At 60.8% G+C, this 198,073-nt stretch carries 176 protein-coding genes, 1 tRNA gene, 2 rRNA genes and 3 pseudogenes; 95 read left to right on the forward strand and 87 right to left on the reverse strand.

Annotated elements, in window-relative coordinates; translation table 11 throughout:
* The 3 genes from GA0061105_RS21795 to GA0061105_RS21805 all read left to right on the forward strand — a co-directional run.
* A 23S ribosomal RNA gene (locus tag GA0061105_RS21795) occupies positions 1-228 on the forward strand; the annotation flags it as partial.
* Between the two features lie 219 nt (positions 229-447).
* Positions 448-562: ribosomal RNA gene (gene rrf, locus GA0061105_RS21800) — 5S ribosomal RNA — on the forward strand.
* Between the two features lie 107 nt (positions 563-669).
* Positions 670-746: transfer RNA gene (locus GA0061105_RS21805), tRNA-Met, on the forward strand.
* Between the two features lie 58 nt (positions 747-804).
* Here the strand turns inward: GA0061105_RS21805 and GA0061105_RS21810 are convergent.
* A complete protein-coding gene (locus tag GA0061105_RS21810; RefSeq protein ID WP_092752790.1) occupies positions 805-1,440 on the reverse strand; it encodes a hypothetical protein in 636 nt (211 codons plus the stop codon).
* A gap of 160 nt (positions 1,441-1,600) precedes the next feature.
* Between GA0061105_RS21810 and GA0061105_RS21815 the strand changes: the two genes are divergently transcribed.
* From GA0061105_RS21815 to GA0061105_RS21845, 7 genes are all read left to right on the forward strand, one after another.
* Positions 1,601-3,742, forward strand: a complete 2,142-nt coding sequence (locus GA0061105_RS21815) for a caspase family protein (protein WP_092752792.1) — start codon at positions 1,601-1,603, stop codon at positions 3,740-3,742.
* A 38-nt stretch (positions 3,743-3,780) separates the two neighbouring features.
* Positions 3,781-5,109, forward strand: coding sequence for a phosphoribosyltransferase family protein (locus GA0061105_RS21820; protein ID WP_092752794.1), 1,329 nt, complete (start codon positions 3,781-3,783; stop codon positions 5,107-5,109).
* Between the two features lie 156 nt (positions 5,110-5,265).
* Positions 5,266-5,586, forward strand: coding sequence for a hypothetical protein (locus tag GA0061105_RS21825; RefSeq protein ID WP_064697432.1), 321 nt, complete (start codon positions 5,266-5,268; stop codon positions 5,584-5,586).
* 64 nt (positions 5,587-5,650) lie between these two features.
* Positions 5,651-7,927 carry a glycosyltransferase gene (locus GA0061105_RS21830; protein WP_092752796.1) on the forward strand — a complete coding sequence of 759 codons (2,277 nt, stop codon included), beginning with the start codon at positions 5,651-5,653 and terminating at the stop codon, positions 7,925-7,927.
* A gap of 191 nt (positions 7,928-8,118) precedes the next feature.
* Entirely contained in the window at positions 8,119-10,425 is a 2,307-nt protein-coding gene (locus GA0061105_RS21835; RefSeq protein ID WP_092752798.1) for a type VI secretion system Vgr family protein, read from the forward strand.
* 11 nt (positions 10,426-10,436) lie between these two features.
* Complete coding sequence (locus GA0061105_RS21840; protein ID WP_092752799.1) at positions 10,437-10,862, forward strand: DUF6484 domain-containing protein; 426 nt, start codon at positions 10,437-10,439, stop codon at positions 10,860-10,862.
* The gene (locus tag GA0061105_RS21845; protein ID WP_092752801.1) at positions 10,862-11,206 is read left to right on the forward strand and encodes a hypothetical protein; all 345 of its coding nucleotides are present in this window, start codon (positions 10,862-10,864) and stop codon (positions 11,204-11,206) included. Before GA0061105_RS21840 ends, GA0061105_RS21845 begins: the two co-directional genes overlap by 1 nt.
* Before the next feature lie 14 nt (positions 11,207-11,220).
* Here GA0061105_RS21845 and GA0061105_RS21850 read toward each other — a convergent pair whose 3' ends face one another.
* The 18 genes from GA0061105_RS21850 to GA0061105_RS21935 form a co-directional block, all read right to left on the reverse strand.
* The gene (locus GA0061105_RS21850) at positions 11,221-12,147 is read right to left on the reverse strand and encodes a WD40/YVTN/BNR-like repeat-containing protein (protein WP_141130224.1); all 927 of its coding nucleotides are present in this window, start codon (positions 12,145-12,147) and stop codon (positions 11,221-11,223) included.
* Entirely contained in the window at positions 12,144-13,133 is a 990-nt protein-coding gene (locus GA0061105_RS21855) for a DUF4150 domain-containing protein (protein ID WP_064697438.1), read from the reverse strand. Before GA0061105_RS21855 ends, GA0061105_RS21850 begins: the two co-directional genes overlap by 4 nt.
* Entirely contained in the window at positions 13,133-14,155 is a 1,023-nt protein-coding gene (locus tag GA0061105_RS21860) for a 3-oxoacyl-ACP synthase (RefSeq protein WP_092752802.1), read from the reverse strand. The genes GA0061105_RS21855 and GA0061105_RS21860 overlap by 1 nt, the downstream gene beginning before the upstream one ends.
* Positions 14,152-15,258 (reverse strand): DUF2169 family type VI secretion system accessory protein, encoded by a 1,107-nt coding sequence (locus GA0061105_RS21865; RefSeq protein WP_064697440.1) that lies wholly within the window; start codon positions 15,256-15,258, stop codon positions 14,152-14,154. Before GA0061105_RS21865 ends, GA0061105_RS21860 begins: the two co-directional genes overlap by 4 nt.
* Positions 15,258-15,803 (reverse strand): type VI secretion system-associated protein TagF, encoded by a 546-nt coding sequence (gene tagF, locus GA0061105_RS21870; protein ID WP_082929147.1) that lies wholly within the window; start codon positions 15,801-15,803, stop codon positions 15,258-15,260. Before tagF ends, GA0061105_RS21865 begins: the two co-directional genes overlap by 1 nt.
* Entirely contained in the window at positions 15,785-19,315 is a 3,531-nt protein-coding gene (gene tssM, locus GA0061105_RS21875; protein WP_092752804.1) for a type VI secretion system membrane subunit TssM, read from the reverse strand. The genes tagF and tssM overlap by 19 nt, the downstream gene beginning before the upstream one ends.
* A gap of 1 nt (position 19,316) precedes the next feature.
* Complete coding sequence (icmH, locus tag GA0061105_RS21880; RefSeq protein WP_092752806.1) at positions 19,317-20,642, reverse strand: type IVB secretion system protein IcmH/DotU; 1,326 nt, start codon at positions 20,640-20,642, stop codon at positions 19,317-19,319.
* Positions 20,643-20,646: 4 nt separating this feature from the next.
* Positions 20,647-21,981: a type VI secretion system baseplate subunit TssK gene (gene tssK / locus GA0061105_RS21885; RefSeq protein ID WP_092752808.1), complete on the reverse strand. Its 1,335-nt coding sequence runs from the start codon at positions 21,979-21,981 to the stop codon at positions 20,647-20,649.
* 17 nt (positions 21,982-21,998) lie between these two features.
* Positions 21,999-22,460, reverse strand: coding sequence for a type VI secretion system lipoprotein TssJ (tssJ, locus tag GA0061105_RS21890; protein ID WP_064684234.1), 462 nt, complete (start codon positions 22,458-22,460; stop codon positions 21,999-22,001).
* Positions 22,460-23,734 (reverse strand): type VI secretion system-associated FHA domain protein TagH, encoded by a 1,275-nt coding sequence (tagH, locus tag GA0061105_RS21895; protein ID WP_092752810.1) that lies wholly within the window; start codon positions 23,732-23,734, stop codon positions 22,460-22,462. Before tagH ends, tssJ begins: the two co-directional genes overlap by 1 nt.
* Positions 23,725-24,792, reverse strand: coding sequence for a type VI secretion system baseplate subunit TssG (gene tssG / locus GA0061105_RS21900; protein ID WP_092752812.1), 1,068 nt, complete (start codon positions 24,790-24,792; stop codon positions 23,725-23,727). Before tssG ends, tagH begins: the two co-directional genes overlap by 10 nt.
* Positions 24,756-26,630, reverse strand: coding sequence for a type VI secretion system baseplate subunit TssF (tssF, locus tag GA0061105_RS21905; protein WP_092752813.1), 1,875 nt, complete (start codon positions 26,628-26,630; stop codon positions 24,756-24,758). Before tssF ends, tssG begins: the two co-directional genes overlap by 37 nt.
* Position 26,631: 1 nt before the next feature.
* Complete coding sequence (tssE, locus tag GA0061105_RS21910) at positions 26,632-27,393, reverse strand: type VI secretion system baseplate subunit TssE (RefSeq protein WP_064697448.1); 762 nt, start codon at positions 27,391-27,393, stop codon at positions 26,632-26,634.
* Positions 27,380-27,829: an Hcp family type VI secretion system effector gene (locus tag GA0061105_RS21915; protein ID WP_092752815.1), complete on the reverse strand. Its 450-nt coding sequence runs from the start codon at positions 27,827-27,829 to the stop codon at positions 27,380-27,382. The genes tssE and GA0061105_RS21915 overlap by 14 nt, the downstream gene beginning before the upstream one ends.
* A gap of 20 nt (positions 27,830-27,849) precedes the next feature.
* Positions 27,850-29,358 carry a type VI secretion system contractile sheath large subunit gene (gene tssC / locus GA0061105_RS21920; protein WP_064684109.1) on the reverse strand — a complete coding sequence of 503 codons (1,509 nt, stop codon included), beginning with the start codon at positions 29,356-29,358 and terminating at the stop codon, positions 27,850-27,852.
* 3 nt (positions 29,359-29,361) lie between these two features.
* On the reverse strand, positions 29,362-29,898 hold the full coding sequence (tssB, locus tag GA0061105_RS21925) for a type VI secretion system contractile sheath small subunit (protein ID WP_009990230.1): 537 nt from the start codon (positions 29,896-29,898) through the stop codon (positions 29,362-29,364).
* A complete protein-coding gene (gene tssA / locus GA0061105_RS21930) occupies positions 29,895-31,061 on the reverse strand; it encodes a type VI secretion system protein TssA (RefSeq protein ID WP_092752817.1) in 1,167 nt (388 codons plus the stop codon). Before tssA ends, tssB begins: the two co-directional genes overlap by 4 nt.
* Positions 31,062-31,153: 92 nt before the next feature.
* A complete protein-coding gene (locus GA0061105_RS21935; RefSeq protein WP_092752818.1) occupies positions 31,154-33,247 on the reverse strand; it encodes a serine/threonine-protein kinase in 2,094 nt (697 codons plus the stop codon).
* 146 nt (positions 33,248-33,393) lie between these two features.
* Between GA0061105_RS21935 and tssH the strand changes: the two genes are divergently transcribed.
* A complete protein-coding gene (gene tssH, locus GA0061105_RS21940; RefSeq protein ID WP_092752820.1) occupies positions 33,394-36,126 on the forward strand; it encodes a type VI secretion system ATPase TssH in 2,733 nt (910 codons plus the stop codon).
* Positions 36,127-36,159: 33 nt separating this feature from the next.
* Here the strand turns inward: tssH and GA0061105_RS21945 are convergent, their stop codons facing one another.
* Positions 36,160-36,900, reverse strand: coding sequence for an OmpA family protein (locus GA0061105_RS21945; RefSeq protein WP_092752822.1), 741 nt, complete (start codon positions 36,898-36,900; stop codon positions 36,160-36,162).
* Positions 36,901-37,020: 120 nt separating this feature from the next.
* Here GA0061105_RS21945 and GA0061105_RS21950 point away from each other — a divergent pair, with 120 nt between their 5' ends.
* The 3 genes from GA0061105_RS21950 to GA0061105_RS21960 are packed head-to-tail and all read left to right on the forward strand — an operon-like array spanning position 37,021 to position 41,164.
* On the forward strand, positions 37,021-37,791 hold the full coding sequence (locus GA0061105_RS21950) for a PP2C family protein-serine/threonine phosphatase (protein WP_064697455.1): 771 nt from the start codon (positions 37,021-37,023) through the stop codon (positions 37,789-37,791).
* Between the two features lie 5 nt (positions 37,792-37,796).
* The gene (locus GA0061105_RS21955; protein ID WP_064697456.1) at positions 37,797-38,696 is read left to right on the forward strand and encodes a M15 family metallopeptidase; all 900 of its coding nucleotides are present in this window, start codon (positions 37,797-37,799) and stop codon (positions 38,694-38,696) included.
* Between the two features lie 32 nt (positions 38,697-38,728).
* Positions 38,729-41,164 (forward strand): ImcF-related family protein, encoded by a 2,436-nt coding sequence (locus tag GA0061105_RS21960; protein WP_092752824.1) that lies wholly within the window; start codon positions 38,729-38,731, stop codon positions 41,162-41,164.
* Positions 41,165-41,244: 80 nt separating this feature from the next.
* Here GA0061105_RS21960 and GA0061105_RS21965 read toward each other — a convergent pair whose 3' ends face one another.
* Positions 41,245-42,009: an exonuclease domain-containing protein gene (locus tag GA0061105_RS21965; RefSeq protein ID WP_245304386.1), complete on the reverse strand. Its 765-nt coding sequence runs from the start codon at positions 42,007-42,009 to the stop codon at positions 41,245-41,247.
* 182 nt (positions 42,010-42,191) lie between these two features.
* On the opposite strand from GA0061105_RS21965, the gene GA0061105_RS21970 reads away from it, so the two are divergent.
* On the forward strand, positions 42,192-42,392 hold the full coding sequence (locus tag GA0061105_RS21970) for a hypothetical protein (RefSeq protein ID WP_092752825.1): 201 nt from the start codon (positions 42,192-42,194) through the stop codon (positions 42,390-42,392).
* Between the two features lie 311 nt (positions 42,393-42,703).
* Here the strand turns inward: GA0061105_RS21970 and GA0061105_RS21975 are convergent, their stop codons facing one another.
* Together GA0061105_RS21975 and GA0061105_RS21980 are read right to left on the reverse strand one after the other, a co-directional pair.
* Positions 42,704-42,988, reverse strand: a complete 285-nt coding sequence (locus tag GA0061105_RS21975; RefSeq protein WP_092752827.1) for a hypothetical protein — start codon at positions 42,986-42,988, stop codon at positions 42,704-42,706.
* 122 nt (positions 42,989-43,110) lie between these two features.
* Positions 43,111-43,386 carry a hypothetical protein gene (locus GA0061105_RS21980; RefSeq protein ID WP_092752829.1) on the reverse strand — a complete coding sequence of 92 codons (276 nt, stop codon included), beginning with the start codon at positions 43,384-43,386 and terminating at the stop codon, positions 43,111-43,113.
* A gap of 132 nt (positions 43,387-43,518) precedes the next feature.
* Between GA0061105_RS21980 and GA0061105_RS32930 the strand changes: the two genes are divergently transcribed.
* Positions 43,519-43,659, forward strand: coding sequence for a hypothetical protein (locus GA0061105_RS32930; RefSeq protein ID WP_167358574.1), 141 nt, complete (start codon positions 43,519-43,521; stop codon positions 43,657-43,659).
* Between the two features lie 452 nt (positions 43,660-44,111).
* Here GA0061105_RS32930 and GA0061105_RS21990 read toward each other — a convergent pair whose 3' ends face one another.
* A complete protein-coding gene (locus GA0061105_RS21990) occupies positions 44,112-46,424 on the reverse strand; it encodes a membrane-bound PQQ-dependent dehydrogenase, glucose/quinate/shikimate family (RefSeq protein ID WP_092752831.1) in 2,313 nt (770 codons plus the stop codon).
* A gap of 166 nt (positions 46,425-46,590) precedes the next feature.
* On the opposite strand from GA0061105_RS21990, the gene GA0061105_RS21995 reads away from it, so the two are divergent.
* Positions 46,591-47,700, forward strand: a complete 1,110-nt coding sequence (locus tag GA0061105_RS21995; RefSeq protein WP_092752999.1) for an acyltransferase family protein — start codon at positions 46,591-46,593, stop codon at positions 47,698-47,700.
* 32 nt (positions 47,701-47,732) lie between these two features.
* On the opposite strand, the gene GA0061105_RS22000 is transcribed toward GA0061105_RS21995, so the two are convergent.
* Complete coding sequence (locus GA0061105_RS22000) at positions 47,733-48,755, reverse strand: glycosyltransferase family 2 protein (protein ID WP_092752833.1); 1,023 nt, start codon at positions 48,753-48,755, stop codon at positions 47,733-47,735.
* A 184-nt stretch (positions 48,756-48,939) separates the two neighbouring features.
* Positions 48,940-49,851: a glycosyltransferase family 8 protein gene (locus GA0061105_RS22010; RefSeq protein WP_092752837.1), complete on the reverse strand. Its 912-nt coding sequence runs from the start codon at positions 49,849-49,851 to the stop codon at positions 48,940-48,942.
* 308 nt (positions 49,852-50,159) lie between these two features.
* Between GA0061105_RS22010 and GA0061105_RS22020 the strand changes: the two genes are divergently transcribed.
* Positions 50,160-50,459, forward strand: a complete 300-nt coding sequence (locus GA0061105_RS22020; protein WP_092752841.1) for a hypothetical protein — start codon at positions 50,160-50,162, stop codon at positions 50,457-50,459.
* 185 nt (positions 50,460-50,644) lie between these two features.
* Here the strand turns inward: GA0061105_RS22020 and GA0061105_RS22025 are convergent, their stop codons facing one another.
* The 4 genes from GA0061105_RS22025 to GA0061105_RS22040 all read right to left on the reverse strand — a co-directional run bounded on the left by GA0061105_RS22025 (position 50,645) and on the right by GA0061105_RS22040 (position 56,267).
* Positions 50,645-52,114, reverse strand: a complete 1,470-nt coding sequence (locus GA0061105_RS22025; protein WP_092752843.1) for a hypothetical protein — start codon at positions 52,112-52,114, stop codon at positions 50,645-50,647.
* 121 nt (positions 52,115-52,235) lie between these two features.
* A complete protein-coding gene (locus tag GA0061105_RS22030; RefSeq protein ID WP_092752845.1) occupies positions 52,236-53,612 on the reverse strand; it encodes a polysaccharide biosynthesis/export family protein in 1,377 nt (458 codons plus the stop codon).
* 4 nt (positions 53,613-53,616) lie between these two features.
* Complete coding sequence (locus GA0061105_RS22035; protein ID WP_092752847.1) at positions 53,617-54,633, reverse strand: glycosyltransferase family 2 protein; 1,017 nt, start codon at positions 54,631-54,633, stop codon at positions 53,617-53,619.
* Positions 54,630-56,267, reverse strand: coding sequence for a polysaccharide biosynthesis tyrosine autokinase (locus GA0061105_RS22040; RefSeq protein ID WP_245304395.1), 1,638 nt, complete (start codon positions 56,265-56,267; stop codon positions 54,630-54,632). The genes GA0061105_RS22035 and GA0061105_RS22040 overlap by 4 nt, the downstream gene beginning before the upstream one ends.
* Here GA0061105_RS22040 and GA0061105_RS33435 point away from each other — a divergent pair.
* Complete coding sequence (locus GA0061105_RS33435; RefSeq protein ID WP_245304397.1) at positions 56,221-56,370, forward strand: hypothetical protein; 150 nt, start codon at positions 56,221-56,223, stop codon at positions 56,368-56,370. The genes GA0061105_RS22040 and GA0061105_RS33435 overlap by 47 nt on opposite strands.
* Positions 56,371-56,474: 104 nt before the next feature.
* Here GA0061105_RS33435 and GA0061105_RS22045 read toward each other — a convergent pair whose 3' ends face one another.
* Entirely contained in the window at positions 56,475-57,176 is a 702-nt protein-coding gene (locus GA0061105_RS22045; protein ID WP_064697467.1) for a sugar transferase, read from the reverse strand.
* A gap of 471 nt (positions 57,177-57,647) precedes the next feature.
* Here GA0061105_RS22045 and GA0061105_RS22050 point away from each other — a divergent pair, with 471 nt between their 5' ends.
* From GA0061105_RS22050 to GA0061105_RS22070, 5 genes are all read left to right on the forward strand, one after another.
* On the forward strand, positions 57,648-58,385 hold the full coding sequence (locus GA0061105_RS22050; protein ID WP_092752851.1) for a Crp/Fnr family transcriptional regulator: 738 nt from the start codon (positions 57,648-57,650) through the stop codon (positions 58,383-58,385).
* Positions 58,382-59,731 (forward strand): glycosyltransferase family 4 protein, encoded by a 1,350-nt coding sequence (locus GA0061105_RS22055; protein ID WP_245304390.1) that lies wholly within the window; start codon positions 58,382-58,384, stop codon positions 59,729-59,731. Before GA0061105_RS22050 ends, GA0061105_RS22055 begins: the two co-directional genes overlap by 4 nt.
* Positions 59,728-60,972 carry a glycosyltransferase family 4 protein gene (locus tag GA0061105_RS22060; protein WP_092752855.1) on the forward strand — a complete coding sequence of 415 codons (1,245 nt, stop codon included), beginning with the start codon at positions 59,728-59,730 and terminating at the stop codon, positions 60,970-60,972. The genes GA0061105_RS22055 and GA0061105_RS22060 overlap by 4 nt, the downstream gene beginning before the upstream one ends.
* A gap of 72 nt (positions 60,973-61,044) precedes the next feature.
* Positions 61,045-62,526 (forward strand): lipopolysaccharide biosynthesis protein, encoded by a 1,482-nt coding sequence (locus GA0061105_RS22065; protein WP_092752857.1) that lies wholly within the window; start codon positions 61,045-61,047, stop codon positions 62,524-62,526.
* Between the two features lie 51 nt (positions 62,527-62,577).
* On the forward strand, positions 62,578-63,405 hold the full coding sequence (locus tag GA0061105_RS22070; protein WP_092752859.1) for a glycoside hydrolase family 16 protein: 828 nt from the start codon (positions 62,578-62,580) through the stop codon (positions 63,403-63,405).
* 19 nt (positions 63,406-63,424) lie between these two features.
* Here GA0061105_RS22070 and GA0061105_RS22075 read toward each other — a convergent pair whose 3' ends face one another.
* The 6 genes from GA0061105_RS22075 to GA0061105_RS22100 all read right to left on the reverse strand — a co-directional run bounded on the left by GA0061105_RS22075 (position 63,425) and on the right by GA0061105_RS22100 (position 69,488).
* The gene (locus tag GA0061105_RS22075; RefSeq protein ID WP_092752861.1) at positions 63,425-64,504 is read right to left on the reverse strand and encodes an ABC transporter ATP-binding protein; all 1,080 of its coding nucleotides are present in this window, start codon (positions 64,502-64,504) and stop codon (positions 63,425-63,427) included.
* The gene (locus GA0061105_RS22080; RefSeq protein WP_092752863.1) at positions 64,501-65,430 is read right to left on the reverse strand and encodes a PfkB family carbohydrate kinase; all 930 of its coding nucleotides are present in this window, start codon (positions 65,428-65,430) and stop codon (positions 64,501-64,503) included. Before GA0061105_RS22080 ends, GA0061105_RS22075 begins: the two co-directional genes overlap by 4 nt.
* Positions 65,431-66,453 carry an SIS domain-containing protein gene (locus tag GA0061105_RS22085; protein WP_092752864.1) on the reverse strand — a complete coding sequence of 341 codons (1,023 nt, stop codon included), beginning with the start codon at positions 66,451-66,453 and terminating at the stop codon, positions 65,431-65,433.
* Positions 66,450-67,295: a carbohydrate ABC transporter permease gene (locus tag GA0061105_RS22090; protein ID WP_064697476.1), complete on the reverse strand. Its 846-nt coding sequence runs from the start codon at positions 67,293-67,295 to the stop codon at positions 66,450-66,452. The genes GA0061105_RS22085 and GA0061105_RS22090 overlap by 4 nt, the downstream gene beginning before the upstream one ends.
* Entirely contained in the window at positions 67,295-68,179 is an 885-nt protein-coding gene (locus GA0061105_RS22095; RefSeq protein WP_092752866.1) for a carbohydrate ABC transporter permease, read from the reverse strand. Before GA0061105_RS22095 ends, GA0061105_RS22090 begins: the two co-directional genes overlap by 1 nt.
* Before the next feature lie 70 nt (positions 68,180-68,249).
* A complete protein-coding gene (locus GA0061105_RS22100) occupies positions 68,250-69,488 on the reverse strand; it encodes an extracellular solute-binding protein (RefSeq protein ID WP_092752868.1) in 1,239 nt (412 codons plus the stop codon).
* A gap of 227 nt (positions 69,489-69,715) precedes the next feature.
* Here GA0061105_RS22100 and GA0061105_RS22105 point away from each other — a divergent pair, with 227 nt between their 5' ends.
* The 5 genes from GA0061105_RS22105 to GA0061105_RS22125 all read left to right on the forward strand — a co-directional run bounded on the left by GA0061105_RS22105 (position 69,716) and on the right by GA0061105_RS22125 (position 75,702).
* Complete coding sequence (locus GA0061105_RS22105) at positions 69,716-70,921, forward strand: ROK family transcriptional regulator (RefSeq protein WP_064697479.1); 1,206 nt, start codon at positions 69,716-69,718, stop codon at positions 70,919-70,921.
* A gap of 363 nt (positions 70,922-71,284) precedes the next feature.
* Entirely contained in the window at positions 71,285-72,640 is a 1,356-nt protein-coding gene (locus tag GA0061105_RS22110) for an extracellular solute-binding protein (protein WP_092753001.1), read from the forward strand.
* A gap of 130 nt (positions 72,641-72,770) precedes the next feature.
* A complete protein-coding gene (locus GA0061105_RS22115; RefSeq protein WP_064697480.1) occupies positions 72,771-73,655 on the forward strand; it encodes a carbohydrate ABC transporter permease in 885 nt (294 codons plus the stop codon).
* 10 nt (positions 73,656-73,665) lie between these two features.
* Positions 73,666-74,580, forward strand: a complete 915-nt coding sequence (locus tag GA0061105_RS22120) for an ABC transporter permease subunit (protein WP_064697481.1) — start codon at positions 73,666-73,668, stop codon at positions 74,578-74,580.
* A 12-nt stretch (positions 74,581-74,592) separates the two neighbouring features.
* Positions 74,593-75,702 (forward strand): sn-glycerol-3-phosphate import ATP-binding protein UgpC, encoded by a 1,110-nt coding sequence (locus tag GA0061105_RS22125; RefSeq protein WP_092752870.1) that lies wholly within the window; start codon positions 74,593-74,595, stop codon positions 75,700-75,702.
* A gap of 6 nt (positions 75,703-75,708) precedes the next feature.
* Here the strand turns inward: GA0061105_RS22125 and GA0061105_RS22130 are convergent, their stop codons facing one another.
* Positions 75,709-76,182 carry a cupin domain-containing protein gene (locus tag GA0061105_RS22130; RefSeq protein WP_092752872.1) on the reverse strand — a complete coding sequence of 158 codons (474 nt, stop codon included), beginning with the start codon at positions 76,180-76,182 and terminating at the stop codon, positions 75,709-75,711.
* 92 nt (positions 76,183-76,274) lie between these two features.
* Between GA0061105_RS22130 and GA0061105_RS22135 the strand changes: the two genes are divergently transcribed.
* Positions 76,275-76,808 carry a carboxymuconolactone decarboxylase family protein gene (locus GA0061105_RS22135; RefSeq protein ID WP_064697484.1) on the forward strand — a complete coding sequence of 178 codons (534 nt, stop codon included), beginning with the start codon at positions 76,275-76,277 and terminating at the stop codon, positions 76,806-76,808.
* Here GA0061105_RS22135 and GA0061105_RS22140 read toward each other — a convergent pair.
* Complete coding sequence (locus GA0061105_RS22140; RefSeq protein WP_092752873.1) at positions 76,805-77,575, reverse strand: TIM barrel protein; 771 nt, start codon at positions 77,573-77,575, stop codon at positions 76,805-76,807. The genes GA0061105_RS22135 and GA0061105_RS22140 overlap by 4 nt on opposite strands.
* 146 nt (positions 77,576-77,721) lie before the next feature.
* On the opposite strand from GA0061105_RS22140, the gene GA0061105_RS22145 reads away from it, so the two are divergent.
* Positions 77,722-78,510, forward strand: a complete 789-nt coding sequence (locus tag GA0061105_RS22145; protein WP_092752875.1) for an SDR family NAD(P)-dependent oxidoreductase — start codon at positions 77,722-77,724, stop codon at positions 78,508-78,510.
* 171 nt (positions 78,511-78,681) lie between these two features.
* Complete coding sequence (locus GA0061105_RS22150) at positions 78,682-79,146, forward strand: RrF2 family transcriptional regulator (protein WP_064697487.1); 465 nt, start codon at positions 78,682-78,684, stop codon at positions 79,144-79,146.
* A gap of 58 nt (positions 79,147-79,204) precedes the next feature.
* On the opposite strand, the gene GA0061105_RS22155 is transcribed toward GA0061105_RS22150, so the two are convergent.
* Together GA0061105_RS22155 and GA0061105_RS22160 are read right to left on the reverse strand one after the other, a co-directional pair.
* Complete coding sequence (locus GA0061105_RS22155; protein WP_064697488.1) at positions 79,205-80,215, reverse strand: DUF7256 domain-containing protein; 1,011 nt, start codon at positions 80,213-80,215, stop codon at positions 79,205-79,207.
* Positions 80,216-80,437: 222 nt separating this feature from the next.
* Complete coding sequence (locus tag GA0061105_RS22160) at positions 80,438-81,586, reverse strand: monooxygenase (RefSeq protein WP_092752877.1); 1,149 nt, start codon at positions 81,584-81,586, stop codon at positions 80,438-80,440.
* Between the two features lie 165 nt (positions 81,587-81,751).
* On the opposite strand from GA0061105_RS22160, the gene GA0061105_RS22165 reads away from it, so the two are divergent.
* On the forward strand, positions 81,752-82,528 hold the full coding sequence (locus tag GA0061105_RS22165) for a metallophosphoesterase family protein (RefSeq protein WP_208601686.1): 777 nt from the start codon (positions 81,752-81,754) through the stop codon (positions 82,526-82,528).
* Between the two features lie 34 nt (positions 82,529-82,562).
* Here GA0061105_RS22165 and GA0061105_RS22170 read toward each other — a convergent pair whose 3' ends face one another.
* From GA0061105_RS22170 to GA0061105_RS22180, 3 genes are all read right to left on the reverse strand, one after another.
* Positions 82,563-85,748, reverse strand: a complete 3,186-nt coding sequence (locus GA0061105_RS22170) for an efflux RND transporter permease subunit (protein WP_092752878.1) — start codon at positions 85,746-85,748, stop codon at positions 82,563-82,565.
* The gene (locus GA0061105_RS22175) at positions 85,745-86,923 is read right to left on the reverse strand and encodes an efflux RND transporter periplasmic adaptor subunit (protein WP_092752880.1); all 1,179 of its coding nucleotides are present in this window, start codon (positions 86,921-86,923) and stop codon (positions 85,745-85,747) included. Before GA0061105_RS22175 ends, GA0061105_RS22170 begins: the two co-directional genes overlap by 4 nt.
* Positions 86,924-87,179: 256 nt before the next feature.
* Positions 87,180-88,721 (reverse strand): cation:proton antiporter, encoded by a 1,542-nt coding sequence (locus GA0061105_RS22180; protein WP_064697492.1) that lies wholly within the window; start codon positions 88,719-88,721, stop codon positions 87,180-87,182.
* A gap of 224 nt (positions 88,722-88,945) precedes the next feature.
* On the opposite strand from GA0061105_RS22180, the gene GA0061105_RS22190 reads away from it, so the two are divergent.
* Genes GA0061105_RS22190 through GA0061105_RS22200 form a run of 3 tightly spaced genes read left to right on the forward strand, consistent with a single transcriptional unit; the run spans position 88,946 to position 92,160 of the window.
* The gene (locus GA0061105_RS22190) at positions 88,946-89,410 is read left to right on the forward strand and encodes a MarR family winged helix-turn-helix transcriptional regulator (RefSeq protein WP_064697493.1); all 465 of its coding nucleotides are present in this window, start codon (positions 88,946-88,948) and stop codon (positions 89,408-89,410) included.
* The gene (locus GA0061105_RS22195; protein ID WP_064697494.1) at positions 89,403-90,626 is read left to right on the forward strand and encodes an HlyD family secretion protein; all 1,224 of its coding nucleotides are present in this window, start codon (positions 89,403-89,405) and stop codon (positions 90,624-90,626) included. Before GA0061105_RS22190 ends, GA0061105_RS22195 begins: the two co-directional genes overlap by 8 nt.
* On the forward strand, positions 90,619-92,160 hold the full coding sequence (locus GA0061105_RS22200; protein ID WP_092752884.1) for a DHA2 family efflux MFS transporter permease subunit: 1,542 nt from the start codon (positions 90,619-90,621) through the stop codon (positions 92,158-92,160). The genes GA0061105_RS22195 and GA0061105_RS22200 overlap by 8 nt, the downstream gene beginning before the upstream one ends.
* Here GA0061105_RS22200 and GA0061105_RS22205 read toward each other — a convergent pair whose 3' ends face one another.
* Genes GA0061105_RS22205 through GA0061105_RS22215 form a run of 3 tightly spaced genes read right to left on the reverse strand, consistent with a single transcriptional unit; the run spans position 92,161 to position 94,075 of the window.
* Positions 92,161-92,778 carry a DNA-3-methyladenine glycosylase gene (locus tag GA0061105_RS22205; protein ID WP_092752886.1) on the reverse strand — a complete coding sequence of 206 codons (618 nt, stop codon included), beginning with the start codon at positions 92,776-92,778 and terminating at the stop codon, positions 92,161-92,163.
* A gap of 49 nt (positions 92,779-92,827) precedes the next feature.
* Complete coding sequence (locus GA0061105_RS22210; protein WP_064697497.1) at positions 92,828-93,142, reverse strand: hypothetical protein; 315 nt, start codon at positions 93,140-93,142, stop codon at positions 92,828-92,830.
* A 24-nt stretch (positions 93,143-93,166) separates the two neighbouring features.
* Entirely contained in the window at positions 93,167-94,075 is a 909-nt protein-coding gene (locus GA0061105_RS22215; protein WP_092752888.1) for a LysR family transcriptional regulator, read from the reverse strand.
* Between the two features lie 116 nt (positions 94,076-94,191).
* Between GA0061105_RS22215 and GA0061105_RS22220 the strand changes: the two genes are divergently transcribed.
* Positions 94,192-94,935: an SDR family oxidoreductase gene (locus GA0061105_RS22220; RefSeq protein WP_064697505.1), complete on the forward strand. Its 744-nt coding sequence runs from the start codon at positions 94,192-94,194 to the stop codon at positions 94,933-94,935.
* 228 nt (positions 94,936-95,163) lie between these two features.
* Here the strand turns inward: GA0061105_RS22220 and GA0061105_RS22225 are convergent, their stop codons facing one another.
* Complete coding sequence (locus GA0061105_RS22225) at positions 95,164-96,075, reverse strand: LysR family transcriptional regulator (protein WP_064697499.1); 912 nt, start codon at positions 96,073-96,075, stop codon at positions 95,164-95,166.
* Positions 96,076-96,238: 163 nt separating this feature from the next.
* Between GA0061105_RS22225 and GA0061105_RS22230 the strand changes: the two genes are divergently transcribed.
* The 6 genes and pseudogenes from GA0061105_RS22230 to GA0061105_RS22255 all read left to right on the forward strand — a co-directional run bounded on the left by GA0061105_RS22230 (position 96,239) and on the right by GA0061105_RS22255 (position 106,785).
* Complete coding sequence (locus GA0061105_RS22230; protein ID WP_092753005.1) at positions 96,239-97,054, forward strand: alpha/beta hydrolase; 816 nt, start codon at positions 96,239-96,241, stop codon at positions 97,052-97,054.
* Positions 97,055-97,100: 46 nt separating this feature from the next.
* Positions 97,101-98,291 carry an efflux RND transporter periplasmic adaptor subunit gene (locus tag GA0061105_RS22235; protein WP_092752890.1) on the forward strand — a complete coding sequence of 397 codons (1,191 nt, stop codon included), beginning with the start codon at positions 97,101-97,103 and terminating at the stop codon, positions 98,289-98,291.
* Positions 98,292-98,408: 117 nt separating this feature from the next.
* Positions 98,409-101,609 carry an efflux RND transporter permease subunit gene (locus GA0061105_RS22240; protein ID WP_064695522.1) on the forward strand — a complete coding sequence of 1,067 codons (3,201 nt, stop codon included), beginning with the start codon at positions 98,409-98,411 and terminating at the stop codon, positions 101,607-101,609.
* Between the two features lie 286 nt (positions 101,610-101,895).
* Positions 101,896-103,680 (forward strand): IlvD/Edd family dehydratase, encoded by a 1,785-nt coding sequence (locus GA0061105_RS22245; protein WP_064695537.1) that lies wholly within the window; start codon positions 101,896-101,898, stop codon positions 103,678-103,680.
* 131 nt (positions 103,681-103,811) lie between these two features.
* Positions 103,812-105,630, forward strand: a pseudogene (locus tag GA0061105_RS22250) (putative bifunctional diguanylate cyclase/phosphodiesterase).
* A 306-nt stretch (positions 105,631-105,936) separates the two neighbouring features.
* Positions 105,937-106,785: a GNAT family N-acetyltransferase gene (locus tag GA0061105_RS22255; protein WP_092752892.1), complete on the forward strand. Its 849-nt coding sequence runs from the start codon at positions 105,937-105,939 to the stop codon at positions 106,783-106,785.
* A gap of 3 nt (positions 106,786-106,788) precedes the next feature.
* Here GA0061105_RS22255 and GA0061105_RS22260 read toward each other — a convergent pair whose 3' ends face one another.
* The gene (locus tag GA0061105_RS22260; RefSeq protein ID WP_092752894.1) at positions 106,789-107,706 is read right to left on the reverse strand and encodes a DMT family transporter; all 918 of its coding nucleotides are present in this window, start codon (positions 107,704-107,706) and stop codon (positions 106,789-106,791) included.
* A gap of 191 nt (positions 107,707-107,897) precedes the next feature.
* Here GA0061105_RS22260 and GA0061105_RS22265 point away from each other — a divergent pair, with 191 nt between their 5' ends.
* Together GA0061105_RS22265 and GA0061105_RS22270 are read left to right on the forward strand one after the other, a co-directional pair.
* On the forward strand, positions 107,898-109,196 hold the full coding sequence (locus tag GA0061105_RS22265) for an adenylosuccinate synthase (RefSeq protein ID WP_092752896.1): 1,299 nt from the start codon (positions 107,898-107,900) through the stop codon (positions 109,194-109,196).
* 59 nt (positions 109,197-109,255) lie between these two features.
* Complete coding sequence (locus tag GA0061105_RS22270) at positions 109,256-111,733, forward strand: hypothetical protein (protein WP_092752898.1); 2,478 nt, start codon at positions 109,256-109,258, stop codon at positions 111,731-111,733.
* A gap of 194 nt (positions 111,734-111,927) precedes the next feature.
* Here GA0061105_RS22270 and rpoH read toward each other — a convergent pair whose 3' ends face one another.
* Together rpoH and GA0061105_RS22280 are read right to left on the reverse strand one after the other, a co-directional pair.
* Positions 111,928-112,836 carry an RNA polymerase sigma factor RpoH gene (gene rpoH, locus GA0061105_RS22275; RefSeq protein ID WP_064695517.1) on the reverse strand — a complete coding sequence of 303 codons (909 nt, stop codon included), beginning with the start codon at positions 112,834-112,836 and terminating at the stop codon, positions 111,928-111,930.
* Positions 112,837-113,027: 191 nt separating this feature from the next.
* Positions 113,028-114,053: an RluA family pseudouridine synthase gene (locus GA0061105_RS22280; protein WP_092752900.1), complete on the reverse strand. Its 1,026-nt coding sequence runs from the start codon at positions 114,051-114,053 to the stop codon at positions 113,028-113,030.
* Positions 114,054-114,094: 41 nt separating this feature from the next.
* Between GA0061105_RS22280 and GA0061105_RS22285 the strand changes: the two genes are divergently transcribed.
* Positions 114,095-114,478 carry a hypothetical protein gene (locus GA0061105_RS22285; protein WP_092752902.1) on the forward strand — a complete coding sequence of 128 codons (384 nt, stop codon included), beginning with the start codon at positions 114,095-114,097 and terminating at the stop codon, positions 114,476-114,478.
* 6 nt (positions 114,479-114,484) lie between these two features.
* Positions 114,485-115,309: a TrmH family RNA methyltransferase gene (locus tag GA0061105_RS22290; protein WP_092752904.1), complete on the forward strand. Its 825-nt coding sequence runs from the start codon at positions 114,485-114,487 to the stop codon at positions 115,307-115,309.
* 54 nt (positions 115,310-115,363) lie between these two features.
* Here the strand turns inward: GA0061105_RS22290 and GA0061105_RS22295 are convergent, their stop codons facing one another.
* Both GA0061105_RS22295 and GA0061105_RS22300 read right to left on the reverse strand, forming a co-directional pair.
* Entirely contained in the window at positions 115,364-116,524 is a 1,161-nt protein-coding gene (locus tag GA0061105_RS22295; RefSeq protein ID WP_092752906.1) for a coiled-coil domain-containing protein, read from the reverse strand.
* 118 nt (positions 116,525-116,642) lie between these two features.
* Entirely contained in the window at positions 116,643-117,230 is a 588-nt protein-coding gene (locus GA0061105_RS22300) for a DUF1134 domain-containing protein (RefSeq protein ID WP_092752908.1), read from the reverse strand.
* A gap of 194 nt (positions 117,231-117,424) precedes the next feature.
* Between GA0061105_RS22300 and chpT the strand changes: the two genes are divergently transcribed.
* Positions 117,425-118,072: a histidine phosphotransferase ChpT gene (chpT, locus tag GA0061105_RS22305; protein WP_064695535.1), complete on the forward strand. Its 648-nt coding sequence runs from the start codon at positions 117,425-117,427 to the stop codon at positions 118,070-118,072.
* 119 nt (positions 118,073-118,191) lie between these two features.
* Positions 118,192-118,554 (forward strand): response regulator, encoded by a 363-nt coding sequence (locus GA0061105_RS22310; protein WP_064695511.1) that lies wholly within the window; start codon positions 118,192-118,194, stop codon positions 118,552-118,554.
* A 205-nt stretch (positions 118,555-118,759) separates the two neighbouring features.
* Here GA0061105_RS22310 and ctrA read toward each other — a convergent pair whose 3' ends face one another.
* A complete protein-coding gene (gene ctrA, locus GA0061105_RS22315) occupies positions 118,760-119,461 on the reverse strand; it encodes a response regulator transcription factor CtrA (protein WP_007533606.1) in 702 nt (233 codons plus the stop codon).
* A gap of 437 nt (positions 119,462-119,898) precedes the next feature.
* Here ctrA and GA0061105_RS22320 point away from each other — a divergent pair, with 437 nt between their 5' ends.
* A complete protein-coding gene (locus GA0061105_RS22320; protein WP_064695510.1) occupies positions 119,899-120,249 on the forward strand; it encodes a hypothetical protein in 351 nt (116 codons plus the stop codon).
* Positions 120,250-120,398: 149 nt separating this feature from the next.
* Here GA0061105_RS22320 and GA0061105_RS22325 read toward each other — a convergent pair whose 3' ends face one another.
* On the reverse strand, positions 120,399-120,677 hold the full coding sequence (locus tag GA0061105_RS22325) for a GNAT family N-acetyltransferase (RefSeq protein WP_064695509.1): 279 nt from the start codon (positions 120,675-120,677) through the stop codon (positions 120,399-120,401).
* 135 nt (positions 120,678-120,812) lie between these two features.
* Between GA0061105_RS22325 and GA0061105_RS22330 the strand changes: the two genes are divergently transcribed.
* Positions 120,813-121,280 carry a paraquat-inducible protein A gene (locus tag GA0061105_RS22330; protein WP_064695508.1) on the forward strand — a complete coding sequence of 156 codons (468 nt, stop codon included), beginning with the start codon at positions 120,813-120,815 and terminating at the stop codon, positions 121,278-121,280.
* Positions 121,281-121,300: 20 nt separating this feature from the next.
* On the opposite strand, the gene sciP is transcribed toward GA0061105_RS22330, so the two are convergent.
* The 3 genes from sciP to cysQ all read right to left on the reverse strand — a co-directional run bounded on the left by sciP (position 121,301) and on the right by cysQ (position 124,494).
* Positions 121,301-121,576 carry a CtrA inhibitor SciP gene (sciP, locus tag GA0061105_RS22335; RefSeq protein WP_007533628.1) on the reverse strand — a complete coding sequence of 92 codons (276 nt, stop codon included), beginning with the start codon at positions 121,574-121,576 and terminating at the stop codon, positions 121,301-121,303.
* 744 nt (positions 121,577-122,320) lie between these two features.
* On the reverse strand, positions 122,321-123,046 hold the full coding sequence (locus tag GA0061105_RS22340) for a sugar transferase (RefSeq protein ID WP_064695507.1): 726 nt from the start codon (positions 123,044-123,046) through the stop codon (positions 122,321-122,323).
* Between the two features lie 650 nt (positions 123,047-123,696).
* Positions 123,697-124,494 (reverse strand): 3'(2'),5'-bisphosphate nucleotidase CysQ, encoded by a 798-nt coding sequence (cysQ, locus tag GA0061105_RS22345; RefSeq protein WP_092752910.1) that lies wholly within the window; start codon positions 124,492-124,494, stop codon positions 123,697-123,699.
* A 548-nt stretch (positions 124,495-125,042) separates the two neighbouring features.
* On the opposite strand from cysQ, the gene GA0061105_RS22355 reads away from it, so the two are divergent.
* From GA0061105_RS22355 to GA0061105_RS22380, 6 genes are all read left to right on the forward strand, one after another.
* Entirely contained in the window at positions 125,043-125,945 is a 903-nt protein-coding gene (locus GA0061105_RS22355) for a branched-chain amino acid ABC transporter permease (protein WP_064695505.1), read from the forward strand.
* Positions 125,946-125,949: 4 nt separating this feature from the next.
* Entirely contained in the window at positions 125,950-127,341 is a 1,392-nt protein-coding gene (gene livM, locus GA0061105_RS22360) for a high-affinity branched-chain amino acid ABC transporter permease LivM (RefSeq protein WP_092752912.1), read from the forward strand.
* The gene (locus GA0061105_RS22365) at positions 127,341-128,216 is read left to right on the forward strand and encodes an ABC transporter ATP-binding protein (RefSeq protein ID WP_092752914.1); all 876 of its coding nucleotides are present in this window, start codon (positions 127,341-127,343) and stop codon (positions 128,214-128,216) included. Before livM ends, GA0061105_RS22365 begins: the two co-directional genes overlap by 1 nt.
* Positions 128,216-128,959, forward strand: a complete 744-nt coding sequence (locus tag GA0061105_RS22370; RefSeq protein ID WP_208601687.1) for an ABC transporter ATP-binding protein — start codon at positions 128,216-128,218, stop codon at positions 128,957-128,959. The genes GA0061105_RS22365 and GA0061105_RS22370 overlap by 1 nt, the downstream gene beginning before the upstream one ends.
* A gap of 18 nt (positions 128,960-128,977) precedes the next feature.
* Positions 128,978-129,331, forward strand: coding sequence for a DUF6867 family protein (locus GA0061105_RS22375; protein WP_064695502.1), 354 nt, complete (start codon positions 128,978-128,980; stop codon positions 129,329-129,331).
* A 120-nt stretch (positions 129,332-129,451) separates the two neighbouring features.
* A complete protein-coding gene (locus GA0061105_RS22380) occupies positions 129,452-130,573 on the forward strand; it encodes a branched-chain amino acid ABC transporter substrate-binding protein (protein ID WP_064695501.1) in 1,122 nt (373 codons plus the stop codon).
* A 180-nt stretch (positions 130,574-130,753) separates the two neighbouring features.
* Here GA0061105_RS22380 and GA0061105_RS22385 read toward each other — a convergent pair whose 3' ends face one another.
* Together GA0061105_RS22385 and GA0061105_RS22390 are read right to left on the reverse strand one after the other, a co-directional pair.
* The gene (locus GA0061105_RS22385; protein ID WP_092752916.1) at positions 130,754-131,671 is read right to left on the reverse strand and encodes a response regulator transcription factor; all 918 of its coding nucleotides are present in this window, start codon (positions 131,669-131,671) and stop codon (positions 130,754-130,756) included.
* Complete coding sequence (locus GA0061105_RS22390; protein WP_092752918.1) at positions 131,664-135,047, reverse strand: hybrid sensor histidine kinase/response regulator; 3,384 nt, start codon at positions 135,045-135,047, stop codon at positions 131,664-131,666. Before GA0061105_RS22390 ends, GA0061105_RS22385 begins: the two co-directional genes overlap by 8 nt.
* Before the next feature lie 179 nt (positions 135,048-135,226).
* On the opposite strand from GA0061105_RS22390, the gene GA0061105_RS22395 reads away from it, so the two are divergent.
* The 19 genes and pseudogenes from GA0061105_RS22395 (at position 135,227) to ureG (ending at position 152,206) form a co-directional block, all read left to right on the forward strand.
* Complete coding sequence (locus GA0061105_RS22395; protein ID WP_092752920.1) at positions 135,227-137,128, forward strand: acid phosphatase; 1,902 nt, start codon at positions 135,227-135,229, stop codon at positions 137,126-137,128.
* A gap of 184 nt (positions 137,129-137,312) precedes the next feature.
* Positions 137,313-138,605, forward strand: coding sequence for an urea ABC transporter substrate-binding protein (gene urtA, locus GA0061105_RS22400; protein WP_064695497.1), 1,293 nt, complete (start codon positions 137,313-137,315; stop codon positions 138,603-138,605).
* 112 nt (positions 138,606-138,717) lie between these two features.
* Complete coding sequence (gene urtB / locus GA0061105_RS22405; RefSeq protein WP_092752922.1) at positions 138,718-140,343, forward strand: urea ABC transporter permease subunit UrtB; 1,626 nt, start codon at positions 138,718-138,720, stop codon at positions 140,341-140,343.
* A pseudogene (gene urtC, locus GA0061105_RS22410) lies at positions 140,340-141,408 on the forward strand (urea ABC transporter permease subunit UrtC); the annotation flags it as partial. The gene urtB and the pseudogene urtC, both read left to right, overlap by 4 nt.
* A 100-nt stretch (positions 141,409-141,508) precedes the next feature.
* Positions 141,509-142,264 (forward strand): urea ABC transporter ATP-binding protein UrtD, encoded by a 756-nt coding sequence (gene urtD / locus GA0061105_RS22415; RefSeq protein WP_092753007.1) that lies wholly within the window; start codon positions 141,509-141,511, stop codon positions 142,262-142,264.
* A gap of 76 nt (positions 142,265-142,340) precedes the next feature.
* Positions 142,341-142,859 (forward strand): hypothetical protein, encoded by a 519-nt coding sequence (locus tag GA0061105_RS22420; protein ID WP_092752926.1) that lies wholly within the window; start codon positions 142,341-142,343, stop codon positions 142,857-142,859.
* 18 nt (positions 142,860-142,877) lie between these two features.
* On the forward strand, positions 142,878-143,573 hold the full coding sequence (urtE, locus tag GA0061105_RS22425) for an urea ABC transporter ATP-binding subunit UrtE (RefSeq protein WP_092752928.1): 696 nt from the start codon (positions 142,878-142,880) through the stop codon (positions 143,571-143,573).
* Positions 143,574-143,724: 151 nt separating this feature from the next.
* The gene (locus GA0061105_RS22430) at positions 143,725-144,546 is read left to right on the forward strand and encodes an urease accessory protein UreD (protein ID WP_092752930.1); all 822 of its coding nucleotides are present in this window, start codon (positions 143,725-143,727) and stop codon (positions 144,544-144,546) included.
* Between the two features lie 28 nt (positions 144,547-144,574).
* Positions 144,575-144,877, forward strand: a complete 303-nt coding sequence (locus tag GA0061105_RS22435; protein ID WP_064695492.1) for an urease subunit gamma — start codon at positions 144,575-144,577, stop codon at positions 144,875-144,877.
* A gap of 9 nt (positions 144,878-144,886) precedes the next feature.
* On the forward strand, positions 144,887-145,138 hold the full coding sequence (locus GA0061105_RS22440) for a DUF1272 domain-containing protein (protein ID WP_064695491.1): 252 nt from the start codon (positions 144,887-144,889) through the stop codon (positions 145,136-145,138).
* A gap of 10 nt (positions 145,139-145,148) precedes the next feature.
* The gene (locus GA0061105_RS22445) at positions 145,149-145,454 is read left to right on the forward strand and encodes an urease subunit beta (RefSeq protein WP_003542314.1); all 306 of its coding nucleotides are present in this window, start codon (positions 145,149-145,151) and stop codon (positions 145,452-145,454) included.
* 11 nt (positions 145,455-145,465) lie between these two features.
* The gene (locus tag GA0061105_RS22450) at positions 145,466-145,873 is read left to right on the forward strand and encodes a lysozyme inhibitor LprI family protein (protein ID WP_064695490.1); all 408 of its coding nucleotides are present in this window, start codon (positions 145,466-145,468) and stop codon (positions 145,871-145,873) included.
* 1 nt (position 145,874) lies between these two features.
* Entirely contained in the window at positions 145,875-146,513 is a 639-nt protein-coding gene (locus GA0061105_RS22455) for a Urease operon accessory protein (RefSeq protein ID WP_092752932.1), read from the forward strand.
* 3 nt (positions 146,514-146,516) lie between these two features.
* Positions 146,517-148,229 carry an urease subunit alpha gene (gene ureC, locus GA0061105_RS22460; protein ID WP_092752934.1) on the forward strand — a complete coding sequence of 571 codons (1,713 nt, stop codon included), beginning with the start codon at positions 146,517-146,519 and terminating at the stop codon, positions 148,227-148,229.
* A 32-nt stretch (positions 148,230-148,261) separates the two neighbouring features.
* Positions 148,262-148,933 (forward strand): TIGR02117 family protein, encoded by a 672-nt coding sequence (locus GA0061105_RS22465; RefSeq protein ID WP_092752936.1) that lies wholly within the window; start codon positions 148,262-148,264, stop codon positions 148,931-148,933.
* 329 nt (positions 148,934-149,262) lie between these two features.
* Positions 149,263-150,126 carry a GGDEF domain-containing protein gene (locus GA0061105_RS22470; RefSeq protein WP_092752938.1) on the forward strand — a complete coding sequence of 288 codons (864 nt, stop codon included), beginning with the start codon at positions 149,263-149,265 and terminating at the stop codon, positions 150,124-150,126.
* A gap of 86 nt (positions 150,127-150,212) precedes the next feature.
* Positions 150,213-150,827, forward strand: coding sequence for an urease accessory protein UreE (gene ureE / locus GA0061105_RS22475; protein ID WP_092753009.1), 615 nt, complete (start codon positions 150,213-150,215; stop codon positions 150,825-150,827).
* Between the two features lie 6 nt (positions 150,828-150,833).
* Positions 150,834-151,505 (forward strand): urease accessory protein UreF, encoded by a 672-nt coding sequence (locus GA0061105_RS22480; protein ID WP_092752940.1) that lies wholly within the window; start codon positions 150,834-150,836, stop codon positions 151,503-151,505.
* Positions 151,506-151,594: 89 nt separating this feature from the next.
* Positions 151,595-152,206 (forward strand): urease accessory protein UreG, encoded by a 612-nt coding sequence (gene ureG, locus GA0061105_RS22485; protein ID WP_064695483.1) that lies wholly within the window; start codon positions 151,595-151,597, stop codon positions 152,204-152,206.
* 103 nt (positions 152,207-152,309) lie between these two features.
* Here the strand turns inward: ureG and GA0061105_RS22490 are convergent, their stop codons facing one another.
* The 7 genes from GA0061105_RS22490 to GA0061105_RS22520 all read right to left on the reverse strand — a co-directional run bounded on the left by GA0061105_RS22490 (position 152,310) and on the right by GA0061105_RS22520 (position 161,653).
* Positions 152,310-155,636, reverse strand: a complete 3,327-nt coding sequence (locus GA0061105_RS22490) for an efflux RND transporter permease subunit (protein WP_092752942.1) — start codon at positions 155,634-155,636, stop codon at positions 152,310-152,312.
* A gap of 12 nt (positions 155,637-155,648) precedes the next feature.
* On the reverse strand, positions 155,649-156,839 hold the full coding sequence (locus tag GA0061105_RS22495; protein ID WP_092752944.1) for an efflux RND transporter periplasmic adaptor subunit: 1,191 nt from the start codon (positions 156,837-156,839) through the stop codon (positions 155,649-155,651).
* Between the two features lie 397 nt (positions 156,840-157,236).
* Positions 157,237-158,208: an ABC transporter substrate-binding protein gene (locus tag GA0061105_RS22500; protein WP_064695480.1), complete on the reverse strand. Its 972-nt coding sequence runs from the start codon at positions 158,206-158,208 to the stop codon at positions 157,237-157,239.
* Positions 158,209-158,267: 59 nt separating this feature from the next.
* Positions 158,268-159,395 carry an ABC transporter permease gene (locus GA0061105_RS22505; protein WP_092752946.1) on the reverse strand — a complete coding sequence of 376 codons (1,128 nt, stop codon included), beginning with the start codon at positions 159,393-159,395 and terminating at the stop codon, positions 158,268-158,270.
* Positions 159,392-160,321 (reverse strand): ABC transporter permease, encoded by a 930-nt coding sequence (locus tag GA0061105_RS22510; RefSeq protein WP_092752948.1) that lies wholly within the window; start codon positions 160,319-160,321, stop codon positions 159,392-159,394. The genes GA0061105_RS22505 and GA0061105_RS22510 overlap by 4 nt, the downstream gene beginning before the upstream one ends.
* Positions 160,318-160,698: an endonuclease domain-containing protein gene (locus GA0061105_RS22515; protein WP_092752949.1), complete on the reverse strand. Its 381-nt coding sequence runs from the start codon at positions 160,696-160,698 to the stop codon at positions 160,318-160,320. Before GA0061105_RS22515 ends, GA0061105_RS22510 begins: the two co-directional genes overlap by 4 nt.
* Positions 160,699-160,867: 169 nt before the next feature.
* Positions 160,868-161,653: an ABC transporter ATP-binding protein gene (locus GA0061105_RS22520; protein ID WP_092752951.1), complete on the reverse strand. Its 786-nt coding sequence runs from the start codon at positions 161,651-161,653 to the stop codon at positions 160,868-160,870.
* A 94-nt stretch (positions 161,654-161,747) separates the two neighbouring features.
* Between GA0061105_RS22520 and GA0061105_RS22525 the strand changes: the two genes are divergently transcribed.
* A complete protein-coding gene (locus GA0061105_RS22525; protein WP_064695475.1) occupies positions 161,748-162,161 on the forward strand; it encodes a cupin domain-containing protein in 414 nt (137 codons plus the stop codon).
* A gap of 57 nt (positions 162,162-162,218) precedes the next feature.
* Here GA0061105_RS22525 and hydA read toward each other — a convergent pair whose 3' ends face one another.
* Together hydA and GA0061105_RS22535 are read right to left on the reverse strand one after the other, a co-directional pair.
* On the reverse strand, positions 162,219-163,673 hold the full coding sequence (gene hydA, locus GA0061105_RS22530) for a dihydropyrimidinase (RefSeq protein ID WP_092752953.1): 1,455 nt from the start codon (positions 163,671-163,673) through the stop codon (positions 162,219-162,221).
* A 140-nt stretch (positions 163,674-163,813) separates the two neighbouring features.
* The gene (locus tag GA0061105_RS22535) at positions 163,814-165,067 is read right to left on the reverse strand and encodes a Zn-dependent hydrolase (RefSeq protein ID WP_092752955.1); all 1,254 of its coding nucleotides are present in this window, start codon (positions 165,065-165,067) and stop codon (positions 163,814-163,816) included.
* A gap of 300 nt (positions 165,068-165,367) precedes the next feature.
* On the opposite strand from GA0061105_RS22535, the gene GA0061105_RS22540 reads away from it, so the two are divergent.
* Positions 165,368-166,018 (forward strand): TetR family transcriptional regulator C-terminal domain-containing protein, encoded by a 651-nt coding sequence (locus GA0061105_RS22540; RefSeq protein ID WP_064695471.1) that lies wholly within the window; start codon positions 165,368-165,370, stop codon positions 166,016-166,018.
* A 5-nt stretch (positions 166,019-166,023) separates the two neighbouring features.
* Here GA0061105_RS22540 and GA0061105_RS22545 read toward each other — a convergent pair whose 3' ends face one another.
* The 3 genes from GA0061105_RS22545 to GA0061105_RS22555 form a co-directional block, all read right to left on the reverse strand.
* Positions 166,024-168,597 carry an HWE histidine kinase domain-containing protein gene (locus GA0061105_RS22545; protein WP_092752957.1) on the reverse strand — a complete coding sequence of 858 codons (2,574 nt, stop codon included), beginning with the start codon at positions 168,595-168,597 and terminating at the stop codon, positions 166,024-166,026.
* The gene (locus GA0061105_RS22550; protein ID WP_092752959.1) at positions 168,594-169,130 is read right to left on the reverse strand and encodes a biliverdin-producing heme oxygenase; all 537 of its coding nucleotides are present in this window, start codon (positions 169,128-169,130) and stop codon (positions 168,594-168,596) included. The genes GA0061105_RS22545 and GA0061105_RS22550 overlap by 4 nt, the downstream gene beginning before the upstream one ends.
* A 158-nt stretch (positions 169,131-169,288) precedes the next feature.
* On the reverse strand, positions 169,289-169,699 hold the full coding sequence (locus GA0061105_RS22555; protein ID WP_092752961.1) for a rhodanese-like domain-containing protein: 411 nt from the start codon (positions 169,697-169,699) through the stop codon (positions 169,289-169,291).
* Between the two features lie 70 nt (positions 169,700-169,769).
* Between GA0061105_RS22555 and ftrA the strand changes: the two genes are divergently transcribed.
* The 3 genes from ftrA (at position 169,770) to prfH (ending at position 172,790) form a co-directional block, all read left to right on the forward strand.
* Positions 169,770-170,768, forward strand: a complete 999-nt coding sequence (ftrA, locus tag GA0061105_RS22560; protein ID WP_092752963.1) for a transcriptional regulator FtrA — start codon at positions 169,770-169,772, stop codon at positions 170,766-170,768.
* 197 nt (positions 170,769-170,965) lie between these two features.
* Positions 170,966-172,189, forward strand: a complete 1,224-nt coding sequence (locus tag GA0061105_RS22565) for an RNA ligase RtcB family protein (protein ID WP_092753011.1) — start codon at positions 170,966-170,968, stop codon at positions 172,187-172,189.
* Complete coding sequence (prfH, locus tag GA0061105_RS22570) at positions 172,176-172,790, forward strand: peptide chain release factor H (protein ID WP_092752965.1); 615 nt, start codon at positions 172,176-172,178, stop codon at positions 172,788-172,790. Before GA0061105_RS22565 ends, prfH begins: the two co-directional genes overlap by 14 nt.
* Before the next feature lie 43 nt (positions 172,791-172,833).
* Here prfH and GA0061105_RS22575 read toward each other — a convergent pair whose 3' ends face one another.
* Positions 172,834-174,513, reverse strand: coding sequence for a glycoside hydrolase family 13 protein (locus GA0061105_RS22575; protein ID WP_092752967.1), 1,680 nt, complete (start codon positions 174,511-174,513; stop codon positions 172,834-172,836).
* 176 nt (positions 174,514-174,689) lie between these two features.
* Here GA0061105_RS22575 and GA0061105_RS22580 point away from each other — a divergent pair, with 176 nt between their 5' ends.
* The 4 genes from GA0061105_RS22580 (at position 174,690) to GA0061105_RS22595 (ending at position 178,933) form a co-directional block, all read left to right on the forward strand.
* Entirely contained in the window at positions 174,690-176,333 is a 1,644-nt protein-coding gene (locus GA0061105_RS22580) for an alpha-amylase family protein (protein WP_092752969.1), read from the forward strand.
* Positions 176,330-177,355: a TIGR03885 family FMN-dependent LLM class oxidoreductase gene (locus GA0061105_RS22585; protein ID WP_092752971.1), complete on the forward strand. Its 1,026-nt coding sequence runs from the start codon at positions 176,330-176,332 to the stop codon at positions 177,353-177,355. The genes GA0061105_RS22580 and GA0061105_RS22585 overlap by 4 nt, the downstream gene beginning before the upstream one ends.
* Before the next feature lie 24 nt (positions 177,356-177,379).
* Positions 177,380-177,883: a DUF6766 family protein gene (locus GA0061105_RS22590; RefSeq protein ID WP_245304393.1), complete on the forward strand. Its 504-nt coding sequence runs from the start codon at positions 177,380-177,382 to the stop codon at positions 177,881-177,883.
* A gap of 213 nt (positions 177,884-178,096) precedes the next feature.
* A complete protein-coding gene (locus tag GA0061105_RS22595; protein WP_092753015.1) occupies positions 178,097-178,933 on the forward strand; it encodes an SIR2 family protein in 837 nt (278 codons plus the stop codon).
* On the opposite strand, the gene treZ is transcribed toward GA0061105_RS22595, so the two are convergent.
* From treZ to GA0061105_RS22620, 5 genes are all read right to left on the reverse strand, one after another.
* Positions 178,930-180,918 carry a malto-oligosyltrehalose trehalohydrolase gene (gene treZ, locus GA0061105_RS22600; protein ID WP_092752973.1) on the reverse strand — a complete coding sequence of 663 codons (1,989 nt, stop codon included), beginning with the start codon at positions 180,916-180,918 and terminating at the stop codon, positions 178,930-178,932. The two genes, GA0061105_RS22595 and treZ, sit on opposite strands and share 4 nt — an antisense overlap.
* A 176-nt stretch (positions 180,919-181,094) precedes the next feature.
* Complete coding sequence (gene preA, locus GA0061105_RS22605; protein WP_092752975.1) at positions 181,095-182,408, reverse strand: NAD-dependent dihydropyrimidine dehydrogenase subunit PreA; 1,314 nt, start codon at positions 182,406-182,408, stop codon at positions 181,095-181,097.
* 14 nt (positions 182,409-182,422) lie between these two features.
* Positions 182,423-183,784, reverse strand: a complete 1,362-nt coding sequence (locus GA0061105_RS22610) for an NAD(P)-dependent oxidoreductase (protein ID WP_092752977.1) — start codon at positions 183,782-183,784, stop codon at positions 182,423-182,425.
* Between the two features lie 404 nt (positions 183,785-184,188).
* The gene (locus GA0061105_RS22615) at positions 184,189-185,184 is read right to left on the reverse strand and encodes a sensor histidine kinase (RefSeq protein WP_208601689.1); all 996 of its coding nucleotides are present in this window, start codon (positions 185,182-185,184) and stop codon (positions 184,189-184,191) included.
* 193 nt (positions 185,185-185,377) lie between these two features.
* Positions 185,378-186,172 carry a response regulator gene (locus GA0061105_RS22620; RefSeq protein WP_020922074.1) on the reverse strand — a complete coding sequence of 265 codons (795 nt, stop codon included), beginning with the start codon at positions 186,170-186,172 and terminating at the stop codon, positions 185,378-185,380.
* A gap of 249 nt (positions 186,173-186,421) precedes the next feature.
* Between GA0061105_RS22620 and GA0061105_RS22625 the strand changes: the two genes are divergently transcribed.
* Complete coding sequence (locus GA0061105_RS22625) at positions 186,422-186,628, forward strand: NepR family anti-sigma factor (protein WP_064695530.1); 207 nt, start codon at positions 186,422-186,424, stop codon at positions 186,626-186,628.
* Between the two features lie 9 nt (positions 186,629-186,637).
* Positions 186,638-187,195 (forward strand): RNA polymerase sigma factor, encoded by a 558-nt coding sequence (locus tag GA0061105_RS22630; RefSeq protein WP_064695458.1) that lies wholly within the window; start codon positions 186,638-186,640, stop codon positions 187,193-187,195.
* A 287-nt stretch (positions 187,196-187,482) separates the two neighbouring features.
* Here GA0061105_RS22630 and GA0061105_RS22640 read toward each other — a convergent pair whose 3' ends face one another.
* From GA0061105_RS22640 to hemP, 7 genes are all read right to left on the reverse strand, one after another.
* Positions 187,483-187,881 carry a hypothetical protein gene (locus GA0061105_RS22640; RefSeq protein ID WP_064695457.1) on the reverse strand — a complete coding sequence of 133 codons (399 nt, stop codon included), beginning with the start codon at positions 187,879-187,881 and terminating at the stop codon, positions 187,483-187,485.
* 9 nt (positions 187,882-187,890) lie between these two features.
* A complete protein-coding gene (locus GA0061105_RS22645; protein WP_092752979.1) occupies positions 187,891-188,235 on the reverse strand; it encodes a glycine zipper domain-containing protein in 345 nt (114 codons plus the stop codon).
* A 145-nt stretch (positions 188,236-188,380) separates the two neighbouring features.
* Positions 188,381-189,175 carry a heme ABC transporter ATP-binding protein gene (locus GA0061105_RS22650; RefSeq protein WP_092752981.1) on the reverse strand — a complete coding sequence of 265 codons (795 nt, stop codon included), beginning with the start codon at positions 189,173-189,175 and terminating at the stop codon, positions 188,381-188,383.
* 22 nt (positions 189,176-189,197) lie between these two features.
* A complete protein-coding gene (locus tag GA0061105_RS22655; protein ID WP_064695454.1) occupies positions 189,198-190,310 on the reverse strand; it encodes a FecCD family ABC transporter permease in 1,113 nt (370 codons plus the stop codon).
* 2 nt (positions 190,311-190,312) lie between these two features.
* A complete protein-coding gene (locus tag GA0061105_RS22660; protein WP_064695453.1) occupies positions 190,313-191,242 on the reverse strand; it encodes a heme/hemin ABC transporter substrate-binding protein in 930 nt (309 codons plus the stop codon).
* A 10-nt stretch (positions 191,243-191,252) separates the two neighbouring features.
* Positions 191,253-192,302: a hemin-degrading factor gene (locus tag GA0061105_RS22665; RefSeq protein ID WP_064695452.1), complete on the reverse strand. Its 1,050-nt coding sequence runs from the start codon at positions 192,300-192,302 to the stop codon at positions 191,253-191,255.
* Positions 192,303-192,310: 8 nt separating this feature from the next.
* A complete protein-coding gene (hemP, locus tag GA0061105_RS22670; RefSeq protein ID WP_064695529.1) occupies positions 192,311-192,493 on the reverse strand; it encodes a hemin uptake protein HemP in 183 nt (60 codons plus the stop codon).
* A gap of 177 nt (positions 192,494-192,670) precedes the next feature.
* On the opposite strand from hemP, the gene GA0061105_RS22675 reads away from it, so the two are divergent.
* The 5 genes from GA0061105_RS22675 to hmuQ all read left to right on the forward strand — a co-directional run bounded on the left by GA0061105_RS22675 (position 192,671) and on the right by hmuQ (position 195,548).
* Positions 192,671-193,096, forward strand: coding sequence for a hypothetical protein (locus GA0061105_RS22675; RefSeq protein ID WP_092752983.1), 426 nt, complete (start codon positions 192,671-192,673; stop codon positions 193,094-193,096).
* Positions 193,097-193,152: 56 nt separating this feature from the next.
* Positions 193,153-194,436: a cell envelope integrity protein TolA gene (tolA, locus tag GA0061105_RS22680; RefSeq protein WP_092752985.1), complete on the forward strand. Its 1,284-nt coding sequence runs from the start codon at positions 193,153-193,155 to the stop codon at positions 194,434-194,436.
* 108 nt (positions 194,437-194,544) lie between these two features.
* Positions 194,545-194,952 carry a DUF2325 domain-containing protein gene (locus tag GA0061105_RS22685; RefSeq protein ID WP_064695449.1) on the forward strand — a complete coding sequence of 136 codons (408 nt, stop codon included), beginning with the start codon at positions 194,545-194,547 and terminating at the stop codon, positions 194,950-194,952.
* Positions 194,949-195,224, forward strand: coding sequence for a hypothetical protein (locus GA0061105_RS22690; RefSeq protein WP_092752987.1), 276 nt, complete (start codon positions 194,949-194,951; stop codon positions 195,222-195,224). The genes GA0061105_RS22685 and GA0061105_RS22690 overlap by 4 nt, the downstream gene beginning before the upstream one ends.
* Before the next feature lie 9 nt (positions 195,225-195,233).
* A complete protein-coding gene (gene hmuQ / locus GA0061105_RS22695; protein ID WP_092752989.1) occupies positions 195,234-195,548 on the forward strand; it encodes a heme-degrading protein HmuQ in 315 nt (104 codons plus the stop codon).
* 256 nt (positions 195,549-195,804) lie between these two features.
* Here the strand turns inward: hmuQ and GA0061105_RS22700 are convergent, their stop codons facing one another.
* Positions 195,805-196,176 (reverse strand): DUF423 domain-containing protein, encoded by a 372-nt coding sequence (locus tag GA0061105_RS22700; RefSeq protein ID WP_092752991.1) that lies wholly within the window; start codon positions 196,174-196,176, stop codon positions 195,805-195,807.
* Positions 196,173-196,568 (reverse strand): group II truncated hemoglobin, encoded by a 396-nt coding sequence (locus tag GA0061105_RS22705; RefSeq protein ID WP_064695528.1) that lies wholly within the window; start codon positions 196,566-196,568, stop codon positions 196,173-196,175. Before GA0061105_RS22705 ends, GA0061105_RS22700 begins: the two co-directional genes overlap by 4 nt.
* 162 nt (positions 196,569-196,730) lie before the next feature.
* On the opposite strand from GA0061105_RS22705, the gene GA0061105_RS22710 reads away from it, so the two are divergent.
* From GA0061105_RS22710 to GA0061105_RS22720, 3 genes and pseudogenes are all read left to right on the forward strand, one after another.
* Positions 196,731-197,294: a TetR/AcrR family transcriptional regulator gene (locus GA0061105_RS22710; protein WP_092752993.1), complete on the forward strand. Its 564-nt coding sequence runs from the start codon at positions 196,731-196,733 to the stop codon at positions 197,292-197,294.
* Between the two features lie 31 nt (positions 197,295-197,325).
* Positions 197,326-197,652 (forward strand): SMR family transporter, encoded by a 327-nt coding sequence (locus GA0061105_RS22715; RefSeq protein WP_425348777.1) that lies wholly within the window; start codon positions 197,326-197,328, stop codon positions 197,650-197,652.
* 188 nt (positions 197,653-197,840) lie between these two features.
* A pseudogene (locus tag GA0061105_RS22720) lies at positions 197,841-198,073 on the forward strand (ThuA domain-containing protein); the annotation flags it as partial.

Below are 198,073 nucleotides of genomic sequence, written 5' to 3' on the forward strand. Positions count from 1 at the left end.
GAGGACCGGGATGGACATATCTCTGGTGGACCTGTTGTCCTGCCAAGGGCATAGCAGGGTAGCTATATATGGACGGGATAACCGCTGAAGGCATCTAAGCGGGAAACCCACCTGAAAACGAGTGTTCCCTATCAGAGCCGTGGAAGACGACCACGTTGATAGGCCGGGTGTGGAAGTGCGGCAACGCATGAAGCTTACCGGTACTAATAGCTCGATCGGCTTGATCGTTCTCATTGACTGTGCTCATCAGCCAAAGGCTGATGATGCCTCACCTTGTCCTGACGCGCCAAAGGCGCTGCGGACGGCCCGCGCTGCCAAGCGCGACGGCCTCTGGCCTGTATGGGTGCCACAAGCACCCGCAGCCGGAAGAGGGTCCAAAGACGTGTTTAAACAAGCAGGCCTTCGGCCTGCACCAGCTTCTCAATCAACAAAGTTGCGCTTTGCCGACCTGGTGGTTATGGCGGGGTGGCTGCACCCGTTCCCTTTCCGAACACGGCCGTGAAACGCCCCTGCGCCCATGGTACTTCGTCTTAAGACGCGGGAGAGTAGGTCGCTGCCAGGTCTGCTAAACGCAACTCAATTGATAAACAATCTTCTCACAACAAACTCTACGGCCCATGCCGAACAAAAAGGGTCGCGCAAGCGGCCCTTTCTGCTGTAAAATAATATCGCGGGGTGGAGCAGCCCGGTAGCTCGTCAGGCTCATAACCTGAAGGCCGCAGGTTCAAATCCTGCCCCCGCAACCAAACTTCCAAAAAGCCCGCCAACACGGCGGGCTTTTTGTTTGGTAACGGGTCGACGATTTTAAAGCCTAATCAGGGGCCCGCAACGAGGCAAAGCCGACGCAGTGGGAAAGAAAACCCCAAATCCTCCAATGCACCCAATTCTCCTCTCCAAGTATCTATCGCTGGCGGAAATGCTTCGCGTTCCCTTAGCGACGGTAGCTCGTCGTTCGCGAAGAGGGTGAGCCTGCGAACGGTTCAAATTCTGCCCCCGCGTGGCCGGCCACCAGACGATCGGCGATCTCCTCACCGAGGACTCGCTGTTTTTCTCGATCGCGGCGATTTCGGATCGGAGCCGCCCGGACCCTGCTGACGCCTGTTCCCGGTCGCGTGTCGCGGCTGCGGCGATGTCACGGTTGATCGGCTCGAGATAGTCGGCTCCGAGGAGATTGCCGGGTACAGCCGCCACGATCCGCTCCTCCAGTTTTAACCGGATCTCACTATTGGTGCAGACAATTCCGCCCAGCTGTTCGATCGGCAGCTTCTTTTGCCGGTTGGTGCAGCCGTAGCGGTCCTTGGCCGCGATCGCATGGGGGCCGAGATAGTGGGCGCATTGCAGGAGGCCGCTCAGCAGGTATTGCGGCCGGTGTGCCTTGTTTAGCCGGTTCGTGATTGTCGGGGAAAAGCTCTTCTCGCCTCGATGCCGGTCTGCTGCCATTTGTGTATTGCAGAGGGGCTACCGCTTGCTGTGTAAATAGGTAGACTGGAGGAGATAAGACACTTCAAATTCTCGATCGCGGGCGTAGCAGGCAGGCAAGCAACGTTCTGGGTTTTGCTACGATGGTTTGGGGCAAGGTCTTTTCATTGGAGCGACAGTGATGGTTTCCACATCTGCGCAGGGGCGAGGCCCACGTTTTTTTATCTGCCTCTTCCTGCTGATCGCGTGTCAACTCTTCGCGGGATTTGCTCACGCAGAAAGGCGCGCGGCAATCGTCATCGGCAATAGCGACTATCCTTTTGCGCCGTTGAGCAATCCCCAGAATGACGCCAAGCTGATCGCCAATACCCTGACCGAGTTGAATTTCGACGTTCTGTTGTTCTACGACCTGAAGAAAGAGGCGGTCAGAGACCTCAAAGAGACCGTTCGGACGCATCTGGTCGGGGCCGATATTGCGGTCTTCTACTATGCCGGCCACGCCTTGCAAGCCAGTGGCCGCAATCTGCTGTTGCCCGTGGATGTCGATACCAGCTCCGCGCAGCGGGTCGTCGCCGATGCACTCGTCCTCAATGATCTCATCGATATCGTCAAGAATGATCCTGTCGGGCTGAAGCTCTTTATTCTCGATGCCTGCCGAAACAACCCGGCTACAAATTTTCAGGGTCTTCGTCAGGGGCTGGCGGATACTGAGGCGGGAAGCGGCCAGGTGTTGGTGGCCTATGCAACGAGCGCTGGTGAAGTCGCCTATGATGGCACCGGGCTGAACAGCCCCTATTCGTCGGCACTTGCCAATGCCCTGCAGCGACCGAACCTCGATGTTTACGATACGTTTCGAACGGTTCGCGGCGATGTTAGGCAAGCGACGGGCAATGCCCAAATACCTTGGATCACCGGCTCGATCGAAACACGGTTCGTGTTCCGCCCACAGGTGGCAATCCTGAACGCGGAAGCCGTCCTTCCGCCGACCGAGACGTCGAGTCCGGTTGCTATCGACGAGGTGCTGTGGACCTTCATCAAGGATAGTCCGGATCCTGCCGATTTCGAGCGCTTCGCCAGGATCTTTCCCCACAGCGCGCATGCGGCCGAGGCCGAAGAAAAGAGCCGGGTCCAGGTTGCCGCCCTTTCGAAACGCGGTCTCTACGTGCGCGAAAGCCTTGTCGCCTCGTCCATTGCCAGCCAGGTGCCAAGCGCCGGCGACGTGGAGGCTAAGGAGTTCGTCTTTCAGCAATCGGGCGAGCGAGCGGTAAGCGAAACGTTCAGGATGTGGCCGGGTGTACTGCCCGAGACGGCGGGCGGGATGCGCAGTCTTGTGACCGAATGCGATCTTTACGCAGCTGACCCGAACGATCCGCAGCGACAGGTCCCCGGCGTCAGCAATGGTCTCGTCAACGTGCGCGACGCTTTGCGGGCCTGCGCCTTCGCCCTGGCCGCAGATCAGAACAATCCGCGGCTGCAGTATCAGCTTGGTCGTGTTCTCGAGATCGCCGGTCGATACAACTGGGCGGAATATTTCTACAAAGTCGCCGGCGGTCATCAGTATAGCGCCGCTCTCGTCAATCTCGGCTACATGGCTCGCATGGGGATCGGCCGGAAGGTCGACTACGATCAGGCTCTCTCCTACTACATGGCGGCTGCAAAAATGGGTAATCTGCGCGCACGCACGAACGTCGGCACAGCCTATATTCTTGGCCAAGGGGTCGCAAAGGAGCCAACAGAAGGGATTCTCTGGTATCGTCTTGCCGCGTCCAGCGGATGGGCCAACGCTATCACGGCGCTGGGCGACTGCTACAGGCTGGGCACGGGTGTAAAGCAGGATGCCTCGCAGGCGGTAGCACTTTACATTGCAGCAGCCGATACGGGCCAGATCGACGCCATGGCAAATCTGGGGCAGGCCTATATCAGTGGAGAGGGTACCAAGAAGGACCTTAGACGTGGCTTGGAAACCCTTCTCAAGGCAACGGACATGGGCAACAAATACGCCCCCTATTATGCCGCGAGGCTGTATCTGAAAGGCGCCGATAAACTTACTGCTGATCGAAACCGCGCGTTTTCCCTTTTCAAGCTATCTGCCAATCGCGGCCTTGAACTGGCCAATCTCGATCTTGCCTTCGGTTACGACAAAGGCAGCTTCACGGGAAAGGCGGATGTGCCGCTTGCCTATTATTATGGGGTGCTGGCCGAGAAGCTGGGCGTTAACCGAGCCGATGAAGCACGCGCGGCGATCGGCAAAAAGCTTGACGCGGCAACACGGCAGAAGATGGAAGCTCAGGTCGATCTCTTTCTGGAACAGAACGGCAAATGACGGTTCGGAGTTGACCTGAACGGGAGCATCGGCAGGCGATGCAGTATCGCTCGATATCGGATCTTCACAAAGCGATCGTCAACGGGTTGCACATGCTGCCTCGCGAGATTGATTTGGTCGTCGGTATTCCACGCAGCGGCTTGCTGGCCGCCAACATGCTCGGCCTTGTCGCCAACCTGCCGATGACCGATCTGGACAGTTTCATCGAGGGCCGCGTTTATTCCTTCGGGGCGACGAAGAATACGGCTTCGTTCAGGAGCGCATCGGATGTTCGAAAGGTTCTTGTCCTGGACGACAGCATCAATACCGGAGGCGCCATGCGGGAGGCCAAAGCCAAGTTGATGGCATGGGAAAGAGGCGCTGAATTTGTCTTCGCGGCGGTCTATGGTCTGCACGACAGCGTCGAGCATGTCGACTTCGTATTTGAGGTCGTCGAACAGCCAAGGCTATTCCAGTGGAATTTCATGCATCATGGCCTGTTATCGAAGGCGTGCATCGACATTGACGGGGTGCTCTGCCTCGACCCGACCGATGCGGAAAATGACGATGGACCGGCCTATGAAGCCTTCTTGAGAAATGCACGGGCGCTTCATAAACCGACGCGCTTCATCGCCTATCTCGTTACCAGCCGGCTCGAAAAGTACCGGTCCTTGACCGAAACCTGGCTTCGTACAAATGCGATCGACTACGGCAAGCTCATCATGCTCGATCTGCCGAGCGCGGCGGAGCGTCGGCGGCGGGGCACCCATGCAAGGTTCAAGGCCGCCTTCTATCAGCAGTGTGATGCCGAGATCTTTGTCGAGAGTAATCTTAGGCAGGCGAACGAGATTGCCAGGATATCGAACAAGCCAGTCCTTTGCACGGAGACCCACCTGATGGTTTTACCGACCACCCCTTTGCGCAGCTTGTTCAATATGAGAATACCTTTCGACGCTTTCGCGTTTTTCAGGCGAGAGCAGACTATGCCCGAGGAACTCCGCTATACGATTACCGACGCGAACAACCGCGCAAAATCTCGAACTCTTGTCACCTGGCTCGGGCCGAGACCAGACGGCTTTCTCGAAGCCATTGAGTCCATCCGCAAGATTTGCACAGCCAAGAACGAATATCCAATCATCGTTCTTTCCGATTTTCAACAGGAACTCATGTCCCGGGCAGAGACGCCGGCCGAATTCATTCCGCAGGTGCACCACCTTCCATCGCTTTCGTCCGGCCAATATCAGGACTATGTGCGCAGGCGCTACGACCTTGTGTTGCGAAAATGGGCGATTTCGCGTGAGGTGACGCTGGGGCTGAGCTTGGAGGAATTCCTCGCCGAACAGTTGTCATTGCGAAAGGGCGGCACACTTAGACAAGCCGCTGATTAATCTCCAGTTGAAACGTACATCTATTCGTTGCTTGAAAGCCGGAGAAGTCCTTCGAGGATGCATCGGACAATCGAAAAATACTGAGTTTCACCTTGCGGGCATTGACTTTCGTAGTTTGTGAATGCTTACTAAAATAAGCTGCGGGGAGGGCAATATATGCTTCGCAAGATATCTATCCTCGGAACGCTGATACTTGCCTCATGCACCTCTCAAGGCTCGAATATGACGCTGGCGTCAATCATCAGCGGTTACCGAAATGCGCCGACCGCCGCCGAAGAAGTGGCTTGGCGCAACGCACGGCGAAGCAACACCGATCGAGCCTATCGCAATTTTATCAGCAGCTATCCGAACAGTTCCTATGTCCCGGTCGCGGCATCAAGGATCACCCGGTCGGTCAAGCCAAAGCCCGTTTCTGTAAGGAATTTGGACCGTCCCGAACGGAACCCGTCGTTCGGCCGCAGCGGCAGCGCTTATTGAAGCAACAGGCCTGACAACTGAGAATTGACTCTGGTAGCATTTATAGACCCAATCTGGCTTTCGAATGCATTTTGATATTGTCCATGCAGCCGATCCTCGATTTTATGGCGGCTCCTCATCGGCGGTGCGGATCGAGATCCAGTCCGCTCGGCAATTTGGCCTCTCGACGGCTCTGATTCCATTTCTCGGCGTTTCCGACATCCGTTCCAGACGGTTCGAGGAACGTCTTCTCGACGTTCTTGAGCGTCAGGAGGTGCCGTGGCTGACGGGCGAGGAGGCAGTCGAGTGCGACATTCTTTTCGCGCATAATCCCCTGGCGTTTGCGCACATGCCGACACGGCCGCTGCGCCTCAGATCGAAGGTCGTCCTCCTTTCGGTCCAGCATCCGCCCTTCGACGGAGCCGGTAATGCGCAATATAATATCGACGTGGTGAAACGAAATCTGGAGAGAATGTTCGGGGCGCCCGTCATCTTCGCGCCGGTCGGCCCGAAGGTGCGCAATCAGTTCGAAGACATCATCGCCGGAAGGCCCGAGCTCTTGCGTCATGATCTTTTCAACCTCATCGACCTTGACCAGTGGCCAATCAGGACCGCGCAGCCGCCGCGCGAAAGGGCTGTTATCGGCAGACATTCACGTCGCGATCTCCTGAAATGGCCCGACACCGAGGCTGAACTGCGCGCGGCCTATCCCGACCTTGGCAATGTCCAAATCAAGGTCATGGGCGGTGTGCCAGACCAAATCGTGCCACTGATTGGATCCAACTGGAACATCTCGCCCTATTCGAATAGCGGTGTGTCTCAGTTTTTGAACAAGCTTGATTTCTATGTGTTCTTTCACAGCCGACGATGGGTTGAGGCGTTCGGCATCGGCATTGCCGAAGCGATGGCGAGTGGGCTTGTGACCATCCTGGACCCATCGTTTCGTGACCTGTTCGAAGAGGGTGCGGTCTATTGCCGGCCTGAGGAAACAACCGGCGTTGTGGAGAGATTTCTCTCCTCTCCCGAGGCCTTCAGCGCTCAGTCGGCAGCCGCGCGCACATTGGTCGAGAAGAAGTTTTCGAAGAGCCGATACCCGGAAAGAATGCGTGCGATCTATGACGAACTCGGGCTTTGCTCGCCTGCCGCGCTTGCCACGGTCGGCAAGGCGGTTGGCGCTGACGCTTTCTCCGGGTCGAGCGGACACCCAACGGTCCGTTCCGGGCCGCGAAGATCGCAACGGTCGCTGATGGGACGGCGCCGCGTCCTGTTTGTCGCGACAAACGGCATAGGCCTTGGCCATATCACGCGATTAATGGCAATCGCCGAGCGCATGTCGCCTGACATGGAGCCCGTTTTCCTGACAATGTCGGCCGGATCTTCGATTATCGAAGCACGTGGACACCCGGTCGACTACATACCGTCCGCCCCGAAGATCGGTGTGACGGACGATAGCTGGAACGAGGTCTTCGCACAGGAATTGCTGAACGCCGTGGAGGTGTTTGCCATCAACAGCGTCGTCTTCGACAGCAACCATCCCTATCCTGGCCTGCTGAAAGTGCTGGCCGCCCGTCCCGATCTGAACTGGGTCTGGATCCGCCGCGGGATGTGGGCTTCCCGTCATAGCCTCGATCCATCGATGCAGCATCGGTTCGACATGGTGATCGAGCCGGGTGAGTTCGCCGCGGACGAAGACCACGGCATCACCGCGCAATTGCGCGCTGGCGTGATCGGCGTTTCGCCGATCCTCCTTGTTGACAATGACGACAGGCTTTCGCGGGCAGAAGCTGCATCGGCTCTCGGTGTCGATCCTGCCGGTCTTGTCGCGGTGGTGCAGCTCGGTTCGGAACGAAATTTCGACGTCAGCCGGCTGCGGCCGGCGATCATCAACGGACTGCTCAAGCATGGCGTCCAGGTCATCGACGCGGTCAATCCCCTCGCACCGAAGCGAGAGGATCATATGGGGGGCACCGTGCAAAAGGCGATCTACCCGATCGCCAGATATTTCAACGCCGTCGACCTGATGATCACGAATGCCGGCTACAACGGCTTCCACGAATGTATTTATGGCGGCATGCCCGCAATCTTCGTTCCGAATGAAGCGCCCGAGATGGACGAGCAGGCCGTACGAGCAGCCTATGCGCAAAGCTCCGGATTGGGGCTATGTTTGAGATCGGTGGATGCCGAACGAGCGCATGAGGCAATCGAACTCGCTCTGTCGGAGGATTTTCTTGCCCAGCATCGCACGCGAGCAAGCCGCATCGTTTTTGCCAATGGGGCGCGGGAAGCGGCACTGGCAATCGAAGAGCTCGCATTCAGTGTCAGGACTGATCGAGGGCTCGGGGGATCGATCGCACGCGTATGACATTTTCGCACCGCCCCGATTGCGCAGGTCAGACCGATCCTCTCCTTTCGGGCGTGTCTTGCGGTCGACCGGACGGCCAGGCGACAGGCATCGGATTGTTGCACTGTCGATGTCACTTCCGAGGCGAGGGGCCTTTGTGCTAGGCTTCTCAATCAGGATCGCCGGCGTCACGAGACAGGGGCATTCTCCGCATGGCTGATGATCGCAAGACAACCGTCCAGACGCCGCTCGGATCCGAAGCGCTGACCTTCACGCATCTCATCGGCCGTGATGGGGTCAGCCGGTGTTTTGCGTTCACTATCGGCTTCATCAGTTCCGACGAGAATGTCGACGCACTGAAGTTGCTCGGAAAGCCCTTGTCGGTAGAAGGAGAAAGCGGAGACAAGAAACGCTGGTTCAGCGGGCTGGTCACCGATTTTCGCCTGACGCGCATCGAAGAGAGGTTTGCCTACTACGAGGCGGAGGTGCGGCCTTGGCTTTGGCTGCTCGGCAACAGCACCGATTGCCGTATCTTCCAGAATATGAGCGTCGTCGAAATCGTCGAGAAGATATTCTCGAAATACAAGGCGGCTAAATTCGAGAAGCGGTTGCAGGGTTCCTACGAGGCTCGGGAATACTGCGTGCAATATGACGAAACCGATCTCGACTTCGTGCAGCGGCTGCTCGAGCACGAAGGCATCATGTATTTCTTCGAGTATGATGAGGGCGAACACACACTCGTGCTTGCCGATGCCATGAACAAGCTGAAGCCTGCACCAGGCTATGGCAGCGTCAAGTTCCGGGCCGAGGGCGATCCCGTGCGCCGGGATGAGGAATACATGACAGACTGGGTCGCGACCAGTTCCGTCCTTCCCGGCACCTTCGCCCATACGGACTATGACTTCACCAAGCCCGGCGCCGACCTCATGGCGCAATCGGCGCAACCCTTCTCTCACGCGGAGGCACAGGGCGAACATTACCGCCATCCCGGTGCGCATCTGACGGTCGGTCGCGGTGATGCAGTGGCTGTCGTGCGGCGGGAGGAAATACAGGCGGCGCATCAACGGATCACTGCCGGCGGCACAGTGCGGGGTCTGGCTTCCGGCTGCACTTTCAAGCTCGAGAATTTCCCGCGCAAGGACCAGAACGCGGAATATGTCGTGCTGCGCGCCGACTATCGTTTGTTCGATCCGGGGTACCGGCCCGCGGCCCATGCGGAGGAAGAAACCTTTCGAGCCACATTCCAGGTGGCTCCGACCTCCATCAGTTATCGGCCGCCTCGCAACACGATCCGGCCGATCATGCGCGGGCCGCAGACTGCGACCGTGGTCGGCCCCGCGGGCGAAGAGATCTTCACCGACAAATATGCACGCGTGAAAGTGCAGTTCCACTGGGACCGTCTCGGCAAGAAGGACCAGAACAGTTCATGTTTCGTGCGCGTCTCGCAGACCTGGAGCGGTGCGGGCTGGGGGTTTATTCAGATCCCCCGTATCGGTCAGGAAGTGATCGTCGATTTTCTCGAGGGTGATCCCGACCGGCCGATCATCACCGGCAGAGTCTATAACGGCAAGGAAATGCCACCCTACGAGCTGCCTGGACATGCCACCCAATCCGGGTTGAAGACGAATTCCTCTCCTGGCGGGGGCGGCTGGAACGAGTTGCGTTTCGAAGACAAGGCCGGATCGGAGGAGGTCTATTTTCAGGCGCAGAAGGACCACAACCTCCTGGTCAAACACGATCGCAGCAAGCTCGTCCAACACGACCAGTCGGATCGCATCGACAACAACGCCAAGCACTCCGTCGGCGTGAACCTCGACGAGGATGTCGGCAACAACAAGACGAACAAGGTGGGTGTCGACCGCACCGTCAATATTGGATCGAACGATACCGAGACGGTGGGGGTCAATCGATCTCTGACGGTCGGCGCCAACGAGACGATCAGTATAGGCTCAAACTCGACGGAAACCATCGGTGCCAGTCATACCCAGACTGTCGCAATCGTCCAGACGGTGACGGTTGGCGCGGCACGCGTCGATACCGTCGGCGGGCCGGAGACACGATCGGTCGGCGCGACGCAATCGAACACGATCGGCGCGTCCCGTTCCGTCAGCGTCGGTGCCGGCCAGAGCCACGAAGTGGGCTCCTCCGACAGCTGGAATATCGGTTCCGACCAGAGCGTGTCGATCGGCGGTGGGCAGACGAGCAGCATTGGCAAGGCGCGTAGCGCCAAGATTGGCGATGACGATTCGACGGAGATCGGCGGCAGTCGGGCGGTGAAAGTCGCCAAAGGCAGCCTTGTTGAAATAGGTGAAGACGGAGCGATCAAGATCGGAAAGGATCTACTGATCGAAGCAGGAGACTCGGTCGTCATCAAGTGCGGCTCGGCAAGCATCGCAATGAAGAAGGACGGCACGATCGCGATCGAAGGCAAGGATATTTCGATTAACGCCTCGGGCAAATTTAACGGCAAGGCTTCGGGAGAGGTCACGTGGAAGGGCAGCAAGATCAATCAGAATTGAGGAAGCATCATATGTCCGATGTAGTGGAACGTATTGAGGGCGTGGTCATCGGGCTGCTGCTGGGTTTCGATGCAGGCGTGCCACTGGTCGTCTTTCCCGGCAATCCCGAGGAAGTTGCCGTACGTGCGCGAAGCCTGGCCGAGCTTACCTCCGCGATGGTCGGGGCCGAAGTTGCGCTGCTCTTCGAAGGCGGCGACGCGTCGCGGCCACTGATCGTTGGCCGAATCATCGATCCCGCCCGCAGGTCTTCGACGCCAACCGTCGTTCGTGACGGCGAGCGCGTTCAGATCACCGCCGAAGAGCGGATAGAGCTCCGTTGCGGCAAGGCGACGATCATCATGGAAAAGGATGGGCACATCACCATCCGCGGCACCTATGTGACGAGCCACGCCAGAGCGGCCAATCGCATCCGTGGTGGATCGGTGAATCTCAACTAATGCCAGCCGCACCCGTCCTTCGCGAGATCGTTCGCCAACATGCCGAGATGGCGGCGTTTCTATGGACCGTTTACGATTACCACTTGCTTCATCCGGACGAAAATCCGGATATGGACGAAGTGCGTATTACCCGGCTCGTGGCGCGCCTTGAAGCGCACCTGGACGGATTGCGGGTCGCCGGTGAGGAGGGACGTAAGATAGCACAGGAGCGATACGATGAATTTCCGGAGGCGGGGGAGTTATTCGTTCTGCGGATGCTGTCGACGAATAATCCAATACCCATCTTCGAATTGCAACTCGACAGGGTCAGGGCTTATCTGGCTCAGAATCTTCCGCGGGGTTGACCGATAATGTCAGATCATTTTATGAACGTCGTATCGAATGGTTCCGCTTTGTAGCCGCCGCTGTAGGAAAGCTCGATCCCGCGCCAACTCGTTCCGTCAAACTGGAAAATATACTCACCGCAGGCTGCCGTCAGCCACTCGTTGGCGTTGAGGCGATACGTGTAACCGAGGTTGGCGACCGGCTCGAATGCATTGGCCGAAAGGACATGCACGCCGAAATCGGAGTCGGCAAAATAGATGTCGCCCCTGAACGAGCATATCGATAGGATATCGCTTTCGATATTTGTTTCGAACAGCACGAATTCATCGTCTTTAAGATAGCCAGCAATTCCATGGTCCCCAGCAACCAACACGCGGTCATTCTCTACAAGGACGCAACGGAAATCGGTCCCTATCCTGACCTCTATCGGATCCCAGCTTCGTCCTCGCGATTTCAAGATCAGGCCGTTTCCGCCAACCGCGTATAATCGATCCTTTGACAAGCCATGCATGTCAAAAATTCGGTCTGATGCTTCGACCGTGTCTTGAGACCAGGCGGACGCACCGTCAAATCGCCAGATGTGGCCGTCGTCTCCAAACACAAAATCGGCAAGTGTGTCGAGCGAATATGCGCCAATGAGAAACGATGACTTTAGAACGTCCGTTCTCCATCCCGAATTCGTGTGAAGTCTCACGACGCCGCCGATTTCGAGCAATACATCCCGATGAGTGCGGGTGGAGTGAAATGCCATGGCAAACTCATCGAACGCATCCTCCAGATCCACGCCCATAGAAATCATGGAAATCCGCAGGATTGCGACCTCTCCGACTTCTTCGTGCACATCCGACAACTGGCAGGCGACCCGGATATGGTCGCGACCAAGCTCATATGCATTCAGCGCATTGAACGACTGCATTTCCGGCGGCAGGTCCACCACCTTTTTGTGAACGGGAGTCATCAAGCCCACATCCTTGTCGGGTCCGGGTTTACGTCCCAGGCGATAGGCTGTTGCGCCGTCTTTGCCGCCGAGTTTTTCGGGTCCTTTTCCTTGACCGCGCGATCGAGATATTCCATGAACAAGGCCCTCAAGCATTCCTGGATGTTCTTCTGTGCCGCCGGCTTTGGCTTGGCGTTCTTGGCGCGCGGATCGTTGTCGACAACCGCTTTCGTGCAGTCATCTATAACCTGGCTCAGCGTCGGTGTCTTGGTGCGCTTGCGGATCGCGTCATTGCATTGCCTTGTCTTCAAGTTATGTGGCGACCCCGTTTTGCTGCCAGACCCCTTTCTCCGAAACCCACCACCCGGGCCTTTGGCATAAGACGCCATGCAGATACATGGTGCCCCGTTTGTCGTGTAGTTCTCAAATTGCGTTGCGGTCTCGACGCCACGTTCCCATTGCAGATATTCGTTTTGAACGAAGTGTTCGGATTCATATCCGTGAGGGCAATCCGCGTCTCGGTGCGTATGGACTTCGAACTCTGCCAGGATCGTAGCACAATCCAGTCTGTTGGGCGAAAACTTGCAAATTTCAGGCCAAGGGGGAGTCTGCCCCTGGGGGCTCGCATGGTTGTGCGTCGCCAAGTCAGAAAATCGTATGACCGGCTCGCCTTCAAATTTCACATCGGGCGACCATTTGTGAAAGTACTTCTTGCCGGTGTTTTGCGATGTGATGATACCCTTTTTCGGGGCGCAGCCGGCTTCGGTGCCGGAGGTCCGTTTCTCGTCGGATTTGTTTTTGATGTTGACTTCCTTGCCGCCAATCTTGACGGTAGCGGTGCCGTTCTCGGTGTCTGAAGCCATTCCGAAGCTGGGGTAGGGGATCGGCACCCCAGGGGGGGTTGCCGGCGTCTGCGGTGGCGTGAAGCAGACATCCGGAAAGGCCGCAATCGTCTGGGCGTTGACGGCCTTGCCGGAAATTTCGAGATTATTGGCAAAGACGTTGGACATCAGCTTTCCTGCGGAACCAAGATCGCGGCGCCGCATGCGCCAGCATCGTTTGATGCCTCGATAAGCACCGGCGCCGCCGGCGCGTAACCTTTCCTGGCGCCCATCCATCCCATTCCCAGCATCAATGGCACGACGGCTGCCCCTATATTTCCAAGGGATTCTGCGGGAGACCACAGATCTTGCGGGTCATGTCGCCCCCGCAGCAGCCGCAAGTTTGCCAGTGCTGTCTGCTTGAACCAGTAGGTTTCTCCGGTGAGATCGGCGATCCGATAGCCGATCTGGTTCATAGCAATGCCGGTTTCGTCCAGCGCCATCCGGTAGGCCCCTGTCATTCCGTCGCCACGCAACGGGAGATCCGCGCCATTGTAAATAGAGGCCGGCTCACGTGTGAGGCCGAGGCCGCAGAGCGGAAACTTCCCGCTGAAAGAACGTGAGCACAGGACCGCGGCCGCAGCTTCACCGGGTATGAAGCCGTCCGAATTATTCGGTGTCAGAATGCGCTCGGCGCCGAGATAGTGCGATAAGGCGGCTGAAGTCAGATAGCTGTCGACGCCGGCTATCATAACGAAAGGGGTTGTGTCGCGAGCGAGCAGGCTGCGGGCTTGGTCCAAGGCGACATGGCCGGAGGGCCTGCCATGGGAGATGATGCGCGAATGCGAACCCAATTCAACCTCGGCGATCTGGCCGATTTGTCGTAACAAAGAAGCACCTTCTTGCAGCGGCCGACCTTGTCGATCCGCCTCTGGAAGGCAGAGGATAAGCGCTGTCTTGCCGCGCGCTTCGGGAACCTCATCGAAAGCTTCGCATATTGCTGCTGCAGCCATGTGGGCGAGGCGTTTCTCCCCGATCCAATTGCGTGGCATCGGTACCGGCGCGCCGATCAACCACTCTCCACCCGGGCCAACAAACTGCGTCTCCTGAAATCCGTCGAGCTTTGCTCGCATCGCGGCACAGGATGATGGTGCATCAAGACCGACCGCGGTCACCATGCCGATTGATACAATATCCAGCATGGCGCTCATGCGGCATCAGCCTCCGCTTCGCGAACCGGCAGGCCAAAGAGGCGGATGTAGCGCTTGCCAGCAGCCCTTGCCCTGAGCATGCCCCTTGTCGGCTGGCCAACCCAGCACTCGCTAAAATCGAGGATCGTTCGGTGGATGCGCTGCGACACGCGCCAGACCAAAGAGAAGCGCCGATTTTCCAGGTCGAACAAAACAGTATCGGGCAGTATCTCGCTCTCAAGGGCTTTTTCATTGCCCTTGAACAAGGTGATCGGAAGGCCGGTAGCCGGCAGCCGAAAGCTTTCGCGCCCTGACGGGGTCAGGTTGACGATCACCACATCCTCGCCGCCCTTCGGTAAATCAACCTGTTGGTCGGGGGGCGCCATCTGGAAATAGCGCTCGTCGAAATCGGGGGGCAGGAACGGAAAGATGTTGTCGATCCAGTTCTGGTCGTAGGTGCCAGCGAATTCGATCCTGCCGGGCCAGGCCCGACCGTACGGGCCAAAGCTCATCGGGCGGTAATCGCCGAAGGGTGAGCGTATCTCCTCGCCCGTGGCCTGGGTGTTGGGCAGCCGCAGACCGGGTATGAGACGTTGATTGCGCGTGCGCGCCCAGCCCGTGCCGAAGGGGTTTTGCCTGTAGCTCGCGGGCAGATCGTCGTCCGGGTCGAGGCGGTCAGTACCACCCCATGCGCTGTCATAAGAAAAGGGCTGCCTTAGGAACGGCTGCGGGGCGGAGGCAGCAAAGACCGGTCCTAGCGCCCGCCACTCCCGATGACCGAGGACGTCGAATACCTTCGACCAGTTTCCGAGCTTTATTCCAACCGTGACGCGTTCGGCTGGTCGCCCGCCCGGAGCATAAGCGCATCCATTGGCGACGACGTCACAACGCGGCTTGCGGAATGCAAAATCCGTTTCCCAAAGCGTCGTCGAAAAGCCCGGTTCACCCGTATGTGTGTCGGCCATCACCAGCGGCATCTGAATGGATGATTTCCGCACGAGGCCGCCCGGTGCCTCCGGAAAGTCAAAGGTCCCCTTGACGACGACGACGATGTACTCGTGGCCGGCCTTGTCCATGCCCATCGTGAATTCGGTCGGATAGCCTGTTTGGTTCCAGATCTGCATCAGGCGTCACCCTGGGCGCCGGGGAAAAATGGGCCGAGCATCATTTCAGGCGCATCGGCATCGATTTCTACCGCCTCGTAACCCCGCGTCCAGAATATCATGCCCCCGACCAGGTCGCCCGATACCTTGATCGCTGGATAAGGCAAAGCAGCAAGGCATGTTGACAGCCCGTTGCCGTCCATCTTGTTGTCTCTTGCCGATTTCCCTGTCGCTTCCAGTGCATCGAACCAGTCCGCCGCTACGCTCGCTATGTCCGCGGCGGCAAGCAACGGCGGTGCAGCGATGGTCAGCGGAAACCGGCGACCGGCACGGTCAGCGCTTGCCATCACTACGCCAGTCATGGCGCCAAATGTCTCCCCGCCCAGCAGAAACCGCAGGACCGGAGCGTTCTCCATCGGCCCTTGCGAAAATCGGTGAACCAAATGCCGGCTGATCCATCGATCCCACTGCCCGACGAAGGAGGCCGGCAGGCGCCGCGTGACGAAATCGCCCATCGCCGGCAGCTTTCCGAAAAATCCGGGCAGGATCAAAGCTGCGTCGGGCACGAGAACCTCGCAAACATCTTCAAGTCGAAGGGATTGGCGACGCTTGCCGCGCGAAGCTCAAAATCGGCATAGTAGCCCTGGGCTGCAAGGCGCAGCTTGAAGAGCTCGGCAAGATTGGTCCCGCTCAGCCGACCGGCACGCAGCATCCTCAGAAGTGCCCAGCTTCCGGTCTCGCTGACCATCACTTCCGGCGAACCGTCGAGGGGCTGGAAGGCGAGGGTGATCACGCCGGTTCCATCCTTGCCGGGCCAAGTCATCGGCTGCGGGCGCGTCGGATTGTTGAAGTAGGAGAGACTCTGACCATCGATATTCAAGGTCACGCGGCTGACTGTCGGCGAAAGATCTTTGGGCTCGAGCGTGAAGGTCAGGATCGGCCCCGCGCCTCCCGGAAAGAGACTGTCGCGAATCAGCCGCGCCTGCTCCAGCGCCGCCAGGGGCCGGGGATCGAGCTTGATGTCGGAGCGCCATTTCCAGGGGTGGCTGGTCGTGTCGATGTAGTTGACCAGATTATTATTGATAAAGCTGTCGATCAGCCCGCCGGGACCGAAGACGCGCTGGAAATCAACGACATTGACATCGATTGCGCTGTCGGGGACGAACGGATAGCGATTGGTAAGCGCCGCCTGACAGAATGGAAGCACGTCGGCACGCCAGATGGCGTTGAGCTCTGAAGTGACCGCCCCTGTTGCCAGCGCACTGGTATTGCCGGCCAGTCCGGCCAGCCAGTCGTCTAGCGGATCGGGAAGGGTCACGGCTTGTTTCGCCACTGCCCCGGTCAGCTCCGCCAGGCCGCCCTGTCTTTTCATTGCGTCCTGCGCATCCGGGCTTGCCGACACAGTCTGAAGCATGTTCGACAGCGCGGTCAAGGCTGCGACTGCATCATTGAGTGCGGGAGGCTGGCCATCGACTTCGACAATGGCCGCCCTGATGGGTTTGAAATGCTCGGCGACCAGCGCGCCCGAAAGATCGACATCCGATTTGGAGCCGGCTTTCGGCATTATCTTCACGCCCTTGGCGGCGAGTTTGCCGATTTTGCCAAGCTTGGACAAAAGCTTGGATGCTCCTGGCGGAGGAGCCTGGCCGCCGCCGCCGTCATCGGCACGGGTCAGTTCCGTCTCGCGCACGATGGCGGTCAGCAGACGCTTCATTGAGGAATCGGCGCTGGAGAGATCTTTGAGATTTTCGCTGGCCGTCTGCAGGTCGGCCAGTGGTGCAAGCCTGACGTCACGCATGAAGCTGTCCCACTTGGCGATATAGTCGTCATAGTAGAGTTTAAGGATATCTTGCGAGAGGGTGGCGACCGACGGGCTGGCGCTCTCGGAGCATCCGCCGGCAAAAACCGAGCGGTCCAGCGCCGCCTGCGTTGCGACGTCTTCAAGCCGGGTCAGGATCACGTTGTGGAATCCGTCATAGGTGAAGGCACCGCTGATGCCGACCCTAAGGGTCTTGTCGGAGCGCCGCGCCAGAACCTTCAGGCCGTTCGGGCCGACATGATCTGCCGGGATCCATTCCTTCAGCGCCGTGACCTCCGGATCGGAGAGCAGCGCGCTATAAGCGCGCACCGGCAGCGGGATCGAGCAAATCGTGCGTAACGCTTCACCTACCAGCGCTTCGTCAGGAGCGACGAAGGCCTGTTCGGTTGCCATATTGTCGATCGCGGCAAGCTGATGATCTGCTGCCATCTCGGTCTTGAAAGGTGGCACTGGCGCCGATCCAGGCAATTTCTCCGTCCACCATTGCTTGGCGAAGTCCGGATCCATCGGCGACAGGCCAGTCATCATGCGATAGGTTTTCAGCGCCCCCAACTGGAACTCGGGGTCGCGGATCTGCCGCCACATCGTCGCCTCTAGCAGTGCGACCATGCGTGGTTCCAATATATTGCGCAGGGTGCGGTTGTAGGCGTCCGACTGCGCCTGGCGAATTTCGGTTTCGGCGGAGGGACCTATCAACGCGGCTATTCCGCCTGGCTGGTCGGTCCGCGCATTCGACACTTCCGTGGCGGCTTCGAGCGCCAAATCAAGGTCGAGGGGATCCACCGGCGCTTGGCGTGCGGCAACCGGCGTCAGGGGAAGCTGCAGGGCCTCGAGCTGTTCGGCCTGCGCCGCCAGGGCGGAGTCGTTCTTTCGATATGATATCGTGAACAACAGGCCGGCAATGACCACGAATCCTGTTGCTGCCACGGCGGCACCGCGCCAGATCCAGATACGCCGATCCTCTGCCGCCGGATCGAAGGTGCCGAGGCCAGCCTCCTTGAAAATGACCTTCGTCAGCAGGTCTTTGAGAAAGAAGCTGCGTTTTTCGGCCCGCAACATAGGTGCAGCGGGTTGGGCAGGCAGGCCGAATGATGACGCCAATGCTGCCGTCAGCCGGTCGATTGCCGTACCTTCCTGAGTGGCGGAGGTCAGATAGATACCCCGCAACCAGGCGCTTTCCGCATATTTGCTTTCGCCGAAGACGGTCTCGATCAGCACACGAACTGGTTCTGAAAGGCTTTCGACCTGGGCTGGGAACCGAAATATTTCCGCCCGGGTGGTCAGATTCTCTTCGCCTTCGAGGCGGCGAATGAGACGCCGTTCGAGCACGCCCGCCAAGGCCGAGATTTCCGCGGTGACTTCGGTACCCTCGATGCGGGCGCCTGGCGGGAAGGTCACTCCCCACACCTGTTCACGATCTGCCGTCGAGAGCGCCCCGAAAAAGCTCTCGAAGCCCTTTATCAGGTCCGCTTTCGTCAGCATGAGATAGACGGGCAAGCGGATGCCGATGCGTTCCTGAAGCTCGGCTAGGCGTTTGCGGATCTGCCTGCCATGCATCCGGATCGCCGCATCGTCTTCCGAGAGCGTGTCGATGCCGAGCGCAACGATCACCCCGTTCAACGCACGACGGCCCCTGTGCTTCTTCAGGAGATCGAGGAAGCCCAGCCATTCCGCTGCATCGACCTCCGGCTGGCTCTCCTGCTGCACGTAGCGACCGGCCGTATCGATCAGCACCGCCTCCTCGGTAAAGAACCAATCGCAATTGCGCGTGCCGCCAACGCCGTGAAGGTCGTCGGTCAGATCGATCGGGAAGCTCAATCCGGATTGCCGGAGGGCTGTTGTCTTGCCGGTCGCAGGCGGGCCGATGATGACATACCATGGCATCTCCCGGAGAAACTTTCGGCCGCCGACCTTCTGGCGTTTGAGACCCGCCATGACCTCCCTGAATTTCGCCCCGACGGCGGCAACGCCCTCTTCAGCCGGACTTGGCGGAGCCTCAGGTTGAGGGGCAATCTCGGAAACGAAGAGGCGGTTGGCGCGCACCGCGCGCCGCCGCGCTGCAACCCACCAGATGATGAACACGAGGAACAAAAGGCCGATGATGACCAGTCGCACGATCTCGGAAGCAAACGGCGCACTGTCTCCGACGCTGACGATAGGGCCGAATATCCAGACGATAAGGGACAGCAAAATGAGCCCGATGAAGGTCCAGAGCCAACGAGAGGTGAGAACAGCCCAGAGGAACCGGAAGATCGCCATCTCAGAGCCTCTTTTGAATAAGGATTTCGATGCGGCGGTTGGCGGCCCGACCCTCGCGGCTGTCGTTTGCGGCAAGCGGCTGTGTCGCCGCGCGTCCTTGCGATTTCAGCTGTCCGGTCGGCACGCCGGAGGCGGCCAGCAATGAGGCAATCGTTGCAGCGCGGGCCTCGGAGAGGCGCTGGTTATTGGACAGCGGATTGCTGGCTTGCAGCGGGACATTGTCAGTGTGACCGGTGATGGTAATGCCGCCAATCAGCTCCGCATTCTGCTTAAGAACCGCTGCGATGGAAGCAACAAGCGGTTCAAAGCTCTTCGTCAATTCGGGTCTAGCGGACTGGAAGAGCTCCGGTGTGCTTGACTGCAAAAGAAGCGTGACCGACGAGGCGTTTTCATTGCCTTTCAGTGCCGGCAGCAGGGAGGCGGGCGCTGCGGCGCGAAATTCCGGCAGCAATTGGAAAATAACGGGCTCCACGGGTGGTGCGTTCGGCGGTGGTGTCCGCTTCTCCGGGCGGTATATTTCCGCCCGCTCAGGTGGCGGCAGTGCCCGAACCAGCGTTGCGAGTTCCTCCGCCTTGGTATCGAGCCGCATCGACAGCAACATGTAAATTGCCGTCGACAGCGCTGCAGCAACGGCGGCAAGGACCCAGATCGGCACGGCAAAACGGGATGGCTCGTCAGCCGCGACAACTCCCTCCCATCGGGGCGAGAGCGGTGCAGCTTCAGCATCGGCGTCACGCAGAAAACGAGCCGCGGCGGCACGAACGGCGCTGATCGAGCGGTCGCCGGCACGGCCAGGCACACGGTACTTGCCGCGAAAACCAAGCGCCAGGCAGAAATAATAAAGCTCGAGCAATTCCTGATCACGACCGGGATGGCGTTCCAATTCTTCCAACCGGGCAAAAAATTGCGCTCCGGCATCGACATCGCCGCGGAGCATGACGACCAGCGGCTGGCGCGGCCATGCGCTTGCCCCACCCCAGGGCGTGTTCAGCGCCAGATCGTCGAGCAGCGAGGCGACAGCCCAGGCAGCCGAGTCCGCCCGCGCAAGCGCCGAACCTGAGGCTACCGCAGCGTCGCGGGCGGCGACAAGCTCTTCCATCAGTCTCGTTCGCAGCACTTCTGGATTGCTCGGTGGCAACGCACTTTCGAGTTCCGGTGCAAATTCCAGCAATTTGGCGAAAGCACTGATCAGTTTGTTTGGATGAGAGCGCGCCCTTCTTGCCGGGGTTCCGGCAGCAGGAACCTGTCTTGCGCTCGCCGAGGGCGCCGGGCGGATGCGTGTGCGACCCTTATCGCCCGAAAGACCGAATGGATCTTCACTTGCCATGGCGCTACCTGTTAACCGAATAGCAATCGACCTGCGGTTCGCTGGGCAAAACGCCCGACACGCCGATCACGAAGCCGGGCGAACGCAGAAGAGATTCCCAATGCTCGCTGCGCTGATCGAGTTCCAGGCAGAGACGGTCACCGTCATAGGGGATCTCGCGGGGCTGCGAATGAAGCGGCTTCAGGCGAATGCCCGGCAGTCGTGACTTCCACAGCGCCTCGAATTCGTCGGCGGCACCCACGGTGACCTGATCGACGAAGATTTTGCGCAGCGCGTCTTCGGACATGTCACATCCGACCCGCACGACAATGCGGCTGGCGGTCAGCAATTCGGGATTGTCGACCCGAACCTTCCAGACATTGGTCGCGTGTTTGAGCACGGGCAATGCCCGCGACTTGGGCTCGACATAACGCAGGCTGAGGAGGAGCGAACGCAAAGTGTCTGCGAGCGCCGCAAAGGCAGGTCCCGGCGCCATATGATCATAGGTCGGAAGCTCGGTCAGCCGTCGGGAGCCGGACCCGTAGGTCGCCATTCGCCCCGCAAGCCCGCTCAGTTCCAGAAAGAGTTCCGCCGGGTGGAAAACCTCCTGGGGAAGCATGTGGGCCAGCCGCGGACGTGCCGTGTTGGCGAGATCGAGTACCAGCAGATTTTCCACGCTGCGGCCGGCGCCGCCAAGAACCATTTTGCCATGTGCATCGGCGATACGGTCGAGCCCGGTTATCACCTCCTGCATCAACTGGCCGTAGAAAGCCACGGCGCCGGTCGTCAGGGCTGGTGGCAGAAAGTTTTCCCCCATCGCGACGCTGCCGTCGGCCAGCAGCCCGTTGACCTTCGCAACCGGCATCGCGGTATAGCCGCCGGTCATCTGCACCGGCGACAGGAGCAGGGCTTGGGCGCGAGCGATCTCGATCTCTTCCGGGTCGGCGCCCCCATGCACGGCGTCACGCACGCGTTCGATCTGCCCCTTATAACGCGCACCCGTCGGCTCGCTATGAGCGGCATCGAAGCTCGCTCCGCCCGGCGGTTCCAGTGGCAGGGCAAGCTGCACCGCCCCCGCACCCATGTCGCGGGTGATGGTCAATGGAACCGGCGCATCCATCGTCTCGGGAATGGAAAAGGGCGTGCCGTCCGGAAAAATGCCGCGTGCCGACAAGACGGCAACACGGCCTGTTTCAAGCTGTGCTGTGTCCAGCGTAAGGGATCGAAAGCCGAAGGTCTGCAACCTCCCCGCCTGCAGCGCGCCGCGTATCAGGGCCTCGGTATACCGGTCTTGCTGCTGAAAATGCTGCGTCCGAAGGAAGAGTCCCTCGGACCAGAGCACCTTATTCGTGTCCGTCATGCTGGAACGCCCTCCCTTCAGGCGAGCGCGAGCGCCATGCCGCCGCTACTCAATGCTACATTCGCCGTCACCGTCGATTCCGGCCTGATCGGGACGGCCTGTCGCCAGACACGGCCGCCGGGGGTCCTGAAAAACGCCACCACCCCGAGGAATGTGGCTTCCGGCGGGAACGCCACCGTCTTGGTGGCCGATCCGCCGGGAGAGACCGTCAACTGGTCGGAGCCGAGAAGGTCTGCCCCGAGTGCGGAGGCAGGGTCGGACTGCAGGGCGAAAATATCGGCAGAATTGAACTTTCCGACATCCTTGAGCCTGAGAACGAGCACGGTCACCGGGCGATCCCCGCCATCAGCGGCAAGATTCATCCCCGCCTGTCCCGTCGCCTTTACGGTCACGGTCGAGGATTTTGGCGGACCGCCCACGCAGCCGGAAATCAAGCCTGTCGCGCCGAGCATCATCAAGAAACCACGTCGTTGAAGCATCATTCTTTCTCCCTCTCTTCGTAGCCGTCCCGGAAATCGCTGCCGATTTCGCCGAGGAAGCGCGTAGATGCGCTCCTGGCTATTTCGCGATAGCGTTTCTCGTAAAGTTCCCAGAGCTTTGCCCGTCGCCCGCCCGCAAGCAGCGCGTCCCAGGCCGATTGAGACTTCAATTCGCTTTCCAGCGCTGCCGGATCGAAGCGCTCCACCATCCTTGCCAGCGCGGCCTGGACGCCGCGCCACGTGCGCACATGATGGTGGGCGAGATCGCGGATGGAGCCGTTGATCGCCGCTTCGGGCGGCAGAAAGCCGGCATTGCGTTGCGCGAGGAACGTCGCGATCACATCGTCGACCGTCGGCATGAATTTGAGAGGGTTGACCTCGGAGGCCCCGACAACGGTCTGTGCGATCCGGGCCTCGCCCTTCTCCTCGGCCCGCTTGCGCAGGAGATGGATTAACCCTTCCAGCATCGTCCGGTATTCCCGACCGAAATTCTCCATTTGGACGACGGGATCGGCAGACGGAAATTCTTCGCCACTGAAGCCCAATCCGCGCAGAAAGGCGTCGCGAAGGTCGGCCTCGATGGGCGCTGACTTCTGCTGCCTCGGCTCCGGCTGTGGTTCCGGATTGGGTTGCGGCCTGAGTTGTGGTGTGGCGAGCCCCGGAGCCGGCTGCCCTGCAGCCGTGCCCGGCAGAAAAAGATCCCAGCCTCGGTTATCCTGCCGCTGGGCCGGCAGCGGATCGAGGCTGAACGGATCGTCGAACAGGGGCGCGCTATTTTGCGGTTCCTGCCGGTCGGGATCGGCAAACGGCGCCGCAGCGGGGTGTTCGAACGGGTCGGGCAATCCGGTGGGGCGCCGGGGGGATTCAACCCGCTCGCTGCGTTCGGAGAAGAACGAATCCCGTTCGAAACCGACCGGCGGCGGCGATGTCGCTTGTTCATGCGGGCGCTCTGCCTGCGTGCTTTGCAGCTCGACGCGGACGACATAATTGCCGAGTTGCAGCCGGGCGCCGTCATGCAACGGAGCGGAATTTCCCGCTCCAAGTGGTGCGCGCGACCCGTCTATAAAGAGACCGCCGCTTGACGTATCCGTCACCTGGTATCGACCGTGAACGCAAGCAATCGTGCAATGGGCACGGGAAACATACATGTCCGGATCGTCGAGTCGCCAGTCGGCGTCTGCGCTGCGACCGATGACGAGCTCGCCCTCGACGAGCCGCATCTGGCGCACGGCCTGGGGCCTGGGGGACTGTTCGAGGGTAAGGATCAAGGCCATGATGCGGCCTCCGCAATCTCAGGACGAAAACCAACGAGGGTGCGCATGCACAGATCGGCTGCGTCGCCTCGATCCGGTTTCGGAGCAAGCCAGGCGATATGCCCGAGCCGCGCTTTTCCCAGCCGCGCTGCAGGAACCTCGTCTCGTCTGAGCACGAGCCTGACATCCACATCGAGCCCGTTTCCCACCAGGTCGCGGACTGCCGTTTGCAAGGCTGTACGCCGTTCGCTGCCGGGCAGAAAGGCTGCGTAGTCATCAAGCGTCAATGGTCCGACGGAAAGTTCGATCCTCTGCTGTCGCTGGAATGTTCTCGGCCCGATCGTGGCGCTTCTGCAGAGCTCTGCGTAGGCGCCGGCAAGGCGGGACTGGATCTTTTGCGGTATGTCCATCCAAACACCGACAAATTCCCGAAGCCTGAACGGAACCTTGAAATGATCGCCAAGAAACTGCGTGAGCCTTTCAGGCCCGTCGACTTGATGGGCAAGGGCGGCGGCGTGAGCAAGCTTCGTCATGTCGATCGCAGTCGGCTGACGATCAGCCCTGCCTCGCAGGCCGATCCCTGCCATAGCCGCCGCCATCGCACGAATGCGACCACCCTCGGCGCGCTCGATCTGGACAGCCGGGTGGGCATCCGCCCAGGCCCGATAGAAGAGTGCGATCATACGATGTTGAAGCACATTGACGAAGTCGACGAACGTGGTGTCGCTGACCTCGCGCATGTCGGCACCTGCAAACCAGCGCTGCGACAGGCGATCCAGCACCCAGCGCGTCAGATAGAGCGGCATCGGACCTTCCGGACCGAGCAAGCCGATGGTGGCCACGGTTACCCGCGCGGGCGCTGTTTCGGTGGCAGGCTCGAGCCTTGCGATGTCCTGCACGGCAAAACCAAGCCGTATGTGCTGCCCGAGCCGGGCCGGTTCCCGCTGCGGCGGGCCTGCCTGCCCGAAGATTCTGTCTGCATTTTCGAGCCGCCGCAGGAGCTCAAAAAAATCGAACTGCTCGGCTCTGACGGCGTCATTCTTCAGATCAGGAAGCGGTTGCCCGGCGTTATCGGCCATAGCACATCCTCCTGTTTCTGCAGGATCCGCGCTCTCGTTCGCACGAATCCGTTAATTGCTGCGTAGCGGGCAAAAAGCCTCGAGAGCAGCGCCGTAAGTAACAAACTGCTATGCCCGGCAAGCACCGACTGGTCGACATGGAGCGTGATGTCGCTGCCGCGGGCAAAGCACATCGGCCCAGCTATCGGCAGGCGCTCGATGAGAGGTCGGGCCTCGACTCTCGCAATGGCGCGTACATGCCGCGAGATGCTTGGATCCCCCCGCTGCGCATAAAGATCGAGCAGGGCGTGCAGAGGGTCGACCCCGCGGCCTTCCTCCGCCAGGCTGAGAAAGTTCAGAGACAATTGAGCGATAAATCGCCAGGCGAGTTCGTCGGCTCTTGAGGCTTCGACGGCGCCGGCAGGAAGCGTTGCCGGAATGGCAGGCCAGGGCTGGCGCAGCGCGCCAAGCAATTGCACGGTCTCGACAGGATCGCCGCTTTCGAGCGTAAGGGAGGGCGTGTCGTCCAATATCGGCAGGTCCCTGTTGGTGCACAGGGCCGTCACTTCAATCCGCTTCAGCGGTCGCCCCGCTTTCGACTGCGCCGGCCGTGAGAGCGTGATGAAGACATCGTCTCCGACGTAGGATGTGCGGGTTTGTCCCTGACGAAGCTCGTCCTCGCTCGGACGCCGCGGGCGCCGTTCTGTAAAATAGACCCAACCGCTTGTGCGGTTCTGTCCGAGACTGAAAAGTGCCGGTATCTCCGCATCAGAACCTTCGGCATCGGCGTCCTCCACACGCACAGCGCGATAGATTTCAAAATCGCGCGGCCGAGTCCGATCGGCATGGAGGACCTGCCGGGTCCGCCGCGCATCGAGCTCGATGACGCTGCAGGAACGCTCGAACAGGTTGATGATCGGCGTTGCGAAAAGCTCCAGATCCTTCGCGGTGAGGCCCGCAAGCTCAGGAACGGGCCGGCGAAGCAGGAAGACCAATTCCAGCCTCTCGCCGCACCGGCGAACGACCGGTCGCATCCCTGTCACACGCGCATAGTGAAACCGCTCGGGGGCGATAAAATATTCGCGCAGGAGCCGGTAGCCCTCAAAAGTTTCGCGCGTGCGAGGCATAAGCGCCTCGTCGTCCGCTATACCGACCATCTCGGGCGCAGGCAGCGGCTCCAAGGGATTGTCGCGCCCCTCCGGGCGCGCGCCTACGCCCCCGCAGGCGCCGAATAACGTATCGAAAAGCAACGGCGCCTTGCTCTTTTCACTGAAATGAAAGTCCAGACGATCGAGCGACAAGTCGGCTAACTTGCCCTTGCCGGTTCGATTGATGGTGATGCTCAATCCGGACGCGCCGGCAACCCCGTCAATGGCTCCGATCCCCGCCGCCGCGAGTGCGCTTCGGTCCTGTATGTAGGTCACGGAACTGATCGCAAGCGGCCAGAGCGTCACGTCCTGGACCGTGGTGAAGATGGACCTTGTCGAAATTCCAGGTCGCACGCTCGAAACGAGCCGCGTTCCCCGCTTCAAAAGATGACCGGCAAGCATGGTTTGAACTTGCTGGCCGGGCTTCAGCAAGGCCATGGCCGTTGCCGGTGCCGGCGAGACGAGGTCGGGATAGAAGTTTTCAAGCACGCTGCGGACATAGCGTGTGCTTTCTGCGTCCACCTTCTGGCGGGTGCGCGCGGCCAGAAATGCGACGCCGTCGAGAAGCCGTTCGACAAAGGGGTCGGGGCACGGAATGGTATCAAGCGAAAGATTGCGCGCGATCGAGGGGTGCATATGGGCAAACTCGGCGGCAAGCGCGCGAATATGGGTGAGTTCCTCCTCATAATATTCAAGGAAGACTCGATCCATTTCAGGTGTCCTTCAACTCGGTTCTGGCCGAGCCGTTGTCGAGATCGAGAATGGTGCGGATACGCAGCCGTTCTGGCGCCGGTGTCGTCAGGAGCAGCGCATCAATATCGATCCTTAGGCCAATCGACTTGTCGCCAAGGCTGACGGTCACCTTTGTTGCGCCTTCCTTCAGCCGGGGCTCGAAGGCCGCAAGCACTTGTGCGATCTCCTTGGCGAGTTCCTCACGGTCGAAGTCACGCGATGAACGGCCCGAAAACGGCGGCACGCCGTAGTTGACCACACTGCGGCGCACCAGCGGAAAATCCTCAAGAGAGGGAGGGTTGTCGCCAGCCAGTTCGGCCTCGGCATCGGTTAAAAGGGGCGAGGATTCGAAACGTTGCACATTGAAAAGCGCCTCGATGTCGCGCCGCACCGCTTCACGCAGCACATCGCTCGAAACGACCACGCCGCGACTTTCCAATTCCACGCGACGACGTTCCAGGGAAAGCAGACGATGGATGTTCTTTTTTTGCTCGCTACTGAGATCCGTTGCAGACTCTATTTGCCCGACACCGCCAGCGACCATCGCGTCCAGCCGCTCTGCGTCTATCTCGCTTTGCAACATCTGCCGGAGATCTTTGATCTCGGAGCCGAGCCCCGGCAGGTCATTGACCAGGCGATCCCACAAGGATGGCTGGATCGTTTCGCGGGTTGCGCGCTGGTGCCCGCCAAGCGGTCTCGACTCCCTTCCAACTTCTCTTCGCCAGCCGTCACTTGCCGACATAGACATCCATTTCGACCTCGTCCTTGTCGTCGTAGTTGAACGCGATGTTCTTGTAGGCGAAGCCGACGCGCTCCTCGATGAGATCGGGTTCGTCCTCACTTGGCTTCATACTGTATTGGGTGACCGAAGCCTCTTTCAGCGTAACGACCAGATAATCGCTGGTCTCGCCTTCGATCGTTCTGCGCGCGGAGAACTTGACCTCACCGAGAAGCGTGTTGGCGAACAGCGCCTTCTTCAGATAGGGCGAGGATTTGTCATAGTGCTTGATGAAAGTAATCATGCCCAGACTGACGCGGCCCCGTCGCGACAGCGAATTGGGATCGTAGGGGGCGACCATCTCAAACTCCACGCCGTGGATTTCGATCTCTTCTTCGTGGCCATCGCGAACGCTCGGTCCCGTAATATCCGGCACCTTGAGAAAACCGTCAATTTTCATGAATAACCTCCCTTGTGAATTCAGCTCTTCGTCGACGGCAGCTCCGATACGAGACGCAGTGACGCATTGATGCCTTCCAACTGATAATGGGGGCGCAGATAAAACCGGGCATTATACCATCCCGGGCGGCCTTCGACGCTGTCGACCTGAACCTCGGCCGCAGCCAGCGGCCGTTTGGCGCGGGCCTTGTCGTCGGCAAAGGCAGGGTTGGCAAGAACGTAGCGATTGATCCACTCCGTCAGCCAGATCTGCATGTCGGACCGCTCCTTGAACGAACCGATCTTGTCGCGGGCGATTGCCTTCAGGTAATGGGCGAAACGCGAAACCGGAAAAAGATACGGCAGATTTGCGCTCAGCCGCTCATTGGCCTGTGCGTCCGGATCGACCAGGCGCCCGGCGCGCGTCTCGTCATCCTGTAGCGAGTGCGCACCGATGAAGGCTGCGATATCTGTATTCTTGCGATGCAGGATCGGCATGAGCCCAAGCTTAGCAAGCTCTGCCTCGCGGCGATCGTCGATGGCGACCTCCGTCGGGCATTTCATCGCGACGGTACCATCGTCAGTCGGGAAATTGTGGACTGGAAGATTGATGACCGCTCCGCCATTCTCGACGCCGCGAATTTGCGTGCCCCAGCCAAACAGCTTGTGGCTTCGATTGATATTGACCCCCATCGGGAAGGCGGCATTCATCCACACGTAGCGATGATGATCGCCTTGGACATCCTCCTCGAAGGCGAAGCCCTTTACCGGAATGGTTTCCGCGCCGTAGGGCAGGCGTGCAAGGACCCGGGGCATCGTCAGACCGATGTAGCGCGCATCCTCGCTCTCTCGCAGCGACTGCCAGGAGGCGTAGGCGGGCGATGAGACAATCTGTTGCAGGTCCTGGGGGTTTGGCAGTTCCTGCCAGCTTTCCATGCGAAAGAGTCGCGGGGCGGCGGCTGCAATGAAGGGCGTGTGCGCCGACGCGCAGATGCCGGACATGTTGCGAAGAAGAGCGACGTCCTTCGGGTGGTTGGAGAACTCGTAAGCACCGATCAGGCAGCCGTACGGGCTGCCGCCAAGCATCGAATATTCGTCGGTATAGACTTTCTTGAATATGGGGCTTTGGTCCCACATCTGGCCCTCGTAGTCTTCGAGCGTGTCGGCGAGGGCTTCTTTTGAAATATTCATGACGCGGATCTTCAGCTTCTGATCCGTCTCTGTATTGTTGACCAAATACCACAAACCGCGCCATGTTCCCTCGAGCTGCAGCACTTCGGGCGCATGGAGAACCTCGTTGACCTGCTCGGTCAGAAGCTTGTCGATGCCGGAGATCAGGGATTTGATCGACTTGATCGCATTCGAGGAAATTGTCGTCGACTGCGAGCGAGCGCGCGCTGCAAGCGCGAGATTCTGCACCAGGGTTTGCAGCTTGTCGCTGTCATCCTTCTTGACCTTGAAGTCCTTTTCAAGAAGGTCGCTGAATTCCTGAAGATCGACGCCTTCGGCTTCCTTGACGTCGACAGCGGCGGTTCTTTCCTGTTCGGCCATGGTTTAGCCCTCCGACTTGCTGCCATCATCAATCGCCTGGTCGGCGATTTTTGCTAAAAGCGGCTCGTTGTTCAAAAGCTGGGCGATACGTTTTTCGGCGTCGACGCGGCCATCCATGAAGCCCAGCAATTCCTCAAGCTGGCGGCGCATCTTCAACAGTTCGGCGAGCTGCGGCACCTGTTCGGCAATCCGGTCCGGCGCGAAGTCGCCCATGCTCGTAAAGGTCAGGTCGACGGCAAGTTCCTCGTCCCGCTCTTCGCCGGGCGGTTGGGGAAGCGTGTTCTTGACCCGCGCCTTGACGCGCGGGCTCAGCGCCTCCATGAAGCGACCGAACCGGTTAGCGTCGGTTTCGACAAAGGTCCGGTCCCTCACCGATTTCAGAGCCTCAGGCGTTTCGGACGCACCGGCGAGATCTGCCATCACCCCCATCACGAAAGGCAATTCGATCGTGGTCGGGCTGCCATATGTTTCCACTTCATAGGCGATCTGGACGCGAGGCGCCCTGTTGCGTTCAATTACCTTCGCCTTAGTTTCGCTCATTGCTGGTCACCTTTTGTCCCAGGGGCAGGTTTCTTGCTTTCCGAAACGCCGGCCAGAAGCCGGAATTCTTTCAGCCCGGAAGGCGCAAGGTCCTCCATGAGCTCGAGAAAATCCATCGGCACCATGCGCTTGATCCTGCGGGCCAGATGGGGAATGGGGCTTGATGGCTCCGTACGGTCGTAAAAGGCGATGATGAGATCGATGCAGCGCGTAACTTCATCTCGCGAACTCAGACGCGAGGGGAAGACTGTCGCCGGCCCGCTCGGGGCCTGGTCTGCCGCAACGCTGGCGGCAGCAGCTGGCGCGGGTTCGCCGCCGGCCGTGTCCTCTTTCTGGCTCTCCTGTTGCGCATGACGCTTGGCACGCTCCAGGGTCGCCGACATGCGCTGCAGAAACCGGCTCAGATCTGGCAGGGTAACGCGCAAATCGCCGCCGATCTGCCGGTTGAGCGACTGCTCCGCCGCCTCCAGAGCTGCAGCGGCAGCCCGTGCATCGGCCGCCAGCGCCGCTGCTTCGTCGGGGGTCTGTTCGGCAAATGCCGCGCAACCGAACCGCACGCGATTGAGCACTTGATCATGTTCGCTGACGAGCGAGGCCTTCTCGGCCGCACTCAAACCAGGCGCCGCTTCGTTGAGAACGGTGCGGCTGTCGATCGCCCCCCGCTCCAGATCGCGCCCCGTCACCGGGCCAGCGCCACGAGGCGCAAAGAACGTCATTTTGCGCAGATCGCCGAGCAGACCATCCTTGTCATTTTGAAGCTGGATCAGTGCGTTGATGCGGCGGAGAGCGGCCTCGCGGGGAGGCAGGCCGTCGCGAAGCTCAGGATGCATTGTCTGCCAGTGCATGTCGAAGGTCTGGCCGATCAGCCTCAATCCGTCGGCAAGGCCGGCCAGTCCGCGCTCATTTGCAAGGGCACGCGTTACGATCACGAGCAGCCTGAGGTCGCGCCCGTGCGCCCGCAACTCCTCCGATTTGCGAAGCACGGCAGACCAGTCTACTGGGACTTCCGTTCGTGCGACGGGGTTGTTGCGCTCGTCTCGGCTGATTTCGATCTGGGGCTGTACGAGGCGTTCGAGCTCGTGGAATCGTCCGTCGTTCCGTAGGCTTTCGCCGGACGGGTTGTCACCGTTTATCGGATTCAACCAGAGCGCAGAGTCGAACAACAGATCCCCCGCTTTACCGAATATTCTTCTCTCGTTGCTGTTTTAGCATATATTTTTGCTCTGTACTAATGCCACTTATCGACGAGCGGCAACTAATTCCGAGTATCGATCAATCGGGTCGTAGTCGATAGGATCGAAACCTTCCCGCTGGCAATAACCACCTGTAAATCCTCGGCAAAGGACGTCGTGGATTCAGTTGTGGGGCGAAGTTGCGAGAACAGAGGACGGTCGGTCTGCATCACGATTATCAGACTTCTGCCGAAAGTATTGTCGACGGCGAAGGACAGCTTTGCGGGATCCGTCGCTCCATCAGCGGTGGAGTAGGCGACACGGATGGTGCGCATGCCATCGGACACTGTACCGAGGCTGGAAAGCACGTTGTCCGGGCGCTTGATGTTGGGAAGGACGTTGAACAGATTGCCGGTGACATCGGCGATCGCTACCCAGAGGTAGCCGTCCTTGATTGTGGCCGGAGCCAGCACATCGATGACCGGATTGTCGCCGACGGAGTAGATGCCAGACATGTTCGGTTCGGATTTGTCACCAAAACCCAGCAGGATCGTCATCGGCCCTTGCGGCACGTCGGGCAACAATGACTGGACGACGCACAGCTGATTGTTGAGCACTGTCGTATCAAATCGCAGATCGCGATCACCGAGACGCGGTGCAAGCGCCTGTCGGAGCGCTTCGATATCGCCGCTCGCGGCGACGTGTCCCCTGATGGCGACTGTCGAGCCAAGAGGAAAGTTTACCCCTTCCGGTGCCTGGACGACGAGCGGACCGCAGGTCTCCAACGGTGCGATGGCAGATTTCAACTGGTCGGGCGTCAGGCTTCTCGGTCCTGCGGCAATCCGCACGGCAGGTTGGTAGCCGGCGGCCTTGCTCGCCTCGTTGAACCGGCTGACGACAGTGTCACGCGCTGTCTTGTCGGGAGCAAGGCCGGTCAGGCGGACGGTGCGATCCGAGACATCAAGCTTCCATTCGACCAGCCCGTCGGCGGCGGCAAAAAAGCTGTCGATGTCCCGTGCCCAGTGCTCGGACGGTTCGCCCTTCGCAAGTGCGAGTGCACCCTTGGGTGCTGGCAGCCCGGCCGTGCGCGTAAAACCCGCCCGTATCGCCTGCTGTTGGTCGGCATCGGGAGCAAAGCCGGATAGGGTCGCCTGGTGTTGCCCGTCGACCCCGGCGCTGAGTTTATAGGGTGCCTCGACCGGAAGGCTCTTCACGAACATGCTGTCAAGAAAGCCGGCAAACCAAAGTCCCGCGACCGCCGCGACGGCAGCGATGGCTAATATCGCGGGCCAGCGCCGCCAGCCCGCCATGGCGCGACGCTCGCCTTCTTGCTGGCCGCTGCGATCGGTCCGCAACAACTCCCCCACCTGTTGAACGACGGCCGCAGCCGTTGGCGGGCGTCGCGAAGGATCGGGTTGGGTGAGATCGTCGATCAAAGCCTTGAGCGGCTCCGGAACGCCGGTTGTGTCCAGCCGGCGCTCCTTGAAGCGGACGACCTCACCGGGACTCGTTCCGACGTTCGGAACTTTTCCCCGAAAGGTCGCAAGCAAGGATGCGCCGAGGGCATAAAGGTCGGATCGCGGCTCTGCCTGCCCGTGCAATTGCTCGGGCGCTGCATACTCGTATTTGCCGGCAAACTCTTTGCCGACGATTGTGCGTGCGCCCGTCTTGCTGTCCTTAGCGATGCCGAAGTCGATGATGACAGCTTCCTCCGGCCGCCCGCTGCGCAAGATGATGTTGTCGGGCGACAGATCGCGATGAACGATTTTACGTTCGTGTGTAGCAACCAAGCCCTGGGCCACTCTCTGGGCCACGACCAGCAGGTCTCTGGAAGAAATCCCGCCCCGCTCGAGATAGTCGTTGAGTGGCGTACCGGCGACGTAATCCATGACCAGATAGACGTAACCCTCGGCTGTCTGGCTGCAGTCGGTATAACGCACGACCGCGTCATGCGAGATGCCGCGCATCTCCTCTTCCCGCTTCATCAATTCCAGGTAGCCGGCGTCGGCGGACAGCTCCCGCTTGAGCGCCTTGAGCGCCACGACCCGGCCGGTGATCTTGTTGCTGGCGCGGTAGACTTCGCCCGTTCCGCCGCGGCCAAGCACACCCTCGATCTCGTAGGTATTGTTGAGTACCTGGTTCTTGCGAAAGATGTCACCGGGCAATGGGTCGATCATCTGGTAACTCCAAACCACGCCGTCACTATTCATCAAAGACATGCGGTTCGAATATTTGTCAAGAACACTATAATGTGGCAGTTTGCCATTGAGATTGAAGACTAGGCTCGTTCATTCGAGAGCACGTGGGCAGGAGCCCGACCGGCATGCAACAGAACATGTCTTCTCACAGCTTCAAGCGTAAAGAACTGATCGGCAAGCTCGACGCGATATGTCTGCGTGCATTCAAGGCGGCAGCCGACGCCGCCAAGCTTCGGGGCAATCCCTATGTCGAACTCGTCCATTGGATCGAGCAACTGTCGCTAGTCGACCGCGCGGATTTCCAGCTGATCCTCGCCGACGCTGGCGTGGACCTCGGCCGCCTTGCGGCCGACATGGCACGGTCGATCGACAAACTGCCCTATGGCGCGACGTCCATAGAAGAGTTTTCAGATCACATATTTCACGCTGTCCAGGAAGCCTGGAGTCTCGCAAGCCTTCAATTCGGCTCGGAAGAGGTGCGCGGCGCTTACGTCCTTCTGGCCTGTAGAAAGGTGCCGGTGCTTGATGGCTTGCTGTTGAAGATCAGCGGTGAGTTCGACCGGATCGAAGCGGATTCCGTCCTTGCTCGCCTGGACGACGTACTCTCTCAATCCCTTGAAAATCGCGGCGGACGCGACCCTGGCCAACCGGTGCGCAAGGAACGACCGGCTGGCGGCGATTCCGCATTGGCGAAATATGCGACTGATCTGACCAGGCGTGCTCGAGAAGGTAAGATCGATCCGGTTGTGGGTCGCGACCCGGAAATTCGCCAGATCGTCGATATTCTCATGCGCCGACGGCAGAACAATCCGATCCTCACGGGCGAGGCCGGGGTCGGCAAGACGGCGGTCGTTGAAGGCTTTGCGCTTCGCCTTGCGGCAGAAGACGTGCCGCCGCCACTCAAAGGGGTCGCGCTCCACATGCTGGATGTTGGCTTGATGCAGGCCGGAGCGAGCGTCAAAGGCGAATTTGAAAAACGCCTCAAGACTGTGATCGACGAGGTTCAGGCATCGGAAACGCCGATCATCCTCTTCATCGACGAAGCACATACGCTGATCGGAGCAGGCGGGGCTGCGGGAACGGGGGACGCCGCAAATCTATTGAAACCAGCATTGGCGCGCGGCGAGCTTCGCACGATCGCGGCAACGACATGGGCGGAGTACAAACAGCACATCGAGAAAGACCCGGCGCTGACCCGGCGCTTCCAAGTCGTCAAGATTGAGGAACCCAGCGAAGAAGACGCCATTCTCATGCTTCGTGGCGTGGCAGGCATCCTCGAGAAACACCATCAGGTGCAGATCCTCGACGAGGCGATCGAAACGGCGGTCGGCCTTTCACATCGTTACATTCCGGCCCGCCAGTTGCCCGACAAGGCAGTCAGCTTGCTTGATACCGCTTGCGCACGCGTGGCGGTATCGCAGCACGCAACGCCGGCCGAGGTTGAAGATCTTCTGAGGCGCAAACAGTCTCTCGAGATCGAGCAGGGGATCATCGGCCGCGAAAGGTCCATCGGCATTGAGGTTGCAGACCGTCAAGCTAAGGTATGGACCGCCCTTGGCGAGGTGGAGACGGCCCTGGCCGCGGCGCGAGCCCGCTGGGAAGAGGAGAGGTTGCTGGTGTCTGACATTCTCGACCTGCGGGCCAGGCTGCGCAGCGAGGGAGTTGGCCTGGATGCGGCGTTATCGCAACAGGGCGATACCGCGACCGTTGCGAACGCCCCCGACCAAAATCTCTCGGCGGCCAGCGAAGACGAAGAAGAAGCTCCGGACGGAAATGCCGACCTTTCGCGCCTAAGGGCACTTACCCACGAACTTGCCGAGATGCAGGGCGAAACGCCATTGATGCTGCTGTCGGTAGACCGCAACGCGGTCGCCTCGGTGGTCCAGGACTGGACAGGTATTCCCGTCGGGAGAATGCTCGCTGGTCAGACTGAAAGGGCGCTTAAGCTCGCTGGAATTCTGGGCGAACGCGTTGTCGGTCAGGACCTTGCCATGGAAGCGATCGCACGCCGGGTGCGGACCAGCCGCGCAGGACTAGGGTCGCCGGAAAAGCCGGTCGGCGTCTTCCTGCTTTGTGGACCGTCCGGTGTCGGCAAGACGGAAACGGCGCTCGCCCTCGCCGAGGCATTGTATGGCGGCGAACAGAACCTGATCTCCATCAACATGTCGGAATTTCAGGAGGCCCATACGGTTTCGACGCTGAAGGGAGCACCCCCCGGCTATGTCGGCTATGGCAAGGGAGGCATTCTGACCGAGGCCGTTCGCCGCAGGCCCTATTCCGTTATTTTGCTCGACGAGGTCGAAAAAGCGCATCCCGATGTGCACGAGATCTTCTTTCAGGTCTTCGACAAGGGGATGATGGACGACAGCGAGGGTCGACGGATTGATTTTAGAAATACACTCATATTGCTGACCTCCAATGTCGGTTCGGATGTCATCATGAGGCTGACCGGCAACGGGCTCTCCCGCACGCCAACCGAAGAACTCGAAGCCGCGTTGCGGACGCCGTTGCTGCAGGTGTTCCCGGCCGCCTTCCTCGGGCGCGTTATCGTCGTGCCCTATTATCCCCTTTCGGATTCGATGATCGAAGCAATCGCGCAGGCAAATTTTGCGAAGATCGCCGAGCGACTGCGTACGAGCCATAACGCCGAACTAGTCATAGGTGAGGGCGTTATCGACTTGATCAAGGCGCGCTGCACCGAAGTGGAGTCGGGCGGTCGCATGATCGATGCGATCTTGACCAACACGCTTCTGCCGGCCCTCAGCACCGGCATATTGAACTGGGCGCTGGATGGCAAACGCTTGACGAAGGCGACGGTCGGAGCGTCTGCCGACGGCTTCAGCTACGCCTTTGAATAGCAATTAGATCGCATCTGCAGCTGCTATGCGCGTTTAGCTGACTGCCTGGAATTCGACGCGTCGGTTCTCGTCAGCCCTCGGTTTTTGTGGATCGAGCAGAAACTGCTCGCCAACGCCAACAGCCTCGAGCCGTTCACGAGGAATTTGGCAATCCTCTGTGAAGAAGCGCGCCACCTCCCTTGCACGCAGCGTGGAGAGATTTTGGTTGTACCTCGCTCCGCCGGAGGCATCGGTATGACCGACAATACGAATGAGCTTGATATCCATTTCTTTCACCACACTGCAGAGCTTCTGCAGCATCGGCTTCTCCTTGGGTGCGATGGCAGAGGAATCGAAGGCAAACTGCACGCGGTAGTTAACCTGATCATCGTCAGGCAGCTTCCAGTATGTCTGCGGGGTTGTTATCGTCGCTGCCGCAGTTGCTGGTGAAGTCTCCACCGGCCCCTGTCCGGGAGTCGGGCCGGCCTCGACTGTTGCCTCCTTAGCCACATTTGCCGAAGCGCCCGGGTTGCTACTCGCTTGAGTAGAGCCGATCTTGGCCGGCGGGGTCTCGGGCGTAGTGATCGGCACTGGCGTTGCCTCAGGCGCAGGCCCGGAATTGGTCAGCACGAGGCCGCGGGACGGCCCGAGCTTGGCTGCCCTGAACAATTCCATTTGCCTTTGGAAACGTTCCTTGAGCGCCGTCTCGTTTAGTTCCTGTGCACGCAATTCACTTTGTAACGTGAAGAATAAAGCGAGAGACACCAGCAGCTTCAAAGTCAGCAGGCGCTTCATTTTAGGTTCCTCTCGGCAAAAATGTTTCGCCTGACCAAAAAATTACTATAGGATGACCGTGGGTGCAACCGCTTCCGTGGCGGTCCTCACGGCGGAGCGAATGATGAGGTTCTTCCGGTCATGACCCCGGAGTATCCCGATAGTCCCTCGACGCGGGTCCCGAGCTGGCCGGGCAGGCCGAAAGGGGCCGGGCTCAGCCACACCGGTCATGTTCGCAACCGCAATGAGGACGCAATACTCATAGATCCCACAGGCGTGCTTTGGGCGGTCGCCGACGGAATGGGCGGTTATGGCCACGGCGACGTCGCAGCAGGCTTGGTGATCGAGCATCTAGCTCTGCTTCCCCATGCTCCAATTTCGAGCGCCGATCTGGTGGGCGCGCTCGAGGCAGCCAATTCCGCCATTCGGCGATGGGCAACCTCGGCCGACGTGGCGCAGATGGGTGCAACCGTGGTGGCTGCGCTTCTGCACGGCGGCACTATTTCGCTTGCATGGGCGGGCGATAGCCGGGCCTACCGCTGGCGCGATCGTGAATTACAACAGCTGACGCGTGACCATTCGGTCGTGCAGGAGCTTCTCGACGATGGGCGCCTTTCTCCCGCGGCGGCCTGGCAGCACCCGCAAGCGCATGTTGTAACACGCGCGATTGGAGCGTCCGATAATCTTGTCGTCGAAACCACGGAAGTTTCGTTTTGCCTGGGTGATGTCCTCATTCTCTGCTCTGACGGGCTAACCGACTGTGTGGCGGACGCCGAGATCGCTGCCCTTATGGATGCCGTTTCAACGCCGGCGGTCACCTGTCAGCGATTGATCGGCGCTGCTCTCGATAACGGCGCCCCGGACAACGTTTCAGTGATTGTCGTCCAGATTGATGGAGCTGCGGTATCTTGAGGCAAATGAGTGCCATCGCGGCCATCGTCATCGGGATGAGCATCATTCTCGCAGCCGTCATCTTTGCGTTCGTCGGAAACCTCTTGCAAGATACGGAACTTGATCCGAATGCGGGCAAAATAGATCGGCTCACACAGCAACTTGCCGAGCAGGACAGCGAAATCCGGGGGCTGCGCTCTGAATTGAACACCCTCAAAGGACAGATGGCGGATGTCGGCGGCAGGGTGATGGAGTTGGAAAAAGCTCCACCTCCCGGCCCTGCTCAGACAGCCCCCGTCATTAATCCGCAAGCCGTCCAACAGACCGATCCCTCACCGCTCTTCACGGACCAGTTCGGCGGTATGGCACCGCGTGAGGAGGAAGGAAATCTGACTGAACCGATGCAACTGGCCAAGAAGCGTTTCAACGAGAATGTCATACGCCCGACCCCAGCCGTGTTGCGACAGATATTGGGCGAGCCGAGAAGCACCTATTCAACCACCTGTGCACCGGTCACCAATCCGAAATTGCTGCATGTACTCGAAACCCGCGACATCGGCGGTATTCGTCTGACCATGATCAGACCAGCGCTCGATTCGCTCCAGCAGATCATGGCGCGCCTCAAAAGAGAAGAGCCAGATATCTATGCCGCTATCGGAACCGCGGGCGCGCTCTGTGCAAGGTATGTACGGGGTTCTTCGAAGTCGGTGTCCTCACACGCGTGGGGCGCGGCCGTCGACCTGACGCTCAAGAAGAACCTCGACAACATGGGCGATAACAGCACGCAATTCGGGCTCGTGGTGCTCGCCGAGTTCTTCAACGAGGCTGGCTGGTATTGGGGGGCGGGCTATAGCCGCGAAGATTCCATGCATTTCGAGGTCGGCGAGGCGCTGCTGCGAAAATGGGCGGCTGAGGGCAAGCTGTGAAGGGGGATCTCGAACCGCCGGGCCCAGCCCCTATGCAAGCAGATGTGCTTGCCGCACTGGCACAGCCCCTATTGGATCTTGCAAGACGTGCCGAAAGCGAAAAGAAACCAGATCCACGCGAGCTTGCGGCAATGGCACGGACCCTCGTCGCCGCCTTCGAGACCGAAGCACGACGCAGGAAGGTCCCGCAGGACTGGCTCCTGGATGCCCGCGACGCCCTTGTCGCTTTGGTTGACGCGCGAGCGCGTAACAATCCCGCATTGTCGATCCGAAAATGGGAGCGCGCGCTTGCCGCGGCCCTGCCAATTGGGGGCGTTATGGCGGCCAGCAGGTTGGCCGAACGAGCGAGAGCGGCAGCGAAGGCAGGGCCTGCGAGCCGGGATCTCGCCCGCTTCCTCGGCCACTGTAACGACGCTGTCCAAGCGGCGCTTCTATCGGGCACACAGCATAAAACGCTCGCGGATCGCGGTCTCGCTGCTCTCGTGATCGGATTCTTCCTGGTAATTCTGGTGGTTTGGGCAGCATGGGCCGAATGGCGGTTTCGCGAGCGGCTTTTATCGCAACTGCCCGATGTCGCACGTGTCGTGGAAGCCGGACGCGTGGCAACACCGGCGGCGCGCGCAGCCCAACTCGATGCATTCCTTGCGGGAGTTCGACTTGTCGAGCAGGATGCGCAGCGTTCACCTCTTGGTCTCATTCATCATTTGGGGATGTTCGATCCGGCAGAGGCCGCACGCCGGCGCTATGGCCAAGCCGTCGACGCCCTGGCCAGCGGTCCGCTTGCGGCAGCCCTTGGTGTTGCTATCGCCACGGAAGGAGAGGCGACCGCACTTTACGATTCCCTGCGCGCCTGGTCTATCTTGAAGGGCACCTCGGACTGGCAACCACGGTTCCTCGCCGGCTGGGTGGACGATCGAGCCCAGACATTTCCCGAACTTGCCGGCATGGCAATGCATGTTGCTGCCATGTCCGGACCTCCAGCAGATCTTGAACAGCCGGATCCCGAAGCAATTGCTCAAGCAACACAGTTTGCTTCAGAGGGCTCTGCAAACGAGCGAGCCATGCTCGAACTCGCCCGTGCCGAGAAAACTGCGGGCCTTCCAGCCTGGTCTCTCGGGCAGGCGGCACCTGGTCTCGACAGGATATTGATCCGCAGATCCGGACTGCCCATCGAGCAGGCCGTGCCCGGTCTCTACACTGAGGCAGGGTGGGCTTATGCACGCTCTGGCGCTGCAGAAGAGGCGATCGGGAAGGCGAAGACCGAAACTACCAACCTCCTGAAAGCCGCCGACATGGCGAGTGCTGATGCAGTTATGGACCTTCTTCAGAAGCGAACGCTGGAGACGTGGTCTCAGTACCTCGGCGATCTTCGTGTCCGGCCGTTCACCGACCAACCGAGCGCGGTTATCGTCAGCGGTGTGCTAAGCGCCACCAACTCGCCGCTCTCGGCCCTGATCCGTGAGGTATGGCGCCAGGCGGGCGGCACCGATCGCAGCCGCAGCCATGCGAACCAGCTTCGCATTGCCGCGACACTCGGGCCTGCCATCCAGTTCGTGGAGCAGGGTCGCATGTCGGAAATCTCGCGGCTTTTTGTGTCGCTGAATGTCGCGCTTGCCCTTCTCGACGTAAATTCAGAAATCGGCAAAAGGTCGTTGATGGATGCACAGGAGCGCGCCAACTCTGTCGTCGCCCTGCAGCAGGCGCCGCTCCTCGTCGTACAAATGGTCGAAGACGTGATCTCCCAGACGGCCTCTCCAAAGACGGTAGAAATGGCCGAAGATCCGGCCCCGACAGCAAGGCCGCCAGGGGCTTGGGGCGAGGTCGCTATGGCATGCCAGGCTGCTGTCGCAGGCCGCTATCCGTTCTTTGACGGGTCGGACGCGGATATGGCCGAAGTCGCGCGCATTTTCGCGCCGAATGGTCTGGTGGAGACTTATTTCCGAACGCAGCTGGCGCCTTTGATGGATATATCCACGAACCCGTGGCGCTGGAAACCGGAAGCACGGCTTTCTGGTTACGCGCCCGAAAGTGCAGCGTTCTTTCAGAAAGCTTCCGCGATCGGCGGCGCGCTCTTTCGTCAGGGAACCTCGCCGCGTCTGCCTGTATCGCTGGAGGCACTGGCGCAACGCGGTGCGGCTACCATCTCGATCGGCGGCGCTCGGGCTCCGGTTACCACAACAGGCGGGGCGGTGATCTTTAGCTGGCCGGGGGACCTGCCATCACGCGGCCTCGAAATTTCCTTCGATAGCGGTAGTGCGGTTGAGAAAAAGAGCGCGCCGGGGCCGTGGGGCCTGTTGCGCTTTCTAGACGGATCACGCTTGCGGCCACGCGACGGCGGACGGCGTTTCCTCATAGACGTGCGGACAACCGGCGCGCGCGCCTACCTGCAGATGTCGTTCGCCGAGCCTGCCAACCCTGTCTCCGTGCGCGTTGTGATGCGGGAGCTGACATGTCCGTCGAGCCTCTGACAGCACCAGGCGCCACGAAGCTTAGATCGAAAATCGGATTGCTCCAGCGCAAGAGGGCTGCGGACGTTCGCCATCCGGCCTCACAGAAAGGACTTCTGCGCCGGCTCGACGACCGACTGCTCGGTATACTCACCCCGACGCGATAGTTCGGTCTGTGCGCTGAAGCGGATGTCGGCATCACGGTCGCGAGCGAACTCTTGCAGCGCTTCGTCCGTCAGCCGATCCCAGCCCTTCCCTCGATCCAGTCCCGATGGGACGCGAGGCAAGAGCCCAGGCTCATTGCTCCAGCTCAGAAGCTGCAGAAGCGATGTCTCGTTCAGGAGATCGCGAAGATGATGCGCGGTCACATAGGCGTCCGGCATGGCGCGATGCGCTGGCAGGCCGATCTCATGGACGAGACCCGAAGGCATGCGTTGGTAGCGGAGCATTTGGTTGGAGAACCGCGGCAGATCAGGCCAGACCCGCATGGCAGACTTCCATGTGCAGATCCATGGTGTGCCTCCGGTGAATCTCGGTGTGCAATAGCGCTGCTCGAACGCTGCTCGGTGGGCTGCGAGCGCATCGATGCGGCCAGACGGCCGAAGAATGCTTGCGGCAATCTCTTTCCAGAAGGGTGCGTCTGCGACCTGAGCGTCTAGGATATGGTGGACGGCCATAGTATCCGCCGAGATCGGACGGCCGGGATTTACCAGCAACGCGCCGCGTTCGCCGGTGACCTCCCACGTGCCATGGCTATCTTGGATGACGTCCTGCCATCCGATCTCGCAGACGTCGTTCGGCCCATTGCCGCCTGTCTCAAGATCGATAACGCGAACTCTGGGCCTGGAGGTCTCGATGGTGGTCACCTGCTATCCTGGATACTGGTTTCATTATAAATCAAGATCGAGCTGCGGTTGTTCCTCGTTTTCATCGCCAGCCGACGATGGCAATCTGGCAAGCCGTATCCTCGGAGCCAGCAATGATTTGGTTTGATACAGTTTTGGACTAGCCTGTGGATGATGAAAGATTGCAACGCGGAGTCGCCGCAATGCTCAGCGTCGCCCCTGAGGATGTCGCCATCGCTCACAGCATCAGCGAGATCGGGACGCTTCCAGTCACCTGCGTGGTCGAGTGTTCGACGCCGGAGGAATATTCTCAGCTCATCACGATCTGTTTATCCGAGCGTGCTGCCCCTGCCATCCCGGAGAGCGCCAGCCGCCTTGCTCTGCGCTCGACAGGTCCATTCTGATTCCAGATGATGAAACAGCAAATCCATATTCATTTGTGCACATATCCAATGCTGGGCAGCAATCTGTCGTGCTGGTCGAACCTCAGGAGCTCGACGAGAAGGATCGCTATGTCATCCGATAGCACATTGCCTGGCCGCCCCAAACCGATTGGGCGGGTCGTCCCAAACGCTATGGGCGCGAAATCAAAATTTTAACAGGTGGATGCCTCTTCGCTCACAAGCGCCCCTGACGGGGTCTCTCGTCCGTAGCTGTTGAGCGCAAAGACATCGGGCCAAAATGGCTGCTTATGCGGGCTCGCCGTTGGTGACCCTCACTCTTCCAATCTGAATCTGGAATAGTCCAGCGATATCCTCTCTCGGGCCTGGCTCAAAATTTTCTTATAATCTTCCCGGAAAGGAGCAACCAACTGCGATTCCAGGGAGGTCAAAACCCCCTGAAATACCGCCCATTCGCTTGGATGATGAAAACTCTCAGTACCTGGCGGGGCGTTATCGTCAGCAATCCAGCGGGACAGAAGCTCGAAAAGCACGATCGCTTCGGGGCTGGTTAGACTGACGGAGATTTCAGTGGGCTCTTCATAGGGTTTGTCATCCATGCACCAAAGCCTTCATCGCCAAGTGTCTCCGATCATCTGCGCAGTGATCATGCGCCGCTTTTTCGTGCCTTGGGTAGCGGGACGGCTGAGCGCGCGCGGGTCGATAGCTAGGTCCCGCCAGATCAATTTTGTTCTTTGAGCGTTTCGATGAAGTCCGGCAGCGGGTGAATCGGGGGAGTTTTCGTCAAGAGCGGTTCAAGAGCCCCCGCGATCTCCCGGCAATCATCAGCGGAAAGTGAGCGGAGGTTCGATGTGACCTTGTTGTAGGCGGCCGTTCCGCGGGAATTGATGGAGCGATTTATAATGAAGCGCTCAATTTGTCGGTCAGATCTCGTGACAAACAACGCGAGTGACCCTCCATCAGCGGCAGCGGCGCTGTCGGTAACCGATTCGAACATGCAACCTCCATTCAGAACCCGCCCTGGCATCGCGAACACGGGTGGTGCCTGCATCTGACACTCGGAACCTTATTTCTCGCGAGCCGGGCCAAATTCATCTATGTTTGCCAGAACCAAGCGGGAGATATCCCAATGACATTGTATAACGTCCTAATGTTTCTTGGCCTTGTTGTCATGATCGGCGTCGTCGTAAAAGGCTTTTGGGGTGTCACTCGGCTAAAACCTCTCGAGCAGCACGACAGCCCGCAGAGCGACGCCGCCCCGCCGAACTGATCAGCAGTAAGTCCGCCAGATGGCATTTCCTGCAGCGTGAAGCTGGCAGTCCGTTGGGCGATTTATTTGATCCTCGAAAGCAGCAAAAGCGATAGCCGCAGCCTATCTTGGTGAATTCATTATGCCTTGCGCAGGCCTGTGGATGACATCTGTCGGCTTAGGCTATCTGCCGCTGTCAGGCTATCCGGCAAGCTCGTCCTCGATCGATTGCCATCCGCGAAGTGCCGCGAAGGTTACACCGGGTCAAATGTCATCACCAGCAGCGTGCGCTCAAAGCGCGCGGTGGCGATCGCACGGCCGGCAAATGAATTCTATGATCGGTTCACGGCGATCCCTCGGGCTAGACCCAAATCGTTCGGTGACCAGGACGCCGCAAGTTTTCGCGTCGCGCCCGTAACCCGGTTTCTCTTCGAACCAAGACAGCAAAGAGCGACCGTCGACGCGGTCAAATCTCAGTTGTTGAGGGAGAAGGCGAGCACATAGTCGCCGACGTCAGTCGAATTTGCTGCTCCGCCAACCGAGACCAGAACATATTGTTTGCCTGTCTTCGGAGAGACGTAGGTCATTGGCGTCGCACTCGATCCGACCGGCAGAGGATATTTCCAAAGCTCGTTGCCGTTCTCGGCGTCATAAGCGCGGATGTAATAGTCCTGGAAGCCGGCGAAGAAGACGACGCCGCCCGCAGTCGCCGATGTGCCGGCATAGGTCGGCAAGCCCATCGACATGGGTAAATTCATCTTGATCTTGAAAGGTCCGAGCTGTTCGGCAGTCCCGGCCGGCACCTGCCATGCGATTTTGCGTGTGTTCAGATCCAATGCCGTCACGGTGCCCCATGGCGGTTGCGTGCAGGGAATGCGCAGTCTCGACGTCCATTTCTCGGTCGTCATGCCATAAGGCGTGCCGCGCTGCGGGGCGGAGGGGCCGTGCGCGGTCGTGACAAGGGCGAAATCGACATAATCGGCTCGCGGAACGAGCGCGAAGATGCTGGGGACGCGAATATCGTTCATGAAGACGCGGTTGTTGGGCAGGTCGACCGAGACGCTTCCCCAGTTGAGGCCGCCCAGATTTCCCGGCTGCTGAATTGCAGGATGCGTGCCGATCGGAGTGAAATCGCCGTCGTAGCGCATCTTGCGAAAGGCGATGCGGCAGGCCAGCTGATCGAACATCGTCAGGCCCCAGGCCCTCTGCTCCGTCAGGCGTTCCGCACCGATCGTCGGCATGCCGACGGAATAAGGCTGCGTCGGCGACAGTTTCTCCTCCGGCGCGCCTCCCGTCTGCGGCACCGGCTTTTCCTGAACTTCGGCGAGGGGAAGGCCCGTTTGCCGGTTGAGCAGGAACAGCTGCCCACGTTTGGTGGTCTGCAAGATGGCCGGCACGGTGGCGCCATTGCCGTCGGGCAGGTCGATCAGCACCGGTTGGGCGGGCAGATCATAGTCCCAGATATCGTGATGCACGGTCTGGAACTTCCATCTCTCCCTGCCTGTCGTCACATCGAGCGCCACCAATGTCGCGTTGTACTGATCGGCGAAAGCCTGGCGATTGGCGCCGAAATAATCCGGCGTGGTATTGCCGAGCGGCGCATAGATGAGCCCGAGCTTGTCATCGAAGGCAGCTGTCGTCCACATATTGGGTGTGGCGCGGGTGTAGGTCTCGCCTTGCGGCGGAAGCTTGGTGATCGCAGGATTGCCGAGGTCCCATGCCCATTCGAGCTCGCCGGTCACCACATTGAAAGCGCGGATGACGCCTGACGGCTCGCCGACCTCCTGATTGTCGGTGACCCAGCCTCCGATGACAATCAGGTTGCGGGCAATCAGCGGAGCCGATGTCTGGAAATAGTAGCCGGTCTTGATTTCACCCATGCCCTGAGAGAGCTGCACGGTGCCGTTGTCGCCGAAGCCGGTGCATGGCGCTCCGGTCTTGCTGTCGATCTCGAGGAGGCGGGCATCGATCGTCGTCTGTATCAGGCGCTCGTTGCAAAGGCCATCGGGCGACCGGCCTTCCTCCGGCATCTTGTAATAGCCGAGGCCGCGGCAGCGCTGCCAGTAGGGCGCCGAGGCCTTGGGATCGAAGGTCCATTGGGGTTTTCCGGTATCGGCATCAAGAGCTGCGATCACATCCGTCGGCGTGCAAGCGTAGACCGTATCGCCGATCTGCAAAGGCGTGTTCTGATCGACGCCGTCGCCTCTTCCTGTGCGATATGTCCAGGCAAGATCGAGCTTGGCAACGTTGCCGCGATTGATCTGATCGAATGGGGAATAGCGATCTCCCGCCGTGCTGCGGCCATAGGATGTCCAGTCGGAGGGGGAGTTGTCGCCTTTGGCCGTCTTGTAGGCAGGAATGTCGCTGGAGGGGCGGATCACCTCATGCGGCGTAAAAGCAAGGCTGAAGCCTGCAGCAAACAGAATGGCGGCAAGCAGGGCGCCGCCATGGAAGAGCTTTCGATTGGCGGTCGGCAAACGCGCTGGTGCAAAAAGACACGCAGATCCCGCCAGCGCGATCGGCGACATCAAGCGTGCGAAGAGCGCCCAGAAATTGGTGCCGGACTCCCATAATGCCCATGGAAGAGTTAAAACGGCGACGAGCAGGATGATGAGTGCGCCCAGTGGCTTCCGGCGCCACAGCAGAACTGCCGCTACGAGGTAGGCAAGTCCTGTGATTGCGTAATAGGGCGAGCCGCCGAGGCTGAGCAGCAAGGCGCCGCCTCCCATCAAGCCCAATCCGATAAAGCCAATAACGATACAGAACAGAGCGGCCAGAAATTTCATCGTCTCCTCATCCAATTCGTACCCGAAGAGAAGTACTCCCCTCGAATCTTTCCCGATGTAGCTGTGGTCACTGACACGCGTCCCTGAGCCGGCAATGATGCTTGAGATGGTTTGCGGCGAGAGCTTGCGATTTCAAATTGCGTCAAAACTTCTGAAAGGGGCACAGATGGTTCTCAGCGAAAAACTTGATCTGGCGAAGGGGCGGCCGACAGGCTTCGATTACATGCGATTGCTGTTGGCCTTCTCGGTGCTTTGGATTCATACGGCTCGCGTCACCTATGGCGATGATCTGTTTTTGTGGGAAACGCCCCTGCGTCCTTTTATCAAGTCGGTGCTGCCCATGTTCTTTGCCCTGAGCGGGTTCCTGGTTGCCGGCAGTCTCGCGCGATCGAGGACGTTGATCTCTTTTCTTGGCAATCGGTTTATCCGGATTTACCCCGCTCTCGCAGTGGAAGTGTTGCTCGCTGCTTTTATACTTGGAGCGATCTATACCGAGTATGACCTCAGTAACTACTTCACCGACCCTCAGTTTTTTACATATCTGCTCAATGTCACCGGGCACATTCACTTTAATCTGCCGGGGGTGTTCCTGAACAATCCTGATGCCGCGATGGTGAACGGGCAGCTCTGGACCGTGCCCTTCGAACTTGAATGCTACGTTGCGATCGCCGTCCTTTTCCTGCTCGGCGTGGTCAGGCGGCGCGTGCTCGCGCTCGTCGCAACGACGGCGCTGATTGTGGGTTTCGGGCTCGCACGATATTGGAAACATGAAAGCAACTGGGCATCCATGCCAACGACCGCGTCGGGGAATCTGTTGATCGGCGCCTTCCTCGTGGGCGTTACCATCTATCTCTACAAGGACAAGATTCTGTGGGATTTCCGGATTTTCATCGCTTCTGTGGCCGTGATATTGTGGGCTTACTGGTTCAGCTCTTTTGGCGACTTCATTGCCATTCCGGCTATTGGATATGTAACGGTCTTTCTCGGCCTCACCTCGCCCCGCAAACTCGGAATGCTTCAGGGGGCCGACTACTCCTACGGCGTATTCCTCTACGGCTATCCGATCCAGCAGGCCTTCGTCGCACTCGGACCCTGGGCGCATAACTGGTGGCTGAATGGGATCGTCTGCAGCGTCATTGTCACTTGTTTTGCCGCCTTCTCGTGGCGATTCATCGAAAAGCCGGCCTTGGAATTGAGGAAACAGGTGACCTGGCTCGAGAACCTCTACCTGCAGCGCGGCACAAGAGGGGAATTGGCGGGGGCGGCTTCGAAATAGGTTTGTCGATCGGCCGGGGGCGCTAAGGCTGTTTAGACTTCGCCCCCGGAGATATTTCGCCAGTATTTCCAACCTTCACCCTGAATGAGCCCGCGGTCGGACAAGTCCTTCCAACTCGTGTAAGTGCCCGTATCGTCACAGACGAAGTCACCCATGTCCTTGTCGGAGGAGTAAACGGTATATTCTTCCGTGTGCTGAGAACGGTGCGCGGCATCGGCGACCTTGTGCACGAAGGTCGAGAGGAATTTGAAGTGGAGAAGGGCGCCGGATATGCCGAGCGCGCCGCGCATGTCGCCGAGATTCAGGGAAAGCGGCCAGACCTGGTGCGATGATTTGAGAAACAGCCGTTCACCCGTCACATATATGAGAGGGATCTTGTTGAGCGCCGGTCCGTCCCAGAGGCGATCGCGAAAATAGATGCGCCCGCGAACGCCGCCTTTGATCCATGTCGTCCAGTTGCGTTCGTCGAAATGTGCGACATAGCCGGATCGATCGAAAAGATTGCAGACTTCGAGCGGATTGCGGCCGGGTTCGCATATGTTGTCGAGAACGGGACGCGGGCTGTACATGTCGATCATCACCGAGCGGAGCGAATGGCCGCCGGTGGATTCAATATAGGCTGTCAGTTGATCGATCGGGCGGGTGTCGCAATGCGGATAGACCAGGAACTCGTCTGCATCGACATAAAGCACCCATTTCTCCCGACAATGCCGATTGATCACCTCATTGACCCAGTCGTTTCCGAATCTTGCCGCCTTGTAGGAGCCATGGGCCGTCAGAAGCGAGACATCATCGAAGCTGGACAGCAATTCAGCCGTTCCGTCCGTCGAGCCGTTGTCGATGCAGATGAAGTGTTCGAATCCGAGATCACGATAATATTGCAGGAAAAATGCCAGCCGATGGCCCTCGTCACGGATGACTGAGATGACAACGTGACGCGCCTGTTTGAGTCCGCTGCGCAGCAGGTCGTAGCGAAGCTGCCGAGCCTTGAGCGAACGGCGCAGGCGGGCTTTTGCGTAATGCGAGGCACTGGCGACGGAAGCGCGATAACTCATATTCCATCCTGCGTATTGTCCATTCCCGGAATGGTTAGGCTTGCTTCAAGAAGTTCAACGGACGGACCGCGGAGCGACACCGGCTGGCGGCCAGCGACCGCGCGGGGAGCGAGGATATAGTCTTTCGGGCCGATCAGGCGGAGTCCCATAACGCGGATCTTCATGTGGTGTCGGACCTGCGTCATCATACGGCGTAATCGCCAACCAGCAGGCTCTGAACCCGCGGGTGAGGGCCGTTCCTCTCTATCGCGTGTTCGATGCGTGCCCGTATCGACCGATATTTATAGAGTGTCTTCCGGTCGAAGCTTATTCCGCGATAGAGCGCGTTGTAGATCGGATGCGCCTTGCGCAGATCGACGTAGACCTGGCTTTCCCGATCGGTCCATGGAAAGAAGGTTCCATGCCATGGCTTCGGATGCGCCATATAGTGGACGATCGCCAGTGACGACATGTTCACCAGATGCAGAAACTGCTTGGGAAAGTTCCAGCGGTTGGACACGAGGATGAGCGACGAACCACAAACATAGTTCAATGCGCCCTGATCATGTTTGCCCTCGCAAGCTTCGGGATTTCTGGCAAAAAGCTCGAGCGCCTCCTGCCCGATCCAGCCGTTGCGATGGAATTTCAGGACACCTGCATTGAAGTAGTGGTTGTCCTTTCCAGTGTTGAGGAAGTCCTGGATTGCCGTGTAATCGCGGGCGGCGAAAAACCGGCCCTCTGGCACGATGGCGTTTTCGAGTTTGCCGAGATCGCTGACGATCTGGGTGTCGCCGTCGAGATAGATGATCTGGCTGTAATGGGCGGGCAGGATCTCGCAAAGGACCAGTTTGGCCATCGTGCTGACGCTGATTCGCCCCCGAAAATGCGAACCGTCGAGTTTGCCGAGCGAGTCCTGCAGTGCGTCGGTCGCATCGGCCAATTGGACTCCGCTCGCAGCGAGCAGAGCTTTCAACTCATTGAAATTATCGAGACGTTCAGACATGAGCACGCAAACATCGGTTGCGGGGCTTGCGGATTTGCGAGCCTGAAGCGCGGAAAGGATCGTTGGAAATGAATATTCGACATCCGTGACGTACACAACGCACTGATTGTTCATGTCATCACCCTTGAGGTTGTCTTCAAAGCGAGTGAATGGCTGCTCTCTGCAGGGTCGAGGGAACAGTTGTTGATTGACCCGGCAGACCTGTCGTATGACAGTCCGGTCCTGTATAGATTGCGGATCGCCGGACCGATCGTTTGTTGAAACGGCATCCGGGCTCCGGCGGTTTTGGTGTGTTCCATTGTTGAGACGCTCATCATGAAGAATGACGTGCCTGTCACAGGGCTGTGTTTCGACATCGTGAACCGCGGCAGGACGATCGGTGCCGGGACACTTATCGAAATGCAGAGGGAAGGAAGATCGTCATGCTGATCACCACCTTGGTGGCGGCCGTGATTTCGATAGCCGCCGGCGTTTCGATCCGCGCCTGGGCCTTCGCGATTTTCGCAATCCTGGTGGCAATCGGCTTCGGCAGCGTGGCCTTTGCCGACGGGGCTTCGCTGATCGAGGCGACCGTTTCCGGCATCGCGTTCCTCGTGCTCATGGAGATCGGCTATCTGGCAGGGGTGTTCCTGTCGGGTTTCGCGCGGCGCAGCGCCAGGATGCGGCAAAACAATTCCGCCGCCGATAGCGTCGCAGCCCCCAGCGAGCGCCGGCAGGGCTGACGCCGATACGGGATCGGGCGCTCGTCCTTCGCAGGAGCGGAGTGCAGAGCCGCGTTCCCCCGCCTTTTTAACACCAGCATTTCCTACCGGATCCGACGCGGACGGTTGACTGCGAAGCGCGCCGGGCAGGCGCGTGATCGCAGCGGAGCGCTGTCCTTGGCCTTGAACGAAATTCGCGGCTGAGCTCATCGGGTTGCAAACACCGGCGATCTCCTGAGAGATGCTGATGCCTCCGGGGGATGCCGGATTGCGAGCGGTCGGGGCGCCCGAAGCCGCCAGGTACAGGGTTCGGCCAGGCAGCCCGCAGCCAAACCCGCCGTGGTGCTGAACAGCAGGCCGAGATCGGTGCCGCTTCCTGAAATCGCCGCAGAGGCGATCTGCGATATCGATGCCATAATGGCGGCGTTTCCGATTGCATGCGTCTCCCGATCACCCGAGACGTGCCGACCTGAGGCTCTGACAAGGCTGTACAGGAAGGCGACGAAGAGAAGCGTGCCGGTCAATCCGACGTTGGACAGCAATGCGGCGATGAAACTCGAAGCTCGAACCGTACCGAGCCCGGCGCCGAAGGTTGAGGTATCGACGAATGCGATCAATGCCAGCGTGTTCCAGGCGGTGCGCTCTTCGCCGGATTGCGATTGGAGCTTGTCCGATAGGGTGGTGTTGACGAGGCTGGCGATGGAATCCCACGCATCGGGGGCAAGGCTGAGAGCGACGATGGCACAAGGGATCAGGAAGAGGGTTATCGCCAGAAAAGTCACGTGGGAGGTCTTAGCCGAGCCTGCGATCAGGCGTTTGAAGCAGAACAGTACGAACATGCAGACGACGAAGAGCCCGGCGATATAGGCGGTTGTCGACGTGCAGAGCAGGATCGTCGGGCCGATAAAAAGCGTCGCCATGCCGGCCATGCGGCTTCGAACACGCTCCAGCCAGAGCAGAAGAGTGAAGGAAAAATACGCCAATGCGACTGTCCCATATATGCTTGCTTCGGGAAAGGCGCCGACGATGCGTTTAAAACCGCTGATCGTCTCGGCCGTATGCATGGTGTAATTCGCGTTTCTGATGACATCGAGCAGGTAGGACTGGCCGGTCAGGAACGTTCCGATATCAAGCAGGGCGAGGGCAAAACATGCGATTGACGCGACGATCAACTGTTGTGCGATGAAACGCTGATACCCGAGTCTGGCAAGTCCGGCGACCACGGCAAAGCAGGCGAGGTCGCCGAGCAGATAGACAGACTGGCTAAGATTGGACGAGCCTGGCGACAGGGGAGCGGCGACAGTCGACATCATGCCTGTCGCATCTCTCGCAGAGGAGTAGACGAGGGTCGCGCCCGCAAAAATGCGCGGCAGGAAAAAGGACGATACTACGGAAAACAGGACATAGGCGGCAAACCAGAAGCCGGGACCCGGATAGGCGATGCTCGCCAGCGCCGCTTGCGTCTGGACTGGACGCAGTAGGGTGGCGGCGACGATAAACAGCAGCAAAAGATGGCTTGGCTGGATACTGCTGCCGCCGAGCGCGGGCAATTGGAGAGCCGCCGCGGCTCCTAGCAGCGTTAAGAGGCAAAGGGTCGTGACTGCGAAACGCGCGCCGTTGACCATGGCGAGCAGGCCAAGCAGGAGAACGATGAAACCGAGCGGCTCTATCGACATGCGTCCAATCCTGACATGGGCAAACAGCTGGAATAACGATTTGGCAGAACCCGGGCATCCCGAAGCAGATATGATAGGCGAGGCGAAAGCCGCCAGCTGTCGTCGTTGATCATCAAGCCTCCTAATTCGATCCCGTCTGGGATATCCAGCCGCGGCCCGCTCGATTATCCCCGGCCACATCAGAAGACGGGAGCGTCGAGCTCTGTGTCTGGGGTGCGGACTGCAGCGGCGAAGTCGGCGCCTGAAGGTTCGTGTCCAAACCGACCTCGACGAGATCATGCGGCAGCAATGCGGTTTGCTCGTCGGCCACGATGTTGCTGTAGGTTCCGTCGCTATTACGCCGCACAATCCTGTAATTCTTCTGCGCTCTGCCAATACCCGGCGCGTCCATATTCACCTGAGCGAGTTGAGCGTCGTACCCCGCCTGTTCACCCAGAAGCTGAGCCACCTGGATATCGATCGCGGCCCTGCCGATCGCAAGATTGACCTGATTCAGCAGGTCCTGGTTTTCGCTGTTCTGCCTGTTGACGATATTGATCTTGGAACGGTTGGCCTCGCTGAGGCCCTGGCGAGCCGTGGTCAAGGCAACTTCGAGATCGATCAGGGTACCTTGTGCATCCGCAACCCAGCGGTCGACAGACACCTGACGGGAATTGCTGACTAACCCCTTGCTCACCAGGCTGTTGACGTTGTCCAGTTCCTTTTGGGCGAGGTCAATCTGCCGCTTCTGCGAGCTGATCTTCGCCTCGAGCGACTCGACCTGCTGACCATAGAGGCGGGTGAGGTCGTTCGCCGCTTCGATCTGGCTGTCGATATCGACACGACGCAGCCGCATCAGGTTCAATTCCTGTGCCTTCAGCTTGTCCACTTCGGGCGTTCCGACGAGTTCGGCAGGAATCTCGAAGCTCTGCTCCCCGGCGATTTCCGCCCGCAGCCGCGCCTGCCGCATCAAAAGATCGCGCCGGTTGAGGACGGCCGTTCGAAAGGCGCCGGCTGCCTGGATCCGGTCACGCTCGAAGTAAGTGTTGTCCTCGCGTTCCCGCAGGAAGCCGCCAGCGATGCTGACGGCCTTCATGACAGTCATCCTCGATTCAAAAGGATAGCGCCCCGGGGTTTGAACGGTCCCGGTCACAAAAATCGGCGCATGCTCCGCAACCTCCAAGGCGATGTACGGCTTGCCAGGAAGTGCCGCCTTTTCAGCGAGAGCGCTGGCGATGGCGTCGGCGAGTTCTTCGGTTGTTTTTCCGGAGGCCTGTACATGGCCGGCGATCGGGATCGACAAGTCGCCAGTGTCGTCGATGGTGTAAACGCCATCGAGCGCTTCCCAGCTGGCATATCGGGAATCCGCGGATCGCCATTCGACGACGCGCAGTCTTACCTTGTCTTCCGGCACGAGGGTGAATGTTTGCGCGTGGGCGACGCTCCAGCCGGTCAGGCAGCAGAAAACCAGGGCGAGGGCCGCGGAGATGACGCGATCGGGGAAGAATGTTGACTGCATTGATCTATCTCCGTTTCGTCGCCGTCGGCGGCGACGCCATTGCGCGGGACGGTGGATTGGCGAGTTCGAGAATGCGGGACGGTGCGGCGCGGCCGGCAAGAAGATCGGTGAGCGCCAGCCAATTGCCGTTCAAACGTCCCCAACGGTCGATCAAGCGGTCGTTGAACAATATTCCCGATGCGTTCGCCAGAATGTTGCGGCCGATCTGCGCCAGCGCACGACCTTTCGACATCGTACCCTTCCGGATCAGGTAGGCAGGATTGGCAATCTGCGAATAGCCGAGTTTCCGGCCGGGCTGTCGCCCGGATCTTACGCCGAGATGCACTCCGCAGGCGCCTTCAACGCGCACGGATCTGCCGTAGTGGGCAATGGATCTGCTGAAATCGACATCCTCAAGCCAGCCATAGAGCGGCAGTTGCTCGTCAAACGCCAGTGCGTGTTCGAGAACGGGGGCGAGGCGAACCGCCATATTGCACCCGTAGGCATTGTATACATCCGTCACCCGCTCGGACTTTTCGCCGGCAGTGTGAAGAACCTGCAGGGCCTTCGACATGTCGAGCCCTCCAACGAGGACGCCGTCTGCCAGGACTTCACCGGTGGCGATCGCGACGTCGGGCTTTGCTGCAAAGACGGCTGTCATTCGCGACAGGAAGGTTGCGGCAGGAATGAAATCGTCGTCCAGGAAGATCAGAACATCCGTATCGGCCGCGGCCGCCCGGATGATGCTGTTGCGCTGGGAGGTCAAGCCACGGCTGCCGACAATGACTTCCACGTCGTGACGGCCCGCGAGCCCGGCGGCATCGTCGATCCCCGGTACGCAGACGATCAACCGCTGCGGCTGGTCCGGCAGCCCGGCGAGATAATCGACCGTTTCCAGCAGGATCGAAGGGCGGCCCGCCGAAGCAATTCCGACTGCAATCCGCAGTGGCTGGCTCGCGCGCCGCGCCACCGCTTCGGCGGAAACAGGCGCCGGTTCGACCAGCCCATCCTGCCTGGTTGCTTTTGCCGAATGGGCGTTCATGGCTGCATGCTCTTCGGAGCGTGGTTGATGATCGCGCCGAGGATCTCCGCGCCGACATTGCGCAGCGTCTCGATGACACGCATGGCGTCGTCGATCGAGGTGCGTCCGTGCGAGGCGACTACCAGAACGCCGTCCAGCTCCGGCGCGATCGCATTGGCATCCGGTGAAGCGGAGAAAGCGGAAATGTCGACGAATACGGAGTCGAACTCCTTTTTCAGCTCGACGAAGCTCAATTGCGTGCGGCGCGAGCTCAGACGAATGGCCGGCGAAACGGTGTCGACCCGGCCGAGCGGAAGGAATTTCAGCGTAGGGCTGAGGGGCAAGGCCGCCGTCTCGATCAGTTCGCCGTTGTCGAGAACGTCGGCGAGGCCGCTCGAACTTTGGGGCGCGATCGCCTTGCTGAGCGAGGATTTCTGCGCGGCCGCATCGATCAGAAGCGTCTTTGCTCCAGAGACCGACGACAGCACCGCAAGTTCGCATGCGATGGTCGATGCTCCGCCGCCGGGCTCGACAGCGACCACTCCGATGACGACCCGGCGTTTGCGGCGAAGCCCGACGACCGTTGCGCTCAGCTCCGCCATGCCCGGGATAACAGGGCGGGCGGTTGTGCTGCTGCCCGTGCCGACGGCGAGGAAGCGCGGCGGGTGGCCGTTGCGCGTCCTCTTTGCTGTCGCCAGCAAAGTGACAAAGGGCAGACCGCCGGTTTCCGCGATCTGATGCGGGCGGACGAGCCGGCGGTCGCTGGCGTGCCGTATCATCGCGAGTGCGAGACCGGCGCCAAGGCCGACCGCCGCCGCAAAGGCGGCGATCAGCGTGCTGCGCGGTCTCGCTTTTGAAAGAGGCAGCGTAGCCGGCGAGACGATCGTGGCGTCGGACATCGAATAGGTGATGCGCTGCTTGGTTTCGGTCAGCTGGTTCAAGGTGTTTTCATAAAGGCTGCGGCGGGCATCCGTTGCGCTCTGCAGCTCCGCAAGCTTGAACTGGTCGCGCGGATTGCTTGTGAAGCTGGCCAGGGCGCTGGCGGTATCCGCCAGCCCGCGCTGCTGCTCGGAGATGAATGTCGACAGCCAGTCGCTGTATTGGCGGGCGGCGTTGGCCTTCATCGCGATATTCTTCTGTATATACTGCCTGGCGAGCGTGTCGGCGATGTCGACGGCCTTCTGAGGCGTCGATGCCGCAGCCGATACCTCGATGATCGTCGAGCTTCCGATCCGGCGGATGCCAGTCATGTTCAGCAGTTTGGCGGTTGCCCAGTCGTGCAGCCTCTCCTCCTCCGTCTGCGCCTGGACTTCGTTCGCTCCGTTGCCCGAAGAAAACCCAGTCAGCCAATTCTTCGCCCTGTCCTGCAGCGAAGGCGTCTGATCGACAAATTCCGGATCATGAACGAGATCGAGCGCCGCTACGGTACCGCCGACGACATCGCTCGATCTGGCGATCTCCAGCTGGCCTTCGATGAACGCATCTTCCGCGAAAGCCCTCTGTGCTTCAGAGCCGCTCACCTGGGGAAAGATCACGAGCTGGGTGCTGGCAACGAAAGTCGGCTCGGCGGTCAGCAGATAAGTTCCGGCGATCGCCAGGAAAGCGCACGTGGTCACGACGATCCAATGCCAGCGCATTCTCAAAAAGAAGAGCATATCCCGCAGGGTCAGCGGCGAATTCCCGCCGCCTGGGGCTGCTGCAGGCAGGGATATGGGAGAGACGCCGCTGAAGATCGTGCTGGAGGTCATGTCGTCCTAATCCGGAATGGGAAATCAAGGAATAACCAGGTAATGGCAGCTTGGAGGAGACGGTGGAGAAGCGCATCTTCCGATCTCGAACACGGCCAGCGGTCGCCCGAAGCCTCAGTACGATCCGCGCTGCGAAAACAACGCAGGGATGGTCTTGGCGATGATGACGAAGTCTCGGACGAGCGACCAGTTGTTGAGATAGTGGACGTCGAGAGAAACCCGGTATTCGTAACTGACGTCGTTGCGCCCGCTCGTCTGCCATTGACCGGTCAGCCCCGGGCGAACCGCCATATAGGCCCATATGTGTTCGCCGTAGCGCGGCAGTTCCTCGGCTGTGATCGGCCGGGGTCCGACGAGGCTCATTTCGCCACGCAGGATATTGATCAGCTGCGGAAGCTCGTCGATGCTCGAGCGCCTGAGGATGTCGCCGACAGCGGTGATCCTCGGATCGTTCTTCAACTTGCGCGTTGCTTCCCATTCGCTGCGGGCCGCCGGGTTGTTTTGCAGCAATTCAGCGAGCTGAGCACTCGCATCCGTCTTCATCGTCCGAAATTTGAGGCATCCGAACGGCGCTCCGCCGAAGCCAATGCGCGTATGGGAATAGAAGACAGGGCCACCGTCGGAGAGTTTCACGATCATCGCGACGATCAGAAGAAGCGGAGAGAGCAGGATCAGGGCGGTGATCGCAACAAGAAAATCTATCGCACGCTTCGACGACCTGCCGGCTGTACGAGGTCGGGAGTCGTGTAGGCCGCCGCCTTTCGCGGCGCCTCCGACGCGCGACCAAGCCTCAAAACTATGTGCTTCCCATGTCATCGCGGTCTCCAAAACATTGCCCGTCAAGAACGTTCAAAGCTTGCTGCGCCGCACCCTGATTGTCTGTTACCAAGGTCATAATTGTTAATTAATTCTTTATGCTAGGAAGCCCCACACAGATTTCCGACTACAGATCCGTGTCATCAATTCTTTTAATTGGCTATGTAATCTGCTGTTGGTGGTCATTACTGCGTGAGATCAATGATTTTGCTGATAATAGCGATTTTGAGAATTGATGATTTTTAATTCGCAAAGTCCTTTTTATAAGCAATCGTTGACCGATATCCCCACATATATTCACGTATGTTAGAAAATGCTATTTTAAATTGGGCGTTGTTCAAGTCATTTTTGAAAATAGACTTGAAATTTACGCTAAATCGCGCCGATGTTATTTGACTAACGTATTAATCCAATATAATTGATGCGATGCAGCATTGGTGAGAGACCAATCTAGTATCAGGAGTGAATTGCATGGACGGGATCACGCATGCATCTGATCGCAGGCTCGGCATCAGCAAGGCCGCGATCTCGGCCAATGCAGGCATTCACCTCAACGGTCGTATCGTCGTCGATGACGAATTCCTTTCCTGCCGCTCGAGCATACGGCGTTTCCGTCGTGGCGAGATCATTGCCGGGGCCGGCGTCCTTGTCGATACGTTTGCTCGCGTCCATTCGGGATTGGTCACTGCAAGTACGATGCTGCCCGACGGCAGGGAATTCATCGTCGAAATCATTCCGAAATCAGGTCTGATCGGCGAGCTCGAAGTCTTGCGCAGGCAGACATTGAGCCTCGAATATCGAGCCGGCTCCAACTGCGAGCTGCATTTCTTCGAGGGTCGGCTGCTGCGCGACATGTATGCCAGCGATCCGTGCTTCCGCGAAAAAGTCTTCTCAAGGGCCTTGGCGCGGGTTTCGGAGCTTGAACACAGGATCATCGCCAACGCGGCGTCGACCCTGCGGGCAAGACTGGCGAGCACGCTGCTGCGGCTCTCGGCTGTTTACGGAAAGGATGTCGCAAACAGCGGCGACGAACTGATCATCTCGCAAAATGATTTGGCCGCAACGCTGCCGGCGTCCCGCGAGAAGGTCAATCAGTGCCTGCGGCGTCTGCGGGAATGCAAGATTATCGACGGGGGGCAGGGCAAAATCCGGATCCTTAATCGCAAGGCGCTCGAGGCCTGCGCGAATGGCGCGTTTACGGTGAAGTGATGCGCCTGTCGCTTCCCCAAGCCCCGCGATCCGCCGCAAGTGCCAGCCGCTTTCGCGACCGCGGTTTGACGAGAATCGATCGCGTGGTCGTCATCGACGACTACTCGGTGGCCAAGGGCGGGGCGACGGGGCTGGCGGTGCTGTCGGCCAAGCTTTTTCGCGGCCTCGATATTCCCGTGACTTATATTTGCGGGGATGACGCCGCCAATGCGGAGCTTGCTGCTCTCGGCGTCGCGATGGTCGGATTGAACAGCCGCGACCTGCTTAGCGCCGAGCGTTCGAAGGCTTTCGTGACCGGCATTCACAATGGTGCGGCCACGCGTCTGGTCGCGCGCTGGATTGCCGCAAACGATACCGCGACTACCGTCTATCACGTACATGGCTGGCATCAGATCCTGTCTCCCGCGCTTTTCAGGGCACTGGCCCCGGTCGCGGCGCGCTGCGTGGTTCACGCGCATGACTTCTTCACTGCCTGTCCCAACGGCGCCTTTTTCGATTACCAGGCGCAGGAGATCTGCCGCCGGCCTCCACTCGGTGCGGGCTGCATTGCGACGGCTTGCGACAAGAGAAGTTATTCGCACAAATTGTGGCGGGTCGCGCGCGGCTCGAATATCCTCCGGCTGTTAAGGGCTGAAGCCGATTTCGGCCGGATAATCCTGCTGCATGAGAAGATGGCTGGCTTTCTCGTCGGCGCCGGCTATCGGCCTGAACGGTTGACGACGATCCGCAATCCCGTCGCTCCCTTGTCGAGAGAGCGCGTCGAGGCGGAGGTGAACGACGAATTCGTCTTCATCGGCCGGCTCGACGAGGAAAAGGGCGTCGAGGACGCGATAGCCGCCACACGCAGGGCCGGCGCCAGGCTCTGCGTGATCGGGGACGGACCGCTGATGCCCTTGGTCGCAGCGTCTGGCGATCACGTCAGGGCCGTCGGCTGGCAGTCGCATGCGGAGATCGGCGCCACCATCCGCAAGGCGCGCGCCCTGTTGATGCCCTCGCGTTATCCCGAGCCTTTCGGCCTCGTGGCGATCGAAGCGGCCAGAAGCGGTCTACCCGTTATCATGTCACGCAGCGCCTTTCTTGCCGAGGAAATGGAACGAGGCGGCATGGCGTTTGCCTGCGACACCGCTGATGAAACCGCCTTTGCCAATACATTGTCGCGATACAGCCAAATGCCGAGACACGAGATCCGCGCCATGAGCGAGCGGGCCTTCCTGACGTCTCCGGCTCTCGCCTCGACGCATGAGCAATGGCGCGACGCGCTCCTTGCCGAATATTACAGCCTGCTTTCGACGAATCCGGTTCCCAAACTGACAGACGGTGTGGCGACACAAGGAGTATTCCGTTGACCTTTAAAGCAACAACCTCTCTTTCCGACGCAAGGGCATTTCTCGGCGATGCGCCCGTGGTGGCGAAAAGACGCGTGGCCGAGGCGGGAAGCGTCAAGGAAACCAGCCAGCTGCGCGTCGCGATCGTGCACTACTGGCTCGTCTCAATGCGCGGCGGCGAAAAGGTCGTTGAAGAATTGTGCCGCATGTTTCCGCAGGCCGATATCTTCACCCTCGTCTGCAACCGGGATCGCATCAGCGATTTTCTAAAGACGCGGAACATCCGCACGTCCTTTCTGCAGAAGATCCCCGGTGCGCAACGGCATTACACCAAAATGCTGCCGCTGATGCCATTCGCGCTCGAGCAATTCGATCTGCAGGACTACGATCTCGTATTGTCGAGCGAATCCGGGCCTGCCAAGGGCATCATTACCCGCGCCGACGCTCTCCACGTCTGTTACTGCCATTCGCCGATGCGCTACATCTGGGATCAGTTCCACGTCTACCGCCATGGTCTGCCCTGGGTGGGGCGTGCCTTGATGTCGATCACCGCGCCGATGCTGCGTGCCTGGGATGTGACGACGTCTTCCCGTGTCGACGTATTCGTCGCCAATTCCGATTATGTCGCAAACCGCATCCGCCGCTTCTACGATCGGGACTCCATCGTCATCCATCCCCCGGTTGCCACCGATGATTTTTCGGTCGGGAAGGGGAAGGGCGAATTCTATCTCTATGCCGGCCAGCTAACGGCCTACAAGCGGCCGGATATTGCCGTTCGCGCCTGCACCGAGGCGGGGCGCAAGCTTGTCGTAATCGGAGAGGGAGAACAACTGCCCTATCTGAAATCGATCGCGGGGCCGACCGTGCAATTCCTCGGCCACCAGCCGTTCAATGTCCTGCGTGACCACCTCTCGCGATGCCGCGCCCTGCTGTTTCCAGGCACGGAGGATTTCGGCATCCTGCCGGTAGAAGCGATGGCATCAGGGCGGCCGGTCCTCGCTTTCGACGCCGGCGGCGCCAGGGAAACCGTATCGTCGCCGAAGGTCGGTTTTCGCTTCGCTGAGCAAACCACCGAAGCCCTGCTGGAAACCATGGCGGCTTTCGAAGGGGTGGAGGACGATATCGATCCGCATGCGATCCGCGCGCATTCGCTGAAGTTTTCCTCCGCGGTCTTTCGCGATCGGATGACCGGGCTCGTCGAGCAACAGCTCTCCACCCATGCCGACCGATCCGCCGATGTCTTCAATAGAGGGCCGGTCTGAGACAAAGACCGGACCTGGCTGTCTTGCTGCCGCGATCGAAACCGTCTCAAGCCGACGAGGAATAAACAGATCATGTCAAGCCTATCTCACAGGACGGCGACGGCGAGCATCTGGACGATCAGCGGGAAATTCCTCGCGCGGCTGCTTGATTTCGTCAGTCTGCTCGTCCTGGCAAGGTTGTTGAGTCCTGCGGATTTCGGATTGGTCGCCATTGCGACGTCGGTTCTGGTCATCATCGAGTCGATCCTGGATCTGCCTTTGACCCAGGCCTTGATGCGCCAACCATCGCCTTCGGAGGAGATGTTTGCGACGGCTTTCACACTCAGCCTGATGAGAGGGTTGGCCATCAGCCTGCTGATGATGACCATATCCTGGCCGATGGCCCTGATTTACGACGATTCCCGGCTTTTTGCGCTTGTCGCCGTGCTTTCGATCGCGCCGGCCACGCGCAGCATGATCAGTCCGCGCATGGTGCTTTTCATGCAGCGTTTCGATTTCAAACGCGAGTTCGCGCTCGACCTCATCACCAAGGGATCGACGCTGCTGTTCGGGGCAGGCGTTGCCCTGGCGACGGGCAGCTATTGGGGGCTTGCGGCGGGGGCCGTCGCCGGCCCGACCGCGGCGATGATCACTTCCTATGTGTTCGCGCCGATGCAGCCGAAATTCGGCCTGTCGGAATGGAAGCGTTTCCAGGATATGATCAGCTGGAATACGGTGGCGCAGGTGCTCAGCGCGATTAATTGGCAGCTCGACCGGCTGCTTTTGCCGCGTTTCGCCGGGCTGTCGACGTTTGGCGCCTTCAGCGTCGCCGACAATATCGCCGGCATTCCCTATCAGACCTTTGTAGGGCCGTTGCTACGCCCGCTGATGGCGGCTTTCTCCACCGTCGAAGATCGTCGCAACCTGGTTGCCGCCTATTTGAAGGCAACGAGTGCAATCACTTTCGTCGCGGCGCCCATTCTCATTGCGCTTGCCTTTCTGGCTGAGCCGACGGTGCGTATCCTCGTCGGCGAGAAATGGGCATCCGCCGCACCAATTCTGCAATGGCTGTGCGTGGTGAGTCTGCTCGGTCTGCCGACGAACATAGTGCCGGCATTGGCGATGGTCATGGACAATACTCGTTCCCTTGCCTTGCGGATGTTTGCCGAGTTCGCGGTCAGAGCCCCGGTCACAATCCTCGGTATCGTCTATTTTCAGGTGGCGGGTGCGCTCGGCGCGCGTGTTGTGGCGGTTCTCGTCGCTTACGCCGCCTCGCTCGCCATTACAAAGCGGCTGATCGGAGCGAGTTTTGCCGCGCAGCTGAATTCCTTTTGCCGGCCGCTGGCCGCTAGCCTGCCGATGATCGCCTTCCTGCTCTGGGTGCAGCCGACGCTCGCCGCCATGCCAATTGGCTTCAAGCTGATCGCCAGCCTGGCGGTTTGCGGCGCGGTGGCGGCGGCGATTTTCTGGGCCTTTGCCCTGCTGCTGTGGCAGATCCTGGGAAGGCCTGACGGTATCGAGACCATCGTCGTTCAAAGGCTGATGCCGTGGCGAAACGGTGTTCTCGCCTCATAATGGAGACAGGTGCAGTCCAACAATTGGGTTTGGCGTTTTCGGAGGCGCGCAATGCGGTACGGGATATCTTCTAGGACTTTGGGTCTGCTCGTCGTTCTTGGTCTGGCGGCTTTGCCCGGCCAGCCGAGCGTGGCCCAGGAACCGATCAACATGAATGCGTATCAGCTGACGTTCGAGGAGAATTTCGACAGTCTCGACGTCTCGGCATGGGGAGAGAGAAGCTCGCGCTGGATCGCCCATACACCTTGGAACGGTGATTTCGGCGACGCCCGGTTCACAGATCCGGCTCCCGGCTTTCCGTTTACGACCGATCAGGGAATTCTGAAGATCGAAGCGCGCAAGGGAGAGGATGGAACCTGGCGCTCAGGCCTGCTCTCGGCAGTCAATCCGAAAGGCGAAGGATTCGCCCAGCAGTTCGGCTATTTCGAAGCGCGGATGAAGCTGCCGCCAGGCAAAGGGGTTTGGCCGGCCTTCTGGCTCATCGGGCTCGACCGGTCGAAATACACCGCCGAGATCGACGTCCTGGAATATTACGGACGCGCGCCCTACGAATTCTCCATGGGCTTTCATATCTGGCGCCAAGCCCATGGCGGTGAGAATTCGAATGGCGGCTACTGGAAGACCGTCCAGGACGGAATTTTGAACAGCGAGTATCACACCTATGGCGTCGACATCCAAGCCGACAAGACGGCCTTCTATCTGGATCGCCAGTATCTGTGGAGTTTCGACACACCGAAGGAGTTCCACATGCCGTTCTATCCGCTGGTGAACCTGGCGCTCGGCTCGGGCTGGCCGATCGACGAAACGCCGAACCCTTCCATCCTGCTCGTCGACTACATCCACGTCTACAAGCGGAAGCCGGCGGACGCGGCGAATTGACGGAGCGATCCGTTTCCCTCTATTGCCCGCGAAGGCAACTGAGACCGGTTTGCGCATCGAACAGATGCATCGCTTCCTGGTCGAAGAAGAGCGTGAGCTTTTGGCCGTCCCGGACCGGCGTGCGCGGCGGCAGGCAGGCCATAAGCCGCTGGTTCCCCACAAGGGCGGTGACGACGAGTTCCGGGCCGGTCAACTCGGCAACCTCCACGGTCGCCTCGATCGACGGGCCGGCGGCGTCCGTGCGAAGCGACTCGGGACGGATGCCGAGGATCAGATCGCGGCCGTTGCCGGCTGCGCCGCGGAAACGGGCGGGCAGGGGTGCGCTGATATCGGTACCTGAAAGCCCCAAGCGGCCGTCACGCGCCGTCACCTTCAGCAGGTTCATCGGCGGTGCGCCGACGAAGGTCGCGACATAGAGCGTCGCCGGATTGTTGTAGATCTCTTCCGGCGTGCCCAGTTGCTCGATGCGGCCGTCGCGCATGACGGCGATGCGGCTCGCGAGCGTCATCGCCTCGATCTGGTCATGGGTGACATAGACCACGGTGGTCTTCAGCATCTGGTGCAGCCGCTTGATCTCGGTGCGCATTTCCATGCGCAGCTTGGCGTCCAAATTGGAAAGCGGCTCGTCGAAGAGGAACACCTCCGGCTTACGTACCAGTGCTCGGCCGATCGCGACGCGCTGGCGCTGACCGCCAGACAGTTGGCTCGGCTTGCGGTCGAGCAGATTTTCGATCTGCAGGAGCTTAGCCGCATCGCGCACGGCCCTGTCGCGTTCGCCCGCCGGAACTTTGCGCATTTCCAGGCCGAAGCCGATGTTCCTGTGCACCGTCAGATTGGGATAGAGCGCATAGGATTGAAAGACCATTGCGATGTCGCGGTCCTTCGGATGTACGCGCAGCACCGAGCGGCCGCCGATCCTGACGTCACCGCTCGTTGCCTCGGCAAGGCCGGCGATGATGTTCAGAAGAGTCGACTTGCCGCAGCCGGAGGAACCGAGCAGCACGAGGAATTCGCCACTTTCCAGGGAAATATCGATGCCTTTCAGCGTCTCGACATCGCCGTAGGTTTTGCGGATATCTTGGATATCGAGCGCGCTCATGACTTTGGCTCCTGAGGTGAGGCCGGGGCGCCATAGCTGCGGGGAAGGGTGGAGATGGCGCGCGAGGCGACCTCGGTTCCCGCTCTCAGGCAAGATATCAAAGGCTCGTCCTTTGCCAGCGCTGCGAGGAAGGCGGCGTTGAAGACATCGCCGGCGCCGATCGTATCGATGACAGCGACAACGGGGGCTGCCACCGAAACCAGCTGGCCGTCTGGCCCAATCGCGATTGCGCCATCGGGGCCGCGTTTGACGACGACGATGGCGCCTTTCGGCATATGCGAGCTGATGTGCCGGGCGGCTTCGACCGGATCGGCGACGCCGGCAAGCGTCGTCGACTCGACCTCGTTGAGCAGTGCGATGCCGCTGCGAGCAAGCCAGGCGCGTGTTGCAGTGCAATTCTGCTCAGTCCAGCCGTCGAGCGGCCAGCCGGTGTCGAGTGCGACGGTGATATCATGGCTCTCGGCCCAGTCGAAGAAGACGTCGTATTGACTGGTCAGATCATCGGTCAGGAACCCGCCGCAGAGAAGTGCGTAACCGCCGCGCAGCCTTGCGCCGTCGATGACGGCGAACACGTCGGCGAGGCTGAAGCGCGGCAGGTGGCCTCGCGTCGTGAAGAAGGTGCGTTCGCCGTCGGGATGGGTGATGCCGACGGAGAGGGTCGTTTGTTCAGGGCGCACCGGCCACATCTCGGAACGGTGGCCGAAGGCCTCGGCGAGCCAGCGGCCGAACTGGTCGCTGCCGATATTGGCGGCGATTTCGAATTCGACCCCGAGCGCCTGCCAGGCGAGGGCGCTGTTGCCTGCCGATCCGCCGACCCTGAGCTCGTCATGATCGACGATGATTTCCGTTCCGGCCTTCGGCCAGGGGGCGGCCGGTCCGAGGATCAGGTCGACATTGACGTTGCCGATGACTGCAAGCGGCCGCATTCATTCGCTCCGGGTGATCTTTGTGGATCGAACGGGTGTTCCGGCATTGTCCACGCGGGCCTCGGCAAAGCCGATCATCAGCCGTTGGGCGACCGGCAGCATGGCGAAGATCGCGGCAAGGCCGGTTGCCGGGGTAAAGCGGATCGTGACCGCGCCGGTGACCGGAGCTTCGGTCGATGCGTCGAACAGGATGACGGGCGCGCCGGCCTCGACGGCGGATGCGGCCATCGCCGTTACGAGGCCGGCCGTCTCGTCCAGACCGCGGAACAGCACGACGCCGATCTGCGGTCCCAGCATTTCCATAGGGCCGTGGCGGAGCTGGCCGCCCTCGAGAGAAAAGCAGGGACGGCGCGACAGCTCCGTCAATCCAAGCGCCAATGCCTCTGCGACACCCTGCAGGCGGCGGCCCGACGTGACGACGGTCGCGACGTTTTCGAGTGCCGCGAGCGCGGCTGCGATGTCGTGGTCTTCCGGCGCCTTGAGGATGGCAAGCGCGGCCGTGGGATCTTCGCCGAGAGCGGCGAGGATTGCCAGATGCAGGGCGAAGGTTACCGTCAGACTGCGGGTGGCGGCAAAGGCAAGCTCGGTGCCGCCGCTGCCGACCAGCGACGGGGCGGTTCTTGCGAGAAAGGAGCTGCCTTCCAGTGTCAGGCCAAAGGTTTCCTCGGTGGCGCCGGTCTCATCGAACCAGCGCAGAACTTCGGCGCTTTCGCCTGATTGCGAGGTGACGAAGATCGTCCGGCCGACGACCGGCAGCGGCTGGCCGAGTTGCTCGGAGAGCGGTAAGGCGACGGCATCGATGCCAAGGGCTCGGTAGAGCGGTTCGACGGCGCGGTTGACGGCATGCGAGCCGCCCATGCCGAGCAAGAGCAGGCGGCCGGTTTTCTCAAGCGACTCGGCGGCTCTTTCTGCCATGGGCTCGGCCGATTTATAGGAGGCGATCGCATCGGCGTGCTGGCGGGCCATTTCGCGATCGATCGCCGCAAGCCCGGCGGGCCGGTTTCTTCCTGTTGTCATGTTCATCCCTTGACGCCGCCGCTGGTGAGCCCCGAAATCAGGGCGCGTTGCATGACGAGACCGATCAGCACGGGGGGCAGGGCGGCGAGCACGCCTGCCGTGGCGATCAGTCCGTAATCGGAGACGCGGCCGCCCGCGAGATCGGCGATGGCGACGGTCAGCGTCTTGGCGCGCTGGTCCGAGGTGAAGAGCAGCGCGTAGAAGAATTCATCCCACGCAAGCAGGAATGCGAAGAGGCCCGAGGTCGCGACTACAGGGGCGGCGAGCGGCAATGTGATGATCCGGAGCGTTTGGAACAGGCCGGCACCGTCGATCATCGCCGCGGATTCGATCTCGCGCGGGATGGAATCGAAGCCGGATTTCATCAGCCAGGTGGTGAAGGGCGCCAGGATGCTGAGATAGACGAGGGCGAGACCGAAGACATTGTTCAGCATGCCGAGATGGGAGAGGCCCATATAGAGCGGCACGGCGAGCGCCACCGGCGGCAGCATGTAGGTAGCAATCACCATCGACAGCGACCAGCCAACGGAAGGCGTGCGCGACACTGCCCAGCCGGCGGGAATAGCGAGCGCGATGGCGGCGATCGTCGCCATACCCGCCACCTCGATGCTGTTGCGCAGCGACGAGGTGAAGGCGGCGCCGGCGCTGTTTTCGAGCGTCGACAGCAGAAGCTGGTATCGCGAGAAATCAACCGCCTGCGGCCACCAGCGCAGCGGCTTTGCGGCAAGATCGGCCGCCGGCGAGATGCTCATGATGAAGAGCCACAGGATCGGCGCCAGGATGACGGCGGCAAGCAGCAGCGCCGAGAGGTGAATGAAAGCTGAGAAAAGCGGGCTCCGGCGTTCCATCAGGCGGCACTCCCGGCGGTCTTGCGCACAAGGACCGCGTAGCCGGCGGCCAGCAGCGTCACCAGCAGCGTGACGATCAAGGCCAGCGATGCTCCCGAGCCCGCCCGCTGAAAGGAGAACGCCTCCTGATAGACCAGGATGGAGAGTGTGCGTGTGCTGTTGGCCGGACCGCCTCGGGTCATGACCCAGATGATATCGAAAACTTTGAAGGCCTCGATCGTGCGCAGCACCAGCGCCACCATCAGCGGGCCGGCGAGATAGGGCAGGATGACGAAGCGGAAGCGAGCGAAAGGGCCGGCGCCATCGACGAGCGAGGCGGCGGTGATGTCGCGCGGCACGGCCTGGAGTGCGGCAAGCGCGATCAGCGCCACCAGCGGAAAATTCTTCCAGCAGTCGGCGACGATCAGGGCTGCAAGCGCCGTTCCCGGCTCGCCGAGCCAGGAGCGATAGGCGTCTAGCACGCCGAGCTGCGTCAGCGCCGCGTTCAGCGCACCGTATTCGGGGTTGTAGATCAGCCGCCAGAGCGTGGCGTTGACGACGGTCGGCAGTGCCCAGGGCAGGATCATCAGGGCGCGAAGAGCGGTGCGGCCGCGGAATTGCTGGTTCAGCAGCAGGGCGGCAAGGACGCCGATCACCATTTCGGCGGCGACCGAGACGATGGCGAACCATGCGGTGGTGATAAGGGTGCGCTGGAAATTCGAGCCGGAGAGCATCTTCGCGTAGTTGTCGATGCCGACGAAGTTGCCTCCGGTGCCGACGAGCCTGGCATCGGTGAAGGAGAGGCCGACGGTATCGACCAGAGGCCAGCCGATTACCGAGATCATCACCACCAGAAGCGGCAGCATCAGTAGCCACGCGCGGGTTGTCAGCCAAGTGCCCGACATCGAGGCGACCTTTTCATTGATAAATTCTGGAGACCGGGCGGCGGCGGACGCCGCCCGGGGTTCATGCCGCTCAGAGGCCGCTGTTTTCGGCCGCCGACTTCAGTGCGTCCTCGGGAGTGGACTGGCCGAGCAGAGATTCCTGGATCGCCTGCTGCAGCGCCGTTGAGAGCTCGTGATATTTCGGCGTCGTCGGGCGCGGATACATGGCTGCGAGGCCGACCTTGGCGGCGGAGATCAGCTCTTCCTGGCCCTTGGTGAGGGCCGGGTCCTCATAGGAGGATGCCCAAATCGGCAGGCTGAGCTTGGCATAGGCGTTCTGCGTGGCCTGCGAGGTCATGAAGGTAATGTACTTCCATGCCTCGTCGGGATGCTGGCTGGCGGAGGTGATGCCGAGGCCCATCGAGCCGTTGACGGCCGAGGCCTCGCTTTTGCCGGCAACGCCGGGTGCCGGCACGACGCCGACCTTGCCCGCAACCTTGCTGTCCTTCGGGTCGTTGGCCATGTTGTACATATAGGTCCAGTTCAGCGCGAAGGCGGCGTCGCCGTTCTGGAAGACCTTGCGGACGTCCTCTTCCAGAAATTCCTTGGAGTTCGGGTTGGTAAGGCCCGATGTATAGCTCGCAACCATGTATTTCAGCGCATCGAGACCGCCGCCGGTCTGGAAGGCCGGCTTGCCGTCCTTGAGGAAATCGCCGCCATAGGCGCTGACGAGCGTGGTGTAGTCGCAGATGGCGGCTTCGGCCTGCGACCAGCTCCAGGCGATCGGGGTCGCGAGCAGGCCCTTGTCCTTGATCGCCTTTGCCTGCTCGGCCAGCTCGTCCCAGGTTTTCGGCGGCGCCTTGATGCCGGCCTTCTCCAGGATCTCCTTGTTGTAGAACAGGTATTTGGTGTCGAGGATCCACGGCATGCCGTAGTATTTGCCGTCATACTGCACCGTGGTCCAGGCGCCCGGCAGCACGCCCTTCTTCATCTCGTCGGTGATGCGGGAGGAGACATCGACCAGCACCTTGTTGGTGGCGTATTCGGCCGGCCAGATCACGTCGAAGAGAACGACGTCGTAACCGCCCCCGGAGCCCTGCGCCAGAACCGTCTTATCGTGCAGGCCTTCATAGGGGACGAATTCGAGATTGACCTTGATATCGGGGTTCGCTTTGGCGAAGGCGTCGGTCATGGCGCGCACATCGGCCTCGCTATAGGCGGCCTGCGCCATGAAAAGCGCATTCAGTGTCGTTTCGGCGAAAGCATGCGGGGCAAAGGATGCACCGATCAAGGCCGCACCCAAAAGCGTCTTGTTAAGAGATTTCAGCATTGCAGCCTCCAGTTTTTGACATTTACGCATGGCCGAGGGCGGTTTTCCGCCATCGGTTTTCGAGAAGGCACGGGCGAAATGCAACGTGCCGGTTCGTCATCTCGGAGCGTCGTTGGAGGCCCTGTGCGGCCTCCCGCGTTCCCTGGAACTCTCCGGTCCCTTATTAAGTCAAATGTCTTGACTTATTACTTCGCCAACATTCTACTGGAGTCAAGAGGCAATTGCACATGAATGACGTCAGGCCAATCCGGGCCAAGAGCGGCACCAATCACGAAGGCACCAGTGCGCATAACCGGCGCGTGATGATCGATGCCTTGAGGATCAATGGTGCGCTCTCGCGCGCCGATCTGGCGCGGGCGACGCGGCTGACCAAGCAGACGGTGTCGAACATCATCGAGGAGCTCGAGCGTGATGGTCTCGTCAGTTCGCAAGAGGCGGTACGCAAGGGCCGAGGTCAGCCCTCGACACCCTATGGGCTGGTGCCTGGAGGCGCCTTCGCGATCGGCCTGCAGATCGACCGGCATGTGACGCGGGCGGTTGCCGTCGATCTCGTCGGCAGCGTTCTCGTTCGCGCAGAAGCCGGTTTGCCCACAGGAGGTCCGTCGACGGGAGCGAAGGTCATTCTCGATCTCGTCGCCGGCGTGCGCTCCAAGCTCGCCGGCATCGTCCAGCAGTCGGAAAAACGGCTGGTCGGCCTCGGCGTCGCCATGCCTGGCCCGTTTGGGATGGACGGCAGCGGCGATGATCCCTGGATGATGGAGGCCTGGCAGCAGTTTCCGCTCATGGAAACGCTGAGCGCCGGCACCGGGCTCGATGTCGGCCTTCAGAATGATGCGGCGGCGGCCGCGACCGCCGAGCGAATGGTGGGAGCCGCTCATGGTGTCGACCACGCCGTCTGCCTCTTCGTCGGCTACGGCATAGGGGCTGGCCTCATCTTGAACGGGGAGCTTTATCGCGGCGCCAACGGCAATGCCGGCGAGATCGGAATGGCGCTGCTCTTTGCCGGCGGCAAAACGACGCCGCTCGAACACCGTGCCTCGCTGGCCTCGCTCTACCAGCACCTATCGGGCGATCCGGCAGATCCCGATCTCCATGCTCGCATCAACGATCTCGCCTCCAGGGGCGATCCAAGCATTGAGCCGTGGATCGAGGCGGCGGCGGCAGACTTGCGCTGGAGCATTCATCTGATCGAAACGATCTTCGATCCGCAGACTGTGATCCTCTGCGGCAGCGCGCCGGAAGCGCTGGTGAACAGCTTGATTGCGGCGATCGGCCCGCTGCTGCCCTCGATCGCCGAAAGGCCCGGCCGGACGCTGCCGCGCCTGCAGCCCGGCATGGCCGATCCCTGGTCGGTGGCGCTCGGAGCGGCCGCTGGACCGATCAGCCGTGCATTCGATCCGCGCTTTGCTGCAATTTTGAAGGATTCCCTGTAATTTTAAGGCTGAAACCTCGCGTTGCACAGCAGTGCAACGATATAAATGTGATGTTTTTTGAAAGTTTCGTCTCCATAGGCCGCACGAATAGAGGCGCTTTCCTGTAATATAGATAAATATTGCATACACGCGTAAATTGGGGTTATTCGAATACAAATAGCCGCGACTGCAAATATATTTGTAGGTTACGATAATATTCTCCAGACATTTCGCCGGTAGTCGCGAATAACGATTGTGTGTCACTTTTATAACAGCTAGAATTCGAACATTTCATGTCATGTAATATTCATTGGCAGCGGCAAATTGAACAAGCTAAATGGGCGTGCGCTCGAAATGCGCGTCCCTTTTACGTTCGAGGTTCTCATGCAAGCCAAGCTTCTCGGCGCCGTCGGCGCCCTTCTCGCTACAGCCTTTCTTGCTGGCCCCGCTGTCGCCGCCGAAAAGACCAAGATTGACTTCTGGTTCGGCAATTCCGGTGACATCGCAAAGCGTGTCCAGGAACAGTGCGATCGCTTCAACCAGTCACAGGCCGATTACGAAGTCGTCTGCACCAGCCAGGGCAGCTATGACGCCTCCCTGCAGAACACCATTGCTGCCTTCCGCGCCGGCAAGCAGCCGACAATCGCCCAAGTTTCCGACGCCGGCACGCTCGACATCATGCTCTCCGGCGCCTACTACCCGGCAAACAAGCTGATGACCGACATGGGCTACACCGTCGACTGGAACGACTACTTTTCGGGAATCGCCGGGTACTACGCCACATCGAAGGGCGAGATGTATTCCTTCCCCTTCAACTCCTCGACCGCTCTGCTCTACTGGAACAAGGATGCCTTCGCCAAGATCGGCAAGGATCACGCCCCGGCGACCTGGAAGGAAGCGGGCGAAGACTTCAAGGCTCTGAAGGACGCCGGCTATGCCTGCCCGCTCGCCTTCGACATCTCCAACAATGAAGTCTGGCAGTACATCGAGCAGTTCGAAGCCGTAAACGGCGAACCGATCGCCACGAAGAAGAACGGCTTCGAAGGCCTCGACGCCGAGCTGGTCTTCAACAAGAACCCGCTTCTCGTCAGCTACATCAAGGACCTCAAGTCCTGGTACGACAACAAGCTCGCCGTCATCAAGAACAAGGCCGTCGGCCAGACCTTCGTCGAAGCCTTCGCCGCCGGCGATTGCCAGGTCATCCTGACCTCGGTCGGCGACCACGGCAATATCGGCCGCACCGCCAAGCAGGGCATGAACTGGGGCGTTGCCATGCTCCCGACCTATGGGGAGGCAACCCGTCACAGCTCCTATGTCGGCGGCGCTTCGCTCTGGGTCCTGAAAGGTCATTCCGACGCTGAATACAAGGCCGCCGCTGCCTTCTTCAACTTCATCGCAAAGCCGGAAGAAGCTCTCACCTGGTCGACCGTTACCGGCTATATCCCGGTCCGTAACTCGGGCTTCGAATATCTGAAGAAGCAGGGCTTCTACGACAAGGCTCCCTATGCCGGCCGTGAACTCGCCATTCAGAGCCTGACCGTTTCCCCGGCCGGCGACGCTGCTGCGAAGGGCATCCGTCTCGGCGGCCTGCTGCAGGTCCGCACCGAGATCGCCAACAGCCTGCAGGCGATCTTCGTCAACAATGCCGACGTCCAGGCCTCGCTCGACTCTGCTGCCGATCGCGGCAACCAGCTCCTGCGCCGCTTCCAGCAGACCTACAAGAACGTTCAGCTTCCCTGATCGTCCGATATGAGCCGCACCCGGCCTGCCTTGCGCACGCCGGGTGCGTCTTTGTAAGTTCTTCACAGTTAGATGCGGATGCGAACTCGCCGCCCTCGTCCAAACGAAATCAGAGCGAAAACGACCACCCATGGAAAAGCGCGTCACTTTCTCCTCGACGATGATCGGACTGCTCTTCGCGTTTCCGATGCTGCTGCTGATCTTCGTCTTCTTCTATTGGCCGAGCGCCCAGGCGCTCTATTGGGCGTTCACGCTCGAGCAGCCATGGGGCGGCGGCAATGCCTGGGTCGGCTTCGACAATTTCAAACTGCTGCTCAGCGATCCGATCTATTGGGAATCGATCACCCGCAGCATGGTCTTCGCCTTCAGCTCGACGATCATTGCCATGGGGCTGGCGCTCATCCTGGCGCTTTTGACGGATCGTGAACTGCGTGGCCACAAAATCTACCGGTCGGTATTCATCTGGCCCTACGCGATCGCCGCGCCCGCGCTCGGCCTCGCCTTCCGCTTCATCCTGGCGCCGGAGGCCGGCCTTCTCTCCGTCATCAACCACGTCTGGCCCGGCCTCTGGAACCCGGCGCTCGACGGCAAGGACGCGATGATCGCCGTCATCATCGCCTTTTCCTGGAAATATATCGGCTACAACTTCATCTTTTTCCTCTCCGCTCTCCAGGGAATTCCCCGCTCCCTCATCGAAGCCGCCGCCATGGATGGATCCGGGCCGCTGCGCCGCATGTGGGACCTCCAGCTGCCGCTCTTGACGCCGACCTTGTTTTTCCTGCTCGTCATCAACATCACCGAAAGCTTCCAGGATTCCTTCGGGATCGTCGACGTTATGACACAGGGCGGTCCGGCCCGCGCAACGGAACTCATGGTCTACAAGATCTATTTCGACGGCTTCAGGGGGCTCGATTATTCGGGCGCCGCCGCCCAGTCGATCATCCTGATGGCGCTCGTCGTCCTTCTCACCATTTTCCAGTTCCGCTTCATCGAGCGGCGCGTGCACTACAAGTGAGGTCGCTGACATGATCGAACGCACGCCGATATTCAACTTCATCTGCTATACGCTTCTGGCTCTCGGCATGGTGATCGCGCTTCTGCCTTTCGTCATCGTCATCATCGCATCGACGCTCGATCTTGAGACGGTCAATCGCGTTCCGCTGCCGCTCACTCCGGGCTCGCATTTCTGGGAAAATGCAAAAGAAGCCTGGGTGCGCGCGGATCTCGGCAACAAGCTGCTTCACAGCATCATCTTCGCCACGTCGGTCGCCGCCGGCAAGGTCATCCTTTCCGCCATGGCTGCCTTCTCGATCGTCTACTTCCGCTTCCGCGGCCGGCATCTGATCTTCTGGATCATCTTCATCACGCTGATGCTGCCGCTGGAAGTGCGCATCGTTCCGACCTATTCGATCGCGGCAAACGCGCTACAGCCCTTTCAGGCGATCCTGGACGCCCTCGGCATCAGCTGGCTTGTCGCTCAGATCACCGGCATCCAGATCAAGCTCGAATGGGGCCTGTTGAATTCCTATCCCGGTCTTGTCTTGCCGATGGTCGCAACCGCGACCGGCACCTTCCTCTACCGGCAGTTCTACCTGACGGTTCCCGATGAGCTTGCCGAGGCTTCGAAGATGGATGGGTCGGGCCCCGTCCGGTTCTTCTGGGACATTCTATTGCCGCTGTCGCGACCGAACATGATCGCACTGTTCACGATCATGTTCGTGTGGGCATGGAACCAATATCTCTGGCCGCTTCTGATCACCACCGATCCGAACTTCGGCATTGCAGTGACGCAGCTGAAAACCCTGATCCCGTCCGAATTCGGTCTTCCCGACTGGAACGTCGCCATGGCGGGTACCCTTATCATCATGTCGCCGCCGCTGTTGCTCGTCATCCTGATGCAGCGCTGGTTCGTCCGCGGCCTCATCTCCACCGAGAAGTGAAGGAACAGTCCTGTGGCACCGATCTCAATCCGTGATGTGAAGAAGAGCTACGGCAAACATCCCGCCGTTCATGGCGTCGATCTGGAGATTCAGTCGGGCGAATTCGTCGTCATCCTCGGTCCGTCCGGTTGCGGCAAGTCCACGCTCTTGCGCATGATCGCCGGCCTGGAGGAAATCAGCGGCGGCGAAATTGCCATCGACGGCCGGGTCGTCAACCAACTGGAACCGCGCGAGCGCGGCTGCGCCATGGTGTTCCAGAACTATGCGCTCTATCCGCATATGACGGTGGCCGAGAATATCGGCTATGCCTTGAAGGTGGCAGGTGTGGCGAAGGCGGAGCGCAATCGGCGCATCGCTGAGGTCGCCAAAGCGCTCAGCCTCGAACCCTTTCTCGAGCGCCGCCCGGCCGCCCTTTCCGGCGGCCAGCGCCAGCGCGTCGCCATGGGCCGCGCGATGATCCGCGAACCGAAGGTGTTCCTCTTCGACGAACCGCTGTCGAACCTCGATGCGAAGCTGCGCATTGCCATGCGCGCCGAAATCCGCCGCCTTCACCGCCGCCTCGGCGCCACCTCGATCTTCGTCACACATGATCAGACCGAGGCCATGACGCTGGCCGACCGGCTGGTGGTGATGAACGGCGGCAGGGTGGAGCAGGTCGGCACGCCGGAAGAGGTCTATCATCATCCGGTCTCGCGCTTCGTCGCCGGTTTCGTCGGCACGCCGGCGATGAACCTGCTTGAAGGCACGATCAACGATGAAGGCGTCTTCGTCTACGACCAGAGCCGGAAGATCGCGTTGCCGCGCGAACGCGCCGCACCGTTGAAGGGCAAACGCGTCGTGCTCGGTATGCGCGCCGAGGCCGCCCGTCTGGTGGCGCCGGAAGCACCCGGCGCATTGGTAGCGACGGCCGATTTCATCGAGGAGCTCGGCGCAAGCCGCGTCGTTCATGCCGACTTCGACGGGCTGCCCTTTGCCGTGGCGCTGACCGAGGCCGTGACGGTGAAGTCGGGAGCTCCGATCGGCATCGCAATCGATTACAATGCAATCCATCTCTATGCCGCCGATACCGGCCGGATCATCGAGAGCCCGGCGGTAACCAGCGCCGGCGCCGTTCACGCCTGAGCGGCGTCAACGGTGGATGGGATCGATCCAGGGGACGTCTTCCGGTTGTTCGACCGGCTCGATATCCAGGTTGACCACGACCGGTTCCTGGCCTGAGCGGACGAGGACGCATTCCAGCGTCTCGTCGCGGCTGGCGTTGATCTCCTGGTGCGGCACATAGGGCGGAACGTAGATGAAATCGCCGGGGCCGGCCTCGGCGGTATATTCCAGATGCTCGCCCCAGCGCATGCGGGCCTTGCCCTTGACGACGTAGATGATGCTTTCGAGATCGCCGTGATGGTGGGCGCCGGTCTTGGCATTGGCGTGGATCGTCACCGTACCGGCCCAGATCTTCTCGGCGCCGGCGCGCGCATTGTTGATCGCGGTGGCGCGGTTCATGCCTGGCGTCTGCGCGGTGTTTGGATCGAGCGAATTGCCGGGAATGACCTTGACCCCGTGTTCGCGCCAGTCGATGTGAGAGTGCTCGTGGTCGCCGCTCATGCCTAGCCTCCGCAACTGATTGGATCAGTCTAGGCGGGAGCACCGCGGCGGCCAAGCGGATTTACCTCGATGCAGCAGAAAGAGCGGACCCGATGAGCCACCTGCCACAGATCGATTACGACAGTGCCTCGCCAGAGGTTCGGGCGGCGCACGACGAGGAAGTCAGGCTGCGCGGACGCATGACCAACATGAAGCGGACGCTCCTCCATTCGCCGGTCGCCCACCGCATCTATGCCGAATGGTTCACGCTGCGGGCCGAGCTCGATCCCGTGATCAGCGACCGGGAGATCTGGATCTTCTCGCATGCGATCTCGAAGGCCGCGAAATCGAAGATCGCCATCACCTTCTTTCGCCGGGCGCTCATCAACAAAGGTTTTGATCCCGATGCGCTGGAGCTTTCCCAGGCGGAAGCACTGCTCGACGCCTTCGGCAGGGCTGTTGTCACCGATTCCAATGCAGTTCCGGCCGAGCTCTGGTCGAAGCTGAAAGAGCGCTACGAGACGAAGGCGCTCGTCGATCTCGTCGCGTTTGCCGGCATCATGCTGGCGACCGCCGTTTTCAACAATGTCGTCGAGGTCGAATTCGACCCGGAGCTTGAAGCCTTCGCAGAAGGCGGCTCGGCCTAGCCGCCGAGCGAGGCAATCGCGGCCCTGACCGCGTCCGCGCCGGATCTGGTCGGTCGGTATTCGAGACCGACGGCGCCGGCATAGCCGTTGGCGAAGATCCAATTGAGGCGATGGGCGAGGTCTATGCCGCCGGAGCCCGGTTCGTTGCGGCCGGGATGGTCGGCGACATGGACGTGGAAAACACGGTCGAGACGGCCGTCGAGCACCTCTTCGGTGCGTTCGTCCATCACGGCGGAATGGTAGATGTCGTAGACGATGCCGATTTCGGGGCGGGCGACGTCATCGACGATGTCGAGGCCTTCGCGGGTCGAATCGAGGAAATAGCCGACATGATCGATGCGGGTGTTGAGCGGCTCTATGCCGAGGCGGACACCGCTGCCTTCGAGGATATCGGCGCCTGCTTTCAGGGTTTCGGTGAGCGCCCGGCGCTGTTCTTCACGGCTGCGGCCGAGGAGATCGTCGCCGGCCTGGGCGATCAGCACCGGGGCGCCGAGGCGCCTGGCAACTGTGACGGATTCGCCAAGGCCTTTCAGCCAAGCCTGCCGGTTGGCGGCATCGGTCAACGCGATCATCGGTTCGGCGACGAGGCTGGTGACGACGACACCGGTTTCCTTCAGCGCCGCCTCGATCGCAACCAGATCCTTGTCGGTCCAGCGCCAGAATTCGACCGCTGCCAGGCCGCCGGCATGAGCGCGGCGGATGCGATCGAGAAAGCTGTCGCCCTGTTCGGCGAACAGCCATTCTATGCAGGCTGAATAACGTCGCATGAAAATTCCTCCCGGTGCGGATGCAGGCTTCGATAGAACGAAGCCCGCCGCAAGAGGCGTTTGGGTGCTTGACGCCCGGATTCATTGGCGGAACACTCATCCCCTAATCTAGGGCCGGGGGTCGCTGGCCGCTTCGGGAGGAAGACATGGATCTAGGCTTGAAGGGAAAGATCGCCGTCATAACGGGCGCGTCTGTCGGCATCGGGCTGGCGATCGCCGAAGGGCTGGCGGCTGAGGGCGCGGACCTCGTGCTGGCGGCGCGCGGCGGCGATCGGCTGGAGGCAGAGGCTGCCCGCATTGCCGAGAAATTCGGCGTCAGCGCCACCGCCGTCGTCGCCGATGTTGCGACGGCTGAGGGAACGGAGGCGATCATTGCGGCGGCTGCCGAAAAGGGCGGCGCCGATATCCTCATCAACAATGCCGGCACCGGATCGAACGAGACCGTCATGGAGGCGCCGGACGAGAAATGGCAGGCCTATTGGGACCTGCATGTGATGGCCGCCGTCAGGCTTGCGCGCGGCATCGCGCCGCAGATGAAGAAACGCGGCGGCGGGGTGATCCTGCACAATGCCTCGATCTGCGCCGTCCAGCCGCTGTGGTACGAACCGATCTACAATGTCAGCAAATCGGCGCTGATGATGTTTTCGAAGACACTCTCGACCGAGCTCATCCAGGACAATATCCGCGTCAACTGCGTCAATGCCGGGCTGATCCTGACGCCCGACTGGATCAAGACCGCCAAGCAGCTGACGGCCGAAAGCGGCGGCAACTGGGAAGGCTATCTGCAGAGCGTCGCCAACGAACATGCCGCTTCCAAACGCTTCGGCACGCCCGAGGAACTGGCAAACGTCTTCGTCTTCCTGAGTTCGGAGCGTGCGAGCTACTGCATCGGATCGACTTACTTCGTCGACGGCGGCATGCTGAAGACGATTTGATCGAAGTTGTCACAAGAGCAGTACAGCAAGCCGGCTCGCCGCAGGACCGCCGGGCTGCAGACGTTGCCGATACAAGCTATAAATATTAGCTATTTTGTTGTATCTTCACGCTTTCGACGTTATTTGCCTGCTATTGAGGGGCAAATATTGCGGGTTCCAAAGGCGACGACGATGCTGACGAAGAAGGGAAAATACGGCCTCAAGGCACTGGTCGATCTGGCGCGTCTGGCGCCGGGAGAGACCGCCTTCATCAATGACGTCGCGGCACGCAACAATATCCCGAAGAAGTTTCTCGATACGATCCTGCTCGAGCTGCGCAATGTCGGTATCCTGCGCTCGAAGAAGGGGCCCGGAGGGGGATATTCCCTCTCGCGCCCGGCTTCCGAAATCCGCATCGGACACGTCATCCGCACGCTCGACGGTCCGCTTGCGCCGATCCGCTGTGCCAGCCGGACGGCTTACGAGGCCTGCGACGACTGCGCCGACCCGGAAACCTGTCAGGTGCGGCGTTCGATGACCGATGTTCGGGACGCGATCGCCGCCATTCTGGACAATATGACCCTCGACCAATTCGTCGCAGCCGGCGGCCGCATCGAAGCCGAGAAGGAAGAATTTCCGATCTCCGCCGCCAGCTGAGATTTCTCGACTTCCACCTCATTTTAGAGCGGTTCCTGGAGCCTGTGGCTGACTTCGGTCAGTAGACTTGCACGCCGCGCCGCTCCAATTCCTCGAAGATATCATGACTGGCCGGGGTCGAGGAAAAGCGACCGGCCTTTCTGAGCGACGGCAGATCGAGCAATGCATCGATATTTTCGGACGGGACGTTGATATCGACCCGCTCGAGTTTCTTGAGCGGAACGAGGGCGCGAATATCGACCTTGTCAATCATCGAGTTCACGAAAAAGCCTTTCAGGTTGGGGCAGAAACGAAGTCCCGATATGTCCTTGATATCGAACACGCTCTCCTCGCCACCCCAGAAATACCAGGCATAGGGATAGACTGCCCCGCTGCCGTCGAATTCGACCCACTCAACAGCTGCGAGTTGTTCGTCGGTTAGCGGATAGCGGACGAGATAGTCCAGCGCTTCGGGAATGAGCTCGTAGCCATCCTGCTCCAGGTCGACTGTCCGCCCCCGCACATGGCTGGCAAGCTGTTGTGGCGTGCCGAGATCGAGCGCCTTGGCGAAGAGAAGCGACGACATGACCGCCAGCTTCAGGTTCGGGTCTGAGAACGGAGCGCCGGCAGCGGCACTGACAGCGGGGTAAGGCGGAGCGCTCGGCTCCGCATATTCCGCCTTCGGATTGAAAATGGCGATTCCGGAGACCGCGTCGAACGTGATTCGGAGGGACAGCGTGCCTTCCGGCAGCTGCATCGTTGCGAACCGCGCACCTTGGCTCGTCGCACTTTCCTCGCCGATCTCAATATCCGGCGTTGTGGCGCGGAGATCGGAAAGCGATATGTCCATCGGGACGCCGGCGATAGTGTGCTTGAAGCGAGAGTTGAAATCGATCCGGCCGATCAGCCTCTGTCGGTCAATCCGGACGATGACGCCGTAGCTGTTTTCGAGAATGTCGATCACGCCGCCCCTATGCGGCGCCGGCGTGCGCCAGGCAGAGCCCATGGCCTTTTCGACGGCCGACATCGGCATGCCGGGCCGCAGCGCTGCAAGCGCTGCCGCATCAACCGGATCGTTCGACGCCGCCATGCCTCCACCTCCTGCTGCCATGGACAGGGATAGTACAGCCACGCCGATCAGGAATTCCCGTTTTCGCATGAGCCCTCGCCTCTCGCCGAACAATACTCCTATGGGTGAAGTTTATTATCGGCTCTCTCCGCTTTTTGAAACAGCGAGATCTCGCTTCCTTTGACGTCGCAGAGACGTGATGGGACGGAAACGCGTCAACAATCCTGGCGAGATCACCGAATATCAATGTTCGCGGTCGCCCTGGCCAGGCTTGGGGTCCAAGAGCGACATATATTCGCCGGCGCGGTGCAGCAATCCGTCGCGTGGCAGCGACAGCGCGTGGATGCGGGCGTTGCGCCAATGTCGGTCGAGATTGAGGCCGATGCCGGCTGACGCTTCGCCCGCGAGCTCGAACAGCGCATTTGCGGCGCTGAGTGCCGTTTCCCCGGCAGTGATCGCGGCGGCCGAGGCGGAAAAATAGGCATCCGCCATCGCAGCCTCTACAGGATTGACCTGGGCAATGTCGAGCTTGCGGCCTGCCCGCTCCAGAGCCGCCGCGGTGATTTCGATGCCGACGGCGTGTTCGCCGAGCCGGGAGGGGGTGGCGGTGCCATCGTCAATCACCGTCATCAGGTCGGCCCATGCCGCTCGCGCGATGCCAAGGTTTACGCCCGCCTTGAGCAGCAGGCCGAGCGAGATGCCGGTCGAATAACCGGACGAGGGGGCCGGCGCGATTGCGCCGGCGTCGACATGAACTGCGCCGGTGATCGTCGTTGCCGATCCGTTAGTGCGCTGGCCGAAACCGTCCCAATCATCGACCACCTGAACGTCTTCGCCATTGCGGCTCAGATAGAGCGTCACAGGGCGGCCGGGGGGAAGCGTGAGGGCAGCGGCAATCCAATCGGCATAGAGAATACCGGGGGCCTGCCGCATCCGGCCGCTCAGGCGGTAACCCGGCCCTTCGGCCGACAGCTCGGTGCCGTCGGCGACGGTGGCGCCGGCGAAGCGGTCGCCGAGCAGGACGCGGGAAAACAGCGATGCCTTCAGATCCTCGGCCGCCTGGGTGCGGAGCGTTTCCAGCACGGAAAAGTGATGCTCCAGGGTCTCGCCGATCGAGGCGTCGGCCTCGGCAATGATCGCAATGATTTCGGCAAGCAGGGCGTTCGGGACGTCGAGCCCCTCATGTTCGGGCGGAACAGAGATTGCCGTTAGTCCCGATGCCGACAGCGCGTCGAGCTCGGCAAAGGGTAGGATGCGATTGATATCGCGCTCGCTTGCCTGGTGACGCAACGTGCCGGCGAGATTGCGAGCCGTGGATACCGCCTCCTCTTCGTTTCCGATGCGGCGGGCCGGCGGCCTCAGGCGGTCATGAAACTGCGATACCGTTCCCATCGCTCACTCTTTGCTCGACGGATGACAGGAGTGGGGGATTTTCCTCCGGATGATAAGAACGGTTTTTCTAGAAAAATCCAATGCTTTGAATTTTCTCACCAACTTGATCGCCTCGCCCTCCACGCTACTTATGGTTAACCGGGGCTTGCGTAATTGAGAAACATGATGAGCGATGCACTTGCTCGCCGCAGCGAGGTGTGGAAAATGGGGCGCCAGCCGAGACCGCGTTTGACGCTGGATATTGCCGATACTCCAACCTATGCGGTCGGCGACATTCACGGCCGCTACGACCTGCTTTTGAAAGTCGAGGAGGCGATCCTGCGCGATGGCGCGCGACTGCCCGGGCAAAAGCTGATCGTGATGCTCGGCGACTATATCGACCGCGGCCCGGAATCCGCGCAGGTCATCGCTCATCTCATGGAGCCGCCGCCCGATGGTTTCGAACGTATCTGCCTTGCCGGCAATCATGAGATCGCCATGCTCGACTATATCGACGGCTGGCTCTCTTATGATGACTGGATGCGGATGGGGGCGGCGGAACTGCTCAAATCCTACGGGCTCGATCCGGAGCATCTGCCGCTCGTCTTCCCCTCCGGGGCGCAGCTTGACGCCTTTCTGCGGCAATCGCTGCCGCATACGCATATCGATTTCATGCGAACGCTGCCCATCATGCTGGATACACCTGATGTGGCATTCGTTCACGCGGGCATCGATCCGGTGCTTCCGCTCTCCGCCCAGACGGAGGAGGATCTGGTCCTCATCCGCCATCGCTTTCTCGAAAGCAGGATTCCTTTGCCGAAACTGATCGTACATGGTCATACGCCCAGCGACGAGCCTGACATTCGCCCGAGGCGGCTCAACCTCGATACGCGTGCCTTTCGCAGCGGCAGGCTGACCGTCGCCCGCTTCTGGCAGGGCCGGGTGCATCTGTTTTCCACCTGACATAATCTCACCGGGCGCTCTGGCGTCACGGTGATCAGACCGTCTCCCTTTCAGTCGGAACGGTTTCGACCGGCCTTTCTGCCGAGCGGCTGCGGCGCCGGCCGCGCAGCACGACGTAGAAGACCGGCGTTAGGAACAGGCCGAAGAGCGTCACGCCGAGCATGCCCGAGAAGACGGCGGTGCCGAGCGACTGGCGCATTTCCGCGCCGGGGCCGGTGGCGATGGCAAGCGGCAGAACGCCGAAGATGAAGGCGAATGCAGTCATCAGGATCGGGCGCAGGCGGAGGTGGCTCGCCTCGATGGCGGCTTCCACCGGCGACTTGCCTTCCTCTTCCGCCTGTCTTGCGAATTCGACGATCAGGATGGCGTTTTTGGCCGCAAGGCCGATCAGGACGATCAGGCCGATCTGCGTCAGGACGTTATTGTCCATTCCTCTCAGCGACACCCCGATCAGCGCCGCGAGCACGGCAAGCGGGACGATGAGAATGATCGCGAGCGGCAAAACCCAGCTTTCATATTGGGCCGCCAGCGCCAGGAAGACGAAAATGACGGAGAGCGCGAAGATGTAGACGGCGGTGTTACCGGTATGGGTTTCCTGATAGGCGAGTTCCGTCCATTCGAAGGTCGTCCCGGGCGGCAGGATCTTGGCCGCCAGTTCCTCCATCTTCTTCAGCGCATCACCCGTCGAGGTGCCGGGCGTCGGATTGCCTTGCAGCGGCACCGAGACATACATGTTGTAGCGCTGGACGAGCGCCGGGCCGCTGGCATCCTGAATGTCCATCAATGTTCCGAGGGGCACGAGCGCACCGGTCGCCGAGCGCACCTTCAGCGCGAGAATATCCTCCCGGTCCATGCGATATTGTCGGTCGGCCTGGGCGCGAACTTGGTAGACGCGGCCGAACGCGTTGAAATCGTTGACGTAAGCGACGCCAAGGTTGATCGAAAGCGCGTTGAAGATATTCGGGATCGGCACGTTCAGGAAGCGCGCCTTGTCGCGGTCGATCGCCAGGAAATATTGCGGGCTGGCGTCGGAGAATGTCGTAAAGACGCCGGTCAGCCCTTCGGTCGTTGCCGCCGCCCCCATCATCTGTCGGGCGAGGCCGAGCACCCGCGTCATGTCGGGGTTTTCAAGATCGGAGATCTGCATCTTGAAGCCGCCGGAATTGCCGACGCCGCGCACGGACGGCGGCGGAATGGCGATGATGAAGGCCTCCTGGATGCTTTGCAGCTTGGCGAAGAGCTGGCCTATGATCTTGTTGGCGTTGTCCCCGCCTTCCTCGCGTTCGGCAAAGGATTTGAAGGGAACGAAGACAACCCCCGAATTCGAGGCATTGGTGAAGGTCGCGCCGCTGAAGCCGGCAAATTGCACGGCGTTGCCGACGCCGGGTACGGTGCGGGCGATGTCGCCAACCTGTTTGACCACCGCGTCGGTGCGTGCAAGCGAAGCACCGTCGGGAAGCTGCACGACGATGATCGCGTAACCCTGGTCCATCGTCGGGATGAAACCCGAAGGAACTCGGGTCGTCATGTACCAGGTTGCGCCGAGGAGAGCGACGAAGGCGAGCATCGAGCAGGTCAAGCCCACCCAGCTACTGACCAGGTGCCGGATGGTCCACGAATAGCCTGAGCTCATCCGGTCGAAGCCGCGATTGAAGCCGTTTGCGAGGCCGGTTCCGAGGCGTGAGGCAATGCTCTTGCGCTTGGTCTCGTGATCATGGGCTTTCAGCAATATGCCGGCGAGGGCAGGCGAAAGCGTCAGGGAGTTCAATGCCGATATCGCGGTGGTGACAGCGATCGTCACCGCGAACTGCCTATAGAACTGGCCTGATATGCCGGGGATGAAGGCTGTCGGCACAAACACCGCGATCAGCACTAGCGAGATCGCGATAACCGCGGTTCCGACTTCGTCCATCGTCACGTGAGAGGCCTGCTTCGGTGTCATGCCGCGCGCCAGATTGCGTTCGACGTTTTCCACCACGACGATCGCGTCGTCGACGACGATGCCGATCGCCAGCACGAGGCCGAAGAGCGTCAGCATGTTGAGCGAAAAACCGAAGGCCAACAGCACAGCGAACGTGCCGATCAGCGAGACGGGAATGGCGACGATCGGAATGATCGCGGTGCGCCAGGATTGCAGGAAAACCAGAACGACGATCGCCACCAGGATGGCCGCTTCAGCGATGGTTTTATAGACCTCATTGATCGAAGCCGAGATAAATTCGGTCGTGTCGTAGACGATGCGATACTCCAGACCCTCCGGGAAATTCTGGGAGATGTCCTTCATGAGTGTCTGGACCTGATGGGCCGTATCCAGGGCATTGGTCCCCGGCCGGGCGAAAATGCCAAGAGCAACCGCCGGGTCGTTGTTGAGGTAACTATTGGTGACGTAGTCCTGCGCGCCAAGTTCGATGCGGGCGACATCCTGCAACTGCACGAGCCGGCCAGATGTCGTTGATTTCACGATGACGTATCGGAATTCGCGCACATCGGAGAAGCGCCCGTCGGTTCGCACCGTATATTCGAAGGCGTTCCGGCCTGTCACGGGCGGCGCACCGATCTTGCCGCCTGAGACCTGGACGTTCTGGTCTCTCAGGGCGGAGACGACGTCGTCGGATGTCATGCCGTAGGCGGAGAGCTTTTCCGGATCCAGCCAGATTCGCATCGAATATTGGCGTTCGCCGAAGACCTGAACGTCGCCGACGCCATCAAGGCGGACGAGGACGTCGCGGATGCGGTTGCGGGCGTAGTTCGAGACGTAAAGCTGGTCATAGCGGTGCGATGGCGACAAGAGGTGCACGACCATCATCAGGTCGGGCGAACTCTTGTCGGTGGTCACGCCAAGCCGCTGGACTTCCTCGGGAAGGCGAGGGAGGGCGATGGAAACGCGGTTCTGCACGAGCACCTGGACCTTGTCGAGATCGGTGCCGAGCTTGAAGGTGATCGTCAGCGAAATGGCGCCGTCGGCGCTGGAATAGGAAGACATGTAAAGCATGTCCTCGACGCCGTTGATCTGCTGTTCGAGCGGAGTCGAAACGGTGTCGGCGATGGTCTGCGGGTCGGCGCCCGGATAGGAGGTGCGCACGACGATGGTGGGCGGGGCGATCTCCGGATATTGGGCGACCGGCAACTGCGTATAGGCGATGCCGCCGACGACGAGAAAAAGGATCGAGATGACGGCCGCGAAAATCGGCCGGTCGACGAAGAAATGCGCGAACCTCATTGTCCGCTCTCCGCATTTGCGGCCTCCGGCGGCGTATCCTGCCGCTCCTGCGGCAGTTCGCTCATCTGCGGGGTTATCGTCGAGCCGGGCCGGGCGCGTATCACGCCGTTGACGATGATGGTTTCGCTGCCGTCGAGGCCCTCGCGTATGACGCGATATCCGTAGAGCCGCGGTCCGGGTCGCACGGGCTTGGTCGAAACTTTGCCTTGTGCGTCGACGAGATAGACGACGCGCTCATTCTGGTCCGAACCGATCGCCTCGTCGGGGACGAGAACGGCCTTGTAAGTGTTGGAGGCTTCGACCTGCACGCGGCCAAAAAGGCCGGGCTGAAGGATGAAATCGGGATTTGGCAGCCGGGCGCGGATGCGAATGGTGCCGCTCTCGTTGTCCACCCGGTTCTCGGCGAAATCGAGCTTGCCCTTGAAGGGTTTGGCGGTGGGGTCCGAGATTGTGACGGAAACATCCACGCCGCCGCCGCCCATTTGAAGGTCCTTGCCCTGCTTGCGCGCCGTGTCGGCGAAATTCAGCAAGCGGCGCTCATCGACGTCGAAATAGAAATCGATCGGATCGAGGGAAACGATGGTGGTGAGCACCGTCTGATCGGCCTGCACCAGGTTGCCTGGCGAGATGAGGCGGCGGTCGATCCGGCCGCTGAGCGGCGCTTTGATTTCGGTATATTCAAGATCGAGAGCGGCGCGGTCGGCTGCGGCCTGCGCGCCGCGCACATTAGCCTCGGCCGAATCGAACTCGCGGCGGCGGTCGTCCAACGTTTGCGCTGACTGGCTGCCGCTCGATGCGAGGGACTGGGCACGCTTGTACTGCGCATCGGCGAAGACCAGGGCGGATTGTGACGCTTCGAGCGACGCCTTTGCCTGGTTGAGTGCCGTTATGAACGGCCGCTGGTCGATGACGAAGAGCAGGTCGCCCTGCTTCACCAGCGCGCCGTCTTCGAAATGAACTTCCTGCAGGTAGCCGCCGACACGGGAGCGAACCGAGACTTCGTCGACCGGCTGGAAGCGGCCGATGAACTCGTCACTGTCGACCACATCGCGCACCACGGGTTTTGCGACGGTGACCGGAGGAGGGGCAGACGGTGCACCCTGCGCCATCGCTGCAAGAGGCATGATCGTGGCGATGCAGCCGAGCATCAATATCCGTCGAAGCGCGTAACTCATGCCGGTCCCTCCAATCGCGACGGCCGATCGACTGCCGCCGAACCTAAGATGAAGTGATGTTATTCTTGTCTGCTGCTTTGAACGGAGGCGTTCGCCTCCGTGATTTCCCCGGCGTCCAATTCAGGAAAGGGAGGCCGGCATGCAATGCAAATCGGAAAAATCGTAACGCTATGGAACCGGATATAAACGGCAGCGGTGAAAAATAGCAAATGCCAATTGTCCGCGAATTGGAATCCGTGAGCGCCATCGGAGGGCGTTAGCTCTCGACGATCTCGTCGCGGCCCGGCGGCAGGACGGCGAGTTCGGCCCAGTCGAGCTCCTGTTCCAGCATGTGGAAGATATCGTCGTCGATCTCGCCAGCGCGGCGCATCACCGCCAATTTGCGGCGTTTGGCGGCGATGACGTTGCGGCGCTGCTTGTCGAGCCTGCTGACCTCGCGCGGGTGTTTGCCGTCGGCGGCAATCTCGCGCTCGGAGGTATAGACGTCGCGCAGGATGCGGGTGGACTTGTCGTCGCCTTCAAGCTCGGCAAGCGCCGCGTCGATCAATGCCACGCGGGCTCTGGTGAGGTCGCGCTTCAGGGATGTGTCCGGATCGAATTTCAGGAAGCGGATCAGCGGCCCGAGCGTCAATCCCTGGACGATGAGCGTGCCGAGAACGACGGCCAGCGCGCTGAGCAGGATAATGTCGCGATCGGGGAAATCGATCGGCAGGGCGAGGGCGGTCGCCAACGTTACGAGGCCGCGCATGCCGCACCAGCCGGCGATCAGGCTGGTCGCGAAGCTGGGGACGGCTTGCGATGTCCGCCCACGCGCGGCGAGAAACGTGATCGCCCGGTTGTAGAAGAGAACCCAAGCCAGGCGGACGATGACGACGGTGGCGAAGACCGCCGCGGCCAAGGTGATTGCCAAGTTCAGGCGCCCGGGATCGAGGTCGAGGACGATCTGACGGACCTGGAGGCCCATCAGCAGGAAGGCGAGCACGTTGAGCAGGAAAACCGCGGCTTCCCAGACCGAATAGGAATGAATGCGGTGGCGGGCCGTCTGCCGTTCCGGCATGTAGCGGGCAATCACCATAGCGTATGCGACGATCGCCAGGATCGCTGAAAGGTGCAGTCGTTCGGCAAGGATCCACGTGCCGAAGGTGGCGACGAATTCGAGCAGGGTGCCGCCGAGCGTTCCGGCCAGCTTCACACCAACGATCATGTAGAGACGGCCGAGGAGATAGCCTAGGATGAGACCGCCCGGCACTGCCAGCGTCAGCTGTGCCAGAATGCCGGTGAAAAAGGTGGGATCGGCGGCGGCTGCCACCGCAGCGCTGAAGATGAGAAGGGCGACGGCGTCATTGAGCAGGCTCTCTCCCTTGAGGATCACATAGGTCTGGCGCGGCAGATCGAAGCGGTCGAGCATGACAGTCGCCGCGACCGCGTCCGGTGGCGCGACGATGGCGCCGAGTGCGACGGCCACGGCAAGCGGCAGGCCGGCCATTGCGACGCCGACGGCGGTAACGGCCGCGGCCGTCAAGATGACGGCGATTGCGGCGAGTGAAAAGAGCGGCAGCCAGTTACGCCTCAATGTCCGCGGCGGCAAATCGTAAGCGGCATCGAAGAGCACAGGTGCGATGAAAAGCGCCAGCGCGAGCCTAGGATCGATCGCCACCTCCGGAGCCCATGGGAAGGCAGCGACAATGATGCCGGCGATCGCCAGCATGGTGGGATAGGGGATACGAAACTTCCTGGAGAATTGCAGGAAGATAATCGCCACCAAGAGCAGCGTCAGCATGCTTTCGAAAAACGCCATAAGTCCTCCAGTCTATTTCAGCGGAGACGGTTCTGCCAGAAACTAGGGCCAGGCGATGCCGCGGCCACCGTTCGAGCCTGAAACGGCGACGGGGCGCCGGCCGCAGCCTGCGGCATTTTCGCCGCGGCTGCGGAATATGCTGCTTGCACCCTTGTACGGACCTCCATGCGCAATATATGCCCACATATCATAAGTATGCTCATAAATAGCCGGCAAAGGTTTCAATGGACGCGACGCCCACACTCGGTTTCCTTCTCCACGACGTTGCACGGCTGCTGCGCAAGCGGTTCGAGCAACGCGCGAAGTGTCTTGGGCTGACGCGGTCGCAATGGCAGACGCTTGCTTACCTCTCGAACAATGAAGGCATCCATCAGAGCGGCCTTGCCGAAATTCTCGAAATCGAGCCGATCACGTTGGTGCGCATCCTCGACAAGCTCGCCGAACGCGGATTGATCGAGCGCCGCCAGCACCCGACCGATCGGCGCGTCTGGTTGCTCTACATGCGCGACGAGGCGCATCCGCTGCTCGCCGAAATGCGCGAACTGGGGGACGTCACCCGCGCGGAGGCTCTGGAAGGCGTCTCAGCCGGGCAACGCGAGCAACTCTATCAGATCCTATCCGCGATGAAGACGAACCTGGTGCAGGCTTGCCGGACACCGGTCGAAGACAATGAGATGAACAATGGCTGATCAACCCTCCCTCCGCGTCGTTGCCGACGCCAATGCCGAGACATCCGTCGAAGAAAACGAAGTCACACAGCAGAAAACGGTAGCCGAAGCGCCTTCATCCAGTTCAGCGCCGGCTGCCGGCGTGGCTGCGCCTGGCGGCAACAAGGTCCGCCGCCGGCGCAGTCTCACGCGCCCCGTCCTTTTCGCGCTGCTGCCGGTGGCGCTCGTCGTCGGCGGTTACTATTACGTCAATGGCGGCCAGGTGATGTCGACCGACAACGCCTATATCCAGGCCGACATGGTCGGGGTCACCACCGATGTCTCGGGCATCGTCGAGCGGATCGACGTGCATGAAAACGAGGCCGTCAAGGCGGGGCAGGTGCTCTTCAGCCTGGAGGCCGATTCCTTCAAGATCGCGCTCGATGGCGCCAAGGCGCAGCTCGGCGCTCAGCGCAACCAGATCATGAACCTCAAGGCGAGCTATCAGCAGTCGCTCGCCGAGATCACCCAGGCGCAAGCCGATCTGCCCTATTACCAGGATCAGTTCGACCGGCAGCAGGCCCTCGTCAACAATGGCAGCGCAACGCAGTCCGCCTATGACGAGGCCAGGCACAATCTCGAGGCAGCTCAGCAGAAGGTCGCCGTCGCCAAGGCGGAAGCCGCAACGACGCTGGCCCAGCTCGGGGGCAGTGCGGATCAGCCGGCCGAGGAAAACCCACTTTACCTGCAGGCCAAATCGCAGGTCGACAACGCCCAACGCGAGTTCGACCACAGCGTCGTCAAAGCGCCCTTCGACGGCATCGTTACCAATGTCAGCGCGCTGCAGGTCGGCTCCTACCTGCAGGCTTCGCAGCAGGCCTTCTCGCTTGTCGCAACCGACCATTTGTGGATTGCCGCCAGCCCGAAGGAAACCGAGCTGACCTACGTCAAGCCTGGGCAGTCGGCCGAGATCTACGTCGACACCTATCCAGGCGTGACATGGAAGGGCAAGGTCGAGAGCATCAGCCCTGCATCCGGCTCCAGCTTCTCGCTGCTGCCGGCGCAGAACACCACCGGCAACTGGGTGAAGGTCGTCCAGCGCATTCCGATGCGCGTCAGCATCGATGATGCCGCAGGCAAGCCGCCGCTGCGCGTCGGCATGAGCACGGTCGTCGACGTCGAGACCGGCCATGCCCGCGGCCTGCCCGACTTCGTTAACAAGCTTCTGGGCCGGCCTCAGGGCAAGGACCATGAGTAACGCTCCGGCATCTCCAGCGGGTCCGCTCGCCAATCGCGGCGCGATCACGGCCTGCGTCATTCTCGCCGTCATCATGCAGGCCCTGGACACGACGATCGCCAACGTGGCGCTGCCCTATATCCAGGGCAGCGTGTCGGCCTCAGCCGACCAGATCAACTGGGTGCTGACATCCTACATCGTCGCGGCGGCGATCATGACGCCGCCCTCCGGATTCCTCGCCGCCAAATTCGGCCGCATGCGCGTACTGCTCGTCGCAATCGCCGGCTTCGTGGCCGCCTCCGTTCTCTGCGGCCTTGCCCAATCGCTGAACCAGATCGTCGCCTTCCGCCTGTTGCAGGGCCTGTTCGGCGCATCGCTGGTGCCGCTTTCCCAGGGCATTCTCCTCGACATCTATACTGTCGAGGAACGCGGCTCGGCCATGGCGCTTTTCGGCGTCTCGGTCATGGTCGGGCCGGTGCTGGGACCCGTCATCGGCGGCTGGCTGACCGACAATATCAGCTGGCGATGGGTGTTCTACATCAACGTGCCGATCGGCGCGCTCGCCTTCGCGGGGATCGTCGTCTTCGTTTCGGAAACGAAGAGAGATGCGCTTGCCAAGCTCGACTGGTTCGGCTTCGGGATGATGAGCCTGTTCATCGCCTCTTTGCAGCTCTTCCTGGACCGCGGGGAGCAGCTCGACTGGTTCTCATCCGGCGAGATCATGTTCGAAGCGATCATCTGCGCCGCGGCGTTCTATCTGCTCCTCGTGCACACGCTGACCGCAGAGAAATCCTTCGTCAATCCGAAGCTGTTTCTCGATCAGAACTTCACGATCAGCATGATCTTCATCTTCGTGATCGGCATCACCTATCTCGCGTCGCTGGCACTGATGACGCCTTACCTGCAGACGCTGATGGGCTATCCCGTCATCACCGCCGGTATCGTCATGGGGCCGCGCGGGCTCGGCACCATGCTCTGCATGTTCATCGTTGGGCGGCTGATCGGCAAGGTGGATACGCGTTGGCTGCTGGTGCTAGGTCTCGGGCTCACCGCCTGGGCGATGTACGATATGACGGGCTGGACGCCCGACGTCTCGCAATGGACGATCGTCTCGGTCGGCTTCATCCAGGGCGCCGGGCTCGGCTTCCTCTTCGTTCCGCTGACGACGATCGCTTTCGCCACGCTGCCCGCCCAGATGCGCGGCGATGGCACCGGCCTCTACAATCTGTCGCGCAACATCGGCTCGTCGGTCGGCATCTCGATCGTCTCGGCGCTGATCGTCGAGAACACGCAGAGCAACCATGAATCGATCGCGGCCTATGTGACGCCGTTCAACCACGCCTTCAATGCGGTGGCGGCCCAAGGGCTCAGCCCTGTGACGGCAGCCGGGCGCGCCTCGCTCAACGAGATCATCACGCTGCAGTCGACGATCATTGCCTATATGGACGATTTCAAGCTCTTGATGTTGATGTCGCTCGCGGTCATTCCGCTGGTGCTGCTGCTGCGCAAGCCGAAGGCGGAACCCGCCGTCGACCACAATGCGGTGATGGAATAATCAGCGAAAAGGCTTGCTGAGATATCGCGATCCCTGAACGCCGAAGCGCCAAGGTGCTTCGGCATTTCTAGTGATGCCGATGCGTTTTCCCGAGACAATAGGCACCGGCACAGACGGCGTGAGCGCATAGGGCGGACGGTCGAGCAGCCTGTCGTTGATTTCGATGTCGATGCCGAGGGCCTGGCAGAGCTTGCCCGGGCCGCTGCAGAGCGCCGTCAGCATGTCGGTGCCGCGCCGCTGCATCATGGCGGCAATGCCCGTTTCCGGCTCGAGCGCCCGGATCAGCACGGCCGAACCCGGATGACAGACGAAGTTCAGGCACCAGTACATGCCGTAGATGCGGTAGATGTAGACATTGCCGGGTCGGCCGAACATGGCGCCGTTGCGCTTGGTCGGGCCGCGAAAACTGTGGGAGGCTTCGTCATCGGGGAAATAGGCTTCGGTCTCGGCGATGCGCCCGCCGGCGCCATCGACTGTGAGATGGCAGCCGAGAAGATCGCGGGCCACGGTGATCGCGTCGCGCTCGAAAAACGTCCTGAGGCCTTCGCCGGCAAGCGCGCCGGCGCCGGCCGCGCCCTTCGTCATTCCACCATCGGTCATGGCCGAGGCAGATAACATCCGGCGCGTCCCTCGTCACCCCGAAACCGCATCACGCTTCGGACAGGCGTCAGCGAGCGGCATTGGGATCGCGCATCGGAATCGAGGAGACAGTGACGGAGACCGGATCGCTTGCCGGGAAGGAATCCTCCAGGCCCTCCTCCAGTTCCTCTTCGAGAAGGGCCGGATCCTTGCTGCGCGCGCCGTCGCCGTGGGCAGATCCGGTTGCTGCCGCAAGCAGGGCCTTGGCACGCGGGACCGCGTTTTCCAATGTCAGTTCGGGTGCGCTTCGCAGCGTTACGGCAACGCTGTCTTCGCCTTCACCGCCGAATTCGACGACGAAGCCGTCTTCCGTCTGGTAGACGGTGATATCGCTGAGTGCCATGGTTCTTCCCCCAAAACGCTTATATTAGCAAAGCGTGTTTTTGGAGTTTTGTCGAGCGAAGACCTTCGCCAGCCAATCGATGAAGACGCGCACGCGCGGGGAAAGCTGGCGGTTGCGGGGGTAGAGCAGGGAGACCGGCGTCGGGCTCGGCGGAAAATCCTGGAGCACGTGGATCAGCGTGCCGTCGGAAAGGTCTTTTTCGGCGTGGTAGCGGGGGATCTGGATCAGGCCGAGGCCCATCCTCGCTGCCCCAACATAGCTTTCGGCCGCGTTGACCGTGACCGTCGCGGGAATGGTTATGTTGCGTGCCGCACCGCCGATGGTGAATTCAAGCGGCAACAGACCGCCGGTGCTGCTCGAGTGGAAGCCAACCATGCGATGGCCGGCAAGCCGGTCCGGATGCTGCGGCAGGCCGCGGGCGGCGATATAGGCGGGAGAGGCGAGCGTGACCTCATCAAGCATTGCGACGCGCCTTATGACCATGTCGCTGTCGGCAGGCGTGCCGACGCGCAGCACGCAATCGATGCCCTCGCGCACCAGATCGACCAGGCGATCGCCTTCGCTCATGTAAAACTCGATCTCCGGATAGGTCTCCAGAAAGGACGGTAGGCTGGGAAGCACGAAATGGCGTGCGAGCGTGCCGTGCACATCGACGCGCAACGGGCCTTTCGGTCTGGCGCCGGCAAAGGCCCCTTCCGCATCCTCGATGTCGGCGAGGATCGACAGGCAGCGCTGGTAGTAGGCCTCGCCGTCGAGCGTCGGGCTGACATGGCGCGTCGTGCGCTGGAGCAGGCGCACGCCGAGGCGAGCCTCGAGCTGTTTGACCGCATCGGTAACGGTCGAGCGCGGCACTCCCGTGTCTTCTGCTGCGAGGGTGAAGCTGCGGCGCTCCACAACACGGCAGAACACACGCATGGCATCGAATCTGTCCATCTTATTTGTTCGCATTTTCCGCATAGTGATGCCGAAGAATGCACGATTATCCGCCAAAGAAAAAGGCCCATCTTCTTTTCATCGAAAACGCGCTGCGGCGCAGAGGGAGAAGAACAATGGCTTCCAGCGAAAACAGCAAGGTCGCACTGGTCACCGGCGCTTCCCGGGGTATCGGCGCGGCAGTCGCCAGACGCCTTGCCAGTGACGGGTTCACCGTCGTCGTCAATTATTCCGGAAGTGCCGCTGCGGCGGAGGATCTGGCCCGGGTGATCGAGCAGGCCGGCGGCAGGGCGCTGACGGCCAAGGCTGATGTCAGCGATGCTGAAGCCGTCCGACGAATGTTCGATGCCGCGGAAGGCGCCTTCGGCGGCGTTGATGTGCTTGTCAACAATGCCGGCATCATGATGCTGTCGCCTCTCGCCGAAGCTGACGACGCCAGTTTCGATCGGCAGATCGCCGTCAATCTCAAGGGCACTTTCAATACGCTCAGGGAAGCGGCCAGGCGCCTGCGTGGCGGCGGCCGGATCATCAATTTGTCGACCTCGATCGTCGGGTTAAAGCTCGAAACCTACGGTGTCTACGCCGCCACCAAAGCCGCCGTCGAAACGCTGACGGCCATCATGACCAAGGAGATGCGCGGCCGTAACATCACCGTCAATGCCATCGCGCCGGGGCCGGTGGCCACCGATCTCTTCCTCAACGGCAAGACGGAGGAACTCGTCACCCGCATGGCGAAGATGAACCCCTTGGAGCGCCTCGGCTCGCCGGAGGACATCGCCTCCGCGGTCGCTTTCCTTGCTGGCCCGGACGGCGGCTGGATCAACGGCCAGACACTGCGCGCCAATGGCGGTGCGATCTGACGAAGGCGCCATCGCGATTATGTGAACGACGCTTGTAGGTTTTTCCTCTTACAATCTGGTGGAGAGTGCTTATAACTAATCTATCGCGAGAGAGCGGAGTTCCCTGACGCTCTCTCGCGAACCTCCAGAGCCTGCCGCGCCCGCTCTGGGCGCGACAGGCCCGATGTTCCAATATTGCGGCTCGTCGAAGGTTCCCCCTTGCCTTCCGAGCCGTTTTTGTTTGGCCGCTCAATGGTCGTTAAGCTTGGCATCGACCAGGAGCTTCACCAGCCAGTCGACGAAGACGCGCACCTTGTTGCTAAGGTGGCGGTTCGGCGGATAGACCACGTAGAGCGGAACCGGATCGCGGCGCCAGTCCGGCAGCACGCGGATGAGCTCGCCCCGCCGCATCGGTTCGCGCGCCATGAAGGTCGGCACCTGTGCGACGCCGAGCCCCGTCAGTGCCGCGGTCAGATAAGTCCGGCTGTCGTTGACCGAGGCAATGCAGCGCGGGGTGGTCTCGACCATTTCATTGCCCCGACGAAACTCGAAGGGCAGCGTCCGGTTGTTCTGGGCGCGGAAATAATTGACGGAATAGTGCGTGGCCTCCAGATCCTCGGGCCGTTCGGGCATGCCGAATTTTTGAATGTAGCTCGGCGAAGCGCAGGTGACGAGCTCCATCTCCGAAACGCGCCGGGCGATCAGCGACTGGTCGGTGGGAGTGCCGGCCCGCAGTGCACAATCGACGTTTTCGACGAGGTAATCCACCGTGCGGTCGCTGACCCCCAGATCCAGACGGATGTCAGGATAGCGCTGGTAGAAGTCACAAAGTGCCGGAACGACGATAGCATCAGCAAAGGCGCCGCTCATCTCGATGCGCAGCCGCCCGCTCGGCAAGCTCTGCGAGTTGGAGAGGCTGCCATCGAGTTCCTCCAACTCGGAGATGATCTGGGCGGCACGTTCGTAATATAGCGCGCCGTCGGTGGTCACCATGACCCGGCGCGTGGTGCGGTTCAGAAGCTTGGTGCGCAGATGCGCTTCGAGGCCCTGAATGAGATTGGTCACCGTGGCCTTCGGCATGGCGAGCATGTCGGCGGCGCGGGTGAAATTGCCCGTCTCCACGACGCGGATGAAGACGCGCATTGCCGAGAGCTGATCCATCGGTTTCAAGTCCGCAGTTTGCGTTGCACCATTATTCGAGAATCGGAACAGTGTAATCGCGATATCGCTTCTTATTCCCTGTGCTGAATAACAATATCTTTTTTTTGGAAAATGCAAGCGGCGGACGGCGCTGTTTGCTCCGATGCGGAAAGCGACCGGAATCATGACGGTGGAGTGGAAAGATATGATGCTGGACAAGGTGGCCATCGGCCCCGTCTCAGCACGTATTTACCAGGGCGCCGATTACGGTAAAGGTCCGCCGATCGTGCTATACCTGCATGGCGGCGCATTTCTAGACAGTGAGGCCAACGTCGATCGGCCGGTGGCTATGAGCCTGGCAAAGGCGGGCGCCATCGTCGCTGCCGTCGACTATAGCAGCCTCTCCGACAATATGTTTCCGCAGGCATTGGAAGTTTCCTTCTCCGTTTTCAGCTATCTCGCCAACAAACGTGCTGCCGGTCTCGGCGACCGCAAGTCGCTGCTCTTCGTCGCCGGTGAGGAGGCAGGCGGCAATGTCGCCGCCGGTGTGGCGCTGAAGGCGCGTGACCAGTTGCCCGATGCGCTCGACGGCCAGGTTTTGATTTCGCCGCTGCTTGATCCCTTCATGGGCACCTCCTCCATCCGCAAGGCGGAAGCCATCGGCATGCGGCAGCGCTGGACGGAGGGCTGGAGTCATTATCTGAGCGGTGGCGGCTGCCATCCCTATGCGGCGCCCTGCCTCTGTTCGCGTCTTTCAGGCGTCGCGCCGGCACTGATATTCACCGCGGAGGACGATCCTCTGCACGATGAAACAATCGGTTACGGTGCCCGCCTGAAAAAGGCCGGTGTCGGTGTGCGCCAGCATGTTCTTCCCGCCGGGATGGGCTGGGCTTCGATTTATGGTGGGAAATCCGGGGAAGCGTCCGATTGGCAGGAACACGTCAGCCGCCATTTCGGAAGTTTCCTTCAGGACGTAAGCGTCCAACCGCAATTGCATTGAAGAAGATCTGATATTTCGGCGGCTCGAGGCCGCAAGGAGAGTACTGATGACGTCCAGAAGCAAGCGCTGGGCCCTGGTGGGTGCCGGCATAAGTGTCATTGCGTCCGTTTCCGGCGCTGCATTGTTTTTTGAATTGCCGATGAGCAGAACCGCCACGGCTGCATCCGAGCCCGCGCAGCCTCCGGCTGTGCCGGTGACGGTTGCCGTCGTCGCGGCGCGTGACGTGACGGCCTGGGAGAGCTTCTCCGGCCGCCTCGAAGCGGTGGATCGTGTCCAGGTTCGTCCCCGTGTCGAAGGTGCCATCCTGTCGGTGGCTTTCCGTGAGGGAGCGCTGGTGAAGCAGGGCGACCTGCTCTTCACCATCGATCCAGCTCCCTACCAGGCGAGCGTGGCGCAGGCGCAAGGCCAGGTCGCTTCGGCCGAAGCCAAGGTCAGCCTGGCGCAGACCGAACTCGACCGCGGCCGCAGGCTTTCCGACAACCGCACCATTTCCCAGAGCGATCTCGATCAGCGCCAGAGCGCGCTGGCCGAGGCTCAGGCGGGGCTGCGTTCGGCACAGGCCGCCTTACAGTCGGCCCAGCTCAATCTCGATTATACGCAGGTGCGGGCCCCGGTTTCCGGCCGCATCGGCAAGATCGAGGTGACAACCGGCAACCTGGTTGCGGCCGGATCGGCCTCGCCTGAACTGACGACGCTCGTTTCGGTCGATCCGATCTATGCGAGCTTCAACGCCAGCGAGGAGATGGTGACGCGCGCCCTTGCCCAGTTGCCGCAGACCGACGGCGCTCTGCCTGCCGTCGAGCAGATCCCTGTCGAGGTGGGCACGCTCGCCGACGATGGCACCCCTATCAAGGGCAAGCTGCAGCTGATCGACAATGAGGTCGATGCATCAAGCGGCACGATCGGCGTGCGTGCCGTCTTCGACAATCCGGGCGGGCGTCTCATCCCCGGCCAGTTCGTGCGCGTGCGCATGGGCCAGCCGAAGGCCGAGAACAAGATCGTCATCAGCGACCGCGCCGTCGGTACAGACCAGGACAAGAAGTTCGTCTTCGTCGTCGACGCCGAGAACAAGGTCGCGTATCGGCAGGTCCAGCTCGGCATGCTGTCTGACGGTCAGCGCGTCGTCGAAAGCGGCCTGAACGCCGGCGAGAAAATCGTCGTCAACGGTCTGCAGCGCATTCGTCCCGGCGCCGTCGTCGCACCCCAGATGGAAGAGAAGGTCGCGACCGCTCAGTAGGGATTCCGCCTGCCCCTGCAGGGGCGGGCCATACCTGAAATCACATGACCCGCCGGCGGCGTCTCGCCCGCCGGACAGGGACTTTGCATCCATGTTCACCCCGGAGAGGGCTTTGATATGAACATCTCCAGATTCTTTGTCGACCGCCCGGTCTTTGCCGGTGTCCTTTCGGTCCTCATCGTGGTTGCCGGCCTGATCGGCCTGCGGGCGCTGCCAATTTCCGAATATCCCAACGTCGTGCCGCCGTCGGTCGTCGTGCGCGCCACCTATCCCGGCGCCAATCCGAGCGTCATTGCCGAAACGGTGGCGACACCGCTCGAAGAGCAGATCAACGGCGTCGAGGACATGCTCTACATGTCGAGCCAGGCGACGTCGGACGGCGTGCTCAACGTCACCGTCACCTTCAAGCTCGGTACCGACCCCGACAAGGCGCAGCAGCTCGTGCAGAACCGCGTTTCGCAGGCCGAACCGCGCCTGCCGGCGGAAGTCCGTGCACTCGGTATCACGACGGTCAAGAGCTCGCCCGACTTCATCATGGTCGTCAATCTCGTCTCCGACGGCGAAAGTCACGACATCACCTACCTTCGCAACTACGCGACCCTCAATATCAAGGACCGGCTCGCCCGCATCCCAGGCGTCGGTCAGGTGCAGGTCTTCGGCGCCGGCGACTATTCGATGCGCGTCTGGATCGATCCGCAGAAGGCGGCCGAGCATGATCTCGCCGCCAGCGACATCAGCAACGCCATCAGCTCGCAGAACGTCCAGGCCGCTGCCGGCATCATCGGCGCGTCGCCGAGCCAGCCGGGCGTCGACCTGCAGCTCAACGTCAATGCCCAGGGCCGCTTGCGCACGCCCGAGGAGTTCGGCAACATCATCGTCAAGACGGGCGCCAATGGCGAGATCACCCGACTTCGCGACGTCGCCCGCATCGAGCTCGGCGCTGCCGATTACACGCTGCGTTCGCTGCTTGATGGTAAGCCGGCGGTCGCCGTTGCCGCGCTCCAGGCACCCGGTTCGAACGCGATCGAGATCGCCGACAATGTGCGCGCGACCATGGATCAGCTGCAATTGGCGATGCCGCAGGGCGTGAAATACGAGATCGTCTACGATACGACGAAATTCGTGCGCTCCTCGATCGAGAAGGTCATCGACACGCTGCTCGAAGCCGTCGCACTCGTCGTGCTCGTCGTCATCCTGTTCCTGCAGACATGGCGCGCCTCGATCATCCCGCTGATTGCCGTGCCGGTATCGATCATCGGCACCTTCGCGGTCATGTATGTCTTCGGCTTCTCGATCAACGCGCTCAGCCTGTTCGGTCTGGTGCTCGCGATCGGCATCGTCGTCGACGACGCGATCGTGGTCGTCGAGAACGTCGAGCGCAACATCGAACAAGGCTTGTCGCCAAGAGCCGCCACCTACAAGGCGATGAAGGAGGTCTCCGGCCCGATTATCGCGATCGCACTGGTGCTCGTCGCGGTTTTCGTGCCGCTCGCCTTCATCTCCGGCCTGTCGGGACAGTTCTATCGCCAGTTCGCGCTGACTATCGCGATCTCAACGGTCATCTCGGCCTTCAACTCGCTCACCCTGTCGCCGGCGCTCGCAGCCCTTCTCCTGAAAGGCCATCATGCGCCGAAGGACTGGCTGACGCGGTTCATGGACGCGATCTTCGGCTGGTTCTTCCGCGGTTTCAACCGTGTCTTCGGCGCGGGCTCGAATGCCTATGGCAAGGGTGTCGGCAGCCTGGTGTCGCGCAAGAGCATCGTCATGGTGGTCTATCTGGCGCTGGTCGGCGCGACCTACAGCATGTTCACCACAGTGCCGGGCGGCTTTGTACCGTCCCAGGACAAGCAGTACCTGATCGGCTTCGCTCAGCTGCCGGATGCCGCCAGCCTCGACCGCACCGAAGACGTCATCAAGCGCATGACCGACATCGCGCTCGCCCAGCCTGGCGTCGCCAATGCGATCGCCTTCCCAGGCCTGTCGATCAACGGCTTCACCAACTCGTCCAATGCCGGCATCGTCTTCGTGACGCTGAAGGATTTCGAAGAGCGCAAGACGCCTGATCTCTCAGGCGGTGCCATTGCCATGGCGCTGAACCAGAAGTTCGGCGTCATCCAGGATGCCTTCATCGCCATGTTCCCGCCGCCGCCGGTCAACGGTCTCGGCACGACGGGCGGTTTCAAGCTGCAGATCGAGGATCGCGCCGGCTTGGGGAACCAAGCACTCGACGAGGCGACCAAGGCAGTGCTTGCCAAGGCCTACCAGACGCCTGAGCTTGCCGGGTTGTTCTCCAGCTTCCAGATCAACGTGCCGCAGCTCTATGCCGATCTCGACCGGGCCAAGGCCGAGCAGCTTGGAGTTTCCGTCACCGACGTCTTCCAGACGCTGCAGATCTACCTCGGTTCGCTTTATGTGAACGACTTCAATGCCTTCGGCCGCACCTACAGCGTCCGGGTGCAGGCCGATGCGAAATTCCGCGCCCAGCCGGAAGATATCGGCCAGTTAAAGGTCCGTTCGGCGTCGGGCGAGATGATCCCGCTGTCGGCGCTGCTGAAGGTGGAGCCGAGCACAGGTCCGGAGCGCGCCAACCGCTACAACGGCTTCCTGGCTGCCGATATCAATGGCGGTCCGGCGCCGGGCTTCTCGTCCGGTCAGGCGCAGGCGGCGATCGAGAAAATCCTGCGCGAGACCCTGCCCGCCGGCATCGACTTCGAATGGACGGATCTGACCTATCAGCAGATCCTGGCCGGCAATTCGAGCGTCGTTGTCTTCCCGCTGGCGCTGCTGCTCGTCTTCCTGGTGCTCGCCGCCCAGTATGAAAGCCTGACGCTCCCGCTTGCGATCATCATGATCGTGCCGATGGGCGTGCTGGCGGCGTTGACGGGGGTCTGGCTCACCGGCGGAGACAACAACATCTTCACCCAGATCGGCCTCGTGGTCCTTGTCGGTCTATCGGCGAAGAACGCGATCCTCATCGTGGAGTTCGCCCGTGAACTGGAGTTCGAAGGCAGAACGCCGCGGGAGGCCGCGGTCGAAGCCAGCCGCCTGCGTCTCCGCCCGATCCTCATGACCTCCATGGCCTTCATCATGGGTGTCGTGCCGCTCGTCGTCTCGACCGGCGCCGGTGCGGAAATGCGTGCCGCCATGGGCGTCGCGGTGTTCTCCGGCATGATCGGCGTCACCTTCTTCGGCATCTTCATGACGCCTGTGTTCTACGTGCTCTTGCGGCGGATGACGGGCAATCGCCCGCTTGTCCAGCACAAGCCGGATGAACACAAGGAAGAAGAGGCCGAGGTCATCCGGCTCGCCGCGGAATAACGCAAATCCAACCTTCCTTTGTCGAGTAAATCGGGCGGGAACTTCGGTTCTCGCCCGTATCGTTTTTAGGACACCCGATAAAAATGCGTTACGTCCATCAAAACGGTTGCAACCATGGGCAAGGGGACTATCAAAGACGGATAGCAGCTCTGTGGATCGGCGCGGCCTCACCTCCACCATCTGGACGCGAGGCCGGCATGGCCTGGAGCTCTTGCGGGAGATGTGAGAAGGACTGTGGCGGCCAGCTTCTCGACTTCGAGAGAAAATGGCCGGTCGGGAGGACAAGATGACGGACAGCCAACGGATGAAACGCCGCCTGCGTTCGCAGGACTGGTTCGACAACCCCGATCATATCGACATGACGGCGCTTTATCTCGAGCGCTTCATGAATTACGGCATCACGCCGGAAGAGTTGCGTTCCGGCAAGCCGATCATCGGTATTGCCCAGAGCGGCAGCGACCTTACCCCCTGCAACAGGGTGCATATGGAGCTTGCCAAGCGCGTGCGCGACGGCATCCGCGATGCCGGCGGCATTCCGATCGAATTTCCGACACATCCGATATTCGAGAACTGCAAGCGCCCGACGGCTGCCCTCGACCGCAACCTCGCCTATCTCGGCCTTGTCGAAATCCTCTACGGCTATCCGCTCGACGGTGTCGTTTTGACCACCGGCTGCGACAAGACCACGCCTTCGGCGATCATGGCCGCCTCAACGGTCGATATCCCGGCGATCGTGCTCTCCGGAGGACCGATGCTCGATGGTTGGCACGAGGGGGAGCTGGTCGGCTCTGGCACGGTGATCTGGCGGATGCGGCGGAAATATGCGGCAGGTGAGATCGATCGGGAGGAGTTTCTGCAGGCGGCGCTCGACTCGGCTCCATCCGTCGGCCACTGCAATACGATGGGCACGGCTTCGACGATGAATGCGCTGGCCGAGGCGCTCGGCCTGTCGCTCACCGGCTGCGGCGCCATTCCGGCCGCCTACCGCGAGCGAGGCCAGATGGCTTATCGCACCGGACGGCGCGCCGTCGAGATCGTGTTCGAGGATCTGAAGCCATCGGATATCCTGACGCGAGCGGCTTTCCTCAATGCGATCCGTACCAATTCAGCAATCGGCGGCTCGACCAATGCGCAGCCGCATCTGGCCGCGATGGCCAAGCACGCCGGCGTCGAACTCCATGCCGACGACTGGCAGGTTCATGGTTTCGACATCCCGCTTTTGGCCAATGTCCAGCCTGCCGGTGTCTATCTCGGCGAGCGTTATCATCGCGCCGGCGGCACGCCGGCGATCATGTGGGAGCTGCTGCAGGCCGGAAAGCTCGATGGCGACTGTCGCACGGTGACAGGCCGGACGATGGCGGAGAACCTGAGAGGGCGGGAGGCGAGCGACCGCCAGGTCATCCGGCCATTCGACGAGCCGCTGAAGGAGCGGGCGGGCTTTCTCGTTCTCAAGGGCAATCTCTTCGATTTCGCCATCATGAAGATGAGCGTCGTTTCGGAGGATTTCCGCAGGCGCTATCTCCAGGAGCCCGGCCGGGAAGGCGTTTTTGAGGGCAAAGCAGTGGTCTTCGACGGGTCGGAAGATTATCATCTCCGCATCAATGATCCCGCTCTCGGCATCGACGAGAATACGATCCTGGTGATCCGCGGCGCGGGGCCGCTCGGCTGGCCGGGGTCGGCAGAGGTCGTGAATATGCAGCCGCCGGACCATCTTCTGAAGCGCGGTATCCGCAGCCTGCCGACGATCGGCGATGGCCGTCAATCGGGTACTGCCGACAGTCCCTCGATCCTCAACGCTTCGCCGGAGAGTGCTGCCGGCGGCGGCCTCGCGTGGCTTCGCACGGGTGATGTCATCCGCATCGACTTCAACCACGGGCGCTGTGACATGCTGGTGGATGACGCCGAAATCTTGCGGCGCAAGGAGGAGGGTATTCCGCCGGTGCCGGCGGATGCGACGCCGTGGCAGCGGATCTACCGCCGCACGGTGACGCAGTTAGCGGACGGCGCTGTTCTGGAAGGGGCGGCGGAATTCCGCCAAATCGCGAAAAGGCCACCGAGGCATAACCACTGATCCTGGCGCTGCGGTAAAACGCAAAAGCTTTGATCCAAAAAGGGAAAGTCGTAACCAAGATTTCACCTCGTCCTTCGTTCGAGCCTGGAGACGAGGCTTCCTTAATGCCGCCCGAAGACCATATTCCAATTATGCAAGCTTCCAAGGCTGAGACCGTGTTGCCAAGAAATAAAGCCACACGATCCGAACAAGAGTTTCAGGATCTTCTGCGCCGGCTCGAACTCGCTCTCGACGCATCCGGGATCGGCGTCTGGGAACACAGCATCGCGACTGACAGGATACTATGGGACGCGCAGATGCACCGGCTCTACGAGACCGGCGAGACATGCCGGCAAGTGCCGACATGGTTCTGGTCGAATGCGATCCATCCCGACGATCGCGAGCGAGCCGAACGTGACTTCGAGCAGGCCATCGCCGCGCGGGGCGCCTATGACTCGCAATTCCGAATCGTGCTGCCGAGCGGTGAAATCCGCCACCTTCGTTCGCGGGCGCATTTTTATGCGGATGCGGAGGGCGCGCCCTCCTTCATCGGCGCCGAATGGGATGTGACGGCCGACGTCGAACTCAACGCCGAGCTTGCCCGCCAGAAGATGATGGCCGAGGCGAGGGCGCTGGCGCTTGAGCAAAGCAATGCGCGGATCGAGCATGTCGCCGATCACGATTATCTCACCGGCCTGCCCAACCGGCGCCTTCTCGACAAGCGGCTGGCGGAGCTGCCGGTTGACCGGAGCGTCGAGACGCTTGGCGTGCTGCATCTCGACATCGACCAGTTCAAACAGATCAACGACAGTCACGGGCATGCGGCAGGCGACGTCGTGCTTCGGGCCGCAGCCCTCCGCATCGCCGCCGCCATTCCCGGGAATGGCATGGTCGCGCGCGTCGGCGGCGATGACTTCGTTATCGTGCTGGTCAATTTCGCCGATCTAGCCGAATTGAAGCTGATCACAGAGGATGTTCAGCGGCGGCTGCGCAAGAAGATCCGTTTCGGCCAGGAGATGCTGCAATCGGGTGCTTCGATCGGCGTTTCATGGAGCGGCGACCGGCGGGCACGTAACCTCTTGGCCGAAGCCGACCTGGCGCTCTACCAGGCCAAGAAGCTTGGACGCAACCGCATCGAATTCTTCACGCGGCAACTGCAGGAAGATCTGCGATCCAAGCGTCGCCTGGCCGAAGAGCTCAAGCTCGGGTTGGAGCGCGGCGAGATCGTTCCCTACTATCAGGTGCAACTCGACGCCCGCACGCGCGAGGTCATCGGCTTCGAGGCGCTGGCGCGCTGGAGGCATCCGGAGAAGGGAGTACTCGCCCCGGGGCGTATTCCTGAAGATCGCCGACGAGCACGGACTTGCGGCGGAGATCGACGCGGCGATCCTGAAACGCGTTCTCGAAGACCGGCAGTCTTGGCAGTTGCGCGGTCTTGTGGTGCCGCGCATCGCCGTCAACATCTCGGCGTCGCGTCTCGCAGACCCGGCGCTGCTCGGCAAGCTGAAGAAACTCGATATTCCGCCGGGAGCAATCGTGTTCGAGCTGGTCGAGACGATTTTCCTCGACGACAGCGACGAGAAGATGTTCGATCATATCGATGACATCAAACAGATGGGCGTCGACATCGAGATCGACGATTTCGGATCGGGCCATGCCTCGCTCATCGGCCTCGTCAAGCTGCGGCCGAAGCGGCTGAAGATCGACCGGCAACTCATTGCAGAGGTCGTCAGCTCGGACGAGCAGCGGCGCGTGGTGGGATCAATCGTCGAAATCGCCAAGGCGCTCGATGTCGAGGTGATCGCCGAGGGCATCGAGACCGAGGCACATGCCGCCGTGCTGGCGCAGCTGGGTTGCGACGGCCTGCAGGGCTATGCGTTCGGCTATCCAGCTCCGGCAGCCGAGACAGCCAGGCTGTTCCCATCGGTCACGGGCGGAGCCGAGGAGCACAAGGCAGCGATAGGAGGCTGATTTGTGCTCCAAATCCTTTTCGTCTGAGGGATGAGTTAGAGAGCGGATTCGGCGCGACATTTTATTCCGGCCAGCGAGACGATAAATTTCGCGGCAAGTAATTTTCTTGAGCTTGCAACGGCATTGTTTCATGGTAATGCGGAAACGAAGCTTACGGCATTGCATCGAAAATCATTATACGCGTCGTCAAGACCATGAGCGCGCGCTTCTCAAGCATTCGCAGATGCGATCGGGGGAGCCGTGACCTGACAATTGCTTTGCTGTTGGCGGGATGGACTTGCAGGACATTCAATCTGGGAAGGTCGCATGAATTCGGAATTTGCCGTTCGTTCGATGCGGCCCGGCGAATTGGAGCTCGTGCTCGAATGGGCGCGTCAGGAGGGGTGGAATCCCGGCCTCGACGATTCGCTTGCATTTCTCGAAGCCGATCCGTCGGGGTTTTTCGTCGGCGCGATCGGTGAAGTCCCTGTCGGCTCGATCTCGGTCGTCAAATATGGCGACAGCTTCGCCTTTCTCGGCCTCTACATCGTCCACCCCGATTTTCGCGGCAAGGGTTACGGCAAGGCGATCTGGGAAGCGGCGATCGCGACGGCGGAGGGCCGGACGATCGGTCTCGATGGTGTTGCCGCTCAGCAAGAGAACTACCGCAGGGCCGGCTTCGAACCCGCTTATACCACCCTTCGCTATGGCGGCGTTCCCACCACCCTGCCGGCTTCCCCCCTCGTCGCGCAGCCGGTGCTGGATTCGCGCCTGGAAGGGCTGCTGCGTTATGATTCGGCGGTCTTTCCGCAGCCGCGGGAAGCCTTCCTTGCCGCCTGGTGCACGGGCCGCAAGGGGCGCCGCACCGCAGTGGTGCGCAAGAACCATAAGATCCGCGGTTACGGGACGATCCGCCGCTGCTACGAGGGCTATAAGATCGGCCCGCTCTTTGCCAACGACGCAGACAGCGCCGCGGCACTGCTTGCCGAATTGATTCCAGAGGCAAAGGGGGCTCCGGTCTTCATCGACATTCCCGCCGAGCATCGTGAGGCAATCGCGCTTGCGGAAGGCCTCGGGCTTCAACCGGCGTTCGAGACGGTGCGCATGTATCGCGGACCGGCCCCGGCCATCCCGATGAAGCACGTCTTCGGAGTGACGACGCTGGAGCTTGGTTAAGCCCTAATCCATGGGTGAGGCGGGGACCGTCGGAGCCGAAGTTTTCGGCCGGCCTTTTTCGGCGATTGCGATACCGCCCAACGTCAGTGCCAGCGCGATGACGTGGAAGGACTGCAGCCTTTCGCCGATCAGAGCAACGGAGAGCAGGGTTCCGAACACCGGCACCAGATTGATGAAAAGGCCGGCCCGGTTGGCGCCGATCGCCTCGACTCCCTTGATATAAAGAATCTGCGCCAGCAGCGAGGGGAAGGTCGCAGTGTAGAAAGTGATGACCCAACCGGCCTGATCCGGCCATTGCGCGGCGCCGCGGCCTGCTTCCCATAGCAGCAGCGGCACTGAGGTCAGCATGGCGCCGAGCGCGGGGAATGCCATCAGCGTGCGCCAGTCGAGCGGTGGCTTCCAGCGCAGGAAGATCGTGTAAACCGAATAGGCTGCGATGGCGATCAGCATCAGCCCGTCGCCGCGGTTGAGGCTCAATTGCAAGAGCGTCTTCAGGTCGCCGTGGGCGGCGGTCAGAGCGACGCCGATCAGCGTCATACCGAAGCCCAGACATTGCGCCAGCGAGATTCCGGTGCGGAAGAACATGAAATTCAACAGGAAGATCAGCATCGGAATGCCGGCCTGCTCGATGGCGACATTGATCGCCGTCGTATATTGCAGGGCTGAATAAAGCATGGCGTTGAAGGTGGTGTAGCCGACGACGCCGTAGAAGAGCAGCAGCGGCAGGTTCTTCCTGACCACCGGCCAATCCTTTTTGAGTTGCGGCACCGAGATCAGGGCGATCAGCGTCACGGCGATGAACCAGCGCAGGAAGGTCAGCATCATCGGGCTGATGTGGCCGACCGCGAGCTTGCCGGCGACGGAATTGCCGCCCCAGCAAAGGGTGGCGATGACGAGACAGATATAGGCCGTGGCTTGCAAGAGCGTTCTTCCCGTCTTTTTGCGGTCGCCGGGCGGCGTTTTGTAACCGGCAATAGCCTGGCGGCGGCTGATTTGTCACGTAAAAAGCCCAATCTGCTGCGACAACAGGGTCGCTTTCCAAAAAACAAAGCTTTATAGATGCGCGGGTTTGAGCAGGTGCGCGGTTCTGCGCCGGTAACAGGAAGAGTTGGATGACGAACGTAGTCGTGGTCGGTTCGCAATGGGGTGACGAAGGCAAGGGCAAGATTGTCGACTGGCTTTCGGAGCGTGCGGATATCGTTGTGCGCTATCAGGGCGGACACAATGCCGGCCATACGCTCGTCATCGACGGCACGAGCTACAAGCTCTCGCTCTTGCCGTCCGGCGTCGTGCGCCCGGGCAAGATGGCCGTCATCGGCAACGGCGTCGTCGTCGATCCGCATGCGCTGATCGCCGAGATCGGCCGGCTGGAGGCGCAGGGCGTGACGGTTACGCCCGATAATCTGCGCATCGCAGACAATGCGACGCTCATTCTTTCCCTGCACCGCGAGCTCGACGCGATGCGCGAGGATGCGGCATCGAACAGCGGCACCAAGATCGGCACGACGCGTCGCGGCATCGGCCCGGCCTATGAAGACAAGGTCGGCCGCCGCGCCATCCGGGTCATGGATCTGGCCGATCTCGACAGTCTTTCCGGCAAGGTCGACCGTATCCTGACGCATCACAATGCGCTTCGCCGCGGCCTCGGCGTCGCCGAGGTCAGTCACCAGGCGATCATGGAGGAACTCACCTCCATCGCCGACCGGGTTCTGCCCTTCCGCGATACGGTCTGGCTTTTCCTTGACAAGGAGCGCCGAAAGGGCTCCCGCATCCTCTTCGAAGGCGCGCAGGGCAGCCTGCTCGACATTGACCACGGCACCTATCCCTTCGTGACCTCGTCGAACACAGTGGCCGGTCAGGCGGCCGCCGGTTCTGGCATGGGACCGGGTTCGCTCGGCTACATCCTCGGCATTACTAAGGCCTATACGACGCGCGTCGGCGAAGGTCCGTTTCCGACGGAGCTCACCAACGAGATCGGCCAGTTCCTCGGCGAAAAAGGCCATGAGTTCGGGACCGTAACCGGGCGTAAGCGTCGCTGCGGCTGGTTCGACGCCGCACTGGTGCGCCAGTCGGTCGCAACCAACGGCATTACCGGCATCGCACTTACGAAGCTCGATGTGCTCGACGGTCTCGAGGAATTGAAGATCTGCGTCGGTTATATGCTCGACGGTGAACAGATTGATCATCTTCCCGCAAGCCAGGGAGCGCAAGCTAGAGTCGAACCGATCTACATCACGCTGGAGGGATGGAAGGAATCGACCGTCGGCGCCCGCAGTTGGGCGGATCTTCCGGCGCAGGCGATCAAATATGTTCGCCAGGTCGAAGAACTGATCGGGGCGCCGGTCGCGCTCCTTTCCACCAGTCCGGAGCGGGACGACACGATACTTGTGACCGATCCGTTTGAGGATTAAGGTCACGGGCCACTGTGGAGGACAGTTCGGCAGAAGCCGGACTTCTTGAGAAAGTACGAATGGCGGATTTTATTGCAGTTATTCGGCGGGCCGTTGACGGCCTGGCTGAAAATACCCCCGAGATGCGGGTGAAAGTCTACGAACGTGCTCGCGGCGCGGTGCAGCGGCAGCTCGAGAACATGAAGCCGCGTCCGCCGGAAGCCATGCTGCAACGCCAGCTCGAAAAGCTCGAGGCCGCCATCCGCGAAGTGGAGGCAGAACACTCCGAAGCGCTGCCGCTCGACGAGGCGGCTGGCGCTGTGCCGGAAATCTTGGAAGAGCAGGTGGTTCCCGGCGAAAGCGAACCAGCGCCTGTGCCGCAGGCGGCTGCAGACGCGCCGATCGATGAAGCCGATGCTGAATCGCCGGCGGCCGAAATCGTCGACGAGCCCGACCACAGGGTAGCCGACGCACGACAGGAAACCCAGGAAGATGTCGCGGCCGAGGAGCCCGAGCCAGCGGAATTCGAGCCCTCGGAAACACCGGTTTCCGCCGAGACAGCTGAACCCGTCGAGTCTCACTGGCATCCCTCGCATGAGGAGGAGGCGCCGGCCGAAGAATGGCATGCCGGCGAGGCGCGTGACGTCGCTGCCGAAGAAGTGCTGCCGGAACATCACGATTTCGAAGCGCCGTCTGCCAGCCATCCCGACGAGGAGGCCGTCGAACAGTATGCCGACGAGCAGCATTCCGTCGAAGCCGAGAAGGTCGCGGCCGAACCTGCGACTGAGAGCCATGAGCCGGAGGCCGATACGGCTTACGAGCCCATCGAGTCGTTTCAGCCGATCCCACGCGGAATAGAGCATGCCTCCAATCGGCTGGTGGAGCCGGTCGCTGATTTCGATCGCGCGCAGGAATTCGTCGAACACAGCCGGGAGGAGCCGCTGCAGGCAGATGCCGCGGCCCATTTCGATCCCGTCTGGACCGAGCCTGCCGCCGAAACACCAGCTCCGGCGCCCAAGGATGCCGAGACCGAGTGGGCCGAAGAGGAGCTCCGGCAATATTCGGAAACGGCGCCGATCACCGCCGACGCTTCGGCGCGCGCCTTCGACGACGTAATATCGAGCCTGGAGAAAATGGCGCCCGCCGCTGTCATGCCGGCCGCCAAGGAAGCTTTCTCCTGGGAGAAGGCCGCGTTCGACGATCTGCCGCCGATCGAGGCGGGCACCGACAAGAAGACGCCGGTTTCCTCGCATTTCGACGATGTCGATATCTTCGCGGAAGTGCACGACGGCAAGCCCACACCCGCCGCTGGCGCGCCGAGCGAGGGTTGGCGTGAAGCGAAGGCGCTGCGTGGCTATGACCGGCGCGGCCCGATAGCCATTGACGATGACGACGCCAATCCGGCGATGGATATCGATCAGATCGTCGCCTCCAAGCTGCAGGGCAAGAATTTCCGCATGGAGCCGAAGCGCCGCCGCTTCGGCATCGGCACGGTGCTCACTCTCCTCTTCGCGCTCATCCTGATCGGTGGCGGCGCCTATGCCGGCTGGATGAACAGAGAGGCGCTGGTGGCGATGGTCGATGGGCTTGTTAGCTCGGCGCCGTCGCAGGCTACCAGGAACGAGCCGGCAACGACGACGGCGGAGTCCGAAACTCCGGCCCAGCCGACGCCGACGCCAGCCCAACCCGCCACGCCGGAAGCGCAGAATACGCCAGCGGCACCGGCACAGCCGAACCAGCAAGTGGCATCATTGAACAATGATGGTGCGGCCGCGAATTCCAAATTTACGCAGCGCCTGCTTTCCGACGGGACCGAAGTCGACAGTGGCCCGGCGACGGTGCCGGGAACGCCGACCGCCGAGGGAAAATCGGTAGCCGAGCAGAACGTCGCGGCAGCGGATACGCCGGCTGCCGGCGCGCAAGGCGGTACGGCACCGCCCGAAACGCTGACTCCCAACGGCCCTGCAGCATCGCCGCAGCAGACCGCGCCGGTTGGCTCGTCGCAGAAAATGTTCCTCTATGAGGAGCGCATCGGCCAGAGCTCGCCGACGGCGATCGAAGGATCGGTCGTCTGGAGCGTACAGCACGAGGCTGGCCAGGGCGGCCGGCAGGAGGCGACGGTGCAGGGCAACGTCACCGTTCCCGAGCGCAATCTATCGGCTCTCGTCACCTTCAAGCGCAATTCCGATCCGTCGCTGCCGGCAAGCCACCTTGTCGAGATCGTCTTCTCGGTGCCGCCGAATTTCGAAGGCGGCAGCATCGAAAGCGTCCAGCGCATTTCGATGAAGCGCACGGAGCAGGATCGCGGCGACGCGCTGATCGCGGTGCCGGCCAAGATCACCGACGATTTCCATATGATCGCGCTCAACGATTATCCCGATGCGCGTAAGGCCAACCTCGAGCTCATGTCGAGCCGCAGCTGGATCGATATCCCGATCACCTACCGCAACGGCCGCCGCGCGCTGCTGACGATGGAGAAGGGCAATTCAGGAATGGAGGCCTTCAATACCGCCATCAAGGAATGGACCGCGCTCGGGGATGTTTCGACGAGCCAGTGAGTGGGCTCTCGGTGCGTTGTGCCACCGGCCCCCTCATCCGCCTGCCGGCACCTTCTCCCCGCTGGGGAGAAGGGAATAGGCGGCGTCCTGCTGCACGGCGCGCCTTCAACGTCCTCCTGCCGGCATCGCCCGCCACCAAAAACGCCACCTCCCCGTATGAGGGAGGTGGCGTTCTAATTCTCAAGTTCAGCCGATCAGGCCGTGGCTTCGACGACGCGAATTGCCTTGGCGCGCTCAAGGGCCTCCTTGCGGACGGCATCCTGCACCTTTTCAAAGGCGCGGACTTCGATCTGGCGGACGCGTTCGCGGCTGATGTCGAATTCAGCCGACAGGTCTTCCAGGGTCACCGGTTCCTCGGCGAGGCGACGGGCCTCGAAGATGCGGCGCTCGCGTTCATTCAGCACGCTCATCGCCTTCGCCAGCATACGCCGGCGGGTCTCGAGTTCGTCCTGTTCGATCAGCACATCTTCCTGGCTGTCGTGGTCGTCCACCAGCCAATCCTGCCATTGACCGCTGTCGCCTTCGGCCGCCTTGATCGGCGCGTTCAGTGAAGCGTCGCCGGAGAGGCGGCGGTTCATCGAGATGACCTCCTCCTCCGAGACGTTCAGCTTGGTGGCAATTTCCGATACATGCTCCGGCTTCAAGTCACCGTCATCGATCGCCTGGATGCGACCCTTCAGGCGGCGCAGGTTGAAGAACAAGCGCTTCTGGTTTGCGGTCGTGCCCATCTTCACCAGCGACCACGAGCGCAGGATATATTCCTGGATCGAGGCCTTGATCCACCACATGGCGTAGGTGGCGAGGCGGAAACCGCGCTCGGGGTCGAATTTCTTGACCGCCTGCATCAGGCCGACATTGCCTTCAGAGACAACTTCGCCGATCGGCAAGCCGTAGCCGCGATAACCCATCGCGATCTTCGCGACCAGGCGGAGATGGCTGGTGACGAGCTTGTGGGCGGCGTCGCGGTCGCCATGCTCGGCATAACGTTTGGCTAGCATATATTCCTGCTGCGGCTCCAGCATGGGAAATTTGCGGATTTCGTCGAGATAACGATTGAGGCCGGCTTCGCCGGCGGTAATGGACGGCAAGGTATTTCGGGCCATAGTGCACCCTCCTGAAGTGAATTCCGGCTCCCGATGGAAACGCGTCCCCGCGTCGAAAAGGCAAACCGGGACGTGCGGCTTTCTACCCAAGCCCGCACTAAGTCTATATACAGATAAGTATGGCGAAACGGCGGTTCAAGGGACCGCTCACGCAGGTGTGAGGCGGGGAGGGCGGCATCCCGGAGCCGCCTTTATCGCCGCAGAGCCTCGACCAGTTCCACCATATCGTTCGGCAGCGGAACCTCGAAATGCATGAGTTCGCCGGTGCGGGGATGCTCGAATTGCAGCATGAAGGCGTGCAGCGCCTGGCGGTCGAACCCCTTGACCACCTTTCGGATCTCTTCGGGCAGCAGATTTGCCTTGGTCCTGAAACCGGCCCCGTAAACCATGTCGCCGAGCAGCGGGTGACCGATATGGGCCATGTGCACGCGTATCTGATGGGTGCGGCCGGTTTCGAGGTGGCACTCGACCAGCGATGCGAGCGCCGTCGCATCAGGGTTCTCATGAAAGCGCTCGATCACCTGATAGTGCGTAATTGCGTGATCGGCGTCCTGACTGTCGGGGCGCTTCACGGCGCGGCGGGTGCGGTCGCCGGTGGCACGGCCAAGAGGCGCGTCGACCGTGCCGGACAGCGTGCGAGGGCGCCCCCAGACGACCGCCTGATAAGCCCGCTCCAGCGGCATGGTGCGGCCGTGGTCGGCAAATTGAAGCGAGAGGTGGCGATGGGAGATGTCGTTCTTGGCGACAACCATGACGCCTGTCGTGTCCTTGTCGAGGCGATGGACGATGCCGGGGCGACGCACGCCGCCGATACCGGAAAGCGTATCGCCGCAATGATGGATAAGCGCGTTGACCAGCGTTCCTGTCCAGTTGCCGGGGCCGGGATGGACGACCAGGCTAGCCGGCTTCGATATGACGATGAGGTCGTCGTCCTCGTGCAGGATATCTAGCGGGATATCCTCACCCTGCGGAGTCGGGTCTTCCGGCTCGGGCAAGGTGATCTCGAAACTGTCGCCTACACGCACCTTGCGCTGCGGATCGGTAATCTGCTCGCCCCGCAGAGAAACCCAGCCGTCCTTGATCAGCGCCTTGATGCGGCTGCGGGAAAAATCCTCGCCGACCTGCGCCGTCAGCCAGGCGTCGAGCCTGCCTTCGGCGGTTTCATCGGCGGTCAGGACTTTTCTAATGCCGGCTGCTTGTTTAAAGGGGTCGCTCAAGACGCTTCTTCTCCGACGCATTTTTAGAACGGGACGCACAGATGACAGCAATCGAGCCAGACGACCAGGAAGAGAAGCCCCTTGATCCGGCAATGGAAAGTGTCCGGCGCAAGATGGTCCGCCTGCAGATCGTTTCCGGCGCCATCATGTTCGTGAGCCTTATGGCGGTCTTCGGCGCGGTTGTCTATAAGACGATGCGGGAGCCCAAGGCGACGGCGTCCACTGCCGCAGCCTCCGAGGTACCTTCGGATGCGCCGCTTGCGGCGACCCTTTCGCTGCCGCTCGGGTTCAAGGTGCAGTCCACCTCGTTTTCGGCGGGGCAGATCCTGTTCTATGGCGAAACGGTCGAGGGCAGTAACAAGGCGCTGGTGTTCGACCTCAAGACCGGCCGCACCATCGCCGACGTCACCGTCGCGGGGAAGTGAGGCCAGATGGCCGCCGACCCGATCGTCATCGACAGCGCGGACGATCCGCGCATCTCTGAATTTCGCGACATCAGAGAGCGTGACCTGACCGGCCGGGAGAACCGCTTCATCGCCGAGGGCACCGTCGTGCTGCGCATGCTCGCCGAGGCGCATGCGGCAGGCGGCGGCTTCTCAGCCGAAAAAATCCTGCTGCTGCGCAATCGCGTCGACGGCGTGCAGCCCATCCTGGAGCGCTTTCCGGCCGGTGTGCCGGTTTATGTCGCCAAGGCTGATGTGCTCGACAGTGTCGTCGGCTTTCATCTGCATCGCGGCGTTCTTGCACTCGGCAGGCGGGACGACCGTGGCGAGGCAGCGCTTTTCGACGCATTGCCGGAACGGGCGCTGGTGCTGGTCGGCTGCGGCATTTCCAATCACGACAATGCCGGCTCGATGTTCCGCAACGCCGCCGCCTTCCGGGCGGATGCGGTGCTGCTCGACGAAACTTGCTGCGATCCGCTTTATCGGAAAGCGCTGCGTGTGTCGGTCGGTTCGGTGTTGAGCGTTCCGCACCGGCGCGGTGGCAAGGCGCTGGATCTTCTCCTGGCGCTTGCCGAACGGGGTTTTGCCATCTGGACGCTTTCGCCCCATGGCAAGACTGATATCCGCGCCATTCCGGCTGCGGCGCGCATGGCGCTTGTCGTCGGCACGGAGGGGGAGGGCTTGCCGGAGACGCTGCTGGCGCGCTTTCAGAGCGCGCGGATCCCGCAAGCGGACGAGCTCGATAGCCTCAACGCGGCGACTGCGACAGGGATCGCACTGTTTTCCATGGCTTCCGCGATAGGACGGATCTGACGCCTGGAGCGGGTGTGTGCTACGGGTTCATAAAGACACGCCTAGCACGCTGTGCTAGCGCAGCGGATGGGCGATGATGGCGGCCGCCCTGTCGGCCAGGCTGACGCGATCGTTCGGGTTTTTGTTGCCAGTATCCGGCAGCAACGAGCGGATCGGCGAAGAAGGGCCTTCGTTGAGCGCGGTCAGGGCCACCATGTTGGCGGCGATCGAGGCGATCTCCTCTCGGATCGCGCCATCGCGTCCAGTCACGGCCTTTGCCTTCTGCAGGCGCTCGGCAAGGGCGGCGCTGCGCATGCGTACATCTTCGCCGATCTCCGCCGTGATGGCGGCAGTGTCGATTGCGGATTCGCCTGCGTCTTCGGCCGTCAATTCCGCCGGCAGTTCCGCCGTCATATTGACCAGGCCGGCGTCGCGCAGCACCCGGTTGATCTTGCGGATCTCGGCATTGGCGGCTTTTAGCTGCTCCTTCAATTTGGCGATCTCCTGCTGGCGGCGGCCGAGGAGGGTTTCCTTCTCGGCGGCGGAAGCGCTTTCACGTGCAGCCTTATCCTCCAGTCGGATCAGCATATGCTGCTGCTGCGTCAGTTTCTGTTCGGCATCCCTGGCGCGCTTCTGCAGCAGCGTGACGTCCTGGCGCAACGTGTCGCGTTCGTCGCGCAGCGCGTTGGCGCGGAATTTCAGGCTTTCCGCCTCGGTCTCACGCGCGGCCAGGTCGATCCTCAGCCCGTCGGCCTGTTCGCTGAGCTTGCTCAGCCGGGTGCGCATTGTCGTTAATTCGCTCTCCTTGTTGGCAGCGGATTGTTCGGCAATATGCAGGTTGGTCTTCAACTGGCTTATATAGTTCTCATCCTTGCGCAGACGCGAGCGCTGTTCGGCCGCCTCGACATGCATCTCGCCAATCTGAGCCTGCAATTCGCCGATCTCGGCGGCGAGCCGGCCGGCATCGACGGCCAGCGCATCGTGCCGCAGCTGGAGCGACAAGGATTTCTCGCGCTCACGCAGGAGGTCCTGGGTGGTGCGGGCGTTTTCAGCGGCATGGAGTGCGCGCACCATATCCTTCTGGGCGCGAACTTCCTGCGGGCTCAGCGGCATCGTCGCCTTGAGACGGTTCTCGGTATACCAGACAATGCGGCGGTGAACGGCCGGCGAGACCAGAAAGACGAGGAAGGCCGCGGTCAGGAAGCCCAAGCCGAACAAGAGAGCGTATTCGATCACGGCGCGGCCATCGATTCGAAAAGTTAATACGGGGTCAGCCGTGATGATTAAGCACGCATGGCACCCGCGGGCAAGGCCGCCGATGCGAACGGCGGCAATTTCCAGCGGCCCTGCGGCTTCAGAACGGGTTCCAGGTCGGCGCCTGGGTGATCTTGAGATACCCGACATTGACGCCGAGGCGGGCGCCGACGCCGGTGCGGATCGGAACAACCAACACGTCGTTGTTCTTCAGCACCGTCATGCCGAAGCCGGCGATCACATAGGCCGAGCCGCTGACGCCGCCGAAACGGGCATAGATGCCGTCGATGGAGGGCAGGTCGTAGACCAGCATCATGACGCGCGAGCCTTGGCCGCCGTAATCGATGCCGAGGGACGGCCCTTGCCAGTAGAGCGGATGTGCGCCCGCATTTTTGGTGTTCAGCTGGCCTTCGCCGTAGGTGAGGCCGGCGATGAAGGCGCCGCCGCCTTCCTGTCCGAGAATGTAACCATTCGGCAGGCCGTATTTCTGGAAGGCGCTCTCGACCACCTTGGCAAGGCCTCCGCTGGCCGAGCCGAAGAAGGAGTGACCGGCATCGACGATTTCCTGCATCGTATACTGACCGTTGTCCTGGGCAGCGGCCGGGCGGGCAATCATCAACGAGGAGAAGACGAGGGCCGAAAGCAACCTGCAGAAGCCAATGAATCGGTGCGGAAATCGAGGGCGCATGGTGTCATCCGTTCGTCGTTTGGCTGGAGCGGGCACCCGCTCGCGTCGATTGCTGCATTTTGCGCCGATGATCTTAACAATCGGTTTACCAAATATGGTGTCATTATGGCACCGAGAACGATCGCAAACTTCGCGCAATTTTGATGAAGCATATTTATGGGCGCGATGAGATTGCCGCCCTTCAGGAGACGATGATGTCCAAGAACCCGAACCTCACCCTGTCCGGCCCGGATCTGGCCGCGCTTCTCTGCAGCCGCGTTTGCCACGATGTCATCTCGCCCGTCGGCGCGATCAATAACGGCCTGGAGCTTCTGGACGAAGGCGGCGCTGACTCCGATGCGATGGATCTGATCCGCACCAGTGCGCTCAACGCTTCCGTCCGCCTGAAATTCGCGCGCCTCGCCTTCGGCGCGTCGGGTTCAGTCGGCGCCTCAATCGATACCGGCGAGGCCGAGCGGGCCGCCAAGGATTTTGCGCTCGCCGAGAAGAAGACCGAGGTGATCTGGAACGGACCGCGCGCCATCGTCGCCAAGAATCGCGTCAAGCTGCTGCTCAACCTCTTCCTCGTCGCCTATTCGGCTATACCACGCGGCGGCGTGCTCGAGGTGACGCTCGAAAATCCCGAATTCGACGCCAAGTTCAAGCTCACGGCGAAAGGCAAGCTGATGCGGTTGCCCCCGAAATTCGTCGAGATATCGACCGGCACGATCGAAGAGGCGATCGACGCCCATTCGATCCAGCCCTATTACGCGGTGCTTCTGGCCGAAGAGTGCGGAATGACGCTGGATCACAGCGCAAGCCCGGATGAACTGGTGTTCACGGCGGTAGTTGCTGCGGTCTGATTTCGCTGCGCGGAGGGGCGTCTGCGCCCGTCTGGTAACGATTCTTTAGCCTGATGGACCTATTCTCTTAGGTTGTAAGAGACCCCTCGCTGCGACGAATGCGGGGAAAAGGAGCGGCCATGCAAAGGTTCATGATCACCGATAATTCGGACATCGTCCGCAAGGTCGGCAAGCGCATTCTCTCCGAACTCGACTTTCTCGTCAGCGAGGCCTCCAATGCCGCCGAGGCGCTGCAGCACTGCCAGACAGAGCTGCCGGAATATCTGATCGTCGACTCCGGCATGGAAGGTGCGCTTGAGCTCATCGCGGCCATCCGCGCCATGGACGGCGGCAAGGAGGTCAAGATCTATTACTGCGTCATCGAGGCCGACCTAAAGAAGCTGATGGCGGGTAAACGAGCCGGTGCTACCGATTTCCTGCTGAAGCCGTTCGACCGCAAGATCCTGACCGCCGTTTTCGGAAATCGCGCAATCGCCGCCTGACGGCGTACCCGATATCGGTGGTTCCCGCGGCGTGGGGCTAGGACAGCGCTTGTGCTTTCGACCAGCGCTACGCCTGCATTTCCTTAGCTGAGATTAAACGAACCCGGCCGATCCGGCCTGGGGCTGCCCGTTCCTTATTGCCTACAAAACGAAAAATCCCGCCGGAAGGGCGGGATTTCGTCATCCGATAAGGGGGATCGGAAGATCAAGCGGTTTCCGCATATTCGGTGCCATCAGGCTCGCGAAGAACATAACCACGGCCCCAGACGGTCTCGATGTAGTTGGCGCCGCCGGCGGCATTGGCGAGCTTCTTGCGCAGCTTGCAGATAAAGACGTCGATGATCTTCAGTTCCGGCTCGTCCATGCCGCCATAAAGGTGGTTCAGGAACATTTCCTTGGTGAGCGTGGTGCCCTTGCGGAGCGAAAGCAGCTCCAGCATCTGGTATTCCTTGCCCGTCAGGTGGACGCGCTGGCCGCCGACTTCGACGGTCTTGGCGTCGAGGTTGACGATGAGCTCGCCGGTCATGATGACCGACTGTGCGTGACCCTTGGAGCGGCGAACGATAGCGTGGATGCGGGCGACGAGCTCGTCCTTGTGGAACGGCTTGGTCATGTAGTCGTCGGCACCGAAGCCGAGGCCGCGAACCTTGTCTTCAATGCCGGCCATGCCCGACAGAATGAGGATCGGTGTCTTGACCTTCGACAGCCGGAGAGTGCGAAGCACTTCATATCCGGACATGTCGGGCAGGTTCAGATCGAGCAGGATGATATCGTAATCATACAGCTTGCCCAGATCGACGCCTTCTTCACCGAGATCGGTGGTATAAACATTAAAACTCTCAGATTTGAGCATCAACTCGATGCTCTGCGCCGTAGCGCTGTCGTCCTCGATGAGAAGTACCCGCATAATTATCCCCTTTACCGCCGCCGAAAGGTGGTCTGGCCCCCTACACGCTACCCGAACAAGCTACGTGATTTGGAAGCTGCCACGAAATGGTTAACAAATTCTAATTCACTCTGGCAAGGAGTATCGAATTTATTAAATAATTTTTCCATTTCTCTGTTTTCCAATAGGAATCTCAAAAAGGCGTTCCTCAATGTTTACATTAGGAAACAGCGCTAAGTGATTCATCCGACTCGCCAATGAAAAGGTTCGAAGTTCATGCCGCGGCATTTACCGACCCTTAAATCATCGGGCCTATCATTAACGATGCCCGTAAACGAAAGGTTACCAGCGGTAGGTTTTTGTTAATATCGCAGGAAATTTTTTAGCAAACCGTGTCAAAGCGGCGCGCAGGGCGGTTTCAAGTTGAGCCGGGGTCTCGCATCACGGGAGTAATGCGTATGAAGTCGCGAGAAAGTCTCGTTCGCCTGAAAGAGTTTCAGGTGAACGAAAAACGACGTCAATTGCAGCAGTTGCAGATGATGATGTCCGAATTCGAACGGATGACGAAGGATCTGGAGAGCCAGATCGTCGTCGAGGAAAAGAAGTCCGGTATATCAGACCCGAATCACTTTGCTTATCCGACCTTCGCCAAGGCCGCGCGTCAGCGGGCCGACAACCTGCAGGTTTCGATCAAGGAACTGAAGATGCAGGAAGAGGCGCTGGAAATGGCGCTTGAGGAGATGCAGGCGGAATATGCAAGGGCGACGGCGCTGGAAGAACGTGACAGCGGTGCCCGCGCCAGGGCCTGAGAGAAAATGCGGGCGCCGGCTTCGGCGCCTTCGGAATCACCTCAGAGAAGCCATGTATGATGGGCACGCCGTCCGTCATACATGGCTTTTGGTGTTCGCTTTTTGACGATTGCCGATCGTCCCAGATCAGCCGCACTTTCGGGCCGGGTTCAATTCACGACATCCTTCCATTCCGGGTGGCGTTGCGCCTGCGCCTTGAAGAAGGGGCATAGCGGGATGATTTTCCAGCCACCGGCCCGTGCCGCCTCGACCGCGTGGAGCGCCAACGCCTGGCCGACACCTTTGCCTCGCAGCGCATCGGGAACGGCGGTATGGTCGATGATGACAAGTTTCGGCGATGTGCGTGAAAAGGTCATCTCCGCCTCGTGCCCCTCGACGTCGGCGGCATAACGACCGCCGGAGGCGCTTTCCTCATTTCGAATGTCCATCGTCTTTCCTCGTGCACAGAAATCTATCGGAGCCAACGGTGACACGGCGGCGCGGACGTGCCAAGCCGATGAAACACTTCCTGGGGGAGACGCAGTGTTCATGAAAAATGTCGGATCGGCGCAAGGTTCGCGGCAATGAGCGCGCTTTCGATCATCCGCCCCGCTCTCCTCGTAGCAGCGCCCTTCCTCCTGGCGCTCGGCCTCATCTTGCCGCTGATCCGTTTCGAGACGCTGTATTTCTTCGATCAGACCCCGTCGCTCATCGAAATCGTTGTCTCGCTCTGGCAGGGCGGAGATGGGCTGCTGGCGGCGATCGTCGCGCTGGTTTCGATCGTGCTGCCGTTTCTGAAGTTGATCGGGATTGCCGCGGAAGCGACGGCTGCCGGCGGCGGTGCCGGGAGCCTGTTTTATCGTCGCGTCGTGCCGCATCTGTCCAAGTGGTCAATGATGGACGTGCTGCTGGTCGCGATCGTCATTGCTGCGGCGAAGACAACGGGGTTGGCGGATGCCTTCACGCAGCCCGGCCTCTGGTGCTACGCCGCCTCGTCAATGATTTCGGGCCTTCTTCATTCCCTGATGGGAGATGCGTCCGGCCCGAAATAATTATTGATGATGGCGTGGGATCAGTGGCGGTATTGCTGGATGCGCGTGGTGCGCAGGCCGGCGAGGCCATGGCTGTTGATCGACGACTGCCAGGAAAGGAACTCTTCGACCGTGAGCGTGTAACGCTCGCAGGCCTCTTCCAAGCTCAACAGGCCACCGCGAACAGCCGCGACAACCTCTGCCTTGCGGCGGATCACCCAGCGCCGCGTATTGGGCGGTGGAAGGTCCGCGATGGTCAGGGGACTGCCATCGGGGCCGATGACATATTTTACTCGGGGACGTATCATTTCGGTCATTGGACTCTCTACACAACTCAAGACCACGAGCGTCACTCTAGCCTGCCACATTTAAAAATTGCCTAAGCCCATCGTAAGACTTTGATAACAACTTTAGGTGCCCCGGGGTGGCCGGTGAATGGGCGGTCGGATCAGCAGTCTGGCCGCAAAGCCCCTTCGTTCGGAAGCCGCCAACCTGTTTTCCCGCAGCAGACTGGTGGCAACGATGAAGCGCAGGTTCCGCCGATCTTCTGTGACGGGGGATCAGTTTGCGGGCGGTGCGGCCAATCGGGAAATCACCGCACTGACACGGCTCTTTCCGGTGGGTAAGCGGAAGATAGCTTCGCCTCTGCGTTGCCCGACGCTGACCTGAAATAAAACATTTTGCTTTTTCGCGCAGTGCCGATGCCGGCGGTAGCTATCGCACAACAGCAACGCAGAAGATTGCCGGTCGAATGGTTCACCCGGTGCGAAATCGTGTGCCCGCGCGGGTCGCCGGCAGGAGTGAGATCACGATCGATCTCGCTCTATCGTCGCACAGGGTCGCTATTTAAAGCGCAAGAGGCGCAAGCGCGATTCGATCAACCGCGCGCGGGCGCTTGCCATAACATTGCTGTGCCGGCTGCTCCGAGGCAGCCGGCGCTTTCTCAAAACAAGCGTGGAGCATGTCGCGCATAAACTGTGCGCGGTTAAGCGATAACGACATGCGTAAAAAGCAAAGAGCTAAAGCGCGGGCCAGGCGAACCTGAAAGACCGTGACGCGCTTTAGAAGCCTTTTCCGCCGGTCAATTCGGAAATGACGGTCCCGACAATGATGCGCATATCCATCCAAATCGAGAAATTTCCGACATAATAAAGATCGCAGGCAATGCGGGCGCGCGCCTTGGCCGGACGGTCGGTCGGGCCGCGCAGGCCACGCATCTGAGCGAGACCGGTCATGCCGGGGCGCATCGAGTGGCGCTGATGGTATTCCGGCACGAGCTCTTCATAGAGCATGCCGCCGGCGCGCATGCCGATTGCATGGCAGCGAGGTCCGACAACCGACATATCGCCCAGCAGCACGTTCAACAGCTGCGGCAGCTCGTCGATATTGGTGCGGCGCAGAATGGCGCCGATGCGGGTGATGCGCGGGTCGTTCTTCACCGTCTGGGCAACGCCCGAGACATCGCAGAGATCGGTGCGCATGGAGCGGAACTTGTAGACCTTGATGGCCTTGCAGTTCTTACCCCAGCGGGTCTGCTTGAAGAGAACCGGTCCCGGACTGTCGAGCTTGATCAGCAGGGCGACCAGGAGAAGGAAAGGAGCGAGGACGAGGAGGGCGCTCAACGACGAAACAATGTCGAACGCCCGCTTCAGGACGAGATCAACCCACGGCGCCTGGGAGGCATCGCTGTGGATGACCGGGGTCTGGATCTTCAGGCTCGGCTGCTGGCGGCGGCTCGGGCGGAAGGAATCAGTCGAAATCGTGTTGTTTAGTTCCGTGATGCTCAAGGATCGTACTCTGTTGTCTTCGAGGGGCGCGGCGGCAATAGGCGATCAATGGTTTACCCTGTCACCAGGGCTGCACTCAGGTGTTGGTAACCCTACTAAAACGGAAAAATGCGACAATTGTGTAATTGTGTCCAGAGAAATATCGCATCGCAATAAATCTTTCGCACTTGCGTTAAATTGAGGCAAGCTCATGATATTTCGTTAAGAATTGAAATTTCGTCAAGCTTTCTAGGGCTTTGGCGAGGGCTTCCAGGGGGCGGCCCGCGTGCTGTTTCGACACGCGACCGACGGTTGGCAGGCGGCATTTTTAACGAATTCCGCCGTGAATTTTTTGGCCGGATATGTTCGACCGTTCTCAAAACTGTGTCGGAATATGACAAAATCAAGGCCGAATCGGCAGGGGTTAAAACCTGTGAAGGCGGTGAGGCCGACTCCCCCGGCTCAGAATCACGCGACCCGGATTCGACCGTAGCAACCAACTCCGGGTTCTCGGCGGCCGCCTGCTGTGCGGTTCAACCGCGGCAGGATGATATTCGGACCATTAAGAGTAGGGTCTCGCCAGGCGCTCCGCGCCGAGGCATACCGCGGCAACAGCACATCTTAATGTGCGGCACAGCATATCACGATATTCCGGGAATTCCCGCGGATGGTCACGCCGGTTCGAGAGCGCGTTTCCTGCCGCCCCAGGAGATGAAATTCGGATTGGCGAAATCGAAATCCGCCGCCGTTCCCGTCTTCCCGTAAGTCAGCGGCGCTCCGTCGAGCGTCACTGTCGAGCCCCCGGCGGCGCGCAGCACCGCGTCGCCGGCCGCGGTGTCCCATTCCATTGTGCGGGTGAAGCGCGGATAGACGTCGGCTTTGCCCTCCGCCAGTAGGCAAAATTTCAGCGAGGAGCCGATATTGGTGCATTTGGAGATCGCGTGATCGGTGAGGAAGGTTCTTGTCTCCGGGCTGTTGTGGCGAAGGCTTGCAAGTGCGAGCCGGTCGTCCGGCTGCTCGCGCACGGTAATTGCGGTGCGTGCGCCGACGGTGAAGTCCTCGGTGACGACGAGCCTTTCTGCATGGCCGCGTTCCCCCGAGAAGGCGAGCCCGAGCGCGGGTGCATAGACGATGCCGGCGACCGGGGCGCCATCCTCGATATAGGCGATGTTGACGGTGAATTCCTGTCTTCCGTCGACAAATTCGCGCGTGCCGTCGAGAGGGTCGACCAGGAAGAAGCTGCGACCGCTGATGTCGGGCACCTGGCCGGCGGCGACCGATTCTTCCGCGACGACCGGTATCTCCGGATAGTCTCTGGCGAGATGGGCGAGGATGATGCGCTCGGCCTGCTCGTCGGCGACCGTGACCGGACTCGCGTCCGCTTTCATGGCGACAGGAAAGCCTTCCCGCAAGACCGTGATGATGGCCTTACCGGCTTCGAGCGCCGCCTTTTCAAATGTCCTCAGCATTGTCCTTTTGCCGTTTGCCACGCGGGCGAGCACCCCACTGTCGCTCGTCCGCAAACCATCCCTGTCACAACCATATACTTGCCAGTTATTTATATGGTGTTTCCCGTCGTGTCCGCATCCCCACTCATCCGTCCAAGATGCTACCATGAGTTCCCACTCTTGTCAGAGGAAGATGGCGGGCATTCGTTTGTGAAATGGCATTCGCGAAAGCGGCTGCCTTCGGGTCTGAATTTGCGCCATCTTCCAATCCGGTGGAATAGCTTACGCGACACGCCGGCGGAGGAATCAGCGGCGATGTGTCGGCAGGGTTAATTCAGTGGTCGTTTCTGGCTAAAAATATGCCGGACTCTGCTGTTTTTCTGTGGATTTTGATCCAAAATGCGCCATGTCAGCCTGTTTCAGCAAGAATCTGGCTGAGTAAATCCTTTTTGTCTTCACATTTTCAACGAAACCGGTATGCATGCGGCTCATGAGGTTGCCTGAAACGGGCGAACGCAGAACCAAAAAGAGATGCAGCATTTTCGCTCGCATCCAGGGGAAAACGACATATGGAGTATTTCGTCCAGCAGCTCTTCAACGGGCTGACGCTCGGATCCATCTATGGCCTTGTGGCTATTGGCTATACGATGGTTTATGGCATTATCGGCATGATCAATTTCGCCCATGGCGACATCTTCATGCTCGGTGGTTTCGCTGCTCTTATCGTCTTCCTCGTCCTCACATCCATCTTCGCAGGTCTCCCGGTGGCAATCTTGCTGCTGGCGATGCTTGTCGTCGCGATGCTGATGACGAGTTTGTGGAATTGGACGATCGAGCGTGTCGCATACCGTCCGTTGCGCGGTTCGTTCCGCCTGGCGCCACTGATCACGGCGATCGGCATGTCAATCGTGCTGTCCAACTTCATCCAGGTGACGCAGGGCCCGCGCAATAAGCCGATCCCGCCGATGGTCAGTTCGGTCTACCAGTTCGGCAACATCTCGGTATCGCTGAAACAGATCATCATCATCATCATCACGGCGGTGCTGCTGACGGTCTTCTGGTATATCGTCAACCACACCGCGCTCGGCCGCGCCCAGCGCGCCACTGAACAGGACCGCAAGATGGCGGCGCTGCTCGGTGTCAATGTCGACCAGACGATCTCGATCACCTTCGTCATGGGTGCGGCACTGGCTGCCGTCGCCGGCACGATGTATCTGATGTATTATGGCGTCGCTTCGTTTGCCGACGGATTCACGCCTGGTGTGAAAGCATTTACCGCAGCCGTTCTCGGCGGCATCGGGTCGCTGCCCGGCGCCGTTCTCGGCGGATTGATGATCGGCCTCATCGAGTCGCTGTGGTCGGCCTATTTCACCATCGCGTACAAGGACGTGGCGACCTTCGCTATCCTTGCTTTCGTGCTGATCTTCAAGCCGACGGGTATCCTCGGACGGCCGGAAGTCGAGAAGGTATAACGTCATGGCACACATCGAGAATTCTGCAGGCAAGCCCGATGCCGGACTTGTCCGCAAAGGCCTTACCGAAGCCCTTTTCGCCGCCGTCCTGTCTCTCGGCATGTTTGTTCTCTATGTCGGTCTGAAGACCGACCAGAACATCAACAACGAGCTGATCATCGTCCAGCGTTGGGGGTTGCTTGCAATCTTCGTCGCCGTAGCCGCGATCGGCCGTTTCGCCATGGTCGTTTTCATCAAGCCGAACATCGATCGCCGCAAGCTCCGCAAGGCGCGGGAAGGCGACCTCGATATCTCGACAGACAAGAACTTCTTCCACCGGCATTTCCTGAAGATCGCGCTGATCGCGCTGGTGCTGTATCCGGTAGTGATCGTGGCGCTCGTCGGCGCCCAGGGCTCGCTTAAATGGGTCGATAACTTCGGCATCCAGATTCTGATCTATGTAATGCTGGCCTGGGGGCTGAATATCGTCGTCGGCCTCGCCGGGCTGCTAGATCTCGGCTATGTCGCCTTCTATGCGGTCGGCGCCTATTCTTACGCATTGCTGTCGAGCTATTTCGGGCTGTCTTTTTGGGTGCTGCTGCCGCTTTCCGGCATTCTGGCGGCACTCTGGGGCGTCATTCTCGGTTTCCCGGTCCTGCGCCTGCGCGGGGACTACCTTGCGATCGTGACGCTTGCCTTCGGTGAAATCATCCGTCTCGTCCTTATCAACTGGACTGATGTGACGAAGGGGACGTTCGGCATATCGAGCATTCCGAAGGCGACGCTGTTCGGGATCCCCTTCGATGCGACGGCGGGCGGCTTCGCCAAGCTCTTCCACCTGCCGATGTCTTCCGCCTACTATAAGATATTCCTCTTCTATCTCATTCTGATGCTCTGCATGCTGACGGCTTACGTCACCATCCGGCTGCGGCGCATGCCGATCGGGCGCGCCTGGGAAGCGCTCCGCGAAGACGAAATCGCCTGCCGTTCGCTGGGCATCAACACGGTAACCACCAAGCTCACGGCATTCGCAACGGGTGCAATGTTCGGGGGGTTCGCAGGCTCGTTCTTCGCGGCGCGCCAGGGCTTCGTCTCGCCGGAATCCTTCATCTTCCTAGAATCGGCTGTCGTTCTTGCCATTGTCGTTCTTGGCGGCATGGGCTCGCTGACCGGCATCGCGGTCGCCGCGATCGTCATGGTCGGCGGCACCGAGGCTCTGCGCGAAATGGACTTCCTGAAGGCAGTCTTCGGACCTGACTTCACGCCGGAACTCTACCGCATGCTGCTCTTCGGGCTCGCCATGGTCGTCGTCATGCTGTTCAAGCCGCGCGGTTTCGTCGGCTCACGTGAACCGACCGCCTTCCTCAAGGAGCGCAAGGCAATATCCGGAAGCTTTACTAAGGAGGGCCATGGTTGATGAGCCCCGTTACCAACACGATATCGAGCGATACGCTGCTCAAGGTCGAACACCTGTCGATGAAGTTCGGCGGCCTGATGGCCATCAACGACTTCTCCTTCGAAGCCAAGCGCGGCGATATCACCGCGCTGATCGGGCCGAACGGCGCCGGCAAGACCACCGTCTTCAACTGCATCACCGGCTTCTATAAGCCGACGATGGGCATGATCACCCTCAATCAGAAGAGCGGTAAGCAATATCTTCTGGAGCGTCTGCCGGACTTTCGCATCACGCGGGAAGCCAAGGTGGCACGCACCTTCCAGAACATCCGGCTGTTCTCCGGCCTGACCGTTCTCGAAAACCTCCTGGTCGCCCAGCACAACAAGCTGATGCAGGCTTCGGGGTATACGATCCTCGGTCTGATCGGCATCGGTCCCTATCGGCGGGAGGCGACGGCTGCGATCGAGCTGGCGCGGCACTGGCTTGAGAAGGCCGATCTGATCGATCGCGCCGACGATCCGGCCGGCGACTTGCCCTATGGCGCCCAACGGCGCCTGGAGATCGCGCGCGCCATGTGCACCGGCCCGGAGCTGCTTTGCCTCGACGAACCGGCTGCAGGCCTCAACCCGCGGGAATCGGCAACGCTAAATTCGCTCTTGCAGAACATCCGCGCCGAAACCGGAACCTCCATTCTTCTTATCGAGCATGACATGTCGGTCGTTATGGAAATCTCCGATCACGTCGTCGTCCTCGAATATGGCCAGAAGATTTCCGATGGCACGCCGGATCATGTGAAGCACGATCCGAAGGTCATCGCGGCCTATCTCGGCGTCGAGGATGAAGAAGTGGAAGAGGTGATCGCAACCGTCGAGCAGCTCGAAGGAGGCGCAAACTGATGGGCGATGCAGTAATGACGGGTCAACCGCTCCTTCAGGTGAAGGGCGTCGAAACCTATTATGGCAATATCCGTGCGCTGGCCGGCATCGATGTCCAGGTCAACAAGGGCGAGATCGTCAGCCTGATCGGCGCCAATGGCGCCGGCAAATCGACGCTGATGATGACGATTTGCGGCAGCCCGCAGGCTCGCACCGGCTCGATAGTCTTCGAGGGCCGCGAGATCACGCGTATGCCCACGCACGAAATCGCACGGCTACGCATCGCGCAGTCGCCGGAAGGGCGCCGCATCTTCCCGCGCATGACGGTTATGGAAAACCTCCAGATGGGTGCGGGGCTCGACAATCTCAAGCATTTCGCCGAGGACGTCGAGAAGATTTTCACGCTCTTCCCGCGTCTCAAGGAACGCCACGCCCAGCGTGGCGGCACGCTTTCGGGCGGCGAGCAGCAGATGCTGTCGATCGGCCGCGCACTGATGGCGCGCCCGAAGCTCTTGCTTCTCGATGAACCTTCGCTCGGCCTCGCGCCGCTGATCGTCAAGGGCATTTTCGAGGCGATCCGAAAGCTCAATGAACAGGAAGGCCTCACGGTATTCCTCGTCGAGCAGAATGCATTCGCTGCGCTGAGACTTTCGCACCGCGGTTACGTGATGGTGAACGGCAAGGTGACGATGAGCGGCTCCGGCAAGGAGCTGCTCGCCAATCCTGAAGTCCGCGCCGCCTATCTCGAAGGCGGAAGACATTAGTCGAAGGGAGAGTTTAACATGCAGGGACTTTTCTTCGAAACCGACGATGGCGTCCGGGTTGTCATTCGTGCCCTCGTCGTGCTGATCGGCTTCTGGACGGCCTGGCGAGCCGGCAAGGCGGTTGCGGACGGCTGGAACAATTATCCGCTCGCCGTTGTCTACACTTTCCTCCTTGCCTGGGCGATGCAGTTTCTGCACCATGCCCTGTTCAATGGGCCGATGCTCAGCGCCCTCTACTATGGCATCGATTTCGTGACGCTGCTGGTCTTCTCGACTGCCGGCTTCCGCTTTCGCCGCACCAATCAGATGGTCAACAACTATTACTGGCTGTACGAAAAAACTTCCGCGTTCTCGTGGAAAGACAAACATTGACAGCCCGTTGAAACTAGGCATGAATTGCCTTCAGAGTGGAACAGCTTTCCTGGCGCAGTCAATGGTGGGTAATGCGCCTGGCCTTGGACCGGAACCCGCCCAAAAATTGGGAGTAACAATATGAAGAAGTCTCTTCTGTCGGCAGTGGCTCTGACGGCGATGGTCGCCTTCAGCGGCAACGCCTGGGCCGACGTCCTCATCGCTGTCGCTGGTCCGCTGACCGGCCCGAACGCCGCTTTCGGCGCTCAGCTTCAGAAGGGTGCCGAGCAGGCGGCTGCTGACATCAACGCCGCCGGCGGCATCAATGGCGAGCAGATCAAGATCGAGCTCGGCGACGACGTCTCCGATCCGAAGCAGGGCATTTCGGTCGCCAACAAATTCGTTGCTGACGGCGTCAAGTTCGTCATCGGCCACTTCAACTCGGGCGTTTCCATCCCGGCTTCGGAAGTCTACGCCGAAAACGGCATTCTCGAAATCACCCCGGCCGCGACGAACCCGAAGTTCACCGAGCGCGGTCTCTGGAACACGTTCCGCACCTGCGGCCGTGACGACCAGCAGGGCGCCATTGCCGGCAAGTATCTTGCCGACCACTTCAAGGACGCCAAGATCGCTGTCGTTCATGACAAGACCCCTTACGGTCAGGGCCTTGCCGACGAAACCAAGAAGGCCATGAATGCCGCTGGTGTCACGGAAGCCATGTACGAAGGCATCAACGTCGGCGACAAGGACTTCTCGGCCCTCATCGCCAAGATGAAGGAAGCCGGCGTCTCCATCATCTATTGGGGCGGTCTGCACACCGAAGCCGGTCTCATCATCCGTCAGGCCGCTGACCAGGGCCTGAAGGCAACGCTGGTTTCGGGCGATGGTATCGTTTCGAACGAGCTGGCATCGATCGCTGGCGACGCCGTTGCCGGTACGCTGAACACCTTCGGCCCCGATCCGACGCTGAACCCGGCCAACAAGGAACTCGTCGAAAAGTTCAAGGCTGCCGGATTCAACCCTGAAGCCTACACGCTTTATTCCTACGCGGCGATGCAGGCGATCGCCGGTGCTGCCAAGGCTGCCGGTTCGCTCGATCCTGAAGCCGTCGCCACGGCGATGAAGGAAAAGGGTCCGTTCCCGACCGTTCTCGGTGACATCTCGTTCGATGAAAAGGGCGACCCGAAAATTCCTGGCTACATCATGTACGAATGGAAGAAGGGCGCGGACGGCAAGTACACATACGTCCCGCAAGGCATGTAAGTTTTACTTCCTTTCCAGGAATATGATCATTGAAGCCCGGTTTCCACCGGGCTTCTTTTTGGGTGGCACTTTAGTACCGCGCGGTGACGCGGCGCTGGCTTGCACGGATAGAGAAGTTGATTCTGCTGCCGCATGTCGGCGGTGCGGCGGAGACGCGAGCACGAAAGGCCTTCCGCTCCCTCACATCTCATGCAGCACATGCGTCGCCTTCACGGCGGCTGACGCCCGGTTTTCGACGCCGAGCTTCACATAGATCTGTTCGAGGTGTTTGTTCACTGTCCGCGCCGACAGTCCCAATATTTCGCCGATGTCCCGATTGGCCTTGCCTTTGGCGATCCAGAGCAGCACCTCGGATTCGCGCTGGGTGAGCGAAAAACGCTGGCGCAGCACTTCGTCATCGCTGCGTTGGCTGGCGGCGGTGAGGCGGAAGAGGTATTCGTCCGGGCCGATCGCGCCGAGGAAGGCGAGTTGCAGCGCCGCCTGGCCGGCATGGGTGACCGAGATAGTGCCGTCGCGCACTGCTGCCATGCGGTCGCGCATCCAGCCGGCGATTTGGCGGACGACGATCTCCATGCCGTCGTCGCTTCCCAAGGCGGCATTGACCAGCCGCGTCGCCTGCGGCGTTGACCAATGGATGGCGCCATCGCCCTTAACCGCCAGCAAATGGCGGCCGGCGGCGTCGAGTGCAATACGGGCGCTCTGGGTCGAGCGGGCATTGCGCAAGTGAACGCGGATGCGGGCCCGCAATTCGTCGATGTTGATTGGCTTACTGAGGTAGTCGACGCCGCCGGATTCCAGCGCATGCACGACATGCTCGGTTTCCGTCAGGCCGGTCATGAAGATGACCGGCACCTGGGCGACGGCGGAATTCGCCTTCAGCCTGCGGCAGGTCTCGAAGCCGTCCATCACAGGCATGACGGCGTCGAGCAGGATGAGATCGGGCGTGATCCGCTCGACGATGCCAAGTGCTGCGTTGCCCGAGGTGGCGATCAGCACGGAGAAGCCGGACTGTTCGAGCGCATCTGTCAGGAAGCCGAGCGCTTCGGGCGAGTCGTCGACGAGCAGAACGATGTCGCGAGGGAGGGCCGGCTCAGCCAATGGATTCCACCTTTTCGTCTAAGTCGTGCAGGAAGGTCATGAAGCCGGCCAGATCGAAGGCGGCCACATAGGGTCGAAGCGCCTCCGTGAATGGCCGATTTGTCTCCACCTTGGCAAGGTCGGAAAGCTTGGCATCAATGCCCCTGATGTAACCGATCTCGCCGAGCCGCAGCAATTCTTGCACATGGGCCGCACCCGGGCTCATCATCGGCGCGTCGGTTTTTGCAGGCGCGGCAGGTGCGTCATCGGCATAGGTCCAGTTCAGGCCGAGATGCAAAGCGAGCTTGTCGCGTAGCTGGCGGATGTCGACAGGCTTGCCGATCGCATCGTTGTGGCTGTCATCGCTGTCGCTCAGAACCGTCGAATCGCCGATATTGGCGGAAAGCATCATGACCGGTGCCGTCTGGCCGACTTCGCGCAGGCGCGAGACGAGCTGCCAGCCGCTCATCCCGGGCATCAGAATATCGACGAGGAAAAGATCGGGCATGATGCCGTCGATCAGCGTCAGGCACTCGGCGCCTCCTGCCGCCGTCAGCACGATGAAATCGAGCGGGGCCAGGATTTCGCGCATCATCTCGCGATGATCCTCATTGTCGTCGACGACGACGATCGTGCGGCGCGGACCGTCGTAACCGACGATGCGCTTTTCCTGTGGCGGGGCGGCGGCGCGCATGACCGCGGACAGCATCAGCCGCACGCGGAATACCGACCCTTCGTCCTTGACGCTCGAAACCGTTATCTCGCCGCCGAGCGTATTGGTCAGAAGCCGGGTGATGGTGAGGCCGAGACCGAGGCCCGGCATCGGCCGCACGCTGTCCGCCTCGCCGCGCTGGAAAGGCTCGTAGATGCGCGTGAGGTCCTTTTCGGCGATGCCGCGGCCGGTGTCGGTCACGGTGAAGGTCGCGACCTGGCTGCGATAGCCGACATCGAAGGTCACGTTGCCCTCGTCGGTGAATTTGATGGCGTTGGAGAGCAGGTTGACGAGGATCTGGCGCAGGCGCTTCTCGTCGGTGCGGACGAATTGCGGCAAGGCCGGCGAGCGATCATGCAGGAAGGCAAGCCCCTTTGCCTGCGCCTGCGGGCGGAACAGCTCGACGATCTGGTCGAGGAAGTCCTGGATGTTGATCTCGTTGGAATAGACCTGCAGGCGGCCTGCCTCGATCTTGGAAATGTCAAGCAGACCGTCGATCAGCCCGGAGAGATGTTCGGCGCTGCGGCGGATGACTTTGATCGAGGGTTGGCGCGGCGCCGGGATCGTCTCGTCGCGCTCCAGGATCTGGGCATAGCCGAGCACGGCATTCAGCGGCGTGCGCAGTTCATGGCTGAGGCCGACGACATAGCGGCTCTTGGCGCGGTTGGCCGCCTCGGCAGTCTCCTTGGCGTTCTGCAGGGCAGTATCGGTCTTCTTGTGGGCGGCGATTTCCTTGAGCAGCAGCGTGTTCTGGCGCGAGGATTCTTCCTCGGCGACGACGCGGCTGTCATGGGCGAGCACGTAGAACCAGCAGACCACGCCTGAAATCACCGAAAACACGAAGAAGACGATGAGGATGGTGCGATTGACCACCTCTGCCGTCTCGGGAGAGGCCGAGGCGACCTGATGGGCGATCATCGCCAGGATTGCGCCGATGGCGGTCAGCGCCAGAGCGACGGCGATGCCGTAGCGGCCAAGGCGCGTCGCAAGTTTACCGACAATGCTTTCCGGCAGCAGCGTCCTGGCGACGGTGGCGACCTGGGCGTTGAACCGGGCGGCCGGCTTGCACATGTCGTGGCAGCGGCTGTCGAGCGAGCAGCAGAGCGAGCAGATCGGCGCGGCATAGGCAGGGCACCAGGCCATATCCTCCGGCTCGAAGGGATGCTCGCAGACGGAGCAGGTGATGTTCGTCAGGTTCTTCCAGCTCTGTCGCGGCTTGCGTGCGAGGTAGAATTTCCCCTTCGTCGCCCAGGCGAGCGCCGGCGTGGCGATAAGCGCGATGACGAGAGTGATATAGGGGGCGAGCGAAGCGGCTGTCTCGCCGAGTGCGCCGAAGTGGGCGATCAGCGACACCGTCGCCGAGAGCGTCATGGCGCCGAGGCCGACGGGGTTGATGTCGTAGAGATGGGCGCGCTTGAACTCGATGCCGGGAGGGGCAAGCCCCAGCGGCTTGTTGATGAAGAGGTCGGCCGAGATCGTGCAGAGCCAGGCCATGGCGACGATCGAGAAGATACCGAGCGTCTCTTCCAGCAGCCGGTAGATGCCGAGCTCCATCAGAAGCAGAGCGATCGCGACGTTGAAAACAAGCCAGATGACGCGGCCGGGATGGCTGTGGGTCAGCCGCGAGAAAAAGTTCGACCAGGCAAGCGAGCCGGCATAGGCATTCATCACGTTGATCTTGAGCTGCGAGACGACGACGAAAGCGGCCATCAGCAGCAGGGCGGCATTCTGCCAGGGAACCATGTAGCCGAAGGCGGTCAGATACATCTGCGCCGGGTCGGCGGCGCGATCGAGGGGCACGCCCGAGGTGAATGTCAGCACGACGAGAAAGGAGCCGGCAAGCAGCTTCGGTGCGCCAATGATGACCCAGCCGGGACCGGCGAGGAAGACAGCGAGGCGATGGCGCCATTTGCGCTGCGGGACCGGCGGCAGGAAGCGCAGGAAATCGGCCTGTTCGCCGATCTGCGACATCAGCGCCAGGATGACGGCGGAGGCGGCGCCGAACTCGACCAGATCGAAGCCTGCTACAGTGCCGGGAGGGCCTGAGGCATGATGGATACCTGCGAAGGCGCGCCAGAGGTCGAATTTTTCCCAGTCCATGAATGCAATGAAGATAAAGGGCAGGATGTTCAGCACGATCCAGAAGGGCTGGGTCATCAGCTGGAACTTGCTGATCAGCCGCACGCCGTGCGTCACCAGCGGGATCACCATGACGGCGCTGATGATGTAGCCGATCCAGAGTGGAATGCCGAGGGTGAGTTCCAGTGCCCCGGACATGATCGAGGCCTCGATCGCAAACAGCATGAAGGTGAAGCTCGCATAGATCAGCGAGGTGATGGTCGAGCCGATATAACCGAAGCCGGCGCCGCGCGTCAGAAGATCGATGTCGACGCCGTGGCGGATGGCGTATCGACTGATCGGCCATCCGATCGCCAACATGGCGATCGAGGCGACGATGATGGCATAGAAGGCGTTGGTGGTGCCGTAGGAGAGGGTGATCGTGGCGCCGATCGCCTCCAGCGCCAGGAAGGAGATCGCGCCGATCGCCGTCTGTGAGATGCGCTCGGAAGAAAAATGCCGGGCGCTCTTTGCGGTGAAGCGCAACGCATAGTCTTCAAGCGTCTGATTGGCGACCCAGCGATTATATTCGCGTCTCACCGGAATGATGCGTTGGCGCGCTGTCATGCCCTCTTTCCGGCACTCTCGTTGGGCTCATCTTCTTCGCGGCAGTTTTGGCGGGATGGACGAGAAAGGCAAGAGGCGGAGGACTGGCGGATTCGCAGAACAGTAATATTTTTGAAACGGCTCTGTCACATAAGCGCTCTAACCCTCCCGCCATTCGTTCAATCATTTCGGGTATACCCATGTCTGTTTCAAAACTTTGCCGCCTGAGCACCGCTCTGGTCTGCCTCATTTCGATCGTGCCGTCGTTCGCCGTCGCCGAGCAGGCCGCGGCAGTGAAGGCGCCTTATATCGAGACCGGGAAGACCAATAAGCGCGGTGACGCCTGCTATTCGACAGTAGACACCAATGCCGCCGTCCACCTTCTCTCCGGCCTCCTCGAGGTCTGGACACCGCGCACGCCTTTCGTCGATGCCGGCGTAGAGGCGCCCGCCAAGGACAATTGCCCGGCAGTCGCCAAGACGGACTGGGACGGCATTCCCTTCAGCAAGACCGACGGCCATATCGTCAACAAGCTCGTCCATGATGCGAACATCGCTTATGCCGTGAAGGTCACGAAGGCGCGGACGGCTGAGCAGGCGGTTGCCGCCTATCTCGACGATCGTCGTGGCAAGAATGCCAGCATCGTCGATGGCCTCGGCCCGCTCACTGAGGCCTGGAAAGCAGGCTCCAAGCAGACGACCACGATCACCGAAGTGGCTGCCGACGCGGCGACTGTCAAATATGACGACAAGGGCAACAATCGCGGCGCCGGCAGCAAGCCGGAAACGGAAAATAAGACCGATGCCAATCCCGACATGGGCCTCGCCATCGACTTCATCAACGCCGCAAGCGGTGACGGCTCGACCGAGCCCGCCAAACGTTATTTCAAATATGCGCGTCCCTATCGCTGGAGCCAGGACGTCTCGGTCGTCCCGACGCTCGAGCCCGCCAAGAGCAGCAAGCCGGTCGAGGACGGCGGTTTCCCGAGCGGGCACACGGCGGAAGCCTGGCGGGATGGGCTTGCCATGGCTTATCTGGTGCCGCAGCGCTTTCAGGAAATGATCACGCGCGCCAGCGAACTAGGCGAAGACCGCATCCTTGCCGGCATGCATTCCCCCCTCGACGTCATGGGCGGCCGCATGCTCGGCACCGCCACGGTCGTCTATAATCTCAATAAGACCGACAATGCTGCGCTGAAGAGCGATGCTTACGCCCAGGCGCAGTCATGGCTGATCGCCAAGTCGGGTGTTGCGGATGCGGGTGCGCTCGAAGTCGCCGCTCATGCAGCGCCGCTTGCCGCAGATCGTTTCGCCGATCATGACGCGAACCGCACTTACGTGCTGCAGCGCCTGAGCTATGGCCTGCCGACGATCCATGCGACCGACCAGCCGGCCCGCGTGCCGCAGGGCGCCGAAGCGCTTCTCGAAACGCGTCTGCCCTATCTCGATGGCGAACAGCGCCGCGAGGTGCTGAGGACGACTGAAATCGCCTCGGGCTATCCGCTCCTAGACGACGCGGAAGGTTACGGCCGCCTCAACCTGTTTGCGGCCGCCGACGGCTATGGCGCTTTCGACCAGGATGTGACCGTGACGATGGATGCGGCCAAGGGAGGTTTCAATGCGATCGATAGCTGGCGCAACGACATCGGTGGCAAGGGCAGACTGGTGAAGCGCGGCCGCGGCACTCTAGGGCTATCAGGCGCCAACAGCTATGCCGGCGGCACAGTGCTGGAAGAGGGCGTGCTGGTGGCCGGCTCTTCCTCGGCCCTTGGTGCCGGCGGGCTGATGGTCAATGGTGGTTCGCTTATCGTGGCGGCGGACAAGCCGCTCACCGTGGGCGGCGAGTATCAGCAGCTCGCCGGCGCCAGCGCGAAGCTGACGCTTAATGTTGACGGCGCAGGCACGCTGGTGGTCGCCGGCAAGGCAACGCTCGCCGGCGATCTCGACGTGACGCTTGCCGATGGTTTTGCCCCGGCGTCCGGAACGAAGATCGAGATCCTGAAGGCTGCTGCCGTGAGCGGCACTTTCGGCAAGTTCACCATCTCCGGCCACAGGGCGACGCTTTCCTACGGCCCGACCTCGGTCACCCTGACGATCGACTGAATTTCCGCCGAACGGAAGGGCATCCTCTGTTGCGGGATGCCCTCGTTATTTGGCCCGCCTATTCGACCCCTGCACCTACGTCATTTTGCGTATGTGTTTTTGCCCTGCAGCACCCGATAGTCCCCTCGGCAACAGTTAATTTCCGTTTCCGGCCTGTTGCGGAACAAAAAGGGGATCAAACATTATGAATCTCAAATCTATCTTTACCGGCGCCGCACTTGGCGCCGTCATGGCGGCTTCGGCCGCCTTCCACGGCGCGGTGGCGGCCGAAGACACGATCAAGGTCGGCGTGCTGCATTCGCTTTCGGGCACGATGGCGATTTCCGAAACAACGCTGAAAGACGCCATGCTGATGCTCATCGACGAGCAGAACAAGAAGGGCGGCCTTCTCGGCAAGAAGCTCGAAGCCGTCGTCGTCGATCCGGCTTCCGACTGGCCGCTGTTCGCCGAAAAGGCACGCGAGCTGATCGAAAAGGACAAGGTCGCCGCCGTCTTCGGCTGCTGGACGTCGTCCTCGCGCAAATCGGTCCTGCCGGTTTTCGAAGAGCTGAACTCGCTGCTCTTCTATCCCGTGCAGTATGAAGGCGAGGAATCCTCGCGCAACATCTTCTATACGGGTGCAGCTCCGAACCAGCAGGCGATCCCGGCCGTCGACTACCTGATGAACACCGAAGGCGTGAAGCGCTTCGTGCTCGAAGGCACCGACTACGTCTATCCTCGCACGACCAACAAGATCCTCGCGGCCTACCTCGAATCCAAGGGCATTCCGAAGGAGGACATTCTCGTCAACTACACGCCGTTCGGCTTCTCCGACTGGCAGACCGAGGTCGCCAAGATCAAGGAATTCGGCTCGGCCGGCAAGAAGACCGCCGTCGTCTCCACCATCAACGGTGACGCCAACGTTCCCTTCTACAAGGAGCTCGGCAACCAGGGCATCAAGGCGACCGACATCCCGGTCGTCGCCTTCTCGGTCGGCGAAGAAGAGCTTGCCGGTCTCGACACCAAGCCGCTGGTCGGCCATCTCGCCGCCTGGAACTACTTCGAGTCCGTGGAAAGCCCGGCTAACAAGAAGTTCATCAAGGAATGGCATGCCTTCACCAAGAACGACAAGCGCGTGACCAACGACCCGATGGAAGCCGCTTATATCGGCTTCAACGCCTGGGTGAAGGCCGTCCAGGCCGCCGGCACCACCGATACGGATGCCGTTCTCGACAACATCATCGGCGTCACCGTTCCGAACCTTTCCGGCGGTTATGCCACCGTCATGCCGAACCACCACATCACCAAGCCGGTGCTGATCGGTGAAATCCAGGCCGACGGCCAGTTCGAAATCGTCCAGCAGACGCCGGCCGTCGTCGGTGACGAGTGGTCCGACTTCCTGCCCGACTCCAAGGACCTGATCTCCGATTGGCGCAAGCCTCTCGCCTGCGGCAACTTCAACGTTGCCACCGGCAAGTGCGGTGGCAAGGGCTCCTGAGGAGATCCCATCCGTTGACAGCCTGAAGACTTCCGTCCGGAGCTGATCCGGGCGGAAGCTCCGTCCTTACCGCTGCGCCGCAAGGCCGACGACCCTCAAGGCGAGAGAGCCGATGTTTCGCGCCATCAACATTCTTCTTCTATTATTTTGCCTGATGCTTTCGGGCCTGACGCTTTCGGTGACCGGTCTGCGTGCCGAAGGCGACGTGCGCGCTCTCGTCGATGCGCTCGGCATCGGCGGCTTTCCCGAGCGCGACGCGGCCATCCGGACGCTTGCCGCTTCCGGGGATACGCATGTCAGCCAGATTCTGCAGCAACTGAGCGACGGCAAGCTTTACGTCAATTCGGAGGGTGGTCCCGTTCTCGTTCAGGGCGGCACAGAAGACGAACCAACCTATTCCGATCCGATCACCGGCGAGGCGGTCGCCGATGTCGATCCTGACATGATGTCGAAGGTCAAGATCAACAATGCGCTGCGCACCACGATCACGACGATGATGAGCCAGCTGACGCTGCTGAGCCCGGATCGCGCCGCGCGGCTAGCAGCTGCCGAGGGCATGCTCAGGGATGCCGATCCCGCCAATCTCGACCTCCTGAATTCGGCTCTTTCGGCCGAGAAGGATGGCGAGATCAAAAACACGATGGAAGCGGCGCGGGCGGTGATGGTTCTGAAGAGCGATGCCGGCATCGAGGAGAAGGAGGCCGCGATCGATACGGTCGCCGCCCGCGGCGGCCGCAATGCGTTGACGATCCTGACGACCGCGATGGCGAGTGCGCCTGACGATCTGAAGCCCGTAATCCAGGCGGAGATCACTTCGATCAACCGCGACCTGGCGCTCTGGGATGTCGTCCAGAACGTCTGGTACGGCCTGTCGCTCGGCTCTGTCCTGCTGCTGGCCGCGATCGGCCTTGCCATCACCTTCGGCGTCATGGGCGTCATCAACATGGCACATGGCGAGATGGTGATGATCGGCGCCTACACGACCTACGTCGTGCAGGAAACGATCGCTTCGGCCTTCCCATCGCTTGCCGATTATTCGCTTGTTTTCGCGGTGCCGGCCGCCTTCATCTTCACCGGCTTCGTCGGCCTCGTTATCGAACGATCGGTAATCCGCTATCTCTACGGCCGGCCGCTGGAAACCCTGCTTGCCACCTGGGGCGTTTCGCTGATCCTGCAGCAGGCAATCCGCAGCTATTTCGGCCCGACCAATCGCGAGGTCCGCAATCCAAGCTGGATGTCCGGCGCCTTCGATTTCGGCGGTCTCGTCATCACCTGGAACCGGCTCTGGATCATCGTTTTCTCGCTGGTGGTATTCCTGACGCTCTTGATGCTGCTCAAGCGTTCTGCTTTCGGTCTGCAGATGCGGGCGGTGACGCAGAACCGGCGCATGGCCTCGTCGATGGGCATCCGCACCGGCTGGGTCGATGCCTTCACCTTCGCGCTCGGCTCCGGCATCGCCGGAATGGCCGGCGTGGCGCTCTCGCAGATCGACAATGTCTCGCCGAACCTCGGCCAGAACTACATCATCGACAGCTTCATGGTCGTCGTCTTCGGCGGCGTCGGCAATCTCTGGGGCACGCTCGTCGGCGCGCTATCGCTCGGCGTCGTCAACAAGTTCCTCGAGCCCTTCGCCGGCGCCGTCCTCGGCAAGATCCTGGTGCTCGTCCTCATCATTCTCTTCATCCAGAAGCGTCCGCGCGGGCTCTTCGCACTCAAAGGAAGGGCGGTGGAAGCATGATAACGGCCTTCCTTCTCCGGTCTCTCGATCGCAGGATCTCCTTCGCCGTCGCCCTGCTGCTGGCGATCGCCGTTCTTGTGCCGGTGCTGAACCTTGCGACCGGCCCCAGCCATCCGCTGCACGTGCCGACCTACATCATGGCACTATTCGGCAAGTATCTTACCTATGCGCTGCTGGCGCTGGCGCTCGATCTCGTCTGGGGCTTTTGCGGCATCCTTTCGCTCGGCCATGGCGCCTTCTTCGCGCTCGGCGGCTACGCGATGGGCATGTATCTGATGCGTCAGATCGGCTCGCGCGGCGTCTACGGCGATCCCATCCTGCCTGACTTCATGGTGTTCCTGAACTGGAAGGAGCTGCCCTGGTTTTGGTATGGCTTCGACCAGTTCTGGTTCGCGGCGCTGATGGTGCTCGCCGTACCCGGGCTGCTCGCCTTCGTCTTCGGTTGGTTCGCCTTCCGCTCGCGCGTCAACGGCGTCTATCTCTCGATCATCACCCAGGCGATGACCTACGCGCTGCTGCTTGCCTTCTTCCGCAACGACATGGGGTTCGGCGGCAATAACGGAATGACCGACTTCAAAGATATCCTCGGCTTCAACATCCAGGCCGACGGCACGCGCGCCAGCCTCTTTGCCGCGACCGCGATCTTCCTGGCGCTGTCGCTGACGATCGCCTCGGCAATCGTGCGCTCGAAATTCGGCAAGGTGCTCGTAGGCGTGCGCGATGCCGAAAGCCGCACGCGCTTCCTCGGCTACCGCGTCGAGCATTTCAAGCTCTTCACCTTCGTCGTCTCGGCGATGATGGCGGGTATTGCCGGCGCGCTCTACGTGCCGCAGGTCGGCATCATCAATCCCGGCGAGTTCGCGCCGGCCAATTCCATCGAAGTCGTCATCTGGACGGCGGTCGGGGGGCGGGGGACGCTGATCGGGCCGATCATCGGCGCGATCCTCGTGAATGGCGGCAAGACGATCTTTACCGGCCTCTTTCCGGAGTTCTGGCTGTTTGCGCTCGGCGGCCTCTTCGTCGCCGTGACGCTGTTCCTGCCGAAGGGCGTCGTCGGCACGATCTCGCACCATTTCGCCAACCGCAAGATCGTCTCCGAGCCTGCGTCGCCGTCGGCGCAGGAAGACGACATCGAGCCGAAAATCCAGGCAGCGGAGTGAGCACCATGATTCCCGACGTGAAACCCAACAGCGTGCTCTATCTCAGCGGCGTCTCCGTTTCCTTCGACGGCTTCAAGGCGCTGAACTCGCTCTCGATCGTCATCGAGCCCGGCGAGCTTCGCGCCATCATCGGCCCGAACGGCGCCGGCAAGACGACGATGATGGATATCATCACCGGCAAGACCAGGCCTGACGAAGGCGAAGTGTTTTTCAACGGCACCGTCGACCTCACCAAGAAGGATGAGGCGGATATCGCTCAGCTCGGCATCGGCCGCAAATTCCAGAAGCCGACGGTGTTCGAAAGCCATACGGTCTGGGACAATCTTGAACTGGCGCTCAATCGCCGCCGCTCGGTCTTTTCGACGCTGTTCTACCGGCTTTCCGGGGAGGACAGGGCGCGCATCGAGGAGATCCTGGAAACGGTGCGGCTGACGCAGCGGCGCAACGAACTGGCGGCCAATCTCTCGCACGGACAGAAGCAGTGGCTGGAGATCGGCATGCTGCTCGCACAGGAGCCGAAGCTGCTGCTCGTCGACGAGCCGGTGGCCGGCATGACGGATGCGGAAACGGCGGAAACGGCGATCCTGCTCAAGGATATCGCCAAGACCCGGTCGGTCGTCGTCGTCGAGCATGACATGGGCTTCATCCGCGACCTCGGCGTCAAGGTGACCTGCCTTGCAGAAGGCTCGGTGCTGGCGGAAGGCTCGATTGATTTCGTCAGTTCGGATCCGAAGGTGATCGAGAATTATCTGGGGCGGTGACCAGTGCAACTTAAAGGCTTGAACCCGACAACAGAACAAGCTCTAAAACGAGGGGGTTTTATCGTGGGGTTTCAGCATGGCTTTTCTCGGTATTCTGGTCGCCGCCGTCAGCGGCGCAGTCATCTGGTATTGGCGGTTCAAAATGGTGCGTGAGGCGGGAAACGAGATCATCGATTCCGTCGAGCGGATGCGGGGCGCTTATAAGCGCGGAAAGCGCCGCAAGCAGGCGGAGGCGGCGCCGCTGGCTTCGATCGCCGATCCGGCGATTGCGGCGGTAGCCTTCTTCTTCTGCCTTGCCAAGGAGAAGCCGATGTATGTCGATGCGGCGAAGAATGTCATCCGCAGCCGCATGAACGGGATCATCCGGCCGGGGGACATGGAAGAGGTTCTGGTTTTCGGCGACTGGGCTTCCAAGAATGTGACCAGCCCCGAAGATCCGATCCGCCGGTTCCGGGACCTTTGGATGAAGGCGCTCGACATGCAGGAGCGCCAGCAACTGATCGGCATTGCCGAAGACGTGGCCGCTGTCGGCGGTGAGAGAACGACGGAACAGGAGCACGCCCTGCAGACGCTGAGGCGCAGCCTTATGAACTGAAGGGGAATGGGTAAACGGATGCTGACAGTCGAAAACGCAAATCTACATTATGGCGCGGCGCAGGCACTGCGGGGCATCTCCATCAAGGCAGAGATGGGCAAGATCACCTGCGTGCTGGGCCGCAACGGCGTCGGCAAGAGTTCGCTGCTGCGCGCTGTCACCGGCCAGCACCCACTGTCAGCCGGCACCGTCACCTTCAACGATGCGCAGCTGAACGGCCTGCCGCCCTTTGCCCGCGCCCAAAAGGGCATCGGCTACGTGCCGCAGGGGCGTGAAATCTTTCCCCTGCTCACCGTCAAGGAAAATCTCGAAACCGGCTTTGCTCCGCTTAGCCGCCGTGACCGCAACATTCCCGACGACATCTTCAGCCTGTTCCCGGTGCTGAAGTCGATGCTGTCGCGACGCGGCGGCGATCTTTCCGGTGGGCAGCAGCAGCAACTGGCGATCGGGCGGGCCATGGTGACGCGGCCGAGGATCCTTGTGCTCGACGAGCCGACCGAGGGCATTCAGCCTTCGATCATCAAGGATATCGGCCGTGCGATTCGTTATCTCCGCGATTCCACCGGCATGGCGATCCTGCTCGTCGAGCAATATCTGGATTTCTGCCGGGAGCTTGCCGACTACGTCTACATCATGGATCGCGGTGAGATCGTGCATGAAGGGCTTGCCGAAACGCTGGACACGCCGGAGGCCCGCCGTCACCTGACCGTCTGACGGGCAGATGCCGCGTTTTGCGGCAGTGGTGGCGGCGCTTCGCCAATCTCCCGCACACATCGCGGCGTGTTCCGGGCGGCATGGGAATTGCTTGCTTTCCGCTACCCGCGCGATGGAATAAAAAGCGGTGGAGCGACCGAAAGGGACGATATTGACGATTGCGGCGGCTAGCACGAGACCGCAAAGAGCGGAGGGACGCGGGCATCTGGCAGCAAGGCTGCTCGATGGCCGCACGCGCATCCGCGAGCTCTATCAGGAGGGCGCGGCGAAGATCCGCCTGCCCGATACGTTCGATGCCTCGATGGAAGCCGTCATCATCAATACATCAGGCGGGCTGACCGGCGGCGACCGGATGGATTGGAGCGTCGTTGCCGGTGCCGGCACGAAGATCGATGTCACCACCCAGGCCTGCGAGAAGATCTATAAGGCATCGGCTGGAACCGCCGAGGTGACGACCCGCATCGAAGTTGGAGCGGGAGCGCGCGTCGACTGGCTGCCGCAGGAGACGATCCTCTTCGACCGGGCGTCACTTTTCCGCCGGCTCGATGTCGATCTCGACGAACGCGCCGAATTCCTGGCCGTCGAGGCGGTGCTGCTCGGCCGCAAGGCGATGGGCGAGGCGGTGAAGACCGGGCTCTTTCGTGACCGCTGGCGTATTCGCCGTTCGGGCCGATTGATCCATGCCGAGGAACTCAAGCTTTCCGAAGGTATTTCGGCGCTGGCTGCGCGTCAGGCGGTTCTTGGCGGACAAGTGGCCTTTGCGACGCTGCTTTACGCCGGGCCGCTGGCGGAGGCCTATCTCCTCAAAGTGCGGCCGCTCGTCGAAGGGCCGATGGGTGGTGCAAGCGCCTGGAACGACAAGCTAGTCGTTCGCCTTGCGGCAGCCGACGGATTCTCGCTCAGAAAAATCCTGATCCCGGTCATTTCCACATTGCGCAATGGTGCGCCTGTGCCGAAAGTCTGGAATCTATGAATTCAAGCACGAAGCAGATGGGCACGTAATGAACCTCACTCCGAGAGAAAAAGACAAGCTGCTGATATCGATGGCGGCGATGGTGGCGCGGCGGCGGCTGGAGCGCGGCGTCAAGCTGAACTATCCCGAGGCGATCGCGCTGATCAGCGATTTCGTCGTCGAAGGCGCCCGCGACGGCCGTCCGGTGGCCGAGTTGATGGAAGCCGGCGCCCATGTGATTGGGCGCGACCAGGTGATGGAGGGCGTCGCCGAGATGATCCACGACGTGCAGGTGGAGGCGACCTTCCCCGATGGTACCAAACTCGTCACCGTGCACGAACCGATCCGGTAGGGAGAGAAAATGCTGGAACTCAGGCCCAATTGCGAATGCTGCGACAAGGATTTGCCGCCGGAGAGCGGCGAGGCCAGGATCTGCACCTATGAATGCACGTTCTGCGCCGATTGCGTGGACAATGTGCTGAAGGGCGCCTGCCCGAATTGCGGCGGCAATCTCGTCGCGAGGCCCATCCGGCCGGCGGTCATGCTCGCCAAACATCCGGCCTCGACGAAACGTGTGCTGAAGGCCGAGGGCTGTGCGCCCAAGGCGGCTTAGGGAGAACTTTATGATTCCGGGCGAAATCATTGCCGCCAGCGGCGACATCGAACTCAATGCCGGCGCGCCGACGGTGACGCTGGAGGTTTCCAATACCGGCGACCGGCCGGTACAGGTCGGCAGCCACTATCACTTCGCCGAAACCAATGCCGGGCTTTCCTTCGACCGCGCGGCGGCGCATGGCAAGCGGCTCGATATTCCGGCCGGAACGGCGGTGCGCTTCGAGCCGGGGCAGACGCGCTCGGTGACGCTGATCCCGCTTTCCGGCAAGCGCGAGGTTTACGGCTTTCGTCAGCTGGTAATGGGCAAGCTTTAACGGGAGGCTGCATGCGTTTGAAGATTTGCCTCATCGGGGCGGCGATGCTGCTGGCTTCAAGTGCGGCCTCGGCCCAGGATATCGATTGCCAGAATCCCAAGACGCAGTCGGACATGACTTCCTGTGAGGTCGCGCGTCATGAGACAGCCGACAAGGCGCTGAACGAGCAATACAAGAAGACGCGCGCCGCCATGGTGGCGATCGACAAGGATCTGGACGGCGACAAGAAGGGCGCGGAAAAGGCGCTGGTCAAGGCCCAGCGCGCCTGGATCGATTATCGCGACGCCCAATGCGACGCCTTCGGCTTTCAGGCCCGCGGCGGCACGATGGAGCCGATGCTGGTCGCCGGATGCCTTGCCGAAGAGACGGATAAACGCACGAAAGAGCTGAAACAGCTCGAAGACACGATGAGCAACTAGGGTGATCAAAAAGATCGTAATCGTCGGCAATGGCGAGGTCGGGGAAGGACAGGCAGGCATCATCGATGCCGCCGATTTCGTCATCCGCTTCAACGATTGCCGCTCCTACGGCACCGGTGGCAGCCGCACGGATGCCGTCGCGGTCTGCAATACCGGCCGGCCGGCAAAGGCAATGCTCGGCTCGCCCGAGTGGCTCGCCCATCCTGGCGTCGTTGCGGCGCGCGAAATCTGGAGCGTGCGCGACCCGGAAAAATTTGCCGCGATGCGGGCGCCGCTTGCCGTCTCGCATCCTGATCTCGACGATTTCTGTGACGACTATACGGCTGCATTCAGCACTTTCTGTGCCGAGACCCGCAAAGCGCATATCGTCATCGAAAAATCCGTTCATGAGTCCCTAGACGCGTCGCTTTCTGCTTTTGCGCCTGCGCCCTATGTCGTGCCGAGCAGCGGCATGGTCGTCATTGCCGAGGTGCTGAGCAAATTGGCAGAGGCCGAGGTGATGTTGGCCGGCTTCGGTCATGCCGGCTGGGAATGGCACCCGTTCGCGGCTGAAAGGCAATTGGTCGATAGCTATATCGCCGCTGGCCGGCTCGCCCGGCTCAGCGGAAAAATACTTGTTTCTTCCTTCCAAGGAGCCTGATGGATGCCCTACAAGATCTCGCGCGCCGCCTATGCCGGCATGTTCGGACCGACCACCGGCGATAAGGTGCGCCTTGCCGATACGGAGCTCTTCATCGAGATCGAGAAAGATTTCACCACCTATGGTGAGGAGGTTAAGTTCGGCGGCGGCAAGGTGATCCGCGACGGCATGGGCCAGAGCCAGGTGACGCGGGCGGACGGCGCGGTCGATACCGTCATCACCAATGCGGTGATCGTCGATCATTCGGGCATCTACAAGGCCGATATCGGGCTCAAGAACGGCCGGATCGTCGCGATCGGCAAGGCGGGCAATCCCGATATGCAGCCGGGCGTCAATATCATCGTCGGTCCGGGCACGGAGGCGATCGCCGCCGAAGGCAAGATCGTCACCGCCGGCGGCATGGACAGCCATATCCATTTCATCGCGCCGCAGCAGATCGAAGAAGCGCTGATGTCCGGCATGACCTGCATGCTCGGGGGCGGCACTGGGCCGGCGCATGGCACGCTCGCCACGACCTGCACGCCCGGTCCCTGGCATCTCGCCCGCATGATCGAGGCGGCGGACGCCTTCCCGATGAACCTTGCCTTTGCCGGCAAGGGCAATGCCTCGCTGCCGGGCGCATTGACTGAAATGGTGCTGGCCGGCGCCACCTCGCTGAAGCTGCACGAGGATTGGGGCACGACGCCCGGTACCATCGATTGCTGCCTTTCGGTCGCCGACGAATACGACGTGCAGGTGATGATCCACACCGATACGCTGAACGAAAGCGGCTTCGTCGAGGATACGATTGGCGCCATCAAGGGCCGCACCATCCATGCCTTCCACACGGAAGGGGCGGGCGGCGGGCATGCGCCCGATATCATCAAGATCTGCGGCCAGCCGAACGTCATCCCGTCGTCTACCAATCCGACGCGACCCTATACGGTCAACACCATCGCCGAGCACCTCGACATGCTGATGGTCTGCCATCACCTGTCGCCGTCGATCCCTGAGGATATCGCCTTTGCCGAAAGCCGTATCCGCAAGGAGACGATCGCCGCCGAAGACATCCTTCATGATATCGGCGCCTTCTCGATCATTTCATCCGACAGCCAGGCCATGGGCCGCGTCGGCGAGGTGGCGATCCGAACCTGGCAGACGGCAGACAAGATGAAGCGCCAGCGCGGCCGGCTTAAGGAGGAAAACGGCGATAACGACAATTTCCGCGTTCGCCGCTATATCGCCAAATACACAATCAATCCGGCCATCGCACATGGTCTCAGCCATGAGATCGGCTCGGTCGAGATCGGCAAGCGCGCCGACCTCGTGCTCTGGAATCCGGCCTTCTTCGGTGTGAAGCCAGACATGGTGCTGCTCGGCGGCTCGATCGCCGCCGCCCCCATGGGCGATCCGAATGCCTCGATCCCGACGCCACAGCCGGTGCACTACCGGCCGATGTTCGCCTCCTATGGCAAGAGCCTCACCAATTCCTCGGTCACCTTCGTCAGCCAGGCCTCGCTCGATGCCGGCCTGAAGGGCCGGCTCGGGGTCGCTAAGGAATTGGTGGCGGTGAAGAATACGCGCGGCGGCATCTCCAAGGCGTCGATGATCCACAATGACCTGACCCCGGAGATCGAAGTCGATCCGGAGACCTATGAAGTCAGGGCAAACGGCGAATTGCTGACCTGCGAACCGGCGACGGTGCTGCCGATGGCGCAGCGCTATTTCCTGTTTTAGGTCTGATCATCCTTGCGCGCCTGATGACTGCGATGAGAACAGGCATCCGCTGGCTGGTGCGGACCGTATTCCTGCTGGTGTTTCTGGCAGCCTGTGGAACCGTCATTCCCCGGCCGCTGATCGCGCCCGTCAAGGCGTCTTCCGCGTCGTCGATCCATAGGATTCTTCTGCTGTCGGGGCCGATCCATACCGATATCGCCATTCCGCTCGATGAAGAAACGCGGGCGGCCTTTTCCTTCCTCGACGCTCCCGATTTTCCGCTCGGCCATCCGGATGCGGAATGGCTCGTGGTCGGCTGGGGTGGCCGTGCTTTCTACCTGGAAACTCCGAGCTGGGCGGAGCTGAAGCCGCTGCCGATGCTGCGGGCGCTGACGATCGACCGTTCGGTGCTGCATGTGGGTCTCGCCGGCCATATCACCGAGCCGCAGCCATCTGTGACGGCATTCGATATCAGTGACGACCAAATGGCGCGGCTGCTCCATTTTGTCTCGGACAGCTTCCTTCGCAACGCGGGCGAGATCGCGCCGATCGCGGATGCGGGTTACGGGGAGATCGATCGGTTCTTTGACGCCAAGGGCTATTTCAACGCCCTGTTCGGCTGCACCACCTGGACTGCGGCAGCACTCCGTTCGGCCGGGCTTCGGACCGGTCTATGGAACCCGCTTCCACAATCATTGCGATTGTCTGTTGATGTCTACAATTGACGCAGCTACCGACCACTCCGCTCTTAAACTGCATTGTCGACAATACTCTCGATTCGGTTGTAAAAATCCCCGGGAAAACGAATGTTTTATCGAGCTAAACCATTCTGGAACAGCTCTATCGCGTGGACGAAAAAACACTAGTATTATCAAGCAACTAGGCTTCTCGGTGAGGTGTATGATGCAGGGATATGGCGATTGCATCCCCTGCTAGAAAAAATCAGAGTGCTGAATCGTTTGAACCGCTCGAATTTTAACGAACCGGTTAAGACACCCGCAGCAATTGGGCTTCTATCAATGCCTTGAAACGCCGGGCAGGAAGGTCGATTCTCATGAGAAACTGGATGTCGCTGCAGGCCGATTTCGACAATTTTCAATATCGCAGGAACGTCTATGTCTTTGCGTTGAAGATGAGCTTTCTGGCCGTCATTCTCTCTGGCGTGATCATCGCCCTGACGATACCGCCGCTCGGTTTTCTCGGGCTGCTGCCGGTGACGCTTTCGCATGCGATCGGCTTCGGCGCCATTTTTTCCTGGCTTGTCGGCGGCACGGTTTCCGGCATGTTGTCGCTGGCGGCGGGTTTTACGATGCGTGAGCTGACGCTGTCGCGGGCGGAGTTCGAAAAGCTCAGCCGCACCGATACGCTCTCCGGCTTGTTGAACCGCCGTGCCTTCACGGAGGCAGTGGATCGGATCGAAGGGGATGCCTCGCTCGTCATCTTCGACGTCGACCGCTTCAAGGCTATCAACGATCGCTTCGGCCATGCCTGCGGCGATGCCGTCATTACGGCGGTGTCTGCGGTGCTGACCTCCGCCTTTGACGAACTGTCCGTCGTCGCGCGGCTCGGCGGCGAGGAATTCGGCGTCATCGTCTGCGGTGAGCCGCTGGAGGAACGGCTAGAAAGGATCCAGGCTGTGCGGGCGAGGATCGCCGGCAGGCCGATCGTGGCGGAGGGGCATCATATCTCCATCACCATTTCCGGCGGCGTGGCCGATTTCATTCCCGGGCGCAACAAGCAACAGGTCTACGCCTCGGCGGACCGAGCGCTTTATCTTTCCAAGGCGCTCGGACGCAATCGCGTCGTGCACGAGCGGGAGGGCTTGCATCATGCCTGGCATGGGCTTGCGGAAAGCCGTCCCGACGCCGAGGGCAGGGGGCTGGGCAGCGACAACGTGATGCAGGCCTATGGAATATAAAAGCCGGTCTCCCAACGAAAGGCCATTGGTGCTTGCATCGGGAAAGGCTATTTTGCATGGTCGTCGTCTATCAAAACGGACATATCATGCAGCGCGTCACCTCCTATCTTCCTGCCGGAACCCCTTCCTCCCACCCGACCGCCCAGGTCAAGCTGCCGCATGATTTGCGCCATCTGCGCCGCAAGCTACTGCATCTGGAAAATGGCGAGATGGTCATGCTCGACCTCAAGGATCCGGTGCTTTTCGCCGATGGCGACCTTCTCGTGCGTGAGGATGGGGAACTGATCGAGATCCTCGCGGCCGACGAGAAGCTCTTTGAAATTCGCGGACGCAACCGCACGCATCTGGTCGAGCTTGCCTGGCATCTCGGCAACCGTCATCTGGCCGCACAGATCGAGGAAAACCGCATCGTCATCCTGCGCGACCATGTTATCCGCTCCATGCTGCAAGGGCTCGGCGCCACCGTCCTCGACATCGAGGAGCCCTTCCAGCCGGCGCGCGGAGCCTATCACTCGCACGGCGGACATTCACATGATCACGCGCATGCCCAGCATGACCACGGGCACGATCATAACGATGGTCATGACCACAAACATGATCACGGCCATGACCACGTGCATGGACCGGGATGTAATCATGACCATGACCACGGGCGGGATCACGATCACGACCACGGGCATCACGGCCACAAGCACGACTGAGGCTAGATGACCGGGGATTCTGAGCTGCAGGCATTGCTGCGCCTAACGGCATGGCTCTCGCCGGCCTTTCCGATCGGCGGTTTTGCCTATTCCGGCGGGCTGGAGCGCGCGGTGGCTGACGGGCTCGTCACCGATGCCGCCTCGCTTGCTGCCTGGATCGGCACGCTGATCGGCCATGGCTCGGTCTGGAACGATGCCGTGCTTCTGGCTGAGAGCCATAGGTGCCATTCGGAACCGGAGCGCCTTGCCGAGGTCGCCGCACTTGCCGAGGCGCTTGCCGGATCGCGTGAGCGCCATCAGGAAACCACGCTGCTCGGTGAGGCCTTCCTCGCGGCGGCGCGGGCCTGGCCGGACGAGGTTTTCGAAAAACTGCCTGGCAGGGCCGCCTATCCCATCGCAATCGGAGCGGTTGCGGGCGCCCATCGCATAGGGCCCGAGAAGGTGCTCGCGGTCTTCCTGCATGCCTATACCTCGCAAGCGATCTCAGCAGGCATCCGCCTTGGCGTCGCCGGGCAGGCGAGTGGCGTTGCCATGCTTGCCGCTCTTGAAGAGCATATTGCCGAGGTCGCGCGGCGGGCGGCAGGCTCGACGCTCGACGATCTCGGTTCGGCGACGGTTCAGGCCGATATAGCCAGCCTGCGTCACGAAACTCAAACTACGCGGCTTTTCCGCTCGTAGTGGACCAAATTATCCGTGTGACTGCGTCATTTGACGGTGGCGCACGCCGATGGCGTGGCTATCATCGGGATCCTATTGGAGTGAAACACATGAAATCAAGAAACGGACCTTTGCGCGTCGGCATCGGCGGGCCGGTCGGCTCGGGCAAGACGGCGCTGACCGAAAAGCTCTGCAAGGCGATGCGTGACGACTATTCCGTCGCCGTCGTCACCAACGACATCTACACGACCGAGGATGCGGAGGCGCTGGTGCGCATGCAGGCATTGCCTTCGGACCGCATCGTCGGCGTCGAGACCGGTGGCTGCCCGCACACCGCGATCCGCGAGGACGCGACGATCAATCTTCAGGCGATCGCGAGCCTCAATGCGCGGATCCCCGATCTCGACGTCGTCTTCATCGAATCCGGCGGCGATAATCTGGCGGCGACCTTTTCGCCCGACCTTGCCGATATCACCATCTATGTCATCTCCGTCTGCCAGGGCGAGGAAATCCCGCGTAAAGGTGGGCCTGGTATTACCCGCTCCGACCTGCTCGTCATCAACAAAAAGGATCTGGCACCCTATGTCGGCGCCGATCTCGATGTGATGGACCGGGACGCGACCCGCATGCGGGCAAGCCGGCCCTTCGTCTTTTCCGACATGAAGCGCGGCGACGGCGTCAGCTCTATCGTCAGTTTTCTGAGGGAGCAGGGCGGGCTCTGAGGGCAAGTCCGCCGCCGGAGGCTGATGTCGCACACGGCGAGGATGGCCAAACAAATCGAGCCGGGAGATCGCTCCCGGCCCGTTTCGTTTGCTGAGGCTTTGCTCACTCCGCCGCAAAGGGCGGCAGGCGAAGCACATTGGTGTCGTTGGCGTTGGCGCTCTTGCGCTTGCTTTCCGGCTTTTCGATGGCAGTCAGGCGCTCGTCCAGCGCATCGATATCGCTGCGGTTCTCACGGGTCACGCGGGTCAAATCCTCGCGCGACAGCGCCAGCTCTTCCTCGTCCTTTCTGCCGACCATGCGTCCGAACATCCAGCCGAGCAGGCGGGACAGATCGTCCATGATCAGGAAGAAGGAGGGCACGACGACGAGCGACAGCACGGTCGAGACGATGATGCCACCGATAACCGCAATCGCCATCGGCGCGCGGAACGAGCCGCCTTCGCCGACGCCGAGCGCCGACGGCAGCATGCCCGCCGACATGGCGATCGAGGTCATGATGATCGGCCGGGCGCGCTTGCGGCCCGCTTCGACCATGGCCTCGACCCGGGACATGCCCTGATGGCGCATCTCGATCGCGAAATCGACGAGCAGGATGGCGTTCTTGGTGACGATGCCCATCAGCATCAGAATACCGATCATCACAGGCATGGACAACGGATTACTGGTGATGATCAGGCCGGCGGCGACGCCGCCGATGGCTAGCGGCAGCGAGAACAGGATGGTGAAGGGCTGGATCACATCCTTGAAGAGCAGGATCAGCACCGTCAACACCAGCAACAGGCCCATCAACATGGCGTTGACGAAGCTTTGCTGCATCTCGGTCTGCACCTTGGTGTCGCCGCTTTCGGCAAGATGGACCGTAGCCGGGATGTTCGCCGCCTGGACGATCTCGCGGAAGCGGGCCGAAGCCGTGTCGAGCGCCACGCCCTGCGGCAGGTCGGAACCAATCGAGACGACGCGGTTACGGTTGTTGCGCTTGATAGAGCTTACGCCTTCCGAATAATCGATATTGGCGACGCTAGAGAGCGGAACGGTGCTGCCGCTTGCGGTCTGGATCTTCAGCGCCCGGATGGCCGCTAGGTCGCGGCGCATGTCGAGCGCGGCCTGGACGCGGATCGGGATCTGCCGATCGTCGAGCGAAATCTTGGCGAGAGCCGCATCGACATCGCCGATGGTGGCGACGCGGATCGTCTCGGAGATCTGCTGCGGCGTGATGCCGAGCCGGGCCGCCTCGTCCTTGCGCGGGTAGACCTGCAGTTCCGGACGGGGCAGGGCGCCATCGGCACTGACATTGGCGAGCAGCGGATCGGCGCGAAGCTTCGATTCCAGAATGCCGACGGCGTCGTTCAGGTCCTTCTCGTTCTTGGAGAGGAAGTTGAAGGAGAGGTCGCGTTCGCCGCGGTCGTTGAGCTTCAGGATATGGACGTCGGGAATGTCGCGCAGCTTGGCGAAGACTTCCTTTTCAATATCCCATTGCGGACGTTCACGGCCGTGAACTTCCACCTTAGGCAACATTGGCCCGATGCCCGGGATATCGCCGAGCACGTCGTTGACCACCTTCTTGACCAACGACTGGTCGAGTTTGTGAAGCGCCAGCGTAATGGTCGCGCGGCGCAGCTCGAGATCACCCTTTGGCGAGGCGCCGCCGAGGACGAAGACGCTTTCGACGCCGTTGATGTCCTTGACCCTGTCATAGATCGCCTTCGTCGTCTTCTCGGTGTCGTCGAGCCGTGCATTGGGCGGCAGTTCGACGGAGAGAACGATGCGCGAAGCGTCTTCCGGCGGCAGGAAGCTGCCCGGAACCTTCATCAGCAGCATAACGGACCCAACGAGGAAGCCGACCGCTGCAAGAAGCGTCAGATATCGCGAGTACTTATGCCCGGTCGTGCCCCGGATCAGGCGCGTATAGCCCTTCATCAGCAGACCGTCATTATCGTGATGGTCGTCGACGCCGTCTTCGGGGCGCATGAGATAGGCGGCCATCATCGGGGTGATGAGCCGCGCCACCATCAGCGAGAAGAACACGGAGAAGGCGACGGTCAGGCCGAACTGGATGAAGTACTGGCCGGGGATGCCCGGCATGAAGGAAACCGGCACGAAGACGGCGATGATCGTGAAGGTGGTGGCGATGACGGCGAGGCCGATTTCATCGGCCGCCTCGATCGCCGCGCGATAGGGCGTCTTGCCCATCTTGATGTGGCGGGCGATGTTTTCGATCTCGACGATGGCGTCGTCGACCAGGATACCTGTCGCGAGCGTCAAAGCGAGGAAGCTGACGAGGTTCAGCGAGAAGCCCATCACGTCCATGACCCAGAAGGTCGGGATCGCGGACAGAGGCAGCGCGATGGCCGAGATCAGCGTTGCCCGCCAGTTCCTGAGGAACAGCAGGACGACGATGACGGCGAGCAGCGCGCCTTCCAGCAGCGTGTGGATGGCGGCTTCGTAGTTGCCGTAGGTGAAATAGACCGAATCGTCGATCAACTCGATCTTGACGTTCGGATTTTCGCTCCTGACCTTGTCGAGGCTCTGCGCCACCGTTTCGGCGACGCTGACTTCGCTGGCGCCTTTCGAGCGGAAGACGCCGAAGGTGACGACTGGCGTATCGTTGAAGCGCGAGAAGGACTTCGGCTCTTCATAGGTGTCCTTGATGACACCGAGGTCGGACAGTTTGACGAAGCGGCCGTTCGGCAGCGCGATCGTCGTGTCTGCAAGTTCGGCGACGTTGCGCGCGTCGCCGAGAACGCGGATTGCCTGTTCGCTGCCCGCCACCTGGCCACGGCCTGAGCCGAGGTCCACGTTGGTGCCGCGCAGCTGCTGGTTCACGCTTGCAGCGGTGATGCCGTAAGCATCGAGCTTGGCGGGGGTGAGTTCGATGCGCACTTCGCGCTCGGCGCCGCCGTAACGGTCGACGCGGCCGATGCCGGCTTGGCCCTGCAGCGCACGCTTGATTGTGTCGTCGACGAACCAGGAGAGTTCTTCCAGCGACATGTCAGGCGAGGAAACGGCGAAGGTCTGGATCGCCTGGCCCTCGACGTCGACCTTGGTGACAATAGGCGCTTCGGCTGTCGCCGGCAGGTCGCTGCGGATGCGGTCGATCGCGTCCTTGACGTCCTGGACGGCCTGTTCCGTCGGCACTTCCATGCGGAACATGACGTTGGTCTGCGAACTGCCGTCGGTTACCGTCGACTGGATTTCATCGATGCCGGTGATGGAGGCGATCGCGTCTTCGATCTCCTTCGTCACCTGCATTTCGAGTTCGGCCGGCGAAGCGCCGCTCTGCGTGACGCTGATCGAAACCAGCGGCACGTCGATGTTCGGGAAGCGCGTGATCGGCAGCGTGTTGAAGGACTGGATGCCGATGAAGATCAGCAGGCAGAAGGCCAGGAGCGGCGCGATGGGGTTTCGGATGGACCAGGCTGAAAAATTCATCGGATGGTCTCTTTAGTTGGAAGCCGAGGGCTGTTCGCGCACCGGGGTGATGTGGTCGCCGTCGCGGACATAGGCGCCGGCCTTGGCGACGACCTCATCGCCGCTCTTCAATCCTGCGACGATCTCGACATAGGCGCCGTCCTGGATGCCGGTCTCGATCTTGGCAAATTTCACCACGCCAGCTTCGACCTTGCGAGCGGAGGAGCCTTCGTTGCCGGTGAGCACCGCAGTCAGAGGAAGCGATACGCCCTCGGTTTCGCGGACGATGATCTCGGCGCTGCCATACATGCCGGAACGCGCCTTGGTGTCATCGTCGATGGAGATATGGACGAGGCCGAGGCGAGTGCTGGCATCGACGGTCGGCGAGACCAGGCGCACGGCGCCGGAAAGCTTTTCACGGCTGCCGGAAAGCGAAATCGTCGCCTTCTGGCCGGCCATGATCCTGACAATGTCGCTTTCGGCGACTTCGGCGACAAGCTCGATATCGCCATCGCGGATGATGGTGAACAGTGGATCGCCGTTGCCGGCGGCGATCGCGCCGACCTTGGCGTTCTTTGCGGAAACTACGCCGGCGACCGGGGTCTTGACGTCGGTGCGGGCGAGTTTCAGATCGGCGTCGGCGATCTGGCTGTCGAAGACCTTGAGATCGGCTTCGGCGACCTCGATCGCCTGCTCGGCGGAGACGACGCGGGCATTGGCGGCGGCGGCGGTCGCATCGGCCTGCTCAACCTGGGCGGTGGAAACCGTGCCCTTCTTGACCATTTCCTGGGCGCGGGCCTGCTGCTGCCTTGCCTGTTCGGCATTGGCCTGGGCCTCGATGAGCTGGGCGCGCAACTGGGCGAGGCTTGCCTCGCCCTTGGCCTTCGTCGCCATCATCTGGCTCTTCTCGAGAACCAGCGCGTCGTCGTTGAGCGTCGCCAGGGTGCTTTCGGCCTGAACCTTGTCGCCGACATCGGCCTTCAGCGTGCGGATCGACAGGCCTTCGACCTGCGGCTGGATATAGACTTCCTCGACGGGCTTGACCGTGCCGGTGCCGATGACACGATCGACAAGCGTGCGGTTCACAGCTGTGGTGACGACGATCGCCGGCAGGTTCTGCTGCGGCTTTGAGACCGGCGCTTCCTGCGAAAATGCGGGGGATGCAGCCAGCGCAGCTGCAAAAAGGGTGGATGCGCCTAGAATTCCGGTCGGCTTGCGTGCCATGCGTCTTCGTCCAATCTTATGATAAGGTTGGCCGAACTCGCGCGTCTGCCACTCAGCGCGCAATCAGGCCACTGCCCTTCCTGCATTCTCAGAGGTATCCGCCGATCCTTTGCCGTCTTTATCCCTCGTCGGCAAATTCGGCTTGTAGGTGGTATCGATTTGCTCGGCCTACAAGTCCGGCAGAAAATAATTCCCTACACGGCGATAATAATTGTCATTTCGACCTCAATCAATCACCGGAAGGTTATGCCAACATTACGAAGATTGATCGCGTCTCCATCTCCAAGACGTTTGACGCCCGATAAATGCGACAGTTGCAAGGCATTTTTTCGTTTGTAGTGAAAAAGGCGAAACGCGCGGAAAAACTCCCGCGCGTTTCGCTTCGAAGCTGGCTGAATTATTTGGAAGCGGCGTCGGTTATCTCGTGCGTCCAAGCGCCCGAGGGCTCCTTATTGATGATCTTCTGGTCCAACAGCGCCTTTGCCGTGCGGGCATAGAGCGCCTCGTCCAGCTTGCCGGAACCGTCGCCGACCAGCTTGGCGACCTCGCCCATCATGCGCTTCTGGTGGTTCTCGTCCTGGCCGCCATTGTCCATTACGATCTCGGCGGCTTCATCCGGGTTTTCGGTCGCATATTTCCAGCCCTTCATCGAGGCGCGGACGAACTTGACCATCTTTTCCTTGAAGGCCGGATCCTTCAGCTTGTCCTCCATCGCGTAGAGGCCGTCTTCCAGGAGGTCGTTGCCCATTTCGGTGTAGTTGAACACCGTCAGTTCTTCCGGCTTGAAGCCGGCGTCGATTGCCTGCCAGTATTCGTTATAGGTCATGACGGAGATGCAGTCGGCCTGCTTCTGGACGAGCGGCTGCACGTCGAAGCTCTGCTTCAGCACGGTGACGCCATTCGGACCGCCGTCTGTGGACAGGCCGAGCTTGTTCATCCAGGCGAAGAAGGGATATTCGTTGCCGAAGAACCAGACGCCGAGCGTGTGACCTTTGAAATCGGCTTCGGTCTTGACCGGGCCGTCCTTGCGGCAGATCATTTCCAGGCCGGACTTCTGGTAAGGCTGGGCGATGTTGACGAGGGGAACGCCCTTTTCGCGGGCAACCAGCGCGCCGCCCATCCAGTCGACGATGACATCGGCGCCGCCGCCGGCGATCACCTGCTCGGGGGCGATATCAGGACCGCCAGGCTTGATCTCGACGTCCAGGCCTTCCTCCTTGTAGAAGCCCTTGTCCTTGGCGACATAATAACCGCCGAACTGGCTCTGCGTGACCCACTTCAACTGCAGGACCACCTTGTCGGCAGCCATCGCGTGGGCGGCGGCAAGCGACATCGCGCTTGCCATCATTGCAATCATCAACTTTTTCATTTTCTTGTCCTTACCCTCTGAAGTTATGCCCGAACCCCATTTGCGAAGCCCGTGCGCGCCTATCCACCACGGATAGACGGATGCCAGAACGTCACCGCCCGTTCGGTCAGGGCGATGACGCCATAGAAGATCGAGCCGGCCAGCGCCGCAACGGCGATTTCCGCCCAGACCATGTCGACATTCATGCGGCCGATCTCGGTGGAGATGCGGAAGCCCATGCCGACGATCGGTGTCCCGAAGAATTCGGCAACGATGGCACCAATCAGCGCCAGCGTCGAGTTGATCTTCAGGGCGTTGAAAATGAAGGGCATGGCCGCCGGAAGTTTGAGCTTGAACAGCGTCTGCCAATCGCTCGAGGCATAGGTACGCATGAGGTCGCGCTCCATGCTGCCGGAGGCGGCAAGGCCTGCGACGGTGTTCACCAGCATCGGGAAGAAGGTCATAATGATGACGACGGCGGCTTTCGACGGCCAGTCGAAACCGAACCACATGACCATGACCGGGGCGATGCCGATGATCGGCAGGGCCGACACCATATTGCCGATCGGCAGGAGGCCGCGGCGCAGGAAGGCAATCCGGTCGGCCAGGACCGCGACGATGAAGCCGCTGAGGCAGCCGACGATATAACCGATCAGCACCGCCTTGAAGATCGTCTGCCTGACGTCGTCGCCGAGGATGGGCAGAGAGGCCATGATGCGCGCGCCGATGGCGCTCGGCGGCGGCAGCAGGATGAAGGGAACGCCGGCGCCGCGCGTTATCGACTCCCAGAGAATGAGAATCCAGGCGCCGAAGATGGCCGGGATCAGCAGCTGGAGCGCCGACTTTCCGAAGGTGGTGAGGGGCTGCAGCTTGGAAAGCTCAGTGACGCATCGCCAGGCAAGCAGCCAGGAGGCAAAGAGCAGCAGGAAGAACGCCCGCGTCGCCAGGCCATCATTGCCGGGAAGAGCCGAAAGCAGCATCCAGGCGGCGCCATGCGCGCCGATGAACAGCACGGTCGCGCGGTAGGCGGGCGGCTGCGGTGCAAAGGACAGGAGAGCGGCTGCGGCGACGATGGTGAAGATCAAGCGCGCGGTGCCATCGGTCACGGGGCGGGCGGCGCCCTCCGCCAGAAGCGGCAAGGTCGCCAGCGCGGCGATGCAGAGGAGGAGAGCGGCCGTGCCTTGCCAGGAGAAGGTCAGATGTTTCATGCCGGTCTCCCGCCCATGGCACGGTCGACGATCTTCGCGGCAAGGCCGACGATCGCGACCAGAACGCCCGCAAGCAGCGAGCCGGCGACAAGTGCCGCCCAGATGTCGATCGTCTGGCTGTAATAGGAGCCGGCGAGCAGCTTCGAGCCGATGCCGGCAACGGCGCCGGTCGGCAACTCGCCGACAATGGCGCCGACGAGGCTTGCGGCGATCGCCACTTTCATCGAGGTGAAGAGAAAGGGGATCGAGGCAGGGACACGCAGCTTCCAAAAGGTCTGCATCGGACTGGCGTTATAAGTGCGCATCAGGTCGAGATACATGATTTCGGGCGACCGCAGCCCCTTCACCATGCCGACGGCAACGGGAAAGAAGGAGAGGTAGGTGGAGATCAGCGCCTTGGAGACGAGGCGCGAGGCGTCCGAATCGAGGTTCAAGAGATGCGCCAGCGCATTGTCCCCGGTCAGCACGTTGTAGGAGATGATGACGATCATCGGCGCGATGGCGAGGATCGGTATCGTCTGGCTTGCCACCAGCCAAGGCATCAGCGAGCGGTCCATGGCGCGGTTGTGGACGATCAGCACGGCAAGAAGAATGCCGAGCAGCATGCCGAAACCGAAGCCGAGCAGGGTGGAGGAGAGCGTCACCCAGCTGTGATAGACGAGGCTGCGATTGCTCGAAAGGCTGCGCAGGATCGTGTTCTCATAGACATTCTCAGCCACCTGATGCGGCGCCGGCAGGATCGGCTTCGGCTGCGCCAGCGTCTTGCCGATGAATTCCATCGTCGTGGGCGCGACGCCGGCGCGGCTGTCCATGTCGCGCTGGAAAGGCGCGTTCATGAGGACGGCGGCGACATACCAGATGGCGATGAGGGCAAGCAGGATGGTGAGGACGGGGACGATCTTGTCCTTGAAGGTGTCGGGTTTCACGCTACGCGCTCCTTCAAAAATGGAGCGGCGTGTTTTTCGATGGTGATAAACACGTAGTCGGGCCCGTCGAGTACCTGGGCGTTGTCGAAGCGCAGCACTTTGAAACCTTGATTGCGCAGGAATGCATCGCGGGCGAGATCATGTCGCCGACCCTCGACCGTCTCGTGACTGTCGCCGTCGACCTCGACAATCAGTCTTGCTGAAAGCCAAGCGAAATCCGCGATATAGGGACCAATTGGCGTCTCACGCCTGAATCTCGCGCCATAGGCTCTGAGATCGCGCAGCATGTCCCACATCGCGGCCTCAGCTTTAGTCAGTTCACGACGAAGGCGTTTTGCCGTGTCGCGGGTTTTGGGGGTGATGTTTGAATGTGGCATTTAAACCCCTCCCCAACCCCTCCCCACAAGGGGGAGGGGCAAACCTGCCGCGCTCGCTGAGTTCTCCAGCGATGGTCGCGAAAAAGCAAGGCCGGCGGCGGGTTCGGCGCTCAAGCCCCTCCCCCTTGTGGGGAGGGGTTGGGGAGGGGTCTTTTCCGGCAACACGCGTCTAAACCTCATGGCTATGCCCCGTCCTCAGCCCCTCGCGGACGCGATGGGCGATTTCCAGGAATTCGGGGGTGTCGCGGATGTCGAGCGGGCGTTCGGCCGGCAAGGTTGAGTCGATCACGTCGGTAACGCGGCCGGGGCGAGGCGACATCACCACGATCTTGGTTGAGAGGTAGACGGCTTCGGGGATGGAGTGGGTGACGAAACAGATCGTCTTGTTGGTGCGGGCCCAGAGTTTCAACAGCTCTTCGTTCAGATGGTCGCGGACGATCTCATCCAGCGCGCCGAAGGGCTCGTCCATCAGGAGCAGGTCGGCGTCGAAGGCGAGCGCGCGGGCGATCGAGGCGCGCTGCTGCATGCCGCCGGAAAGCTGCCAGGGGAATTTCTTTTCGAAGCCGGAGAGGCTGACGAGGTCGAGCGCCTCAGCGATGCGCCTGGTGCGATCGGCGCCGCCATAACCCATGATCTCCAACGGCAGGGCGATGTTGTTTTCGATGGTGCGCCACGGATAGAGCGCCGGCGCCTGAAAGACATAGCCGTAGGCGCGAGCCTTGCGGGCTTCTTCCGGCGTCATGCCGTTGATCGAGATCTCGCCCGATGTGCTCTTTTCGAGATCTGCGATGACACGCAGGAAAGTCGTCTTGCCGCAGCCGGACGGGCCGATGAAAGAGACGAAATCGCCCTTGCGGACATCGAGGTTGACATCACTCAGCGCCCGCACCGGGCCGTCATTCGCCTGGTAGGTGAGACAGAGGTCCTTGGCGGATACGACGGAGGGTGCTTGCATCAATGCGACCGATCTTGTTTTCGCCGCCGGAAGGCGGATTGCGTGTTACCATCGCCGCAGGCCCTGCCGGCGGCAAAATTCATGGAGCAAGAAAATGGACGCGACATCAAAGCCCACCTGCCACATCGTTCGTCCCAAGCACGCCTATGACGGCAAGCAGGGGCTCAGCTATTTCGAAGGGATAGCGGCCGAGACGGTCGGCGCCAAGGGCATCTGCATGCACCTCCTGACGATCCCGCCAGGCGTGCGTGCCAGGGCGCATCTGCACGAGGCGCATGAAACGGCGATTTACGTGCTCTCCGGCGAGGCCCATACCTGGTACGGCGATCGGCTGGAGCATCACGTCATTACCCATGCCGGCGAGCTCTTCTACATCCCGGCCGGCGTGCCGCATATGCCGGCAAACCTCAGCAGCACGCCCTGCACGGCGGTCATCGCCCGCACCGATCCGCACGAGCAGGAAAGCGTCGTGCTTCTCCCGGAGCTGGACGCGCTGGTGCCGGCGTGAGGTCATCCGCATGAAGGCGTCATTCCCCGGTTGATGTCGTATCATCATGCTCCATCGTCATACGCCGGTTGCCGGAATGCCGCTTCGTTCCACCTTGCGCGGAGAGGTGATCTCCTTCCAGGTGGAGAGTGCCTTGCTGACGGCCGTTACCGGTTCGCGCGGGACGAACTCGCCGTGGCCCTCGCGGGTCTTGATGTCGCTTTCCTCGATCGCGACGACGCCGCGGGTCAGCGTGTAGCGCGGCAGGCCCGTCACTTCCTTGCCCTCGAAGACGTTGTAGTCGATCGCCGACTGCTGGGTCTTCGACGAGATGGTCTTAGAGCGCTTCGGATCCCAAACCACGATATCGGCATCGGCGCCGACGAGGATCGCGCCCTTCTTCGGATAGATGTTGAGAATCTTGGCGATGTTGGTCGAGGTGACGGCAACGAACTCGTTCATCGTCAGGCGGCCGGTGTTGACGCCGTGCGTCCAGAGCATCGGCATGCGGTCTTCGAGGCCGCCGGTGCCATTCGGGATCTTGGTGAAATCCCCTACGCCGAAACGTTTCTGCGCCGTCGTAAAGGCGCAATGGTCCGTTGCGACCACCTGCAGCGAACCGGAGGCAAGCCCGGCCCAGAGACTGTCCTGATGCTGCTTGCTGCGGAATGGCGGCGACATCACGCGACGGGCGGCATGATCCCAGTCAGGGTTGGAATATTCGCTTTCATCGAGCGTCAGGTGCTGGATCAGCGGCTCGCCATAGACGCGCATGCCCTTGGCGCGGGCGCGGCGGATCGCCTCATGCGCCTGTTCGCAGGAAGTATGGACGATGTAAACAGGGCAGCCGGCCATATCGGCGATCATGATGGCGCGGTTGGTGGCCTCGCCCTCCACTTCCGCGGGGCGGGAATAGGCATGCGCCTCGGGGCCGTTATTGCCCTCGGCAAGCAACTTTGCCGACATCGAGGCGACGACGTCGCCGTTTTCGGCATGCACCAGCGGCAGCGCGCCGAGTTCGGCGCAGCGCTGGAACGAGGCGAACATCTCGTCATCGTCCACCATCAGCGCACCCTTATAGGCCATGAAGTGCTTGAAGGTGTTGATCCCCTTGTCGCGGACGATTGTTTCCATCTCCTTGAAGACCTGCTCGCTCCACCAAGTGACCGCCATGTGGAAGGAATAGTCGCAATTGGCGCGGGTCGATTTGTTGTCCCACATGGTGAGCGCTTCGAGCAGCGACTGGCCAGGGGCGGGAAGGGCGAAATCAACGACCATGGTCGTGCCGCCGGAAAGGGCGGCGCGCGTGCCGCTCTCGAAATCGTCGGAGGAATAGGTGCCCATGAAGGGCATTTCGAGATGGGTGTGCGGATCGATGCCGCCGGGCATGACGTAACAACCGGAGGCGTCGAGGGTTTCGTCGCCCGAGAGGTTCGGACCGATCTCGATGATCTTGCCGCCATCGATCTTGACGTCAGCCTTATAGGTCAGGTCGGCGGTGACGATTGTGCCGTTCTTGATGACTGTGGTCATGATCGTTCCTTACTCTCTATTCGTTGTTCGGCAGGCGAATGCTCCGCAATTCGGAGCTGAATTCGAGGCAGGCCAATGGGCGATGTTTGCGAAAATCCCGTTTGATAATCTTCGTCGCGCTCCGGGCGCTGGACTAGACATCACGCGACAATCTCCGCCGTCTCCACCACCGCATGGAACAGCACATCGGCGCCTGCCGTCGCCCATTCCTTGGAAATCTCTTCCGCCTCATTGTGCGAGAGCCCGCCGACGCAGGGGCACATGACCATGGTGGCGGGGGCGACCTTGGCGGCCCAGCAGGCGTCGTGGCCGGCGCCGGAGATGAGGTTCATGTGGGTGTAGCCGAGGCGCTCGGCGGCGGATCGAACCGCGGTGACGAGCTTTTCGTCGAAAGTCACCGGCGCAAAATGGCCGATCGCCTCGATCGAACAGCCGACACCCAGGGCGTCGCAGATCTTCGGCGCTTCCGCTTCGATCTTTGCCCGCATGCGGTCGAGTTTGGCCTTATCAGGCGAGCGGATGTCAACGGTGAAGACCACTTTGCCCGGCAGGACGTTGCGGGAGTTCGGCGAGAAGAAGACCTGGCCGACGCCGCCGACGGCGCCCGGCTGCTCGCCCATCGCGACACCCTGCACCATTTCCACGATGCGCGACATGGCGAGACCCGCATTGACGCGCATGTTCATCGGCGTCGAGCCGGTATGGGCTTCCTTGCCGGTCAGCGTGAATTCCAGCCACCACAAGCCCTGACAGTGGGTGACGACGCCGATCTGCTTGTTCTCCGCTTCGAGGATCGGGCCCTGCTCGATGTGATATTCGAAATAGGCGTGCATCTTGCGGGCGCCGACCTCTTCGTCGCCGACCCAACCGATGCGCTTCAGCTCGTCGCCGAATAGATTGCCCTCGGGATCCCTACGGTTATAGGCGAAGTCCAGGCTGTGCACGCCGGCGAAGACGCCCGACGCCAGCATTGCAGGGGCGAAACGCGCGCCTTCCTCGTTCGTCCAGTTGGTTACGACGATCGGATGCTTGGTCCTGATGCCTAGATCATTCATGGTGCGGACGACTTCAAGCGCCGAGAGCACGCCAAGCACGCCGTCATATTTCCCGCCGGTCGGCTGGGTGTCGAGGTGCGAGCCGACATAGACCGGCAGGGCGTCCGGATCGGTGCCGGGGCGGGTGGCGAACATCGTACCCATGCGGTCGACGCCCATGGTGAGGCCCGCCTCGTCGCACCATGTCTCAAAAAGGCTTCGGCCCTCAGCATCCGAATCCGTCAGCGTCTGGCGGTTGTTGCCGCCGGCGATTCCGGGGCCGATCTTCGCCATGTCCATGAGACTGTCCCAGAGACGGTCGCCATTGACGCGCATGTTCTCGCCTGGTGCTGCCACCATTCTTCAAGCCCTCACCTGTTTGCGGCAGCCATGCGACGTGGCATGCCCGCCTGTTCCCATGGTCCATTTCCGCGCCTCTTATTGGTTTTGTCGAGCGCCGGAAAATCGCCAGTTGCCTTTGTTTTTCATCTGGCGGATATTTGACCGATTGGTAAACATTACAACTTCCACCGCGGGGCTCAAGACGAAAATCACGAAAATTGCCGATAAAAATGCGGGCAGTTGTTCTAGGAAGCGGCAGGGGCCGCCCGTTCCGAAATTTAAGGGAAGAAGTTGAATATCAAGGGGAAACAATAGCCGATGGCTATTCCGAGAGCAGCGAAGACCCTGAGGCGCACGCGAATCCAGGAGGAGAAGGAAGAGCAGATCTTGGAGGCGGCGCTCGACGTGTTTTCGGCACGCGGTTTTCGCGGCTCGACGATCGATCAGATCGCCGAAGTGGCCCGCATGTCGAAACCCAATCTGCTCTATTATTTCCGCACCAAGGAGGCGATGCACCGGGCGCTGATCGACCGGGTGCTCTACACCTGGCTGGAGCCGCTGCGCGCTTTCGACGCCGAGGGCAATCCGGAGGAGGAAATCCGCAGCTATATCAGGCGCAAGCTTGAGATGGCGCGTGATTTTCCGCGCGAGAGCCGGCTTTTCGCCAATGAGGTGCTGCAGGGCGCCCCCCACATCGAGGACGAGCTGAAGGGTCCGCTGAAGCAACTCGTCGACGAGAAGGCGGAGGTTATCCGCGCCTGGACTAAATCAGGCAAGATCGCCGAATGCGATCCCTACCACCTGATCTTCTCGATATGGTCGACGACGCAGCATTATGCGGATTTCGACGTCCAGGTGCGCGCCGTGCTGGGGCAGGAGCATGCCGGCGACGAACGCTTCGAGGATGCGGCGCGGTTTCTGGAGCAACTTTTCATCGGCGGACTGCGTCCGAATACGCCGGCGACGTGACCGATCTACTCTCTTTTGGGAAGCTGCACCCGGGCAAGGAGATCCGTGATGCCTTCGGTGGTATAGGGTTTCTGCAATACAGGCGTGCCCGAGTGGCTGTTCGCCTGGGCGATGCCTTCGCCGTAACCGGTGGCAAAAACGAAGGGCACGCCTGCGGCTGCCAATCGGTCGGCAATCCCGAAACTCGTCTCGTCGCCGAGATTGACATCGAGAAGCGCGAAATCGAAGGCCTGGCCGGCCAGGATCTCCATCGCCTCGGCGACACTAGGCGCCGTTGCCACTTCGGCTCCAAGGCGGCGCAGAATCTCTTCCCCGTCCATGGCGATGATCAGGTTGTTTTCCACCAGCAGGATTTTCAAGCCCGAGAGCGGAGGCTGATCGGCGGGAACAGTCTGGCGTTCCGCAACGTCGGCAGGCGTCGCTTCCGGTAATATGCTTGGATCGACGGCGTTCACATAACGAGCCGGAATCAAGAAATCAGCCTCAATCCCCGCCTTGACGTAGCGGATTTCGGCCTTGCCGCCGAGGTCGTAGGGAATGGAGCGCCGGATGATCGTCGAACCGAATCCGTGGCGTTTAGGTTCGGCGACGGGCGGGCCGTCCTTTTCGCGCCAGCCGATACGCAGGTTGCCTTCATCGTCGCGACGCCAGCCGAGCTCGACGGTGCCGACGCCAGCACCGGAGAGGCTGCCGTATTTGGCGCTGTTGGTCATCAGCTCGTGGAAAACCAGGGCGGCGGTGGAAAAAGCCTGCGGCTCCAGCAGGACGTCTTCGCCGTTCATCCGGAAGCGCTGTGCGTTCTTTCCAAGATAGGCCGCCGTTTCGGCCGAGAGCAATTGCCGCAGCGAAGCGGGCGCCCAGTGATCCCTCGTGATCTGGTCATGGGCGCGGGCAAGCGACTGAATGCGGCCCTCGAGCTGACGGATATAGTCGCTGAGGCCGACCGACGTCGTCTGCGACTGGCGGATAATGCCCGTGATGAGGCTCAGAATGTTGCGGACGCGATGATTGAGCTCGGCGATCAGCAGTTCCTGCCGCTCGTTCGCCACCTGGCGCGCCATGCTGGCCTCGTCGGTCAGGCGCAGCACCACCTCGATCAGAGTGACGCGGATCGTTTCGGCGACCCGGCGCTCGGCTTCGGTAAAGGGGAGGGAACGACCGCGCACCAGTTCGGACCAGGCTTCGAAGCTCTTGCGCGGCGTCAGCCGCGGACCGTTGGGGCCGTATTCCACCGGCTTGTGCGGATCGCCGCCCCAGCGGACGGTGCGCACGAGCTCCTGGCGAAAAAGGACGACATAATCGCGCGGCGAACGCGAGATCGGTATGGCGAGCATGCCTGCCACCGCATCGCCGGTCTCAAGATCCGGATAGGTCTCGGCGAACCTGTCCACGGCATAGATGCGCCCGCTGGCGTTGCGATTGAGATGGCGCACCAGGGCCGCGAAAGCCTTCTCGTCCGGCCCGATGCCGCCAAGCGCCATCCGGCCGTTGATCCAAACACCGATCCCGTCGGCCGGGATAGCATCGGCCAGCGCCTCGATCAACCATGCCGGATCATCGAGCAGGCTTGCATTGTCCGCTACGGAGGTGAGAAGCCGGTCGGCGATGCGGCGTGCCTTTGTCTCGTAATCGAGCGCCAGCCGCCGTTCACGGCTTTCGAGCCGGGAGGCGAACATCTGACCGAAGAGTTCGACGGTGGAGCGGATTTGTGCCGACGGCAGGCGCGGGCCGTAATGGTGGCAGGCAAACAGTCCCCAGAGCTTGCCGTCCACGACTATTGATATGGAGAGCGACGCTCCGACCCCCATATTCTTCAGATATTCGATGTGGATGGGCGAGACCGAACGCAACACCGACATGGAGAGGTCGAGCGGCTGGCCCTGTTCGTCGAGTTGGGGCAGAACCGGCACCGGCACCGCGTTGACATCGGCGATGATGCGGAACAGATTGCGCAGATAAAGAGCGCGCGCCTGAACCGGAATGTCGGAGGCCGGATAGTGCAGCCCGAGAAATGAGCCGATGCCGCTGCGTGTGGCTTCCGCCACGACCTCGCCGGAACCGCCTTCATCGAAACGATAGACCATGACGCGGTCGAAGCCGGTGAGCGCGCGTGCGTGCCTTGCGCCCTCGCGGAAGAAAGCCTCCAGCGTTTCCATCTGGTCGAGGCGCGACATCATGGTGCGCATGGAGAGTGACGGGGCGTTGCGCCTTTCTTGCTGGCAGCGCTCACCTTCGAGGATGACGAGGTTTTCGTTGAGGTGCACGGCGAGGTCGAAGCGGGACTGATCGGGCAGCAGGGCAATGTCGAAAATGCGTTCGACGACATCGGATCCGCGTAGCGTCGTCAACTTGTTACGGATCGTGTGGACCGCCTCGGGCAAGATCAGCGACGAAACGGGGCGCCCGAGCGCGTCGGCTTGTTCCACCCCGAGAAACTCGGCAAGATTTGCCGAGGCCCGCGTGACCATCCAATCGAGCGATATCGCCAGCAGGAAACCGAAAGGCTGAATGGCGCCGAGCTGATGGATGGGCTCACGGTCGCAATTGGTGAGATCGACGGTTTCGCGCACGCCGCTCATGGCACGGCTTCCAGTGCGAGCTGCCCGGCTTTCAGGAAAAGATCGAAGAGGGTGCGGGCTGCCGAAACGGCGGCCGAGGGATCGTCGATGCCGCTTGCATCGAGACGATCCATGAAGATCCTGATGGCGCCCTTGGCGCCGTGGGGCGTAAGATAGCGGCTGGGCAGGTGATCGGGCACGGACCTGGCGAGCAAGGCGCCGCCGAGTTTTGAGCCTTCGAGGACGTAGAGGGCGCCCCAGAGCGCCGCTTCGCCATGCAGAGCCGGCGGCGGAAGCTGCTCGGGCAACCGGTCGCCGAGCTCCCCGATGTCGGCAAACAGCAGCTGCGCGCGCCTTCGTTCCGGCCAGTCCGGCAGCAGGCGGATGACGCCGGCTGCCTCGAGGGCATTTTCGGTCGCCGGTATAATGCGGGCGTGCGCGCGCAGGAATGTCCGGTACTGCTCTTTGCTGGAGAGGTCGAACGCGCCGAAAAGCTTATCGACTTTGGTGTGGCAATCTACTGTTTGTGCGCGGAGCACGCTGCGAAGTGACATACGGACCGTGTTCCGAGTGATGTGGCATATGGTGCCGTGAATGCAAGAGCGACGAACTTGCGATATATTGCAGCATCTCAGTCTTTCCAGAGAAACCCATAGAAAAACATGGGCTTCCCTTTTGGTTATGTCTGCTCGACGTCGGGAGGAGCTTTGTCCTATTCGGCAGCTGCGGCTTGACTTTCAAAGGCGAAACCCTCGTCGGCCCAGCCGGTCATGCCGCCGATCATCAGCTTGGCCTGGAGGCCGAGCTTGGCGAGGCGGAAAGCGGCCTTGTCGGCACCGTTGCAATGAGGACCGGCGCAATAGACGACGAAGAGCGTGTCCTTTGCCCATTCCGCCATGCGATGCGCAGTCATCTTGCCGTGCGGCAGGTTGATCGCGCCTGGCAGATGGGCTTGCTGAAACAGCGCCGGCGAGCGCACGTCGAGAAGAACGAAGTCGACCTTGCCGGCGGCAAAGGCGGCGCGGACATCCGAGCAATCAGTTTCGAATGCAAGCTTGCCGGCGTAATGGGCGGCGGCGAGATCGGGCGTGGCGGCAGGGATATCGGAGACAGGACTTGGCATTCGTCATTTCCTTCATGTTGGAATTGCCGCCTGGTATCGCCGATGCTAGAGGTTTGCGAAATTGGCCAACATGACTGACAGCGTAAAAATCATGCCAAACACATCTCCGCAGCAGAACGGACCGCTCGTCGCCGTGCTTGCCTATGACGGGCTCTGCACCTTCGAATTCGGGATAGCCTATGAGGTCTTCGGCTTACCGCGACCTGAGATGGGCGAGGGCTGGTATCGCTTTTCGGTCTGCGGCATCGAGCCCGGGCCGCTTCGTGCCGCCGGCGGATTGACGGTCGCTGTCGACAAGGGGCTGGAGGTGCTCGACGCGGCGGACCTGATCGTCGTGCCCGGCTGGCGGTCAATCGACGCACCGGTGCCGGAACCGCTCGCCGACGCGCTGAGGGCGGCGCATCAGCGCGGCGCGCGCATCATGTCGCTCTGCTCCGGTGTTGCGGTTCTTGCAGGCTCCGGGCTGCTTGCCTATCGCAGGGCGACGACACATTGGCGCTACGTCGCCTCGATCGCGAAGCGTTATCCGGACATCACGCTCGACGCGGATGTGCTGTACATCGACGAGGGCAGCCTGCTGACAGCGGCCGGCAGTGCCGCCGGCATCGATCTCTGCCTGCATGTGGTGCGCGGCGATTTCGGCTCGGAGGCTGCCAACAGCGTCGCCCGCCGCCTCATCGTGCCGCCGCACCGAGAAGGCGGGCAGGCGCAGTTCATCAGCGCGCCGGTTCCGGAAGAACGTGAGGGCATGCGCCTGGGCCCGCTGATCGAATGGATGCGCGCAAGCCTTGCCGAGGAGCAGCCGATCAGCCTGCTTGCCAGGAGGGCGGGCATGAGCATACGCACCTTCCAGCGCCGCTTCGAAGCGACGACGGGTCTCAGCGTCGGCCAATGGCTGCTGAAGGAACGGCTGCGCCATGCGCGCGATCTTCTCGAGAAGGAACTTGCTGTGTCGCTCGACGACATCGCCATATCAAGCGGCTTCGGCACGCTGGCGACGATGCGGCACCATTTTCGCAAAAGGCTGGGCACGAGTCCGAGCGCCTACAGGCAATCGTTCGGCAACTAAACCACCTTGCGCTTGCATCTGTTTGTCACTTCGCCTAAAGGGGCGCTCTCTATTGTTCTGGATAAGGGAGCGCCACGATGACGAATATCTCCGCACGCCCCGAGAGGGTTTCGGCTTAGTCAGCCAATCGGCTGATGCATGCCGTTTGAGCATTGCCGTTTGCGGCGATGAAAACCACTTATATCCAGAGTATCATCATGGGCAATTCTATCGGGAGCGAAAGCTCCCCGACGCTGCCGGCGGCACATCCGGCGGTGATCAATCACTTCTTTTCCAGTTCTGCCTGGATCGAAGGCGCTGCCTTGGACCAGCTCGACGAAATGTCCCGTCTGCCGGGTGTCTTGGAAATCGCCGCCTTCCCCGATCTGCACCCCGGCAAATATGGAGCGACCGGCGTGGCGCTGTTGTCGTCCCGGCTGCACCCGCTGCTGGTCGGCAACGACATCGGCTGCGGCATGTCGCTCTTTGTTCTCGACCTGCCACTGCGCAAACTGAGGATCGACAAGGCGGCGGAGCGGTTTCGCCGGATTGAAACGCAGGCAATCGGCGATGCTGGTGAGCTGCTTGCTGAAGCAGGTCTGCCTACCGATCTGGCACCGGATGCCCTGGGAACGATCGGCGGCGGCAATCATTTCTGCGAGCTGCAGGCTGTGGAAGGTCTCGTCGAGGGCGGAGGTGCGGCTGGTCTCGACGCTCAGCGGCTCCATCTGCTCGTTCATTCCGGTTCACGCGCCCTCGGCGCCGCGGTATTCACTGAAACCGTGGCTGCGCATTCCGGACTCGCCGCCGGTTTCGATGCCGGTTCGGAGACGGGCGCTGCCTGGCTTGCAAGCCACGATCGTTGTGTTGCCTGGGCATCGCTGAACCGGCGGCTCATTGCCGCCCGCGCGGCCGCGTTGCTGCGCGCCGATTTCCGCCTCGTCGCCGACATACCGCACAATCTCGTTCGTCGCTGCGATCGAGGGTTCGTGCATCACAAGGGTGCGGCGGCCGTTGCACCCGGAGAACTGGTGCCGATTGCGAGATCGCGTGCGAGCCTCAGCCATCTGGTCGTCGCGGGTGCCGGTGTCAGCCGTTCGCTCGGCGGGATCTCCCATGGGGCCGGCCGAAAATATGACCGGGCGACCATGCATGGTCGTGTCGGCCGCAATCGCACTGAACGCGAACAGCTGCTGCGCAATGCGTGGGGCGGAATCGCCATCTGTGACGATCGCGCTCTCGTCGTCGAGGAAGCGGCGTCGGCCTATAAGGATGCCGGGCAGGTGGTGAGCGATCTCGAAAATGAGGGCCTGGTCACCGGGCTTGCAAGCTTCCGGCCGCTCGTCACCTTCAAGATGGCGGTCGATGAAGTGGAGGTCGAACAGCGCCGGCGAAAGCCCGATCATCGCAGGGAAGGAGGGCGTGGCCATGAGCGCTATTGATCTTCTCGTGACATCCGGCAACGGCCCGGTAGAGTGCCGTATCGCGCTCACCGCCCTTCTCGGCATTCTCGAGCGCGAGGCGATCGGACATGGATGCTCTTTCGAGGTCAGCCTCGGTTCGATGCCGGATCGCTACGGTGCGAAATCGGCGATCGTCAGCGTCGACGGTGCGACCGCGGAACAGATCGCCGCCGGCTATTGCGGCACGATTAGGTTCAGCTTCAAGAGCCCGGCGCGCCCCGGCCACAAACGACAGAACTGGTACGTTGCAGTTCAGCGCATTGATCTCGGACCTGAGAATGGTGAGGTGACGATCAACCCGGCCGAGCTGCGTTTCGAGACGCTGAGAGCAGGTGGGCCGGGAGGGCAGCACCAGAATACGACCGACAGCGCGGTTCGCGTCCTGCACCGACCGACCGGCCTCATTGTGACGGCGCGCGACGAGCGCTCGCAGCATCGCAACAAGGCGCTGGCGCTTCGGCGTCTCGAAGCCATGTTGCATCAAATCGAGGCCGACAAGCAGGAGGCGGCAAAATCCGGGCGCTTCATCGCCAACCGGACGATCGAGCGAGGCAACGAGGTCAAGAGCTTCAAGCTCTGATCCCGCGCTTTCGATCTGACCGCGATACGCTGGCCCGAGAGCTTCACTTACACTCGATGGCGAAGGTTTCGTACGGCTTGAGCTCAACGGTTTCGCCGAGCATGTTCACCGGTTCGTAATTGCAGATGAGGCATTCTCCGTTGATCGCGAGCTCTGTCGGCAGACTTAGCGCAACGTCCCTCGGTGTGAAGTTGGCGACGACAATGATCCAGCTCCTGTCGAGCGTGCGGGTATAAACGAAGACGTCCGGGTGTTGATCGAGCCAGGACCGGTACTCCCCATGGACAATGACAGGGTGGGTCTTCCGGAGAGCGATCAGCTTGCGATAGTGGTTCCAGATCGACTTTTCATCATTGATCGCCGCTTCGGCGTTGACCTTCGAATAATTCGGGTTGACCTCGATCCAGGGTACGCCTGTGGAAAAGCCGCCATAGGGGGCGGCACTCCATTGCATCGGTGTGCGGGCATTATCGCGGCCGTTCTCGTTTGCTCCGCGGATGAATTCCTCCGGTGAAAGGCCGGCCTCCACGTGCAGCCTGTGCATATTGATGGTTTCGATGTCCCGATACTGTGAGATCGAGGTGAAGGGGACGTTCGTCATTCCGATCTCTTCGCCCTGATAGACGAAAGGCGTGCCCTTCAGGAGATGCAGAACGGTCGCCAGCATCTTTGCCGACTCGACGTGATAGCCGGTGACATTGCCGTAGCGCGAGACGGCACGCGGCAAATCGTGATTGCCCCAGAAGAGGGAATTCCACCCGTCTTCAGATAGAGCAAGCTGCCACTTGCTGAGGACCGTCTTGAGGTTCACGAGGTCGAACGGTTTCGGGCGCCATTTCCCGTAGACCGCGTCCCATTGCTGGGTGACGTGCTCGAACTGAAATATCATCGATAATTCCCGGCGCTCACGCCCGGAATAGAGAAGGGCCGCGCCGGGTGTGGCGCTCCAGGCTTCGCCAACCGTCAGGATGTCGCGGCTGCCAAAGGTCTTGGCATTCATCTCCTGCAAATAGTCGTGAAGATGCGGTCCGTCCTTGACGAGCTCACGGTCCACCTGTTTGCCGATATAGTCGATGACATCCATGCGGAAGCCGGCAATGCCGCGCTCGAGCCACCAGTTCATCATGTCGTAGATTTCCGTCCGTACCCTTTGGTTCTCCCAATTGAGATCCGGCTGGCGGCGGGAAAACATGTGCAGGTAATATTCGCCCGTCGCCGGATCGAGCGTCCAGGCCGGACCGCCGAAGGAGGATTTCAGGCCGTTGGGCGGGCCTCCATCCGGGGCGGGTTTGCGCCAGATGTAGAAGTCGCGGAACGGGTTGTCAGGCCCCTGACGGGATTGAAGAAACCACGGATGCTCGTCGGACGTATGGTTGACGACGAGATCGAGCATGATGCCAATTCCCCGGTCTTTCGCCTCCGCCACCAGCTGGTCGAAATCTGAAAGCGTGCCGAACTCGGGGGCGATGTCCTGATAGTCGGATATGTCATAACCGTTGTCGTCCATCGGCGACTTGTAGATGGGCGATAGCCAGATGATGTCGATCCCGAGTTTCTTCAGATAATCGAGCTTGGAGGTAATGCCGGGAATATCGCCGATGCCATCTCCGTTGCAATCGCAGAAGCTGCGCGGATAGACCTGGTAGACCGTTGCCGTGTGCCACCATTTCGGTTGGAGAGGTGATCGTTCGGGACCTCCCAGCGGTGTTGTGGACTGATCCATCGGAGGCTTTCCTAGAGATTTGGGATATCCAGAAAACCCATCGGATGCCGGCAGGTTCCAATAGGGGCGGTCCTGTCGCCGATCCGGGCGACGCCCTGCGGACCTTGCGGAATGCGGAACTTGGTCCTTCCGGAACAGTTAGAAGCTTCCAAGAGGACTGACAGGAGACCGTCGCGGTGCCCGATCGAAGCAGCAGCTGGTATGAGGAGGCTGTGATCTACAGCATCGATGTTGAGAAGTTCGCCGACGGCAACGGTGACGGTATCGGTGACTTCATCGGTCTCTCGGATAAGCTGCCCTATCTTTCAGAGCTGGGGATCACCTGCATCTGGCTTTTGCCGTTCTACCGCAGCCCGGACCGCGACAACGGTTATGACATCAGCGATTTCTACTCGATCAATCCGAAGGTCGGAACGCTTGATGACTTCCTGACATTCCTGCATGGCGCCGGTGAGCATGGCATTCGGGTGATCATCGATCTCGTCGTCAATCACACATCCGACCAGCATCCGTGGTTTCAAGCCGCCAGGCGAGACGACGAGACGCGCTACCGCGACTATTATGTCTGGACCGCCGATCCTCCTCCCGTCGCTTCCGGCGCCCGATCCATTTTCCCAGGCGAGGTCGACAGCCTCTGGACCTATGACGAGGTGGCGAGAGCCTATTATTTCCACAGTTTCTATGAGTTTCAGCCCGAACTGAACGCTGCCAATCCGCAGGTCCAGGAAGAGATGTTGCGCATCGTCGACTACTGGATCGCGTTCGGCGTCAGCGGGTTCAGGCTCGACGCCGCCCCGCTCATCATCGCCCACAAGGGCCTGGAGCACGCCAATCCTCGCGATCCGCACGGCATCCTGAGACAGATCGGCAGCTATGTGCAAAGCAGGCGCCCGGGTGGCGTGCTGCTCGGAGAGGTCAATCTTTCACCGGGGGCTTCCGACGCCTTTTTTGGGGAAGGCGACCAACTCCAACTGCTGCTCAACTTCATGCTTGCCTGCTATCTCTTCGCTGGTTTCGCTGGGGAAGACGCGGCCTCGATCAATCGCGGGCTGAGCCTCCTTCCGGAGCCACCACCCGGTTGCGGCTGGGTCAATTTCCTCCGCAACCTCGACGAGCTCGATTTTTCCAGGGTTCCTGCGGATTTGAAGAAGAAGGTCTTCGACGCCTTCGCGCCGAAGGAAGAGATGCAGGCATTCGGACGCGGTATCCGCCGTCGCGTTGCACCCATCTTGAACGGCGACCAGCGCCGGATGGAACTCGCCTTCAGCATCATCTTTTCTCTGAGCGGGCCGCCGCTTATCGTCTATGGCGATGAGATCGGCATCGGCGAGGATCTTTCACAGTCCGGACGCAATACGGTGAGGGTACCGATGCAATGGTCGGCGGAGAGGAATGCCGGCTTCTCCAGTGCCAATGCCGGAAAACTGTGCCAACCAATCGTCGCCGATGGGCCGTTTTCCTACAAGAAGGTGAATGTCGCCGATCAATCCAGGGATGCTAATTCCCTGTTGAACGGGATCAGGCGCTTCATTTCTCTTCGCCGGAATCAACCGATCTTCACAAAGGGGCGCCTGGTGAGACTGAGTGCCGAGGATCCGGCCGTTTTCGTCCACGGTTTTGAAGACGCCGGGTCGCTTCTGTTGCTCGTCCACAACCTCGCGGGCCGGTCAATCGACACGGAAATCAACTTTGCCGGCATGCAGCCCAGGAAGTTTCGAGATCTGATCGGCGATGTCGAGTACGAAGGTATCACCCAGCCGCGCTTGGAGCTCGAGCCCTATGCCTACCACTGGTTTATTTCCGAAGGTAACGGATCATGACGCTCATCGGCTATCACGCGTCCCATGAACAATTTTCGCCAAGTGAGCTCCTTGTATATGTGCAGGCGGCGGAGGCCGCAGGTTTCGACGCCGTGATGTCGTCCGATCACCTGACGCCATGGAGCGAGCGGCAGGGGCAGTCGGGCTTTGCCTGGGCCTGGCTAGGGGCGGCGCTCCAAGCCACGCAGTCCATTCCGTTCGGTATTATCACCGTCCCGATGGGCTGGCGTTATCATCCGGCAATTACTGCGCAGGCTGGCGCGACGATCGCAGAGATGTTTTCGGGACGGTTGCCGTGGATCGCGGTCGGTAGCGGGCAAGCCATGAATGAACACGTCATCGGTAAACGCTGGCCTTCCAAGTCGGAAAGAAACGAACGGCTACTGGCGGCGGTCGAGATCATGCGGGACTTGTGGTCGGGGAAGCTTGTCAGCCGGGCAGGGCCCATAAAGGTCGATCAGGCCCGCATCCATACTCTTCCCGACGAAATTCCTCGCATTGTTGCCGGCGCTCTTTCGCCGGAAACGGCTGAGTGGGCGGGAGACTGGGCGGATGCGCTTATCACCATCAACCAACCGCCTGACAAGCTCGGCAAAATCGTCGATGCCTTCCGGCGCGGCGGCGGCAAGGAAAAGCCGCTCTACCTGCAGACACATGTTTCCTACGCTGGCTCCGACGAGGACGCCAGGGCAAATGCCTTCGAGCAGTGGCGGAGCAACGCAATTTCTGCCGCAATCTCCGAAACGCTTCGGTTGCCGGAAGAATTCGATGAAGCGTGTCTGAAAGTACGGCCGGAAGACATGGACGAGCATGTGCGCATCTCGGCCGATCCGCAACAGCATGTCGAGTGGCTGAAAGCTGACGTCGCGATGGGATTCGAAGAGATCTACATTCACAATGTCGGGCGCAATCAGTGCGAATTCATCGAAGTCTACGGACGCGAGGTCTTGCCTGCTCTCAGAGCCGGCGGGACAGTCGCTGCATCGGATCTCTCAGTCCGGGGGAACTTGAAGGGCAGGTGAGGGATCAATTGACGAGGACTTCAAATGCGGCTGCTCGCACACGCGCCGCACCAGTTGCCTGCCGAAGGAGGTATTATGTTCAAGAAATACGCCTACGCCTGGATCACAGTCGGGTTCTTTCTATTTTCGCTCGCCGGCCACTGGTTGTTTGGGTGGTTTGCTTTCGTCGGCGAGCAGCAGAGCCACGGCCAAGCCCCCGATATGAACGCCTACCTCATGGAGATGGGTCGAGACACCTTTGAAAATTGGCAGTCCGAATTCCTGCAATTGCTCTGGCAGGTCGTCGGTCTCGCATACTTTCTCTATATCGGATCTCCGTCTTCGAAGGAAAATGATGACCGCACGGAAGCCAAACTGGACGCGCTGATCAGATTAAATGGCGGAGAAAAAGCCGAGGCGATCATTGCCGAGATCGATAGGCACTTCATGAGAACCGGTGGACATGCGGGACCGTATGCGCATGAATTGGAGACGCGCAGAGGCCCCCAGAGGGTCGGCGACGCCACCCAGGCAGGCTCAGGCGAATGACGGAGCTGCCGGTCCATCGCGCCTTGCAGGCGCCCAAGGGAACCTAGTGCGCGCGGCGGATTGCATCGCACCGAAGTCACGCTCGCCAACGAAATTGGGAGCGGCCGCGTCTATTTCCAGCACAAGGCCTCCAAAGCACGCCACCGGGGTACGCTAGCGCACGGAAACAAGTCTCTCCAGACGACGTTCGGTCTACGGCAGTCAGGAGGATTCGTGCCGCACGATGAACAGATATTGGCCATCGCCACCGCGCTTGAACGCAGGCAGGCCATTTTGTTCGTTGGGGCAGGAATATCAATGAATGTCGGCTTGCCGTCCTGGTCCCGCCTCATCGAACACATGTTGATGGATCTGGGCCTGCCTTCGTCGTTCGCCGCAGAGCACGGCACAACCTATCAAGAAATCGCGGAGTATTACCGGTTGAGACACGGCTCATTGTCTCAGTTGGTCGAATGGATGAAACGCGAGTGGCGGATTTCGCCGGATCAGCTGAGGACTTCGGAGCTGCATCGGCTCATCGTGGAATTGGACTTTCCTCTCGTTTACACCACAAATTATGATGCAAATCTGGAAATGTCCTATGAGACGTTCGGACGCCCATTCACGCGGATCACAAGTGCGAAAGACATGGCGACCGCGCCGGTCGGCAGAACGCAAATCGTCAAGTACCATGGCGATTTCTCCGATCCGGACACGCTCGTGCTGACAGAGTCCGATTATTTCGATCGCCTGTCGTTCGACGCTCCCTTGGACATTAAATTCAGGAGCGATGCCTTCGCCTCGACGTTGCTGTTCGTCGGCTACAGCATGTCAGATCTGAATATTCGCTTTCTGCTCCATCACCTGTGGTCAACATGGCGCCGAACAGGGCTGGACCGACACCGGCCGCCGCTATTTCTCTTCATGCACGAGCCAACCGAAGTCCAAGTACACGTTCTGAAGAGGTGGGGCGTCACCGTCCTTAGCGGCGATGGTGAGAATTCAGGTCACTCCCTTGCTCAGTTCCTCGAACGGCTGCTTGAACGACGAAATCCGAACGACTGCGGTTAAGTGTCGGGATCCCCGGTTCGCAAAATGCCGGCTTGCCACTCCTCCATGGCCACTGCCGGCGCGTTTCGCTGATTCTGGTGTTTTGCGGAGGCAAGAACGAGGGCAATTTCCCCGTTCAATACCCAGCGCTTCTGAAAGTCATAGGGGCGGCGTCCGCTGCCACCATAGGAGGCATCTTCACTGGACCACAAGAGATGCCATTGGTGCGCCCCCGGTGGAGCAAAAAGCGGATCCGGCAGACTGTCTATCACGAGATCATTGCCGAAGTTGATCAGCAATAATCGCTCGTCAGACGGTTCCTCCGCGAAGAACCTCAGGAGAAAGGCGGTGCTGGACAAAATACTGCCGTCCATTTGACCGTCACTGGCGCAAGCCTGGCGAGAAAATGCCTTATCCTTCCGGCGTAGATCCAGCAGGTCGCGATGAAGCTGAACGACTGCCGCGTTCCGCTCCCATTCGCTCCAATCAAGCTTTACCTCGTCGAACGTCGCGCGTGCACATGGATCCGCCATGTGTCCGAGAAGGCCTTCATCCCTCAGATTCGGGAACTGGCTGATAAAACTACGTCGTCCCTGCCGTACGATGTCGGCGATTTCTCCGTCGTGATCTGCGAAATAATGGAACGGAGAACAGGAACCAAACTCCTGTCCCTGAAAGAGCATGGGCGTCTGCGGCCCCAGCAGCTCGAGAGCTGTGAGCGCCCGAAGGCGGGCTGGCGATGTTATTCGACCGATCCTGGCGCCCGTTCCGGAATTAGCGATCTGGTCGTGATTTTGGAGGAAATGCACGAAATTCCACGGCTTCAGGTCGAGCCCGGCGGTTCCCCGGGGCCTATCTTGCCAATCATATCGCTGCCCCTGAAACAGGCAGCCATATTTGGCGGCGGAAACGAACTCCTGCGCCGTGCCGCGATGGTCATGATAATAGGCTTCGTTGCGGCCCGTCAGCGCGACGGTCGCGGAGCGGTGGAAATCATCGTTCCACAAGGCATCCAGCCCATGCCCTCCCATCTCAGCCGGCCGCACCATTTCGGCTTGTTGCGGTTCATTCTCGCTGACCAGATAGATCTGCCGCTCTCCCGCGGCTGCCCGAGCTTCCCTGGCGATGAGGGTGACGATGTGTTCCTGGCTCTTGTCGAACAGCGCCTGCGTTGCATCGATACGCAGTCCATCGAAGTGGAATTCGTCGATCCAGTAGGCTGCGTTCTTTGCGACATATTCGCGAACACCATGGCTGTTCGGGCCATCGAAATTGATCGCCTTGCCCCACTCGTTCGAGTAGCGCTCGGTGAAGTAATCTGGTGTGAATTCGTTAAAACGCTCGCCGTGGCCGAAGTGATTGTAGACGACATCGAGGATCACTCCGATGCCCATCCGGTGGGCTTCGTCGACGAAAGCGCGCACATCATCCGGTGTTCCATAGAGGTGGGTAGGGGCAAAAAGCAGCGTGCCGTCATAGCCCCAGCCGAACTGGCCTTCAAACTCATTGATCGGCATTATTTCCAAACAATTGATGCCGATTTCACGAAGGTTTGCCAGTTTCTCCCTTGCCGCCGCAAAAGTACCCTCTTTCGTGAAGGTGCCGACATGCATCTCGTACAGAACAGCTCCGAAGGGCTGCATGCCTTGCCAATCGGGATCGTTCCACTGATAAAGCGCCGGGTCGACGACGACTGAAGGCCCTGATGGACCAGTTGGCTGAAACCGCGAGGCAGGATCGGCAAGAAGATCGCCAGCATCTCCAAAGTGGAAATGGTATTCTGTACCTGCGGCGTGACCAGGCAAATAACAGGTGAAGTAACCCTCTTCCTCCGGCGTCATCTCGTATTCGGAATTTTCGGCGATCAGGAGAAAACAGCGTTTCCTCGCGGGAGCCCATATTCGGAAAGAAACGCCGCCGGGATCAACCTCCGCTCCGATCGGGAGACGTCGGCTTGAACGAGGGGGAAGTGGTTTTGACTTTTCGCTGCTTGGACTGTCGCGCATGGCTCTCTCTGGAGATCCCTGCGCTAACTTCGGCGGCCGAACGATGTTCCCATAAGCGGTCCGTCACCTTCGGATTAAGTGGCGGCAATCAAGCTCCAACTCCGCAGCTTGGTTGCCGCTCACTCACACGCGAATGTACCCGGCGGATCGGACTTGTCTGCGGGGTTCGAAGCCCGTCATTCCGCCGCCTGACGGGCCATCGGGTTGTTCGGGTGCGTCGTCCAGTTGGCGTAGTTCGGGTCGACGGTGCGACCGGTGCGCTTGTCGAGGGCGCCGGCAGCGAGCGGTTCCATGGTGATGCAGTTTTCGACCGGGCAGACGTTGACGCAGAGATTGCAGCCGACGCATTCCTCTTCGATCACCTCGAAATGACGCAGACCATTGACGACATTGGTAATTGCCTGATGCGAGGTGTCTTCACATGCGATGTGGCAGCGGCCGCATTTGATACAGGCATCCTGATCGATCTTGGCCTTGGCGACGTAGTTGAGGTTGAGATACTGCCAGTCGGTGACGTTGGGCACGGCGCGGCCGGTAATGTCGTCGAGGCTGCGATGGCCCTTTTCGTCCATCCAGTCGGAAAGACCCGTTATCATCTCCTGCACGATCTTAAAGCCATAGGTCATCGCGGCCGTGCAGATCTGGACATTGCCGGCCCCGAGAACGAGGAATTCGGCCGCATCCCGCCAGGTGGTGATGCCGCCGATGCCCGAGATCGGCAGACCGTAGGTTTCGGGATCACGGGCGATCTCGGCGACCATGTTGAGTGCGATTGGCTTGACCGCCGGGCCGCAGTAACCGCCATGGCTGCCCTTGCCGCCGACCGTCGGGTTGGGGGCGAAATTGTCGAGATCGACGGACACGATCGAATTGATCGTATTGATCAGCGAGACGGCATCGGTGCCGCCGGCCTTGGCGGCGCGGGCAGGGCGGCGGATGTCGGTGATGTTGGGCGTCAGCTTGGTGATGACTGGCATGCGGGTGTACTGCTTGCACCAGCGCACCACCATTTCGATATATTCCGGCACCTGGCCCACGGCCGAGCCCATGCCGCGCTCCGACATGCCGTGCGGACAGCCGAAGTTCAGTTCGATACCGTCAGCGTTAGTCTCTTCGACCAGAGGCAGAATCGACTTCCAGGCCTGCTCCTCGCAAGGCACCATGATCGAGGCGATCAGCGCCCGATCCGGCCAGTTCATCTTGACCTGCTTCATTTCGCGCAGGTTTGTGTAGAGGTCGCGGTCGGTAATGAGCTCGATATTGTTGAGGCCCAGCAGCCGGCGGTCGGCGCCAAAGATGGCGCCATAGCGCGGGCCGTTGACGTTGACGACCGGAGGTCCTTCTTCGCCGAGGGTCTTCCAGACCACGCCGCCCCAGCCCGCCTTGAAAGCGCGCTCGACGTTATAAGCCTTGTCGGTCGGCGGCGCGGACGCCAGCCAGAATGGGTTCGGGGATTTGATGCCGACGAAATTATTGCGGAGATCAGCCATTGTTCTCTCTCCCCTTAAGCAACCGCGACAGCCGGAGCGGCTGTTGCGGAGAAGGTGCGATGGATGGATTCGGCCGCGTCGCGGCCATGGGCAACGGCTGAAACCGTGAGATCCTCGCCGCCGAAGACGCAGTCGCCGCCGGCCCAGACGCGGTCGAGCGAGGTGTGCCCTTCGGCGTCGACGGCGATGCGGCCGGATTCCATGCGCAGCGAGCCCAGCCCCGCGGCATCGAAGGTCTGGCCGATCGCCTTGAAGACCTGATCGGCGGCGATCACGCCGGTTTCGCCGGTGCCGACGAGGCGGCCTTCGACGATCTTGGTATATTCCACCTCGATGGCTGCAACTTTGCCGTCCTGCGACAGGATCGATTTCGGCGCCAGCCAGTGACGAATGATGACGCCGTTCGAGCTGGCCAGATCCTGCTCGTATTCGGAGGCGTTCATGTGCTCCTTGCCGCGGCGGTAACAGATCGTCACCTCCTCGGCGCCGAGCAGCTTTGCCTGCACGGCCGCGTCGATCGCCGTCATGCCGCCGCCAAGGACGACGACGCGGCGGCCGATAGCGATGTCGCTCTTGTCCTCGGCCTGGCGAAGGGCGGCGATAAAATCGACGGCGTCGTCGACACCGGCGAGGTTTTCGCCCTCGATGCGCAACGCATTGACGCCAGCAAGGCCGATGCCAAGGAAGACGGCGTCATATTGCGCCTGCAGATCGGAAAGCGAAAAGTCGCGGCCGAGAAGGGCGCCGTGCCGGACGTCAATGCCGCCGATCGACATGATATAGTCGACCTCCTTCTGAGCGAAATCGTCCACGGTCTTATAGGTGGCGATGCCGTATTCGTTGAGGCCGCCGGATTTTTCCCTGCCGTCATAAATCGTCACGGTATGACCCTTCACCGCCAGGCGATGGGCGGCGGCAAGCCCTGCCGGGCCGGCACCGACGACGGCGACCCTCTTTCCTGTCGCTTCGGCCCTGACATAGAACTGCTTTCCGGCCTGCATGGCGGCATCGGTTGCGTAACGCTGCAGGCGGCCGATCTCGACGGGCCGTTCCTCAGCCGTGTTGCGCACACAGGCCTGTTCGCAGAGCTCTTCGGTGGGACAGACACGGGCACACATGCCGCCGAGAATGTTCTGGTCGAAGATCGTCTTCGCCGAGCCGAGCGGGTTGCCGGTCGAAATCTGGCGAATGAAGAGCGGAATGTCGATCGAGGTGGGACAGGCCGTCATGCACGGCGCGTCATAACAGAAATAACAGCGATCGGCGGCGACCAGCGCCTCATGATTGTCGAGGCGCGGATGCAGATCGGAAAAATTAGCCTCATACTCGGCGGGCGAAAGCCTGCCGGCATGAATCCCAGTTTCCAGACGTTCCATTGAAGTTCCCTCATTATTGGTAAACGGCCTGTGAGAGAAAGCGTAACTCAGGTTTAAAAATTTATCAAACGGTAAAATTTTGTTGCGCTCCGTGCGCGGGCCTTCAACTAACCTACTGTTGTAATTACAAATTTTTGTTCATGGCTAACAGATCGAATGACCCGCCCAGCACAAACGAAGCAGCATCCGGAAAAAGATTCAAAAAAGTCGGATTTTTTTCGAATGAGAGGGAACCAAAATCGGGGCTCATCGTTATTGCGATATCCGGATGGTGATCGCATCGACCCAACATGCGCGCCCCCAACCCACTATCCGGACGTACTCACGGTCCCCTCCCGGTGAGTGAAGACAGCCGGTGCGCCGCCCTCGCACCGGCTGTTTTTCGTTGTTTGCGGTGTCAGCCGTCAGACACGCCTGAAGATTTCGAATTCGGTTTCGGGAATTGTCAGACGATATTCGATGCGGCCCGGCACCAGGCTGAGTTCCGCCTTGCCATTGACCGACGAGGGCACTACCCGCTCCAGCACGGTCCGGCCAAAGCTGTTGTCGCTGAACTCGTGGATTTCCGACTGATCCTGCAGCACTTCGGTCCAGGTTATTTCGATCGCCTTCCTGTCGTTGATCATCGCCTCGCGGCAGTTCAACGTGATCGAGGCGGCGCCGCCTGATATCGCCCCATAGGAAGCGGAGTTGACAATCAATTCGTGGAGGGCGAGCCCGAGATGCACGGCGGCATTCGGCGTCAGATGGGCATTGATGCCATAGATCGGCATGGAGCCGGATGTTTCCGGCCAGTAAGGTGCGAATTGTTTTTCCGCAAGTTCGAAGAGATAGGCGCCGCGCCAACTCGAATCCGTGACCAGGTCCTGGGAATTGGAAAGCGATTGCAGCCTGCCGCGGAACTTGAGGAGGAAGCTGTCGAGCGAGAGGGTGTTGCGCGCCGTTTGCGTCGCAATACCCTGAATGATGGCTAGAAGGTTCTTCGAGCGGTGCGAAAGCTCGCGCAGCAGCGATTTCAGGACTTTCTCACGATGCCGGCTTTCGGTCACCTCCGTCATCACGGACAGAAGTCCAAGCGCACCGCGTTCGCCGGTGCGCTGGATCTTCAATTCATAGGTCCGCATTTCGCCGTCGACATCGATCTCGACCTCGGCATTGTTGGGAATGCCTGTCTCCAGCACCTTACGCTTCAGCGCCGTCAGATATTGCCCATGGGCATCGCCGAAAAGGGCGGCGTCACTGCCGCCGGGCATAAAAAGCGCTGCCAAATGCGGCGGCAGATTTTCGGCGTAGAAGATCGAAAGCCGGGCGTCCTGGCAGAGGATTGAAATCCCGGCGCTGCCGAGCGCGCGCTCCATCATTGCGGTTTTGCCTTCGAAAGTGAAAGACGTGCCCGACAATGGTTCAGTCGTATTCACTCGGCCGCCTTTCCTTGTGACATCCCGGAGCGTCGCTGAACGGAACGCGCTTCCAGAAACCGCCTGCCGACTCTAGAACAAAGCGCTGCAAAAACCGTTAAAGTCATCGGGGCGCCCCGGTAGCACCGGAACGCCTGTTTCGGCGGTTTGGTTCCGAGGACCGGAAAATTGCGTCTCAGGCGGCTACCTTGGTCGATTCGTTAAAGAAAAGCGCCTGGCTGATCAGCGCCTTGACCATGTCGGGGTTGAATGGCTTGGTGACGAGGAAGGTGGGTTCGGGACGCTCCCCGGTTAAAAGCCGTTCCGGGAATGCGGTGATGAAGATCACCGGCACACTCGACGTCTTGAGGATATCGTTGACCGCGTCTATGCCCGAACTGCCGTCGGCAAGCTGGATGTCGGCGAGTACCATGCTCGGCTTCGTTTTGTTGTAGAGCGCGACGGCTTCGGCATGCGTGCGGGCGATGCCAGTGACGCGATGGCCGAGGCTTTCGACCATCTGCTCTATATCCATGGCGATCAGCGGTTCATCCTCGATGATCATAATGTCGGTTGCGACCTGACGGGAGATTTCCTGCGAGGCCTTGTCGAGCAACTGCATGACATCCTGTTCATCGAGTTCGAGAATTTCTGCGATCTCCGCAACACGAAAATTCTCCACCGAAGCGAGCAGGAAGGCCTGTCGGGCGCCTGGTGAGACCTTGGACAGGTTGAGCGTGGCGCGCTGTTCCCATGCATAAGGCGAGGTCGGTTCCGGAATCTGGACTGCGGTGGAACCAAACAGTTGCGTGAACAGTTTGTAAAGTGCCACTCGGTCATTGGCCGTGTCCGGGAAAATCGACAAGTCGGCTATAATAGCTTCGAGAACGGCAGCGACATAAGCGTCGCCTGAAGTCTGGGTGCCGGTAAGGGCGCGGGAATAGCGACGCAGATAAGGAAGGTGCGGCGCAATTCGAGTAGAAAGTGTCATTAATGGCTCCCGTATGCAGGCCGGTCGTGGGTTCAATGAGCAATTAACGCTGCCTTGATAAAAAAGTTCCGGAATGGCAGGAACTTTTTTTGTCGCGCCGCATTATTCCAGCCGACAAAGAAAGGGCGTAGCATTTTGACCCATGCGCGGCGAACAGCGACATCGATAGGGGAACGGTCGGTGTCGGTGGTTGATTTCGTGAATACCGTGCACGCCTCTGGCACAGAAAAACGGCGAGAAGACGAATTGATGACGACACGCAAGAAAGATGCAGCCGATCAGCGAAAGCTGGAGCTGCGGGCAAGCGATATCCTGGACCCGAACAATCAGATCGGCGTCAGATTGCGGTCGCTTTATGCGGCCGCGCAGGATGAGGCGATCCCGGATCGTTTTCTCGATCTTCTCGAAAAGCTCGACCATGCCGAGATGATGGCTTCCGCCAAGATGGCCGAATAGGATCGTCGCATGGAAGAAAAAGTGCAACCCAGCTTCAAGCGGGAACTGCTGGCGGCCCTGCCCAGCCTTCGCGCATTCGCGATTTCGCTCATCGGCCGCCATGACCGCGCCGACGATCTCGTTCAAGATACCATCATGAAAGCCTGGGCCAAGCAGGATCATTTCGAGATGGGCACCAATATGAAGGCTTGGCTCTTCACGATCCTGCGCAACGAACTCTATAGCCAGATGCGCAAGAGCGGCCGCGAGGTGCAGGACAGCGACGGGCTGTTCACGGAATCGATGGCAATGCACCCCTCTCAATACGGCGCGTTGGATCTGCAGGACTTCAAAAAGGCCCTCGACCAGCTGCCGCCGGACCAGCGCGAGGCGATCATCCTCGTGGGCGCCTCGGGTTTTTCCTATGAAGAGGCGGCCGAAATCTGCGGCTGCGCCGTCGGCACGATCAAGAGCCGCGTCAACCGCGCTCGTCAGCGGCTGCAGGAATTGCTGCAGATTTCGGGCGAGGCCGATTTCGGCCCCGACGCCACCTCGGCGCCCCTGACATCGAAGGCTTTTGCGTTCTGACAAGCGATTCTGCGTGAAAAAGAAGCCGGCTCCCTCTTGGCGGACCGGCGGTTTCTATTCGAGGCACTACCTCCTCCCTCATTCCTGTGCTTGTCACAGCAATCCATCGCGCCCAAGTCCTTGGGCGAAAGACTCTTTCCTTTCAAAGCTTTTTCATTCACGGCGCAGACGCGCCGTGAATGGATTCCTGTGACGAGCACAGGAATGAGGGAGGTGGAGTGGGCGTCCTGCCCCATCTTCTGCTTGCGTGTAGAGAGGGTAGCACAGCTTCCTGAGCGGGTAGCCCCTTAGTCTTCCCGCTTCGAACCCACAAGATTGGCGGCGACGATGGCGGCAAGCACGCCGGCTGTCAAAAGCGGCTGGGCGCGCACGAGGCCGAGCCCAACCGTTGCCAGAGATTCCAGCGCCGCACGGCGATGGCGGGCGCGGCGTGCCTCGCGGGCGTTGATGGACGACATCACCACCAGCATGATAATTGCGATCAGCAGCGCGCAGACGGCCAGGAAGAGGACGGCGGCAAGCGCACCGTAGATGCCGGCGAGCCAAATGGCGCCGGCGGCCACCGCCAGCGCATAGGCCGTGAGGAGGAAGAGCGCGGCAAGCGCGATGAAGATGCTGTTACGTTTGACGCGCGCAACGGTCCGATGCACGCTTGCGCCTGTCAGCAGGCCGAGGATCGAGAGCATCGCGCTTCCTCAGCGACGAGCGAGGAAGGCGATGGCCAAGCCGAGAGCGGCGGCGGCGCCGATGGTTGTCAGCGGATGTTTGCGCACCGTCTCGCGCATCTCGGTCGCGCCGCGCTCATAGCCCTGCTGCAACTCGCGCAGCAGATCCTCGCTGCGGCTGAGCAACTCCTCATAGCCGGCGTTGGCTTGACTGCGAATCTTCTCGCTCTGGTAGCGCGAGTTCTTGCCAACGAGGCGCGTCAATTCGGCGAGTTCCTCGCGCAACGCCTCGATTTGTTCTTCGATGCCGGATTCGAGATGGTGGAAGGTGCCGTTGCGGCGGCTGCGGCCGGACTGGAAGATAGAATAGCTCATGGCTGTCTCCGTTGGCTGGGCGCGCGCAAGCTCGCCTGTTTCGCACGAGGGTCACCACCGTCCGTTGCATGAATGATGTCGCCCGGCATTGACCCAGATCATGCCGACAACGTGTTGGATGGGCAAAAGTTCCTTTTGCGCAGGCTTATCCGCGGGGGAGGGCGCTGTGGGCGAGCACGAAAGGCGTGCCGTCGGCCGGCGTCTGGTTGATCCGCAGCGCGCAATCGAACACCGAAAGCATCGTATCGTCGGTCAGTACCTGCTCGACGCTTCCGGCGGCGGCGAGGCGGCCCGATTTCATCAGCACGATTCGATCGGCAAAGAGCGCCGTCAGGTTGAGATCGTGCATGACGGCGATGACGCCGCCACCGCGTTCGCAGAAGTCGCGGGCGAGCGTCATGATGGCTAGCTGGTGGCTGATGTCAAGGCTGGAGACCGGTTCGTCGAGCAGCAGCCAGCGGGGTTTGCCGTCGATGTTGGGTTCTGAGATCTGGCAGAGCACGCGGGCAAGCTGCACGCGTTGCTGCTCGCCGCCCGAGAGCTCCTGATAGAAGCGGCCTTCGAAGCCGGTCAGGTCGACGGAGGCAAGGGCCGCGGCCGCCGTCTGATCGGCTTTGTCGGGATGGAGGTTCACGCCGGAGGTCAGGCCCATGCGGACGATCTCGCGCACGGTGAAGGGAAAGGAGATGGTGCTTGCTTGCGGCAGCACGCCGCGGATAGCGGCAAGCTGCCAGGGTTTCAGTCTCTTCACCTCGCCGCCGTCGATGCGCACCGAGCCGTCATAAGCAAGCTCGCCTGATATCGCTTTCATCGTCGTTGTCTTGCCGGAGCCGTTCGGCCCGGCGATCGCCGTCAGTTCACCGGCCTTTGCGATGAACGTGACGTCGTTGATGATCGCCTTGCCGGAAAGGCGCACGGAGAGGCCGGACACTTCGATCATCTCAGTCACTCACAAGGTTCTCTCAGAGGGCAAGGCGCGATCGCTGCTTCAGCAGGATCCACAGGAAGAACGGTCCGCCGACCGCTGCGGTGATGATGCCGATCGGCAGCTCGGCCGGGGCGACCAGAGTGCGGGCGAGCACGTCGGCGAAGATCAGCAACGAGCCGCCGAGAAGGGCTGCGGCCGGCAGCAGGAAACGATGATCCGGGCCGATCGCCATGCGCAGGATGTGCGGCACGACGATTCCGACGAAGCCAATGCCGCCGCTGACAGCGACGGAAGCGCCGGTCGCAGCCGCGACGCCGATGATCGCGACATTCTTCAGCCGCTGCACCGGCACGCCCATGTGAAAGGCCGCCGCTTCGCCGAGCGTGATGGCATTGAGGCCGCGGGCCATGAAGGGTAGTGCGGTGAAGGACAGGAGGATGATCGGACCAGCGGCGGCAATCTTCGTCCATGTGGCGCCGGCAAGCGAGCCCATGCTCCAGAAGGTCAGATCGCGCAGCTGCTGGTCATTCGCCATGTAGATCAGCAGGCCGGTGAGCGCCAGCGCAAGCGCGCCGAGCGCGATGCCGGCAAGCAGCATCGTCGCCACCGAGGTCTGGCCATGCCGTGTTGCGATCCTGTAGAGCAGCAATGTCGTGGCGAGACCGCCGCTGAAGGCGGCCGCCGGCAGAGCGTAGATGCCGAAAAATGCCTGGAGCGGGGCTGCGACACCGCCGCCGAGCACGATCATGGCAACCGCGCCGAAGCTTGCGCCGGAAGAGACGCCGACGAGACCGGGATCGGCCAACGGATTGCGGAACAAGCCCTGCATCACCGTGCCCGAAACGGCAAGCGAGGCGCCGATCAGGAAGCCGAGGATCGCGCGGGGCAGGCGGATATCAAAGATGATGATCCGGTCGCGGGCGCTCAGCGCCGTCTCGGAGCCGGCCATGTTGGCGATGACGTCGAGGATCGAGGCATCCGAGGCGCCCGTCGTCATCGAAAATAGCATCGCGAAGACAGAGCCGGCGGCAAGCAGGGCGATCGCCAGCAGGGCGAGCCGTGTCCTGTCACCTGCCTGCCTGCCTTCATGCATCGTCGCTGTCGGGAATGATCGCCTTTGCGCCGTCATGGCTTGGGGCAGGGCCATGATCAGCCCCCGTAGATCGCCGCGTTGAGGTCGCGCACCGCGCTTGCCGTGCGCGGGCCGAAGCCGAGCAGGTAGACACCGTCCATGCGGATGATCGCTTTCTTCTCGCCGGCCGGCGTCAGCGCGATCGCCGGCTGCGCCAGCAGGTCCTCGTTCTTGGTGCCGGCGCCATCGCCGCGGTTCATCATCAGAATGATGTCGGGCTTGGCTTCGATGATCGCCTCGTCCGTCAGCGGCTTATAGCCCGGGAAGACGCCGACGGCGTTGACGGCGCCGGCAAGCTTGATCACGCCGTCGGCCGCCGTGCCGGTGCCCGATGCCATAATCCGACCGTTCTGGGCGCTGAGGATGAAGAGAACACGCTTGCGTTCGGCCTCCGGACGCTTTTCGGCGTCGGCGATCGCCGCGTCGAGATCGGCCGCGACTTTTGCTTCGAGCGCTCTCGCCTTGTCGGAGACACCGAGCAGAGTACCGACCCGGTCGATCTTGGCGATGATGCCGTCGCGGGTGAAGGTGCTCGGCACGGTCTCGAAAGGCACGCTGGCATTCTTCAGCACAGCAAGCGCCTCCGGCGGTCCGGAACCTTCGATAGCAATGATCGCTGTCGGGTTCATGGACAGGACACCTTCCGGCGAGAGCGCGCGCATGTAACCGACATTGGGCAGTTTCAGCGCCGCTTCCGGATAGAGGCTCGTGGTGTCGCGAGCAATCAGCCGGCTTTCCTCGCCGAGCGCATAGATGATCTCGGTGACGTCGCCGCCGACCGAAACCAGTCGCGAGGTGTCGAGCTTTTTCTCCTCGGCATGGGCGGCGCGGACGAAGGCGAAGCTTCCGCCGGCCGGCGCGGTCGAGATCACCGGCAGCGCCACGACGGCCGCCGTCAGGGCGAGTTCCCAGAGACGGATCCGGCGCGGTTTGTTACGCATCGTCATCGCTGTATCCTTATGCCGCTTTGCTTGCTGCCCGTGGCAGGTTTTCCATGATCTCTCGCCATTCGGCGCGTTCGTCGAAACCTTCCTTCCGCTTGCCGAAAAACTGGATGATCATTTCGCCCGCGGCATCGTAGGCTTCAAGCGAGGTGACGTGGCCGTCCTTGGTCGGCTTGCGCACTGCCCAGGTCTCGGCGATGTGATCCTGGCGCAGATGCAGATGGAAGGTCGGGTCCATGATGTTGATCCACGGGCCCATCGCCTGCACGTTGAAGATCGGGCCGGAATGGATCTGGACGATGCCGTTATTGGCGACGAAGCACATGATCGGTAGGCCCGATTTGACCGAAGCGTGCATCATTTCCGCTGTCGCGGTGTTGTCGAGCTTCCAGGCGTAGTCGTCGCCGACGGTGCGGATCGCCGCCTGGCGACCGATCTTCAGACGCTTCAGCATGCCGAAGAATTCGTGGGTATCGGTGAGCTTGCTCCAGTTGTCGCGCAGTTCGTCGCGGCTGACATCGGCAGCTTCCTCGGCCGTATTCGACACCTCGGCCTCGACGAATTCCTGCGACTGGTCTTCAAGCCTCAGTTCGGCGACGATGGCATGATAGGCCTCGATATTCGAATTCGGGCGCAGATGCACCTTGTGCACGGCGTTGCCTGCCTTGTCGAAATATTGCAGGCTGAGGCGCTCCTGGTCGCCATCCTTCTTGGAGACGGCGAAGCCATGCTCCCAGCGGCTCGTGAAGATGCGCAGATCGATATTCTCGCCGAGAACGATCGCGCTCTGCATGCCGGCCTTGATGTTTTCGAAGACACCGATCTTTTCGTGCACCGCGCTTTCGTTGCGCGACAGCGCCATCACTTCACCGAGGCGTTCCACGCGCTCGAGCAGTTTCGTGGCACTGCCGTCGATGCGGGTGACGCTGATGCCGGTTTCCGCGGCGACGAGGGCTGCCTCGGAAATCTTCAGCTGGGCGGCGATATCGCGCTCGCGCATCTTCGGATTTTCGGCGCGAAACGCGCGGATTTCTGATGGCGCCGGTCTTTTCTGCTCAGTCATGTCTTAGCCTATTTATTGAGAATGAGTTTGCCCTGGCGGGTAATCTTCAGGCGGTAAACCAGCCCGCCATGTCTGATCATGATCTCGTTCGTGCCGCGGAAAAGATCCGCGCTTTCGACGGTCCGGTGCTGCGCCGCCGGCTCGCTGGGCAGTGGCGCATGTTTAAAAGTATCTGGCTTTTCAACCATCATTTGGGCTGGCAATTCCATGAGACCGGGGATCTGAAGGTCTCCGGCTGCGTTTACAATTATCTTGACTTTCTTACTCATACTTTTTTAAAGACGCAATAGGAGACTAACGCAGTCAAGTTTTTGAGATTGCTGATACGAAGCCGTCGGCCGACGGCTCACGACAATACGGAGAAGATTATGACGGGTAGGTTTGCGGCCGTTGCGGCCGGCTTGGTGATGACAGTTGCAGGCGTAGCCCAGGCGCAAGAGGCGGCGCCCGCAGCCTCCCTCGATGTCGAACTCAACGCGCTGGCGCCCTCGCCGAAGGGCTGCATGATGACCTTCGTGGCGCTCAACAAGCTGCCTGCCGCCATCAACAAGGTTTCCTTCGAGCTCGCCTTCTTCAACGACAAGAATGCCGTCGACCGCGTCACCGTTCTCGACTTCCGTGATCTGCCGCAAGGCAAGAAGCGCGTGCGCCAGTTCGACATGCCGAATGTCAAATGCGAGAGCGTGACCCGCATCCTCATCAACGATACGCCGGTGTGCGACGGGCCGGTCGCTGGCGAATGCATGAAGGGTCTCGTCACCCGCTCGCAGATCTCCGTTCCTTTCGAGGGATAAGAAGACGCCGGGATGAACCCCGGCGGACATGTTCTAGGTTGTCCGAGGCGTAAACAATGGCGATTTCAGCGAAATCCAGATCGAGACACGTGCTCATCGGGGAGGCGGACGCCGACGGCAGCCTAAACGCCAATAATCTCGGGCATGAACTTTCCGACCTGCTTAATGCGCAGCGCCAGCCGGCCGGCGAGGCCGTCGTTTATTATGCGCGTTTCGCGCAGATATCCTCCTTCCCCGATCATCCGGAAGCAGCACCTGCATCTTCGGTCACCCCGCCACCAATGGATGCGGCGGTGGAAAAGCAGGAAGACGAGAAGGCGCCGGTGCAGCGCCGGCTGACGCTGACCTGCATATGCTCTCTGGTCTTTCATGCGGCATTGGCGACTGCGCTGATCGTCGCATTTCCCAACCCTCCAGAGGAGGCGATCGAAGAAGCTGGTCAGGCGGTGAGCGTCGTCATGTACGGCAATTCCGACATCGACCAGGCAGCCGCCGGCGAGACCGAAACGACTGTTCAGGAAGAGATCATTCCCCAAGCGGTGCAGCCCGACACGATCCAGCCGACGGAACCCGTGACAGCTCAACTTCAGCCGGAAACCGTTCAGCCGATCGAGGTTGCGCCTGTCGAAGCGCAGGACCCCATTCAGCAAGTACCAGCGCAAGAAGTAACGCGGGTTTCGCGGGAAACCTCAGCGGCTGTGGAGCCGGAGATTCTGGTTTCCGAGGTGCCGGCCGAGGACTCCGTCGTGCAGCCGATGTCGACGGTTGTTCCCGAACGGCAGGTGACGGTCGACACGGTTTCTCCTGAAGTGCAACCATCCGAGGTGCAACCGACTGCGGTTCAGTCAGCCGAAGTACAGCCGGAGCCGGAGCAGCCTCGGGAGGTTGTAACGCCGAAGCCGGCGGCGACGCAAGAGAAGCCTAAGCCGGTTGAAAAGAAGCGAACGCCTAAGAAGACTGCTGGTTCGCGAGGCGAAGGGCAGCAGGATTCTCAGAGGGGCGTCGCCGAGGGGAGTTCGTCGGCGCAATCGGATAGCAATTCGCAGGCTGCCAGCGATAATAATGATGGTGTCGGTACTGCGGCAGTTGCCAACTACAAAGGCAAGGTCCGAAACCGTATTCGTCGCGCCATCAGGAAGCCCCGTGGTGTCGAAGGTAGCGTTGTCGTGACCTTTTCGGTGAGCGGTAACGGTGGGTTGACTTCGGCCCGCGTTTCGCAGGGGTCGGGTGTTCCCGATATTGATCAGCTTGCTCTTGATGCGGTACGGCGGGCTGCGCCGTTCAGCCCTCCGCCAGGTGGGCGAGCCATGACCATGTCGGCGCCAATTCAGATCCAATAAATATGACAAAGATAATCAACTTTATACTTTACTACAAAAATCAAGTTTAATAAGGTCCGTCCGCACACGCAGGAATCGTGTGACGATCAACCAGCGAACGGGTGGCATATGGCTCGCAAGGGCAAGAAGGGATCGAACCGGGATGTCCGCGACAGCGTGGGCGAGGAGGCCGGCCAGGCATCCAACGGACGATCCAAATTGGGTGGCCGCAGTTTCCTTTATGTCGGCGGTCGTGACTGCCAGGTGGCGCATCTGCGCCAGATCGCCAGCAATTTCGGCGCCGAGCTCATTCATCACGATGGCGGCCTTCGCGAAGCGGTTTCCCGCATCGACACGCTGCTTCCCTCCGTCGACTGCGTGTTCTGCCCCATCGACTGTATCAGCCACGATGCCTGCCTGCGCGTGAAGACCGGCTGCAAGAAGTTCAGCAAGGCCTTCATCCCGCTTCGAAACGGCAGCAAGTCCAGCCTGGAACGTGCGCTGCAGACGATGAACGAACGAGACAATTCCCGATGAACGACCAGCGCCCTGACGGCTTCACCATGATCGGTCTCCACAAGCTAGACGCACAGAGCGGCGACGGCCTCGTGCCCGAGCTCTACGAACTGTTCCAGCAGCATGCCGCACGCCAGCAGACCTATCATAATGTGACGCTGTTCCCGACCTGGGAGGCGCGCATGCCCGGGGAGGCGGCCACGAGACCGCTTGGCGCGGCGGCGGCAAACGGCAATAATATTCTCGCCTTTCCCTCCCCTGCGGTAAGGGCGGCGGCCAAGAGGAAGGCGTAAGGAGATTTCATGTATATCGCAATGAACCGCTTCAAGGTCGTAACCGGGACCGAACGAGATTTCGAGACCGTCTGGCGCGATCGCGATTCCAGCCTGGCCGAGGTGCCCGGTTTCGTCGAATTCCACCTGCTGCGCGGCAAGGCCAGCGAAGAAGGGGGCTACACGCTCTATTCCTCGCACACGGTCTGGAAGAGCGAAGACGATTTCCAGAACTGGACGAAGTCCGAGAACTTTCGCGCGGCGCACCGCAATGCCGGAGACCGGAAGGCCATGTACAAGGGGCCGCCGGTTTTTGAGGGCTTTAACGTGGTCGAGGGTGTCTGATAGCGGTTGATGCATTTGTATGGAGAAGGCGAGGGTCCTCTATCCTCCCTCATTCCCGTGGCCTCAGGGCCTTGCCCGAGGGATGTCACTGGAATTCAGCGACGGCGCGTCCGCGCCGTGATTGACTCTCTGCAATGAATGGGTCCTCCGCGCCCAAGGGGTCGGGCGCACTGGACCCCTGTGACGAGCACAGGGATGAGGGAGGAGAGGTGGCGCCTTCCATCAGCCGCCCAGTTGGGGATGAGTCAAAGCTTTCTCAGGAGCGAACTCGCAAGACAGCACCCGCCGCCACAGCCAGCCAACCGAGCATCATCGCCCAGCCGCCGGTCGGCGCGGCATAGGGGAAGAGACCGGAGCCGGAGAAGCGGAGCGTGACGAGATCGCCGGCAAAGAGCAGGGTTCCCACGATCATCAGGAAACCGGCCAGCCAGGCGGTTTTGAACCTGGCGGTGCCGAGCGCCAATGCCAGCAGGGTGGGGGCATGCGCGAGGCACATGGCGGAGGCGGATGCCGCAAGGTTGGCCTCGCCGCCGCCATGGGCGGCAAGCGCGGCAAGCGCCACGCCGGAGACGCCGAACAGGCCAGCAAAGAGATAGAGCACCGGCTCCAGGCGCGTGTTCAGGCTCATGACTCTTCCTTGTTTTGCATGTGATGGGCGAGGCGTTCGACCGGCGTCCAGATGAGATCCCGCAGCGCCTGGTTGGATATCGTTTCGTCGAGCGCGCGGCGGAAGCAGAGCAGCCATTCGTCGCGCTCGAGAGGCCCAATCTCGGCGACGAAATGGCGGCTGCGCAGGCGCGGATGGCCGCGCTTGTCGGTATAGAGCGGCGGGCCGCCGAGATAGCCGCTCATGTATTCGTAGAATTTCTCTTCGCTGCCTTCGAGGCTCGGCGGGTGCACGGCGCGCACGTTCTTTGCCTCCGGCAGCGTATCCATCAGCGCGTAGAAGCGATGCGTCAGCGCCCGCACGGCGGGATCGCCGCCGATCGCTTCATATAGAGTGGTGACCTTCTCCGTCACGAAAGCATCCCCGATCTCATTCGCATTCCCGGCATCTTCATGCACTTGATGGAAAATGATCGCAACTGTCATCAAGGTGCCGCGGCATTTCGCGCATCATGCCGCGGCGCAGGGTCATCGATTGCTCTTGACAAAACCGTCCGGACGGTATCTTTGTATGGCATGTCAAACGCTCACCATCGCAAGAAGCAACCGGCTCTCGTGCGCCAGCAATTGCTGGAAGTCGCCGCGCGTCTCGCCGCCAGTGAAGGCATGGCGGCTGTGACTCTCGATGCGGTCTCCGCCGCCTCCAGCGTCAGCAAGGGCGGCTTGCTGCATCATTTTCCGACGAAGAACGCGCTGCTTGACGCGCTGTTCGAGAGCCTGCTCGAAAGGTTCGACGCCGATATCGAGGAACTGATGCGTGGTGATCCCGTGCCGCAGGGTCGCTTCACCCGAGCCTACCTCAGGGCGGTGTGCGGCCTCAAAGATCGTCCCGACGATTCCAGCGGGTGGACGCAGGTGACGATCGCGCTTCTCGCCGAACCCCGGCTACGCCTTCGCTGGCGGCAATGGGTGCAGGCGCGGACGGAGGAATATGTCGGCACCGATTCCTCGCCCGATGCGCAGATCGTGCGTTTCGCAGTCGACGGGCTGTGGTTCGCAGACACGCTGGAGAGCCATGATATCGCTGATCCTTTGAGGCGGAATCTCATCGACCGCCTTGTCGAACTGACCGGAAAGTAATTCAGGGAATACCACCATGAGCCAGGCCGCCATCTACGGGCTGCTCTTTGCAGCCATCGTGCTCGAGGTCATCGGCACGACGGCGCTGCAACTGTCGCAGCAGTTCACCCGCATCGGGCCGACGGCGCTTGTCGTCATTTGCTATGCGGCGGCTTTCTATTGCCTGTCCTTGACGTTGAAGAGCATTCCCGTCGGGATCGCCTATGCAATTTGGAGCGCTTTGGGAATCGTGCTGATTTCTTGGATCGGGCTGATCTTCTTTAAGCAGCGCCTCGATCTGCCGGCGATGATCGGTCTCGCGCTGATCATATCGGGCGTCCTCGTGGTCAATCTGTTCTCGAAATCCATTTCTCATTGATTTTGCAGCAATATTGCAAATGATCTCGCTTGGCTGCCGCCGGCAGATTTTCCCCTTTGTCAAATTCCTGACAAAGGTCTATGTGTTCCTCTGACGTGGAGGAGACGAGGCAAAGCCGGCGCCGCCTTCCAAAGCGCTTTGACTATGCCGTCCCGCCTATCGACTTCCAGCTTCCAGAGGAGCACAGCATGACCATACGCACCGTTGTGTGGGGAGAGAATATTCACGAGAATACCAATGCGATCGTCCGGGGCCTCTATCCCGAGGGCATGCATACGACGATCGCCAATGCGCTGAATAGCGATCCCGGCATCTCGGCGACGACGGCGACGCTGCAGGAGCCGGAACATGGGCTGAGCGAGGCCCGTCTTGCCCAAACCGATGTGCTGACCTGGTGGGGCCACAAGGATCACGGCGCGGT

Origin of the sequence: Rhizobium aethiopicum, from assembly GCF_900094625.1 — a bacterium.
GTDB classification, from domain to species: Bacteria; Pseudomonadota; Alphaproteobacteria; order Rhizobiales; family Rhizobiaceae; genus Rhizobium; species Rhizobium aethiopicum.

Coding starts and splice junctions, on each gene's coding strand:
- GA0061105_RS22550 (WP_092752959.1), bottom strand. CDS start 169,130: ATGTCACTTCGCAGCGTGCTCCGCGCACAAACAGTAGATTGCCACACC.
- GA0061105_RS22035 (WP_092752847.1), bottom strand. CDS start 54,633: ATGAACGCCCATTCGGCAAAAGCAACCAGGCAGGATGGGCTGGTCGAA.
- GA0061105_RS22225 (WP_064697499.1), bottom strand. CDS start 96,075: ATGGATCAGCTCTCGGCAATGCGCGTCTTCATCCGCGTCGTGGAGACG.
- tssH (WP_092752820.1), top strand. CDS start 33,394: ATGCAACAGAACATGTCTTCTCACAGCTTCAAGCGTAAAGAACTGATC.
- GA0061105_RS22375 (WP_064695502.1), top strand. CDS start 128,978: ATGCAGGGACTTTTCTTCGAAACCGACGATGGCGTCCGGGTTGTCATT.
- ureE (WP_092753009.1), top strand. CDS start 150,213: ATGCAGCGCGTCACCTCCTATCTTCCTGCCGGAACCCCTTCCTCCCAC.
- tagH (WP_092752810.1), bottom strand. CDS start 23,734: ATGGCCTTGATCCTTACCCTCGAACAGTCCCCCAGGCCCCAGGCCGTG.
- GA0061105_RS22115 (WP_064697480.1), top strand. CDS start 72,771: ATGGAAAAGCGCGTCACTTTCTCCTCGACGATGATCGGACTGCTCTTC.
- GA0061105_RS22575 (WP_092752967.1), bottom strand. CDS start 174,513: ATGGATCAGTCCACAACACCGCTGGGAGGTCCCGAACGATCACCTCTC.
- GA0061105_RS22540 (WP_064695471.1), top strand. CDS start 165,368: ATGGCTATTCCGAGAGCAGCGAAGACCCTGAGGCGCACGCGAATCCAG.
- GA0061105_RS22480 (WP_092752940.1), top strand. CDS start 150,834: ATGACCGGGGATTCTGAGCTGCAGGCATTGCTGCGCCTAACGGCATGG.
- preA (WP_092752975.1), bottom strand. CDS start 182,408: ATGGCTGATCTCCGCAATAATTTCGTCGGCATCAAATCCCCGAACCCA.
- GA0061105_RS22435 (WP_064695492.1), top strand. CDS start 144,575: ATGAACCTCACTCCGAGAGAAAAAGACAAGCTGCTGATATCGATGGCG.
- GA0061105_RS22355 (WP_064695505.1), top strand. CDS start 125,043: ATGGAGTATTTCGTCCAGCAGCTCTTCAACGGGCTGACGCTCGGATCC.
- treZ (WP_092752973.1), bottom strand. CDS start 180,918: ATGCGCGACAGTCCAAGCAGCGAAAAGTCAAAACCACTTCCCCCTCGT.
- ureC (WP_092752934.1), top strand. CDS start 146,517: ATGCCCTACAAGATCTCGCGCGCCGCCTATGCCGGCATGTTCGGACCG.
- GA0061105_RS21945 (WP_092752822.1), bottom strand. CDS start 36,900: ATGAAGCGCCTGCTGACTTTGAAGCTGCTGGTGTCTCTCGCTTTATTC.
- GA0061105_RS22535 (WP_092752955.1), bottom strand. CDS start 165,067: ATGGTGGCAGCACCAGGCGAGAACATGCGCGTCAATGGCGACCGTCTC.
- GA0061105_RS22080 (WP_092752863.1), bottom strand. CDS start 65,430: ATGCGGCCGCTTGCAGTCATCGGCAACGTCAATGTCGACCTGATCCTC.
- GA0061105_RS22445 (WP_003542314.1), top strand. CDS start 145,149: ATGATTCCGGGCGAAATCATTGCCGCCAGCGGCGACATCGAACTCAAT.
- GA0061105_RS22610 (WP_092752977.1), bottom strand. CDS start 183,784: ATGGAACGTCTGGAAACTGGGATTCATGCCGGCAGGCTTTCGCCCGCC.
- GA0061105_RS22210 (WP_064697497.1), bottom strand. CDS start 93,142: ATGGCACTCAGCGATATCACCGTCTACCAGACGGAAGACGGCTTCGTC.
- GA0061105_RS22500 (WP_064695480.1), bottom strand. CDS start 158,208: ATGAAAAAGTTGATGATTGCAATGATGGCAAGCGCGATGTCGCTTGCC.
- GA0061105_RS22325 (WP_064695509.1), bottom strand. CDS start 120,677: ATGGACATTCGAAATGAGGAAAGCGCCTCCGGCGGTCGTTATGCCGCC.
- GA0061105_RS22190 (WP_064697493.1), top strand. CDS start 88,946: ATGGACGCGACGCCCACACTCGGTTTCCTTCTCCACGACGTTGCACGG.
- GA0061105_RS21845 (WP_092752801.1), top strand. CDS start 10,862: ATGCCAGCCGCACCCGTCCTTCGCGAGATCGTTCGCCAACATGCCGAG.
- GA0061105_RS22665 (WP_064695452.1), bottom strand. CDS start 192,302: ATGACTGAGCAGAAAAGACCGGCGCCATCAGAAATCCGCGCGTTTCGC.
- GA0061105_RS22330 (WP_064695508.1), top strand. CDS start 120,813: ATGAGCGCGCTTTCGATCATCCGCCCCGCTCTCCTCGTAGCAGCGCCC.
- GA0061105_RS22020 (WP_092752841.1), top strand. CDS start 50,160: ATGCTGATCACCACCTTGGTGGCGGCCGTGATTTCGATAGCCGCCGGC.
- GA0061105_RS22090 (WP_064697476.1), bottom strand. CDS start 67,295: ATGGAACGCCGGAGCCCGCTTTTCTCAGCTTTCATTCACCTCTCGGCG.
- GA0061105_RS21970 (WP_092752825.1), top strand. CDS start 42,192: ATGCTCAGCGTCGCCCCTGAGGATGTCGCCATCGCTCACAGCATCAGC.
- GA0061105_RS32930 (WP_167358574.1), top strand. CDS start 43,519: ATGACATTGTATAACGTCCTAATGTTTCTTGGCCTTGTTGTCATGATC.
- GA0061105_RS22270 (WP_092752898.1), top strand. CDS start 109,256: ATGGCGGATTTTATTGCAGTTATTCGGCGGGCCGTTGACGGCCTGGCT.
- tssM (WP_092752804.1), bottom strand. CDS start 19,315: ATGGCGATCTTCCGGTTCCTCTGGGCTGTTCTCACCTCTCGTTGGCTC.
- GA0061105_RS21915 (WP_092752815.1), bottom strand. CDS start 27,829: ATGAAAATTGACGGTTTTCTCAAGGTGCCGGATATTACGGGACCGAGC.
- GA0061105_RS22135 (WP_064697484.1), top strand. CDS start 76,275: ATGAGCCACCTGCCACAGATCGATTACGACAGTGCCTCGCCAGAGGTT.
- GA0061105_RS22685 (WP_064695449.1), top strand. CDS start 194,545: ATGGCTCGCAAGGGCAAGAAGGGATCGAACCGGGATGTCCGCGACAGC.
- GA0061105_RS22465 (WP_092752936.1), top strand. CDS start 148,262: ATGAGAACAGGCATCCGCTGGCTGGTGCGGACCGTATTCCTGCTGGTG.
- GA0061105_RS22155 (WP_064697488.1), bottom strand. CDS start 80,215: ATGGCGGCGTCGAACGATCCGGTTGATGCGGCAGCGCTTGCAGCGCTG.
- GA0061105_RS22025 (WP_092752843.1), bottom strand. CDS start 52,114: ATGTCGATAGAGCCGCTCGGTTTCATCGTTCTCCTGCTTGGCCTGCTC.
- GA0061105_RS22245 (WP_064695537.1), top strand. CDS start 101,896: ATGACGGACAGCCAACGGATGAAACGCCGCCTGCGTTCGCAGGACTGG.
- ctrA (WP_007533606.1), bottom strand. CDS start 119,461: ATGCGGGTACTTCTCATCGAGGACGACAGCGCTACGGCGCAGAGCATC.
- GA0061105_RS21840 (WP_092752799.1), top strand. CDS start 10,437: ATGTCCGATGTAGTGGAACGTATTGAGGGCGTGGTCATCGGGCTGCTG.
- GA0061105_RS22590 (WP_245304393.1), top strand. CDS start 177,380: ATGCGGCTGCTCGCACACGCGCCGCACCAGTTGCCTGCCGAAGGAGGT.
- GA0061105_RS22565 (WP_092753011.1), top strand. CDS start 170,966: ATGGGCAATTCTATCGGGAGCGAAAGCTCCCCGACGCTGCCGGCGGCA.
- GA0061105_RS22380 (WP_064695501.1), top strand. CDS start 129,452: ATGAAGAAGTCTCTTCTGTCGGCAGTGGCTCTGACGGCGATGGTCGCC.
- GA0061105_RS21855 (WP_064697438.1), bottom strand. CDS start 13,133: ATGTCCAACGTCTTTGCCAATAATCTCGAAATTTCCGGCAAGGCCGTC.
- GA0061105_RS22320 (WP_064695510.1), top strand. CDS start 119,899: ATGAAGTCGCGAGAAAGTCTCGTTCGCCTGAAAGAGTTTCAGGTGAAC.
- GA0061105_RS21860 (WP_092752802.1), bottom strand. CDS start 14,155: ATGAGCGCCATGCTGGATATTGTATCAATCGGCATGGTGACCGCGGTC.
- GA0061105_RS22440 (WP_064695491.1), top strand. CDS start 144,887: ATGCTGGAACTCAGGCCCAATTGCGAATGCTGCGACAAGGATTTGCCG.
- GA0061105_RS21830 (WP_092752796.1), top strand. CDS start 5,651: ATGCATTTTGATATTGTCCATGCAGCCGATCCTCGATTTTATGGCGGC.
- hmuQ (WP_092752989.1), top strand. CDS start 195,234: ATGTATATCGCAATGAACCGCTTCAAGGTCGTAACCGGGACCGAACGA.
- GA0061105_RS22310 (WP_064695511.1), top strand. CDS start 118,192: ATGCAAAGGTTCATGATCACCGATAATTCGGACATCGTCCGCAAGGTC.
- GA0061105_RS22165 (WP_208601686.1), top strand. CDS start 81,752: ATGAGCGATGCACTTGCTCGCCGCAGCGAGGTGTGGAAAATGGGGCGC.
- GA0061105_RS21960 (WP_092752824.1), top strand. CDS start 38,729: ATGCAAGCAGATGTGCTTGCCGCACTGGCACAGCCCCTATTGGATCTT.
- GA0061105_RS22365 (WP_092752914.1), top strand. CDS start 127,341: ATGAGCCCCGTTACCAACACGATATCGAGCGATACGCTGCTCAAGGTC.
- hemP (WP_064695529.1), bottom strand. CDS start 192,493: ATGATGGTTGAAAAGCCAGATACTTTTAAACATGCGCCACTGCCCAGC.
- GA0061105_RS22555 (WP_092752961.1), bottom strand. CDS start 169,699: ATGCCAAGTCCTGTCTCCGATATCCCTGCCGCCACGCCCGATCTCGCC.
- tssG (WP_092752812.1), bottom strand. CDS start 24,792: ATGGCCGATAACGCCGGGCAACCGCTTCCTGATCTGAAGAATGACGCC.
- tssJ (WP_064684234.1), bottom strand. CDS start 22,460: ATGCTTCAACGACGTGGTTTCTTGATGATGCTCGGCGCGACAGGCTTG.
- livM (WP_092752912.1), top strand. CDS start 125,950: ATGGCACACATCGAGAATTCTGCAGGCAAGCCCGATGCCGGACTTGTC.
- tssC (WP_064684109.1), bottom strand. CDS start 29,358: ATGGCCGAACAGGAAAGAACCGCCGCTGTCGACGTCAAGGAAGCCGAA.
- chpT (WP_064695535.1), top strand. CDS start 117,425: ATGTCCAAGAACCCGAACCTCACCCTGTCCGGCCCGGATCTGGCCGCG.
- GA0061105_RS21835 (WP_092752798.1), top strand. CDS start 8,119: ATGGCTGATGATCGCAAGACAACCGTCCAGACGCCGCTCGGATCCGAA.
- urtD (WP_092753007.1), top strand. CDS start 141,509: ATGATTCCCGACGTGAAACCCAACAGCGTGCTCTATCTCAGCGGCGTC.
- GA0061105_RS22040 (WP_245304395.1), bottom strand. CDS start 56,267: ATGCTCTTCTTTTTGAGAATGCGCTGGCATTGGATCGTCGTGACCACG.
- GA0061105_RS22620 (WP_020922074.1), bottom strand. CDS start 186,172: ATGACACTTTCTACTCGAATTGCGCCGCACCTTCCTTATCTGCGTCGC.
- GA0061105_RS22175 (WP_092752880.1), bottom strand. CDS start 86,923: ATGAGTTACGCGCTTCGACGGATATTGATGCTCGGCTGCATCGCCACG.
- GA0061105_RS22520 (WP_092752951.1), bottom strand. CDS start 161,653: ATGCAAGCACCCTCCGTCGTATCCGCCAAGGACCTCTGTCTCACCTAC.
- ureG (WP_064695483.1), top strand. CDS start 151,595: ATGAAATCAAGAAACGGACCTTTGCGCGTCGGCATCGGCGGGCCGGTC.
- GA0061105_RS22490 (WP_092752942.1), bottom strand. CDS start 155,636: ATGAATTTTTCAGCCTGGTCCATCCGAAACCCCATCGCGCCGCTCCTG.
- sciP (WP_007533628.1), bottom strand. CDS start 121,576: ATGACCGAAATGATACGTCCCCGAGTAAAATATGTCATCGGCCCCGAT.
- GA0061105_RS22630 (WP_064695458.1), top strand. CDS start 186,638: ATGGAAGAAAAAGTGCAACCCAGCTTCAAGCGGGAACTGCTGGCGGCC.
- GA0061105_RS22585 (WP_092752971.1), top strand. CDS start 176,330: ATGACGCTCATCGGCTATCACGCGTCCCATGAACAATTTTCGCCAAGT.
- GA0061105_RS22470 (WP_092752938.1), top strand. CDS start 149,263: ATGAGAAACTGGATGTCGCTGCAGGCCGATTTCGACAATTTTCAATAT.
- GA0061105_RS22300 (WP_092752908.1), bottom strand. CDS start 117,230: ATGCGCCCTCGATTTCCGCACCGATTCATTGGCTTCTGCAGGTTGCTT.
- GA0061105_RS22100 (WP_092752868.1), bottom strand. CDS start 69,488: ATGCTGAAATCTCTTAACAAGACGCTTTTGGGTGCGGCCTTGATCGGT.
- rpoH (WP_064695517.1), bottom strand. CDS start 112,836: ATGGCCCGAAATACCTTGCCGTCCATTACCGCCGGCGAAGCCGGCCTC.
- GA0061105_RS22390 (WP_092752918.1), bottom strand. CDS start 135,047: ATGACAGCGCGCCAACGCATCATTCCGGTGAGACGCGAATATAATCGC.
- GA0061105_RS21935 (WP_092752818.1), bottom strand. CDS start 33,247: ATGATCGACCCATTGCCCGGTGACATCTTTCGCAAGAACCAGGTACTC.
- GA0061105_RS22700 (WP_092752991.1), bottom strand. CDS start 196,176: ATGAGCCTGAACACGCGCCTGGAGCCGGTGCTCTATCTCTTTGCTGGC.
- GA0061105_RS22000 (WP_092752833.1), bottom strand. CDS start 48,755: ATGAGTTATCGCGCTTCCGTCGCCAGTGCCTCGCATTACGCAAAAGCC.
- GA0061105_RS21975 (WP_092752827.1), bottom strand. CDS start 42,988: ATGGATGACAAACCCTATGAAGAGCCCACTGAAATCTCCGTCAGTCTA.
- GA0061105_RS22675 (WP_092752983.1), top strand. CDS start 192,671: ATGACGGGTAGGTTTGCGGCCGTTGCGGCCGGCTTGGTGATGACAGTT.
- GA0061105_RS22180 (WP_064697492.1), bottom strand. CDS start 88,721: ATGGCGTTTTTCGAAAGCATGCTGACGCTGCTCTTGGTGGCGATTATC.
- GA0061105_RS22660 (WP_064695453.1), bottom strand. CDS start 191,242: ATGACGATGCGTAACAAACCGCGCCGGATCCGTCTCTGGGAACTCGCC.
- GA0061105_RS22215 (WP_092752888.1), bottom strand. CDS start 94,075: ATGGACAGATTCGATGCCATGCGTGTGTTCTGCCGTGTTGTGGAGCGC.
- tssK (WP_092752808.1), bottom strand. CDS start 21,981: ATGACGGACACGAATAAGGTGCTCTGGTCCGAGGGACTCTTCCTTCGG.
- GA0061105_RS22625 (WP_064695530.1), top strand. CDS start 186,422: ATGACGACACGCAAGAAAGATGCAGCCGATCAGCGAAAGCTGGAGCTG.
- GA0061105_RS22010 (WP_092752837.1), bottom strand. CDS start 49,851: ATGAACAATCAGTGCGTTGTGTACGTCACGGATGTCGAATATTCATTT.
- GA0061105_RS22290 (WP_092752904.1), top strand. CDS start 114,485: ATGGCCGCCGACCCGATCGTCATCGACAGCGCGGACGATCCGCGCATC.
- GA0061105_RS21865 (WP_064697440.1), bottom strand. CDS start 15,258: ATGCAGATCTGGAACCAAACAGGCTATCCGACCGAATTCACGATGGGC.
- GA0061105_RS22085 (WP_092752864.1), bottom strand. CDS start 66,453: ATGAACATGACAACAGGAAGAAACCGGCCCGCCGGGCTTGCGGCGATC.
- GA0061105_RS22105 (WP_064697479.1), top strand. CDS start 69,716: ATGAATGACGTCAGGCCAATCCGGGCCAAGAGCGGCACCAATCACGAA.
- tssE (WP_064697448.1), bottom strand. CDS start 27,393: ATGTCGGCAAGTGACGGCTGGCGAAGAGAAGTTGGAAGGGAGTCGAGA.
- urtB (WP_092752922.1), top strand. CDS start 138,718: ATGTTTCGCGCCATCAACATTCTTCTTCTATTATTTTGCCTGATGCTT.
- GA0061105_RS22160 (WP_092752877.1), bottom strand. CDS start 81,586: ATGGGAACGGTATCGCAGTTTCATGACCGCCTGAGGCCGCCGGCCCGC.
- GA0061105_RS22045 (WP_064697467.1), bottom strand. CDS start 57,176: ATGACATGGGAAGCACATAGTTTTGAGGCTTGGTCGCGCGTCGGAGGC.
- urtE (WP_092752928.1), top strand. CDS start 142,878: ATGCTGACAGTCGAAAACGCAAATCTACATTATGGCGCGGCGCAGGCA.
- GA0061105_RS22070 (WP_092752859.1), top strand. CDS start 62,578: ATGCGGTACGGGATATCTTCTAGGACTTTGGGTCTGCTCGTCGTTCTT.
- GA0061105_RS22230 (WP_092753005.1), top strand. CDS start 96,239: ATGACGGTGGAGTGGAAAGATATGATGCTGGACAAGGTGGCCATCGGC.
- GA0061105_RS22120 (WP_064697481.1), top strand. CDS start 73,666: ATGATCGAACGCACGCCGATATTCAACTTCATCTGCTATACGCTTCTG.
- GA0061105_RS22650 (WP_092752981.1), bottom strand. CDS start 189,175: ATGATCGAAGTGTCCGGCCTCTCCGTGCGCCTTTCCGGCAAGGCGATC.
- tssF (WP_092752813.1), bottom strand. CDS start 26,630: ATGGATCGAGTCTTCCTTGAATATTATGAGGAGGAACTCACCCATATT.
- GA0061105_RS21825 (WP_064697432.1), top strand. CDS start 5,266: ATGCTTCGCAAGATATCTATCCTCGGAACGCTGATACTTGCCTCATGC.
- GA0061105_RS22265 (WP_092752896.1), top strand. CDS start 107,898: ATGACGAACGTAGTCGTGGTCGGTTCGCAATGGGGTGACGAAGGCAAG.
- GA0061105_RS22545 (WP_092752957.1), bottom strand. CDS start 168,597: ATGAGCGGCGTGCGCGAAACCGTCGATCTCACCAATTGCGACCGTGAG.
- cysQ (WP_092752910.1), bottom strand. CDS start 124,494: ATGCTGAGGACATTTGAAAAGGCGGCGCTCGAAGCCGGTAAGGCCATC.
- GA0061105_RS21995 (WP_092752999.1), top strand. CDS start 46,591: ATGGTTCTCAGCGAAAAACTTGATCTGGCGAAGGGGCGGCCGACAGGC.
- GA0061105_RS22050 (WP_092752851.1), top strand. CDS start 57,648: ATGGACGGGATCACGCATGCATCTGATCGCAGGCTCGGCATCAGCAAG.
- GA0061105_RS22710 (WP_092752993.1), top strand. CDS start 196,731: ATGTCAAACGCTCACCATCGCAAGAAGCAACCGGCTCTCGTGCGCCAG.
- GA0061105_RS22205 (WP_092752886.1), bottom strand. CDS start 92,778: ATGTTATCTGCCTCGGCCATGACCGATGGTGGAATGACGAAGGGCGCG.
- GA0061105_RS22370 (WP_208601687.1), top strand. CDS start 128,216: ATGGGCGATGCAGTAATGACGGGTCAACCGCTCCTTCAGGTGAAGGGC.
- GA0061105_RS22030 (WP_092752845.1), bottom strand. CDS start 53,612: ATGCAGTCAACATTCTTCCCCGATCGCGTCATCTCCGCGGCCCTCGCC.
- GA0061105_RS22240 (WP_064695522.1), top strand. CDS start 98,409: ATGAACATCTCCAGATTCTTTGTCGACCGCCCGGTCTTTGCCGGTGTC.
- GA0061105_RS22515 (WP_092752949.1), bottom strand. CDS start 160,698: ATGCCACATTCAAACATCACCCCCAAAACCCGCGACACGGCAAAACGC.
- urtA (WP_064695497.1), top strand. CDS start 137,313: ATGAATCTCAAATCTATCTTTACCGGCGCCGCACTTGGCGCCGTCATG.
- GA0061105_RS21955 (WP_064697456.1), top strand. CDS start 37,797: ATGAGTGCCATCGCGGCCATCGTCATCGGGATGAGCATCATTCTCGCA.
- GA0061105_RS22255 (WP_092752892.1), top strand. CDS start 105,937: ATGAATTCGGAATTTGCCGTTCGTTCGATGCGGCCCGGCGAATTGGAG.
- GA0061105_RS22495 (WP_092752944.1), bottom strand. CDS start 156,839: ATGGCACGCAAGCCGACCGGAATTCTAGGCGCATCCACCCTTTTTGCA.
- ftrA (WP_092752963.1), top strand. CDS start 169,770: ATGACTGACAGCGTAAAAATCATGCCAAACACATCTCCGCAGCAGAAC.
- GA0061105_RS22200 (WP_092752884.1), top strand. CDS start 90,619: ATGAGTAACGCTCCGGCATCTCCAGCGGGTCCGCTCGCCAATCGCGGC.
- hydA (WP_092752953.1), bottom strand. CDS start 163,673: ATGACCACAGTCATCAAGAACGGCACAATCGTCACCGCCGACCTGACC.
- GA0061105_RS21980 (WP_092752829.1), bottom strand. CDS start 43,386: ATGTTCGAATCGGTTACCGACAGCGCCGCTGCCGCTGATGGAGGGTCA.
- GA0061105_RS21810 (WP_092752790.1), bottom strand. CDS start 1,440: ATGGCAGCAGACCGGCATCGAGGCGAGAAGAGCTTTTCCCCGACAATC.
- GA0061105_RS22645 (WP_092752979.1), bottom strand. CDS start 188,235: ATGAGCTATTCTATCTTCCAGTCCGGCCGCAGCCGCCGCAACGGCACC.
- GA0061105_RS22420 (WP_092752926.1), top strand. CDS start 142,341: ATGGCTTTTCTCGGTATTCTGGTCGCCGCCGTCAGCGGCGCAGTCATC.
- GA0061105_RS21990 (WP_092752831.1), bottom strand. CDS start 46,424: ATGAAATTTCTGGCCGCTCTGTTCTGTATCGTTATTGGCTTTATCGGA.
- GA0061105_RS22065 (WP_092752857.1), top strand. CDS start 61,045: ATGTCAAGCCTATCTCACAGGACGGCGACGGCGAGCATCTGGACGATC.
- GA0061105_RS22145 (WP_092752875.1), top strand. CDS start 77,722: ATGGATCTAGGCTTGAAGGGAAAGATCGCCGTCATAACGGGCGCGTCT.
- GA0061105_RS22690 (WP_092752987.1), top strand. CDS start 194,949: ATGAACGACCAGCGCCCTGACGGCTTCACCATGATCGGTCTCCACAAG.
- GA0061105_RS22220 (WP_064697505.1), top strand. CDS start 94,192: ATGGCTTCCAGCGAAAACAGCAAGGTCGCACTGGTCACCGGCGCTTCC.
- GA0061105_RS21815 (WP_092752792.1), top strand. CDS start 1,601: ATGGTTTCCACATCTGCGCAGGGGCGAGGCCCACGTTTTTTTATCTGC.
- GA0061105_RS22640 (WP_064695457.1), bottom strand. CDS start 187,881: ATGCTCTCGATCCTCGGCCTGCTGACAGGCGCAAGCGTGCATCGGACC.
- GA0061105_RS22150 (WP_064697487.1), top strand. CDS start 78,682: ATGCTGACGAAGAAGGGAAAATACGGCCTCAAGGCACTGGTCGATCTG.
- GA0061105_RS22655 (WP_064695454.1), bottom strand. CDS start 190,310: ATGGCCCTGCCCCAAGCCATGACGGCGCAAAGGCGATCATTCCCGACA.
- tolA (WP_092752985.1), top strand. CDS start 193,153: ATGGCGATTTCAGCGAAATCCAGATCGAGACACGTGCTCATCGGGGAG.
- GA0061105_RS21820 (WP_092752794.1), top strand. CDS start 3,781: ATGCAGTATCGCTCGATATCGGATCTTCACAAAGCGATCGTCAACGGG.
- GA0061105_RS22195 (WP_064697494.1), top strand. CDS start 89,403: ATGGCTGATCAACCCTCCCTCCGCGTCGTTGCCGACGCCAATGCCGAG.
- prfH (WP_092752965.1), top strand. CDS start 172,176: ATGAGCGCTATTGATCTTCTCGTGACATCCGGCAACGGCCCGGTAGAG.
- GA0061105_RS22075 (WP_092752861.1), bottom strand. CDS start 64,504: ATGAGCGCGCTCGATATCCAAGATATCCGCAAAACCTACGGCGATGTC.
- GA0061105_RS22285 (WP_092752902.1), top strand. CDS start 114,095: ATGACAGCAATCGAGCCAGACGACCAGGAAGAGAAGCCCCTTGATCCG.
- GA0061105_RS22525 (WP_064695475.1), top strand. CDS start 161,748: ATGGACGCGACATCAAAGCCCACCTGCCACATCGTTCGTCCCAAGCAC.
- icmH (WP_092752806.1), bottom strand. CDS start 20,642: ATGGCAAGTGAAGATCCATTCGGTCTTTCGGGCGATAAGGGTCGCACA.
- GA0061105_RS22170 (WP_092752878.1), bottom strand. CDS start 85,748: ATGAGGTTCGCGCATTTCTTCGTCGACCGGCCGATTTTCGCGGCCGTC.
- GA0061105_RS22095 (WP_092752866.1), bottom strand. CDS start 68,179: ATGTCGGGCACTTGGCTGACAACCCGCGCGTGGCTACTGATGCTGCCG.
- GA0061105_RS22505 (WP_092752946.1), bottom strand. CDS start 159,395: ATGAAACATCTGACCTTCTCCTGGCAAGGCACGGCCGCTCTCCTCCTC.
- GA0061105_RS22130 (WP_092752872.1), bottom strand. CDS start 76,182: ATGAGCGGCGACCACGAGCACTCTCACATCGACTGGCGCGAACACGGG.
- GA0061105_RS22395 (WP_092752920.1), top strand. CDS start 135,227: ATGTCTGTTTCAAAACTTTGCCGCCTGAGCACCGCTCTGGTCTGCCTC.
- GA0061105_RS21950 (WP_064697455.1), top strand. CDS start 37,021: ATGACCCCGGAGTATCCCGATAGTCCCTCGACGCGGGTCCCGAGCTGG.
- GA0061105_RS22140 (WP_092752873.1), bottom strand. CDS start 77,575: ATGCGACGTTATTCAGCCTGCATAGAATGGCTGTTCGCCGAACAGGGC.
- GA0061105_RS22110 (WP_092753001.1), top strand. CDS start 71,285: ATGCAAGCCAAGCTTCTCGGCGCCGTCGGCGCCCTTCTCGCTACAGCC.
- GA0061105_RS22235 (WP_092752890.1), top strand. CDS start 97,101: ATGACGTCCAGAAGCAAGCGCTGGGCCCTGGTGGGTGCCGGCATAAGT.
- tssB (WP_009990230.1), bottom strand. CDS start 29,898: ATGAGCGAAACTAAGGCGAAGGTAATTGAACGCAACAGGGCGCCTCGC.
- GA0061105_RS22450 (WP_064695490.1), top strand. CDS start 145,466: ATGCGTTTGAAGATTTGCCTCATCGGGGCGGCGATGCTGCTGGCTTCA.